Here is a 230,686-nt window from a genome sequence, read left to right on the forward strand (position 1 = left end):
GACGCTGAAGGAATTGCAAGAGTTCATGTGGATAGTTGGAGAACGACATACAAGGGGATTATTCCAGAGGAATTTTTAAACAATCTATCGTATACACAAAGGACTGAATTATGGATTAACAATATCAAGAAAACAGATAATTTTGTAATACTGGCAGAGAATACAAAAGGAGAAATCATTGGATTTGCAGATTGTTGGAAGAGAGAGACAAATACGGTGCCCAACGCAGGCGATTTGACTTCAATTTACATACTTGAGGAATACCAAGGGAATGGATTAGGGAAGGAATTACTTAAAAGTATATTTAATCGATTCAATTCATTGGGTTACCAGAAAATATTCGTTGATGTTCTAGAGGATAACAAGACACGCTATTTTTATGAGTATTATGGAGCTCACTTATCTAAATCAGTTCAAATAAAAATTGGAGGAAAAGTCCTTAATGAATTAATCTATGAATGGGATAACGTTGACGAAGTATTAGCGAGATTAACTAAAACTAATTAGTGGGAATTTATGAGTTATCAAGTAAATGATATGAGAGAAAACGTAGGAGGAGAAATGAACAAGGTAAATCATTTTGAAACGAAGCTTGCACCTCGTTATGATGACAGTGACCCTGATCAAGAAGGAAATAAAAATGTGGTTTTTGCTGATTGGATCATTGATGGGAAATCCCTCTATCAGATGCTTAAAAAGTACGAATTTGTACCAAGTTTAGGCTGGGGGACAGAAGAGGAACAGCAAGAGTCTATTGATTATTTTCTGCTGAAGCAACTACATCCAGTCTTATATTATAGGTACCCCATATTAGTGTGTCCTTGGTGTAAGGATGAAGATTGCGGTTATGTATCAGTATTGATTGAAAGGGAAGGGGATTTTGTAAGGTGGAGCGATTTTAGATTAGAACCACATAATAGAAAAATTGATCTAGAATCGTTCACTTTCAAGTGGAATGATTATAAGAGAGAGATTATTCGTACATATAGAATGGCAGCGATGAATAGCTAGAGAAGAAGTTTAAAAAGAAGATAGGAAGTGAGAAGAATTTGAATTTAATGCAACTCAAGATTCCAGCAGGTTATGCAGTGACCTATAACAAATTCTACGATGTAGACCCTGTTCTTAGTGCAGATAGTGACTACTTTATTGAGAATTGGGGATTCTTCACAGAAGATTTATTACAGATCGTTAAAATGAAAATCAACAATGGGAAGTGGTTTATTCCTGAAAGAGAAGACACGATACTCTTTGATCTAGGATGGTATCCAGATTCAGATATTAACGGCCATTACCGTCTGGAACTTGTTGATGGGGATTGGAATGAAATTAAAAGCATTTCTTCTAAAGATCGATTTGTAATTAAAGAGCAACTTGAAGAATGGTTGGAAGAACAACTAAGAGTGTAAACAGAAACAACCGAGATCTGAAGATTATTTGAATAAATACGCTCAGAAGACATACAGGGAGGTTACTTCAATAATAACTCCAGGAGGATTCTGCTAATGAGGAAGAGATATTCTATTGAAAAAGCAGAGTGGTCAGAAACAAGAGAAAAGGAGTATGAGCAAGAATGTAGAGATATTGTGTTTAAGTTCGACGATGAGCTTGTTCAGCGGGAGAACGTTATTTATTTAAATAGAAAAGATGGTCAATCTGTAGTAGTAGAGCCTTTGAATCAAAAAACATTTTGGTATGAAACATGGTTGAAGATTAAAGACATCTACAGTACTTGATGATGGAAAAAGAATTTGATCAAATTACGATTCAAGATATTTCGGACAGAGCAGATGTTAGTCGAAGGACCATCTATCTTCACTACATGGACAAATTCGATCTTCTGGATCAGCTCATCAAAGAACATATTGATGACTTAAGAAGGATCTGCAATTCTACAGACGATAACACGGATTATGAGAATATGGGGTTGGTGTGGTTCCAGTACTTCGAGAATCATTCGATGTTCTTTTCTGCATTACTAGCGAGTAAAGGTAGCCCTTTTTTCCGCGATCAGTTCCTTACGTTTTTCATCGAAGAACTAGAGAAAGAAAACGGCATGTCCGAAGGGTGTAACTCTGAATTAACGGAGGGTATGAATGTGGATATTCAGTTCCTGGGGTCAGCGATCGTTGGCGTAGTGGAGTGGTGGTTTAAACAAGGGAAGCCTCCTACTCCTTCCTTTATGGCGCAGCGAGTGGGCGTATTGCTTGAAAGAAATCTGGAGATATAAATGTTGATGTGAAGAAGAATGTTAGATGGAATTCGAGTAGAATAATTCTAAGAGGGAGGATATACATGGAAACATTAAAAAGTAAGCTTGTCCAGTATAAGGCAGGTCATATACTCGAAGTAGGCACAGGAACAGGGAAGTTTATTCCGATGATGTTGAATATATTTAATGGAATTGACCAGATTGTGGGCATTGATATGGATCATGAAGCAATACTCCAAGCAAAGAACACCTACATAGAAAATACTAAAATTGACTTTGTTGCAATGAACGCTGAGCAGTTAAGTTATGAAGATCATACTTTTAATACGGTATGCATATCGAATGCATTACATCATATGCCCCCAGAATCCAAAGTATTAGATGAGATGAAAAGGGTTTTGAAGAGTGATGGGTTATTCCTAATTAACGAATTGTTTTGCGATGGTCAAAATGAAGCACAATTATCTCATGTGATGTATCATCATTTTAGCGCTGGAATTGATCGACGATTAGGGATTTACCATAGTCAGACTTATACAAAACAACAAATTTTAGATCTGATTAGGGATAAAGGAATAAGAGTAGAGATTGTGTATGAATACAATGAATCCAAGGGAAATGTAAGAGCTGAGCAAGATATTGTTTTAGTCACAGAGGCATGTCGAAAACATATAGAGAGAACTAAGAATTTATCGGACTACATTGAATTCAAAAGACGTGGGGAAGAAATTATTGAACGGCTTAATAACATAGGTATTCAACGACCTACACAACTCATGGTATTAGGAAAAGTCGAAGCATAAATTTATTGGAGGACGATTTAAGTGAAATTGAGAAAAATCAAAATTTACAAAGGAGAGGTAATATGTTTATAGACCTTTTTAATAGACTTAGTATCACATTACCTATTGTACTCATTGAGGAGTTAGAAGCTCACTATAAGAAACAGAAGGATCAGGAGTACTTGTTAAGATTAATGGAATTTGACGAAGTCATTGAAATGGCCGAATTATTGTCTGAAATGAAGGTGTATCAAGACATTATTCCTTTATGGACAGATGATCATTCGAACTACATAGGTTTACAGGTTCAGGGTGCTTGCAAATACAGAATTAGTTATATCGATCATGAAGAAACAGATGTATCTCCAGGTTTTAGAAGTGTACGTTCTTTTATATCGAAACTCGAACAACATCCTAGTTATGATTGGGACGAGTTGGAGAAAGATTATCCCTCAGATATAGAAATTAGTGATGCTGAGATGGAGGAAGACTTACGTTGTATTGAAGCGTTAAACAAGCTGATAAATTCTAACCCACTAATAGATGACGATATCCGTTGTCAGTATATTTTTTCAGTTATGGCGTTAACACCGAAAAGGAATCTTGACTCATTAATACCATATTTGGATGATGAAGATATGTATGTTCAAGAGAGAGCGTGTGAGATTCTTGGTTTTCATAGATACATTCCAGCTAGAGATAAGTTAATAGAGGTTTCGACAAACGGAATGCATAATGGGAAACTCGCAGCGAAAAGAGCGTTAGCAAGAATAAGAGAAGAGAACCAAGGAGCATTCTACTGGAGCCAAGATATAAAGAAATAAGAGAATATAACGGACTAATACTAAATGATAAAGGAATTCATCGATGAAATTGTACTTATTTATTATTCAAAGCTTCTATGTGTTGACCTTAATGCCTTGGTTCATCATTTGGGGATTATCTTTCATGGCATTTGATAGTGGAGTTTCAATGTGGGGAGTAGCACTTGTAACGATCGTTACGTTGTATCCTTTGGCTGTTGTCATTAGTTCGGTTCTATCTTGGTTATTAAAGAAAAAGGTAAAGACGTTAGGCCTTATTCTAATCAGTTCATTTCCACTTCTGTGGGTGATTTCATTTGCAGTTTTGATATTAGGAAATTGAATGAAGAATAAAACTAGGAGTAGAGAGCTCCAATCAAAGAGACAAGGAGATTAGAAATGGAGTCTTTATCCGTTCGATTGGAGATTGAAGAACTCATTAAAAAGTGTTCAATCAACAGGCAGGAACTGTTTGAAGTCCGAAAAGATCAGTGGAAATCCATTTTAGATCATATCGAAAAGCACTTTCTAAAGAAGATTCATTATACTCAAGACTTGCATTGGGGATGGAATAGACTTCAAGAACCGTATTACGCATTGAGGTTTATCGAGCAACCTTATAAATCCATTAAAGAGATTATTAAAGATGAATTTATATGGTTTATTGCTGAAGACCACAACGATAAAATGTGGGTTTATGAAGGGGAAAAGAATATTATTTTCGATAAAATAATTCCTGAACTTTACCATTTGGACGAATACTTTCTGGTATCGAAGAAATATGAATGGCTCGTATGTGAAGATCATCATGAGATTGTACATTTCTCAGGGGAAGGCATCATTAATCAAGCGAAGAAGTTTGAATTAGAGAACGAGAGCAAGATAATTAAGTAAATGCTCAGTTAGAAAGGAAAGTTACGGACTTCATATTACATAATTTTCACGCTGTGACTCCTTACGGGTCTTATTGAAAGGGTGGATGGAAGTTGATACAGGGAGAATTAATCTATAAAACAATAGACTCGCTTAAGAAAAGATTGGAAAATAACAACCTGCTAGAATTACAGCTTCAAGAGGGTTATTTAACTCAAGCTACCTGTACGTTTAATGAGCCGGCAGATGAAAGTGATTTAATCGAATTCCAAAGGAAATTAGGGTTTGAACTTCCGAATGATTATATTAACTTTTTGAAGATAAGTAATGGTTGCTCGTTATTTGACCATCCGCAACACGGAGGAGAGGCGTATTTATATAAGTGGCAGGATATCCAAGAAGCAACGTATGAGAGTTCAAACGAGGGGTACCTGAAGATCGCCTATATCTACCAAGATAATATCGTAATTGATCTGAAAAAATACAGCGAAGGCTCAAATAATTACTTAATGGTTAAGGGGTACATAGACAATTTTGATGAGTCGAGACCCTTTAATATGAACTTCGAGTTGTGGTTTGATCGATTTATTATCAGTCAGGGAGATAAATTTTGGGACTGGTCAGTGTATACGGCAGAAAATTTCTATAAATTAAAAGGATAAAGTACGCTTAGGCGATACTTTGTATGAGAGGAATTCAGAATGAATTATAAATTTATGTTGAAGGGTTACCCATTATATTATCTATTTATATTTTTGCCTATTGGCTTTCTCTCTGTAATTACTTTATTAAGTAATTATATTGGTGATGGCCTTCGAGTAATACTACTGCTAACAACTGGGCTGATTGTGATCGCTCTAGTTATTAAAAATTGGATAGATTCACAAAAGGAATATACGATAGTGCTATCGCCCGAGGGAATAACAGTAAATAAGACGAACTATTCGATTAATCAAATTAGTGAAATGCGAATAGGTACTAATCTTCTTCAAATACATCTTCTCGATCAAAATAAAAAGCTATCTTTCTCGTTAAAAAGTCAGGATAAAGATAGCGTAATCAAGGCATTCAAAGAATACTGTGAAAACGCCGGGATAAAAGCAGAGGATTATCAAAAGGTATAGAAGCTGCTGCGATGAAGGTAAAACAGCAGCTTATGATTGTGCTGTATGACCAATTGGCATCATACAGCAGGAAGAAGCGCCACGACGATACGAGCGTGGCGCTTTTTGCTATGCATCACGATGATGAACTCGTGATGTTACTTCAATGATAAGCACTGCGTTGAATAATACGCGGTGCAACTCTGAGAGGTGCTACCTCTTTTGGACACAGCACCTTACCCTTATATAGCTTGCCATAGTGCAAGCAAATGCTGTGGAATGAACCAACGGAAACGAAAATATTTTAAAAAATATCAGAATGTGTACTGACTTAAGGATTTTAATAATACTATAAATGAAATGGGTTTCATGAAATCCTTTTCAAGTATACTCAACAACTTGGCTAATGCTCTTGAAAGCGAAGTGTGAATCTAGGTTTTCAAATCCCATTAAGGCGGCCTTGTAATGATTCAGATTGTTCAGGGCAGTCATCAAAAAGCATTTTGTAAGCTTGATTCAATGTTATCAACTTTGAGGGGGAGCGTGTGTAGGATGAAGTTTGAGCCCAAAGAAATGAGTACTTTACGAGGAATCGATATGGATGGCTGGGGTGGTGAAGGTACATAATCCAACACCGAGAAGTGTACTTTGTTCAATGTTTGTAAGCGCTTAACCCGCTGCATAATTCAGTCATTTCAAGAAAGGGGCGAACACCCTGAACGGAATTGAGAAGCTGAATAGGCATTACGCTCACACTAGCAGGTCAGGTGTTAAGGAGGGGTTGGATCATCTTTGAAGCGTTCGTTAAAGGGAAGATGAACGACTCATTTAAAGGGCTCTGTTTTATCACATTTGCATTGGAACAGATTAAGATCATTTACTTGAGGGAGGCCGCCCATGTTGAAAAAAATGATGTCTAAACCAATGATGATGTTCGTATTATTTGCCATGTTAATCATGCTTTTGTCTGCATGCAGTGGTACAAATGACAAACCAGCCGATCTAGTTGCTCAACCAGCTGAAGTAGAGACGAACACAACACCAGTGCAGGAAGAGGAAGAGGACAAGGAAGAAGCTGTGCCGGCGCCAGATTTAGACGGTCGTGTTATTCGAATTTCTCACTGGTGGGATGCGACACCAAAAGGGGATTCAGAATCAGATGAACTTGCCCGCGAGCGTATTCAAATGGTGGAAAAAAAGTATAACGTAAAGATCAAATATTTGAATACGGAATATTGGTCTACCTCTGAAAAGCTGTCCTCCTCTGTGCTCGCGAACGAACCATTTGCTGAAATAGTCCGAGTTCCTGATGGATTTATCTGGGGACTTATGCAGAGTGGTTTTCTGACACCGCTGGATGACTACCTTCAAGATACTCGTGTGGAGCAGGATGTTGTTAATGCTATGCGCTTTGGAGGCGACAAGGTGTACGGACTCGAAAGCTGGTATACACCTAATGATAGTGGCATGTTCTACAACAAGCGTATATTCAAGGAGGCTGGTCTGAAAGACCCGCAGCAATTGATGGACGAAGATAACTGGAATTGGGATACGATGCTGGATGCGGCGAAAAAGCTAACGGTTGATCGTAACGGTGACGGTAAAATGGATCAATACGGACTGGCTGGAGCGCATTACGTACTTTCTGAGATGCTGGTCGCGAGCAACGGAGGCAAATTATATGATGAGCAAACAGGTACAGTGACGTTTAATTCACCCGAATCTATGGAAGCGCTTAATTTTCTGCATGGTCTGTACAATGAGCACAAAGTGGTGAAGGCCAACGGAGGTAACGACTGGGAAGATCCAGCCAAGTTCTTCGGAGAAGGCACCATTGCCATGTATCCGGGTGGACTCTGGGAGATCGAAGGCCGGATTCTAGATAAGATGAAGGATGAGTGGGGTTATGTATACATGCCGAAGGGACCTCAAGCGGAGTCGTATTACGAACCATTCGGTCAGGCTACAGCTTACGTTATTCCAAAGGGAGTGAAGGATGCAGATGTGATCGTGAAGATTTGGGAAGATCTGCAAGACTTCGATAACTGGCAAGATAACCGTAGGCTCTCGCTCGAAAATATTTTGCCGGACGAAGCATCCATTGCCAACGCGATGAATGATAATGGCCAGGTGCAGCGTCTGTTTGGTGGTCGCTTTGGTGGTCTGGGCATTAAGGATCAACTGGACAAAGTAACGGAGAAATTCATCAAAGGCGAGATTACACCTTCAACAGGTGTTGCTCAGGTTATCGGGCCTGCACAGGCTGCAGTGAAAAAAGTGTTAAGCGGGGAACAGCCCGAGAAAAAATAGTTCGAGTAATCAGCGTTAACAAACAGGACGGCCTCATTTCTGATTTCATCCCAAAATCGATATGCGGGCCGTCTATCTAATTCACTACAGTCTGCTAAAGGGGGGCATCGGGTGAAGTTTACATTATCCCGAGTGACGCTTATCGTCGTTATGCTAATCCTCGTCATGGTGTACACGATATCCAGTTCTGGTGCAAGCGGCAATGAAAAGTCTGGGAAGCGAACATCAGATCCGAGCCGTGTGATGCCGATTTCTGAATCTGCTTCGGAGGATAGCTATGATTATTATTTGCAGCAATTCCAGAACGAGAAGCAGCCTTCGAGGGAAATTGTTATTCGCGGAGCTGACTACACAGCTGCGGAAGGAATGGAACCGAAGATGGTCACGGAGCTAGGTGGTGAGACTGGCAAGTTCATAAGAACAGAGGAGAGTGGTTCCGTGCAATGGGAAGTGGATGTTCCTGAATCGGGCATGTATCACATGACTTTGCGTTATTACCCGATCCAGGGTAAAAGTTCCGCAATAGAACGTGAACTATGGATCGATGGCAAATTGCCTTTCAATAGCGCACGTAATCTGAGTTTTCATCGTGTATGGGTCAACGAGAAATCCGAGATCGAACAAGATAACAGAGGTAACGACCTGCGCCCACGTCAGACGGAGGCACCGATGTGGCAAGAATCTCTTCTGAGAGACAAGGAGGGCTATTATGAGGAGCCGTACCAGTTTTATTTTTCTGCAGGCAAACACTCATTGACGCTTGTGTCCACCCGGGAGCCTATGGTTATTGATTCGATCAGGCTACACCAGTATGAACAACCGATATCCTATGCAGAAGTGAAGCAGGAGTATGAGAGACAGGGATATACGGAAACCAGTGGACACTTGATCAAAGTTCAAGGTGAGCATGCCAATTACAAGTCATCACCAACGTTGTATCCAATCACTGATCGATCAAGCACATCCACGGAACCATACGATGTATCCAAAATCAGAATGAACACCATCGGCGGAAGCAACTGGCGTGTGCCAGGACAATGGATTGCATGGGAAATGGATGTGCCGGAGGATGGACTATACAAGATTGCGATCAAAGGCAGACAGGAACTGCTGAGGGGGATTTATTCTACCCGTTCGCTGCAGATCGACAATAAGGTTCCCTTCCGTGAAATGATGCAAATTCCGTTCTTCTATGACTCGAATTGGCAGATGAATGTGCTTGGCAACGAGGACGAACCTTATTTATTTTATTTGACCGAAGGAAAACATGAATTGCAGCTTGAGGTCAGTCTGGGAGCGATTGCGCCTCTGATCCGTCAGGTGGAAGCCAGTGTGCTCGATATCAATGCGATGTATCGCAAAATTCTGATGATCACAGGTAACGTACCTGACCCCTATCGGGATTATCAATTAGAGAAGCAGATTCCGGATATGGTGAAGGTGTTTCGCGAACAAAGTGACATTCTAAATGCCGTATCTGAAGAGTTAATTCGTTTAACGGGGGAAAAGAGTGATAAGACCGCGATATTGAGTAAAACAGCCTATCAACTGGCTGATCTGGCCGACAAGCCAGAAACCGTGCAGAAGCGGCTGGGTCAATTCAAAATCAATGTAGGCAGTGTCGGTTCTTGGCTTCTGGAGGTACGCGAACAGCCGCTGGAAATTGACTATCTGCTGCTTGCTTCACCTGATGTGAAGCTGCCGAAAGCGAATGATTCGTCCTTCCGAAAAGTTGGACACGAAATTTCGTCTTTCTTCCATTCATTTTTCGAGGATTATGACACCATTGGTAGCACATCTGATGAAGACAAGTCAGTCACGGTATGGATTGGTACAGGCCGGGATCAGGCTCAGGTGTTGAAGGCCATGATTGACGATACGTTTACACCGCTGACGGGAATTAGTGTGAACCTCAAGCTGGTGAATGCGGATGTTTTGCTGCGTGCTTCCCTGGCAGGAGAGGGGCCGGATGTGGCCATGCAGGTCGGAAATGATGTGCCTGTCAACTTCGGAATGCGGAACGCGGCAGAAGATCTGTCCGAGTATCCCGGCTATGACGAGTTAATTAGGCAGTTCAGGGATAGTGCGATGGTTCCCTATAACTATGAGGATCAAGTGTTTGCACTGCCGGAGCAACAAATCTTCAATATGTTATTTTACCGGAAGGATATTTTGGAACAGCTTGATCTGGAGCCGCCGCAGACATGGGAGGACGTCTACGCCATGATCCCGGTGCTACAGAAGCATAATATGGAAATGGCTTTGCCGCTTGCTCAAACGACAGGTGTACCCGTATTGGAAGTGAACCGGGCATATGCCATGCTGCTGTACCAGATGGGCGGTTCGTTTTATTTGGACAATGGCTCCAAAAGCGGTATGGATACGGAAACGGGGCTGGAGGCGTTCAAGGAGTGGACGAATTTCTATACCAGTTACAAGCTGCCACTCACCTTCGATTTTCCAATGCGCTTTAGAACCGGAGAAATGCCTATAGGTATTATGGATTACACCTTTTATAACTATCTGTCCGTATCAGCTCCCGAGATCAAGGGGTTATGGGAGTTCATTCCGGTTCCCGGCCTCAAGCAGCAAGACGGAAGTATCAAACGAGATGTCGCGAGTGGAGGCACGGCGACCGTTATGCTCGAGCAATCGAAACATAAGGATGCGGCCTGGGAATTTATGAAATGGTGGGTCAGCAAGGATGCACAGGTTCGCTTCGGACGCGAAATGGAAGGTCTGATGGGAGCGGCGGCGCGGTATCCAACGGCGAATATTGAAGCGTTACAGGAGTTACCTTGGCCTGTCCGCGATTATCGAAGTCTGGAAGAACAATGGGAATGGGTTCAGGGTGTTCCGGAGGTTCCGGGAGGTTACTTTACGGGTCGGCATCTGGACAATGCTCTGCGTGAGGTCGTCAATAACGGGACGAATTCCACCGATGCCTTATACGATTATGTGCAGGAAATTAACTACGAAATTCAGGAGAAACGAAAAGAGTTTAAATTGGACGGAATGCACTAGGGAGGGACTCTTTTGCAGAAGGCTAATATGGTGACCAAAACCGGTTCTCAGCCCAAACGTACGCCTGCCGGCTTACCCGGGAAGTGGGAACTCTTTAGGAGAGATATAAAGCGGGATAAGCATCTCTATATCCTTCTTTCACCCTACATGTTGTTATTCTTCTTGTTTACCGTGTTTCCAGTCATCATCTCCATCTTCTTCAGCTTCACCAATTTCAACATGCTGGAGTTTCCAGAGTGGGTTGGTTGGGAGAACTACTCCAAGCTGCTCTGGAATGATGATGTGTTTCTGATCGGTCTTAAAAATACAATTATTTTCTCGGTGATCACCGGTCCAATCAGCTACATTGCCTGCTTTGTATTTGCCTGGCTTATTAATGAGCTGAATCCAAAGGTGAGAGCCTTCATGACACTGATCTTTTTTGCACCGTCCATTTCAGGCAATGTGTTTTTTATTTGGCAAATTATTTTCTCTGGAGATTCGTACGGCATTATGAACGGGTTCCTGATGAAAATAGGCATCATTTATGAGCCAATCCTATGGCTACAGAATCCCAAATACATGCTTGCGATCATTATGCTTGTACAGCTATGGCTCAGCCTTGGAACCAGTTTTCTTGCGTTCATTGCCGGTTTGCAAACCGTGGATCGCACCTTGTATGAAGCAGGAAGCATCGACGGGGTTCAAAATCGTTGGCAGGAGCTGTGGTATATTACTTTGCCTTCGATGCGTCCGCAGCTCATGTTCGGAGCTGTTATCCAGATTACCGCGTCCTTGGCCGTTGCCGAAGTGGCTACTGCGCTGGCAGGTTTCCCGAGCGTACAGTACGGAGCGCATACGATTGTTACTCACTTGATGGATTACGGAACAATCCGCTTCGAGATGGGCTACGCTTCTGCCATTGCAACAGTGCTGTTTAGTCTGATGCTCGGTTCCAACCTGCTTGTTCAAAAGCTGTTAAAGAGAGTGGGGGAATAGCAGATGAAGATGGCCTTGCGTATGAAAAGGAAAATCAACAGATCCTGGCAGGTCGATATCTTGCTTTTCCTTTTACTCGGCGGATTTGGTGCTTTTATGGTCATTCCGCTTATCTATGTGATCAATAATGCGTTTAAGCCGCTGGATGAACTTTTTATTTTCCCACCAACGCTGTTTGTCCGGAATCCAACGTTTGAGAATTTTTCAGACCTATTTCAGGTGATGAAAAATTCATGGGTTCCATTCTCAAGATATATTTTCAATACGGTGTTTATCACTGCGGCAGGCACGTTCGGACATATTATCTTAGCCTCTGCGGCGGCTTATCCACTAGCTAAATACAAGTTCCGCGGGCACAAAATCCTGTTCACGATTATCGTGTTGTCTCTGATGTTCTCGCCGCATGTAACGGCTATTCCTAATTACATGATCATGTCCACGTTAGGCTGGCTCGATTCCTATCAGGCCATGATTATTCCCGCCTTCGCTTATCCGCTGGGCTTGTATCTGATGAAGCAGTTTATGGAGCAGATACCAGATGCACTTCTAGAGGCGGCAAAAATGGATGGAGCCAGCGAATATCGGATTTTCTTTCAGGTAGTTATGCCACTTGTCAAACCTGCGTGGTTAACGCTGCTGATTTTAATGATGCAGATGTTGTGGGGAACGGATGGCGGTAGCTTTATCTATAGTGAGCAGCTCAAAACGATGCATTATGCCATGGGACAGATTGTTCAGGGGGGAATAGCTCGTGCGGGTGTGGGCGCTGCCGTTGCTGTCATCATGATGACGGTGCCGATCGTGACGTTTGTATTGTCTCAGAGCCAGGTCATCCAAACAATGGCATCATCCGGCATGAAGGACTAAGTGAGGGGGGTGTTAGAGATGAAAGTAAGATCATGGCTAATCGTTCTGGCAGCTTCCCTGCTGATCTCCGGATTCGGACATAACGTGTCTTATGGGGCACCGTATGAGGGATATACCTACAATTACTGGGGTAATTCGGTCAAGTCTCCGATTGCTTTTCTCCCCTCCAGAGTGATCACGGGTAACGACGCCGGAACGGGAGCATGGCAGTCTCCACTGGATTTGTATGCTGCACATAATGGCTTGCTCTATGTCCTGGATTCAGGCAATGGACGAATTATTGTACTCAACGATAAATGGGAAACGATGCGAGTCATCCAACATTTTGAGCATGAAGGCAAAGAGGATAGCTTTCTGAATCCTGAAGGGCTGTTCGTTACGGAGTCAGGTCAGATTTACGTTGCCGACACCGAAAACAGGCGAGTCGTGGAGCTGAATCCTGACGGTACGTTCGTTCGTGCCATTGGTGCGCCGGAGTCGGATGTGATCAGTGATACATTTGAGTATTTTCCCAGGAAAGTGATCGTTGACAAGGCTGGGCGCATCTATGTTGTCGGTCGGGGTGTCTATGAAGGGTTGATCGAATTCGATAGTGACGGGCGCTTTACGGGGTTTATGGGCACGAATCGTGTGCAGTTTGATCCGGTTGATCTATTCTGGAAAAGCGTGTCCACCAAGGAACAGCGGGAAAAGATGATTCGTTTTATTCCACTGGAGTTCAATAACGCAGATATTGATGAAGGCGGTTTCATCTATACAACGACGGCGGACAAAAACACAGCTTCGGCGGTAAAAAAACTGAATCCCTCCGGCATTGATGTACTTCGGGTCAACGGGGAATTTGCCCCGGTGGGGGACTTGAGTATCAATCGCTCCTCCTTCATTGATATTCAGGTGTCCAGCAATGGGGTATACCGTGCTCTCGATTCTACGAGAGGGCGTGTGTTCACGTACAACGAGGATGGCAACTTACTGTATGTGATTGGTCAGCTAGGTAATCAGAAAGGCACATTCAAAAATCCGGTAGCCATTGAAAGCTATGGCGACGCCATCTATGTGCTGGATCGTGATCTCGGCCAGATCACCCAATTTAAGCCGACGACATTTGGAGGCCTGGTGAACGAGGCCAATCGTTTGTACAGCTCAGGCAAGCATTCGGAAGCTGCAACGTTGTGGCAAGAGGTGCTGCGACTTGACGCCAACTATGAAATGGCCTATGTAGGCATCGGCAAATCAATGCTGAGAGAAGGGAAGTACAAGGAAGCGATGACCCACCTGAAGCTTGGCAATGATCGCGAATATTACTCCAGAGCTCTGGCGAAATATCGGAGAGAATACATGCGGGAATATTTCGGAATCTACATGACGGTGGCGATCGGAGTGCTTGTTAGCCTAATCCTCTGGCGCCGAATCGCTAGATCGAGGAATGAGAGGGGAGCCCGAGATGTCGCTAATTAAGGAAATCAAATACTCTCTACATGTCACTGTACGTCCATTCGACGGATACTGGGATCTGAAGTATGAAAATAAAGGCAGGCTGCGTGTGGCGCTATTAGTGCTGCTCGGTGTTACCGTAACGATGATTCTGAAACGTCAGTACGCCGGATATGTCGTGAATGACAACTATCCACTCTCTCTGAACAGTATCAATGAGTTGAAGTACATCATTCTTCCCTTCTTGCTCTGGTGTATCTCCAATTGGTCTCTGACCACGCTGATGGACGGAGAAGGCAAGTTCAGGGATATTCTGATTGCGACGGGATATGCCATGCTCCCGCTTATTCTCATCAACATTCCCAATATATTACTGAGTAATGTGATTACACTGCGTGAATCTTCTTTCTATTATTTATTTGACTCAATAGGGGTCATTTGGTTTGTCTGGCTGCTTTTTATAGGAACCAAAACGGTACATCAGTATTCCGTGATCAAAACGATTAGCACGATGCTGCTCACCCTGGTTGTTATGGGGATTGTTATCTTTCTGGGTCTGCTTTTCTTTAGCTTGATTCAACAGATTATCAGTTTTGTGTACACCCTCTATCAAGAGGTCGCGCTGCGCAAATAGAAGAAGGAAGGAGGTGTCGGAGGTGAGCAAAAGTCGTACTACGTTTGCCATAACCATCATGATCGGCAGCTTGTTAATGACTCAACATGTCAACTATGCAGAGTCGGTTTATGAACGAGCGGTGACCACAACAGTTGATTCTGAACAACCTCATCGTAGCACTGTTGCCGAAACAGAAGAAACAGAAGCATCACCAGAGCAAAAGACGACAGAGTCTATTCAGGCTGACGCAGATCCATCCATAACCAAAGAGCTGGCAAATCAAGCTGCAAGCCACAACGTAATAACTGTTCCTGATGGTATGGAGGCTATCGCCGAAAACGAAGAGCTGATTCTATATCTTCAGCCGGAAACGACAGAGATTGCGACGCTCGATAAGCAGCATGGTGAGATATGGTTTTCCAATCCGCAGGATCGGGAACAGGATGCCATCGCAACCGGATATAACAAGTCCCAGCTGAATGTACAGCTCGAATTGACGTATTACGATAACGCCGGCAACGCGCTCAAATACGACAATTATACACATAGTGTTCAGAGTGGTCAGTTTGAGATCGAAAAAGTCGAAGACGGCGTTAATATCGTGTATACGCTGGGTGAAGTCAAGAGCGATATTGAAGCTATTCCCAAATATATTAGCGAGGAACGCTTCAGGACTCTAATCCTCGAGAAACTGGAGGAAAAGGATCAGAAAGAGTTAGAGAAGCGCTTTCGTTACGATGAGCAGAACAAGCGTTACGAAAGACGGGATTCATCTCTGAAAGGTGTTGGTTTGTCCAAAGTAACCCGAATTCTGGAATCCATTGGCTATGATGAGGTACAGATCGCGATTGACAAGGAAGCCTACGGTGAGGGAGAGAGCGGGCTTGAGAATGTCGTCGTGCCAGTGCACTATCGACTCGAAGATGGACGGCTGAGAGTATCGATCCCTGAGGGCGGTATCCAGTATCCGGATTCCATGAAGATTCAATCCTTGTCACTGCTACCTTTTTTCGGTGCCAGCGGGCCTTCAGAAGAAGGATACAGTCTGGTGCCGGACGGATCAGGATCACTGATTTATTTTAATAACCAAAAGACGTATGCATCACCGTATAGCACCACCCTGTATGGTGGGGATCATGCTGTTAATCAACTCACCCAGATTCAGAAGGAACAGAAGGCTAGAATTCCTGTGTATGGCATGAGTTACGGAGACAAAGGGTATTTAGCCATCATTGATAAAGGCGATGCGGTCGCATCCGTTGAGGCAGATATCAGTGGTAGATTGAATCAATACAATACGGTGCATTCAAGCTTTACGCTGAGCAGTATGGAGGAAGTTACGCTCACCAATGGATGGCGTTCCAGCACGGTCAAACGGTTTCAGGCACAGCCTTTCCATAATGAGATGGCGGTTGTCTTTGAATTTCTGGGTGCGGACAATGCGAGCTATTCAGGTATGGCTTCAACGTATCGGGATTATCTGGTTGAGCATAAGCAGCTGACGCGTTTGGCTGATGACACAGCACTGCCGTTTTACGTAGAACTCATTGGCGGTATTCCGAAGAAAAAGTTCTTTCTGGGCATACCCTACAATGCCTATGAGCCGTTGACAACCTTTGAGGAAGCACAGGAAATCCTGAAGGAGATGCAGAGCTACGGTGTGAGCGACATTCAGCTTCGTTACTCGGGGTGGTTTAACGGAGGAATCCATCATGACATGCCTCAGTCAATTGATGTTGATAAGAAGCTGGGAGGTGCTCAGGGTTTGCAAAGCATGCAGGCCTACACGGAGCAGAATGGCTTCGGATTTTACCCGGATGTGTCTTTTCTGGAGGTGTATCCAGAAGCTAAAGCGTTCAAGAAATCATATGCTTCACGTCAAGTTACAGGCAAGCTTGCTCAGTTGTTCCCATACCGGATCTCTACATTTACGCGGGATGAAGAGGCTTCACCAGGATATGTCGTCAGCCCGCAAGCCGTACCTGGCATTGTGGATGGATTTATGCAAGACTACACCCGGTTGGGACTTTCGGGACTGTCCCTTCGAGATTTAGGCGATCAGTTGAACTCCGATTTCAATCGTACAAATGTGGTGAATCGCGAGCAGGCGAAGAAGGTTGTAGTCGAACAGCTTGAGCAGCTGCATCATTCCGATGCGTCACTTCTTGTGGAAGGTGGCAATGTGTATGCAAGTGCCTACACCCGGCATGTTGTCGATGCACCTATGAGTAACAGCGGCTTTAACCTAACCGACGAAGCCGTTCCCTTTTTCCAGCTGGTATATCACGGCTACATCCAATATGCGGGAAAAGCATGGAATATGGCTGACGATCAGGACTCTCTTGTACAGATGCTGCGAGCGATTGAAACGGGATCAGCACCTTACTACACATGGTTCTATGCGGATCCATCTGCCATTAAGATGACTGGATTCGACGAGTTGTATTCAGCAGATTATCGGCGCTGGATTCAGGAATCAGCCGAGCGGTACGAGCAGATTAGCGATGTCCTGAACGACGTGCAGAATCAAACCATTGTGAACCATGAGAAGCTGAGCGATGGTGTCTATCAGACGACTTTTGAAAAAGGAAAAACGGTCATGGTCAATTACAACGATGTTGCTGCGAACATTAACGGCGTAAGTGTGGCAGCGAAGAGTTACCGTGTAGGAGGAGGTGACATTCCGGAATGAAACTCAAAAAGTTATCTCTTGAACAAAAAAACAGATATTACGGTTTGTATTTCATTCTGCCCTGGTTCATCGGTTTCCTATTTCTGTTCATGGTGCCGTTAATCTCATCGTTCCGATACAGTCTGAGTAATCTTCAGGTGTCTAATGAAGGGTTCACCCTAGAGTTTATCGGTTTGGCTAATTTCCGTGAGGCTCTGTTATCCCATGAATCCTATGTACGAATGTTGACGGAATCGGTTCTGAATATTGTGGTAAATACACCACTGATTATTATTTTCAGCCTGTTTTTTGCCGTCATTCTGAATCAGAAGTTTCACGGACGGGTTTTGGCAAGAGCGATCTTTTTTCTGCCAGTCATTCTGGCCTCAGGCATCATTGCCAGTATTGAAAACGGGGACTTGATGCAATCCGTTGTACGCAATGCCAATGATATGACCGGTGGTGGACTGTCCGTCTTAAAAAACCTAGATCTGACGATTATGCTGCTTGAATCCGGCATGAGTCCGATTCTAGTTGAATATTTGACAGGTGCGGTAAGTCGTATTTATGAGATTGTCAGTCAGTCCGGAGTACAAATTCTGATTTTCCTTGCAGGCTTGCAGTCGATCTCACCTTCACTGTATGAAGCCGCCAAGATCGAAGGATCGACGGGATATGAAGCCTTTTGGAAGATTACTTTCCCTATGCTGAGTCCATTGATTCTGACCAATCTGGTCTACACGATCGTGGACAGCTTCATCAGTGACCAAACCAGTCGACTTGTGGTGGATACGGCCTTCAAGAGCTTTAATTTTGGGCTCAGTGCGGCGATGTCCTGGATATATTTTGCCGTTATTGCACTGATCTTGTGGGTAACGACTGCCCTTGTGTCTCGCAAGGTCTTTTATCAGAATTAGTAATTCCGAAGGAGGCATGACATGACATGAAGACAGGAACCGCATCAGGGCAGCGAACTGCAAAAAAAGTAGGGCTAGAGCGCCTAACTTCTACTGCCTACTGGTTTGAATTCATTAAAAAGTGGCTGTGGATTTTGGTACGATTCGTCCTGATATTTGGCATTTCATTCGTTATTCTGTATCCCATTTTATTGAAGATATCGATTTCATTTAAAAGTATGTCCGATCTGTATGACCCGACAGTAATCTGGATCCCCCGCGAATTCACGCTGGATAACTTTAAATTGGTATTCACGGCAATGAACTACCCCAGTGTGCTGATGAATACCTTATGGTTGTCGACTGCTGTTATGCTGCTTCAGACGATAACGTGTGTACTCGCAGGCTATGGGTTCGCAAGGATCAGGTTCAGAGGAAGTGGTCTGTTGTTTGCCGCGGTTATCTTTACCATTTTGGTTCCTTCACAGACAATCATGATTCCGCTCTATCTGAATTTTAAAAATTTTGATGTGCTTGGTTTGATTGAACTGTTTCGAGGCAGTCCTGCGAATCTGATTAATACGTACTGGCCGTTCCTGATCTCTGCATTATTGGGCATGGGTGTGAAAACAGGTCTGTACGTATACATTTTCCGCCAATTCTTCAGGGGCATTCCGCGTGAGATTGAAGAAGCGGCATACGTTGATGGTGCAGGCTATTTCAAGACGTTTGGACGCATTATTTTACCAAATGCAATACCCTCCATGGTCACTGTAATGCTGTTTTCGTTTGTATGGCAATGGAATGATTCGTTCTTCACCAATATGTACCTAAACGAGCCCAAGGTTATGTCGTCGATGATGTCTTCCTCTGGATATACGATCGCAACGTACCTGACCGGTGGTGGGCAAGCCGCAGAATCGTACACGCAAGACCCATTTTTCATGTCCATGATGATGAATACAAGTGTGCTAATGGCTATTCTGCCACTTCTGATCAACTATCTGTTCGTTCAGCGACATTTCGTAGAGAGTGTGGAACGTTCCGGACTTGTAGGCTAGATGAACATAGAGAATGGCTGAAAGAGAAGAGGCTGGAATGTTAGGACAGAAAGCTTGCAATTACATGGGTGCCACTGTAAAGCGTGGCCCCTGTATTGCAAGTAAATGTAGTCGCTTCGGCTGGAAAAGAGGAGGATCATAGATGGGGAAAACGCTATCGAAGTCAGAAGGGTCACCGGATGCGGTGGTAACGGTTAGTGGGGAGCTTCGCTACCAGATAATAGATAACTTTGGCGCATCGGATGCATGGTCCATGGAACCGTTAGGTAAGCATTGGACAGTGGAGAATAAAAACCGGTTGGCGGATCTGTTATTTTCGAGAGAGAAGGGCATCGGATTATCTGCATGGCGTTTCAATATTGGTGCAGGTTCCTCAGTAACAGATAAAGACCGAATTCCTGACTCTTGGAGACGCGCAGAAGCTTTCAAAATGTCGGAGGATGGAGAATACGACTGGAGCAAACAGTCCGGACAACAATGGTTCCTGCAGGCTGCACGTGATCGGGGGGTGGAGATGCTCATTGCATTTGTGAATAGTCCGCCGGTATGGATGACCAAAAACGGTCATGCCCAGCCAGATTCCGAAGTGGGCTCGACCAATCTGAAACAGGGGTATGAGGGGACATTTGCAACTTTTCTTCTACATATATTGACGCACTTTCAGGAGATTGGACTGTCCTTTGATTATATCAGCCCGATTAATGAGCCTACCTGGGACTGGAACCAGGCTTGGCAAGAGGGCAATCGCTATAACAACGAGGATATGAGACGTGTTATTCTGGAGCTGCATCGGCAATTGCAGTTAACCCATCTGGGAACACGGATTAGTGCACCTGACGGGGTGGAAATTACATCACTGCTGGATGACACGTATTATCGCCAGTTTGCAGGCAGTGGTACGTATTCAAGTGGTGCCAACAAGCTGGGTACAGGCCAATACCGGGAATACATCAAGGCGCTGATTGGCGACCCCGAGATGAAGGAAGCAGTAGGCAATAAAATAGCTTCACACTCCTACTGGTCGGATTATAGCCATCCGGGTAATGATCGGCTAGTTCGACTCAGACGGTTATTGAGTGACAATATGAACCATTATGATGCGAGCACCAAATATTGGGTGACGGAATATTGCATTTTGGGCGATTACGGCCCTGGTCGGGACCTGGGCATGGAGCCTGCACTGCATGTTGCACGGACCATTCATTTCGACCTGGTGGAAGCAAACGCAGCTGCGTGGCAGTGGTGGACGGCGGTATCCAAAGTGGACTATAAGGACGGACTGATCTACACCGATTTTCAGGAGGAGGGCGACGAACAGAACATTGTAACCTCCAAAATGTTGTGGGTGCTGGGCAACTACAGCAAATTCATTCGCCCCGGCGCACAGCGAATCGGCCTCACGGGTCTGGGTGAAGAAGCAGACAGCGGATTGCTGGGCTCTGCCTATGTGCATGATGAAGAGCAGACGGTGACCGTGGTCTTGGTGAATCATGGAGCACGAGACAAATGCATTCAGTTGAGCCTTCACAATCTAGGGGTGAACGGATTCGTTTCCGCACTGGAATGTTACGTGACCAATGCCGGGCTGGATTTGGTTAATATGGGGTGTGTTAAGGCAGGCGATGAACAATCCTTTTTCGTTACGATTCCAGAGCAATCGGTAGTGACGTTGACTGGTGTAGTGCAACTCAGCTAGGTGTGATGTTGTGCGGCATATTCAGTAAATGAGGTAGTTTTACACGCTGCTGCTAGATTAAGAAGCTGCTGCCATGTCGGTACAGCAGCCTAGATTATTGTGCTACATGACCGATTAGCATCATGCATCAGCAGAAAAGAAGCGCCACGGCGATACAAACGTGGCGCTTTTTGGCATCCCATCACTACGATACACTCGTGATGCTGCGGCAATGTATTCGCACACATTCAATAATTGAATCTTCATATAGAACTTATCTATAAGCAATCCGTTGACGCTGGATCGGTGGGAATGATACTTTTAGATTAATTCCTACTTAACAAGTAAGAATTGGTGGTATAAAAATAATAACCAACATGACGGGGGAAATATTCATGAAAAAATGGTCACTTTTAACGGTTACTACTGCACTGCTTGTGGCGTTGACAGGATGCAGCGCTGGGGAGGAAACTCCGACAGCAGCAGGGGCAGATGGAGCACAGGCGCCGACCAAAATTATTGTAGGGACAGGCACGCAGTTTCCGAATGTAGCCTTTATTGACGATAATAACAAGCTGACAGGTTATGACGTAGAGCTGGTCAGAGAAATTGATAAACGTCTGGATGATTACGAGTTCGAGTTTCAGACCTTGGAGTTCACTAACTTACTGCTGAGCCTAGAAACGAACAAGATTGATATGGTTGCACATCAAATGGAGAAAAATCCGGAGCGCGAGGAGAAGTATCTGTTTAACAAAGAAGCATATTCACACTGGAAAAACAAAATTGCTGTTCTCAAAGACGATAACGCCATTCAATCGATTGACGATTTGAAGGGCAAAAAAGTATTTACAACAGCAACCAGTGCACAAGCAATCCTGTTGGAAAACTACAATAAAGAGCATGACAATGCACTTGAAATTGTTTATTCGAGCGGTGTAGCCAACGATTTCATCTCACAACTCAAGTCGAAACGGGTTGCAGCATCGATTGCTGCGGACTTCACGCTTCCACTGATTGATCCTAACAACGATTTGAAGCTAGTCGGTGCGCCGCTTAGTGAATCCGACACGTTGTTTATGTTCCGCAAAAATGACCCTGAAGAGCAGAAGCTCGCTGACCGTGTTGACGAGGTGCTGAAGGAAATTAAGGCGGACGGTACATTGAAGCAACTGAGTGAGCAATGGCTTGGGTTTGACGCTACGGAATCGGAGATCAAATAACACTTAGAGAGGTTGTTCAAAAAGTCCGCTTTTGATTACGAAGGATGCCCTGAGGCATCTCAGCATCGAATATGGGATTCAGCCGAAATAAGTGGAGGCTTACGAAGCTTGTTTCCGTTGGAAACAATGTAGTTGCTCACGTAGTTTTGCCTACGCTCCGCTACTCCATTTCTATCTTTATCCCATCTTCTCGGTACTGCGTACTTTGAACAACCTCTTAGAGGAAAGGCAGGCCGCAACGATGGGCGCAACATTTGAGTTCAGCTATATCATTGACTATTTTATAAAGCTTCTACCGACCATCAGCACTACGCTTCTGATTGTAGTTAGTGCGATGGTACTGGGACTTGTCATTAGTTCTATCGCAGCACTGCCTCAAATGTATAACATCCCAGTGCTGAATCGGTTATCGAAACTGTATGTATCCTTTTTTCGTGGTACGCCGATCTTAATTCAGTTGTTTTTATTCTATTATGGATTTCCAGAAATATTGAAGTTGTTTGGTGTAAATACAGATCGTGTACCAGCCCTGTATTTTGTTATTTTGACATACGCGCTGAACAGCGGGGCATTTATGGTGGAGATGATTCGGGCTTCCGTTGCTTCTGTTGATCGTGGTCAGGTAGAGGCTGCTTATGCAATTGGTATGTCGGGGCCGCAAGCGTTTTTCCGCATTGTATTGCCACAGGCGATCGTTACGGCATTGCCGATCTTCTCCAATATGGTCATTGGCAGCTTGAAGGATACTTCGCTTGCTTTTAGCGTGGGTGTTATGGAGATGACAGGAAAATCTTCTACGCTGGCGACGATGTCCCGGCATTTTATAGAAGCGTACATTTCACTGGCTCTCATTTATTTCGTCCTAAGTTTTGTGCTAGAACGACTGTTCCGTGTACTTGAGCGGAGAGTGCAGAAAAGGGGGTTTGCTCCGATATGAGCTTTGATCTCTCTTTTGTGTGGACCGCCTTTGTGGAGCTTCTCGGCGTAATCCCAATTACGCTAGCGATTACGGTTGTATCGGTTGTTTTCGGTTTCCTAATCGGCACAGCCGTTGCACTTGTTCGTCAATTTCGAATTCCTGTGCTAAGTCAACTGGCGGCTGCCTACGTTACATTTGTTCGCGGCACACCGATGATTACCCACCTGTTACTGATTTACTTTGGTGTTCCCATGCTGCTAGATAGTGTGTCGGAATCGCTCGGGCTTGGGTTTAATTCGGCCTCTATTCCGTTGATCGGATTTGCTTATCTGGCATTTTCAATTACGGCTGGAGCTTATGCATCCGAGATTGTCAGATCAGGTTTGCTTTCGGTTGATCGCGGGCAGATTGAGGCCGCTTATTCTCTAGGTATGACTGCGACGAAAGCCTTGCGCAGAATTGTGTTGCCGCAGGCTTTTGCAGCGAGTCTACCCAACATTTCGAACATGCTGATCGGTATGTTGCATGGTTCAACGTTGGCATTTGCCGTATCGGTGGTCGAGATTAATGCCAAGGCACAGATTGTTGCATCAACGAATTGGAAGTTTTTTGAGGCATATGTGGCAGCTGCTCTTATTTTCTGGGGTCTGACCATTGGGATTGAAAGACTGAGCGCGCTGGCAGAGAAGCGGTTCAGAGCGTACAGTCGGGGAGGCGTGTCATGATTGAACTTAAGCAAATATATAAAAGCTTCGGAGACAACAAGGTGCTTACCGGCATTGACCTAAATGTGGCACGTGGTGAGGTCGTTGCGATTTTGGGGCCCAGTGGCTCGGGCAAAACCACACTTCTGCGCTGCATTAACTATCTGGAAAAACCGGATTCCGGGCATATCACACTCGGAGATTTCACCTTGGATTATAAGAAGCATGGCAAAAAGGACATCCATGCTCTACGCCAAAAATCAGCGATGGTATTTCAGCAATACAATTTGTTCCGCCACAAAACGGCGCTGCAAAATGTGATGGAAGGTCTCGTTGCTGTTCGCAAAGTGCCAAAGGATGAAGCGCGGGCGCGTAGCGCTGCCTTGCTGGAGAAGGTGGGTCTCGGAAATAAGCTTGATTCGTACCCTAGTGAGTTGTCAGGTGGACAACAGCAGCGTGTTGGCATTGCACGAGCCTTGGCGATGAATCCGGAAGTTATTTTGTTCGATGAGCCAACCTCTGCTCTGGATCCGGAACTTGTGGGTGAGGTACTGGCTGTTATACGCCAAATTGCAAAGGAAGGCATTACGATGATCATCGTTACCCACGAGATGGGCTTCGCTCAGGAAGTGGCGAATCACGTTGTATTTATGGACGGTGGAGTCATTGTTGAGGAAGGGGAACCAACTCAGTTATTCCGATATCCAAAAGAGGAACGTACGAAACAGTTCCTTAAACGGATTACGCCTGATAGCGCGTATTCCATCTAGGTCACATTTGAGGAGGAATGCATATGTCATTTACATTGGGGATTTTGGATCAAAGCATTGTGTTTCCAGGCCAAACGGCTGCGGAAGCGTTGAATAATACAGTCGAACTTGTGAAACTCGCAGAGTCGCTTGGCTATGATCGGTTTTGGGTAGCGGAGCATCATGACTCGGAAGGTGTTGCCGGCTCCTCTCCAGAAGTGTTGGTATCTTATTTGCTCGCACAGACAAGTACGATCCGAATTGGTTCTGGCGGCGTCATGCTCCAGCATTACAGTCCTTATAAAGTAGCGGAGAACTTTAATGTGCTTGCCACGCTGGCACCTGGTCGGGTAGAACTTGGCATCGGACGTGCACCGGGAGGTTTACCTCGTTCGACAAAGGCACTGCAAAAAGGGATCGCGGAACCGGAAACGTTGGAAGACAAATTAGTGGAACTTCATGACTTCTTGCATTCCTCTGCCGGTGAACACCATGCGCAGCCTGGACTGTCTGCCCAACCGTTGCCGGTACAACCAGCAGGTATTTACATGCTTGGTACGAGTGTTTCCAGTGCTGAATTAGCAGCAAAGCAGGGGCTGCCTTATGTATTTGCATTGTTTATTAACAGTGATCCTGAGACAGCGCTGGCTGCGCTGGATACCTACCGCAATCAGTTCAATCGTGAGAAGCATGGGGAACCACAAGCCATTCTGGCCCTGTCTGTTATTGCAGCAGATACGGAAGAAGAGGCAGCGGAACTGGCAGGACAGCACAAAAGTGTACGTGTGACGTTGGCCAGTGGCAAAACCGTTAATGTACAGACGCTGAAGCAGGCGGAGGAATTCGCAAGACAGGCAGGAGAAACGTATACAGCGGTTGAGCGCGAAGCGGACATCACCCGTGGCACGAAGGAAACCGTGAGGGAGCGATTACTTGGACTTTCGGAGGAATACGGTGTAGACAGTTTTGTATTTACAACAATAGTCCCTGATTTTAATAAAAGGGTTCGCTCCTTCCAGTTGCTTAAAGAGGCGTTTGCAGAAGAATTAGTGTAAACATATCACGTTTAAATTAATGATACAGATCGGAGAGCGGTAATTATGGGGAACACAGTAGACACAACGGAGTCAATCATTTCCGCATATACACAGGCGTATAGCGAGATTGAACAGGAAATTGCTGGACTAAGCGAGCAGCAGGTGAGATGGAAGTCATCTCCAACTTCGTGGAGTGTTACGGAGGTGCTGGCACATCTGGTGGATCATAGTATCGTTGTTTCCTTTCGAATCCGTGAGATATTAGCGGGATCGCAGGTAAAGCTACCTGCGTTTGATCAGGATGCATGGGTTGCTGGACAAAAAGCGAATGAGGAACACGTATCCAAACTTATTGCGATTGCTCACGGTTTGGTTCAATACAACTCCGGTCTATTGGAGCGGCTTGATGAACAGGAATGGAACAAAACCGGTATCAACTTTAAAGGCGAGTCGGTCTCTCTTTCCGCGATCATTCCGGCCTTTGTTGCTCATGTGCAGCATCATGTGAACCAGATTCGGAGAATTAAGCAGGAAGCAGCCGGAAAGCAGGTGCTGTGATGGGAAATATAGAGGCGCAATCTAATGGAAGTCAGCATACGACGGAGGGTGCGGATGGTAGCGAACCTTTCATTAGAGAAGCCACTACCGAAGACCTTCATTTATTGGAGGCAGTTCTGCTGGATGCATATAGCCAATATGAACAGGAACTGCCTCATGATGTATGGATTGCGTATAAAGCAAGTATTGTAGAAGCGATCGAGCAATCGTCAACGGTAGCGAAGCTGGTAGCTGAGCTTGACGGAGAAGTTGTAGGCAGTGTGTTTGTGTATGCTTCATCCGACACGGCTTACGGTAGGCCAGAGCTTGGCATCCACTCCCCTGTTATTCGTCTGCTCGGCGTGACAAGCAAGGCACGTGGCAGAGGCGTAGCTACGGGGTTAATTCGAGCTAGCGCCCAATTCGCTAGAGAACGTGGAGCGAATACGTTGCACCTTCATACTTCGGATATGATGGGGGAGGCTATCCGTCTCTATGAGCGACTGGGCTTTGAACGAGCCTACGATAAAGAATTTACTACAGGGCAGACGCTGGTCAAAAGCTATTGCTTACAGCTAGCCAACACCCCACTGCTTCAATAAATGCAACTCTGCGGGAGGTCTGAATCATGAGTAAACCTAAACAGCTTAAATTAGGCAGTATTATTCTGGGCGTTGGTGGAACGATGTCCAGTTGGCGTCATCCAAGTGTACCCGTAGATGCCAGCGTTAATCTGGACTTTTACACACAGCAGGCACAGACGGCGGAGCGAGGTAAATTCGATCTTGTGTTTATTGCTGACGGATTATCTATCAATGAGAAGTCGATTCCTCACTTTCTGAATCGCTTCGAGCCACTGACGATTTTGTCCGCGCTTGCGGCAGTCACCACTCGAATCGGGCTGGTGGGGACGTTATCCAGCACGTACAGTGAACCTTTTAACGCAGCCCGTCAGTTTGCTTCTCTTGATCATATCAGCAAGGGACGTGGAGGCTGGAATCTGGTGACATCACCGCTGGAAGGTTCTGCAGCTAATTACAGTAAAGAGCAGCACCCATCTCATGGCGATCGTTACGAGATTGCAGAGGAGTTCTTGGACATTGTGCGTGGTCTCTGGGATTCTTGGGAGGATGACGCTTTTGTACGGAACAAGGAGACGGGTGTCTTTTTCGATGCTGATAAGCTACATACGCTTAATCATAAAGGCAAACATTTCAAGGTAGCGGGACCACTCAACATTGCACGAACCAAACAGGGACAGCCTGTAGTATTCCAGGCGGGTTCATCGGAGCCCGGCAAACAACTCGCGGCGAAGGGAGCCGACGCAGTATTTACGGGACAGAACTCCATCGAAGATGCCAGAGCCTTCTATCAGGATGTGAAGCAGCGTACGGTGGAGGAAGGGCGCGGAGTTGATGACCTTGCCATTATGGTAGGCATTGTTCCCATTGTTGAGCAAACGGACGAAGCGGCGGAGCAGAGATACCAGGAGTCTATAAACCGCATACCGATTACGGAAGCGCTGGATGTGCTGGCGCGGTTTTTCGACCATCATGATTTTCATCAGTACCCGCTGGACGAGCCATTCCCGGAGCTTGGCAATATAGGACAAAACTCATTCCGCAGCAGCACCGATCGCATCAAAGCGAGAGCTCGTGAACTAGGACAGACATTGCGACAGGTCGCGCTGGAAGCGGTGGCGCCGCGTACTCCTTTTATCGGATCACCTGATACGGTAGCAGATACGCTACAGCACTGGTTCGAGACGGGAGCAGCCGACGGCTTCATTGTGCATCCGATTAGACCGGAAGACCTTGATGTGTTTGTCGATAACGTTGTGCCGATTTTGCAAGAGCGGGGTGTATTTCGTAACGATTATGAGTTCGACACACTGCGAGGTCATCTGGGGTTGCCAGTACCGGAAAATCGTTTTGCCCAGCGGAAGGAAGCGAATACCGCATTTTAAAATGTGTGTTCCAAAAGAGTTGAGAGGAGAACGGTTATGTCGAGAGAAGGTCAATTAAAGCTGGGCACATCATTGCACGGCGTTGGTTCCAGTGTTTCGGGCTGGAGACATCCCGATCTACCAGCAGATGCAAGTATTAATATAGACTTCTATATTCAGCAGGCTAAGCGGGCGGAGGCAGGCAAGCTTGATTTTGTATTTATTGCAGATGGTTTACATATTACCGAGAAGTCAATTCCTCATTTTTTGAATCGTTTTGAGCCACTTACGGTTTTGTCTGCCCTGGCAGCATCAACTCGAAACATCGGTCTTGCGGGAACGCTGTCCACTTCCTACAGCGAACCGTTTACCGTGGCTCGTCAGTTTGCATCTCTAGATCATCTAAGCGGTGGACGTGCAGCTTGGAATGTGGTGACCTCGCCATCGGAGGGGGTGGCGGACAACTTCAACAAGGGGGGCCATCCTGATCATGAAACCCGTTATCGCATGGCAGAAGAGTATGTGGAGGTTACGCGGGGCCTATGGGACTCGTGGGAAGATGATGCGTTAATTCGAGATAAGGAAAGCGGCATTTTCTTTGACCCAGAGAAGCTACACAAGCTTAATCATAAAGGTGAGTTTTACCAGGTGGCAGGCCCGCTGAACATCGCACGTTCGAAACAGGGACATCCTGTCATTTTCCAAGCAGGTGCTTCGGAATCAGGGCGAAATTTTGCTGCAAGTACAGCAGACGCTGTCTTTGTTCATGGGAATTCATTGGAGGAAGCCAAGGCGGTATATGTTGACCTGAAGCAGCGGGCTGTGTCCCACGGACGCAAGCCGGAGGACATTCTGATATTGCCGGGCATTGCACCGATTGTAGGGCATACCGAAGAGGAGGCTCAACGTAAATATGATGAGGTTGTCCGTCTTGGTTCCGTCGAAGATGCGGTTCAATACTTGAGTCGTTACTTCGATTATCATGATTTTACGCAGTATGCTCTGGATGAGCCTTTTCCGGATCTGGGCGATTTCGGCTCCAACGGCTTCAGAAGTCTGACGGATCAGATCAAAAGGGATGCGAAGGAGCAAGGGTTAACGTTGCGCGAGGTTAGTCTACATGTGGCACAGCCCCGCCCTCTATTTTTTGGCACACCTGAAACGATTGCTGACAGGATGCAGCTATGGTTCGAGCAGCAGGCGGTGGACGGCTTTATTATTCTTCCGATGGTACCGAATGGTCTGGAGGATTTTGTAGAGCTGGTCGTACCGGTGCTGCAAGATCGCGGACTGTTCCGCACAGAGTATGAGCACGATACGTTACGTGGCAATCTGGGACTTAAAGTTCCCGTTAACCGTTATGTTGCTTCGAGTAGCTAAATGAGTAGCTAAATTGGTTTCTAATCGTGATACGATGAAGTTGAGATGGGAAATGAATGAATAAGGACAAGGGTGTTTTAACTAAGACGCTCTTTCTTTTTGTTTCTTAGAATAACTAGTTTAAATCCACTCCATATGACCACTATAATATTTAGTAATAATAGACCGACATACCCGTCTGTGATCCTCGTACGTTCAACCCACTTATTCGCTAACTCTCCTGAGAGAGCTTGTTTGTGCAAATATGTTTCTAGTGTGTCATGGCTGATCTCATCAATATATATGAGTGGAAACTCCATACTATTGGTAGAGGCAAGGGGTGGATAGAAGTCTACCCATTTCTGCCCTGCCCATCTGTCATACTTATAGAGGTTGTTCAAAAAGTCCGCTTTTGATTACGAAGGATGCCTAGCGGCATCATCAGCATCGAAGCTGGGATTCAGCCGAAATGTCCGTTGCTCACGTAGCTCCATCTACGCTCCGCTACTCCATTTCTAGCTTCACCCCATCTTCTCGATACTGAAAACCGACCTTTTTGAACACGCACTTATACCTGAAGTCTATGCTGGATTCGAGGTCAACCCACCTGAAATTACCCAATATAAGTAGAATACATAGTGTAACGATACTGAGTAATAGCCCTATATTCTTCAGAAAAACACATCCTTATGTTGTGGTAATTACATTTATTTTCAAGTATACCTTGAGTTTGTGAGCTTGGTATGTAGATGTGATGTCGCTTTAGTCCGGTTGAAATGTCGCAAAAGTACATGGTAAGGCGATGTGAAGATCGTTTATACTCGCCTTATCATACGATAATGAAAATCATTATCACATACAAGGGGGATTCATCTTGATTAAAGGAACAGAGGGGAAAACGGCGATAAGCAAGATATACGCTGCCCAAAAAACACGATTTGTAATGGGTCTGATGCTGGCACTTGTGCTTGTATTAACGGCTTGTGGTGCCGGAGCAGGTACAAATGGGGGCAATGAGTCCGCTGCAACGCCTGCGGAGACACCTTCGAATACAGAAACTCAAGCTGCTGGAGCTTTTCCTGTAACGCTCAAACATATGAAGGGCGAGCTAACACTAGACGAGAAACCACAGAGAATTGCTGTGCTTGATGTTAAATTTCTGGATCAAATGTTAGCTGTTGGCGAGAAGCCGGCAGGTAGTGTTATCGCTGGAGGTAACACTGATTTTCCAGAGTACTTAGGTGATGAGCCGAAGGACGTACAGGTTCTGGGTACACGGGACGAGCCTAATCTGGAAGCCATTGTAGCTTTGGATCCGGATCTGATCATCATGACTGACTTTCAAGAGAAACAGTATGAGAGTGTGAGCAAAATCGCACCTACCCTCGTACTCGACTTCTACGAAGACTGGCGTGATACGTTAGCTACGATTGCTCAGATTACAGACAAGCAGGACGAGGCAGAGACAGTGCGTAAAGCGTATGAGGAGAAAGCCGCTGGAGTGAAGGCGCAACTGGCAGAGAAAATGGGAGATGAGACGGTAGCCCTTATTCGTCCGAGAAAAGAAGGCATCCGTGTTCATGGTATCGAGCATCGCACAGGCGAAATTCTGTATAAGGACTTAGGTTTGAAAATGCCTGCACTCGTTGAGGAGATCAAAGGCGATACTTCTGTTGAAATCTCGATGGAGAAGGTTCCTGAGATCGGCGCAGATCGTTATTTCGTACTGTCAGACGAGTTGTTTGCAGCAGAGGCAGAGGCTATGGTTAGCAATCCAGTATGGCAATCTCTAGATGCAGTGAAAAACAATCTTACCTATGACGTAAATTCAACACTTTGGATCGCATACTATGGCCCTATCGCGATTAATCTGATTGTAGATCAAGCATCAGAAGCGCTACTGGGATCGAATTAATATGAATCAGTATCTCTCGAGTGACTTATGGAAAGTAACCGTGGAGGATCATTCGATTCTGCTTGGTAAGCCGCCTGAGAATAGTGTTCGTACCATTGCTTTGAGTGAGCTGCATGATGAAGCGGCATGCCGAGAGTATATCAGCTGGTTTCAGGAGTATATTGATGCGCCTGACATGAAGGTTGCCGCTTCCATGTTAGCCAAGCGAATTGGTTATCTGTGGACAGCTCCACTTGTGACCGCAATGACGTTTCATCATCAGCATGTTTCGTTTCAGCTGGAGAACAGCTTCCTCTATCATCCGACGCTCTCATCTAATGAGGGCGGTACACGTTTTCCTTTTCTAGCGGTGAATGGGCTTCAAGCAGAAGAACTAACGGGAGAAAGAAACGTGTGGCGGGAAAAGGTAGTACAGGAGATGTTTGCAGAGCAGCTTACACCGTTGTTACAAACGCTTGCTGTGGTTGCACCTCTTTCCATGAGCATTCTTTGGGAGAATATCATGGTACGCATTGGGCCGCTGTATACGCCTGATGCAGACGAGGTAGAGCAGGGAAATGAGCATATCCAGGCTGATTTTGCATATCTGACGCAGGTGGCATCGGGGCAAATGTTTGGTGTGAGAAAGAATCCGTTAACCCGCTTCACGTACATTAAAGACAATATTCCAGTTGCGAAAAGCGAACGGATCACCTGTTGTTTCTATTACCAGATGTCAGGGGAATATTGCAGGAAATGTCCGAAAATTGACAATGAGAATGAATCTCAATTAAAATGACAAGAGCAACCATTTTACCTTTGCTAAGGGACTCGCTTGGAATTAAGGGTGTACACCTATTCGGGCGATTCTTTCTAGCCAAGGATGCTATTGTCAGGAGATGAGAGAAATGCCGCTGCAAGAACAGACAAGTCTATGGAGTAATACGGCGATCAAGGTGCTTGACGTGCATAGCGGAATTTTGCAGACAGGCAGCGTTCTTAGCGAAACCGAATTAACATCCAATGTGCTGCTATTGGCAGGCGGCGGAGAAGGGGAGCTCTTCATAAATGGTGAGGTTTGCCATGTTGGTGCTTCTTTTGCTGCTCATGTGGTGAAGGGGGCATCCTTTACGCTGACTGCTATAGCAGACAATGTTCAATATATTGTGATCATGTATGAGGCTTCTTCCATGGAAGGAGCCTCCCTTGTCATGCCCTCGTATCGCAAACATCCACTGAACATTTCATTTGTTCAGCATTCGGTAACCCAAGCGGAATGGGTTCAGGTGGCTGAGAAAATCGTAGTGAAATGGAGTCGTGGCGAAGGACTGGAACGGTTTCATGCCAATGCATTGTTGCAGGGGATCATCTACGAGCTCATTATGGAGTATGAAGGCAGTCAGGGCGGAGCAGAATCAGACGTGGTTAATGTTGTGGCTGCGTATATATCAGGGCATTATCGCCAGAATTTGGAGCTGAAGGAGTTAGCCGCACTTGCTGGATGTAGCGTAAGACAGCTACAGCGACGTTTCAAACAAGAGAAAGAGCTCGGACCGATGGAGTACGTCATTCAGTTGCGGATGGAGAGTGCGTCGCGGATGCTTCGCCATACAGATGCACCCATTGGTGAAATTGCTGACAAGATGGGTTATCGCGATATGTACTATTTCAGTCGAGCGTTTAAAAAATATTTTGGAGTGCCTCCGCAGCGCTATAGGCTTTCGGTCGCTTCGAGAGAGACACTCTTAACTAATCCCTTATTGCGAGACCGCACGGCTTCTTCCTATGAGTCTGCACAAGGCTCGGTCATTTGCCATTTGCGTGGTGAATATTGTGTCACTAGTACTCCTCAACGTATCGCTGTACTCGATGTCCAATTTGCGGATCATTTGCTTGCGCTGGATTTGTCTCCAGCAGGTAGTGTGGGAACGGGAAGTGCGACGATTAATTTCCCTCAATATATTAGAGCAGGACTGCAAAATACCGAGTTGCTAGGAACCTATGAGTACCCCGATCTGCCTGCGGTGGAACGGTTGGCACCAGATCTGATTATCTGTACTGAGGTGCATGACCAGTACTATGAACGTTTAAGCCGGATCGCGCCAGTTCTCATGTTCAAGCGCAATGAGAGCTGGCAGACCATTCTGAGCTTGTTCGGTGAACTAACGGGTAAGCGAGCAGAAGCCAAACGTATTATTGCGGATTATCATCGACGCACGGCACTCTTGTCAGAAGAGCTTGCTCCAGTATTAGCAGGCAAAAGTGTGGCATTGATTCGTCCGCTGGAGTCTCTGGTTCGCGTACACTCGCCGACTCATCGTACAGGTGCTGTGCTGTACCGTGATCTAGGTCTGCCTGCTCCGTTATTTGTCGCAGATACCTCTGACACGGCTTATCATATTTCCGTAGATAGACTACCCGTTGTACATGCCAGTCACTACTTCTTGCTGAGTAACGAACTCATTCAGGATGGCATATCCGCGACAGAGCACCGTGTGTGGGGCATGCTTGATGAAGGTGAGCGACAACACATACACTCGGTCGATGCCGCAACCTGGATCGGTTGTTATGGACCGACAGGTATTAATGGGATCGTGGATCAGATTGCCCAGGCTTTTTTGGCTTAAAATATATAAAATAAAAACCGTCTCTTGGTCATGGAAGTGCGAGTAACCATGTATCAAAGAGACGGTTTCTTTTTACTTTTCTATACTTAAGTGGGGGATATGTTAAAATGATAGAAAGTTGAACCAATACGGATAACAGGAAGGATAACTCATGAAATGGCAAGAAGTTAGAGAACTGTTCCCTGACCAATTTGTTCTGGTAAATATCATTCATTATCATGAGGAAGATAATAAAAAGATTGTAGATGAAGTTGCACCCATTCGCACGTTATCAGAACAAGATGCGAATAAAGAATTTTTCAAGTAGAGCCTGGTAACTTTGTATATCATACTTCGAATCAAGACTTTGTGATTCATCTGCTTAAGGATCCATAAATGAAAGTGAGACGTAATACGAATGAAAATTAACTATGATGGGCAACTAGTTACAACGTCACTCACTGTTACATTTAGAGGAAGAACACTAGAAATAGATGATGTCATCATAGACACGGGATCCTCACATACGATCTTTAATCCTGATGTTTTAGAGGAAATCGGCGTGACTTATGAAACAGGAAATTCAATTTTTCGTTTGATTATAGGATGGATAAATATATTATTATAGTTAACGAACCGAGACGAGATAATCTCGTATAATATTAATAAAAGATAGTCATATCTAATATGATGCAGTCAAATGAACTGATCAAAACTACAATATAAAATATACAAACATGAAAACGAAAATAGCGCATCAGGAGATGCAGTTTTGATCGATAACGGGATAAATATAATTATTTACATATATTATGATGTTTATTTTTGGATCTTTTTTCAATTTAATACAAGGAGATTCAGTGAAAATGAGTAGAACTATACCTTCATTTCCTTTACCTGAGAGAAATAATGTTCCGCTTAATGAAATATTTTATTATAACCATATTTATGGAGATTTCAAAGAATATGAGATCGTATATAGAAGGAAGATTTCTAGAGAAGCTGCAACAATAAAAAATCAGTATCTGGGTACCGAGCAAATAATTATTAATTCATTTCAATATGTTCAACCAACTGTTAAGAATAGATCAACAACGTCAGTACGTTTCGCAACTATTATTAGAGAGGCGTCTAACTTATTCGAAATACTATCTAGGATGATATATAACAAGTTATTTAACGTTCAGGAGAACTCAAATTTAGACATCAAAAATTTTTTGACACTTGATGTGTTTCTTAATTTAAGACAAGGAGTATTGTCAGCACCTTTATTACAGGACGACTTCAGTTCTAGTGATATCTTACAACCGTTCAGTTCTCTTGACACATGGGATAGAGAATCTTTAATTAGAAAAGAGCATGTACCAAGATGGTGGAAGGCTTATAATAAATTAAAGCATGATTTGTTAGGTTTTGAAGAGTATGCAACTTTTGAGAATGCCTTGCTGTCGTTAGGTGCTGTTTATTTAATGATATGTAGGATTTATGGAGATGGTGTTGTAGGTGGAAAGTTAGAAAGACCGATGTTTGGAAATAGTTTTAGTACGAGTTTCGCTCATCAAGTAGTTCCAGTATCACAATTATTTATTGAAGATACAGATTATAAAACAATATCAATTTTCGGGGAAAGATAGAGATAATTTATTATTAGAATTTGAAGGGATAAAAACATGTCAAGTAAAGAGAGTATAACATCCGTAGAATTTAAAAATTTTAAGGCGTTAAAGAACTACTCTGTTAAAATGCAAAGAATGAATATATTAGTTGGTCCTAATAATAGCGGCAAATCAACAATAATAAGTGCCTTTCGTGCGTTAAGTGTAGGTATAAAACATGCACGTTCAAAAAAAGCCACAATTGTTAGTACCTCTGTAGGTGATAAGTTTGGTTATTCAATTTCAGAAGAAGCCTTACCCATGTCACTTGAAAATGTACACACTGATTATGCAGAGATTGATTCTACAATTAGTTTTCGTATATCAAATGGGAACCGTCTTATATTGTATTTCCCTATCTCAGGTGGCTGTTTTTTGTTAACCGAGACAAGCGATGAGAAAATTGTAAATAGCCCAAGGCACTTTATGGAACAATTCCCTCTCTTATTAGAGATAGTCCCAATTTTAGGTCCAATAGAACAAAACGAACAATTAATCTCTGAAAAAACTGTCCGAAATGGTTTGACTACACATAGAGCATCTCGGCATTTCCGTAATTACTGGAGATTCTATCCTGAGGGTTTCGAAGAATTTTCTGAGCTTGTAAGAAAAACTTGGCCTGGAATGACGATAGAACCACCTAGAAAAGTAGATATGATGTCCTCTGAGCTTGTGATGTTTTGTAATGAAAATCGTATAGCACGTGAACTATATTGGTCTGGTTTCGGTTTTCAAATATGGTGTCAACTTTTAACACATATTTCACGATGTAAGGAAGCTTCAATTTTGATTGTTGATGAACCCGAAGTATATTTACATCCAGATGTTCAAAGACAACTCTTAGGAATTCTTAGAGACTGTGGCCCTGACATTTTAATAGCTTCGCATTCTACGGAAATTATGGGTGAAGCTGATGCATCAGAAATTTTATTAATTAATAAGAAGATGCGTTCTGCTGAGAGGCTCAAGGATATCGAGGATATACAAAAAGCTATGGATGCAGTGGGCTCAATACAAAATATTACATTAACTCATTTAGCTCGAACAGGTAGATTATTATTTGTAGAAGGATTAGATGACTACAAAATAATTAGAAGGTTTGCCAAACAGTTTGGTTTATCTGAACTTTCAACAGGAAATGATATAACTGCTTTTGAATGTGGTGGTTTTTCTTATTGGGATACCATTAGATCATTTGCTTGGGGATTTAAAGAAACTCTAAAAACTTCACTGCATATTGGTGCTGTGTTTGATAGAGATTATAGGTGCGATGAGGAAATTAATAATATACAGGATGATCTTGGTAAACACCTTGAATTTTCTCATATACATGGAAGAAAGGAAATCGAGAATTATTTATTAGTACCAAATGTTCTTGAAAAGGCATTTAAAAAGTCCGTTCGTGAAAGAGAGAAACGAACAGGATTAGTGATTGAAGAATCTGATTCAATAATAAGAATACTAGATGATATCACCACTACTATGAAGATAGATATTCAATCACAATATTTAGCTAGGAGGGCGGAGTATTTAAGGAATTCAGGACTAGATCAAGCAACAATAAATAGAGACTCTATGCAGAGATTTGAAGAAAAATGGAATAAAATTGAAACTAGATTAGAGGTAGTTCCGGGCAAAGAAGTCCTAAGACAACTAAGGGCTGAGCTACAAAGAATTTATGCAATTAGTTTGACTGATTTTAAAATAATTGATGAATTCTCAGTAAAGGACATTCCAGATGATCTTCGAGATTTATTGTTTAAGTTGGATTTGTTTAGGTCAGTTGAATGATTTAGAAATTATTCTGAAAATCAAAAACATTAGCAAAAGTGGTTCTACGGAGCCGCTTTTGCTTATAAATAAAAGTAGCATTCAGAAAGATTTAAGAGAGAAATTAGTTTCTTCTGTTCGATGTACTTTCTAATTGAATTTCTATTTAATGTATTTTTATGTGGTTGCATTAGCTGGATGAGACTTCATTTTTTAGTAAGTAACTTATTCCAAATCAAAAGTTTTAAGCACGATGCTCTTCTCCAAGCAAATACCCCACAGAAACCTCCAAAGCCTTTGCAATACTCACCACTTCATAATCTTGAACAAGACGGTATTGACCTTCCAGACGTGAAAGACTAGTCTGACTGATATCCAAACCCAATGTTTGCAGTCTGGCGAGGAACTCACGTTGTTTGATGCCTTTACTTTTACGAATAGCTACGACTCGGGAGCCGATGATGTTTTTGTCACCTGGTGGTTCTTGTCTATGCTTCATTTATGTACACCTCTCATTTCAACCAAATTGTATGAGAAATAATGGTTATTTTAATGCGAATATCGAATTAAAATAAAATAAACCGATAATCGCATTAAAAATGACTGTTCATGTCTAGCATTAACAAGACATGGCGCAGTTTAGACCCATCAGAGAGGTGGATGTATGAGCCGGTTGCTTGACTTATTGGAAGAGGAACGGCGCAAGCTTAATCAGCTTGGTGAGGCATCTTTGAAGCAAGCGATTCCGTTATCGGACAACCCTGGGGTTCAGGAACAGAGCCGAAGGGTGGATGAACTAGTGTCACGAGTGAGCGAAACGAAGAAGAAGCATAGCCGAGTGATACGATAATGAGTATGGTACATATTGCGTAGGGGAGGTAAGCTATGTATTTTCCACCATGGATGCAGCGAGTAATTCGGGCGAGGCTAGATGAGGTGAGTGCCCAGATTGAGCACGAGCCTGAACTGAGTCGAGTACGTGGGGAAACCGACAAAGCCTTCGAAGCTTTGTTTGCGGGCAAGGATGTCGAACAGACACCTGAATATACCGAATGGGAAAATCGTTACATTGTCAGCAAAGGCATAGAAAATGAACGGTTGTACATGCAAGGGTTGCGAGATGGTATTCAGCTCACTGTATCCTTGTTGAATCAGTCAATACCGGAGGAGAATGATACGAAGGCTTGATCTACTTACGCGAACCCATAAGTCATGGGGGAGCTGCCCTGATCTTCACTAAAAAACCCGAGCCGAAGCGTGAATAAATCGCTTCGGCTCGGGTTTTTAATGCTTTATTTTTCCAAAAATAAAGCATTAATTCCCACTTACCGACTTAAACCAATCATTCACTTCTTGCGTGATCTGGTCTCCGCCGTTGGATTTCCAGTTGGCGACGAATTGGTCGAAGGCATCGACTGGCAGTTTGCCGTAGATGATCTTATTGAACGTTTCCATCTCAGACTGGCGGAGCAGGTTCCATTTGGACACCATTGTTGGTGTGGCTGCTCCAGTGAAGTAGTTCTGTTTGCGAATGTCGATCTGAGACATGACGACTTTGGCAGCGGCCCAGTTTTCAGGTTTGCGGAATTCAGCCATTTGTTTCTCATAAGGCGTTTCGGGCTTCTCGCCGTCAGCCAGCTTCACGAGGGTTTTCATGTACAGGTCTGGAATACGCGCTGGACCAGTCAGGAACGGGAATTCGTTGGAGAAGTCTTTGATTTTCTCCTTGTCACTGGTTGGTTGACCGTCGATGATATCCCAGTCGTATCCTTTGGCAAAGCCATATTCGTAATCACTGCCTGCAGCCGGGTTAGCCAGGTTATCGAGCAAATAGTTATAGTACAGGAAAATCGCTTCTGGATGCTTGGCATCCTTATTGATCATGATACTGGCGTTCACACCAGAGTTCTGCCACTTCGTACCGATCTTGCCGTCTGGGCCAGCCGGAATAGGGTAGGCTTTGTATTTGGCACCAGGTACGTTCTTCAGCAGATCAGGTGCAGGCCAGTCAGGTACCCAGTTCGCGCCAGGCAGAATACCAGCGGTGCCAGCAGTCCAGCTTTCAGCGGATTTACCTTCGTCCCACAGTGCGGAGTCGGCGTGGATGTACCCTTTGTTCATCCATTCATTTAGCTTGGCAAGAGCTTGCTTGGCACCTGGGTTAATGGAGCCATATTCGAGATTACCATCGGCGTCTTTATTCCATTGTTCCTGGATCGTGCCGTATGCACCGAATAACCAGTCGAGCGAGCCCATCCAGGTATTGGTGTTATTTTTCAGCGAGATTGCCAGTGGGAACACTTTATCCGGAGACAGACCGTCTGGATTCTCGTTCTTGAATTTGTCCATGATGTTCTCCAGGTCTGCTATGGTCTTCGGAGCTTCTAGATTCAGCTTCTCCATCCAGTCTTCTCTGAGCCAGAGCAGGGTATCGTCGTTATCCGTGTACTCCATGATCGGCATGTTGTATTTTTTGCCGTCCTTGGTAAACGGGTACCACAGCTCAGGATGCGCTGCTGCGTGATCTTTCAGTGTTTGGTTTGCGTACTTGTCGAACAGCTCATCGATGGCGATGAATTGACCGGAGTCGATCAGCTGATTCGTCAGTACAGCGTTGGTTGGTACAGTTACGAAATCAGGCAGTTTCTCGCCAGACGCAATCGCGAGCTGCAGCTTCTGTCTGTATTGATCGTCATTGGCCGGATACCATGTATCCTTATGCTTCATGCCCAGCGTTTCGAGCATCCAACGATCGTGCACATTGTTTTCTTTTGTATCGCCTTGCACGTATTTCTTCGGCATCAGCACCGAACTGAACTCGATAGGTGGGTCGTATTTTCCATTAGCAAAAGCAGCTTCTGCTTCAGCCGAACCGACAATTGCCGGCGTATTATCGTCAGTACCATCTTCACTCGCAGTCTCACCACTGCCGCATGCAGTGATCGTGATGAGTGCGATAACCATGAGCAGTGACCACCATGTTTTGAATTTGATCATTGTTCAATCCCCCTACGATGTATGATCTTTAATAATGTAACTGTACCAATTTGGGTGGGAGGGCATCTATATGAGTTTGTTAGTTTTGATAGGACTCTATTATGTTATTAGTGCTGGTCTCTATACTCCTGCGGCGTAACGCCGAACTGACGCTTGAATACTTTGATAAAATAAGCCGGGTCCATATAGCCAATCTCCATGCTGATTTCATATACTTTTTTGCTGGTCGTAACCAGCTTGTGACATGCGCGATCCATACGCAGGCGCGAGATGTACTCACTGATGCCTTCGCCTGTTTCAATCTTATATATCTTGGACAGATGGGTCGGATGCAGATTGACATGATCGGCCAAGGCACGCAAAGAAACATCCAAATGCAGGTTCTTATCTGTATAATCCTGAATTTTCTTCACGTACTCGGAGCGAATATCCTTGATCTCGTTGGACGTGCCTTCTTTGAGTTTGCCAAGCACGCTAAGTGACCATTTTCGCAGCTTGCCAATCGTGGAGAAGGCTTCTCCGCTTTGGAGAAACTCGATATCGCTGCCCATTAGATTAGCCAGTGTGAGCTTGTTACGGTGTGCGAGATTAGTGAATGAAGCCGTAATGAGAAAACCAGCCTCCATGCAGTGCTCCCACGATTCCGACCATTTCTCATCCAGTTCTGTGCAGACAGCGAGAATTTTCTCTTCAGCAGCATCCCATTGCCCACTCTCTAGAAGCTGTGCTAACGTAGGTGGGGTATATAGCTCATCCAACGGGCCTTGCGCTGCGTGTGATTCTACATCACTGACCCGCATCACGAATTCACGTTCGTCTCCAACGATCTGCCGGAAATAGGCTGAGGCTTGACGAAAACGGGGATAGAGCTGATCCGGGAAAGCAAACCACTCGGTCATAACGATAGAGAGGGAGCCCTTGAGGAACTGCTTGACCTTGGATTGCAGCTGAATGGACAGCTTCTCTAAAATGGTTTCTTTGCCAATATCACCTTTGCGCTCCTTCAGTTGTAGTAAGAACACCAAATAGCCGTGCTCTTCCTTGACACCCCATACCTCCATAAATTCACCCATAATCTCCTCCGCCATATTGATGATGGCATATTCGATTAGCGTCTGATCATGGCTGTCATATTGACCGAATTCCTCTTCCAAACGCACCAACATAAGTGCCGCATCCCCCGTATGGAAGGGCAGACCGTAGTTAGCGAGCTTCCGATCCCATTCACTAGCTGAGTAGCGATGTCCCTGTAAAGCCTCCAACAGCAGTCGTCCACGTAAATGAGGCAGATTCTCCCGTAACGTAAACTGAGTTCGCGTAAGTGAGCTTACAAGCTCCCATTCGTTATTGAGTTGGTCGATTGCCTTCTGCACGGCACCCATTAATTCATCATCTGTAGGCGGCTTGAGCAGATAATCTACGGCCTCGTACTGGATGGCTTTTTTGGCATATTCAAATTCGGAGTACCCGGATAAAAGAATGCATTTTATTTTTTTGTCACGGACTCGAATCCGTTCTATCAGTTCAATACCCGTCATTTCTGGCATTTGAATGTCTGAAATCACGATATCAATCGGGTGTGTATCAATCATTTGTAAAGCTTCACGCGCCGAATAAGCTTTATGCACTTGTTCGATCCCCAGCGTATGCCAGGGCTTGGTCATGGATAGATTATCTACCCAGTGTGCTTCGTCGTCTACGATGATAATTTGCACGATGTTAGTCTCCTTGGGTGGTATATAAGTCTTGAGGTTAAAATAAAAAAATTAATGAGTGAGCAGGGGCGCTACGGATTCAAAGGTTCTTTCGATCGCTGTTATCCCCAGATTTTATTGAATCTTCTCAAAAGGTGAAATCCGGGGATAAAGGCGAACACTTCGTTTCTCCAGAATCCCTTTGATCCTTTGCTTTGGTTCACATAAAGCTCCCCTTTATTTTAAAGAAAGACTAATATAAAGGTGAATTAGTATTAATTTAAGGGCGGATCGTATGGTTTCGCTACAGCCAGTTATCAAAAAAGGCTTTCAGTTGAACACGTACATACACTGTTCTTTTCAAGTTTTTTTACTGTGCTCCAGGTTTTCGCGCTTCTGTCATATTTCGTTCAGATACTTATTTCCCCTGAATCCTATATCCGATGCGATATGCCTCTAGGCATCCTTTGTCATCCCAATCTGACTTTTTGAACAACCTCTCATATTAGTTTCGGTTTCCTCGCTCGGGATCTGTATCTTCCTTCGGAATCTCCCAGATGATTTCGGTTCGGAATCCGCCAAGTGGGGAGGGGCCGAATCGGAGGTAGGATTGGATACCGAACAGGTGCATGATGCGCTGGTTGGTATTCCAAAGTCCACAGCCCATTTCCTCTTGCAACGGCTCTTGCATTTTCATATTCAGTGCTTCGTACTGTTCTGGGCTTAGGCCAGGGCCGTCGTCATCGATGTATATTTTGCCTATTCCGTCCTCGCTCTCGCCAGTTATTCGAATTTCCCCGGAAGAATAGGACTTCGCCACACCGTGAATAACGGAATTCTCGACCATCGGTTGCAGCATTAATCGGGGTACAGACTGGTGGAGCATGTCCTCCGGAATATCGATGTGATACTCTATGCGACCGTTACGCAGCTTTTGAATATCCAAATAGTTAATGAGCAGCTTAATCTCTTCCTGAAGGGAAGAGGTTTCTCGTTCCATGCGCGTCGTATAGCGATAATACGCACTTAGGTTATGCGCCATGGACACGACGGCTTGCTCGTCCTTCATCTGAGCCATATTGATGATATAGCCAAGACAGTTATAGAGAAAATGTGGATTAATCTGCGCCTGCAACTGCTTCAGCGTAGCTTCTCTAGCTCTAATTTTCTCATGAAATACATTCTCGATCAGGTCTTGAATCTGATGGGACATGTCGTTGAAGCGGCGGAACAGGAACGAGAACTCGTTCTGCTTGTTACTATGCAGGCGTACGGAATAGTCTCCCTGCTCTACACGGCGTAAGCCTTTGATCAGTTTTTTGATTGGATATTGTACATTCCGGTAGAGCAGGATCGACGCCGAGATGCCCACCACCAGTAACAAAATCATACAAGCATAGAATAGATTCCGGCTAAGTGAGATCGGCTGGAGAATCTGATAGAGCGGGATGACATCAACCAGATGCCAGTCCAGATACGTGGATTTCACGGAGCTAACCAAGTACTTTTTCCCACCTAGCTCGACAACATCCTGCGTTATATCTTCTGAGGAGTGTGTATCCAGATAACGAATGAGCTCTTGGGATAATTGCTTGTCGGCACTACGATTCAGAATGGGGGCGTCACCCTTGTGATAAAAGAAAGGATCGCCTTGCCCACCAGCTTTATAGGTATCCAGCATATTCTGAATATTCTCATAACTGAAACTGGCTTCAATGACGAGGTTGCTTCCAGTGAGCGTCCCTGGTTGAGCCAAGGAATCGGTGAAGAACCAGTAGAAGGATTGCAGCCCTTCTTGAGGTGCTGTCCCTTGATCCCCGTAGGTCCATTGTCCGCTCATATTTTTCTTCAAATAATCCTCATCATACCCGGATGAACGGTTGTAGTTGGCGATAACATCCTGATTCTGCTGGGAATAGACGGCATAGCGAGTAGGCCAGATATCTGTAACGCCAGATTGCAGCGTCATCTTCTCCTGTATAACATAACGGGTCTGCATCTGATCATATCGATCATCCCACATGTTCAATCCATTGAAAGCTCGTACATTCGGATCACGAGAGAGAATCAGGCTGAAATCCATCATCTGAGTAATACGCGAATCGATCTGGCTGGATAGGAACGTCAGCTGCTTCGTGTTCGAAATCTGCAACTCATTACTGACCACGTCATAGGTGACGCTATTCGAGTAGGTGTACATGATGAGAATGGGGATGAATAACACCACAATTAACAAATTTATTTTGGCAAACAGGCTAAAGCGTGATCTCGCCTTGGCTGGAAATAATATTAAGCGCTTCCATGTATGCATGAAAATTCTCCTTTTTAAAAAATCTGAGGATAACGGCGATTGGAAGGTTGTTCTGTCATCGAAGTGTTTGTGTGAAAAATAGTGTTCAGCGATATAGATCAAACTAACAAAACCCTATCGAGCCTAACAATGTTATATAGTCAGACCTCAGAATGGCTTGATACTATTTATATCAGAGAACCCCATCACACACAAAAACTTTTTTTGGGAACAGGAGAAGCGCTATGGAGGCTAAATTGGAGGGTAAACGAGTCCCGCAGGCCAGTCTTGGAAACAAGCTGGAGCACAAGAGAAAAAAACGTTATAAACAGCCGTGGATTCTACACTTCATGGTGTTGCCTGCGGCCATTATGGTCTTTATTTTTTCATATATTCCGATGTCGGGAATTCTGATGGCATTTCAAGATTACAAACCTGCGTTAGGTTTTTTTAATTCAGAATGGGTAGGACTGAAGCACTTCAGGTACATGTGGGAAAATGATTACTTCCTGCAAATTACGTGGAATACACTGTTTTTTGCCTGCTCCAAAATTGTCATGAACCTGATCATTCCATTTGTCTTCGCCTTATTGCTCAATGAGGTACGGAAGATGGCACTCAAAAGAACCATCCAGACACTCGTGTATCTGCCACACTTCTTGTCTTGGGTAACACTGTCCGGTATTCTGATCGACATTCTGGCGCAAACGGGCATCGTCAATCAGTTCCTGGTATCGGTATTTGGCATCAAGCCAATCTTCTTCCTCGGGGACGGTAATTGGTTCCGGTTCACGGTCATTGCAAGTGATGTCTGGAAAGAGTTCGGCTTCAACACAATCATCTTCCTTGCAGCCTTGTCCGGCATCAATCCATCACTCTATGAAGCAGCGGAAGTGGATGGAGCAGGGCGCTGGAAGCAAACGATCTATATTACCATCCCGGCACTCATCCCGATTGGGATTGTAATCGCAACGCTGGCACTGGGTAATGTGCTCAACGCGAACTTTGACCAGATCTTTAACTTATATAGTCCATTAATCTATCAGCAAGCGGATATCATTGATACGTTTGTGTATCGGGAAGGTCTACTAAGTGGGCAGTTCAGCTTCGCTACCGCGGTGAATCTGTTCAAATCGGTTATTAGTCTGATCCTGATCGTGATCTCCTATCGACTGGCTTACCGATTCGCCGGATACCGAATTTTCTAGAAAGGATGACGAGCCATGTATCATAAAACGCTGCCCTATCGCATATTCAGCATCTTCAACAATGTGTTTCTGACCATCCTTTCGCTGCTCTGTCTGCTGCCACTCTATCACTTGCTGATGGTATCGCTTAGCGCGTCTGCACCTGCCAATGCCGGTTTGGTCACGTTCTGGCCGATTGGATTTACACTTGAAGCGCATGCAAAGACATTTGATAATTCCAACTTCCTCTCCTCCCTGTGGGTATCCGTAGAACGGACGGTGCTGGGTACTGGGCTTGCGCTCATCGTCAATACGCTTGCGGCGTATGCGCTGTCCAAGGAGACAAAGGTGTTCCGTGCGCGCAACATCTATCTGTGGTATTTCGTTGTTACCATGCTATTCAGCGGAGGACTCATTCCGGGGTACATCCTTATTCTGAAGCTGGGACTCATGAATACGCTGTGGGCGCTTATTCTGCCAGGACTTGTGGCGGTGTTCAACATCATTCTGCTGCTGAATTTCTTCCGCACGGTGCCGAAGGATCTGGAAGAGGCGGCATTTATCGATGGCGCAGGATATTTTCAGTCATTTATCAAAATCTATTTGCCCGTCTCCGTGCCTGTTATCGCCACCGTCTCTCTGTTCATGATGGTTGGGCATTGGAACGCATATTTTGACGGGATCATTTATATCCGTGATTCGGAAAAGCTGCCACTTGCGACGTTTATGCAGACGATCATCGTGCAGGCCGACATGACCAAGCTTGATCCCGAAGCGATTGCAAACCTGTCGCAGCGGACGATCCGAGCATCACAGATTTTCATTAGTGCATTACCGATCCTACTGGTATATCCGTTCCTGCAACGGTATTTTGTGACCGGGATTGTGGTTGGGGCTGTGAAGGAGTAAGTGTACGGTTGTATGTAGTAGAGCAACAAGAGGATCGTAAAAAGGGAGCTACTGAACTGGGGAAGGCCAGGGAAGTGGCTTCTTTTTGTGTAAATATTTCATTTTATTTATGAATAATTGAATCCTTATATTTTTCCATTTCAATAGTATAATAATGGCATAAATGTGAGATAGGAGTTGTACGAATGCCAGAGTATACTATTAGGTGCATTCAAATCACAGATGTTCATGATATTTATAAATTAAATCAGCATTTTAATTCTCAGTTTGTAAATTTCGGTGTTGAACAGGTGAAGCAAAAAATCGAAACCATTCTTGAACATACCAGAGATGTGGTCTGGGTTTATGAGCAGAATAATGAAGTTCTTGGATATATCCACGGTAGTCCGTATCAACTGTTATTTTCAGAGCCGTTGGTCAATGTATTAGGGTTTGTTGTCAAAGAAGGATATCGAAATCAGGGAATCGGGGGACGTTTAATTCAACATTTGGAATCATGGGCTCAGGATCAGGGTTACTATGGAATTAAACTGCTTTCACACCCTAGTAGAAAGAATGCACATGCCTTTTATGAGAAACGAGGATACCAGTTTACCAAAGATCAGAAAAATTTTATTAAGATGTTGATTGAATAAAAGTAGGAACATACCTTTTGAACTAGGGACATATATTATACATGCATGGAATTATCAATTAGAGGAGTGAAGTACCATCAATCCAAAACTTGATAAAAATGCGCAGCGCTTTATTACTGATTATATTCGTAAATTTAATCAGAACGTAATAAAATATGATCCCAATAAAAAGAGGTTAATCAAAGAAAAAGAAATAATTAACACAATAAATTATATTTGTTCTATGAATATAAAGAGCTATAAAGAGGTTCATAAAAATTTTAATGAAGATATAACATTAGCATTAGTCGGACTGACATACACTACCTATTTTAGTTTAGCTGTAAATCAAGATGATCACAAAAACCCAATGCTTGATGATTTCTTGGATATAACATCTGATAGTTTAACACCTAGTCTGCTCTATCAAAATATGATAACTATTATTAGCAATCATGTGTTGGCTATCATTAGATTAGTCGAGGGTGGACTGGACACATCAGCAAGGGCACTAATTAGAGTGTTGGCAGAAACGATTTTTATCTTTATTATTGTGTTCACTAGTAAAGATCACTTTGATAACTACTGTAATGGAACAAACGATGAAGAAGCTAGGTCTATTTGGTATAAGTTCTTTAGTAAAAAGAAAATACACGTAGAACTTAAAAAAATTGAAAAAAGAATTGGATTGCCAGAAGAAATTGTTAGTGAAATTAACGAAATTAGAACATCTATTTATAAAGAATATTCTAGCGTAGTTCATTCGTCAGCATATAGTAGTGTTTTAGGTTCATATGCTTTTGATTTTAATGTAGATCAATTACAAATAGGCGTGGGAGGAAAAGCCTCTAAAGCGTCTAAAAATACTTTATCCACATTGAATTGGTTGTTATTCTATTTCGCAATAATGACTAAAGGAATCGTTAGCAACATATTTGAATTTAGGCCTAAATCAGATAACGAAACGTGGAGAATTGCTCTCCCTATAAGAGAATGTTTTATTGAATTGTATCTTAAAATAACTTATAAAGATGAGTACAAAAGCGTTACCTCAAAGCATTAATTAAAGGATATTAGAAATAGAACGAAACCCATTGCCCCCACATTCCCAGTCCTGCTATAATGCCGGTATATCTACTGTATTGGGGGTTATACCGTGGCAATATTGGCTGTGCCGGATTGCTCGTTCGCTAGAAAGGCCTTACGCAAAGCCTGAATAGGGGTGGACTTTGTGTAGGGCGCGACGAGAATGCAATCGATCGCCCTGTAAGTACGTGAGTACCATAAACAACATGTATCATCCCGCTGGCTTTGCACCTTATTGGATTGATCAATAACTATAAGGGGCTGAACGCCATGCAAACACCATTTATTCATAATCATCAATTTAATTATATTCATAAGCAAGCCAATTTCCTGATCAAAACGCTACGCTCTGTCGTGGATCCTAAAGTATTGGAGACCGTGCGTTATACGGTCGGCACGAATGCCATTGAAGTCTTTGATGAGCTGACATCGGAACAGAAGCATTTACTGGAGCGGTTATCCACGTTTGATACGCCCCATGACGTGCAATTGTATCTGAACGAGCTGGAAGCATATCTGATTCCGTTTCCGCAAATATCGGCAAAGCAGATTCAGAAGCTGTTTCCTAAGGCGAAAAAGCTCAAATTGCCCGATCTCGAATCTATCAATTATGCACACACGACCTATCTGAGATGGATCGACATTGCGACGAGCCGCTTGTTCATCGTGTACTCTCACGAAGGCAAATTCTTCGGTATTGAGGGACGGATCACAGCTACGAATAAGAAGGGATACTGTATGTTCTGCCATCGCCATCAGGAACTTGGATTCTTCAACGTGAAGACTAAGAGCCATTCGCCAGATCACTTTAGTGCCATTGGCCAGTATGTATGCATGGATAACGATGCTTGTAACCATAGCATTAGTGATATTACGATGCTGGAGAAATTTCTTTTCTCTGCAGTAAAATAAGGTAGTCACACAGCAAAAAGGTCGCTCTTCGGAGTGACCTTTTTCGCTACATCAATGCGCTCTGATCCTTATTGCGCCGGAATATCCTTAGCATAATCCAGCCCTAACTGATACGCATAGTTAAACAATTGATCATAATGCTCTGGCTCGGAACCCAGCGTTTCATACAGAAATTCAACCCTCGAACGAGACACGCCGCAGTAATCGGCGATCCCCACGTTGAGTAGATTCTGAATGGATTCATCATAATTGCGCTTTTGCATCTGTTGTTCTGTCACACCCGAAAGGGCAATCCATAATATTTGCTGATGATGAAGCTTATTTGCGCCGTAGGCAAATCCGTTATTAAATACACGATCAATATAACCCTTCAGCATAGCTGGCAGATGCCACCACCAGAGGGGAAACACAAAAGCCACAGCATCATGCTTTTTCAACCGCTCCATTTCTGTTTGGACTTCAGGAGAGAACACTTGAACTTCTTGCGTAAGGTTTGGTTCATCTCCTTCGAGGAGGAGAGGGTTGAAGCTAATGCCGTGTAAATCCAATATCTCCGCACTGTGACCAGCCTCAGTTAGACCTTGCACAAAACGATCAGTAACCTGAAAAGTCAGGGAATTCTTCCTCGAATGCGACACAACAACTAATACGTTCATACGTATAGTTCACTACCTTTCTCGATCACGATTAATAGCCATACCCTATTGCCAATGCTATTATAGACAAGGAATGAAATCGTTGGGAAGAACGCACTTTGAAGTTCTATAGGAAGAAATAAGTTCTATAGGAACATGAAAGTACCCTAGTTAACTGCAATTAACATTCAATACACAATAGTAGTACGCAAGAAACAAGAGGTTATGTTTTCGCCTAGCAATAGCTTGAATCAGGAGGGAAGAACGTTGACAGAGGATGGACATACGAGTGCTCCCAAGAAATACAAAGTAGGCGTGGAAGCTGCCTTGGAAGTCATGGGTGGGAAGTGGAAGCCTTTGATTATCTACCATTTGACGACAGGGAGGAAACGTACATCGGAGCTGCGAAGGTTGATCCCCGAAATCACGCAGAAGATGCTGACAACACAGCTTAGAGGTCTGGAAAAGGATGAGATTGTGCAGCGAAAGGTATATTCGGAGATTCCGCCTAAAGTGGAGTATGAGTTAACGGACTATGGCTGGGGGCTTAAGCCTGCCCTTGATCTACTATGTTACTGGGGTGAGGAGCACCTGGACAAAGTTTATGGAGATAAGTCCAAGGTGCTAGAGGAGTTCGACTCTTCAGAGTAGTGTTGACCCTGTAGCGAGGGAATAGGAGAAGGGCTCTACTGCACGGCAAAATAACCTTTTACATATGTTATACAAAATGTGGAAAATACGCACAGTAATAACGTTTTGCTTAAATAGTTGAGCCTTTTTCCGATTCTCCTTATGATCCATTAACTTTGGCAAAATTTCGGTTGACACCGTTTTCATGAAATGATACATTAAGGCTATAATTTGAAATGGGTGTTACTGATTAGATCAGGCATTACCATGTTGAAAATACCTTATGTATTTTCAAGATGGATTTTTGTGTTTTTTAAGAGGTGGGGTCAGTAAAGTGAGGTATATTAAAGCCTTCAACAATAACGTGGCTTTAGTTAAAGATCTCTCTGGACTTGAATGGGTAGTGATGGGTACTGGAGTAGGTTTCCAAAAGAAAAAAGGAGATCTGATCGAAGAAGAGAGTATTCGCCGGAAGTTTGCAGCAGAGGATTCAGCAGCGAAGAAACCTCTCGTGCAAGTATTGGATCATATGGACCCTGATGTTCTCGATGTAGCGGTAGAAGTGGTTAAAAATGCGGAAGTTTCGCTTAATACGACGTTCGAAAATAACATTTATTTAACCATCGCCGATCATTTGAACTTTGCGATCAAACGAGCAAATGAGCAAATTGAATACGTTGAAACGAACCGTTGGGAAGTCAAGAATCTATATCCGAAGGAATATCTCGCAGCTCAAGAAGCCATCCGGCTAGTATTCGATCGCCTTGATGTTCTTTTGCCCAAAAGTGAGGAAACCTTTCTAACCTACCATTTCGTAAATGGACAGCAGACTAAAAAGACACGGATTGAAGAAACGTTGAAAATGACGGAAGTGATTAATCGAATTATTGAGGTTATCCAATATCATTTTCAAGTCAAGCTGGATGAAGAATCGTTGAGCTACACGCGGTTTATCACCCATCTGCGTCACTTTTTTATTCGTCAATTCAAGCAGAATCACATCGAAGATCAAGAGGTTGATCTAACGATTGTGGAAGTGGTCAAGAGTAAGTACCCTCGTTCCTATCAGGCAGTTGAGAAAATTGCACATCTGCTCGAACGGAAGTATGGTTGGTCGCTTTCGCCGAATGAAAGACTGTATCTTGCTCTTCATATCTGGCGTTTAACCAGCCAACTAGAAACTAAATAGGTCAACCGTGGAATTGTTACTGAATCATCGATTCAGGCGTTACCCAAGCATATGAGAGCCAACAAGGCTCTACGTTGTTTGGGTATTTTTTTTGGAAATTGTGGAGAGGGGATTCGCGATGAAAGCATATCAAGAGTTAGCTAAACAGATTGTAGAGAAAGTCGGAGGGAGGGAGAATGTAGAGCAGTCCTGGCATTGTGTGACGCGCTTGCGCTTCTTGGTGAGTGACAAGGAGAAGATAAAGCTAGAAGAGATCAAACAATTAAAAGGAGTCATCGGTGCTCAATTCTCAGGTGATCAATTCCAAGTCATTATCGGTAATCAGGTGGCTGATGTATTCGCAGAAGTCGAACCTTTAGTCGGTACGGGGGGAACTCAGGCAGGAAGCGGAGAGAAAAAAGGGATAATCTCCTCCGTCTTTGACTTCATCTCAGGTGTATTCACTCCGCTCATTCCAGCACTTGCCGGAGCGGGTCTACTCAAAGGCTTCCTTGCAATGTTTGTAACATTTGGCTGGTTGAGTAATCAAAGCGAGACATATCTAGTATTAAACATGATCGGAGACGGGCTCTTCTACTTCCTGCCCTTGTTCCTAGCTGTAACGGCTGCGCGCAAAATTAAGACGAATGAGTATGTTGCGCTCGCTCTTGCCGCACCGATGCTGTATCCAACCATGGTCAACGCAGTCAACTCGGGTGGAGAGATCACGAGCTTTACCATTTTCGGTGGGATTTCCATCCCGGTGATCAATTATTCGTCATCGGTTATTCCGATCATACTCGGTGTCATTCTTCTGAAATACGTAAGTGCTTTTATTAAGTCATGGATGCCGAATGTGCTAACGATGATGTTCACACCACTGCTGTCCCTGATTATTGTGGCTCCGATTACACTGTGGCTCATTGGACCAATGGGTACTTATGCAGGTAATTGGGTCGCAAGTGGACTCGTATGGTTGTTCGATGTGGCTGGGCCATTAGCAGGCTTCTTGGTTGCTGGTTTCATGCCGCTGCTCATTATGACAGGTATGCACTATGCCCTTGTTCCCATTATTTTTCAAAATTTCGCAAGCTACGGCTTCGATCCGATTGTCTCTCCCATGATGCTACTTAGTAATGTGGCACAGGCTGGGGCTGCATTCGCAGTCGCAGTGAGAAGTAAGAACTCTCAATTCAAACAGTTGGGTGCATCTACCGGTTTCTCGGCTCTTCTGGGTATCACGGAGCCTGCGATGTACGGAGTTAACATGAAGTTGAAAAAACCGCTGTATCTCGCCATGATCTCTGCTGGGGTTATGGGTGGAATTGCTGCATGGCTTGGAATTAAGAAACAGGTATTAGGCGGACTGCCGGGGCTCTTCGTTTTACCAGCGTATGCCGATCCGTTGGGTAATTCGTATAACTTGATCATGACCTCGATTCTTTTTGTTGGAGCCTTGCTCGGTGCCTTTGTGCTTGTCATGATCTTCGGTTTCAAAGATATTCCAGCTGAAGGGAAGCAGGAAGAGAAAAGCGCACCGAAGGTTCCAACAAACCCGAAAGCATCGAGTGCGAGTATTACAGCAGCTGCAACGAAAGGACCGATCAACATCCATTCACCATTGAAAGGACAGATTGTAAACCTCCATGACGTATCCGACCCGACGTTCTCAGAAGAAGCGATGGGCAAAGGTATTGCAATTGAGCCAGACGAAGATCGCATCGTTTCGCCGGTTAATGGAGAGGTCAGCATTATGCCGAAATCCGGTCATGCCATTGGTATTAAAGGAGACGACGGTGAAGAACTGCTTATCCACATCGGAATCGAGACCGTTTCGCTAAAAGGTAAGCATTTTACAAGTCTCGTGAAGCCAGGGGATCGACTTGAAATAGGACAGCCTTTGATTGAATTCGATCGCGCCGCCATTCGTGAAGCTGGTCTTGAGACGGTAACGATGATGATTGTCACCAATACAGCCGACTATCTAGACGTACTGACGATTAACGAAACAGGTCCTATTTTTGAAGGAGAACGAGCATTAACTATTATGAAATAAAACATAAACTAAGGAGTGATTCCATATGACAACATATCAAACAGATTTTCCGACAAACTTTCTCTGGGGTGGCGCAACTGCCGCCAATCAGGTTGAAGGGGCGTATAACGTAGGTGGCAAAGGGCTCACAACAGCTGACATGGTTCCTTTTATACCCAAAGAAAAACGTGGGTTAAACTTCGCCATCGATGTAAACTCTGATTATATCGAGAAGGCTCTCAACGGGGAAGTAGACGATCGCTATCCGAAACGTGACGGCGTCGATTTCTACCACCGCTACGAAGAAGATATTGCGCTGTTTGCGGAAATGGGTTTCAAAGCCTTTCGCTTGTCCATTAACTGGGCGAGAATTTTCCCTAACGGTGATGATACAGCTCCAAGTCTCGAAGGACTGGAATTCTATGATCGAGTATTCAATGAGCTAGAGAAGTACGGCATCGAACCAATCGTTACGTTGTCTCATTATGAGACTCCGCTGGCATTGACGCGCAAATATAACGGTTGGTACAGCCGTGAGTTGATTCCACTTTTCGTGAAATATGCGGAAACGCTCTTCAAACGTTACCGTAATCAAGTGACATACTGGATTACATTTAACGAGATTAACATGATGGGACATAGTCCATACACGGGTGGAGGCGTACTGGTCGATAAGCTTCCGAACCAAACTAAGGAACAAATTGCATATCAGGCGTTGCACCATCAATTCGTAGCGAGCGCATTGGTGACGAAGCTCGCACACGAGATCAATCCAGATGCTAAAGTAGGGTGTATGCTGGCTAGGGGACAGACTTATCCGGTAACCAACAATCCGGAAGATGTGTTACTCGCACAGCATTATAACGACCTGAACCTGTTCCACACAGATGTGCATGTTCACGGCGAATACCCTTCATTTATGAATCGTTACTTTGCTGAGAACAATATTGTGATCCAGAAGGAAATTGGCGATGATGAAATATTGAAGCAGTATCCTGTGGATTATGTATCGCTGAGTTATTACATGTCCAAGTCAGTTGCATCCAACTCCGAAGATTATGAACAGGTATCTGGTAATCTCACGACGTATGCGGTGAAAAATAAATACTTGGATACGTCCGACTGGGGATGGCAGATTGATCCGAAAGGGCTTCGTATCACGTTGCGTGATATGTATAACCGCTATAGAAAACCTCTTTTCGTTGTAGAAAATGGTCTGGGTGCTTATGATAAGGTTGAAGAAGATGGCTCGATTCATGATATGTACCGAATTGATTATCTCAAGAAGCATATAGAGCAGATGAAAGAAGCGGTTAAAGAGGGTGTAGACTTGATTGGGTACACGGCTTGGGGGCCGATCGATCTAATCTCCATGTCCACCTCCGAAATGTCCAAACGATACGGATTCATCTATGTGGATCAAGACGACGAGGGCAACGGTACATTGAAACGGTTCAAAAAGGATTCGTTCGAGTGGTACAAGCAGGTTATTGCCACCAATGGTGAAGAGCTGTAAGTTTGAATAGATTCAATCGAACATGATTTTTATAAAAGAAAAGTGTCGGCTCGTGCACTCGTGCATGATCGACACTTTTTTGCTCTTTATTAAGGAGGTTGATTAGACATGTATCGCATAAATATGAGCGTTAAAAAGGTTTTCAGTTATGACAAGATGAGCCACACGGCTAGTACAAATTTGTACAAAAAGTAAACCGCGAAACCCAGTAAAAGTACACCCGCCAGAGCCGAGACAACTTGTATCATTTTGGAGCTCATCATTTTGCGTGTGATGGAGACGATCGAGACCAGACCCACATCATGTAGAAGAATTCCACAGAGCACACCGAGTGCGGCGAAAACAAAGCTCAATTTTCCAGCCGTCTGGTAGGAATCAGATAATACGGTACCGAACACGGATATCCAGAAAATAAGATTACCTGGCGAGACAGCAACCAGTAATCCATTGCGATATGTCTTCCAAAATGATTTGTTGGTTTTTGCGTTCTTTCCCTCGGTAGAGACCAGATTAAGGTCTGAGTTTCGGATAGAATCATAACCCAGAAAGGCTAAGAAGCCTGCACCAGCGAGCCATAACGGAATCTGAACATACGGAAGTGACAATAGAGAGGCGAAGCCAAAATACATGGCAAGGATTAATCCAGCATCGACAGTCATTCCACCAAGGCCTACCGCCCAGCCATGCATGAATCCATTTCGTAACCCCTGCTTGGTCATCTCTACGGTAATAGCTCCAACAGGCATGGCAATAGCGAGTCCAATGAGTACGAATTTAATATAGATTTCCATAATCATTTCCTTTCTATACATGAATGATTACATGAGGGCTTGTCCGCTGGTGGTTGGAGAAATATACCTGTGGTGCATTCCGCTCTCCTCGGGAACCGCTGGTACTCAGCTTATTCGGAGGAGAGCTTTTTTAGAATCGAGATGCCGTTATGACTTGCCTTTTTCCTGCAAGGATCGAAGAAATGGACATTTGGAAGGAGCGGTATCATCATCACGAAGAAAATACTGTTTGTACTCCAAGTTACCTTCGCTTCCATATTGTTTCAATTCAGGATGAGCTGGAACGGTATCGTACGCAGCCAGGCGTGCACGAATTCTAGGAGCGATGGCTGCAGCCCGTTGAGGTTGTTCATTCCAGAGATTCAGCACCCAGCGGGGTGTTAAAGCCAGCATGAGATAGGGAAAGTGCCTACTTTGACGAGACGTATGTGCAGGTGTGCCACAGTACACGAAGTATCGTTCATCTCCGAAACAAAATTCCCAGAGTGGATTCTCCGGATCTTCGGGAATATCACCTGGCCAAGGCTCACTGTCCAAATCCCGAATTTCACTTAATAAGTTCCAGAAGGTTTTTTCGTAGTCAAGAACACTCCGGATTTCATTTTCTTGCTCAAAGAACACAACGAGAGAAGAATAGTCACCGAAAGAACGGGACGACTTCCCATATTCCTCAACAATTTTTGATAATTGCTTTGCGGGGAGATCGCGCTCGGAACAGGAGATGAATCCATATCGGAGGTGACCCAGCGCATGAGCCTGTGTAGCCGGAATACACGGAAAGCGAGCTTCCCGGTCGCTCATTTTGGTAGAAAATAAACGATGCGCATCCCTCATCCAGGGATCAAGCGTCAGATCATGGTTTTCAATCTCGACAGAAGAAAACAACAGCGGCATGAACAGTCCTCCTTTTTACTACTACTAGGATATAACCTAGCGTCGAAATGGTGACTGTCCACAACTCAACTTTGAGATGTAAAAGGATGTTATATGGAAAGGAAATTCAACGGATCTTGGTGGTATATGCAAGTATTTTGCATACTGCACATACAATCACCTATCCGAATTCAATGAGGTGATGTGTTGTTTTTTAACATCAAGGAACTGCAGTACCATGCCAAACCAGACCGTCCTGATCCGGTGTTTGCCCGAAAACTTCAAGAAGTGCTGGGCGGGCAATTTGGAGAGATTACCGTTGCTCTGCAATATCTCTTTCAAGGCTGGAATGTCCGTGGAGATGGTAAATATAAAGATCTTCTTATGGATACGGGCACAGAGGAGCTTGCTCATGTCGAGATGCTAGCTACGATGATTGCTCGACTGTTAGACAATGCTCCGCTTGCTACATTGGAAGAAGCGGCCAAGGATCCAGTCATCAACGCCATTTTGGGAGGGAGTAATCCACAGCACGCGATTGTAAGTGGCCTGGGCGCAGCACCAACAGATAGTAATGGGTATCCGTGGAATGCCAAGTACATCATAGCAAGTGGGAATTTATTAGCAGATTTCAGGCAGAATCTAGCCGCTGAATCTCAAGGCAGACTTCAGGTAGCTAGACTATATGAAATGACGAACGATCGTGGCGTAAAAGACATGCTGTCCTGGCTGCTTGCACGGGACACAATGCACCAGAACCAATGGATTGCTGCAATACGAGAGCTTGAGGAAAAAGAAGGAGTCGTTGTACCAAGCACCTTCCCGAAAGAGCTGGAGAAAAGAGACGTTGCATACGTTCTCTTCAACTTCTCGCGAGGCAATGAGAGCGCAACAGGACGTTGGGCTCACGGGCCAAGTATGGACGGTCAAGGTACATTCCAATATGTTCAACATCCACAGCCATTAGCGCCTGCACCGAAGCTGCCACCAGCGCCGCCTTATATTTTTGATACACCGCCGGAAGTTCTTCGAAAGGGAAGCTCAGCTGATGCCCCTCCTTTTATGCCATAATTAATTCGAATATCATTTATCATTGACGTAAGAAGAGGGAAGACAGAGTCCAATCTGTTTTCCCTCTTCTATTTGCAATTTTGATATACATCAGGCGAGATGATTTTATTTCTTAGACACAGTCCTGACATGTTTCCACGCGAATGGGGCAGGCTACTTGAAGCAGCTTGGAAATGATGTAGAAAGGACTGACAACATGAGTAAGGCATCCAAATCGTCAACAGAGGAAAAGAAATTGAAATGGTGGCAGTTAAGTCTGCTTGGTGTGGCAGGAACGATTGGAACAGGATACTTTTTAGGCTCAAGTCTTGCGATATCCATTGGCGGCCCTGCGGTATTAATCGCTTATGCCTTAGCTGCTCTGGGTACATATGTTGTTTTTGATGCTTTGGCACGAATGACTTCAGATCATCCAGAAGAGGGTTCATTCCGTTCCTATGCGAAGAAGGCTTTTGGGAATTGGGCTGGTTTTGCCAGCGGGTGGGTATATTGGTTCTCTGAGTTGCTTATTATGGGGAGTCAGTTGACGGCTCTGTCGATATTTTCTCGATTCTGGTTTCCCAATGTTCCGCTGTGGGTCTTTGCCGCAGGATTTGGCGTAATCGGCCTATGTATCGTATTTTTTGGCAACAAAGGATTTGACCGGGTTGAGAATGTGCTCGCAATCATTAAGATTGCAGCCATTATTATGTTCCTGATCCTAGCTATTGCGCTTCTTGCCGGTTGGATTGGAGGAACGAAGTACGATCATAAAGTGCCAATGGACATGGCAGCGATTTTTCCCAAGGGTGGAGTAGGCTTGTGGGCTGCATTTCTGTTTGCGTTCTATGCCTACGGAGGGATTGAGGTGCTGGGAATTATGTCTTATCGGTTGGAAAAGCCCGATGACGCACCCAAGGCAGGCAAGGTGATGCTCATTTCCCTTTCGACTGTATATGTCGTTTCCATTGGTCTTGCGTTAATCATGGTACCACTGAGTGCGTTTAATCCCAAAGAAAGTCCGTTTGTCCTGGCACTGAGCAGCGATCATCTAGCCTTTGTTCCACACCTGTTCAATGGCGTGCTGATTGTGGCGGGTTTCTCGACCATGACGGCATCGCTCTATGCGGTGACCTCAATGATTATTACACTGGCGAAGGAGGGAGATGCGCCGACGTTATTCTCGCGTAAGTGGAAGAAGAAATATCCTTTATTCGCACTCTCCCTCATCGGTTGTGGACTTATCGGAACGATTATTATGTCTCTGCTACTGCCTGGTAAAGTGTATGAATATATTACGACTGCAGCTGGATTGATGCTGTTATATAACTGGTCGTTTATCTTGTTGTCCTCTGGTCGACTATTGAAATCAGGAAAGTTCGATGTCGTCAAACGTTGGATTGGACTGGTGCTCATTACGTTAGCCGTGACCGGTACGCTCTTCCACGCACTCAGTAGATCCGGCTTATTCATAAGTCTCCTGCTGGTGTTGCTTATTGGAATTAGTGATGTCATTGTACAGCGTAAACGCAAGAAAAAGTCCTCGGCTCAATCGGCAAGCGCTGGGAAGGAAGACGAGGAAGCGGATGAGGAAGCAACCGGTTATCACATCACCGGCATACGTCTTCGCAGAAGTAAGGTGAAATGACGGACAACTAGGTCATAGAACTAACAGAACTTGTACGGCTTTGACGCCAAAATAAATGCCAAAACCAATCAGGGACACCCCAGAGATCAGTCCGATGGATCGAAGTACCGCAGACGTGAGATATTTGCGGAAAAAGCTGACCGCTGTCGCCATGCACAAGTCCCACAGTAGAACACCGAAGATGATAGCACCACTGTAGATCAACATCTGATCTAGCGGGGAGTCATTGACCGCTTTAGCCAGAACAGATCCGTATATGCCAAGCCAGAACATGATGGATAGAGGGTTGAATAGAGACATTAGGAACCCTTGAACAAATGACTTTGATAGTTCGAAATGACCTCCTCTCGTCTCATTGAGAGCGAGGTTTCCTGCATTTTTCATACTTTCTACGCCAGTGTAAACGAGTACAAAACAACCAAATAGCCACAAGAATACCCTTACAAAAGGCAGCTCCAGTAGGTGCACAACGCCAAAGTATACGAGCAACATGTACAGGATATCTGCTGCGATGGCTCCCAGTCCAACAAACCAGGCGGGCATGAAACCTCCACGGACACCCTTGTCCAATTGCGCTGCATTAATGGGTCCCATAGGCGCCGACAGGGTTAACCCGAGAAAAACATAGCCTAATAAGATCGAGATAGATGTCTCCTCCTTTCGCATACTTTACTAGCTTATTCTGCGAATGGCTCTTATAGGACAGGTTTATCTCCTATTTATGTGAGGATCAAGCGGAGTAGCGAATATTTCATTTGAATATTAAAAAGTACATAAGGTACTATGTAAAAGAAGGAAGAAATTTGTAAAGTGTTAGATTGGAAGAGGTATGGCTAACTGATAGGTCTAGGACATATAAATAATCATCTCAATGAATGAAGGAGAGAAATAACTCATGAGTTATGTGACTGTCTATCCGAGAGCCAAGTTGATGTTAGTAGGCATGCTGATCCTTGGATTTCTTATGGGTAGAAATTTTTACACTAGCGGCGATGGTTTTTCTAAATATGCTGCCCTAGGTATCCTGGCTATCGTTGTACTTAATGTGGCAATCCTAACCCGTCGTGTAGTCTCGCCCAAGCCAAGCGTTACTCTAGGCGAAGATTATGTGATATCGACCAAAAACAAGAGGTATGACGCCTCCCAAATCGAGTGTGTCTATATGACCTACAAGCGAATTGGTATTAAGCTTTATGGTCGTAGGCTCGTTCCTTCGGATCTATGTTTTTATTTTGAATCTAGCCAAGAGAATGCAGGGTTAGAAGAGTTAGAGGAATGGACAGCACGTAACCAAAAAGAGGTGAAACACAAGTTTTTTCAAACCTTAACGTAGATCTGTGCGTCTAACTACTAACAGCTTATTATAAACGGACACGAATTCCAGGTGCAGCAAAATTTTCGTCACAGATTAAAAAGGTGTATGCATCCATAGCCCAATAGATCATTAAAGTACATCCAATTGAGATAGAGCTACATAGCGGGTTTGGAGAGATTTAAATCATCAGTGGGAGAGATCATCTATGAAATATTTAACGAACGAATGGTATGAGCTGTGCCAACGGACAGGACTTCATTTTGGCATGAAAGTACATAGCGGAGCTAATGAGTTGGACGAAGCCCTTTTTCAACGAACCTATGAGAGAAAAGAAAAAGCACATGTCAATCTAGAACGACAGATGTATGACACTGATCCTCGTTATATGTTAAAGCATGATGGTGAGGTCTTAACACAGGCTGATGCGTTTTTTAGCGGAGAAGAGGTAACAGAAGAGCATCAGATCGTTTATTCCATGCCACCGGAAGAAAGAGCACATATCGAGAAGCTCATTGCAGCGTATGATGCCCGCCCTCCGTTTGACGAGAAGAAATGCCAAGAAGAGTACAAAGAAATGATGGACTGGAATTATAAACAACAGGCTGAGCGATTACCCCAAGAAATCGTTGACCGAATTGCGGATATCCGTTTATTTACTCTAGGCTATTGCACGAGAGGCATAATGCGCCAATTGAAGAAACAGAGCAAACGAAATGAAGAACAAATGCAGCTTGTGTTGAAGGAGTACAGAGAAGTAAACGTGGCGCAAGACATTCCAGTTGAGGTGCGTCGACGCTTGCATTTCCACGATTGTACGGTGACTGAACTAGTAATAGGTGATGAACTTGTTATTCGATTTGATACTCGTGGAGGCTTCACTAATATGAACAAGCTCACACTGGTTGCACCCGAAATCATCAAGCAAGAAGGAGATATTGTCGGCAGATACTGGCTATATGAAGAACTTTATCGGATTGATGATGGATATGAGCTTCATATTCTATTTGAAGGTACAGGCATGCCTGAACTGATTGTTCGTTGTAAGGATTTTCTGGTAGAAATCGAGTAGGGGTATAATGAATGCGATCTGTTTAGAAAAATTGAGATAAGCATTCATGTGCAATCGCAGATTTAAAGCTTTAGTTAGTAAGGAGTTGTACTTGTATGGAATTATTCGGCGTTTTATTAATAATATTCGTGAGCATCTTTGCGTTTCTAATCATTGCCTTTGTTATACGTTATGCCATAGATTCATCCCAAACATCGAGAAGACTTGACGTTCTAATTAAAGAAGTTAGGTACTTAAGAGCTGAAGTGAAAAGACAGAACCAAGATAATTCAGATGACAACAACCATTTTATTGATAAAAAAGTGTAGAAACTTGTTCAGTTCAGTCAGTAGTGATGTAGAAGTGGACGTACTTATGTTACTTAAACACATCTAAAGTGGGCGACTCTCACTACGTAGAGTCGCCCACTTTTATTATGTTAGATATCCTTCGAGATATAGTACATATTATATTTATATTTCATATAGATTCGGTCATTGTCCACGTAAGTTAGGACTGCTTCACGGCTGCTACGTGGCCCTTTGGAGATTTTGTGCTCAAGCTTGATTTTTTCTAGGATCTCGCCAGATTCGGGGTCGATTTTGACAACATACGTCATCGGGTCATCACTTTCATCTTCCAGATCATCTGCCAGTACGAAGAGTGTACCCTCCATCAAGTACATTCCAAAGACATGATAACCAGAAGTATCCAGTCTCCAGCGCTCTTGACTTGTTTCTGTATCATAGCTCAAAAGGTAGAAAGCTTCCTCTTCTGAAAGGATATAAGCCCTGTTATCCGTAACAATGGGATTGGCTATGTTGAAACCGATGGTACTACCCTCTGTTTTAAGTTCTAGCTGCTGCTCGCCTGTTGTTGCATCAAAGCTGTAGATCGTATGATCATAGTCAAATACATAGACATGATCCTCACGCACGAGTGGATGCACTAATCGAAGCTGAGGCACCTGTTGAGTCCATACCTGCTCGCCACTTGCAAGATCAATTGCAGTGAGAATATTGTCATTATCGACATAATAGAGGAGATCCCCATGCGAAGCAAATTGATAGAGGACTACAGTTGTATTCAGGCTCAGTTCCTGTTCGTGAGCAAGCTTGTTGGTTTGGCGGTCATAAGCATAGAGCTTATAGTCTTTGGCGTCAGCACCCTTGGGTTGTTGAGCGATCACGTAATAATTATCGGTGAGATGTAGGTCTGACATGAACTCGTATTCGGGAATGTCGATGGAAAACATCTGTTTACCGTCCGATTTCTGCAAACCTGTAATCTCTCTTGTGGTCAGGTATATTAATTGATCATCCACGTTGAAGTTAGGGTTAACGATTGTACCTGGTCTAAAATCATGCTCCCAAGTATATTCACCTGTAGTGGAATCAAAGGGAGTATTAACTCGTGTCAAAGGCTTCATATAGAAGATGCCATTCTCTTCGTAGACTCTACCGTTCATCTCATCCTGATGCTCCGTGAGGGAGCCCCACAAGCTGTTATCATAGTCTTGGATTGGGATGTCCTCAGCCTCGGATAATGTAGCAGAAATGACAGGTTCAGCCGATGCGTCAGAGTTCTCATTGTCTACTTGTTCAGTATTTGCTTCTGTGCTATTCGTTTGTTCACTGGACGTTTCCTCGTTCATAGCGGTGTTCTCATCAGTAGTGCTTATGCCACAAGCAGATAATAGGGTCAAAATCAGCGCTGCAGTCAATAATCTTTTCTTCAAAAGTGACCTCCTAAAAATATAAATTTAGTACTATTTTCCTCTAATTCCTTAAACGATCCTAATACTTCATGAAACAAGCAATGTGAATTGAAGAGAGGATGAAGTAAAATGTAATAATGAAAGAAAAATCCGCCATAGATGGAATAAAAGTGAAACTTAGTTAAAGGTAAATACGTTCTTTTTAATAAGTTAAGTTCAACGGTTGAATTCTAGTGGAATTATTCAGAGGAGGAATGTAAGAATATGGGCATGTCTGACTATTACCAAAATCTAAGAGATAAGATTGGCAACGAGCTGATTTTTATGCCAGGTGTGGCTGGGATTATCCGTAATGAGCAAGGGGAGATATTGTTTGGTCGTAAGCATAAGGAGTCGACTTGGGGATTGATTGCTGGAGCTATTGAACTAGGTGAGATACCAGCTCAAGCGATGGTTAGAGAGGCGATGGAAGAGACGGGGCTTGTGATTGAACCAGAGAAGATCATTGGGGTTTACGGTGGTGAAGATCAACGGTTTACCTATGCGAACGGCCATCAGGTTGAATACATAACGATTATGTTTGAATGCAGAATCAAGGCTGGACAACTCTCTCCCGATAATGACGAGCTGAAAGAGCTTCAATTTTTCCCTGCACATCAGCTTCCTCCCATGGTAAACAAGTACCCAGATCATATATTTAGTTCCCAGCAGGAAGAGCGGGCGCATTTTGTTAAATAAAAGATTAATGGATCTGTATCCTTATCAAATGAAAATGATCGAGATGGAATGGGACACCAGTACATTTGGTTATTTATCCATTCCAATGTTTATCATGGGTTTGATCGTGTACTTTTTTCCAGACATTCTATATAGGTGCTTCGTCTTCTTGAGATACAGACGTATTAAACCCAATGCGGAGTTCGAGGATAACCCACCGAGTGGCGATATTCCAAGTTGGGTAGAAGTGATGTTAAAAATATGCGGAAGCGTTATGATGATCCTGGGGATTGTATGGTTTTGGTTTTCGGAAGAGTTCTATGCATTTTGGTTTTGAGCAAACCGCACAATATCGACGTTCAAATCTTAAAAGTAGTTCAGGAACGTTTCCAGAAGCACATTACTTTTGAGATCCGATTTTGAGATCCATCCAATTTGTATCGGTGATTGAACTATATCAAAATGTAACAGTTTGTATTTCCTTGGATGTAAACCCGCCAAATATTTGAAGGAGTACTCATGTCCTATGGTTACAACTTCCAAGGATTGGAGAGCGGTCGAAATGCTTTCGGAATTATTGGTTCTGAATAATACATTTACCTCAGCACTGCATGCTTGCAGAGAAGCAATAAACTCATCAGTATATTCATCGTTAAAAAAAACAAAGGTTTGATCTTGCAAATCTTCTACGGAAACGAAGCTTTTTTGTGCTAACGGATTGTCTGATCGTACACATAACACGAGCTTCCCTTCGGTAATCGGAATGAAGTTTAAATTCGTAAGCTCAGTGGCGGCTTGGTGCTTATAGATAGCGATTAATCCAAGATCTGCATCGTTGTGACGAATATCTTGAATAATCTTGCTTGTTGTTTTCTCGGAGACCTCGATTTTGATCTTTGGATGAATTTCCTTTACCGTAGCAATAGTCTTGATGACTGACAGCAACCCGCCGGGTATGACTGAAAGATGAATGTGTCCTTTAAGAACTGCTCCGATATTGGAGGCTTCAAGTTTTATATTTTTCTCCGTTTCAACAATTAATCTCAACTTTTCGAATATGCTATGGTTTTCATCAAGCGGAAACATGCCTAGACGATTTCGGTTGAACAGCTTCAGGTTCAGTTCTTCTTCCATTTTGGAGATGGCCTGGCTTATTGCGGATGGAGTTACAAGCAAATTTTGGGATGCTATAGTGATGGATTGTGTTTTTTCGACCTCAAGTACATATTTGATTTGGTCTATATTCAAAGGTTACACGCCTTTCACTGTATGATCTAATCTTAGTTTTAAGTTTTATTTAAATAAGCTTTAATATCTTTAATTATACTTAATCTAAATGAGGTAGTAAAATACTTGTACACGTCAATGAAAGGGGATACAAAATATGAAAAACAAAGTTGCGATTGTTACTGGCGGAGCATCCGGTATAGGATATGCCATCGTTGAAAGATTGCTTTCACAAGGAGTAAAGGTGGCTATTGGTGATTTAAATGAGAATCGTTTGAAAGAAATTCAGGCTGCCAATCCGGATAATGTCCTTACTGTGGTTACAAATGTAATCAAAGAGGAAGATCAGGAAGCCCTCGTGCGTAAAACGGTTGAGACATTCGGAGCGCTTGATTATGCATTCAATGTGGCAGGAGCTCAAAAGCCAGCTCCCATTGTCGATATGACGGAACAAGATTGGGACTTTACTGTTGACCTGTGCTTAAAAGGAGTTTTCTTGTCTGTGAAGCATCAAGCCAGATACATGAAAGACAACGGTGGCGGAGCCATCGTGAACGTCGCTTCTCTTAACGCGCATGTTCCAATGTACTCCGGAAGTGCATATTCATCTGCAAAAGCAGGTGTCGAGATGTTAACCAAAAATGCCGCACTGGAACTGTCCCAATACAATATTCGCGTAAATGCAATCTTACCGGGACTCGTGCTTACTCCTTTAACTTCGTCTTTAACTGATGTGAAAGAAATTAATGATGCATACATGGAGCGCATTCCTATGAAACGAGGAGGCCAACCTGATGAAATTGCGGCTCCTGCGATTTTCTTGGTAAGCGAAGATGCGTCTTATGTTAATGGAGCGAGTCTAATTGTTGATGGAGCGTGGGCTATCAGCGGTTATCCAGACATGAGCCGATTTATGTAAGAAAAATAAAAGCTAAGCAAGATAGAATCAAAAAAATTTCCATCCCTTTATGAGGGGTGGAATTTTTTTGAGTGCTAACTTAAATGGGTCAAATTTAGTTTTAACCAATAACAATAATGAACTTGATGTTGGTCTTTCGTAAGGGATTGAGTTCCCTAGTTTCACTTGGTAAAGAATGGCAAAGCCTCTTTTAAGACTTCTGCTCCGGACAACGGACCTTTACCTAATGCCCATACTTCGTCATTTACAACCAGCACATGGTTGTTTTTCACTGCATTGATCGTTTGGAAAGTGCTGTTGCCCATCCATTTATCAAGGTCGGCCTGAGCGCCATAGATCACCAGATAATCTGGGTTTTCCTGTACTAGCGTTTCGAGATCAACATCGGCAACATCAATTTTACCTGGTGTTTGCTGCTGACTGGATTTAGTTTCATCGAAGCTATATTCTGCCCCCATCTTCTCTAACAGTGTAGCGATATAGGATGTCTTCATCCAGATATAAAAGTTCTTCTCCAGCACTTTCACTACCATAACTTTAGGAGTGCCGGTAATTTGCGAATGCGTTTGTTCTATGTTCGAATTGAACTCACTCATCACCTGATCGTGCTCTTTGTTTTTACCGAGTAATGTTCCGAGCACAGCGAAGTTCTGCTCCATATCACCATAACCGTTGGTGTAGAGGGCGATGGTTGGTGCAATCTTCTCCAGATCATCACGAATCGCTCCATGGACATCGGCATTCGCAATAATGAGATCAGGTTTGAGGGAAGAGATGACTTCCAGATTAGGCTGCTGATGATTGCCTACGAAGGTATAGTTCGTCACTTTGTCCTTCAGATAACCAAGCACCTCCGCATTGTAAGAACCAGCGATGCCAACGGGTGTAATCCCCAGTGAGACTACTTCATCCGTAAAGGAGAAGTGCAGCGTTACAATTTTTTGCGGTGAACGAGGTAATGTGGTGTCTCCCCATGCACTTTTTACAACATAGGAACCATCGGAATTCGAAGTAATGGACGGTGCATTAGTTGCCTTGTCTTCACTTGAGCTTTGATCTGCCGTTACGTCGGAAGCAGAGGTTCTCTGACTATTGTCTGTTTCAGCAGTATTTGTAGTTTGCCCCTGATCTGCTGTACCCCCTGCGGTGTTTCCTGCTGTTTGACTCCCACAGCCGGCGAGCACCAGCATCATGATTAAGATAAAGCTCCAAAGTAGTGTTTTACGGTTCATTAGGTATGTTTCCTCCATATGTGTTATTTTTTCTGTCCTTGCTTGATGATTAGATATACAAAATAAGGCGCACCAATAAGTGACGTGATGATGCCGACGGGAATCTCCATTGGTGGTACAATGACACGACCTAGAAGATCGCCGAGCATGACAAGTAACGCACCCAAAGCTGCGGTAAAAGGTAGGGAACGGATGAAGTTCTCCCCGGTCAGTTTATGAGACAGATGCGGAATGATCAGTCCAACAAAGCTGAGATTACCCGAGATGCTGGCAGCACTTGCGGATAAAGCCAATGCCACGAGTAGTAGTAATGTTCGGACGGTACGTACTCGGGTGCCTAATGACACAAGTATCGACTCATCCAGCTTCAACACATTCAGATATCGCACAAGCAGCATGGCGGCGATTAATCCAGCTACCGTCCATGGCCATAATAGCTCGGCGTGTTGAAGATTACGTGCGTAAAGGCTGCCTTTGAGCCAGACGAGTGCCTGGCTGGAGCTCATGGCGTATTTGACAATTAACATCTTGATGATGGCTTGCAGAGCCGCACTTACAGCGATCCCCACTAGCGCCAGTCGAATCATGGAGTTGCCTTGACGCCGATAAGCCAAAAGGAATATAAGTACACTTGCTGCTGCGGAACCTGCCATTGAGTAAACTGGAAGCCAGATCGCTGGCGTTAAAGGTGCAAGCAGAATAATAAGCACGGTTACAAGTCCACCACCTGCCGTCGCGCCAATAACATCGGGTGAAGCGAGTGGGTTACGAAGCACTGTTTGCAGAATAGCTCCTGCCACAGAAGCAGAAACACCTACAAGTAGGGCGCAGAGTACGCGCGGCAACCGAAGCTCATAGATGGTGCCGGCATGTGCACGGAACTGGTTAGCGATCTCGCCAAAGGTAACCGGTGTAGCCCCGAAACGAAGTGACAGGATAAAGACAACAACGATCATCACTAGTATGGTAGTCATTAGAAGAGAGTAACTACCTTTGCTACGGAAAGATATAATCTTCATATTTCTCATCCGTTCTTCCTCCCACGCATTCGCATCAGGACAATGAAGAAGGGGGCTCCAATGAATGCAGTAATAAGTCCAACAGGTGATTCAATCGGGTAGAACAACATTCGCCCAACCAGATCAGCGTATACCAGCAGAACGCTGCCCGTAAGTGCTGCGAGCGGCAGAATGATACGGTAATCTATACCTACCAGTGTACGAATGATATGTACCGCCATTAGACCGATGAATCCAATCGGGCCACATATGGCTGTCGCTGCACCTACCAGTACGACAATTGCAATCATAATTCCGCTACGAACAACAGTTAGTCGTTGTCCTACAGAGATGGCCGTGTCCTCACCCATGGATAGCACGTTTAACTGCGCGGCAAATAAACAGCAAACGATACTCATGGGGACAAGCGTGAACAAAGAGAAGATAACATCATCCCAGGACATGCCTGATAGATCGCCCGCCATCCAGCGAAGAAGTTGGTACAGATCCGTATCATGAAAGATGATGAGAGTGGTAGTCATTGAGCTGAAGAACAGACTATTCACAAGTCCTGTCAACACCACACTACTGGAACTGAAACGGCTGCGCACACTGAGCAAATAGATGATGATACCGCTCAGTGCTGTTCCAAGCATGGAGGCTGTGACCGTAAAAAAACGAAATGTCTGAAATTGCAGCAAGACGAGCAGAACCGCAATTGCCATATTGGCTCCCTGATTAATGCCCATGACTTCAGGATCAGCTAGATCATTAGACGTTAACGACTGTAGCAAGCAACCAGCAATGCCAAGTGCCGCTCCGACTATAGCCGCTGCGATGATCCTTGGCAGACGAATCGTAGTGACTGAGCGAATCAGTGATTCGTTATCATACCAGCCAAACCAGTTGAACAAGATCGGTTCTTTCCGACTGGGCTGCAAATGAAATATCATGGCTAAGTAACAACCACACAGAAGTAGCACGATCAAAATCAGGTAGATCCATACCCGTTTCGATAGACCCCAGCGCTTTCTAGCAGGAGAGGAATGAGATGTGCTTTGAATTGAGAGAGACATGCTGGAACACCTTCATCTCCTTTTCAACGTTCAATTTTAATGAAAATGATTATCATTGTTGCTATAATACATTACAGTTGTGTGATTCATGTGTTTTTAGGGGGAGAACTGTGAGACGTTCCGTTTTATTAATAGAAGATGAGGAATCCATTCGTGAACTGGTCAGTGATTACTTCACACAATCCTCTTGGCAAGTGATCGAAGCGGCCAACGGGGAAGAGGCATTGGAGTTATTCGAGACGCGTCCAGTTGATCTCGTCATTGTGGATCTGATGATTCCGAAAGTGAGTGGCTGGAATGTGTGTAAGCAGATACGTTCACAATCCACGGTGCCCATTATCATCCTGACCGCCAAGTCCGAGGAGGAGAACAAGCTGCTAGGTTTTGAACTGGGAGCGGATGATTATGTAACCAAACCCTTCAGTCCAAGAGTGCTGGTTGCTCGTGCAGAGACGCTGATGAAACGTGTGGAGCACACGATGGGTCAGGAGGATCCAATGATTTCTTTTGGAAATACGGTCATTTATGAGAGAAAGCGTCTTGTGGAGATTAACGGCCAGCCTATTGAGCTGTCTTATAAAGAGTATGATGTGCTGCTGCATTTGCTGAAAAATAAGAACTTTCCGTTAACGCGTGAACATCTGTTAAATCAGGTGTGGGGCGTGGACTATTTTGGTGACCCTCGTGTCGTGGATACACATATCAAAAATCTGCGTAAAAAGCTCGATGCAGACGCTCGTTACATCCGCACGGTGTTTCGCATTGGTTACAAATTTGAGGTTGAGTCATGAAGCCAAGAGGCATTGTATTTAAGCTGTTTGTGGCAAACCTGGTATTCTATATCGTTTTCTTTGCAGCAGTTGTGGCCGGGCATTTCTGGTTCTTCGAACGTTTCTACCAGCATGAGCGAACGACTGAACTCGGTAAAAAGTTAGCCTCCTTCGCTTCGGATTACACCCAGCAGAAATGGCCTGCTGAGAAGACACCAACCGTTATGGGCAGCTTCATTACGCAAAATCATGTGCAAATGGCGATTCTGGATACAGACGGAGAGGTTCGTTACGATAACCCGTTCCGCATTCAACTGAGTACAGACGCAGGGCAGCCGTTATCCATTGCAGTCTCCTTTTTTCCGGATATGTCCGCATTGACGGCATATGGCTTGCAGCCTGGCGATCGCATAACGGTACAGGGAGAGTACTATGTGGAGCAAGGGCATTCGTTATTCTCTCCCTATGTCATTCGTAAGAATGGCTCCCCTGAAGTAGGATCACTACCGTATAATGCGAATCGAGAAGGCGTTATCGAGGTGAGCGGAACGATTGATTCTCTATTGTTGCCAGCACCCGGACAGTGGAATAACAGAGAAGGCATTATGGCTGCTGCGCTTAAGGTATGGTTCCCTCTGCCAGCCGAGTATAACGAGCAGGTGAACCGGGGAGAAGCGTTTCATATGGAGTGGAAGGAGCCCATTAGCGGGGTACATAATCTCGTGTTTGTCCAGCCCATCCTACGTGATGGTAAGGTGATCGAGTATTTATTTGCATTAACACCGTTAACCCAGCTTGGCGAGGCATTTGGCGCACTTGAAGTGTATTATGCCTTTTTCAGTATTACCGGGGCGTTGCTGCTTATTGTGGTTCTTTCGTTTTTATTCTCCAAAATGGTCTCGCGCCCGCTATTACAGCTGAACCGAAACGCGGCACGTATGGCGAAGCTTGATTTCACTGCGATCTCTTCTATTGAAAGTAAAGACGAACTGGGAAGTCTGTCAGAGAGCTTGGTCAGCCTTTCTTCGAATCTGGATCGCACATTGAAGGAACTTCAATTGACGAATGAGAAGCTAGTACTGGAGATGGAATACAAGAGTAAAATGGAAGAGTTGCAAAAGCGCTTTGTTTCCGATGCATCTCATGAGCTCAAGACACCGATTAGTGTGGTGAAGGGGTATGCCGAAGGGCTTCTGGACCAGATCGCCGAAAATAAAAGAGAGCGATACATCCGTACCATTTTACGAGAAGCGGATCGGATGGAGAAATTAGTGCTAGACATGTTGGAGCTTACTCGGCTGGAAGCCGGAGCAGTGAAGTTACATGGTGAGTTATTCTCGGTGAATGAACTTGCATTAGAGTCCATGGAGAAGATGAAGCAGCTTGCGAAGGCGAAGCGCATGGAGATTCAAATTCAGGGAGATCGGAACGTGCACGCTTGGGCGGATCCCGAGAAAATTGAACAGGTACTCCTGAACTATCTCAGTAATGCTATTCGTAACGGTACGGAAGGAAGCCCAATTCAGATTCTTATCCAGCATGATGTACAGAAGCAGAATGTCTGTGTATCGGTAGAAAATGAGGGGTCAACTATTGCAGAGCATGAATTATCCCTGATATGGGATCGTTTCTATCGGGAAGAGGATGCTCGCAGTCGCCAAGCAGGGGGAACCGGTCTAGGATTATCCATCGTGAAGGAAATTATGCAATTACACCAGCAATCGTACGGGGCTGTGAATACGCCTAATGGAGTCAGATTTTATTTTACATTAAATGTTCCATTGGAGGGGTGAACCTATTAAAGCACAGAACTATAAAATCGTACCAACACCTAATGACACGTTCCAATTATATGTTAATGGTCAATTGATCTCTCAAAATCTGTACGATCTGGGCGCAGAACTCAATATGATTCAAATTGATGTGTGTGAACATTGTTTTTACCCCGGATGCTCGTATTCGGGATATGTAGAGGTTCTGGATCTCGGTGAATATGTTGTTTGGAAAGAACCACTCCGTAATCAATATTCATCTTTGAACCGAGAATTTATGGCGGCCTCGGGCATTCGATATGGAAGTTTATTTTGGAGTCGAGAATTATACACGGCATTGCAGCAAGAGATCCAATCCTTAGGGAGAACAGTACATGTGGATGGAGAGCGTTATTTGATGAGTGAGGATGTCTATGATCTGTGGAGAATCAATGGTTCAAGATCATATTCACCAGAACGGCATGATACGTTTTCGCTCGCGACACTATTGGAGAACCAGATTGGGATGTACGCAGAAGATTTGACGGAAGAAGAATGCAGGGCTTGGTTTAATGAAGCGAAGAAACAGCGAACAGTGCCGAATCGTCAGGTCATTCGAGTTCAAGAAATCAATCATACCATGAAGAAAATCGTGATGATGTTCGACCAACCTGTATACAGAGAATGGGATTGCTTATATATTGATGGGAGAGCGTTGTATTACAATGTGGGAGAAGGTGTGGTTACGAGTATTGCAACGACTTAGTGTCATATTGGGTGTGTGATCAAGTTATAAGGAGGACTACCTGTGGAATTAAGACCAATCACATCAATCACGATGGATGAATTTGCTCAGCTCGGACATTTTGGATACGTCTCCACACGTAAATTGGAATGTTCAAGAGAAGAGACGGAGATACCTTACTCTTACTCCGTACGACTCCATCTCATTGATGTAGATCCGCCGTATGTGAAGGAAGAAATGAATGATGAAGAGGATCTGGAGCGATATAACCAGCTTGTTACAATGGGGTATTCGTATGGGGTATATGTCGATCAGCAGTTAGTAGCACTTGCGATTGCTGAGCCTCAATACTGGAATAATACGTTGTTAATCTGGCATCTTCAGGTTCATGAGCGTCATCAGCGGAAAGGGTACGGCAAGATTCTTATCGATAAGATGGCCGAATTGGCTAGAGACAACGGGTTACGAGCGGTGACGGTCGAGACGCAAAATACCAATGTAGCCGCTGTACAGTTCTATATGCAATGCGGATTTCAGATCGAAGGAATTGACCTCTCACTATACTCCAATAACGATACAGGAAGTGAAGAGGTCGCATTGTATATGCGTAGGAAGATTCCACAGCATGAATAACTAGAAGGAGTTGCAACGTTGAAGGATTACGACAAGGGAAAGGTAAGGCTGAGATGGTACGAATACATAAGCATTCATTCATTTAGCTTAATATTACTAGTGATATTTTTGAGTTTAATTAATGTAGAGCCAGAAGATCTCAAAGATTTCATTGAGTTATTCGTTCAGGTCAATATCACCGGCGCATTAGCCATTGCGGCACTTGTGGCCAGCATTGGTACCTTTAGGTGGGACCACTATATCAAAGGATTAAAAGAGGAAGGCATGTTATCTAAAAGATTTAGAAAAAACTATATTTTTAAGAATGCTAAAAATCCATTGTATCTTATTTTATTTATGATCAGTACCTTTATTCTTCTAAGCATTGTGACGTTAATTGCTAGTGTGTTCCTTGGTGAAAGTGAAGTATCCATTCTAACAGTAGATATTAATATTGCACACGTTGTTAGATGGGCATGTCTTAGTCTGGTTGCAATCAACTTAGCCTTGAGTATTGTTATGATTCAGTATTCACTGAAATATATGAAAGAGCTTCTCTATAGATAGAGGATAGCATTGAATTAGGAGCGAAGAAATATGGGACAGAAGCAGTTCTGGTTTTATATCCAACGAGAGATGACCGATTTTATCCAAGACGTCAACTTGTTCAGTGGCTTGGATGATTCTCATCGAGATTATGAAGATACATGGGAATGGTACGAATATGGCTCAAGCGACCTAAGTAATACAGAGGTGTATATCAATATTTCAAGAGCGCACAACGGGGAGCAAGCTAGTTACGAATGTCCGGTCAGGTTAAAGTATCATAACTCAGAGGTAGAGGTTCATACGGTTGGATTAGGGATTTCAATAGAATTAGGTGTGAAAGTATATTATGGTCAAGTCGCCTATGAAGGCGGGAATCAGTATACATATCAAGAGGAGCTTAGTTGGGGAGCATAAACAAGAAGCGGAGGTAGTGAAGATGAGCAGTATTACGCTAAAACAACTCTCGACCCAGGAACAAGCAGCCATGTTGGATCGTGAGTTCGTTAATCATTTTCCATGGTATCGTTCAGGAAATTACTTTGCGAAGTGTTTGGAAGAGAATGTACAAGGAACGCGAGTAACCCTATTGGCATTCTGTAATGAGGTACTTGCAGGAGCTTGCCACCTGTTACATCACTCGGAGTATCCGTTTTTCAACATCGAAAATATTCCCGAAATCAATGATCTCAACGTATTTCCTGAATTCAGAAGAAAGAAAATTGCCAGCGCGTTACTCGATGAGATGGAGAACATTGCAGCCCGAGATTACACACGTATTGGACTCGGCGTAGGGTTGTATCAAGATTATGGCAATGCCCAAATGATGTATACCAAGCGTGGTTATGTCATGGATGGGAAAGGGATCATGTATAAGAATGTTCAAGTGGTACCTGGACAACCGGTGATGGTAGATGATGAATTATTGCTGTATTTAGTGAAGGACTTGGGCATATAGTGTTGTAAAGGTTAGTTGCTAAAGTCATATTTTCTCATTTATTTGGGGAGAGTGGTCGTAATGATTGTCATGTCAGAGATCATATTCGCTATGTTGATTGTTGTGGTCATTCTTTTCCAAGCTGCGTTAGCTGCTGGTGTACCATGGGGCGAATATGCGATGGGTGGGAAATTCCCTGGTCAATACCCCCTATTTATGCGTTTCATTTGTTTGTTTCAGATCGCCATTCTGGCACTGATCGGAGTCATTGTTTTAAGTAAATCAGGTTCGCTAATGCCTGCATGGTCAGCGTTTGCTGATACAGCGATTTGGTTTATCATTGCCTACTTGGTGCTCGGCACGATAATGAATCTTATGACACCAAGTGTGTGGGAACGAAGAATCTGGACACCTGTAACCCTTCTACTTCTTATAACGAGTCTAGTCATTGCATTGTCATAAGATGTTATGTAGCAATAACATAGCAACGATAGAGCCCTGGCATGTATGCCAAAGGGCTCTTTTCATAGTTAATGATCCTCATTTATACTAAATGGAAGGTGTGAATATACATAGAGAGAGTCAGGAAGGGGAGACTGTATTGTGGTGTGGATCTTTTACTTTGGAGCAGCTATTTTCATTATCATAGGAGTTGCAGTAGGGCGTAAGCTGAAAGGAAATCGTTCCACAAGAGGCCGAAGAAGGCGTCGGAAGAACATGTACAGAAGTACCAATTTACCTCAGAATCTTGGACTACGCAAAGAGATTGCATATAACCAGACCATTCAGAGACTGGAAGCTAGCTTCCAAACACATTTTTATACACATTCTGAAGATAAACTTGAATTACGGATGCAACAGGAGCATCCTTACATGAATAAGCTAGAGTATCAGTGGAAGCTGCTAGAGCTCAAGCGGTACTTCATTATGGCTTCGTTGCTGAAGCAGGTGCCTATGTTCAGTGAACAGGTGGATCAGTTGTGGCATGAAATGCTGATGTTTACAAGATCGTACGCCGATTTTTGTACAGAATTCATGGGTGCCATGGTACATCATGAGCCAGCAGTTACTCGCAGTGATACGCCAGGTGCGCGTGCTTGGTTTGACTGGGTATATTGTCAGCTCTTTGAGTTCACTCCGTATAGTTCCGCGATCTGGGGTGATTTCTTCAGATATCCGTTATCTGGCGACATACAGAAGCTGATTGTACAGGGGAACCGGTCTGAACTGGTGAACCAGCTTTTCCATGCTAGGCGTACGCAGGAGGAACCTGAGACAGCGCAAGTGGTTACTTACCTAATCGAGCAGTTACAACGATCAGCCAACCTGAACGAGAAAGAGTTATCTTTTGAAAAGACAGGCTCAGGTACGAGCAATGTGGCTCTTCTCATGGCAAGTGCAATGGTATATTACTCCATACAAGATGAGTCAACGTATGAAATGCACATGGAGAGTCTGGAACAAGACATTTTCCCGAGGGAGAAGGCGGCTTCGTCAAGTAGCGGCTGTTCGAGTAGTTCCAGTTGTTATGCAGACCATTCCAGCGATCATCACAGTCATTCTTCTGGAGATTCTGATTCTTCTTCAGGCTCATCTTCTTCAGATTCTTCTTGTAGTTCATCCAGTTGCTCGTCTTGTGGCGGTGGTGGAGATTAAGATAGGGACAATGGAGCAGTGCGGAATGCACGAATCATCAAAAGGGCTTTCCCATTTGCGGGAATAGCCCCTTTTTTGGAATGGACACTAAAGTGTCCATTTTAATGATGATGGTGCGCGTGCGCATCTGGTGCGTCGCCTTTGACGGTGCATAATACCGAACGATCATGCATGTGTTTCTCAGACTCCACCTGTAAAGTCACATGTTTAATTTCCTTATGCTCCAGCAGATGTTCAATCTTCTGAACCAACATTTCGGATGCATACACATCCATCTTGCCATCTACGACAATATGAGCGGTGAGTGCATTCAGGTTGCTGGTAATCGACCATACATGCACATCATGCACACCTTGCACGCCGTCTACGTTTTGGATCGTTTGTACAAGATCATTCAGATCTACATTCTTAGGTGTACCTTCCATGAGGATATGTAAGGACGATTTGGTAACGAAGAAACCACTGCGTAACACAAGTACAGCGACAATCACACTCGCTAATGGATCTGCCCAGCCCCAACCGAAGAACATCATGAGCAGAGCTGCAGCAATAGCCCCAACAGAGCCGAGCATATCACTGATGACATGTAAGTATGCGCCGCGCATATTCAGATTTTTCTCTGTGTCACTGCCACGCATCATAATCCAGGCAACCAGTATATTAATGAGCAATCCAATCGTACTGATGATCAGCATGCCTACGGTTGCTACTTCGGGTGGGTTAATGAAGCGACCAATGGCTTCGTAAAAGATATATAGGGAGATACCGATAAGGGTAATCCCATTCAGTGTAGCGGCTAGAATCTCAAAACGCCGATATCCGTAGGTTTTACCTGTGTTCACAGCTTTCTCACCAAATGTGAATGCTAACAAAGCAATTCCCAAGGCAATGGAGTCTGAGAGCATGTGACCTGCATCTGATATTAGTGCCAGGCTGTTCGTTATAAACCCACCAACGGCTTCAACAAACATATACAGGGTAATGATGATAAAGGAAATGAGCAGAACTTTCTTGTTGTTGGTGTGTGCGTGATGATGACCATGGTCGTGGTTGTGATGATGTCCAGACATACGGAATTCTCTCCTTTTAGAAAAAAAATGTCTCATTAAGAAGCAGTTGATGAAACGTGGAACGACTAATATGATTTAATTATGAACATATGAACAACTACTCATATGTTTTATTTTTTTATTATAAAAGTACCTCATACCAGTGTCAACCCGTTTCATTAGAATTATGAGTTATAAAATGGAAAGTAATTGAGTGAAGTTAGTAAAGCTTATGGTATGATTGAGTGAAACATAAGGGAAAAACATGAAAAAATGGGTGTTCGTACATATAGAACGGGATACTAAATCTTAAAGGAAGAGATCGGTTAGGTGGAGGATATGTATGCAAGATCGACAAAAGAAGATGTGGGTTTGGACAAGTAGTGTAATGTTATGTGCAGTAGCAGTTGGCATCATCATCTATGTTATGAACAGTGATGACATGGAGCATAACGGGGGGAACTCAATCACAGCTGATACTACAGCTGTGAATCATACCCTGCCGACTGAAGATGAGGTTCCGTCAGAAGTGGAAGAAGAAGTAAATATGATCGGAATGATTGAAACAAAAGATAGCAAGAATCTGGATATTTACATGAGTGCTTCAAGAAGCAATAACTTTGGGCAACTTCCATTCAAGCAAGATGAATCATTCAAAATGGTTGTAACGAGTGAAAAAGTAAACGAACTTGAAATTGGACTTATGTCGATGACTGATGAGCAAATCTATAGTGAAATTGTAGAATCCGGAACAGGCAGCGTAACGATCAAAGTACCTGAAAGTGGGATGTACCGAATATACGTGAATAATCTATCGCCTGATTCTGTACAATTTCAGTTGAAATTAGGGAAGGCGATCGAGGGGCCGATAGATTAAGCGTTGGCTTTAAGACTCGGTATAGTCTGGGTGCTGTCTGTCTTTCTGTTAACGCTAACAATAGAGAGGTAGTTAACTCATGAATGAGATTCCATATAAGCTAAACTTTGAGAAATTGTGCAGTGAGCTGGAGCTTGGTGATCTAATAGGAACACCTACAGCCATCTCAGGAGGCTTGTTACATAGAACGTATGCCTTAGTAACTAGCCTAGATAAATATGCAGTGAAGGCACTAAATCCTCAAATTATGCTCAGACCTGAAGCGGTTACGAATTATAGACAGTCGGAGCGAATTGCGAATAAGCTAGCTGACACTATTGCTGCACAACCTGCCATGATCTTCAATGGTAATGCTGTGCACCATATTGAGGATCAATACTATCTCGTATTTCAATGGATTGATGGACAGACTTTTCAGTCTATGGATATTACTCCACTTCATTGCGAACAGATAGGTACGATCCTCGGACAGATTCATAGAACGGATTGTTCTTCGATTCTTGATACAAGTCTTCAGCCGGCCAAACAATTAGAGATCGACTGGAACGGTTATGTGAAACGAGGTCTACACGAAAATATAGAATGGGCTCCGCTATTGGAAAACCATGCGCACAAGCTCTATGAGTGGACGGCAAAGGCTAACACTGCTTCAACAATACTCAGCGTAGATCAGGTAATCAGTCACCGGGATCTAGAGCCCAAAAATGTCATGTGTCGTCATAATAAACCTATTATTATTGATTGGGAATCTGCGGGACGGATTAATCCGCTGCATGATCTCGTTGAAACTGCAATCTATTGGTCTGTGCTTGATACGGGCATTGTCAGTCAAGTTAAATTCATGGCATTTGTCCGTGCATATCGGAAGCAAGCAGGTGAACCAAAGGCCGATTGGGGCATGGTGTTGAATCATGGTTATGAAGGCAAGTTAGCATGGTTGGAATATAGCTTGAAGCGATCCTTAAAGATTGAATGCACAGATCAAGCAGAACAACAGCTGGGAACATCTCAAGTCAGTGGAACGTTAGAAAGTTTGCAAAGGTATGAAAATATGAGTGGTGAGATTGAAGGCTGGCTTAATGCTTGAACATGTCTGAAGAAGGGAGATAAATTCATGGTAAAACAGGGCTTTACACATTGTTTGCAGATGTTTCCGAGTGTGAATATGGCTGCTACAGCAGGGTTTTACGAACGTATCGGCTTCCGGGTTGTACGTTATCTAGATGCGAGTGAACCTCATGTGTGCCTATATATGGATCAGATTGAAATCGTATTAACTCAATCGAACCAAGAAGCGATTGTTCCTAATCGAGAAGTGCACGGTTATGGGTACGATGCGTATTTCATCACAGATAACCAAGAGCAGATGGAGAAGACGTTAAGAGAGTTCGGTGTGAATATTGTACGTCCGCTAGCTACCACGGATTATAACAATAAGGAATTTGTGTTTGAGGATATTGATCGAAGATGGATTGCGGTAGGTAACAAGCAGTAAGAAGTAACTCTAAAATGATGATTTCTATTGCACATACGAGTTTACGAGTTTCTGAGAGAGGAATTTTAACATTCAGGGCATATAAAAACCAGTTGATAGTTAGCAACTGGTTCTTCCTAAATTTATACGGAGTATTTCTTCAACCAATGCAAAGCTTGTTCTTGATCAGCAAAGAATTTAACGGATTCGGTTTGATTCGATTGTTCTAAATAGTTCATGATCTCGCCTTCTTCAAGAAGAAACGCTATAGCCTGAGTGTACTGCAAAAGGTGTTTGTTGAAGAACTTATCTTTCCAAGCCTTTTGCACAGAAAAAAGATCTGGAATGTACCCTTTTCGATCGACCAACAATTTAAATGTCCGGCCTTCGGAAATAAATTGCTGACAAGCTTGCTCAAAGCCTACAAACCATTCGTCAACATCATTTGTTGTAATCTTACCAGTTAGGTGGGTAACGATTAAATCTCCTGAAATGGTTGTGCTGATATTTTGCTTGCTAATTTGGAATCATCTCCCTTAGATATCATTATACGAATCAGGAGATTGGAATCAATCCGAATGAGAGCTAAATGTATGATTTTTATGGATGAGCTTGATATGGAGGGGATTTAACATGATAACGAAGAAGAAGCTAGGTCAAGAAATTCAAAATGATCATTTTCCTAATCATATTGCCATCATGATGGATGGCAATGGTCGATGGGCTAAACAGCGTGGATTACCACGAACAGCCGGGCATTACGCTGGTATGAAAACGATGCGGAAGATTATTCGGATCTGTTGCAAGATGAATTTGAAATATCTCACGTTGTATGCATTTTCATCTGAGAACTGGAAGCGTCCTAAGGATGAAGTGGATTATATTCTGAGTTTACCAGAGCAATTTTTTGATGAAGCAACATTACAGGAATTTGATGAGAATAACATTCGAGTCCAATTTTTGGGAGACATTCGTAAATTCTCGACGGGGTTAACGGATATGATGCAATCAACTGTGGAACGAACCAAGAACAATGATGGAATGATTCTGAATTTTGCGATGAATTATGGAGGTAGGGCTGATATTATGCATGCCATGGAACAAATTGTGGCATCCGGCATTCATCCAGATGAGATAACGGAAGAGTTGTTCGAATCGTATTTATATACCGAAGGTCAACCTTCACCTGAACTCATTATTCGTACGAGTGGGGAGATCCGTCTAAGTAACTTTCTACTATGGCAGTCAGCCACTTCGGAGCTATGGTTTACGCCAACCTATTGGCCCGATTTTAATCAAAAGTTATTGAACAGTGCGATTCAGGAGTACATCGAACGAAAAACAAGAGAATGATATACAGCGAATGACGGGCTGTACATCAATTCGTTGAGCTTGGTAATTTATAAAATTACTGAAAGGGTGAGTCATGATGGCAAAAACCAATAAAACATTACGAACGTGTGAACAAGGTCACCAATATTATAAAAGCAGCGACTGTCCTACATGTCCAGTATGCGAGAAGAAACGCAAACCCCTAACTGGATTTTTAAGTCTTCTTAGTGCACCGGCTCGACGGGCATTGGAGCATGAAGGGATAACGACAGTACAGGAGCTTGCAAACCATCGTGAGAAGGATATCTTGAAGCTGCATGGTATCGGCCCTTCCTCAATGCCGAGTCTTCGCAAGTCCTTGGAGGAAGAGGGGCTGCGTTTCAAGGATTAATCTCAACATCAATCTAATTAATAAGGGGCGATATCCATGAAAACGATTGCGAGCTACTTTGATCCATTTCCTATTCTAGAAACGGAACGCACACGTTTACGACCCATTACGTATTCAGATCTGGAGGATATGTACGGCTACTGTTCGCATCCGGATGTCTCGCGCTATACCACTTGGGATAAACATAAGAGCAAGGAGGATACAAAGGCCTTTATTGATTTTGTCTTAAGTCGGTATGAAGCTGATCAGTTGGGATCTTGGGGAATTGAGTATAAGCCAACGGGAAAGCTGATTGGTAGCTGTAATTATCTGAATTGTGATAGCCATACGATGAAAGCTGAAATTGGGTATGTTCTCTCACATGAATACTGGAATAAAGGTATTATGACCGAGGTTGTGAACCGAATCATTGAATTTGGATTCACAGAAGTTGGACTTGTTCGAATTCAGGCAATGTGTATGATCAACAATACAGGTTCCGCGAAGGTTATGGAGAAAACGGGTATGAAGTTCGAAGGAGTTCTGCGTAATTATGCCAAGGTGAAGCAAGAGCTCCATGACTTGAACATGTACGCTATTACCATCGAAGATTACAGATCGCTGAGGAGTGTATGATGAAGGGGTTATCACTGATAGAAAGGATCATTAAATATGTATGAATTCCATGGATGGGTCGTCTTGAGATATCACACACATGATACGAATGAACGTTTGCAGGATGAGGCTGTAGAGCGTTTCATACAGTATATTAAAGAAGTGGATTCAATGAATTTATCTATGGTAAAAAGATATAATCTTCAGGACTCCTGGATCATTTCAGGTCTGCATAATCATTCCAAAGCATACGTAATTGATGCATTTCATTGGATTGCTATTCATTTACCAGGATCATATGGGTTATTGTACATACATGATGATGAGAATCAGGACGAGAATGACTGCTTCACTGTGAGGCGGCTTGTCAGAGGACAGGTTACCCTTGAAAAGGATCCATTTCTATCTCCCTACATCCCGACTGTTGAGGATAAGTTCGATCCTACCCGCGGTGATTAACTTGGAAGATATTTGAGGAGAGGAAGAGAACCATATGCACTTCTATTGCTATTGCGGCAATCGCATTTCAGACACAACCGATTATTTATCTTATAAGGGATATGTCATCTCCGATCAGGACGAGTTTGATTTTCTGGATGAGATTGATCGAGCCATTGAGTAATCGGGGCCTTCCGCGGAAGATAAAGAGAGCGCAATGATGAACTTACGAAGGTTGTGGGGCGATCTGACTCGAACGGTTTATCAATGTCCAGAATGTGGCACGATTTACTTGGATAATGATAAGAATCAGTTAAGAGGGTTTACTAGGGGGAGCGAGAACACGGAGAAAAATCTATTACGCTCGGCAAAAGGAGATGCATGGCCAGGGTTCATCTATGGCGATTGGGTGGATGATAAGCCGGAATGGAGAGAGAGAGGTTACATAGATGCCTCTATTTTGCCTGAGATGAAGATTTACGAAGATTGGGAGAGTCTTGAATCCGACTATATGGCGTTATTTCAGGAGTTGAAGGATAAGAACCTTTTACGATCAGGTATATTGAAGAAAAATGGAGAATGGATTCATCAATGGTGGAGAGATCATGAGTCATAGAATCATAGAAAATAACTACATAGAATAGGAAGTGTTAGTGTAATGCAACCACAGACGGAAGAGCAAAAAGTAGATTATCGCCCACTAGGTATATCTGGGCTTGGTGGGTGGCTAGTTCTTGTACAGATTGGACTTTATCTTACAATGATTATGGTTCTGGTCCAATTATTTCAGTACTCCTTAACAGCTTTGAATCCAGGAACATGGGAGATCTTAACGTCAGATCAATCAAGTTTTTACCACCCTTGGTGGGGAGCAATCATTATTTTTGAAGTGACCTATAATGTGTTGTTCTTCATATTTAGCATAGTTACGCTTGTAATGTTTTATCGAAAGAAGTCTGTATTCCCTCGTCTGATGATCATATTTTATAGTATTAGTTTAGCTGTGAGCATCATTGATTATCTGTTGTTGCTTCAGATACCTATTGCGAGAGAGCTTGAAGATGGAAGTGGTTTGACCGGAATTGTAAGGCTGGTTATCACCTGCGCAATATGGATTCCTTATTTTATTAAGTCAGAACGAGTTCGGAACACGTTTATCCGGTAAGAGGGAGACATACTAATTGGGGCAAGTCAGGAGAAAGTGACACATCAGGAGCGAATGGGCTGTGGATGATGCCCCTAAGTGAGCGTGGGATTTGAAGTCAACCCTTCGATCATGCACGATCTCTAACGAATTCAGTCAACCTTATTGGCGGATAAATTGCATTCAGAAAATGCTAACGAATCGTTGACACGTTAATACGCCTTATGGACGCGAAAACCATTCCGGGGTATTCAGTCATATAACGTTTCTCAGATTCGTTACCATCTCCATGTGTCGTGATACGATCTAATAAGGCCTCTCCGATTCGTTAACAGATTTCCAGCGAAGGGGAATATAGTTTATGGAGACACCGATTTCATCGGATGGGTCAATACAAATCATAGAACGTACATAATGTCATATCGAACATCTCCTGTAATCCGTTATAATCTCCAAGTTGTAAAACATGGAATAACGCAATCAGGAGGTACACCGAATTGGCAGCTAAAAATAGGTATAAATCGCTCGAACTTGAAACGCCCGGCGTATATGAGCTAGAAGGATTGGAAGTAGGTGTGACATCCAATTGTAATTACAAATGCGACTATTGCTGTGCGTATAACCGAGATGATGGAAAATGTATTAGTGCTCAGGAGGTTATCCGGATTATCAGTGAGCTCCCACGGCTTAAACGAGTACGTTTGTCTGGGGGAGAGGTGACCCTGAAATATCAGGACTGTCTGGATATTGTGACGTACTGTGCAGCCCATGGCATTGACACACAGTTGAATACAAATGCAACCCTGCTGACAGAAGAACGAATACATGCTTTGCGTGATGCAGGATTATCCAATATTCATATTTCATTTAACTATACGGAACCTAACGCGTATGCAGCGTATTACCGAGTACATCCACGCATGTATGAACGTCTGGAGCAGAACATTCGTCTGTGTACCGAAGCAGGATTAGAGACAGTGCTGGAGACTCTGCTATTTGAAGGTACGCAAGCGAATATGCGAGCCATTAGTGAGAAGGTCTACGACATGGGGGTTCGCATTCACGAGATTCAGAACAGCATTGTGATGCCACATAGCAATTGGAGTCAGATTACATCGAAGGAATCTCTTGTTCATTCCGTTAGGGAGCTCATTACACATAAGAAGCCGGATACGACCCTGTATTTCACGTGCATGGATCGTTTCGCCAATCAATTAGGTTTCCGAGAGGAACCTGGCGTTTATTTCTCGAATTGTGTGGACGGAACCAAGCAGCTGCATTTACATGGAAACGGGGATATCCTCATCTGTGAATTATGCCATCCGGTGGTCATTGGTAATATTTATCAAGGTACATCCTTGAAAGATATCTATGCGAATCAACCCCGTGCGTTATCTGATTTTCTAGAAAAGTTGCCTTGTCCGGCATACGATGCACTTTTCCCCAACGAACAAAACGCATAATTGAAGTTAACGCAAGTAGTATGTTGCTTATCACTCATCACTGATATGCTATAAATTATTATTAAAATGCATTCGTCATCTTACATATAGAAGGTTATCTGGACTCCTAGATAGGGGAAAGGATGATCTTCTTTTTTTGCAAAATTATATTCAGATTCATTTAAGCTACTCAGCCTATGATGGCTGTAAGAACTTAGATGAAGAGGTGAGCTTCCATGTTGAAGATCTATGAGAAACCAACCAAGCAAGATTCATATAGAAGAGAAAATGACCCAACAAATTCGAACGAACACAATCTCCCGAACCGACTGCGTAAATGGCTAATCCTTACGCTGGTTCTTAGCATAACGATTGGTTCCATACTCTATAGCTTAGCTGACCGTTATTTGATCAGACATGTCGAAGTGGTCGTTGCCGACGACACAACTAACACTGAATCTCTTGCATCCAATGATGCCACACAGACAAGCAGTGAAGTGAATGCAACATCGGATGACTGGAGCTATACCAGTGATGATATGCAGATTAACATTGAGAAAGTTCAGACCGGGACGGGTTCGGATCAGATTACTTATTATGTAGCGGATGTAACGGTAGCTGACGCAAGCAGTCTGCGCACGGCACTGGCGGATAACAGCTTTGGTACGAATATTATTGAGAACACATCTGATATTGCTGCTGCGAACAACGCGATCTTTGCCATCAATGGTGATTATTACGGCTTCCGGGATGATGGCGTTATTATCCGTAACGGTACAGTATACCGGGATAGTCCAACGCGGGATGCGCTCGCATTGTTCAATGACGGTACGATCAAGACATATAACGAGACCGAAGTTTCTTCCTCAGAGTTACTTGCTGAAGGAGTGACCAATACGTTATCTTTTGGTCCCATTTTAATTCAGAATGGTGAGATTGTGAGTGATTTTAGTAGTGTAAAAATTGATACTAACTTCGGTAACCGCTCTATACAGGATGCGAATCCTCGTACAGCCATTGGTATGATTGCTCCGAATCACTATGTGTTCGTTGTGGTGGATGGACGCCAGGATGAGAGTCGCGGCATGACGCTGGCTGAACTTGCTGCTGTGATGAAAGACTTAGGAGCAACGGAAGCGTACAATTTGGATGGTGGCGGCTCGTCGACAATGTATTTTATGGGGCGAGTGGTCAATAATCCGCTGGGGAGAGATCAGGAACGCGGCGTCAGTGACATCCTGTATCTTAAGGAGGGTGAAGCGTCATGACCGTATTAATTCCTGCATATGAACCGGATGTTCGTTTACTGAATCTCATTTTGCAATTACAGACATTTGGTCTTGGCTCCATTGTAATCGTGGATGATGGTAGCGGGCCAGCGTACCGAGGAATATTTGAAACGGCCGAAGCATATGGATGCACCGTGCTCACACATATCGTTAATTTGGGGAAAGGACAGGCACTGAAGACGGGATTCCAACACATTCAGGAGAGCAACACGACAGGCTATGTCGTCTGTGCCGATAGTGATGGACAGCATCTCCCGCATGATATTAAACGAATATTCGATGTGTTGCAGGAGCAACGGACACCGGGCATCGTACTTGGCAGCCGTCAGTTCAGTGGAAGAATTCCGCTGCGCAGTCGATTTGGGAATACAGTCACCCGAAGTGTTTTTGCTCTTACGACAGGAACCAAAGTATATGATACTCAGACAGGGCTACGTGGATTCCCTTATTCCATGCTGGGCTGGTTACTCCAGATTCCTGGGGAACGATTCGAATATGAGATGAACATGCTGCTGGCTGCGCACCAAGAAGGATATGTGATCACGGAGGAGTATATTGATACGGTATACCTGGATCATAATCGTTCGTCTCATTTCCGTCCATTGGTGGATTCTTTACGAATCTATCTACCGATCCTAAAGTTCAGCACATCTTCGGTGGTATCCGCGCTTATCGATTTTGCGCTATTATTCATTATTCAATATTTCACACATCATCTATTTCTGGCCGTGGTTACCGCTAGATTGTGCAGTTCAATCTTCAACTATACAGTTAACCGGAAGTATGTGTTCACAGGTGGGCAACCGTCCAAGGTTCGCCAATCGTTTCCCAAATATTTTGCACTGGTCATTCTCGTACTACTATTAAATTATGGTCTGCTGTACTTCTATAACGAAACGTTAATTCTTCCGCTCATTGCGGCAAAATTGTTGACTGAGGCGTCAATCTTCCTATTCAGTTATTGGGCACAGCGTCGATTTGTTTATTCCTAAGCGCATCATGAATCACATCAGGTTAACCAGTACGTACTGGTTAGCCTTTTTTGGTTTTTTTTGGTCAAAAGCATTTCTTATCGACTGCAATATAGGTTACGATGTAATAAGCCAGAAGTAAACCTCTCATAAAGGAGCTTATCTATGTATTTAAAAAGTGTAGAGTTGCTGCATGATCAAGTTAGCCAAAAGGACCAGCATCCGTTCGATATTCCAACTGTCGCTTCTTTGGAACGGCTTGAGTTCAAGCGCAATATTACTTTTTTCGTAGGTGAAAATGGCTCTGGTAAGTCTACGCTCCTTGAAGGCATCGCTTATCAATGCGGGTTCAATACGGCTGGAGGCGGGCGCAACAATTATTATGATACGCATGCATCCGAATCTTCTTTAGGACATTACTTGCGTCTGGCGTGGTTGCCCAAAATATCGAATGGTTTCTTCATGCGCTCCGAATCCTTCTATCAATTTGCTTCACATGTCGAGGAGGTAGGTTCTCTTAAACACTATGGAGGTCAATCCTTACATAAACAATCGCACGGCGAGTCCTTTCTAAGCTTGTTCATGAACCGGTTCAACTCCAAAGGAATCTATTTGTTAGATGAGCCAGAGGCAGCATTATCCCCGGCGAGACAGCTGTCATTACTGCGGATTCTGCATGACCTTTCGGACACCTCTCAATTCATTATTGCAACGCATTCTCCAATTATTCTGGGTTACCCTGGAGCAAGTATACTGAGCTTTGACCATGGTTCCATTCAGGAAGTGGAGTACGAGGATACCGAGCATGTTCAGATTACCCGTAGTTTCTTGGAGAACCGAGACCGGATGCTGAGGGAGCTACTTAGAGATTAGTGATGATTAGTACATATATGGACGTTAAGGAGGAAGCTTTAGTGAAAATAGGTTTGTTGATTGTCGATATGCAAGAGCATATTGTACGGAATCAGGTGGAAAAATCAAAGATTGATCATGCATGTGAATACATCAATCATGTTGCTGATGCGCTTCGTTCACAGAATCATGTGGTGATTCAGATTCAGGATGTAGAGGGTATGGATGAGGCTAAACCAGAGGAATACCGCTGTATTCCTGAGATCGATGTGAAGCATGGCGACCTAACCATCACTAAACAAAATTCGAATGCGTTCTGGCAGACGGAACTGGAGCAAGTGCTCAGCAGCCGGAATGTAGAGCTTGTCATTATATGTGGGTTTGCTGTAGAAGAATGCGTGACATTTACGTATCATGGAGCAGAGGAACGAGGTTTCAAGCCGGTTCTATTACAGAATGGGATTCTAAGTTCACATCCAGATGCGATAACTTCAGCGCTTCGGGATCGGAATGTGGTGTCCTATCCTGTGATCGATTATTTGGTGAAATAAGTGTAGACTTGATAGGAATCGACCTTGGTCGGTTCCTTTTTTTGTAGCAACTAGGGTATGTGCTATGCAATAAAACAGGAGCATTTTATATAAGAGTAGCCAAGGAGGGGCGTCATGTTTATTATTGTGGCTAATAAGGGCATGCGAAGTTGGATCTCGGGTATATTTGATAATGAGACCACAGCAGAACAGTATATAGATACAATGCCAGATGAATTAAAAGAGTTCCAGCAACGGATCGAATTAGATAATCTCAACTATCCGTTTTATATCGTAGAGCGAGATGGTTTTCAGTTTCTAACCCAAGATGAAGTTATTGCAGTATTGGAGCAGACGGAAGCTACAGAGGATGAAGATGAAGTTCATTTTAACCTCTATACTATTGAATCAGATTATCGGCCAAGAATGCCGGGTACCGACCATATGGGCATCTTAAGGCATGAACATGTAACCAATGAATTTATGCAGTGGTATAAGGTGGAGGGGATCGATTTCTTATATCGGAAAGGTATCCTGTATTCAGAATAATAAGTATGCGTAAATTTGATAGGTAAGGGGTCTGAGAACGTAATTATGAAGCATTTGCTCTTAGTTGATGATGATGCCCATATACGGGCACTTCTGAGGTATGTCATGACAAAAGAAGGATATCAAGTGATTGAGGCAGAGGATGGTGTAGAAGCCATTGAAAGGTTACGAGAAAACAGCATTGATCTGGCCATCATTGATATTATGATGCCGCGGATGGATGGGCTCGAGCTATGTGACATCATTAGGCAAAATTACGATATTCCGATCATTATGCTTACCGCAAGAGACCAACTCTTGGATAAAAAGCAGGGTTATCTGCAAGGCACAGATGAATATGTGACCAAACCATTCGAACCAGAAGAGATGGTCTTCCGAGTCAAGGCATTGTTCCGTCGCTACAATCGTACCTCTAGTGATATCATCCGAATGAATCGAATCGTCATTGATCGAAAAAATGTAGAGGTAACGGATGGCGAGTCTGTTCTCTTCTTGCCAATGAAGGAATTCGAATTGCTCTCTCAGCTTGCTCAATTTCCGGGTCGACTGTTCTCCAGAGATGAATTAATTCGCCTCGTATGGGGAGCGGACTATGAGGGAGACGATCGTACAGTAGATGTACATATTAAACGGCTTCGTCAGCGTTTTGCTGAATATGTGGATGATTTTGTTATTCAAACAGTACGGGGGATCGGTTATAAGATTGAGGTGAAGACTCCTTGAGGTCATCGTTATACTTTCGGGTGTTTATAATTACCATCGCAGTTATTGTAGTTAGTGGCATCCTGGGTTTTCTGTTCTCTAATATCTATTATCATGTCAAATTAAAGCCCTTTAATGATGAAAAGTTGGTTGGCATTGCGCAACAAATGAAGCGATTTGCAGAACAGCAGCCGGAAGGCATGGATTCTTATATGCATAATGCCGCAGCACTTGGTTACGAAATCTATATGACAGATGGTCAAGCGGATGAGCGATTTTATGGTCGTGAGTTCCGGGAGAGGGATCTGGACGAGTCATCAATCAAGTTGGTGCTTGCTGGTAATGTTTATCATGGTGTTGCACAGTTTCCGAATCAACCGTTTATAACAGGGTTCTTCGACAATCGATTAAGCAATACTGTGGGTGTGCCAATTCAGGTCGATAACCAACAGTACGCCTTGTTTATGCGTCCAGATATCATTCTACAATTTGGGGAGTTACGCATATTTTTTGCCTTGATCGGATTGTTGACGGTAGGAATAAGTGTTGCCCTGTTCTTAATTAGTACAAGGTATTTGGTAAAACCAATTGAAAGTTTAACCGATGCAACCAAACGAATCGTTCAAGGAAACTACAACCTCAGATTGCCCACCAAACGGCGGGATGAGATTGGACAATTAGCTGAACATTTCATGACGATGAGTGGTGAGCTGGAACGAGTCGAGCAGGGACGTCAACAGTTTGTATCCAACGTATCCCATGAAATTCAGTCACCACTTACTTCGATTCAAGGATTCGCCAAGGTGCTTGCTGAGCGCGATCTCTCCCTAGAAGAACGTAAGCACTACGCATTTATTATCGAGGAAGAGAGTCGTCATCTTTCCTTGCTTAGTAAACAACTGTTATTACTTTCTTCATTGGAACAAGGACAAGAAACATTGACTCAAAGTACATTCTCTCTAAAGGATCACATTCGCCAAGCGGTTCAAGTGTTACAATGGCAGCTTGAAGAGAAGGAATTGCTTATAAAGATGTCTGTGCCGGGTTCGATTCTGATCCGGGGGAATGATGTGTTACTTATGCAGGTCTGGATGAATCTGATCGGCAATGCGGTAAATCACATTCCCAAGGGAAGGAGCATTGCAATCAGTGCTGAAGAAGTAGATAGAAAATGCATCATTATCATTAAAGATACGGGCGATGGCATCGCTCCAGAACATATACCGTTTTTGTTCGATCGTTTCTATCGTGTAGATCGTGCGCGTGAACGTGCTTCTGGTCATACAGGTCTGGGATTAGCTATTGTCCACAAGATTGTTCGAATTCATGGAGGAACGATTGAAGTACAGAGTACACCAGAGGGAACCCGTTTCATAATTACGATATCTCAACTGTAACATGTTGTTCATTTGCCGTTCATTTTCGCTTCCTATACTGAGTTCATTACGAGGGAGGGAAGCAGAATGTATTTGGCTATTCGAGAAATGAGATTTGCTAAAGGGCGGTATGCCTTAATTGCTACCATTATGGTGCTTGTTGCTTTTCTGGTTTTGTTTGTCACTGGTCTTGCACAGGGGTTGGCATATGATAATGCAGCCTCTGTTAAGAATATGACTGCAACTCATTTTGTGTTGGAGCAGAATTCGAATCATCGATTCACCAGGTCTCAACTGAACCAGAACCAACTAGAGCAAGCTCGCCTTGCCGTAGGTGAGGGGAATGCAGAGCCACTAGGTGTGAAAATGACGACTGTCATTCCGGCAGGAGATACGAAGAAGGTTGATGTAACCTTGTTCATGGTGAATCCTGATGGTTGGCTATCGCCAACCGTCAGCGAAGGATCTTCTATTTCTGAGCAGCAGGTTGGACAAGTGATGGTTGACCGGAAGTTGTCAGAGTCAGGGGGTCAGCTTGGAACTATTATTGAGGATCAAGCTTCGGGTATGCAATGGACAGTGAGTGGATTTGTGGAAAATGAGTCATTCAGTCATTCACCAGTTGTGTTCTTGAATAAGCAGGATTGGCTTACCCTGCAAACAAAATCAACCGCACCTCAAGGTGCTGAATCTGCAGAGAACCCCGTTTACAATGCCATCGCGCTTAAGAACACTTCTTCGGATCAAATTGAAAACATAGTGAAAGCTCTGCCCGGAACAGAAGTGATTACAAAATCCGAAGCAATATCGGCTATTCCAGGTTACAAAGAAGAGCAGGGTTCACTAGTGATGATGATTGCCTTTTTGTTTGTCATCTCTGCTTTTGTTCTGGCGGTGTTCTTCTATGTAATTACGATTCAGAAAACGAGCCAATTCGGCATTCTAAAAGCAATTGGTACAGGTACTGCTTATTTGGCTAAAAGTGTGGCACTACAGGTATTGGTTTTATCTGTCGGTAGTCTGTTGATAAGCGTGCTTGTGGTTCAAGCCTTTGAGTCCATTTTACCAGCTACAATGCCATTCCAATTAGGGTTCTCTACGCTGGCCTTGACGTGTATATCCTTTGTCGTTATGTCACTGGCAGGTTCGTTATTTTCGGTATGGAAAGTAGCCAGGATTGATGCATTGGATGCGATTGGGAGGACAGCAGCATGAGAAATAGACTAGTACTGCAGGGAATTAGACGAACCTTTGAAGATGGTGGAAGTGAGCGAGTAATACTGGATGAATTAGATCTTGAGGTTGCCGAAGGGGAATTGGTTGCGATTATGGGGCCATCTGGTTCGGGTAAGAGTACGTTTCTATCCATAGCAGGTGCTCTTCTGGAACCTCAGCAGGGTCAGGTATGGTTAGATGGAAAGTCAATTACGGGTAAAGAATCGAAAGACATAGCAGAAATTCGACTTCGGAATATTGGATTCATTTTTCAAAGTGCTAACTTAATTCCTTATTTGAAAGCTGAGGAGCAACTGATTCTAGTCGCCAAGCTGGCGGGAGTGGAGAAGAGTGAAGCTTCTAAGCGGGCAGCCGCATTACTTGATACGTTGGGCTTGTCAGCAAGGCGAACCGCATATCCGGACAAGTTGTCTGGTGGGGAGCGTCAGCGTGTTGCCATTGCGCGAGCCTTAATGAATGATCCTGCCGTTTTACTCGCCGATGAGCCAACAGCAAGTCTAGATGCAGAGCGAGGGCATACTGTTGTTAGCTTGATTGCGAAGCAAGCGAAAGAACAACGCAAAAGTGCTGTAATGGTAACTCATGATGAGCGCATCTTATCGCTCTGTGATCGGGTACTCTATTTGGAGAATGGGAAACTGAACGCGAAATAAATATTGTCTATGGTTACATTCTAACTTTAAATGAAATAGAATTCTTTCCCTCTGAAGTGGGTAGTTTGAAGCAACGTTCAACTGCTGCATTAGAGGGATTTTTGTGTAATATAGACATGCTAAACTTTTATTCATAGGATATGGTGAAGATAGAACTACTTCGCATTTTCCATTTCATGGGTTATGATGAAGAAAAAAATGATCAGGTGATTAAGATAACTACGTATATTATGAATCAAGGGAAAAAGATATATGTCGAAGCCGTAGGCGAGGAACATCTGCCTACTTTTCTATATTTGCATGGAGGACCTGGTACAGGATGTTATGATTTCCTAATAACCCAGGGAGAACTGCTCTCCCAATTTATAAGAATTATTGCTATTGATCAACGCGGTGTACTGAGATCTGATGCAATTACAAACGAGGAATCGTTCGGACTTATGGACATTATCTCAGATTGCGAAGTTGTGCGTGAGCATTATAATTTGCAGCAGTGGGGACTAATTGGTCACTCTTTTGGCGGTTATCTGGCGGTGAAGTATACGCTTCTACATCCGGATCGAATACATAGCATCATTTTAGAGTGTCCTACCTTTGACTTGGTAGATTCGTCACGTTCTTTATTGAATGCTAGCTCGCGTCTGTTTGAACAAGATAATAGAGTAGTGGAAGCAGAGCGATGCAGGGAAGTGATAGCATTGCAGGATAAGTATGAGTTATGGCATGCGAGTACCCAAATATTACAGCAGTTAGGTCATCGCCGAGATGAATTATATGTTTATGGTCCCGATAAGCACTTTTTTGATCAAATGATTAGTGCGTCTCCTATGTCGGAAGAAGAGTGGAGCAGAGCGAGTGTGCATCAGAGTAAACTGATGGCTGAAGGTGCCATATTGGAATCGTTAACCCAACAATTAGCTCAGATGGACTGTCCGATGCTGCTTATTCATGGATCCAGTGATCTGGTAACAACTGACCATCAAGTGAATTGTTTTCTTCACAGCGGGGAGAAACGAACTTACGTTACTATTGACGAAAGTGGTCACTTCCCAAGATTTGAACAAAAGAAGAAGTATGCAATGGAGATTCAGCAATTTATTATGAGCCTACATGAACTGAAATAGACCCGAGGAGGACGGGATAGCATGAATGAAATTGCAATGCCCCGATCGGCAGCACATCTGGTTGAATCGTTGCGAATGACCAATACTGGAACTTCTGTTTTTATCGAGATTCTAGTCCTCAGTGGTTCTTATATCGCGGAGACAGATCGGGAGAAGCAGTTTGTCATCTGGTTGGCACAGCGAGATCAGAATATCGTTGGACGTGGAACAGTGGGATTCGATCTGGATGAAATGCCCTGGTTAGAACATGATCTTGAACCCCAGAAGCAGTTTATGTTGAGGATGATTGATCGGGCGAGAAACAAAACCCAGTGGCAGATGTTAGACTATGTGCCTAGTGAAGACTGGTGTCATGTGGCACTTGATCATTTCTCCGCGATGATTCAGGCGTTCGACCAGAGTCATGTCGATGAACAGCAATATATAGAATGGACTGCGCTTGATGAAGAAGATGATTACGAACCGACAATTCCTATAGGTTATCCTACGTGCGCACGACATGATGTGTATCTGTCCTGTTTGGGTTGTGTGATCTGCAACTCCAAGAAAGGAGAAGATCAATAATGAAAGGATACTGGGACAAAAGATTCGAGAGCAAAGAGATGGTATGGGGAGAGGAGCCAAGCCAAACGGTAATAGTATGAAACAATTACGTGATCAAGGTATCATGTATTTCACATGTTTCTCAGATCAGGATCAACGCAATGGGCGTGGAAGCAGGCTGGAGGATAATACATATGAGTATAAAGAGGGAAAAGCAGCTCATTTCTTTACTGAGCAGGACTTAATGCAGCATTTTGCTGGGATGCGAGTTATTGAAACAGGATTATTCGATGAAGAGATTCCCTATAGTGAGACGGAAACAGAGAAATACAGCTTGAGGTATATCATTGTGCAGATGCTATAATTCATAAACAGAGGAGTGGTCTTATGCCTTGGCCGATGGTTCATTTTGCCGTTGCATCTCGACTAGTAGCGAATCCATCCCCAGAATTTCTATTAGGCAGTATTGCGCCAGATTCGATTCATGTTAGAAGCAACATCACTAGAGCTGACAAAGCCAAAACACACTTGATGATTGAAGAACATGTATTTGTTACGGATGAGCAACTGAAGGATTATTTTGAACTGAATAGACTACAGGCGATGCAGGATAAACGATTTATGGACTATCTGTGTGGTTATATTTCGCATATTTACACGGATCGGGTCTGGACATTCAATATCTATCCTCCATATGAGGCTCTTCCAGAAGGTAGAAAGATCTACACCCAAGATGTTACGAAGCTGGAATTCCTTATTCTACAGCAGGATGGTGCCAACGAATGGCTAGATAAGCTAAAAGTAGGTCGAGCCTTCGACTTAGGTGGTCTTCGAGAGCATGAAGTCTACCAATATCGAGAGGAGAAACTGCAATTTCTCCAAGCTCCTGAGCAGGAACCATCAGAAGATCCAAGTATTATATCGTTAAGTCTAGTGAATGAGTTTATCACGAATACAGCCAATGAGATTAGGGAGCTATATCAGCAATCGGGAATTATGAAATGAGAGGACGAATAATAACATGACGAAATACATAACGGAAATTACTGATCTAATGCGCAAATATCCAAAGGTATCGGCAGTTATATTATCTGCTATCGCAATTAATCTAATCTATACGTTAGGCAAAAACATAGGCAATTTCATCTATCAGCTAATTCACTAAACGCATAGAAGTCAGATAAAGGAGCGCTGATTAAGAATATGAAGAATTCAATCCGTCTCACACGGTATGATCAGCAGTACGATGATGCATTAGCGAATTTTTCTCTAACAGGTGAACAGTTCCGATTTACCGCAATGCCTGCGGAAGTAATCGAGGAAGCGATTCAGAATGAAAATAAATATCCCATCGTTATTTTGCATGAAGATACGGTAGTTGGCTTCTTTATTTTGCACCGATACTCTGAATATGCAGATGAACACGTTGATCATGAGACAAGTCTCCTAGTCCGGGCGTTATCGATCTCAACCGAATATCAGGGGAAAGGGTATGGCCTTGAAGCTATGCAAGTATTGCCGTCATTTGTGCAACAGCTTGTTCCCGATGTGAATGTGATCATGCTGGCTGTGAATGAGGATAACATCCCTGCTCAGAAGTTTTACCTCAAAGCAGGGTTCGTGGATACAGGCAGGCGAATGATGAAAGGGCAAGTTCTCCAGTTTATTTTTCATTATAAAATGGAATAGGAGTGAGGAAGATAGATATCGTAATGAATCTAGAACCCCATGGTTGGCTGGATATCTTCATCACACCGACTTCTGGTCAAGCTATCGAGATTCCGGCTTCATTTCTTACGGATGCCATTCGTGATCTAGTAGATAAACTTATTGTCCTGAGAAAGGGAGCAAATGATGTGGAAATTACGATCCAGACAGAGCCAGGGGAATATCGATTTTGGATTAAGAAGCAATCGCCTAGCCGAGTTCGATTTGAAGTGTATGAAATGAGTGATAACTTTAGCTCAGAAGCAGTCCAAGAGGGAAGCCGTTTAATGTCAGAAGAAGTTCCGATGGTACGGTTATACAAATTGATGTATAGAGAACTAAAGAAAATGAAAGATTTAGGACTTGATGAGTATAAAAAGCGGTGGAGTGGAGATTTTCCTCTAAGTGGATTTACACAAATAGAGAGATATGTTCAGAACTAACGAGGTGAACGTCCGCGTATACGATACTTCTGGCAAGTTAGTTAAGGATGGCGTGTCTTCTAGTAAGGTTGATGAGATCGCTAAGAGCATGAACTTTATGGATCGTCGTTATGTTTTTGATGAGAATGAGAATTAAGAGGCTGCTCTGTAGAGTGGCCTTTTTTGGTATAGAGAGGAAGCAAAGTGCAACAAACCTACAAGTTCTTGCAACAAAACGCGGAATCGTAGTTATAGCTTAGTTCGGCATGTATGATAAGTCGTAAGAGGAGGGACATTCACGTGAAGCTTATATTTGAGATCAGTTCATTGCTTGAGCGAAGTACAGCTAAGATTGTCACACATCCAGAGGAACAACAGCACTGGGATTCGATCCGAGAAGCTATTCAACAAATGGATACAAAGATGGTAGTCATTAACGCTAAAAACAACCGCAATGTGCAGATTCCACTCAGTTCGATCACTGTCATCCAATCGGAAGATCGGTTGTGCAGTGTACGTCTGATCACAGGTGAGCACTACTTGCTCCCCAAACGCTTAAAATTTGTGGAAGAGGATCTATGTGAGCAGCATTTTGTGAGAATTAATAATCAAACGATCATTAACACAGCTTGTATTCAAACATTCGCGGCAACCCAGCAGGCAAGAATCCAAGTCGAGCTTGTGGACGGCTCCAGCTATTATGTCAGTCGGTATTACATCAAACAATTCAGGGGGAAATTAGTATGATAAAACAACTTCGCCAATCGTTCTTTCAAGTATTCACATTGACTTCGTTATGGGTGACGCTTCTGTTAACGGTTTTTGATCCGAACCATTCCATTCGTATGATTTATCTATGGAATGTTGCTGGGATTGCTGTTATTGCAGCGCTAATATTCGGGGTTATGTATGATGCCTTATGGAACTACTTTACCCTCAAGCCGGTATGGAATATTGTCATTACATCTACGTTGAATATATTAGGTGGGATGGCGATGGTTTGGTTATATTCGCCAGACATGTTTGATGTGATCGCACCTTGGTTCCCTGGAATGTGGTTACTATCCATTGTGCTGCATATCCTTGCTTTTTATTTTTATGCTAAAATGGATAACAAGAAAAAAGTGGAAGAATTAAATCGAATACTGAAGTAGGTAAGGAGAGTAATAATGCGTCAAGATGAACTGCTTTGCATGATATGGCTTAGCTAGCGTTATTATGGTATTTCGTGATAAGGAGGTTACATGAATAAAAAAGGTAGAAACATCATCCTTGTTGTTCTATTCGCCATTTTAATTCTAGTGTTTACGAATCCCAATGAAGCAGATTATGAGCAGTGGTTGGCGGAGGAACACGGTATTCATTATACGAGTTCTCCCGAGATGGGTAGAGAGTATGTGATGTCCACGAATGGTGTGGATCAGAAGATTGAATACCGTGGGGGTCATATCCAGCATGCTGGAATCTATACCTTCTATGACAATCGTTACACGGATGCTGACGGCAACGATATAAATATCAAGGCGTTCGGTATTCTGAAAATGCTATTTGATCGATCTTAGTCTGTCCTGGTAATAAAATGGATCAATAACGAGTGAACAAATTTTTATTGTTTTCCCAGTCATGAAACTGAAAAAGAGAGTTGACTACCATACGCCCATGCTATGATTTTACATCATGCATCGTGGCGTATTTTTGTTAAGGCGTATGTGGCAGGATTGTATAGATATTCGCAAATTCCACATTATGGGTTATGATGTACTATAGAGAAAATTTAACAGTAGCAACGATAAATAGCAGAGTTTCTCCTAGATCCGGTCGTAACGTGTGTTCCAAAGTTGGGGGAAGTGCTATTGGGTAAGTTACCTTTTCCATATTATAAAAGGGGGAATCGAGAGATGCGGAAGGTAAGTGTGCTTTTACTGGTACTCGTTGTTCTCGTATTAACTGCCTGTCAAGATCAATCAACAAGTGAACGTGTGCGAGAATCAAGTTCAACGCGAGCGACCAATAATGAAACAGAACAGATCGCTTCCGAGAACGAATCATCCAGCGAAGTGGTTGTTGAGCCGGTAATAGAAGAACCTGAATATCTGGATGAAGCTAACTATTCAGGCGATGAACTCGAAATTATACAACTAATCAACGCCCGGATACGTTATTTATGGAAAGAGGATGAACAGCAGTATTTACAATTGTTCCAAGAAAAATCAGGCGTTTCTAGCATGCCAAGTTATAAGATAGAGGCCGTTACGTTCACGAGTGATCTTACTATTAAGGAGCAACGAACATTATACGAAGGACTCGTATTTCTCGAAGAAATTAGATTTGGTGGCAAGAAATCACCGAGCATGTATGTGTTCACTAAAATCAAGGGCGAGGGAGACTCTGCTCGTTGGAAGTTTGCTGGGATTGATTAAGTGTAGCAAGTCAGTTGCATGTTCCGCTAATAGGGATATGTAACTTGTACATATGTACTAGATTAACATTTTGGAGGTTCGATTATGTCAGTTTATGCACTAAGTGTCATTGTAGTAACTGTACTTTTACTCGTTGTTGGGAAACGAAAAAAAAGCAAAGTCTTGCTAGGTTGGGGCATTGCAAGCCTTGCACTCGTATTGATCACAGTGGGGCCTTCGTTTATCTCTGGATTTATAGACGGATTTGCTGAAGGTGTGTCAGCTAGATAGTTGAATGCGGTGGAGGTGGCGTTATGGAATACATAGGTAAGCATGTGCGGATTACGCAAGTAACGGAGGAAGATCTTGATTTTCTGTGTAGATTGGAGTGTGACCCAAGCATCTGGGTATGAAGCGGGAAGGTATCTTTAGAGATGAATTATTTTGGAATGATCAATATGTGGATCGGTATTTCTTCTCGGTGCTCAAGAGTGAATTTTCTGCAGACGCAGGTGTAGAAGGAGAAGGAGTTTGACAATATGAAGGAAATGTAAAAGGAAAAGTGAGGAGTGCTGTGAGATGTTTGAAATCATTGATATTAGACAGAAGCCGGAACGGGTACAAGAGGCTGTGCAGTATTTCTGGAAACAGTGGGGAACCGAAACGAGCTACCACTTCTACCGAGATTGTATGGAGCGTTCAGTTGAAACGGAGAGTGATGTGCCCCGATTTTATGTAATGTTGGATGGGGATCGAATCATTGGAGGGTACGCATTATTACGTAGTGATCTGAACAGTAGGCAGGATCTATTTCCGTGGTTTGCCTGTCTCTATGTAGAGCCAGAATACCGAGGGAAGAAGCTTGGCGCACAACTACAGAACCATGCGATTCATGAAGTGCAGGCTAAGGGGTACGACAAGCTTTACCTCTGCACAGACCTGACCGACTACTATGAGCAAAATAACTGGACTCATATCGGCAAAGGTTATTTGCTAGATGATGAAGAGACACGGATCTATGAATACTCCATTTGATACCTTAATTCGTGCATACTTCAATCATGGGGACGATCTCTATTCCGGCTTACTTATGGCTCAAGAAGCAGGGGCGATCGTTATGGATTTTGAAGGAAAGCCTTTTGAGAAAAGCCATCCTGAGCCCTATCTCATTGCATGCCATCCGGATCACCAAACCTATTTGCTCAACATCGTGAAGGAAGGGTTGGAGATATAGAAATGATTACGGAACTTCAACGGCAGGATTTCGATAAGGTGCAGCATATTATCAACACTTGTAGCACACTTGAGGTACGGGCTGTAGTGTCCGGCTATAATCCGGGCCGCATTTATGTTGATGATATTTCGAATATCGCGGCTGCTCTCGTTTGGATTCAGGGGCAAAGCGGCTTTCAGTTAATCGGAGATCCGCAGAGCGAACCTTTTGCGAAGGAACTACCTGCATTTATGACAACGCATATTGAACCTGAATTAGCGGAGTTAACACTCGATTCCGTGGAAATTGGCGTACAGGATGAGCGCTGGGAAGAAGTTCTGCGTAACATGGCAGACAAGCGAGAACTCTCCAGTGATAACCAGCAGGTATATCGATTCCATTCACCACAGGGAACGGAACGTGTGGCAGGAAATGAAGAGACCGATGCTAATGTTCAACATCTAGAGCAGAATGCTGTCCAGCTTGTGAGAGTAGATTCTGCACTTATACATCATCGTAAGTTCGGCAATTCAACCTTTCTGGAGGACAAGATTACTTACTTTTGGAGTACGATGGATGACTTTTTGAAGCATGGGTTCGGTTATATGTTAGTTCATGAACGGAACAATGAGATTATGAGTATTTGTCTCTCAGGATTTGTTGCAGGACAGACACATGCTATTGATATTGAAACTGTGGAGGTATATAGGAATAGGGGCTATGCTGCTGTCGTAGCAAAAGCTTTTGTAGAAGAATGCAGGCGTGAGGGTCTTCAGCCGTATTGGGATTGTAGTCCGGACAATACAGGTTCTGTCCGATTGGCTGAACGTGTAGGAATGGTTTTCGATTTTGATTACAGCGTGTATTGGTATCCATTATCGTCATAATTGGGCGTATCGTTATTTTGTTATGTGAAGGAGATTGGACATGAATGAATTGTTGCAACAGCAAATGCAGTTTCTAATTGAGATTGATAAATTGAAGACGATTGAACGACAGACCCGAATTATTCATGGTGATCGACGTGAAAATGATGCAGAGCATTCCTGGCATCTCGCAATGATGGCCTTGATCTTGCAAGGTCACGCGAATCAGGATGTGGATCTGCTTAAAGTGATGAAGATGTTACTAGTTCACGATCTGGTAGAGATCGATGCGGGAGATACATTTGCTTATGATACGGTGGGCTATGCGGATAAATATGAGCGGGAAATTCAGGCCGCCAACCGATTATTTGGACTGCTGCCACAGGCTCAAGCAGAAGAATTAATGAATCTATGGTTAGAGTTTGAAGCAAAAGAAACGCCGGAAGCTGCATTTGCTTCATCACTGGATCGTATGCAACCAGTTATACATAATCATCAGAATGAAGGAGATACCTGGATGAAGAACAACATCACCAGCGAACAGGTATTGAATCGAAACCGTGAAGTCGAGAGAGGTTCCGAGACGTTGTGGGCATACGTACAGGAGATTGTACAGGATTCTGTCGATCAAGGGATTTTAGCGAAGTCAGCACCCCAGGTTACTTCAGAATAAATGTAGTTTTGGTATAGAAGAAGGAGGTAGCCTATGGGATATATCACGGAACTAAGGACAATTTTGGGCTCACGACCACTAATTTTGACAGGCTCCTGTGTACTGGTGTTTAACGAACAAGGACATGTGCTCTTGCAGAAACGCACCGACAGTCTGGATTGGGGAACGATTGGAGGTTCAATGGAGCTGGGTGAATCTTTGGAGGAAACAGCGGCACGTGAATTGTATGAGGAAGCAGGTTTGAGAGCGGGGGCGTATCGACTCATTACTGTGTTTTCGGGACAAGACATGTATTATCGCTATCCACATGGTGACGAGATCTATAATGTGATGGCTGTATATGAAGCATTGGACGTAGAAGGGGAACCTCAGATTATGGACGATGAAGGATTGGAGCTGCGTTACTTTGATCTATCCCAACCGATTCCAGAGATCAATCCGATTACGGCATATGTGTTACAGAATACAGGATATATCAAAATGCCTGATTAGGAAAAATGTGCTAATATATAACACTACGATTTAATTTATATTTTAGCAGGAGGTACTATGATGAGTTTTGACTTCATTACATCGTTGGTCATGTTATATTATTTTGCGGTTGCTGGGCTTGTTCTATATGGTCTTATTGTATTTATTAGACTTGGACATCGGGGAATCAAGGCACTTGATATTTATCTAAGTGAGAAGCGCGGGGATCGGCAATAGAAATTGAACAAAATATTTACATGAAAACGGAGAGGACAGAAATAACCTGAAGAAGCGGAGCGTTCGCCTTTATCCCTGGATTTCCCCTTTGGAAAAGGGAATTAAAAGAAATCTGGGGATAACAGTGATCGGAAGGTTGTTCTGTCATCGAAGTGACCAATGTGAATATTCTTTAGTTCAATAAAAATAGAATTATCATTTTTCTCTCAGTGTTTTATTGATCTTTTATTGGTATGATTGCATTATCACTCCATTTAAGAGAGGTTAATGATATGGATACCTTTTTAGAACAAATTAATGAGCTACAGGTGATTCAAAAAGATCTGGTAAGCATACACCCGATGTTTGCAGAGTATTATCCGGTGGTTGTAGCCTACGAATCTCTTCTATATATCTACGATTATTCCATAGATACACAGCAGTATGAATGGGTCAAAACCGTTCCAGATGACATGAACATTCCAGAGGAATGTATGGCAGCATTTCCAATACCTCATATGGATTGGCGCGTATGTGCGGTCGTTACCGATGCGGTGTTCCAAAGCTTTGAACAGAAGGTCTATCTGTTTCATGAATTCGTCCATTGTTATGTGTATGAACAGTACAGAGAGCAGGTTGGCGGGCGTATTGGTATCAAAAGCACGATGGAGCAGCGAAAACGGGTAAGCTGGGAAATTGATTATGAGTTTCCGTATGACGATGAGACGGTTGTTGGTATCATGGACGAGCTTAATCTTGCACTACAGCATAAGGACATCCAGCACGTAAGAGAGATTCGAACACAGTTATTCAGCTCACTTAGCTTAGAAGCCGGTGAATTCTGGAACTGGCTGGAGTGGAATGAGGGCTACGCTCGATATATCGAGAACTTAATCCGAGCAAAGTTCGATTTGCAACAGAATCATGTGGGAACAGAGAAACCGTTTAGTCGGCTTGTTTTCTATGCAACTGGCTCAGCCTATATTGATCTGCTCGTTCAAGAGCAGCCGGTGCATCATAGAGACCTGGCGCAATTATTTGAACAGTTACAAGCAGAACGTGTGAATGTTGAACTGAAACGGAGAGAACAAGACGTATGAATCGCCTGATTACCATTCATCCCTTAACGGTATCAGATGTGGATAGCGCCAACTTGGTGTTTGAGACAGCCATTCGAGGTGCGTTTCAGGACGAAGGTTTGGATACTCTACATGATGACTTCTGGAATGAAGTGAATGACAAAAAAAGGCTGCTCCAAATGGCCTTGCAACAAAGCCATAATCAGGATGAAACGATGTTTTTTCTCCTAGCGAAGAGGGAAGATACAGTCGTTGGAACGATATCCTTTGCGCCTTGTAGTGAGTTAATTCGTGAGGGCACCAATCAGGAACTGGCAGATATCGGTGAACTGGGTACGTTGTACATTTTACCTGAGCTACAAGGTCAGGGAATCGGTTCTGCTCTAATTCAGGCGTTAATCGGTGAACTTCAGCGGCGTGGTCTAGAAAAGTTCTGTCTGGATAGCGGTTATAAGAATGCCCAAAAGCGCTGGAAAAGGAAATTCGGTAAGCCTCACACCGTGTTGCAAGATCACTGGGGAGAAGGTACAGACCATATGATCTGGCTGTGTGACGTAAAGGATTTCGCAGCCCAATAACACATAAACAAGAAAGAGATGATCCTCTGTCGAACAGGAATCATCTCTTTTTTTACAATGGCTTAATTCCAATTCCATATCTCTACGCGATTTAGTTGGAATTGATGAAATTCCGGCAGCTTTGTTATTTTTTCCAACTCACGTACAGGCCCTGTAACGACAGCGCCATAGACTTGCACACCATTTTTTTTCAAATAGGCAAGACGTTGCTGATCCACATCCAAACCATTGTATTGTACATTATTAGTCATCCATTCCAGATCAGACATCATAGCTTGAACTTGCTCTTGCATCTGTTCTGCTTCGTCTGGTGCAAAGTAGGCATACCAACTAGAACCAGTTTCTCCGAATAAGGTAAGAGGTTTGAGCGTGAGATGAGGCGTCATATAGTCGTACATACCCGAGCGTGAATAGGAGATATCGAACTCCTTCAACTCACCTGCATAGATTGACATCGCGGTTACCCCAACATCGTAATTGGCGAGAAGCTTCATCAGTTGTTCTGGAGATATTAGATTTTTCACGGATAGGGATAACTCTGCAACATGCCCATCATCAATTTTAGCAAGCCTCTTCATAGGATTACTATCACTCGAATCGCTGGTGGGAGCAGCCTGGTCAGACACTAGAGAGTATGGGAGGAAAAATGGCCCTGTATTGTTGCCGTTCATATATGCTCCTGTATTGGTAATCGTATAGCTCAATTTGCCACTGATACTTAGTTCCGCTTCAATCTCTCCAGTGATTACTTCCCATGAGCCTACTTGTCGATATATTTTTAGATTGGCTTTTTGTGTTAGAAATGGACTAACCTCAAAAGCTTCATGAACGGGTTTTTCTACACGCAGCCCATCACCGTGCATCTCTACAACAGATACGATGGAACGTAGGAAGTCATTGCGTACTTTTGATTGATCGAAGTAGATGTGTAGTGATGATACATAGATATGGTAGAGGATAAATACGAGAAATAGAGCACCTCCTGCGTTAAGGAAAAATTTCCACCTCGTCTTCCATACCATGCGTTTGAACTGCTTTTGACCCCATTCAGGATGAAGATTCTCGAAATCTTCTTCTTGAAGGACACGCTGCTCATCATGTTCTGTGTGATTAGACATTCTCAATCGTCTCCTTTCATTTGAAGCATCTCTGCTTTGAATCGTTCTCTGGCACGAAAAAGGGTAACCTTGACCTGGTTCATATTCATATCCAGAATTTCGCAAAGCTCCTTGTAAGATAACTCGTTCATTTCGCGTAGTAACAATATGGTTCGATACTGTTCAGGAAGCTTCTTCATCACCTGTTGAATACGAATCGTTCGTTCACGTGCGTTGAGTACTTCCTCTGGGGAACAGTATGTATTTTCTGTGCCTTGCTGTTCCAGCTCTCGATTCATTTGCATTTCACCACGTTGTTTACGATACCAATCGATAAATAAGTGCCGGGCTACTTTGTATAACCACGCTCTGGCGTAGCTTGCATGCTCGGCTTTCATAGATACCATAGCTCTGTAGAATGTTTCTTGAACTAACTCCTCAGCGGTCTCCTGAGATCCACACATGCGGTAGAGATAGAGATGCAGGGAGGATTGGTACTGCTTGAATAGTTCGGCATATAGATCACTCCTCATTTCAAGTTTCCTCCTCCTTCTCTTAAGACAACGGGGCAATGTCAATTATGTTACAGTACATTTGCAAATATTAGGAGGGTTCTTTGGTGAACAAGCAAAAGCACATGCATGAAATGATTAAAATTGTATTTATGGATATAGACGGAACCTTATTAAGCGAGGTGGATCGAACGCTATCACCTCGGACAGAGCGATCGATTCAAGAGCTACTTCGCCGAGGAATCCAAGTCGTCTTGGTAACAGGCAGACCCTATAATCTATGTGAGGAATTCAGGAGATTGGGCATCGATACGATCATTTCAGCCAATGGGGCCTTGATTAAGAGTGGAGAACAAGTGATCCATAAGTCTATACTCTCACCCGACATGGTAAGAACGTTCAGTGAATTTGCACAGGAGAATGGTCATGGTATTTCCTATTTTACAGAGACGTTTGAGATGAACGAGGACTTTGAAACCGATGTACGTATTACGGATGCATTAAGAGACACGTTGGGCATTATGGAGTACCCTAGGAGAATTAATTCGTTAGAGAGCGAAATATATTGTCTCTGTCTATATGCAGATCAAGCAGAAGCGGAGATATATCAAAGGCAGTTTCCATCCCTGAATTTTGTGCGTTTCCATGAGTATGTATCCAATGTGTTAGAAGAGAATGTAGTATCGAAGTCAGTCGCTGCAGAGAAAGTACTCACGTTTCTAAACATTTCCCGAGAAGATGCGATGGCGTTTGGAGACGGGGAGAATGATATCGATCTGTTGGAGTATGTTGGTCTTGGTATCGCGATGGGGAACGGGGGAGAACGAATTAAGTTAAGTGCAGACTATGTTACGCGAAAAGCAAGTGAGGATGGGATTACGCATGCATTAAAGGCATTTAAGCTCATCTGATGATATCCTAATTATGGATTTTCATGTAGAATGGTGTGAATCTTCTAAAAAGAAATAAGGAGGAATTTTCCCTATGATTGCACCTAAACTGCAACCAGGAGACGAAGTTCGTGTGATCTCCCCATCGAGAAGTCTCTCCATTATAGAAGAGGAGCATATCCAGCTTGCCAAACAACGATTGGAGGCCTTGGGTCTAATCGTCTCTTTTTCGGCTAACGCATATGAGATGGATGATTTTGCTTCGTCCTCTATTGAATCGCGTATTCAAGATTTGCATGCAGCCTTTGCTGATCCACAAGTCAAAGGAATACTGGCAACCATTGGTGGGTTCAACTCCAATCAGTTGCTGCAATATATCGACTATTCACTTATTCAGGCCAATCCGAAGCGGTTCTGTGGCTACTCCGATATTACTGCATTGAGTACCGCTATCTATACGAAGACAGGGCTGATAACCTATTCGGGTCCTGCGTTCTCGACGTTTGCTATACTTCATGGCAACGAATACACCGTCGAGTTTTACAAGAAAATGATGATGGGATCGGCCGATTCAATTCTCGTTACACCCTCTGAAGCATGGAGTGATGATGCGTGGTATCGGGATCAGGAGAATCGTCAGTTTATTACGAACCAAGGACCGGTGATTCTGAACGAAGGACAGGCAGAAGGAACCATCATTGGTGGGAATCTATGCACACTGAATTTACTTCAAGGCACAGAATATATGCCTTCTCTAGAAGGGACAGTCCTGTTCGTTGAGGATGACTATATGGCCGACCCGCCTACATTCGATCGTGATCTCCAATCACTTATCCATCAGCCTGGATTCGAACAAGTGAGAGGGCTAGTCATTGGTAGATTCCAGAAAGCATCAGGAATGACACCGCAATTATTAGAGAAAATCATTCACAGCAAGCGAGAATTAACGCAGATTCCGGTTATTGCAGATGTCGATTTTGGACATACCGCACCACACTTTACCTTCCCTATTGGGGGCAAGACTAAGCTTAACGCACAAGGCATGAGCGTAGAACTCTGGATTTCGGAGTAAATGTCGGAGTGAAAAATTAATGGATACCTTACTTGTTAAAAATAGGAATGGTTAATATAATTACGTTTGGCATATGTAAGTAGACAATCCCACAGCCGATGTGGAAATTTAGAGGTGAATCATGAAATTTAGATGGATGTATGTTCTTATTCTTGCTCTAATAACTACAATCATCTTACCTACAGCAGATGCAAGTGCAGCAGGTACGATCGCAGTGAAATCGAAAGTGCTTTATTACAAAGGCCAACCGTACATAGAGCTTTCAGGTGGAAACAAGAGTGTGACAGCGAAGCTTAATAAGATGTTTAAGGTACATGCAGTTAACATTGTGAGTGCAGACAAAAAGATTAAAAAGGAAAATAAAAAGTACTCTGTAAGCACCACAAGTGCTACAGTGAAATTCAATCAGAAAGAAAAAATATCTGTTGTGTACGAGGATTACATCTATGCAGGAGCAGCACATGGTTTTCCATCCTCTACGTCCTACAACTATGATCTTAGAACGGGCAAGGAACTGAAGTTTACAAATTTTGTGCAAAATGATGACCAACTAGCCAATCTAGAAGACTCGATCTCAAGCAGCCTTAGAGCGATGTATAATGCGAATCAAGGTATTTTTGAAGAAAATATTAATGATTTTCCATTGGATCAAGATCCTGCATTTTACCTCTATGATAAGGGGATCGTAATTCGCTTCTATCCTTATGAAGTTGCCCCATACGCTGCAGGATTCGTTGATGTTAAAGTTCCTTATAGCAAAATAAGCAAATAGATTTAAGAGTCAAGATGACGATTATGAAACTAGGTTTAACCAAGCATGGTTCTTAACTGAATCATGCTTTTTTATTATTTTCAGTTCCATGACTAGTGGAATGCACGAGCGATAGACGAGTACATACATATTTTTATAAAAATATTTAAAATATTCTAAATAATTCCAGTATATTTCGTCATTTTATAGTATATTTAAGGTATTCGGGAGGTGATAGAGGAACAATGCAACGTTAGTGATCTGTATGGCTTCTATGTGCATGCATACCGTAAGCGAAGCTTAACCCATTCCATGAAGGAGGTTTTAGTTGATGCCTATTGGTTGTTGGTTACGAAAAGCCGTTCTGTTGACCTTATCGTTCATGTTAGTATCTGTCGCATATTCACCCCATCCGGCTTCGGCAAATGCAAGTCCTGTGCAAGGATTTCATGTAAGCGGTACCAATTTATTGGATGCTACGGGAGCTCCGTTTGTTATGCGTGGTATAAACCATGCGCATACCTGGTTTAAGAACGATCTGGAAACTGCGATTCCAGCTATCGCGGCGACAGGTTCTAACACTGTACGAGTCGTACTATCGAATGGAAGCCGCTGGACAGCGGACTCGCTTGCTGATGTGGAGCGAATTCTAGCACTCTGTGACCAGTACCAGCTGACAGTTATGCTGGAAGTTCATGATGCAACGGGTTCCGATAGTTTAGCGGAGCTTAAGAAGGCTTCGGATTATTTTATCAGCATCAAGCAGGCGTTAATTGGTAAGGAGGATCGTGTCATCGTGAACATTGCCAATGAGTGGTATGGTTCATGGAGCACGGATGTATGGGCAGCCGGATATCAGCAGGTCATTCCTGAGCTTCGTCAGGCGGGGATTCGCAATACCCTTGTGGTAGATACAGCAGGATGGGGACAGTACCCAACGGCGATCTTTGACAAAGGATTAGATGTCTTTAACTCCGACCCACTCGCAAACACGATCTTCTCCATTCACATGTACGAATATGCAGGAGGAAATGCAGCCACGGTAAAAAATAACATTGATCAAGCGCTCGCTATTGGCGTGCCTGTTATCGTTGGAGAGTTTGGCTTCCAGCATACCAGTGGTGACGTGGATGAGGCGACTATTATGAGTTACGCTCAGCAAAAAGGAGTAGGCTGGCTCGCCTGGTCTTGGTATGGAAATGGCGGTGGTGTGGAGTACCTTGATCTGAATAATGGTCCAGCGGGTGCACTGACGAATTGGGGACAAACGGTTGTGAATGGCCCTAACGGTACGCAGCAAACGTCGGTTCTGAATCGGATCTACACCATGCCAGGCTACCAACCGGTTCCTGCAACATAGGTGATAATAAACACATACTAGCCCAACTGTACCTGCGTCAGGAGTTCTTATGAAAACCTGCCGCAGGTAGATTGGAGGGTGAACCTAGGCGGAGGAAAAGGTTGTTTTGAAGCGCCGATTCCGCTGCTCAATAATCTTCTCATAGTCTGCAATGAGCTGGTCGAAGATGTTCTCCCATGACCGCTGTTGTGCAAGTTTTCGCCCATGTATGCCCATGACTTGAAGCTGCTCAGGATGATTTGCCCACAGACCTATCTCACGAATCAGTGCATCTGCATGCCCCGGTTCAAACAATATGCCACTTCGATGGTCAGCCACCAGATCCCTTACACCGCCAGCATTAGCTGCTAATACAGGCAAGCCCGAAGCCATGGCCTCCAGCACGACATTGCCGAACGTTTCCGTACAGGAAGGAAATACAAATAGATCTGCCGAAGCATACATATGAGCAAGCTCATCCCCATGCAAATAACCAGTGAATGTTACATTTGCTGGTGCTTGTTGACGCATTTTGGGGAGTAGTGGTCCATCGCCAACGATAACCCAGTGAATACGCGACTGCAGCTCAGCCGGTAAATGCTGCATCGCCATAGTAAGTGTGCCGATATCCTTCTCAGGCGCGATTCTTCCAACGTAGAGCAGGATGAGCGGAGCAGTAATCCCATGACGAATACGGAATTCAGAATTTCGTTTATCCGGTGTATATAGATTGCAGTCAATTCCGCGCGACCATTGCTTTAATCGCTGAATGCCTTGTTTGTGCAACGATTCGAGAGTCTCCAGTGAAGGGGCGAATGTAGCGTCGGCTCCGCGGTGAAACCATTGGACATACTTCCAGTAGAGGGGAATCATGCTTTTTAATCTGTAATATTCGAGGTAACGATCGAAGTGTGTATGATAGGATACGACATGCGGAAGATGATATTTGTGTGCATAACGGAGGCCAAGCAGTCCCATATTGAATGGCGTGGAGATATGTAACAGATCCGGCTGAAAAGCCTGCAATTGTTTGTAGGTGGAGGTTCTGCTGGGTAGAGCAATTCGACATTCGGGATAGAGGAAAAATGGGATATTAGCAACAGGCCGCACTGGACAATCATCATTGCTCTCGATAATGGAGTTAGGTGTGAATAACAGATGTTCGATCCCTCTGCGCTGCATATGGGTACTCCAACGTTCGAGCGTGGCAGCAACGCCATTCGTATCTGGAGCATAAGTATCCGTGAACAAGGCCAGGCGCATGATCATCCCTCCCGTGACTCTTGATGCCAAGATCATAACAACCGTTCATTATGGAGAAGTCAACGGCACGTTAACTTATTGCGTTTTCTTGTAAATTGTAAGCACGATACAACACATCCGTTTTCTAAGCTGGTAAGTATTCTGACGGCATATCTTGTACAGCATATTCTGCTATGATGGGATGAGGTGTCGGCGCATTCTGATAGCACATAATGGTAAGTCGTCATGTTAATTTGTTCGTTAAAGATAGAGAATTATTGGAGGCAGAGGAATGAAACAATTAATAGAAGAATTACAGGAATTATTACCTTTGGATCAACTTGAATCCATGTCAGGTGAAGAAGTGGTGGGTAGCGTAGCGATGGATCTATACCGCGCTGAATTTGCAACGATAAGAGAATGTGGAACAGAGATCCCGCAAATCTTACGAGAAATGATCCTGATTATTGAACTAGATACTGAATTATCAATGAATGGAATAGCCGGATATTTGGAAAATTCAAGTGGGCAATTTTTAAGTGAAACGACAGCAGTATTACAGCGGATCGGTAATGAGACGGATGCTGAGATTATGCAGAACATTCAAGACATGTTATCTTCGAACGGTGTGAGTACTGCACAGCTTAGAGAAAATGTGAATGGGTTGTCTGAAGGGGAGGTAACGAATTCCTTGGAGGTGCATGGACAGCAGATTCATGAGGTCATGCAACAAGTACAGCTTGCTGCGGAAGGATTACTGATGCAATCTGACAATGAAGAAGTATTTGAAATGCTCTATCAGTATGTGGATGCGAACATGGACAGTTTGAAGCAACAGTTGGAGCAGCTCTTATCTAAATAATGAAGCGAACTTAATATGTATACACGACGAACGTGATACGGAGGAGTGGACTTACATGATTGTGATGATCAATGGAGCATTTGGCGCAGGTAAAACGTCGGCAGCGAACCAGCTACAGCCATTAATACCAAACAGTATGATCTTTGACCCTGAAGAGATTGGTTATATGCTGCGAAAGGTGATTCCAGAGGACGTAAGAATGAAGGAAGAGCGCACAGACGATTTTCAGGATATGGAGCTATGGAAAATCCTTACCGTAACCATCGCCCGTGAACTGAGGCATAAGTATGATAAACACTTAATTGTGCCGATGACAATCTATGATACAGAACGCTTCGAATATATTTATCGTGGGCTTAGTGAATTAGATAGCAATCTATATCATTTTACGCTGATGACTTCAATGGATACATTGCATGAGAGGTTAGCCAAACGCGGCGATAAGCTAGGTGGGTGGACGTACCAACAAGCGGTTAAATGTCTAGAGGCATTTCAGGATGCACGGTTCGAACAACATATTATAACCGATGATCTAACTACGGATGATGTGGTCAAGCACATTTATTCCAACGTGATGCAGAAGGAATTGGCTTTGGAATAGCGTTCAACCCTACAATCCTAATCCTAAGGAGGACTAAGCGATGAGATTGAACAAACCATTGGTGCTTGAATCCATCATCGTAAGTTTACTGTTAACCGTAGGCATCATCTGTTGGCAAGTCATCCAAGGTATGATATTAACGTACCAATATGAACCGGCTATTGCAGACAGCTATGCCTCTGCGGAGAAATTGCAATCTACAGTTGCGTTCGGGACGGTTGTTCGAGCTGATCTGACATTCATGTTATTGATTGGAGCGGGATTTATTCTATTCACATGTTTGTACTACTGTGTTCGTTTAAGAATGAAGCAACGGAAGGCACATTTGTAACGAAATGCTCGTGAAACAACCTGGATGTATTTGAAAAAAACATAGATACTGTTAACAAATACATGCTGGGTTATCGTTCACCCTTCAATTAAACATAGTTCACTATCTTCCCTGAGTCCTTCTGGACTCGGGGTTTTTGAGTTAATCTAATGTTTTTCCGGTTCGAAGGGGAAATTTTGTATATCCAAGCTGGTCAAACAATCCGTTACAATGATCTTGTAAGCGCTTATCGTGTTGGATAGAGAGAGGAGAGACAGGAATCATGATTACAACAGATCAGATTTATCTGGATCAATCATTGCCTAACAAAGAGGATGTATTTCAATTCATTTCCGCAGAAGCTGAACGTTATCACATTACAAGTAACCGCGAGCAGCTTGAAGCTGATTTGTGGGAGCGTGAACAAGTCTATTCCACGGGGTTGCAAGATCACTTCGCAATTCCACATACGCAGAGCGAAGCAGTGACTCGTCCAGCGGTGATGGTGATTCGTTTGAACGAGCCGATTGACTGGGAATCTCATGATGGGAAGCCCGTGAAATACATTTTTGTCATACTGGTACCGAAGGGTCATGTGGACGTATCTCATCTGAGGATCATTTCCTCACTTGCCACGTTATTACTCGAAGATTCATTCAAAGAGGGCATTGCAGCAGCGGCGAAGCCGGAAGATGTATATGGCTTGCTTCATCAATATACGGAAGGATTGGTGTCATAATGAAAATCGTAGGTGTAACGTCATGTATCGCAGGGCTTGCTCACACGCCAATGGCAGCAAAAGCATTGGAGAAGGCAGCAGTACAATTGGGTTACGAGATCAAAGTCGAGCAGCAAGGTGCGATGGGTCAAGTGAACAAGCTGACAGAGGAAGATATTGCAGCGGCTAATTTTGTACTCATTGCTTCGGATCAAACGGTGAAGGATATGGAGCGATTCGGCGATAAGAAGGTCGTACGTGTCAAAATTGGTCATGCGGTTAGTCAAGCTGAAGCGGTACTAACCAAAGCGGTAGAAGCGGTAAAAGCACAATCCTAAATTATCTTCCATATGAGGAGAGAGTAAGATGAGAAAATGGTTTGGTGAAGCAAAAACACATCTCATGACAGGTATATCCTACCTGCTGCCAGTTATTATCGCGGGTTCCTTGGTTGTAGCGATCTGTAAGATCATCGCGTTGTCGATGGGCATAACAGACCTTGATCCATATAAAGATGGAAGCGGATTCTTGCATATTTTATACCTGGTACAAAATGTAGGTTGGAGTGGTATCGGGCTACTGACCATTGTATTGTCTGGTTACATTGCTTATTCCATTGCTGACAAACCGGCGCTGGCCGCAGGTCTGATCGGTGGGGTATTGGCTCAACAGACAAACGCAGGTTTCCTAGGCGCGCTCATTTCGGGTTTCTTTGCCGGATATATCACGCTCTGGGTCAAAAATAAAGTTAAAATCACAGGTCCAGCCGCGGGTTCGGTGCCCTTAATCATTTTGCCGCTGATCACTGTGGGACTTACGGGTTTCCTGATGGCCGTTGTTCTTGGCGGTCCACTGGGTGCACTCAATGATTACCTGATTACATGGGTACAGAACATGAGTCAGAGCGGAACCAATACAGTCTTGCTTGCTATTATTCTGGGCGCGATGATCGGATTCGATCTCGGCGGACCAGTGAACAAAGCCGCTTGGATGGCAGGTAACGCGTTGTTCCTGTCTGGTGTATATCTGCCTAATGTGTTTATCAACATTGCGATCTGTATTCCACCACTTGGCTACGGTTTAGCAACATTGCTGATGAAGAAACGTTTCTCCAAAACGTATCAGGAAGCGGGTAAAGGCGCTGTCATTATGGGTGTCATCGGGATCACAGAAGGAGCAATTCCATTTACGCTGCGTAATCCTGCAAAAATGATTTTGGTCAACATGGTTGCCTGTGCATCAGGTGCAGCATTAACCGCGTTGCTCGGCGCGCACATCATCATGCCACCGATCGGCGGATTGTACGGTGCGATCTCCGTAGGTACACCACTTGCGTACCTTGCCGGAGGTATCTTCGGGGCACTCATTGTTGCGGGCGGAACGATGCTTGTTAACTTCCGTGATGAAGAAGAGAAACAACCTGCTGAAACGAAGGAAGCTTCTGTGAAGAAAAATGGCGAAGAGATTGAACTGGTTTTTGACTAAATAAATGAGGATTTATTAGAACCAATATGTATTCAACTAAACTTTTACACGAGAACGGAGAGGACAGAAATAACGTGAAGAAGCGAAGCGTTCGCCTAAAAGCTTTCTGAAAGAAAGCTACATCGAAAGCATATGCTATCCCCGGATTTTCCCTTTATAGAAGGGAATCAAAAAAATCTGGGGATAACAGCGATCGGAAGGTTGTTCTGTCATCGGAGTGGTTAGTGTAAACATCTTTTAGTTGAACTATATAGAGCTAAATAAGCAACTGGAGGGATACAGAGATGAGTGAGAGAGAACGTACGAAGGTGCATGTTATTCCACACACACACTGGGATCGGGAATGGTACTTCACCACCTCCCGTTCCAAAGTTTATCTAGTCAAACATGTCAAAGAAGTGCTGAACGCACTGGAGAATATAGAAGGATTTCATTATTACCTGTTAGATGCTCAGGGCTCCTTGTTGGATGATTACATCCGTTGGTGTCCAGAGGATGAGGAACGTATTCGTAATCTAGTTTCAGCTAAACGACTCATGACTGGCCCGTGGTATACCCAAACAGATCAGTTGGTCATTTCCAGTGAATCCATGGTTAGAAACCTGTACTATGGAACGGAAACAGCACGCAAATATGGGCATGCCATGAAGGTTGGGTATGTACCCGATGCGTTCGGACAATCAGCACAAATGCCGCAAATTTATCGTGAGTTCGGTATTGAACGCTTCTTGTTCTGGCGCGGGGTGTCCGATAATACGAATCCGCGTACTGAATTTACCTGGGAAGGATCGGACGGTAGCCAAGTATTCGCAGTTCAGATGCCGTTTGGATACTACTACGGAGGAAACATTCCAGAGGATGCCGCGGACTTGCAGCCGTATTTGGAAAAACAGATTGGCGCGCTTGAGAACAAAGCATCAACGCGGCATATTTACTTCCCGAATGGCTTCGACCAAGCACCGATTCGTTTGAATCTGCCTCAATTGATTGAACGCTTCAATCAAATAGATGACAAACGGGAATATGTGATGAATGAGCCGGAACGCTTCATGGCAGAGATTGAAGCAGACAGTCATGATCTGCCGGTACTCCGTGGTGAGTTAATGGAAGCTAAGCATATGCGTATTCACAAATCCATTTTTTCCACACGTGCAGATCTCAAACAACAGAATAACCAGATCGAGAACTTCATAGCGAACATCTTAGAGCCTGTACTTGCCATCAGTCACTCTCTTGGACATGAATATCCGCATCGCATTGTGGAAGATGTCTGGAAGTTGATGTTTGAGAATGCGGCGCATGATAGTATTGGTGGATGCAACAGTGATACTACGAATCAGGACGTTGCTTTCCGTTACAAACAAGCCAATGATATCGCACGCAATCTACTAGATTTGCATATGCGAATGATTGCTTCCACCATTGAGCAGGAGGAGACATTTGCCTTTACCCTGTTCAATACTTTACCGTATGTTCGTGGGGGTGTTACGGAGATCGAAGCGTACATTCCAGAGGAATCGTTTGTTATTCGTGATACGAAGGGAAGAGAACTGGCCTATACGATTGTGGACAAAGTAGATCAGACAGATTATGTGTTAGGACAACACATTGATCTGAATCCAAGTCGTAAAGTCTATCTCCCAGACCGTGTATATCGTGCGAAACTATTAGTAGAACTGCAAGAGGTTCCAGCGATGGGATATACTCAGATCATCTTTGACTTTAGTCAGGGAGCGGCACCAACGATTGATCGACGCAATGATCAGCATATCGAAAATGAATTCTTTGCCATCGTTGTTGAAGATAACGGTACATTAACCATTACAGATAAAACCTCTGGACAGACGTATGTCAATCAGATGGTGTTTGAAGATAACGGTGATGACGGAGATTCTTACAACTATTCACCACCAGAGCGGGATCTTATTGTATCCTCCATTGGTAGCAAACTGAATGTGACAACAGCGAAGACCACCGTTCTTGAAGAACTTCAACTGGGATGCACACTGAATGTGCCTGCGGATCTGCATGAACGTGAAGCAGGAATAAGCTCGGGACAACTGCCAATCCAAGTTCAAGTAGGACTTCGTAAGGGGGAGCAATTGATCCGCTTTGAGGTTCAGGTACAAAATCAGGTGCTTAGCCACCGACTACGTGTACTCTTTGATACAGGTCTAGCTTCCTCCTTATCGATTGCAGATCAGCCTTTTGGTGTCATTGCTCGTCCTACATCCCTGCCTGAAGCCCAAGTGTGGGAACGTGAGAAGTGGCAAGAGAAGCCGATTACGATTGAAGCGATGCAGAGTTATGCGGGATTGAATGACGGTAATCGTGGCATCGTAGTGATCACCGAAGGAGTGCGTGAGTACGAGATTGTAGGCGAGAAGATGGATACTATTGCCTTGACCTTGTTCCGAACGTTTGGTTTCATGGGTAAAGAAAATCTTGTGTATCGCCCGGGGCGAGCTTCGGGAGAGAAAATCGTTGCTACACCAGATGCCCAGTTGCTGGGTGAACTGAACTTCTCGTTTGCATTGTATATCCACCATGCTGGACTGGATGAAGCGAAGGTAGCGCATGTTGCGCGTGAATATTTAACCCCGATCGCCAGCTATCAATTGTGTGACTTTTTGAATGGCCGATTGATCTTCGCCTTCCGTGATGAAGAGCGTACATTGCCACAGAACTACAGTTTGATGTCATTTAATGAGGAATCTAATGCTGTACTCAGCGCATTCAAGAAAGCGGAGCATAGTGATGGTTATATTATCCGTGTCTTCAATCCGTACTTGAAGCAAAATGCACAAGCAACAGTTCAGTTTAATCAGTCGGTTTCGGTGGAACGAGTATCCCTGGCGGAGCAGTCTTTGGAGCCAGCGCAGGTTATTGCGAATAAAGAGCAAGTCATTCCATTGCCTGAGCTTACCCATTGCAAGCTGTTGACCGTCCTTGTATCTAAGTCGAATTAATATAAACACTGTTCACAGTTAGACGTGGTCAAATGGATTTTATCGAATGCTCAGCTTAGACGGATCAGAGAGGAGGTCGGATATAGATATGATTTTTCCATACAAACGTTTGCAGAAGTTGTTTCTCCTTCTTCATGGTGAAGGGCAGGATCAGGCGTGGACAAGCCAGGCTCTTGCCGAGAGACTAGAGGTCACAGTGAGAACCATTCGGGACGATCTGAAGAAGCTGGAGAGCATCCTTGTGCAACATGGAAGCAGACTGGAATCCAAACGAGGGAAGGGATACTCCATCGTGATCGATGAGCCTTCCAGCTATGAAGCGTTGCTTGAAAAGCGGCATAACCTTCAATCTGGGAGCTTGCCGATCCCTGGATCACCTGAGGAACGGATACGATTTGAATTGTTTAAATTGCTAAACGAACCAGGTCATATCAAAATGGAAGACCTCGCTGATCAATTGTTTATAAGCCGGGCAACGATGAATAATGATCTTAAGATCATTCGTCAGATTCTAGAGAATTATCAATTGCAGCTCTGCATTAAACCTGGATATGGCGTGCAGGTAACCGGGGATGAGAAAAGCATCCGGTATTGTCTCGCTGAATATGCTGACGTGCGTGATGAACAACTACAATTGGCTCCAGATGGAATTACGGTTGCGCAGGAACAATTGTTGCAGCCTGTGGATCCAGCCCGGATTCGGGAAGTGGTGATGCGACATTTGCGTCATAAGCATGTTCGGATCGCTGATCTGGCTCTGAAGGATCTGATCACACATTTGGCTGTTATGGTACTGCGTGTTATGCAGGGCCATGGGCTAGAGAAGTTTGATACAGTAGAGGCGAGTGGGCAGGATCAAGAACTTGCTCTACAGATGATTAAAGATTTGGAGGAGTTATATTCCATTCGTTTCTCCGCAGGTGAGCGAGATTATCTGTTATTGCATATTATTAGCAAAAAAATGACAGCTACCGATTGGGATGGTCTATCGGATGATCCTCTATATGTTACCGTTCAGCGGATGCTAGACTATGTCTATGAACGATATAGTTATGATCTGAGAGATGATGAACGATTGCCGCGTGACCTTTACGCCCATTTGAAACCCATGATTACACGGCTAGAGCATGGGATGAACATGCGTAATCCACTATTGGGACATATCCGTAAATATTATCCGCTGGCGTATGAGATTACGATTGGTGCGGTTAAACAGCTACAGACGTATGTGCCTTATGAAATTAATGATAGCGAGATTGGTTATCTGGCACTGCATTTCGGAGCGGCGTTGGAACGCAAATATCAGATTCCTCATCGAAAACGGAAGTCCGTTCTACTCGTATGTGGCTCAGGATATGGCACAGCACGTATTCTTGAATCGCGTTTGCGTTCATTGTTTGCGGAGCTGGAGGTATCTCGCGTTGTATCCTTACGTGAATATGAGGAAATGGTGAGCATTCCCGAGGATATGGTGATCTCCACCATTCGCTTACGAGAGTCTAAGGGCAAGCCCTCGGCTGTCATTGCTGCTATTCCTTCAGAACGGGATATGGCCACCATTACGCATATGGTACGTTCCAGTGATACCCAAGAGGAAATGACGTTGCTACGCTATTTCGACCCTGAATTTTTCATGTATCGTACGGATAAGCCTGATAAGTTCAAGCTTATGTCAGAGATGAGTGATATGTTATCAGCACGAGGTGTAGTAACGGAACGGTTCTGGCCTGCATTACAGGAGCGTGAGGAGATGGCTTCGACGGCTCTGGGTAGAGGAATGGCGATACCCCATCCGCTGGAGTTAAGCTCTACGCGTACGGTTGTCTCCGTCTGTTTGCTGGAGAAGCCAATTCGTTGGGATGATGAGAACGAAGTACATGCGGTATTCATGTTATCGATATGCAAGGAGGATTATGAGCAAGCGATGGGTATCTACGATTTATTTGTAGAATTCATTCGTCAGGAGGAACTACTTGACGGATTGCGAACCTGTGATGCGTTTGAGGATTTTGCCCAGATCGTTCGGGATACACTGAGTACCAAAAGTATAGATGCTTATTCCTGAATAGTACTTGCGTAATTGAAATATTACATGTGAACCAAAAAACAAGCAGGTCTCTATCCGATTAACTGGAGAGAACTGCTTGTTTGTTTATGATTTCTTGTTTATTGTTCGTTAATTATCATTTGTTTATTGTTGTTCTACATCACTTTCAATGAATTAAATGTGCTTCGAAATCACTTCTTCCAGCCCTTGTGCCACCGATTGTGCTCCGCGCGCTAGATGCCGCTCATATAGGTGTAGTCGGACAAAGCTCTCATCTGTACCCATCGCTTCTGAGAAAATGCCACTTAGCCCTCTAGCACGACGATCGATCTGTAGCAGCAGCTCTAGCGAGTCGCCCATCGGATAGAACAGAACCTCCAACTCATCCAAATATCCACGGAACTTATTCGTGGGTACGAATTCGAATTCCTGAACAAAGGGCAGATTGCCGCCAAGTTTAGGCGCGTAGTCATTGGTGACTTCACGTAACTTGAAGCCAAGGATGTCAATGGCATCTAAGACGGTACGCATCTCTTGGGTGGGTACAACACGTAATAAATCCCGATCCGAAGGATCCACAGCGCTTGCAATATCAAGACCTGTTTCCACCCATACCTCGGCACTATGCAGCGTGAGCGGAAGGTTTTCCGGTAGGTCAAAGGAGAACTGTTTCTCCAGCTTTGCGCCTGGCTGCAAGGTGAAGCCATCCGTTAACAGAAACTTGGCGATAGTTGCTTTCTCCTTGAACTTACGATCATCGCGTTCACGTAGGTAATGAGTGTGAATACTTAGGTAGATTCGGTCGACGTTCTGTTCGACATCACCACCTTGTATGTATACCGTTCCTGTAATAACACCGCCGGGGATAACCTCAGGAGTATCTAATTCCGTATTTACTTTTGCTGCGCCTACGCCTACACTAGCTAACATTTTCTTGAAAAATGACATGTGCTCAACCTCCGGATCAGTTCGATTTCTGGGAAAAAATACGACTTCGACCTTACAGTGCGTGTTCAAAAAGATCGGTTTTCAGTACCGAGAAGATGGGATGAAGATAGAAATGGAGTAGCGGAGCGTAGACAAACTACGTGAGCAACTACATTGTTTCCGAAGGAATCAACCTTCGTAAGCATCTACTTATTTCGGCTGAATCCCATATTCGACGCTGAGATGTCGACAGGCATCCTACGTAATCAAAAGCGGATTTTTTTTGAACAACCTCTTATACGGAATGTGAAGGATTGCCGTTTCAAATTTTATAGTATAAAATTCTCGGAATAGTGGGGGAAATGAACGGTCATTGTCGAATATAGTTAAATAAAGGAATATGCGGAGGGGGAATCGGATGGGACTCGAATGGTATGACATGATTGCGAGACGTAACGGAGGGTACCGGGGCAGGTCGAAGTTTATCGTTGAAGGACAATCAGCGGAAGATGTGTTTGAACAGCGATTAATTGAAATATTACCTCTCCATAACACGGTACTCGACGCGGGATGTGGTCATGGTGAGTTTACATTGCGAATGTCAGCCTACGCTCAGCACATTACCGGTTTCGACAACTCAAGCGAGATGATACGGATCGCATTATCGGAGCTAGCATCGTCTGGTGTGAGGAACGCAGAGTTTGTACACGCTACGACCAAGACGAAGATGCCTTTTGTGGATGAGCAGTTTGATCTAATCTATAATCGTCGCGGACCAACCTCTATCATTGAACACGGCCGAGTGCTTCGCAAAGGCGGAACAATCATCGGTATTCATGGCGATGTGAGTAAGGTGAGAGAACGGTTATTGAATAACCGATATGAGGATATTGAGATCGAAGAATTCAACGATGCTGTGTTAGTGTTCCCCAATGAACATGAATTTGCACTCTTTCTCTCTGATACGCCAGGAAATCCAGACTATACGTCGCCTGAACTTCAGGAAGCATTTCAAGCCAAACTAGATGAGAGTCTGGTTGAAGGAAGAATCTGTGTACAGGAGCGCAAGTACATTTGGCGAGCAGTAAGGGCAGGAGAGTAATCTATAATTAAGAAGGACAGAATCAACCTTTAAACTGAGGTGTGGAGGGAATACATGATGGATTTGAGATATCCTATTGGATCATTCGAACATTCGGGGGAAGTTACAATAGCTCAGAGAGAACAGTGGATTGAGGACATTGCACAGTTACCGGCTAACGCTCGTCAAGCTGTAGAAGGATTGAGTCCAGAACAGTTGAGCCTACCTTACCGGGACGGGGGCTGGATGGTTAAACAAGTGATCCATCATATGGCGGATAGTCATATGAACAGCATGATTCGATTCAAGTTGGCACTGACTGAGGATAATCCAACGATCAAGCCGTATTACGAGGATCGCTGGGCTGAGCTTAGTGATTCACGGGAACTGGATATCGAATTCTCCCTTCAGATTCTAGATGCATTACACCGCCGGTGGGTCGGGCTGCTACATACCTTAACAGATGCGGATTTTGCCAAATCATTTTATCACCCAGGTTCACAAGAAACGACTAGATTGGACTATAACCTAGGCTTCTATTCCTGGCATGGCAGACACCATGTCGCTCATATTACTTCACTTCGGGAACGATTAGGTATATGAGATTGTTATAACTTTTTCAACTTTCATATGGAAGTAGGAAGGACGTCTAAGTGGAGCAATACGCTCTCCTTAGACGTCCTTTTGTATGCCCAGTTTTATACCTGTACATCATGGAATTCTTCAAGAAAAATAGAGAACTTCTGGGTAAAAATGTTATAATAGAGTGTGCTAAAATTTTGAGAGAAAGCGGTGTGAATTGCTGATTCTGTAAGCGATGTTTCATCTGAATGAGGAGGCGAAAGGTATGGAAAAAACAATTAGGAATATCCAGGATGTATATGACATGTTAGATGCGGAATTTCGCTCTGCAAAACAGTTCTGGGAACCTTTTTATGAAGATCGTAGCAGACCGATTCCCTTTTTCCCGAATAAGCCTGACGAGAATTTGGTAGCACATGTGAACTCAGGATTGCTGACTGCAGGCAAGGCTCTAGAGCTTGGTTGTGGGCCAGGTAGAAATGCACTCTATCTGACGCGTGAGGGTTACCAAGTCGATGCATACGATCTATCCGAGACGGCTATTGCGTGGGCAAAAGAACGGGCTAATGAAGAACAGCTCGTGGTTAACTTTGAGTGTCGATCCGTATTTGAGTTATCTCCGCATGCAGCATATGATCTCGTATATGATTCCGGCTGTCTTCATCATCTCTTGCCCCATCAGCGTATACCGTATCTGGAGATGATCTATAATGCGCTTCGACCAGGAGGCTACTTTGGCATGACTTGTTTTGCTCCAGGATTCGGAGGTATGGGCGGGCCAGAGACCGTTATGAATGACTGGGATGTATACCGGGAGAAATCAATGAAGGGTGGTCTAGCATTTACAGAAAAGAAGCTCCGCTATATGCTGGAGGAATCGTTCGAGTGTGTGGAGTTACGTCCGATGAAGACGAAGAATCAGGAAGATGCCGAGTTTGGCATACCCATCCTATGGGTGACGTTGTGGAAGAAGAGAGACGCTTAATTACATAGATCGTACGGTTTAAACTTAAATTAGGAGGATGACGAATGAGAACAGAACATTATATCATTACAGGTACTTCTAAAGGCATTGGGATGCAATTAGCCGATGTGTTATTGGAAAGGGGAGCTTGGGTTCATGGCATTTCCCGAGGCAATCATGAGCCGTTAACAGCTCATTCTCAATATACACATTACGCGTATGACCTTAGTGATCATACGGGAATCGATGAGCTGATGACTCGAATTCTGGCCCAGATTCCAGCAGAGGAAACGGAGATCGTTGGACTGATTAATAATGCAGCCATGGTTGAACCGCTAAAGCCCATAGATCAATGCAATGCCGCAGAGATTAGTCAGAGTTTGAATATTAGCTTGGTAGCACCCATGATATTAAGTTCTTCTTTTATTCGCCATAGCAATGCTATGAATGTAAGACGGAAAATTATTAACGTTTCTTCTGCATCAGGGCAATATCCAGCGCCCGCTATGGGAACGTATTGCACAGCGAAAGCAGGCATCAACATGTTTACGCAATGCCTTGAGGCAGAGCAAGGGGGCGCGGTGAATCCAGTTGAAGTGCTAACTTTTGACCCAGGTATGGTCGATACAGAGTTACAGGCAGTCGCACGAGGTAAGAACGAAGCAGAATTTGCGCTATCTACACTATTCAGTCAAGCTTACGAAGCAGGCCAACTGCAAGATGCAAGAGATGTTGCAGAGCGACTACTAGCCCAACTGAAGTAGCAAAGAAATTCTGTCTGAGGCAGTCCGAATTGCGTCACCGAGGAGTGAGTTTTTGAAGCATGGATATTTACCAACTGCTGCTCGACAAAGGAATGATTAAATAATCTAATGTTCAAAATTATGCTTATAGAGGACGACGAATCCCTTTTTAATGAAATGAAAGATCGATTGAGCCAGTGGTCATATGACGTTTATGGCGTGCAGGATTTTGGCAAAGTGATGGAGGCGTACAGTAGTATTCAGCCTGAACTTGTCATCATCGACATTCAGCTACCGCAATATGATGGATTTCACTGGTGTCGATTGATCCGGGCGCATTCCAATGTGCCTATTATCTTTCTGTCTTCACGGGATCATCCTACGGATATGGTGATGTCCATGCATCTGGGTGCTGACGATTTTGTGCAGAAGCCCTTCCACTTTGAAGTGTTGATTGCGAAGATCCAGGCGACGCTGAGGCGCGTGTACAATTACAATACAGAGCGGGTAGAATTACGGACTTGGCGAGGTGCAACGATTGAGTATGTGAAAAATACGCTTACTCGTGATCAGCAAGCAGTACTATTAACGAAGAATGAAATGTTGATTCTTAAAGTGCTTGTCGAACACAAAAATCAAATTGTGACCCGTGAAGAACTCATCCGCAGTCTGTGGGATCATGAGCATTTTGTTAGTGACAATACGTTGACGGTGAATGTGAATCGATTGCGGAAGAAGCTGGAACCTCTTGGCTTAGATTCGTATATTGAAACTCATGTAGGACAAGGTTATCAGGCTACGGAAGAGGCAAATATATGATTTGGCAGTATTTACGTGAGAAGCTGACTTGGTTGTTACTCCTGATTTTCATACAGCTCATCACTTTGTTTGTGGCTTATATGGATACATCTATTCCTTTTGAAGCGTTGGCTTATATCGTGTTGCTTCAGGTTGTCATATGTATTGTGTTTATCTGGGCGAGATACCCGAAAGAGACGCGTTATTACAAAAAATTGACTACTTGGGATCATACATATGATCTCGCCGAGCTGGATCAAGCGGATAGTCCGTATGAGCGCATTATACATAATGCTGTGGCTTCTCAAACCGAGCGTTACCGGAAGGAATCGACTTCTCATTTTAGTTCATTAGAACAGGAGAAGGACGAGATCCTCTCTTGGATCCATGAGGTCAAGACGCCACTGACGGCATTACAGCTAATGATTGAACGGATGCCTGACGACCGCTTGCGGGCACAGATGACATATGAATGGTTGCGTATACATCAGCTCTTGGATCAACAGCTTCATCAGAAACGCATTCCGTTTATGCACAATGACTTGTTTGTGGAAAATACGGAGATTGAGCCTATAATCGTTGTGGAGGTTCGAGCGTTAAAATCATGGTGTATTTCCAAAGGAATTGGGTTCGATGTATCTTTATCTGCCACTCATGTACTGACAGACAGTAAGTGGCTGAGCTTCATCATTCGCCAGCTTCTGAGTAATGCAGTGAAATATAGTGATTCCTCCGATATTGTTATGATGAGTGAAGAGCGTGAGGGACATGTTGTACTTACCATTCAGGATCAGGGGCGAGGCATAGAGGCTCAGGATCTACCGCGTATTTTTGATAAAGGCTTCACATCCACTCATGGGCGGCTCGAAGGAACGGCTACGGGTATGGGACTGTATTTAACGAAGCAGGTTGCGCAGGCTCTTCGGATTGATGTTCATGTGCACTCCGTTCCGGGAGAAGGCACAACAGTACAGTTAACCTTTCCGCGAGAGAATGAAATGGTGCGGCTTGCAGGCATGTGACGATAATGTCACATGCTTTTTGGTTTTGTTAGATCAATCGAAGGATAAATAATCCCGTTCCCCTTATGATAAAAATTGTTCAGAGAGCCGCTTTTGATTACGAAGGATGCCTAGAAGCATATCGAGGAGGAGTGAGTGGGACATGTTCATTTTGGAAGCGAAGAAAATATATAAAGTATATGGAGATAAATTTAACAAACAAGAGGTGTTAAGAGGTATTGATCTAGGGGTGCGCAAAGGGGAGTTTGTTGGCATCATGGGACCTTCCGGATCAGGCAAAACAACCCTGTTAAATGTGCTGTCCTCGATTGATCGTGTCAGTCAAGGCACTATTGAGATTGAGGGTAAAGAGTTTACTGGGATGAAGGAGAAGCAACTCGCTGAATTCCGCAAACGACATCTCGGTTTTATATTCCAGGAGTACAATCTGCTGGACACACTTACGGTTAAGGAAAATGTACTTCTGCCACTCTCCGTTACAGGTATACCGAAACAAGAAGCGCATCGTAGATTCGACCACATTGCAGGGGAATTAGGCATTGCTGAACTAAAGGATAAATATCCGTCTGAAATTTCGGGCGGGCAGAAACAGAGGACTTCGGCTGCACGTGCATTCGTACATGATCCCAGTATTATTTTTGCAGATGAGCCTACAGGAGCATTGGATTCCAAGTCAGCTTCCGATCTGCTTGGTAAGCTCAGCGATATGAACACTAAACATCAGGCAACGATTATTATGGTTACGCATGATCCGGGAGCTGCGAGCTATTGTAGCAGAGTTATTTTCATTCGCGATGGACAGATCTATACGCAATTGAACCGAGGGGACGAGTCACGTCAGACCTTCTTCAATGATATCATCAAAACGCAGGGTGTACTGGGTGGTGTGCAGCAATGAGTCTAAACCACATCATTTTTCGCAATTTGCGCAAAAATCTGAAAAATTATTATCTCTATGTTTTTGCACTAATTTTCAGCGTTGCCTTATATTTTTCATTTGTGACATTACAGTACGACTCATCCATGACTGAAGTGGAGAATTCCGTTAAAGGTGCGGCTGCAATAGGTACATCATCGGTGTTATTAATCGTCATTGTAGCTATTTTCCTGTTATATGCTAATACGATTTTTATCAAACGTCGCAGTAAGGAGATTGGATTGTTTCAGCTTATTGGATTGACCAAAGGTAAGATTTTTCGGATTTTAAGTGTAGAGAATTTCATTCTTTATTTCGGTTCTATGATTATTGGGGTGTTGATCGGATTCCTTGGATCGAAGCTGATCCTCATGATTCTATTCAAAATTATGGGTATAGATGCCATAACGAAGTTGGTCTTCTCTCCGATGGCGTTAGTGCAGACGATCATTGTTTTTGTCGTATTGTACATGCTGATCATGTTAATGAACTACACCTTCATTCGAGCACAGAGTATTCTTTCGCTCTTTCGAGTCTCTTCAACCTCGGAGCAGCGGCAAAGCCAGATGTCAACGGGGCAGGTTGTCGTAGGTGTATTAGGCATTATTCTCATCCTATTCGGATATGTCTTGTCAGCCCAATTGTTCAGTGGAGCCGCACTCGATATGCAGCAATTGATGTTCACGATGCTTGTGATCCTGTTCTCTGTTATATTGGGTACTTATCTGTTCTACAAAGGTTCCGTTAGTTTTCTGTTTAATCTGATTCGCAAAAGAAAACAGGGTTACCTATCTATTCATGAGGTGTTATCGTTATCATCTATTATGTTCCGCATGAAGTCGAATGCCTTGTTGCTCACCATTATTACAACGGTCTCGGCTCTTGCCATTGGCATGCTGTCTCTAACATATATTTCATATTATTCGGCAGAGGCTCAAGCACGAGAGAGTGTGCCAGAGGATTTTTCGTTTGCACAAGCGAATGTGAAGAATCGATTTGTAGCTGAATTGGATCAGCGAGAGATTGCTTATGAGGTGAAGCACAGACAACCGATTTTCATTGAAATTGATGGAAAAGATATCATGAATGAATCTCAAGGTAAGGAATTTTTATACAGCAGTGTCGTGAGCGACCAGATGGTGGATGACTTGGATCTCACCCCGGGTGAAGTGGTCTTTATGGGGTATGGCAACGTCGTTCGGCAATTAATTCCGATTCAAGAGAAAGGTTCTATTGTTCTGCATGGGATGAAGCATAGCATCGATCAGGAGTTAATTGGAACCTCGAAGCAGGGAGTACTCCCTGTGTATTATACGAAAGGAACACCGGTCGCTGTGGTGGACGAATCGGTATACCAAGAGCTTCAACAGGATCTTGATCCTAAACTTCAGGAGGAAGACCGCGCTGATTATTATGGTGTACAGATTGTAAGCTCGGCTCAGGCGGAGGAAGCCTACACGATCTACAAGGAACTAGACTTACATGTCCCTAATTTCGCTCAGATCGAAATTCGAGACAGTCAGCGCACCAATATGGGTCTTATTATGTTTATCGTAGGTTTCTTAGGTCTGACCTTCCTAATTACCTCAGGATGCATTCTATACTTCAAACAAATGAACGAAAGTGAAGAAGAAAAGCCGAACTATACGATACTCCGCAAGCTCGGCTTCACCCAAGCTAATCTGTTAAGTGGTATTCAACTGAAGCAATTGTTTAACTTTGGTATCCCGTTAGTTATTGGATTGAGTCATAGTTATTTTGCGGTGAAGTCGGGCTGGTTCTTCTTCGGTACTGAGCTCGTGACACCAATGGTGATCGTGATGATTGTATATACGATGTTGTACTCGATGTTTGGGTTATTATCTGTCTTGTACTATAAACGTGTAATCATGGAATCATTGTAAATCAGAGATTAGGAGAAGAGAGTCTTCTCAGCATACGTATAAACAGCCTTAGTTCGGGTTCCTACGGGATTACCTGAGCTAAGGCTGTTTCGGAGTTATAAGACACACCCTAGTCATTAACTAATGGAAAAAAAGGAGGTTCAAGGAAGTATAGCGAAATAATGATCAGGTGGATGGTACATTACATATGGAAGAAAGCTTCGATGCTGAGGCGATAAGATAAGAGGTTATAGAAGGGATGGTAGAACAGAGTGGTGTCTAATCATATATTAAATTCAAGTACTGCAGAAGATTCTCAGTATGTTCGTCAGCAATTAATAGCGTATAATGCAAGTCATATATCGACTGAACTCAGAGATCGGTATGAGGAACTAAACTTCCATGTGAAAAATGAGGCTGGCGAGATTGTGGCAGGCATACTCAGCACACTATGCTGGAACTGGATTGAAATCGACATTTTGTGGGTAAATCCAGAACAGCGTCAACAGGGTTTTGGCTCACAGCTTCTGCTTGAGGTGGAACAACTTGCGCGTGCGAAACAATGTGACTTTGTTATGCTAAACACATTTTCCTTTCAAGCACCAGAATTTTACAAGAAGCATGGGTACACCGTAACGACAGTTATTGAGAATGCCCCAACAGGGCACACACACTATTATTTTAAGAAAGAACTTTAAATGAGCCATTGTGTAATCGTTTAAGGTCAACAGGGGGTATTCCATCATGGTAACCGTAAGAGCTATTGAACTTCAAGATCTGCCAGCATTAAGTCAGCTATACAATGAATTGATGGAGACACCAACGAATGAGGTTCAGATGCAGAAGATGTTTCGATACATTCAACAGAATGGACACTACTATATCCTCGGAGCATTCTATGAGGGCAAGCTGGTCGGCTCTGTGATGGGTATTGAGTGTATGGATCTGGTAGGTCAGTGCAAACCTTTTATGGTGGTGGAGAATGTGATTGTATCTGAGCGGGTGCGTAGACAGGGAATTGGCCAAAAGCTTATGCTACAGATCGAACGAATCGCTAGAGATCTCGCATGTGGTTATATGATTCTGGTATCTGGCGATCAGCGGAAGGAAGCTCATCAGTTTTATGAGAAGCTAGGGTTTAAGGATGAGAAGGTTCAGGGGTACAGGAAGCAATTTAGCTGATCTCGTCTGAGGCTGTTACATATTCACATGGATTCCAATGGAGCATGCTCACCCAAGTGAAATTTTGTTAGAAAAGAGAGCCGCAGGCTCTCTTTTTCTGATGCTCTTCTATTGACCTTCCACTGGATATCATTATTAAAACCTGTCTGATGTTGATAAGTCACATCTTAGTCTTCATCCCAGAACAGATCGTTTAACGTCCTAGAGAGCGCTTTGCAGATGGAGATAGATCCTACAAAATAAAATTCCCCCTGCCGATAATCTACAAATGTTGGTAAAATATACAGAGCTATTGCTGTTTAATGTCTCATGAGTATAAGGAGGTTTTATACATTATGCGTGTGATTGATAACATTAAAGTTTGGGGGGAACCGCTGGAGAATGCAGTGAGTCAGGCTGTGACTTGCTCGCAGTATGGAGATGTGCTTGGTGTGGCATTAATGGCAGATCATCATAAAGGATATTCTCAACCCATTGGTGGTGTGGTCGCCTACCGTAATATGATTAGTCCTTCAGGTGTGGGATACGATATTGCCTGTGGTAACAAGGCGGTACGTACGAATCTAATGTGGGATGATATTTCTCACGGGATTGCGAAGATGATGGATGAGATTAATCGGGTCGTTTCATTTGGGGTGGGACGGAACAATCCAACACCGATTGACCACGAATTGTTTGATGATACGAGCTGGGAGCTATTTGACACCATCGAGCCCAAGCTAGAGCAGAAGTTAAAGACGCTGGCACGCAACCAACTCGGAACCGTGGGCAGTGGTAATCATTTTGTTGATATTTTCGTAGAAGAAGCTACGGGCAAGGTGTGGATTGCCAATCACTTCGGAAGTCGTGGATTCGGTCATAAAGTAGCGAGTGGCTTCCTCAACTTGGCAGCAGGGCGTGAGTTCAGTGGGAAGGCGCCTGGTGAGTCGATGGATCAACCCCCTACACTGTTTGATCTAGGTAGCGAAATGGGTGATATGTACTGGAAGGCGATGACCCTTGCGGGTAGATATGCATATGCAGGACGTGACTACGTCATCGAACAGGTGCTGGATATCCTCGGAGCTCGCAGCGAATACGCTGTCCACAACCACCATAACTTTGCATGGAAAGAAGAGCATTTTGGCGAAGAAACTGTTGTAGTAAGAAAAGGTGCAACACCGTTATCCCCAGGACAGCTTGGTTTTGTTGGGGGCAGCATGGGAGATATTTCGGTCATTGTCGAAGGGATTCACAGTGATGAAAATACGAAATCTTTCCGCAGCACTGTCCACGGAGCGGGACGTATTATGAGCCGTACACAGGCTGCTGGCAAAATGAATTACAAGCTTCGCACACGTATGGGTGGAGAGATTAGTGAAGAACAGATGCAACAAGCCATCCGTGCGTATGGCGTAGAACTGCGTGGTGCAGGAACAGATGAAAGTCCGTTTGTGTATAAGAAGCTGCAGGATGTACTCCATGCCCATGCAAGTACCTTGAAAGTGAATCATATTCTGCGTCCTGTTGGCGTGGCCATGGCCGGGGGCAATGAGTTTGATCCGTACAAGGATTAATGTCTAAAGAAGGTGAATCCATTGAAAAATTGTGCCTTATACAGCTCACAGTTTGACTTAGAGCAAGTTCATGAGCTTCTTCGGTCATTGTATCCCCAAGATCGGATAGAGCTGAATGAAGATAAAACACATATTACCGTAACTCATAAGAAGTGGTTTAGCAAGAAAACCAAAGGATTCAACATCATGACGAGTCGAACGCATCCGGAACAATTTACAGCTATGATCCAAGGCATGATGAATTTTCTTGGCCAGATTGATGCAAACCGTCCTCAACTCCAGGAGAAAGTATTAATCAAATGCTCGACCTTGAATATGGTTATTGGCATTGAGACGGATGAGGACATATCCGAGGAATTCTTCCATGAGCTGTTGCAACTTGCGGATCAGCTTGATGCACTGATCTTCTGGGGCGGTGGTTCTCTATTGAACGCTCAAGGACAATTGTTACTTGATACGAACGGTGATTCAGAAGTTGAAGATTACACAGTAACCGCACATCCAAGCCTGCTAGATGATGCTCGACCACAGTCTGCATCTGGTATTCAGCGTAAAGAGCGCTCTGAACGTATTTTGACCAAACAGGGCATTCCGTTCAATCCTCATCTACCTGCCAGAGCTGGAGATGAACATACGAGAATCCGAACACTTGACGAAGTGGCAAAGCGAGCAGTAGCTCTATGTCTTGCGGCTCTCAAGGGGGAATGTTTGGGTGCGGGTGAGAGTGCTGAAGATACCGCCGCACTTGTCCAAGAGGTCATTGATAAGTATGATGCGGATTCATTCTTTTCGCTATCAGAGCGAAGGTTTATTCATCAGCATGGAGCGGAGCAGCAGGAGGTAATATCCTTCTCGTGGGGATATGAAGCATATTATGTTCTGCTCTGGGCTCTTGGTTACGTTCAAGAATTAGGGGCTCCAACACAGCTATGTAACGTAGGACAAGCGGTAGGGTACTTGCAGCAATGTGACACAATTGAAGAGTTTATATCCCAATCTACGTTCCGTAGTGCAAGTGAAATCCTAGATGAAGCAGATTTAATCTATCGGTATAACTGGGTCTGCGTAGACAGTCGTGTGAAAGAAACTATACCGCCTGCGGGTCTGAATGGCGGAGTTGCCTACGAACGACATCGGGCATTGAATTGGTTAATCTGTTATCTGGATCAAGAGTGGGATGATGTTAGAACGGATACCTAAGCGCGCTTAGGCTGATAAATTAAAGATGGAAAACGCAAATACCCTCATGCTAATTCAGGAATGGCATGGGGGTATTTGTATTGCTTTTTATAGTGATTGTTTCAATTGGGCTACATGTAATATAGATCAGCCGCTATGTCGGCCGAACTGTTCTCGAATAATAACATCTGCGAGAATAAGCTTTTTTTCTACATTACTTTCGGGATTAATAATGCGCCATAACATCTGATCCACTGCACGCGCACCAAGCAACTCCTTGTTGACGTTCACACTAGCGAGCACAGGAATGTCGTTGTATACATTATCAAAACCCGTGACAACACATTGATCAGGTACACGGATGCCCATACCTTCTAATGTCTCAATGGTAGAGAGGGCATAGAAGTCATTGGCGCACACAAATACTTCAGGCAAATTGGACTCGTTAAACAGTGAACTGAAGGTCTTACGAAAGTCCTCAAGATCTGGGCTGCTAAGCTCGGGAATCTGGTTGAGTTCAATTCCGTGTCCCATAAGGACTGAGCTGTAGGCAAGCCAGCGTTCATAGAAGCTGTGTGCATCATGGATGTTACCTACAAACTGGAAACGTTTGAACCCCTTACGAAGCAGGTAGAGCATAATGTCACGCATCGATGCAAAATTATCTGTGAAAATACTGTCACTATGGAAGACGGGATCTAGATGATCGACCATGACCACAGGTATGCCCAACCGTTTAATTTCAAGCAGGATCGGTGTGGAGATGGAGCCCACCGTAATAATGCCGCGAATGGCATCTGGATTTAATAATGTGAATAATTGGTCAGCAGAAGGCTCTGTCAGTGTCAGGATATTAATCCCCTTCTGATTGAGCCGGGAGGATATCCCATTAAAGACGGGTCCCCAGTACACGGATTCCTGATTCTGATAACGGACGTTAGGAAACAAAATCAAAATCGTCCCGCTCCAACGTATGTTTTGTGGATCATTAAGATCATTACTATTGTGGACATCCCCAGATAACGCAGCGTTATCTTTGAAATATCCAAGCTTGCCGGCGGCTTTAAGGATAACATCCCGTGTCTGGTCACTAACTCCTGATTTTCCAGACAACGCGCGTGAAACCGCAAATTTCGACAAACCCGTAAAGTGTGCAATTTCCTGGATTGTTACCTTCGTCTTCATCATACCATCCTTACACTCGTAGTTCTGCCGTATTGTCTACAACGAATTATGAAACTGATTCTAGTATACATGATTAATTTCCTTGAATCGAATTACAGACAGACATTTCAAGAGGATAGCTCTAGGTTGGTTTAAACAGATAGTGAAATCCATAGGTGAGAGATGTTGAATGAAAATTAAGGCGAATTTTGTCTTAAAAATTATGTTTTGTTATTTTGAATAAATAACAAAAACAAAAATAAGGGTTGGTTCTGCATTCGTGTGTACTCAATGGGTGATATGGATAATATGCTTTAAAATAAGCGTTTTCATTACCTGTAATTGCATTCTAACAGAAGAAATAGAAAATGTTAACAACAAAAATGTTGACGCTTACATTATGCTATGTTAAATTTTGTTTGTCAAAACCAAACGAGAAAATAACAAATGGTGGTGGTCATGTATTTTCTTTAGGGCATATGGGAGGTATCGGTTTCGGTTTGTCCATGATTTGTAAACACATTTGGGGAGGTTGTTCTAATCATGATTAGAAAACGGAGCTTTTTTCCTATTCTTTTATTGGTGTTCATGCTTATTGTATCCGCTTGCAGTGGAGGCGGAACAGCGCAGAACGCCACGGAACAGGAAGGTACGGCGAATTCAGGCAATACCACAGAAACGGTAGAAGCAAGCACAGAGGCTGAAGAGCCTGCAGCTGATGTTCCGAATCTTAATGGTCGTGTCATTAAGATCGCAGCATGGTGGGATCTAAAACCAGCTGGAGAGACTGCGTCTGACAAAGCACGTCTGGACAAAATTGCTGAGGTTGAGAAAAAATACAACGTGACCATCGAATTCGTGAATGTACCGTTTGAAGAGTACATGAACAAATTCACAACGACTGCTCTTGCTGGCGAGCCGTTTGCGGATATTGTACAGATGGAATATAAATCTGCACTCCCGGCTGTACTTAAAGGGCAGTTATTGCCAATCTCTGAGTTTACCACTAGTGAGAACAACATCAATCAGGAAGCTAACCTGATGACTAGATTCCCGTCCATTGCAGGTAATGATTACGCATTTGACTCACCGACAAGTATTGGTCTGGGTCTTCACTATAACCGTGATTTATTCAAGAAGCTATCGCTTCCTGATCCACAGGAACTGTACAACAACGGTGAGTGGAATTGGGATAAATTCATGGAACTTGCTAAACAAGCAACCAAAGATACGGATAACGATGGCAAGATCGATGTCTATGGATATTCCGGCTGGGCAATCGATGCACTGCGTCACTTTACGGCAGCCAATGGCGGTACAATCGTAGATGACGAAAATTCCAAAGAAGGCTTGTCTGATCCGAAAACGATTGAAGCAGCTGAATTCATCAAACGCCTGTATAACGTGGAGAATGTGGTGAAAGTGAAAACAGGCGACAAAACGAACTGGGAAGAAAGTAACACATTCAAGGACGGAGACGTTGCTCTTTTCACTGCGGCAGAATGGCAATTAGGAGATCTGACCTTCGCTGCTGGCGTAGTACCTATTCCGAATGGTCCTCAGGGCGATAAGTCTGTAACGTATGCAAACAATGCGGCAGCAGCGAAGTTTATTCCTAAAGGGGTAGAAGATCCGAAGATTGTATACCAAATCTATGAAGAGACCTTCTACATTCCACAGATTGAAGAATACCCAGGGCAAGATTACCTGGAAAGTCTCTACTCAGACGAGAAGGACATCGCGATGATTCGTGAGCATATCGCTGGCACAGGTCGCATCTTGCTGGATGATGCCTATGCGGGTTATCCAATCGGTGATTATGTAAACGATATCATCAAAAACAATGCATCCGTTACGGCAACAGCAGAGAAGTATAAAGCACAGGCTCAAGCTGCTGTGGATAAGCTCAGTAAACAATAACAACAGCAATAATTAGGGTAGGTCTGAAGACTCTGAAGGAAGCAGATTTGGCCGAATTTTCGTTCCAAGCAAGGAAGTTTTCCGCAAGCGTGCTGGGGCGCGTTAAGGGAAAGTGACGCAGCAGGGGACGAAAGGGGTTAAAAGACGCACTTCAGCGAGTTTTCAGACACGTCCTAGGTTGGGGTACCTCGTATCTAAGATGCAGGAGTACCCCTCTTCCTAAATTCCAAAAAAGGAACGCTGGCATCAGCCTTGATGAGGAGGACTCGTAGGATGGCTGGAATTCTACAACGAAAGAAATGGATCCTGCCTGCCGTAATGGTCATCGCAGCAGCCGGGGTGATTTTTTATTTCACATCGGGGACAGATGCGGAAAGTGCGGATGTTCCACCCGGCGGTTTGCCGGCCATTGAAGTGGATGCTATCTTGCAGCAGACAAGGCAGAAGAAGGGGTATGAGCAATATTTGTCTAAGGTAGGCGAAGCTGCTCGGCCGAATGTGGATATTACGATTGAAGCTGGGGAGTATACACGAGCCAGTGGCGGTGAGGTGCGGACACTCGATCATTACGAGGGCCTGGAAGGAACATCGCTACATACGGGTGAGACCGGAGAGGTCGACTGGATGATCAGCGTACCAGAATCGGGATGGTACAACCTTTCTGCAACGTATTTCCCTGTAGAGGGCAAGAGTTCCGCGATTGAGCGTGCACTGTACATTGATGGTGAACTTCCGTTTGCGGAAGCCGCCTATTTGCAGTTTGATCGGGTATGGAGCAATGAGAAGGAAGAGGTTCAGCAGGATAACCAAGGGAATGATCTTCGACCTAAACAGGTGGAGAAACCGCGTTGGATCGAAGAGATATTTCAGGATTCGGACGGTTACGAACAAGCACCATTTAAGTTTTATTTGGAAAAAGGGGAGCATACGCTAACGCTGAAATCTTCTCGGGAACCGATGGTTATACGCTCGTTACGACTGTTCAATGACCAATCGATAGCTCCGTATTCGGAGCTGGCACAAGCACAGAATAGCGATTCATTCCCAAAACCGAAGGATGTGCTCATTCGCATAGAAGGGGAGGCAGCTGTTGCCAAGTCTTCTCCAACGTTATATCCAACTAGCGAAAGATCAAGTTCAGCAGTGTCTCCTTACAGCGCTTCCCAGGTACGAATCAATACGATTGGCGGCTATAACTGGCGTTTGCCGGGACAATGGATTGAATGGGAAGTGGATGTGCCGGAGGATGGACTTTATCATATCGGATTTACGGCGCAGCAAAATTTTGTGAAAGGGATCTATTCCACTCGTAAGCTGACCATTGATGGCGAGGTTCCATTTGCCGAAATGATGAAAGCTCCTTTTCGGTATCAGAGCGATTATCGTGTAGATGTGATGGGTGGAGATGATCCTTATAAGTTCTTGCTGGAAAAGGGCAAACATGTTATTCGGCTGGAGAACAGTCTGGGGGACTTCGCACCACTTATCCGCAATGTAGAGGATAGCTTATACAATCTGAACTCTATGTACCGGCGAATTCTGATGATCACAGGTACTAAGCCTGATGAGTTCAGGGATTACCGGGTGGAGAAACAGATTCCGAATCTGCTGGAAGTGTTCAGTGGAGAGAGTGAGCGTTTGAAGGAAGTTGCCGCTCAGCTTCGCATCTTATCCGGTCAATCGAGTGATCAGGAAGCGCTGATCAAAACGATGGCGCAACAGCTCGATGAGATGATTGAGAAGCCGGATACCATTCCGAGAAGACTCGCTGCTTACAAAACAAATACAGGTGGACTCGGTACATGGGTGCAGCAAGCGAGAGAGCAACCACTGGAGATTGATGCACTCTACGTTACATCGCTAGATCGTAACATTCCTGAAACGGGCATGGGACCAATGGCCAAGATCGGGCATGAAGCGAAAACGTTCTACAATTCATTTTTCATCGATTATAACCAGATCGGAAACGTTGCTACATCAGCGGATCAGCGGACAGTCACTGTCTGGATCGGTAGTGGGCGAGATCAAGCGAACACGATGAAAGCAATGATTGATGAGACGTTCACACCTGAGAGCGGCATCAATGTCAATCTGAAGCTAGTGAATATGGGAACGTTGTTGCCAGCGACATTATCAGGCGAAGGGCCAGACATTGCGATGCAGATTGGTAATGATTTGCCTGTGAACTTTGCGATGCGGAATTCGGCAATGGATCTGACACAGTTTAGTGATTATGACGCGGTGGAACAGGAGTTTAGGGAAAGTGCAATTGTTCCATATGCCTATGATTCTGGTGTGTATGCACTCCCCGAAACGCAGACGTTCAATATGTTGTTCTATCGTAAAGATGTGCTTGCTGAACTCGGTCTTGAGGTGCCTCAGACGTGGGATGATGTGGAGAGCTTACTTGCGATCCTGAGCAAAAATCATATGGAATTTGGCATGCCGATCGTAACACAGGCGAACATGCAAGGTGTCAATATTCCGCCGAACTCACAATACGCAACGATGCTGTTGCAAAATGGCGGTGCGTTCTATCGAAATAACGATAAGGAATCGGATCTGGATTCTCGCGTCGGAATTGAGACGTTCAAGAAATGGACGGAGTTCTATACGGATTACAAGCTGGAACGAGAATATGATTTTGCCAATCGATTCCGTACCGGACAGATGCCTATTGGCTTGACGGATTACACGATGTATAACCAGTTATCTGTCTTTGCACCTGAGATTCGTGGCCTGTGGGGATTCGTGCCCGTGCCGGGAACTGTACAGGAAGATGGAACACTGAACCGCGATACGCCAGGTGGTGGTACTGCGGTCATGATGCTACAGAGTGCGAAGGATCAAGAGGCTGCATGGGAATTTATGAAATGGTGGACCAGTACACCGATTCAAGCGGAATTCGGACGTGAGATGGAAGGTTTAATGGGAGCCGCTGCACGTTATCCGACTGCGAATATAAAAGCTTTGGATTCACTTCCATGGCCTGCTGAGGATTACGCTAATTTGAAGGCGCAATTCGAAACGGTAAAAGGTATTCCTGAAGTGCCCGGCGGTTACTTTACAGGACGCCATCTGTTTAATGCGTTTTACAAAACAGTCGTAGGTCAGGTGGAAGCAAGGGAATCCATTATGGACTACACCCAGTATATTCAGGACGAGATTCGGATCAAGCGTAATGAATTTGGTCTTCCGTAAGCAGAGGGAGGGTTAACAGTGTCACAAATATCACTCCGAGACGGACAAAACAGTCCTCCTGAGAAAAAGCCAACGATGGGCATGAAATCATGGTGGAGCTGGAAGCTCCAGGAAATGAAGGCCAGCAAACATTCCTATGTGCTGCTCGCTCCGTATATGATCCTGTTCATCATGTTCACCGTGATTCCCGTTGTCATCTCAATCATATTGAGTTTCACCTATTTTAACATGCTGGAATTTCCGAAGTTTATTGGCTGGCAAAACTATACGCGCTTATTTTTGGAGGATGACGTATTTCTCATTGCGATCAAAAATACGTTGCTGTTTGCCATTATTACAGGGCCGATCAGTTATATTGCTTGTTTCGTGTTTGCTTGGATTATCAATGAGTTGACTCCAAAATGGAGAGCGTTTATGACGTTGATTTTCTACGCGCCCTCCATTTCGGGCAATGTCTATTTTATCTGGCTGATGATCTTCTCGGGAGATCGGTATGGGATTGCGAACGGTCTGTTAATTAAATGGGGATTTCTACTCGAGCCGATCCAATGGTTGAAGACCGAAGCCTACATTATGCCGATCCTCATTCTAGTGCAATTGTGGCTCAGTCTAGGAACAGGATTTCTCGCGTTTATCGCAGGTCTGCAGACGGTAGATCGGACATTGTATGAAGCAGGGGCTGTAGATGGAATCAAGAACCGTTGGCAGGAGTTATGGTACATTACGCTGCCTTCGATGCGTCCACAGCTGATGTTTGGTGCAGTTATTCAATTAACGACCTCCTTCGCGGTAGCGGACGTATCCATTGCGCTTGCAGGCTTCCCGAGTGTTAACTATGCTGCTGAGACGGTTGTTACACATTTGATTGATTTTGGTACCACGCGGTTTGAGATGGGGTATGCCTCAGCCATCGCGACAGTGCTCTTTATGATTATGGTGGGCACGAACTTGCTGGTACAGAAACTTCTGAGAAGGGTGGGAGAGTAACGATATGGCCGCCATTACAACAGCCAAAAAGCGGGTGAACCGCTCATTATCCGGAAGCATCTCCCTGTTTGCCCTTCTACTGGTGTTCGGAGCGTTTATGGTACTGCCGCTCATCTATGCGATCAATAATGCGTTCAAGCCACTGGATGAGATCTTTACTTTTCCACCGACCCTATTTGTTAAAAACCCAACGTTAAGCAACTTCACCGATTTGCTGAACCTGCTTAGCGATTCATGGGTTCCATTCTCACGTTATATTTTCAACACGGTATTTATTACAGGAATCGGTATCGTGGGTCACGTGCTGCTGGCTTCTGCGGCAGCTTACCCACTTGCCAAACACAAGTTCCCGGGTAAAGTATTCATGTTTCAGGTGGTTGTACTTTCCCTGATGTTCACACCTGCCGTGACGGCAATCCCGAACTATATGATCATGTCATGGTTAGGATGGATCGATACGTATTGGGCTGTTATCATTCCGGCGTTTGCCTATTCGCTAGGTCTGTATCTCATGAAGCAATTCATGGAACAGATTCCGGATGCATTGCTGGAAGCAGCTAAGATTGATGGCGCAAGTGAGTATCGCATTTTCTGGTCGATCGTCATGCCGAATGTGAAGCCAGCGTGGCTTACTTTGATTATTCTGTTATTCCAGATGCTGTGGGGAAGCGATGGCAATGGATATATCTATAGTGAGCAGTTGAAGACCTTGCATTATGCTGCAGGGCAGATCATTCAAGGCGGAATTTCCCGTGCCGGAGCAGGTGCAGCGGTTGCATTGATCTTGATGAGTGTGCCAATTACGCTGTTTATTTTCTCGCAGAGCCGCATCATTGAGACGATGGCAAGCTCAGGCATGAAGGATTAAGGGGGAACGATATGGCACGCACAGTGAAAAGATGGCTAAGTCTTCTGGCGGCAGTATCCCTGTTGCTGGTGAATGCCATGCCTGCGGCAGCCTCCCCGGCGCCGTATGACAGTTATAACTACAACTACTGGAAAGAAGCGGTTCCTTCACCGGATGCTTACCTGCCTGAGCGGACCATTTCAGGCAGTGATCTGGGGATTGGCGAATTCAAAGATCCTGGTGATATCAACGTCTCTTCATCCGGGCAGATCTATATATTGGACAGTGGGAACAGCCGCATCGTTGTCATGGACGCAAACTACAAGCTGTTACGCGTTATTGAAGGTTTTATGCTGGATGGCAGCAAGGAGGCATTTAGCGTTCCAAGCGGACTGTTTGTGGACGAAGCGGAACAGATTTACATTGCTGATACCGGCAACAGTCGTGTCGTTGTGTTAGATGCAGAAGGGAACCTGGTACATACCATTACGAAGCCAGAATCGGACATTTTGGCGACTGATTTTCAGTTTCAGCCTTTGAAGCTGACCGTGGATCGTGTGGGCCGGGTATACGTTGTGGCGCAAGGGGTATATGAAGGCATTATGCAGTTTGATGAGAACGGTCAATTCATTGGTTATGTAGGAACAAACAAGGTTGAACGGGATTATGGCGAATATATCTGGCGCATGTTCTCAACTAAAGCTCAGCGGGCTCAGATGGTTCTCTTTGTACCTACCGAGTTCTCGAATGCAGATATCGACCATAAGGGATTCGTATACGCCACCAACATTGATCCAGGTTCGAACGAGCCGATCAAGCGGTTGAATCCGTCGGGCGAGGATGTACTCAAACGATTCGGTTACTACGATGTCAAAGGGGACATCCGCTTCCGAAATAGTACCGGGCCATCCAAGTTAATTGATGTGAAGGTGTTAGGCAACGGCATGTACAGTGTGTTGGACGCCACGCAGAACCGAGTGTTTACTTATGATGATGAAGGCCATCTGCTGTATATCTACGGAGGCAAGGGTAACCAGGTCGGTACACTTAAGACCCCTGTTGCAATTGAGCAATCCGGTGATCATTCGTTAGTGCTGGATCGAGGCAAAAGCAATTTAGTGGTCTATGAGCCTACACGATTCGGTTCAACGGTGAATCAGGCTGTCGCTCTGCACTATCAGGGCGAGGACACGGAGGCGGTGCATCTCTGGAAAGAGGTGCTTAAGCTGAACGCTAACTATGATATTGCTTATATCGGCATTGGTAAGTCATTGCTGATGGAGAAGAAAAACGAAGAGGCTCTTGGTTACTTTGAGCTGGGCATGGATCGCAAGAGTTATTCTGTCGCATTCAAACGACATCGGAGAGAGGTCATGAAAGAGAATTTTGGCACATTTCTAACGGTTGCTATTGTGGCGGTCTTTGTTCTGATCCTTGTTCGATTGGCGGTTAAATGGAAACGGAGGAGGCAGATCGATCGTGAAGCAGGATTACATTAAGTTTCCGTTGCACCTCATTTTTCACCCCATTGATGCATTCTGGGATCTGAAGTCAGATAACCGGGGTAGGTTAGCTGTTGCTTTTAGTGCACTTATGCTGACGATTATCATTATGATTTTGCAAAAACAGTACGCGGGTTTTCTAGTCAACTATTCGGATCCGCGGACACTGAACAGCATTCAGGAGATCTTAACGATTGTTGTACCGTTCTTTCTCTGGTGCACAGCCAATTGGGCCATCACAACCCTAATGGAGGGGGAAGGCAAGTTCAAAGAAATTGTGCTTGCCACAGGTTACTCGCTCATCCCACTTATTTTGATTTATGCACCGATGATTGTGATTAGTCGGTTTATGGTTCAGGAAGAAACAGCTTTTTATTATCTGCTGACAACGATTGCTTTTATCTGGTTTGTGCTCTTGTTGTTCATCGGTACAATGACGGTTCATCAGTACACTGTTATCAAAACCGTTATTACGATGGTGCTGACCGTTATTGTTATGGGGATCATCATTTTCCTTGGAGCGCTAGTGTTTAGCATGCTTCAGCAATTATTCGAATTTGGCTACAACATCTATCGTGAATTGATCTTTCGGACATAAAGGAGGCGGCATCGGTGAACAAAAAGCAACGACTATACACGGTGCTGGCCGGCGGTGTAGCTGTGGTGATCATTGCAGCCGGGCTGTTGTATATCAATAACCGGGGCATTCCTGCTGTTGAAGTTGCGGCTTATGCCCAGACAACAACGGAAGCGCAGCCAACCGAGGTGGATGCACTTCGTTTCTTGACAGACGCATCTGAGGGCGTGCCGGGTATGAAGCTGGTGGCCGAGGATACGGGACTTGCGCTCTACTACAATGAAGAGACGACCGAAATAGCGGTTCGTGACGGGAATAGCGGTCAGATTTGGTACAGCAATCCGGAAGCGCGAAATGAGGATGGTCTGGCCTCGGGATATGAGAAAGAGGTATTGTCCTCTCAGCTCAACGTTTCCTTCCGTGATGCAATCGGTACGTTGGAGAATTACCCCAATTTTAGCTCCAGTATTAGTAACAAACAATTTGTCGCATCCAATATTGAACAGGGAATCCGCGTGAGCTATACCCTTGGGGATACTTCGCTTGGCATTAATGCGTTGCCTAAACTGATCAGTAAACAGCGGCTGGAAGAAAAGGTACTCTCCAAGCTGGATGAAACCGCAGCCCGGTATACATCTGCTCGTTATTATCCGAGCAAAGCGAATCCGGATGTATTGGAAAGACTGGATGGACAGATATCTAAACAGCTTGTTCTGAACAAGATGTTGGATGCATTTGAGACCGCAGGATACAGTGAGGAAGATCTAGCCTATGACAATCAGGAGAATGGTGTCGAGGGTGGAGGCACATCGGAGAAGCCTAGTTTCGAAATTCCAGTGGAGTATCGGTTAGAGGAAGGAACACTTCTTGTAACTGTACCGCTGAGTCAGGTAAAAGAGAGTGGACAATACCGTATTCGTAATATTGATCTGCTTGCTTATTTTGGAGCTGCCGATGCTGAAGAAGAGGGATATATGTTTGTACCTGATGGTTCGGGCAGCCTGATTCATCTGAACAATGGGAAGATTAAGGAAGAGCAGTATGTACAACGTGTCTACGGTATGGATCCCAACGATAATTCTCTAAGTCGGCCGCAAGTGAGTGAGTCTGCTCATATGCCTGTCTTTGGACTAAAGAGCGGTGATCGTGCTTGGTTTGCCATCATTGAGAAGGGTGATGCGATGGCTAGCATTGCCGCAGATATCGGTGGCAGACAGAATAGCTACAACCACGTGTATAGCAGCTTCTCCTTACGCGGTGAGGATGAATTGGAGATGTATACGTCGCAGAAAATGCAAGAGATCCAGTTACTTAGTGAAGAACCGTTTCGCGGAGATATTCAAGTGCGCTATCAATTCCTTCAGGGGAATGATGCCAGTTATTCTGGGATGGCAAGGTTATATCAGCAGCAGCTAATGAATCAAGATGTATTGAAACCATTGATTGATCAAGAGGATATTCCTTTCTATGTGAACGTGCTTGGTGCGGTGGACAAAAGAGCTTCTTTCCTGGGGGTACCTTATCGTACTACATTAGCGATGACCACTTACGAGCAAGCGGGCACCATTGCAGAAGAACTTCAGCAAAAGGGTCTGAAGCACGTTCAAATGCGATATCAGGGATGGTTTGGTGGCGGATTCAGTCATCATACACCAACACGAGTGAAGCTGGATTCGGAAGTGGGGAGTTCATCGGAGTTGAAGCAGCTCTCTGAGCAATTGCGTGAATCAGGTGGCGCATTGTTCCCGGATGTAGCCTTCCAGCATATCTATCACAACGATTCTCGTTTTGCACCTTCCGCAGATGCGGCGCGTTTCGTTACCAAGGAGACCGCTCAGCTGTATCCTTACAATCCTGCCTTGAACCGAATGGATCAGAGTAGAAACGACTACTATCTGCTCTCCGCAGCCAAACTTCCATATGTAGTCAGTGAGTTCGCTGAGAAGGTAGGCAAGTTGGAGCTACAAGGGTTATCCCTGCGTGATCTCGGTCAGGTGCTAAGCTCGGATTATCGGGATAGTCGTGTCATTCATAGGGAGACGGCAAAGAACATTGTGCAAGAACAGCTTGAAAAGTTACAGCAGGCTTACCCGAATATGATGCTTTCATCAGCTAATGCATATGCCTGGGGCTACGCTCAGCATATTGTGGATGTGCCCGGAGGCTCAAGCCGGTTTAATATCACCGATGAGGAAGTACCGTTTTACGAGATGGTTATTCATGGATACAAAGACTATGCAGGTTCACCTATGAATACGTCAGGAGATCAAGATTTGCGCAAACAATTGCTACGTAGTCTGGAGCTCGGAGCAGCACCACAATTTCAATGGACCTATGAGCCATCATCACTCCTGAAGCTGACGAATTACGATTCGGCATATGCTACGGACTATGTGTACTGGGTGGATGAAGCTGTAGAGCTATATCAGGAAGCCAATGAAGTACTCCGTGGTTTGAGAACCCAAACAATCGTAGATCATAAACGGATACAGGACGGGGTTGTGCAGGTCAATTACAGTGGTGGTGCACAGATCCTCGTTAACTATACCTCGGAGCCGGTTACGGTGGATAACATCGTTGTGGGTGCGGCGGACTACGCGCTGAAAGGAGTTAACCGATGAGAACGATTCGATTATCGCTAAAATCACGGAGAGCGTTGCTTGGCCTTGCCTTTATCTCACCATGGCTGCTAGGCTTCATCTTTCTCTTCGTAACACCGTTGCTGCAATCGATTCGGTTCAGTTTGAGTAATTTATCGGTTGCCCCTGGAGGATATGTACTGGATTTCGTCGGGTTGAAGAACTTCAAGGATGCGATCCTAGTCGATGCAACCTTTAACCGTATTTTGTTAGATTCGGTCGGCGCGATGCTGCTGAATGTCCCGATGATCCTCTTCTTTAGTTTGTTCACGGCGACATTATTGAACCAGAAGTTTAAGGGGAGAACGATGGCACGTGCAATTTTCTTTCTTCCCGTCATTCTGGCTTCAAGTGCAGTAGCGGCGGCTGAGTCTGCGGGGTTGATTAATATGATGGGGGATGTCTCTGCTGTCGATTCGTCCGTGGACGGAGGCGCGTCCTTTAACGTTGTATCTATTGTGCGCATGCTCTCTGACGTGGGATTACCTATGGCTTATGTTGACTATATTGTGGAAGCTATTATGCGTATTTACGAGATCGTCAGCAGTTCAGGTGTGCAGATTCTGATCTTTCTTGCCGCGCTGCAGTCTGTGCCTGGTTCAATGTACGAGGTAGCCAAGATTGAAGGCGCGACAGCTTATGAGTCGTTCTGGAAAATTACATTCCCCATGGTCAGCCCGCTGATTCTGACGAATGTCATCTATACCATTATCGATTCATTTGCTGGAAGTCCGGTCACGGAGGCTATTTATCAGACGGCATTCAAAACCCAAAACTTCGGTCTCAGCTCGGCGATGTCCTGGCTATACACGATCGTCATTGGACTCGTGCTGGTTGTTGTCGGCTGGGTGTTGTCCCGGCGTGTTCACTATAACTAACAGACCGTTTAGATTACGCCTGAAGGAGGCATTAGACTATGGCTGCGTCCGGAACAGATCGCATGGTAGTCGTCCCCAAAGAAAACTATCATATGCATAGGGTGCGAAACAAAACATCGGACCTGCTCTATTCCATCTTCCGATATGCACTGGTAATTGGAATTTCGTTTATTATCCTATATCCATTGTTTCTCAAAATTTCGGTTACCTTCAAGGATAAGCAGGATATATATAATCCAACGATCTATATGATTCCGCAGCATTTCACGTTGGATAATATCAAGCTAGCGGCGCAGGTGATGGATTACTTGCCTTTGCTTGCGAACACGCTCTTATTTGTAACCATCACCACCATACTCACGGCAATATCTTGTGCTCTTGCTGGATATGGATTTGCGCGTTTTTCTTTTCCGGGTAGTAATGTGTTATTCGTACTCGTCATTCTTACGATTTTGGTGCCGACCAGCACCTTGATGGTGCCGATGTATCTGCACTTCCGTAGCTTTGACTTTATGGGTATTATTCATCTGTTTACCGGGCGAGATGGAATTAATTTGCTCAATACGTACTGGCCGTCCATTATTACAGCAGCAACTGCGGGAGGGCTAAAGGCGGGTTTGTTCATTTATATTTTCCGTCAGTTTTTCAAAGGCATGCCTAAAGAAATCGAAGAAGCCGCATTGATCGACGGTGCGGGTGGATTTCGAACATTTGCTAGAATTATGTTACCCAATGCCATATCACCGCTGATTACAGTCATTCTGTTTTCATTTGTATGGCAGTATAACGATACATTCTACTCGGCATTGTTCATGAGCGAGAGCCCACTTATCTCACTTAAGGTCGCTTCATTACCTGCACAGGCGAACCAATTGATTCCGCAACTGATGGGCTTTGGTTCCAACTCGGGTATGAAGGCAGACCCCAACTATGTTGCGATGATTGTAGATACAGGCATTTTATTAGCCATTGCACCGTTAATTATTTTGTATTTGTTCGTACAGCGGTATTTCGTTGAGAGTATCGAACGTTCTGGAATCGTTGGTTAAATCAGCAGGACTCAAGTTCTTCAATAAGAACTTGGGTCTGTTGTTTGTTATGCTGGTATATAACGTAATCTTAGATGAAAAGGGGGTACATATGATGAGTGAGAGCGGCAAGACCGATTTTAATGCCTATCATTATTTTGATAAAAGGGTTGGGCCATTTCGCAATTTCTCCAGTCTACCTAAGCAAGAAGCAGAGGAGATTAGCAATCAGCTTACGAAGGTTGTTTCCTTCGGAAACAATGTAGTTGCTCACGTAGCTTAATCTACGCTCCACTACTCCATTTTTATCTTCACTTCAACAGGATAAGTCCAGTTGTTTAACGAATACGATAGAGAAACGAGCTTTCCTAATCCAATTACTAGAGGGGTTGAAATTCATGAATCTATTTGAGCAATGTTCAGGTCAAACGTTATCCTCCAATTTGCAATGGTTGAATGAGCCAGCAGAGTGGTTCATTCAGGATGGAAATGTCACGATTACCGTTCCACCGGTAAGTGATTTTTTTATTGATCCAGCAGGTGCGGCGGTAAAGGCTTCAGCACCATACCTACATACAGTGATTAAGCGTGATTTCAGTATTGTTGCAAGAATAGAGGTGGATATGAGAGAGCAGTATGATTCGGGGTGTCTGATGATTATGGCAGATGATGTACACTGGGCTAAAGTATGTTTCGAATTCTTCGAAGGTCAGCCTTCTATTCTGAGTGTTGTGACACGGGGGAATTCCGATGATTGCGTATCATCCCCTGTAGACGTGAACAGGCCATATTTGCGCATTGCTCGCGCGGGTAACAGCTTTGCCTTCCATTACTCACAAGATGGCGAGAAGTGGAAGCTGGTTCGATATTTTGGCATGGAATGTCCTGAAGAGATTAAAGTGGGTATCGTCGCCCAATCTCCTGTCGGACAGGGAAGCAAGTCAACATTTACAGAGGTAGAGCTTCAGTATGGTGTAGACACAGATATTCGCCGTGTGAAGTGACGGATATCTGTGTCTGCAAGCTATTTCACGCGAATTAATAATCCGAACAAGCCCAGTACAGCAAAAGTCAGAAATGCAATTGTATTGGAGAACGTTTCAATGGTGTAACCTGCCATGGAAGAGCCTAAGAATTGTCCAACTCCAAGAGCGAGGAAGGCAAGGCTGATCCCAATGGATACATTTGGCGTGAAGAGTCTTGTCGCCCAAACGATAAATACACTAGTTAGGAATATATATGTGCTGCCAAACATGATCGCTGAAGCCAGACTAGCAGTCATCGAAGGCAGTAGGATAACCCCAAGTGACAGGGACAAGAGCAGAATCCCTAGTCGATAAGAACGGCGAATTTCAATGCGTTCAATAATACGTCCGGCACATCCACCGAGTATGCCCATTACCCCCATAACGATCCAGAAAAGGACGGCTTCCGAATCGGAGGCTCCTTTTTCGTCTGTAAGGAAGTTTCGGGCAAACGTCCAATAGATTGCAGAACTAAAACCTGTTAACAGACAAGCCATGAGTAACGCAGCACCAGGCCGGGTTGGCTTCATACATGCCCAGATCGATTTGGTGCATGGGAGTGTTTTGTTCGCTGGGATGACACGTCTATTCCATAACAGAACGACAATGCCGATCGCGGCAAATATGATGTAGGTTAAACGCCAGTAATCGGTCAACAGCCAATAGAGCGGGCCAGAGACAATGATTCCGAAGCTGGTTCCTGTATTGATCCAACTGTTGCCTCTCGCCTGCAAATGAGGTGCAAGTTCGGCATTAACGGTATTACCGAGAGCAGGGGAAGCCCAGCCTGTGCTCAGACCAGCGAGAAAGATACCGAGTGCAAGCACCCATGCATTCTGAGACAGAGCAATGCCTATTAATCCAAGCACAGCACTGATTCCAGCCAATTGAAGAACATAATGATGCCCTTTGTGATTAATGATCAATGGAGCAGTCAGAAGGGACAGACAGTATGCAATGTAGGTTCCTGAGTTAATCGCACCCGAAGCGGCCTCGTTTAATTGCAGCGCTTCTGAAATTTCCGGCATAAACAGCCCATAACTGAAACGCCCAAAGGCGTAACATACAGCGATAAGTGCAATGCCTGGAAAGATAATTTTTTTCATTTGCTTCACCGCCTTTTAGATAGAACGATCATTATATTTCTTGCGAAATAAAAAAGTGAGTTGAATTACTAACTCACCCTGTGTACTAGGATTTGAAACTTTTTTCCGTCATGTGAATCAGTTCTCTGCAGACGTTATGTACATCTTCTGTTTCGGCAAGTGCAGTCGAGCCCTCCAGTAGCAGGATAAACTGCAACAGCTCTCGGTCGCTTAGCGAGGGATTTAATTTTTTGATCAGGGTCATTACATGTTTTTTATGTGCATTTACCGTTTGTACGATGATATGATCGGCATCCCCTCCGAACTCCTCCTTAGCACGCAAAAACAAACATCCTCTGTTCTCATGTTCCATGAGCCAGCGTGCATGACCTTCAGCTAAATTAAGGAAGATGGGCTTCGATTGGTTGTCCGCATATTGCCGCAGTTGTTCGAGATAGCGCTGCTCCCGTCGCAGTAGGACTTCTACAATGAGATCATCCTTGGATTCGAAGTGGTTGTATAGTGTCATAATTGCGATTTCCGCGTCTGTAATAATCCGCTTTAAGCCGATGGCATGAAATCCATGGAGATAGAACAACTTTTCAGCTACATTTAACAGTATTTCCTTTTTGCTGCTCATCATCAATCATACTCCTTCCACTGAAAGATAGAACGATCATTATATCTGGTATGTTATATCCATCCATTTGAATTGTCAATTTGTGTTAATATATCAGGATATCTTTATTCCCCCCCCATAGTTGCTAATAGTGAGTCTCCTAATTTTAAAAATATTATCAATAATGGTATATGAGATCTTACGTATGAAATTGAATTTTGGATCAATGCATTAAGAAACTTGTCTATTTTATTGAGCCTATATAAACATGGTATAGTGAAAATGAATGGTTTTTGAGTGAAGTGATTGTGTAAGGCATTAATAGAGTAGATTCAGGGAAGCAAGGAGAGGGTTCATATCCTGCATGAAGAGAGATGCATTCAGTCTATTAAACATAATAAGATAATGATCCAAGATTTACAGCATGTCCGCAGTCTTCATCTGCCACAGTGCTACATCGGAGCAGGATATGTCCGTAACTATATTTGGGATGAACTGCATGGATACGATCATCGTGAGCTACATGACGATATTGATGTAGTCTATTATGATGCAGAAGATATAAGCGAAGATCGGGATACGATGCTGGAAAAAGAGCTTCAACAGGTTACTGGGAATCCCAAATGGTCTGTGAAAAATCAGGCGAGGATGCATCTGCGTAATCATGCCAAGCCCTATAAGTCGACAGAGGATGCCTTCCGGTATTGGCCTGAGATCGTTACGGCTATAGGTGTACAGCTTGATGAGCAAGATAACATTCGCATCTGTGCTCCACATGGGCTGGAGGATCTGTATCGGTTGATCGTGCGTAAAAGCCCGTTCTTCATGGATGCAGATTATTATAATCAGAGGGTAGAGAAGAAATGCTGGCAACAACGGTGGCCTAAGCTCAACATAATCATCGCACAGGGAGGGGAAGCATGAGGAAGATCACGACTTTTTTACGAGAGAAAGGCCTCATCATTGATATTATTTTACTCGTATGTTTAGTTGTTTTTCTAATGATCTGGGGTAGGAATTTTGCAGTCACGTTTTTTGGTGCGATCAGTGTGGCATTTATGGTATTACGGCGTATCAATTACGAGAAACATGTTGTGCTGAAACGTATTATCCTGACTGGATTAGGCATTGTAGCGGTTTCGTTTATCATTATCGAAGCTCTTGTATTTACCCAATTGGGAGCAAATGATCAGGAAGAAGCGGATTATGTCATCATATTAGGATCGGGTATTAAAGGTACAGAGCTGTCGCTTACGCTCAAACAACGATTGGATGCCAGCCTAGATTATATTCAAGCTCATCCGCAGATTCCCGTCATCGTTTCCGGAGGTCAGGGGCCAGGAGAAGACATCACAGAAGCCCTTGCCATGAAAACATATTTGTTGACTCAAGGGATTAACGCTAACCGAATTATGATGGAGGATCGCTCCACATCGACAAGAGAGAACTTAGTTTTTTCTAAGAAAATAATAGATCAAGCTGGGGTGATGAACCCTGAGATCATGATTGTAACGAGTGATTATCATATGTTCCGTGCGAAGTATTTGGCAGTTAAAAGTGGTTACTCTGCCGAATATGGTATCTCAGCTTCATCGCCAGTACACCTCAAACCGATCTATATGATTCGTGAATATTTAGCCGTGATCAAGGCGTTGATTTAGATTTACAGCCATGGAGTGCCGAATGCGCTCTGTGGCTGTTTTAATATGAGAGCAGAAATATGTAGTACAATAGGATATAGTTGGAAGAACGTGGGGAAAGAAAGGAATCAGATACAATGAAGACACACATCCTGTTATTTGAAGGCTATGTTTCGTTTGAAATTATGTTAGCAAGTTATTTCATGAAAACCCAAGGTGACGTAATTACCGTTGCTTTGGATGAAGGGGCTCTTCGTTCGTATGAGGGGTTATCCGTTAATCCAGATCTAATAATGAATCAGGTTGATCCGTCTAAGGTGGAACTGTTAATCATCCCAGGAGGGGATGTGACCTCACTGCTTAAGCGAGAAGAATTGATGGACTGGCTGCGCAGACTGAATGGACTAACGACTCCAATTGCAGCCATCTGTTCAGGAACCTTATTGCTTGGTCAAGCGCAAATTCTGGAGGATACATCCTTTACGACTAACGCAGAGGCACAGATGAGAGACATCACTACCCAAGGGGTGTATATGAATACCAATGTTGTCGTAGATGGCCATATTATAACGGCTAAGGCCAATGCATATGTTGATTTTGGTATTGAGGTTGGTAAGGTCATGAATATCTATTCGAGCACGGAGGATCTGGAAGAAACGATTGAAGTGTTCAAATATTTCAAAGCCAAACCATGATATAATATGTGGCGTTAATATAGAAGAATGAGATATAGGAGTGAATGATCATTACTGCATTTAAATTAGCTTCCTTATACGAACAGAAGCAGATTACAACAAACGATATGGAAGAGATTGTACGCGTACTGGCACAGGCGCCATTATTATATGATGACGGACAGACCATTCAAGTTCAGGATTTCGTAAATAGCTTGGAGATTACGCTGCAGCCGAGTGCTCGTCCTGCAATAATTGAGCTGTATGAACTCGCTGTACAGGCTTGCCGTCAATATCCGAATAACTCGACATACGAACAGTTTCAGGATGCACTAGGGTTACAGGCTGAGTTGTGGCAGGAAGAAGTGCTGACACTGGCAATGTGGATGAACTGGTTGAAGCAGATCGTTGAGGGACGTCGAACTTTACCAGAGTATCACTTTGAAGCTATGCTCGGGGCGTTACCGGATGGGTTCATGATTCATGATTTTTATGATGAGCTACGATATCAATTGGAGCAGAATCCTTCCAATGATTGGGCAATGCAAGAGCGTGATCGATTGTATGCTGCTATGGGAGCAAAATAAAGGTTCATTAGATTATGAAACTAGCTGACGCTGTGTTATGCCGTATGTAAGAGGTTGGTTGAAAAGTCCGTTGTGAACACATACCCTACGTTAATCGTCTTATACCCAAATGGAAATGAGGGGATGGAATGAATAAGGTCGTTTTGGCAGGTGGAACTGGATTTGTAGGTCAGGATTTTGCTAGGCGGTTTCAGCAGCTAGGTTATGAGGTGGGTATTATCTCACGCCAGTCTGGTCATATAGCCTGGGAGGATCGAGAAGCCATCATTCAAGCGCTGGAAGGTGCCGAGTTATTAATTAATCTGGCTGGTAAATCTGTGAACTGTAGGTACACAGAAGAAAACCGCAGGATCATTCTGGAGTCCCGCACACAAACGACGCGTATCCTTGGGGACAGTGTCTTGGCCTGTAACAACCCTCCCAAACTATGGATTAACTCAAGCACAGCTACCATATATCGACATGCTGAGGATCGACCTATGACGGAACAGGACGGGGAGATCGGTACAGGCTTCTCGGTAGATGTAGCTACAGCATGGGAGCAAGCCTTTTTTGAATTCAGTTTGCCTTCTACCCGGCAGATTGCACTACGAATTGCCATTGTGCTGGGGAACGGCGGGGTCATGGAGCCTTTAACGAATTTGGTTCGTTTTAGGTTAGGTGGTTCTCAGGGTTCTGGAAGGCAGCAGTTTAGTTGGATTCATATCGAGGATCTGTTTCGGATGGTGATCTATTTACAGGAGCATCCTCAGTTGGAAGGTGTATTCAACGCTTCCTCACCTCATCCTGTTACCAATCGTCAATTGATGGCAGCACTGAGACAACAAATGGGTGTGGGATGGGGACTTTCTTCACCGCGCTGGATGTTAGAATTCGGTGCTCGTATTATTCGAACGGAGACAGAACTCGTGCTCAAAAGTCGTTGGGTCATTCCCGCGAGATTAGAGCATGAAGGCTTCGTATTCACATATAATACACTGGATACAGCGCTCGCTGAGATCCTGAAGCAGAAGAATTAATCTATACGGCTATTCAGCCTCAGGAAGAAAGGTTGTTCTGAAGAATAGATGTAACTTACCCATACAGCAACACGATGAGAAGGGCAGCGGCGACTGTCCTTCTGTTATTCTATCTGCACGTCTTGGCATGAGGTATAGAGAACGTAGGGATTGCTTGGTAAACGGAGTGAGGAAGAAGGTGAATTTATTGACGAATGGAAAAAGGAAGACGGACAATGCACCGGTGGTCTTAATAACCGGCACATCTAGTGGATTTGGGATGCTGACAGCAATTAGTTTGGCGAAACGAGGTTATCTGGTTGTAGCAACAATGCGTGACCTCAGTCGTAAGGAAGCGTTGGTGAGGCTAGCCGCAGAAGCGGGAATCTCGGATCAGATACGATACATACGCTTGGACGTCACTGATCCCCATTCAATTATGGAGGGGATAGAGGAGATTCTGCGGCATGATCATCGTATTGATATGTTGGTGAATAATGCAGGCTTTGCGGTCGGAGGATTTATTGAGGAAGTACCCATGGCGGATTGGCGTAGGCAAATGGAAACCAATCTGTTTGGACTAATTGAGGTAACACGTGCTGTTCTGCCAGTGATGCGTAAGCAACAAAGTGGACTCATTATTAATCTTTCCAGCGTTAGTGGACTATCGGGCTTTCCGGGATATGCACCCTATGCTACCTCTAAGTTTGCGGTGGAAGGTTTCACAGAAAGCTTACGCCATGAGATGGCTCCATTTGGTATAAAGGCTGTATTGATAGAGCCCGGAGCGTATCGTACCCCTATATGGAACAAGGGCTTAGGTGAGATTCGTCAGCGGGAGCAGTCACCTTACAACAAGCAGCTGGATGCAGTGCTCCGTTACTCCCGTCGTACAGGCGAAACTGCGCCTGATCCGCAAGAAGTGGCTGACCTAATTGTTCGGATTGGACAGATGCGCTCCCCACGACTTCGATATGCACTCGGCAAAGGCTCTCGTTTGCTGATTATCGGTAAGGCTCTATTGCCTTGGAAGTGGTTCGAGTGGATTATTGCCCGTGGATTGAAATAAAAATAAAGAATGGGCAGCTAGCTGTTAGAGCAAATGTGAAGCAGATTTTCATGGGAGGTGCTTGAGCTGTTTGAATTCATTGTAATCGTTCTATTGCTGATCATGATTACTCTTCTTCTACGAATCAATAGTAAATTGCCTAAACGAGATCCAGTGGAAGAAGCGATGGAGCGTGACGCTGCTCGCAAGCAGAAGTTAACCCATATCCAGCCCACTAGAGAGCAGGACGAGTAGTCTAGTTTTGAATCACTATAGTATTATTTGTTGTGCGATATATGTCGTGCAAGGTTATTACTATATGAGCCTATGAAACAGCAAGGAGTGAAAAGGTATGCGCAAAGATCCCCTCAACGAATCTATTTCGATTCGTAATATTGTACGTGATGATGCAGAGCACTACTGGCCTTTTCGGTTAGAAGCTCTCAAAAATCATCCTGAAGCGTTCGGTGCTTCATTTGAAATTTCAGTACAACTCCCCATGACTGAGGTGCAAGACCGCATACATAGTGACCCGGATGATTACATTCTTGGAGCATACGCACAAGATGGTTCTCTTGCAGGAATGATGGGGTTTAAGCGAGAGTACGGGCTGAAGTTAAGGCACAAAGGCATGATCTGGGGAGTCTATGTGTCTCCTGCCTATCGTGGGTGTGGAGTGGCTTCTCGTCTACTTCAGGAAGTGCTGGAGCGAGGAAGACAGCTAGAGGGATTGAAACAAATTAATCTATGTGTCGTTACAACGAACGAATCAGCAAAGCGTTTATATGAGCAAGCCGGCTTTGAGACATACGGAATCGAAAAAAATGCTTTGGAAGTGTACGGTCAGGGATACGATGAAGCTCATATGACATACTTTTATACGAATCCATAGCAGGTAGTCGAGTTTGTTGCTACAGAATGCTCATTCGTCATTACGCAATCTCAATTCGTATCTCGTAAGAATATACCGTATAATGGAAAATGATTGGGAGACTAGATGGATATGCAGGTATGCTCGATCTGAGTCTTATAGAGGTTGTTCAAAAAGTCCGCTTTTGATTACGAAGAATGCCTGACGGCATCTCAGCATCGAATATGGGATTCAGCCGAAATGTCTGTTGCTCACGTAGTCCTGCCTACGCTCCGCTACTCCATTTCTAGCTTCAGCCCATCTTCTTGGTACTGAAAACCGACCTTTTCGAACACGCACTTATAGATAAGTCTTATGTGGACAGAACAGAGGTGTGTCATTGGCAATAATCCGAACTTTTGAACAAAAGGACTTACAATATGTCATTGAAGCTCATATCCGTATCTATCGAAATGAGTATAATTATGATCATAGCTTTGCTATTTTCATAGAGGAATCTGTTCAAGAGTTCAGTCGTACTTGTCGTCCCGAGAAGGAAATGATCTGGATTGTTGATCTGGACGGAGTTGCCTCAGGTTGCATTGGGCTCGTTGAATTGAACGAACACACCGCTCAATTGCGTTGGTTTCTCATTGAACCTGAAGCTCGCAACGAAGGCTGGGGTCGTCAGCTTGTTGAGCACGCTATTCAGTTTGCTAGAGAACAAGACTATGCATCGATCCTATTATGGACTAATCAAGATTTAACAGGAGCGCGCAGACTATATCAATCCTTTGGTTTTCATGTGGCGGAAACGAAGCGGCAGTTCTTATCGGGACAGGAGCTTACGGAGGAGAAGTGGGTGCTTCCCCTGATCTAGGTTGTTAGGGTGAGGACATGCTCTGAAGGAATGAAGCGCAGCATAGGCAAGTAATGAGTAGCATAGAGAAGAACATATGGCGGAGCATTGGAACAGTGGCAAAGACTAGCTCATGCAGTATAAAATGAAGGAAGAATCAACATACCTCACCTCCAGTCATCATGAGCAGGAATACCGGGTTCCATGGAACCTGAAAGAATACGTTATAGAGGTGAAACCTTTGAACAAGAAAATTGCATTTTTTGACTCAGGCATTGGTGGTCTAACCGTGTTACATCGAGCATTGCAGCAATTTCCTGAAGAACAGTTTATATATTACGCAGATACATTACATGTCCCCTACGGACCCAAAACTGCGGATGAGGTAAGAGGACACATTTTTGACGCTGTAGAAGCGATCCTGCGCGAAAATGTAAAAGCCATCGTCATTGCTTGTAATACAGCAACCAGTCTGTCAGTGAAGGAGTTGCGTTCCCGAATCGACATTCCGGTCATCGGCATGGAGCCGGCGGTGAAGCCAGCAGTGGAGATGAATCGTGAGAGTGGAAAAAGAGTCCTTGTTTTTGCCACGGCATTGACCCTGAGCCAAGCTAAATATAATGAGTTGGTATCTCGCGTAGATGACCATAACACCGTGGATTCCATCCCACTTCCTGAACTTGTGGAGTGGTGCGAGCAATTGGATTTTGATGAGGATAAGATCACCGATTATTTCCGGATGAAAATGGCGGATCTTGATCTGAACAAGTATGGAACCGTGGTGCTTGGTTGCACGCATTATCCATATTACACTGCCATGCTTCGCAAGGTTCTCCCAGCACATGTGCGAATCATTGATGGAAGTGCGGGCACCGTTAATCGTCTGCAACAACTCCTTGGATTGTCAGAGCAACATGGGGTGTGGACAGAAGATCAGATTACTTTTCTCAGTTCCTCTGGGAAATCGGAAGATCAGGACAATATGAAACACGCCTTACAATACCTTCAAATGAGCAACTTGTGATCTCGTATAACAGGAGGATCAGATATGAAGTCCATTTATCTCATTCGACATGCCCAAGCGACGGGGCAGGAACCCGAGTCGGAACTTACAGTAGAAGGATTGCAACAAGCTGAGAAGCTTGCAAGGGTGCTTGCACAACACTCGATAACCTATATTGTTTCAAGTCCTTGGAAACGGGCGCTACAGACGGCGATGCCGCTTAGCGTAGCCTTATCCCAGCATGTACATACGGATGAACGTCTTAAGGAAAGGGTGTTAAGCACCCTGCATCTGGAACACTGGATGGATTCGCTAAGACGCACATACACGGATGAAGACTGGACGGAAGAAGGGGGAGAGTCTTCTCGCACAGCAACGGCACGTGGCATGAGTGTGTTGGAAGAGTTGTGGAACCGATCTGAATCAAGCGCCGCAGTGGTGACCCACGGGAATTTGTTATCCTTGATTATCCGCCAGTACGATGCATCCTTCGGATTCGAAGCGTGGAGATCCCTCACGAATCCAGATGTATATGTGCTAGAGCGCACAGCGGATGCGTTAGCTCCTTCGATTCGTCGATTCTGGACGGATTGAACAGCAAAAAAAGAGTGCTTTAGCTAACCTCTAGAACACTCTTTTTCTTGTATTGAATTTTTTCTTGTGAGAATTACAGAGCTGCGATCAGTAATGTTACCCATCCAGCGAGAAATGCAACCCCGCCTAATGGGGTGATGGCACCAAGCTTACGTACACCTGTAATACTGAGTACATAAAGACTGCCTGAGAACAGGATAATGCCAGCGAATAAAAGCCATCCTGCGAGTAATACTAGCGAAGTTTGCTCTAAGCGATCCGCCAGCAGTCCCATCATAATTAGTCCAAGTCCATGAATGAGGTGATATTGTACACCCGTCTCATAAATTTTGATCATGTCAGCGGACAATTTGCGTTTCAGAGCATGTGCTCCAAATGCACCCAAAGCTACGGCCAGAAACATCATAATGCTACCTAATATGATTAACGTTTGCATAGGGATATCTCCTTCAAATAATGGTATTCGGAATTGTGGAGTGCTCCGAACCCGTCAACTACAGTTTGCGCAATTGAATACGTTGGATGGAGTGATCGGCTTCCTTTTTCAGAATAAGTCTAGCTCTTCCCTTCGTTGGCAGAATATTCTCGTGCAGATTTTTGGCATTAATATCTTGCCAAATTTGACTAGCCGTTTGCACAGCTTCTTCCTCGCCAATATTGGCGAAACGACCGTGGAAGAAGGATTCTGTATTCTGAAACGCGGTGTTACGTAGAAGCTTGAATCGCTCAATGTACCAGTGGCGTATATGTTGTTCTTCTGCATCAATGTAGATGGAAAAATCAAAAAAGTCGCTCACGAGTAACGGTGTTTCTTTCTTAATTTGAAGTACGTTAATGCCTTCAATGATCAGGATGTCCGGCTGGCAGATCGTTTTTTCCTCGCCTGGAATCACATCATAGGCAAGATGGGAATAGACCGGAGCTTTGACTTCGGGCTTACCGGATTTCACATCACCCATGAATTGAATGAGTGACTTGATATCGTAGCTCTCAGGGAAACCCTTTCGATTCATTATGCCCTTTTCTTCCAGCACGGCGTTAGGATATAAGAATCCATCTGTCGTAACGAGATCGACTTTGGGATTGTTTTTGCCTCTGGCTAGCAGAGCTTGTAGCAGGCGAGCAGCCGTACTTTTGCCTACGGCAACACTGCCACCAATCCCGATAATGTAGGGCACAGGGTCAGCTTCTTTTTTTAAGTAGGAAGCCGTTAATCGATTTAATTCTCTTGAGACACTTGCATATAAGTCAATAAAGTGGGTAAGAGGTAAATAAATATCTTTTACTTCCTGTATAGATACCTCTTCATTTAATCCCTTGAGTTGTTCTAATTCCATTTCCGTCAGCGGAATTGTGGTCTGATGCTCTTGCAGTTCAGCCCATTCCTTGCGGTTGAACTCGATGTAAGGAGAATATAAATTCATGAGATCCCGCTTTCTATATGTAATGTAATCTGTGACACAATCTTTAGTGTACCAAATTTCAGGAAACTGACAACACCTTTACATTGAAAATAGAGTGTAGAGTCGAATTATACCATGCGGAAGGGTGACAGCAAATGATCGTCTATGAGAGAGAGCATGATTTTGTATTGACCGCACAACAAGAACATGGGCAAGTGGCTGGAGAGATGGCTTCTTATTGGAAACACGAATTGCTCGCTGATGCCAGTCACTTCGAAGAGCTTGTTCTTGCGGCAAGAGAGCATGATCGTGGATGGATTGAGCTGGATGCTGCTCCATTCTGGAATGATTACGGTCAGTCGCCGTACTCGTTCCGTGACTTTCCGCTGCGTCCGCGCTTTGTATTTTACCAGAAGGGAATCGCTGAAGTCTGTGCAAAAAGCATGTATGCGGGATTGCTATGCAGCATGATGTATACGGAATTGTTTCAAAATACGCTGGGTGCTAATGCCCACGATGATGAAGATATCAAGGAATATCTGAATAGCGAGCGCAAACAACAATCGGAATGGATTGCGCAGCTCGGAGGTGGAGAAGAGTTACAACGTAGATTACAAAGTGATGTGGACATTATGCTTTTTTGTGATCAATTGAGTCTATTTCTCTGTATGGAGGAACCAGGCACACCTGCTGCACGTTATGAGTTTTTTGCCGAAGGGTTAGGCTGTACATTTGATGCATGTGGGAGACAACCGATTCGGGCGGAGTGGATCTCCAAAGAGAAGGTAGGCTTATCTTATGTACCCTTTACAGAAGAGTTTACGGTAGTTATGCCTTATAAATCTGTACCGAAAGCCAGCATTCGCAAATTCGGTCTATTGCAGGCCTATCGTCGTGCGGAGTGGAAAGAACGTAAAGTTTTAATTACTGCATTGAATCAAGATAGCCATTAATCATGAACGACGAATAGGTTTAACTAAACAGACTCCGAGACTCTTCGGGGTCTTTCTTGTGCATGGCTTTTTCTATTCATTATGCATGATTAGATATTGCTAGAAATTAAGATCAGTCGAAGCAGGAAAAACCAGTGGATTACCAGAACTGTTAATGTACAACGAAGGATTACAGGAGGACACGTATGAGTACACGAATTGAGATTCTAACCATGTGCATGGTGTGGGATAAGTTAAATGGCAAGGTGTTACTGATGAATCGTCCGAATCGTAAAGGATTTCCGGGATATATCGCACCTGGAGGCAAGGTAGACTATCCAGAGAGTATTGTAGATGGAGCCATGCGAGAAGTAGAGGAGGAAACTGGACTTAAGGTTACTGAAATCACGTATAAAGGACTGGATGAGTTCTGTGATCCGGAGCAGGGGTTACGTTATATGGTGTTTAACTATCTGGCAACGGCATTTGAGGGAGAACTATTACAGAATCCACCCGAAGGTGAACTGATATGGATTCCGTTGGAACAGGCACTTGATCTGCCGATGCAGGACTGGTTCGCAGAACGTTTTCCACGATTTTTCCATGAAGGTACATTCGAACGAAGTGTGGTCTGGGAGAAATCCACAGGGCAGACGCTGAAGGAAACATTTAAAGTCTATTCTGATAAAGTTCTTCAATAGCGGAGATCATCCATATCTATATAGTAATATCCATATATTATGATACAATGAGGTTTACTTTGTTTTGAGATGAGGGTTTTTTGTATGAATGTAACGTTTCGATCCTCTATAGAGGAAATTGATGTGCAGCAGCTATCAGGACATTTTTTCGATGGTTGGCCGAACCCGCCATCTCCCACTACTTTTATGAAGTTATTGGAACAGTCCTATGCTGTAGAACTAGCTATTAATGAAGAGACTAACCAAGTGGTTGGCTTCATCCAAGCAATTTCAGATGGCGTACTCAGTGCATATATCCCGTTATTAGAAGTAGTGCCATCGCATCAAGGAAAAGGGATAGGGGCTACTCTGTTAGAAAGAATGCTTCATCGACTTCAGCACCTCTACATGATTGATCTGTTATGCGATGGAGAAATGCAGAATTTCTATGAAAAGCAAGGAATGATCAAAGCGTCAGGAATGCTGATTCGCAATTATTCCAATCAATCAGGTGCAATAGCTAGTTCATAGATTGAGTAAAAGGGTTATTTGGAGCGTGGTTACTATGGTGACATTCTATGAAGATTTAGCCGATACATAGGCTTCTGCAAACGGACGCAAATGAATACTGTTTACAAAAAAAGGTGGGATTATCATGAAATTGTCGTTCCGAATTTTGGATTGGGAAGAAGAAAAGCCTTATGAGCTTCTATTGATGGCCGATCCTTCGAAAGCGATGGTTGACGAATACTTGAGTCGGGGTGTTTGTTTTATCGCTGAATATGAAGGAGAGATGGTCGGAGAGTTCGTCTTGCTGAAGACCCGGCCGGAGACGGTGGAGATTGTTAACATTGCGGTACAGGAAGAGTTGCAAGGACAAGGTGTAGGCAGACATATGATCAAAGAAGCGATTGAAGCTGCACGTAGATTGGGATGTAAGACAGTAGAGATTGGCACAGGGAATTCAAGCTTTCACCAATTAAAGCTATATCAGCGTTGTGGATTCCGTATTGTTGGAGTGGATCGGGATTTCTTTGTAAGACACTACGAGGAAGAGATTATTGAGGGTGGAATTCGTTGTGTGGATATGATTCGTCTGTCATTGGATCTGGACACCGTTCCGAGGCAGGATGAGAAGTGAACATGTATTTGAGAATCATCAATCTGGCTCAGACCATGGTCTGACCGCTTTAGTGATTGAAGGAGAAGATTTGGTTGTGCATATGTCTTTGACCGCAGATGAAGCCGAATAAAAGGGAGTGGTTCATTTGGAATATATGTGGGTTGCTGTGATCATCGCTGGCTTGGTGGTTACGCCATCACTTTATCAGATGAACAAACGAATACGAAGGTTGGAAGAACAGGTTAGACAGATGTCCGACGATAGGAGGGTTCTATAATGGAGCGTTATACACATCTAGGCGTTTACGGTCTAATGGTTTGGGAGCAGAAGGTACTGCTGATTCAGAAGGCGCGTGGGCCTTATCAGGGGACATGGGATCTGCCAGGAGGTAGGCCGGAATTCGGAGAAACACCGGAAATAGCGCTCCATCGCGAGATTGAAGAGGAGACGGGGCTCACGAATGTTCGACTGTCTCTTCGATCCGCGCAATCCAATCTGGTGCAGTGGATGCATGAAGGTAGTCCTGAGGAAGTTCATCACATTGGTATTCTATATGATGTCTATTTGGGATCAGATGAGCAAGCCTATGGTATCAAAAAAGAGGGGGATGGCGAAGATTCTCTAGGGGCAGCATGGTTTACCATGGAACAACTTGATTCACTCTCATTAACGCCGTTTGCGTTGCATATGATTCAGAATCGGACGGAGCTATAAAGAATGACTAGACTAACATCGGGGTATAGCGCAGCCTGGTAGCGCGCATCCTTGGGGTGGATGAGGTCGTGGGTTCGAATCCCGCTACTCCGATTCTAAGCAATAAATACATGTTAGGCTTAAAGATAAGGTCATAAATCTTCGGATTGATGGCCTTTATTTGTATTCCCGCAAATTTATTAGCTTTATCTAGAACGTAGAAGAAATGCGGATCGGATTGGATGAACATTAATAGGCATGTTGCAGAGTTAACGTATTTCTCACTATCAATGTATTGTACTTCCGTATACGAATCTAAAATGGTACTCATAATCACCACATTTTAGTGTAAAACACGTACCATTGGTTAATGTTTAAAGTAACCGTTTGTTTTTGTGCTTTATCGACCACAATTAAAAAGGGGGGAATTCATAACTTTTAGACGCAAGGATTGCACCATTTATTCGATTCATCTAATTTATGCATCAATCGAACTAAAAATAGGAAATGCTCCTGAGCGCAAAAGTTTATAGAATAGATATTAGAACACAGAACTTCAGTTGAAAATATTGGAGAATGTGTAACCTTCGAACGGATCAGGACAGTATTCGACATCTGTGCGACGGTATATACAATCATTCTTTTTCTATGATTTTGAAAACGCAGACAAACCTTGACGGGAGCGTCGGAACAACGTTATTACCACCAACAGCACGATTATTGGACTTCATGAAAAATTTCGCTTAAAATGTTGAACGAACGCAAATTACAGCTTAGTCAATGATTTCCGTCAAAAATACGACTAAATCAAGACGGAGGGAACGTCGATGACGATCGTGGAAGGCAACAAGAAACCCTGGGAAAGTTACTATGGACCCAATTTGGGATATGTACAAGAACAATATGAATTATTTTCCGAAGACCCTGGTTCAGTTACACCAGCTTATCGGGAGTTGTTTGAACAATGGGGTGCACCGCCGATGCCTGGCAGAGATGCACATACAACCACTTTTTCGGGTAATGCTCAAAACACCTCGGGAAGCGTGGATATTCAACTTTTACAGAAAGCGGTTACAGCCGGGAAATTGGTCTGGAATATTCGCACGTATGGCCATCTTGCTGCAGATATTGATCCACTTGGGATCAGTGAAGAAGCAGATACCTCTTTGCTCGAACCGAAAAATTTTGAATTAAACGAAGAAGACCTCAAAGCACTGCCTGCTTCCTTGATCTGGGAGGGTGCTGATGGTCAGCCGGCAAATGGTTGGGATGCAATCCAGCGTTTACGCCAGATTTACACGGGGCCAATCGCGTATGAGTTCAGCCACGTACATGAAGTTCAGGAACGTGAATGGCTCAATCGTCGTGCGGAATCTCGCACTTCCCCTGCACCACTTAATCAGGAGGAACGGACTGCTCTATTGGAACGTCTAGTAGAGGTGGAGCAATTCGAGGATTTCCTGCATAAAACCTTTGTGGGACAAAAACGCTTTTCTATTGAAGGAAACGATGTGCTTGTGCCAATGCTGGATGAAGCCGTGCGGATTATGTCGCATTCGGGCTCAAGCCATATCCTGATGGGGATGGCTCACCGGGGACGCTTGAACGTACTGGCACATGTACTGGGTAAACCATATAGCAAAATCTTCTCTGAATTCCATCATGCCCCGAACAAGGATTTGGTTCCATCTGAGGGTTCTACAGGAATCAATTATGGATGGACGGGGGATGTAAAATATCACCTAGGTGCTAATCGCTTTGTAAAAGAAGGTGAAACGGTACAGGCTCGCTTGACATTAGCCAATAACCCAAGTCATCTAGAGTACGTAAACCCTGTTGTACAGGGATTCGCTCGTGCTGCACAGGATGATCGCCGTGAACCGGGTTACCCGAAACAGGACGTTTCCAAAGCAGCAACGATTCTTATGCATGGTGACGCAGCATTCCCTGGTGAAGGAATTGTAGCCGAAACGCTGAATTTCAAAGCTCTGCCTGGTTACCAGAATGGCGGAACGATTCATATTATTGTAAACAATCGCTTGGGCTTCACAACCGATAGTAGTGACTCACGCTCAACGCATTATGCGAGTGACCTTGCGAAGGGGTATGAGATTCCGATTATACACGTTAATGCGGATAATCCGGATGCTTGTATCGCAGCAATTCGGATGGCCGCAGAGTACCGGAATCGGTTTAAAAAAGATTTCTTGATTGACCTCATCGGGTATCGTCGTTACGGTCATAACGAAACGGATGATCCAGAAACAACACAACCGAAAGTGTATGACAAAGTTAAGAATCATCCGACAGTGAGTCATCTGTATCAAGATCAGTTGAAACAGGAATCTATTATTGACGAAGCGGCTATTAATAGCATTCGTGAGGCTGTGACGAACCGGCTAAAAGAAGCCTATGAGCATATGAAGAAAAATGAAGTACATGAATACTATCAACGGAAGACAGATGAGCCTGAAGCAGTGAAAGTGATTCCAACTGCGGTACCGCTTGAGAATCTACGGAGTATCAACGCAGATCTATTGAAATGGCCGGAGAATTTCAATGTGTATCCGAAGTTGCAGCGGATTCTACAGCGCCGTAGCACGTCACTGAATGAAGGCGAAAAAGTTGATTGGAGCCTTGCTGAGACACTTGCATTTGCAACTATTCTTGCAGATGGTAAGCCGATCCGGATCAGTGGTCAGGATGCAGAGCGTGCAACATTTGCTCACCGGAACCTGGTGTTGCATGATTCAGAGAATGGAAGCAAATTCTGCCCTCTGCATCATTTGCCACAGGCACGAGCTTCGTTTGCAATCTACAACAGCCCGTTGTCTGAAGAATCGGTGGTTGGATTCGAATATGGATACAACGTGTATTCGCCAGAGACTCTTGTCATCTGGGAAGCTCAGTTCGGTGATTTTGCTAACTGTGCACAGGTTATTTTTGACCAGTTCGTATCGGCAGGTCGCGCGAAGTGGTCGCAAAAATCAAGTCTGGTTATGCTGCTTCCACACGGTAATGAAGGTCAAGGGCCTGAGCACACAAGTGCACGTCTCGAACGTTTCCTACAGCTTGCTGCAGAAGACAATATGACCGTTGCTAACTTGACAAGTGCTTCTCAATATTTCCATCTTCTTCGTCGTCAGGCTTCCCTGACTGAAACCGAAGATGCACGTCCACTTGTAATGATGTCACCGAAGAGTCTAATTCGTAATCCACGTGTTGCTTCTCCGGCGATTCAGTTCAGTGAAGGCAAGTTTGAGCCAGTGCTGGAACAAGCTGGGCTTGGCATGAAGCCTGACCGTGTTGAACGGATCATCTTGTGCAGTGGTAAAATTGCAATTGATCTTGAGGATGCTTTTGAAAAAGAAGGCGGAGACTGGTCATGGCTTCACATTATCCGTGTTGAACAACTGTATCCATTCCCTGCAGAAGAGATCCAGCGTGTACTCGCACGTTTCAGCAAGTTGAAAGAGCTGGTATGGGTACAGGAAGAAAACAAAAACATGGGTGCATGGACGTATATGGAACCACGTCTTCGTGAAATTGCACCTGAGGGTACAATCGTTAAGTATGAAGGCCGTCCGGAGCATGCAAGTCCTTCCAGCGGTTATCAGCTTGTGCATAGCATGGAGCAACAACAGATTATTACATCCGCGTTGAAACAAACGACGAAGAATAATATTCCACTTGGGAGGTAACAACTGTGAGCGAAATTAAAGTACCTGCAATGGGTGAGTCGATAACCGAAGGAACGGTATCCAAATGGCTTGTCAAAGAAGGAGATACGGTTAACCAAGGTGATGTCCTTCTAGAACTGGAAACGGATAAAGTTAATATTGAGATCAGTGCTGAAGAAAGTGGCGTATTGGAGAAAATTATCCGTCAAGAAGGGGATACCGTTGAAATCGGTGAGACGATTGGTACCCTTTCCGCGGGTGCAGGGGGAGGAAGTAGCGCGGCTGCTTCCGAGCCGGCTGCATCGGAACAAAAACAAGCGGCTACACCAGCGCCTGAAGCACCAACGCCGCCGCCAGCACCTGTTGCTGCAGGTTCTGAATCTTCTGATAATGGAAACAAGACAGCTTCCCCATCTGCGCGTAAACTAGCGCGTGAGCGGGGCATCGAGCTGGATCAGGTTCAAGGGAAGGATCCGATTGGACGTGTATATCAGGATGATGTGAAGGCTCATAATACACAGGCTACTACTCCAGCAGCACCTTCTGCGAGTAAAGCCCCGGCGGCACCGAGTGCTCCAACCGGAGGCTCCACATATACTAAGCCAGTTGAACGTCAACGTATGTCTCGCCGTCGTGCGACTATTGCCAAGCGTCTGGTTGAAGCTCAACAAACAGCAGCAATGTTGACTACGTTTAATGAAGTTGATATGACTGCCATTATGGATGTTCGTAAACGTCGTAAGGACAAGTTCAAGGAGAAGCATGAGATCAATCTGGGCTTTATGTCCTTCTTCACTAAGGCTGTTGTGGGTGCACTGAAAAAGTTCCCAACCATTAACGCAGAGATTGATGGCGAAGATGTTGTACTTAAGAAATATTATGATATCGGTATCGCGGTATCTGCAAAAGAGGGTCTGGTTGTACCCGTCGTTCGTGATGCAGATCGTCTAGGCTTTGCTGAGATCGAGAGAAGTATTGCCGATCTGGCTTCAAAAGCTCGTTCCAACACGTTGGCTCTTTCGGATCTGCAAGGTGGAACATTCACGATTACCAATGGTGGAACATTCGGCTCGCTCTTGTCCACACCAATTCTGAATACACCTCAAGTGGGTATTCTCGGTATGCACAAGATTCAACTTCGCCCTGTAGCTATTGATGCAGAGCGGATGGAGAATCGTCCAATGATGTATATCGCTCTGTCCTATGATCACCGTATCATTGATGGTAGTGAAGCAGTGCGTTTCCTCGTAACTGTAAAAGAACTGCTTGAAGATCCAGAATCCTTACTCATCGAAGGATAAGAAGGATTAAGGTATCATTTGATATACTATTCATAAAAATAATCACAAGAAGCCCCGGAATCGTAATGCAGCTCATGCTAGCATCTAGATTCCGGGGCTTCTTTTTTCCTTGGGATGGAGCGAATCATACCGAATCAGCGATATCTGCATTGACAGTGGCGGGAGCTGTGCTAGATAGAACCAGATGGCGATCCAGCCAATCCAACACATCCAGAGCTACGTCTGCGCGATTCGTCTCATGCAGCATTTCATGACGACCGCCAGCATATAGACGGTACTCAATATGTTGAAGCTGAAGCTGACGATATTGAGTGACTAGGTTATGAACGCCTTTGCCATGTAAACCAACAGGGTCTTGCTCACCTGAGAAGAGGTATACGGGCTTATCCTTTGGAATACGTTTCATGTTGTCTGGCAGATGTATTTCAATTAGCAGCTTGAAGAAGTCGCGGAAAAAACCTGCTGTACATATTGCTCCGCACAATGGATCATCAATGAATCGTTTAACTTCCTCGGGGTCACGAGATAACCAATCAAAAGGGGTGCTCGCTGGGCGGAACGAACGATTGAATCCACCGAACACCAAAGCATTAAGCAGCATACTCGGGTGAGTTGCTCCTTGAATCCCACACTGAAGGAAGGCGAGCTTCTCACCAAAACGCAGAAGACCACGCTTGCCGTTCGTTCCAGACAATATAAAGGCGTGATAGCGTTCATGTCCCGCATACATTAGGTGCTGGACAAGGAAAGAGCCCATGCTGTGTCCCATTAGAAATAAGGGGATATCAGGATACTCCCTAGATGCCACTTCTCCCAGATTGATCATATCGCTGGCCATCCAGCGAAAGGCATCAACTCCGGCATTACCTAACAAATTCGGATCTTCGACCGATTTGCCATGACCGCGATGATCATTAGCATAGACCGCATAGCCATGGCGGGTAAGGCACTCTGCAAACTCTGCATACCTAGCTGCCGTTTCTCCCATTCCATGTGCAATCTGCACCACACCCCGGACTTCAGTTCCAGGATCAGGAAGCCAGCGGTACACATGAATACGGGTACCTTCATTGCCAACAAGGCCAAAGGTAGATTCCTGCATCTTGTGCCAATCCTCCTTCATTGGTCATTCAAGCCTATTCAAGATAAGACGAAGCTGTTCATCCCACACACATCAGAAAAGTTAAGGCAGGTAAGAGCGAAGAACAGTGGTATTCCCGTCTAATGTATATGTACCCAGGTTGGCAGGCAATAGATAGCATTGACCTGCTTTTAATTCAATTTTTTCGGACGAGTCGTTGTCCCATGCTAAAGTACCGTTACCTTCACACACAACTAGAATTGTAAAACTCTCAGCGTTTGTAGCGAGCTGCCAAGGCTTAGATACGACTCCTTTTTCAACGACGAAATATGGGCATTCCGCCAGCTTCAGCCATTCACCTGAGATTGCGTTGTTCGTTTTCATCGTTGTGGCACCAGCGCCTTCATAGGCGGTGACATTAAGGGAGTCCTCTACATGCAACTCACGAGGCTTACCATCCAGACCTGGGCGGTTATAGTCATAAATTCGGTAAGTTGTATCTGAATTTTGCTGAATTTCAGCAACAACAACACCTGCACACAATGCGTGAACAGTTCCGGCTGGGATGAAGAATGTATCTCCTGCTTCTACAGGCACTTGACGCAACGTGTCCATCACGGTTCCGTTTTCAAGCGCTTCCTTAAGTACGTTACGATCAACGCCTTCATTCAATCCATAAATGATATGTGCGCCTGGTTTTGCATCAAGTACATACCACATTTCCGTTTTACCGAGTTCACCGGGAGGAAGTGCCTCGTAATCATCCGTAGGGTGAACCTGTACAGAGAGATCATCATTACAGTCTAGAAGCTTGATAAGGAGAGGGAAGCGTCCTCCCTTTTCAGATACACCTTTTGTTCCTAACCAAGACGTACCGAGCTGTTCACGCACTTCATCCAGACCTTTGCCAGCAAGCGCACCATTCAATACTTTTGTTGTTCCGTTAGGGTGGTCTGCAATCATCCAGCCTTCTCCGATATGACCTTCAGGTGGCGTGAGGCCAAAATTCTCAAGTGCACGGCCGCCCCAGACACGTTCTTTGAATTCAGGTTGAAATTGCAGTGGATATGGATTAGTCATTGTAGTCTCTCCTTTAGTATATGAAATGGTGGAATGAATTAATCAACCTATAACCGGTTCAACACCTACATGTATACGGTTGCAGATTATATAGTATAAGCGACCACTGCGAACAGATAACTTAATGGATCCCAAAAGGTTTGGTTGTGTACTGCATACCGTACTAATTGGAACTCGCACTTATATTGTTGAAATATGTTCAGCAGATGGTGCTTACAATATGTCTATCGTAACGTATTTGGACAAGTAAGGAAATTACTTCTTCTCAATTCCGATCAAGAAGGGAGAGGTATCACGTTGTAATTGCCGGTAGAGCATGACTTGTGCTTCCGTGACAGGTAAAGCAGAAGCCCATTTCGTTACAGCCTCAGCTTCTTGGGAGCCACCTTCATGTCCAGGGTACAGCACAACGGTAATAATCCCCTTTGGACGCAGTAACGCTCGAGCAGCCTCTAATGCAGCAAGCGTACTATCGGTTGCCGTAATAATGGAAGCATCTGCACCTTCCGCAGGCAAGTATCCAAGGTTGAACATAACGGCTCCAACGGCACCTTGCCAGTCTTCCGGAACAGCTTCAACCATGCGGTCATGGCTTAGCTGTAATAGTGAAATAGAGCCGAGTTTGGCACCGTCCTCTTGTTTACGAATCCGAGCTTGGGCAAGAGTGAGAGCTTCACTCTGGATGTCGAAGCCGATGACTTGACCGCGTCTGCCCACCTGTTGTGCAAGGAATAACGTATCTGCGCCTGTCCCTACGGTTGCATCGATGGCGAGGTCTCCAGGTTGTACACGTGCTGTAATCCATTGATGCGCACAGCTTAGAACCGATAGAAAACCCATCTTATGCTCCCCTCCAGTACTTGCCTTGCCATGTATCGCGTTGTCTCAATTCACGGTCAATGGAGTTCAGCACTTCCCATTTATTCAGCGACCACATCGGGCCGATGAGCAGGTCTCGTGGTGCATCCCCAGTGAGACGATGGACAATCATTTCTGGTGGTAGAAACTCAAGTGTATCTACAATGAGCTTAATGTACTCATCTTGTTCAAGGAAGCGGAGCAGCCCTGCTTCATATTGCTTCACCATCGGTGTTTTGCGCATGAGGTGCAGTAAATGGATCTTGATCCCCTGAACGTCCATATTCGCTACGGCACGACCGGTATCCAGCATCATCTCGTGTGTTTCTTGAGGCAAGCCATAGATGATATGAGTACAGACTCGAATGTTGTGTTTACGTAGCTTCGCCACGGCATCCTCATAACACTTCGTATCATGTGCGCGATTAATAAGAGTAGATGTGGATTCATGAACTGTTTGCAGCCCCATTTCAATCCACAGATAGGTTCGTTCATTTAGCTCAGCCAAATACTCAATAACGTCATCTGGTAAGCAATCAGGTCTTGTCGCAATAGACAAACCCACAACACCAGGTTGTTTTAGAATCTCTTCGTAGTACTCTCGAAGTTCTTCAACGGGTGCATATGTATTGGTATACGCCTGAAAATAACCAATATAATGGGCAGTGGGCCACTTCAAATGCTGTTTATCACGAATGGTATTAAATTGTGTAACCAAGTCGTGGCGACGACTGCCCGCAAAATCGCCAGATCCTCGGGCACTGCAAAATGTGCAGCCACCTTTGGCTATTGAGCCATCACGGTTCGGGCAAGTAAATCCCGCATCCAGCATGACTTTGAACACCTTGTTATCAAATTCATTTCTCATCTCATAATTCCAGGTATGGAATCGTTTATCTCCCCAGGAAAGAGGGCTGGGTAGGGCAGGTGCATTCATTTCTTCAGGAACTCCTTCGGTTGTTCGTTTATTAATGAAACGCATGCCGTAATGCATTCGTGAAGAAGAACAAAAAAACGGCAAAATTTGCGTTCTCATGGACTTTTACCATTGTATCAAAAAACTCAAAAAAAGGGGAATGCAGATGCAAAAATAGGCCGGTAAATCACGGTTTTCTTCTTGCTATAGTTAACACCTTGTGTTATATTTAAATCAACGTCAGACACATCTAATGGGCAGTATTCATCATAGCATTTGAATTAATGTTGACGTCATGGATCATACTATACCGTGAGGTGATATGAATGAATTCCCAAGTTAAAAACACTGATCTTCATCATGTTTCTGTAGAACTGACGGCTGAAGAGGCACTGGCTTTGACAGGTGTTCGTTTTAATGGAAATCCGAAGGTGAAAGCGGCTGCAAAACAAAAAGTTCGCGATGCTTTTGAAAAGACATTTGATTTTTCGCACCAAGATAAGGTAGACTATGAACTATTAAAGTAGTTGGACCCCAATTCCAAATAAATCGAAGAGGGAATCTTTGAAAATTGCCACTAGTGGCAATTCCGAAGATTCCTTTTTCATTGCTCTTTACAATTGGTCCGTTCTTCGGCAAAATGAAGCTGAGACAAGTATGGATAAACGGAGGAATAAAATGCGTTTACGTGGTAGAAAAGGAATCCGAGAAAATCTGGAGGAGCAGGTCGATCTCGTAGTTCTGGAACCCAACCAGTACAAAGGGAAATGGTCTGAACTGTTTGGCAATGACCATCCGATCTTTGTAGAATTCGGTATGGGCAAAGGGCAATTTATTAGCCAAATGAGCTATAAATATCCGGAGTTTAACTTTATCGGAATTGATATGTACGATGAGCTCGTTCGTCGTGCTAGTGAAAAAGCTCGCAATGCGTGGAGCCAGGCAGAAGTGGAGACACCACCTAACCTGAAGCTAGCGCTCGCCAATATTGAACAAATTGAGGATGTATTCGAACCAGAGGAATTGGAACGTATCTATCTGAACTTCAGTGATCCTTGGCCAAAAGCGAAGCATGCACGTCGTCGTTTGACACATCCACGATTCTTGAAAAAATATAAAGAATTGCTTAACACTAAAGGACAAATTCACTTCAAGACAGATTCGGAGACGTTGTTTGAATTCTCACTCAATGCCATTGCTGACTTCGGTCTGCAGATGACAAATATCTCTTTGAATTTGCACCGTGATGGATTGAATGAAGAACATGTGATGACTGAGTATGAGCAGAAGTTTATGGGCAAAGGTATGAATATTCACCGGGTTGAAGTCGTTGTTGGTGAAGAGGCTTTGCGTGAATATCAGCAAATGCGTTTGGACAAGTATAAAGTTCGTGAAGTTTCAGAAGAGACTGGCGAATCGCAGGAATAATAGATCTGCATCTATCTACAAGTAGCAAAGCGACACAGAGAGCGTTAAAGCCTCAGGTGTCGCTTTTTTGCTTCTTTAGGGCTCCGAATGTAATTCTTTGCGGCGATAATCATTAGGTGTAACTCCATTAAATTTCTTGAACATGCGATAAAAATAGGAGCTGTTCGTGAAGCCTGTTTTCTCGGCAATATCAGCAACGGAGTTCTCAGTCTCAATTAATAGATCTTGAGCTTTCACAATCCGAGTTTCATTAATGACATCAGTTAACCCTTTAAGCGTTAGTTGCTTATAGAGCCTACTTATATAGATTGGAGACATGGTCAGCTCTTCTGCAATAGAAGTCACGCAGAGGTTTGTGTCCGCGTAATCCCGTTCAATAATGCTGTTAATTCGGCGGATCAGCTCCTCATGTTTAAGGGTGCGTTTCTCCTCCACCTTGGAACCTAATTCATCGAACAGTTGATAGAAGTGAGCATGTACTTCACTGAGATCCTCGGCCTCATGAAGAGGCAGCATCGTCCCGTCCGAGATAGAGTTAAGCGTCAGTTGATTGTTCTTTTTGAGTGTGTTGCGAACGTGATTTAATGTCATCGTAAGATGTGAGAGAGCTAGCTGGAAGACATTGAACGGATACGTCGCCGTTTCATTTACGATCGTGGTGTACACCTGTTTGGCTTCCTCTGTTTTGCCTGTCATCAAATAATCAATGAGCTGTTTTTCCTTGCCAACAGGGAAGGCATACTCCTTAGCATGATAGGCCATGATGTCTGACGTGTACAATAGACAGCCAGAACCATGAAATAGTCGATGCAGTGAAGCCTCTGCGGATCTTGCATAAGATGCGATGCAGTCCTCAAGAGACTTTTCTTCTGGCCCGATTGTAAATGATATGGAGCATTTCAGATGTAGCATGACCGCATCCTGTAGCATTAGCAGCAATTCCTCGATCTTTTGCTCTCCAGCAGTCGTTGCGTGATCCCCCGAATCTTTCTCGTTAAAAATTAGAGTAATCAGATCCCCGCCCATATCTATGGCTTCGGAATGATGGGTAGTTTCAATCGTTTCTGTACATATGTTCATCATTGCGTATTTAACCAACTTAACCTCGTCCCGATAGGTATCACAGAAATCGACAAAGCGATCGATTCGAAGCAAAACAAGTCGAGAGCTACGCAGCACGTCTAAGGATGAACCGTAGAATTTCAATCGCTCGGCAAGTAATCCACCCGTAAAGGTCTCGCGTCTCTGGAGAGCTCCCCGCAAATAATCTTGTCTGAGAATGTGCAGGCTTCCTCGCCGCTCTGCTTCCATCACACGCATACGTACCAGAACCTTATCAATAGGATGATACAATTTGCGAGATACAAGGTAAGACAAAAACACACCAGCAACCAATAGACCAAGACAGAATAGGACGGTATGGGTTCTCATATTCCGGATGTCTGTAGTGATCAGATCGTAAGGCGTGATTCGGACATATCGCCAGCCTAGATTGTCAGGAGAGGTGTAGGTAATTAGTGATTTCTCCCCATCCACTTCAGCGGTAAAGAATGCGGACTGGGCTTCATTTTGCATAATAGGCTGTATAAACGACTCATTAGAGAGATCCTTCATTAATGCACGTTCACCAAAATCAGACAATAGTTGTCCTTTTTCATTAATAATGAATGTATTGCCAGGCTGATCCTCCGAATTGATGTTGGGACTAAGCCAGTCATCCTTAATGTTTACAATGACAGCATAATTCAGCTTGGCATTGTCGTTGATGGTGTCATAGCACAAATAGGTATAACTGTTGACCTCGGTTTCCTCCGTTGTACCAACCTGATATGTACGTGGGATGGGGACAAAGGGTTTATAGTCATGAAATTGTCTGAGAATCTCAGTGATCCCGTGATCATCAATGTCAGAAATAGATTGTTGTCCAGTTCGAACACCATCTGAACTGATGAAAAATTCATTGCTTTTGGAGTTGTATACATAGATGGATTCAATAAAAGGAAGGGACATGCGGTAGTTATCGAGCTGCTCCATGGCTGGAGTAATTTCATATATGCTCGGTTTGGAGTATAAGAGCAGAGCGGAAATCGTGTAATCCTGATAAATCTGATAAGACAATGATTTGGCGGTCTCTGTCATTTTGGAAACTTCACGACTCGCCTGTGTGAGACTATCCATATCGGTACGATAGACTTGGCGCAGAGCAATGCGGTTATAGTTGGCGTATAAAATAACAGAAGCGACTAGCAAGGTAGCGACCGTGCTGATGATAATGCCAACCAGAATTCGTGTAAACACTTTTTGGCTGTCTTCCGACCGTTTACGCACTACTTTTCCCCTCCATTTCTTCTGTATATATGATAGGTGAAGCGTAGTTTCGAACGAGTGAAGTTCCTTCACAGATGTCCATAGTCAGCCAGAGCTGGCAAAATAAATTATATATTATGTATGCGTTTACATCAATGCTATACAAGGAGTTTGACTGTCAATCTAAACGTAAAGTTCAACTTTCGCGTGATTGTTCACTACGGCTAGCGTATGTACGATATCAACATTTGTGAACGTTCGGCTGTTCATTTCACTGTTCGTTCGAATTGTTCATATTCACATTAGCAAGATCGTTCATTTTCCGGACAGATGATTCAGTATTCAAGAGCGACAGGGGCACCTACAATAAAAACCAGAGCTCCACAGCGCACCAGCGCCGTCAAGAAATTCGGGAGGGATCGAGCCATGCTCAAAGAATTGAACAAAAACAAAATGATGTTTCTCATGCTGCTGCCTACACTGATCTTTTTTCTGATTAACTCGTATTTTCCGATGGTCGGCATCTACTACGCGTTTACGAGGTATGATTTTGAAGGTGGTTTGTTTGGTAGCCCGTTTGTAGGATTGGAGAACTTCAAGTTTCTTTGGCAATCAGGAATGCTCCTGAAGCTGACCACCAATACCGTGGGTTACAATCTAGCCTTCATTATATTGGGGAACGGACTCGCTATCTTTTGTGCAATCATGTTAAGTGAGATCAGAGGGAAAGTGTTCAAAAAAGTGACCCAATCCGTTATGTTTCTACCGTATTTCATTTCATTCGTACTATTAAGTGTAATCGCTTACAACATGTTTAACTATGAATCGGGGTTTGTGAATACGGTGCTGAAGCGCTTCGAGGCAGGGCCGGTTGATATCTATAATACGCCGTGGATCTGGGTGTTCCTGATCATCATCTTCTATCTATGGAAGAACCTCGGATACAGCATGGTCATCTATTTGGCTGCCATTACAGGCATTAGCGATGAATACTATGAGGCGGCTCGGATAGATGGAGCGAATATCTTTCAACGTATCTGGTATATTACGGTTCCGATGTTGAAACCAACGTTTGTTATTCTGCTGCTCTTCTCATTAGGAAGTATTATGAAGGGGCAATTTGATCTCTTTTACCAACTTATTGGAAACAACGGGGTGCTGTATAATGCCACCGATATTATTGATACCTACGTATACCGCTCGTTGAAGGTGACTTTCGATATTGGCATGGCGACGGCTGCTGGCCTCTATCAATCCCTGTTCGGCTTTATTCTCATCATGACTGTCAATTACATCATCCGCAAAGTGAATGAGGATTACGCATTGTTCTAGAACGCCCAATAGGCAGAAGGGAGACCAACTATGCATACTCGTGCCAGAGATTCGGAATTTACGATGCTCTTTCAAGTGATCGCGTACACTTTTATCTTGTTTCTTTCCATCATCTGTTTGGTGCCATTTCTACTCATTCTGTCTGGTTCATTCAGCAGTAATGAATCCATCGTGAGGGATGGATACCATCTGTTTCCCACTGATTTTTCCCTGGAAGGTTACAAAATGGTATTCAAATTCCCTACACAAGTACTCAAAGCCTATGGTGTCACTGTGTTTACGACCGTTGTAGGAACTGCGCTTGGACTGTTCTTCATCACCATGGCGGGGTTTGTATTACAACGCAAAGACTTTAAATACCGGAATACATTCTCCTTCTTCATCTACTTTACGACCTTATTCGGTGGAGGACTTGTACCTTGGTACATCATGCTGGCGAATTACTTTAACTTGACCGATACGTACACCGTATTGATCTTCCCAGGGCTCATGACACCATTTCTCATCATTTTAATGAAAAATTTCATTCGATCCGCTGTTCCTGACGAGCTCATTGAGTTTGCCAAAATTGATGGGGCGAATGACTTCCGCATTTACTTCAGTGTTGTATTGAATTTGGCGATGCCCGGCATTGCCACAGTCGGACTTTTCCTCGCACTCGGATACTGGAATGATTGGTTTACATCATCGCTCTTTATTAACAATCCGGATATGTATCAATTGCAATTCTATCTATACAACACGATGAACACGATTACGTTTATAGATCAGATGGCGATTGGAACAGGGATTACACTGAGTCAGGATGTGCCCACTGAATCAACCAAGATGGCGATGGCGATTATCGTGACTGGACCGATCTTGTTCCTATATCCATTCGTTCAACGTTATTTCGTTAGAGGTCTGACGATTGGTGCGGTTAAAGGTTAGAACGCGAAACCGATATGGCTTCAGGGAGGTTGCAGTCCGAACTTTCCTATACCACATCGGATCTGCGCTAACATATACGTTTCAACACAAAAAGGGAGGATGCATATGCGAAACAAAACATTTCTTCGGCACCTGTCTCTAATCATTGCCTTGATGATGTTTGCTGGGGTGCTGGCCGCATGTAACACCGGTTCGGGGGAATCGACACAAGGTAGTGCAGAGGGAGGCTCTTCAACTTCCAAAGGAGACAAAGTAACCCTGCAATTCTACATGCTTGGTGATGCACCTAAAGACCTACCGACCATTGAATCAGAGATTAATAAATTGGCTGAGGCTGATCTGAACGTTAACGTCAAATTCAATTACACCTCCTGGACAGACTGGGATCAAAAATATAAATTGCTGCTCTCCTCGGGGCAACCGATAGACCTTATCTTTACGGCCGATTGGACATTCTACCAGTCCTATGCCAAAAAAGGTGCGTTCCTAGCGCTGGATGAAATGCTGCCTAAGGTTGCACCGACTCTGCAAGCGCATGTACCAGAGGATATGTGGAATGCAGTCAAAATCAATGAAAAAATCTATACTGTTCCTTCCACATGGATTGAATATGTAACCGAAGGTATTGCTTACCGTGAGGATTTGCGTGAGAAGTATAATTTGCCTAAGCCTGAATCCATGGAGACGCTTGAAGCATACCTTGAGGGGATCAAAGCGAATGAACCTGATATGATACCGATCGCAGACAGCAATGCGAATCATACCCATGGCATTCGTCAATTGAACTCTAAACTCGTAAATACAGCAGGTCAGTTACCTTACGGTCTGGACATCATGTATGAGTCACCTTCCAATGTTGCGTCCTATTGGGGTTCAGCACAGCACCTGGAAGATCTGAAGACTTATAAACGCTGGATGGACAAAGGATTTTTCCCGAAAAACGTACTGAATGTGAAGGACACCTCCAATTCACTACTGCAAAATGGCAAAGCAGCTGTGATTCTCTCTGGAGAGAATCCGAACAAATTCAATGCCGACGTGATCAAGATCCAGTCAACGCATCCAGATTGGAAGTTGGGTTATTTCCCATACCCGAATGCGAAAGGGTTTGCACAACCGGTTCATCCGATTCATAACGGTTTTGCGATTCCACGCAGCAGTAAAAATCCGGAACGCGCATTGGCGTTCTATGAGAAGCTCGTTACGGATAAACGATACAACTGGCTTACTGAGTATGGCGTAGAGGGTAAAAACTTTGAAGTTCAGGATGGTTACTACAAAATGATTGGCGATGCTCAGACCAATGGCTTCCCGCGCGAGGGTATGAACGGCTGGGCATGGCGGAATCCAGAATTCATGCTGTACGACAAATCATTTGACGATGTGCTGACCATGTTCGAGGAACTCGACAAAATTAAGAAGCCAGATATTTTCACTGGATTTGCAGAGGACTGGACACCGTATCAGGCTGAAAAGGCAGCACTGGAGCAAGTGGAGAAACAGTATCTTTATCCGCTTAACGTAGGTCTGGTAGCCGATGTCGAGACAGGACTGAACACATTTATGGAGAAGGCGAAGCAAGCGGGACTTGAAAAAATTCAAAGTGAATACACCAAGCAATGGCAAGAATATCTGAAATCGGCTGGGATTCAATGATTAAGTCTTTGATATGGGAATCGTTGGCTCTGCTCCTTTAAACTGATACAAGAAAGGGTACCTTCATAACGAAGATACCCTTTTTCGTATAGATATGAGTTGTCAGAAGCTTTAAACGCTAGAATGATCGGATGGATAAGAACGGATTTCTAATAGATCAATGATGCTCTGCGCACTCTGTGTTGGATGATACTTGGCAATCTGAGCCAAATGGCGTTTACGTTTTCGGACAATATCCGGGTATTTATGTAACAGCCGATTCATCCAGTTCACTACAACATCTAGGGAAGTGATCGCTTCTCCAAGGCCTCTAGAAGTAAAATAATGAACGTTCTCTTCTTCCTGACCTGGAATCGGATTATGAAATAACATCGGAATACCCTTGGCAAGACCCTCACTGCATGTCATACCACCAGGCTTGGTGATGAGCAGATCGGAAACCTCCATTAGTTTGTCTACCTCGTTAGTGTACCCGATGATATGAATGTTTTCTTTTTGATATATAGGATTCTGTTCCATGCTGATTCTTACTTTGTCATTCCGCCCCAAGCAGAAAATGAGCTGAATATCCTTGTGCCAACGGGTAAGCATCTGATTCACAACTTCATCACTGAGCATTCCCCAACCACCACCCATGACTAAAACGGTAGGCATATTTTTCAAATTGAACTTGCTCCGGATCTCTTCACGTCCGGGGTGCTCCCAAAAGTTAGGGTGAACCGGTATGCCTGTTACTCGAATTTTGTCTACAGATACACCTCTCAGCATCAGTTTGGACTTTACCTCATCTGTAGAGACGAGGTATAAGTCCACCTCAGGGCTGATCCAGGTACCATGAGCATCATAATCGGTAATTACAGTACACAGTGGCACTTGCACGCCCAATCGCTTCAACCTGGATATCACAGCACTTGGGATGGGATGTGTACAAACGATGACATTTGGACGAAGCTGACGAACAATACTGCGTGTATGAGTATAGAACAGCTTATGCAGCGCCAAAGTAGTCAATCGATTTAGAGACTTTTTATATTGATGTTTGTATACATAGCCGACTAGCTTGGGTTGGTTGGTAACGGTTTTTTTATATGCGGTAATAATCAATGGTGCAACCCGGGGGTTAAGGAAGCTTCCGAGTTCAAGGACTTTGGTCTGCACATCGGTAGAAAGTTTGCGCAAACTGCTAGATAGGGCGTAAGCCGCTTGAGTGTGTCCTGCACCAAAACCTTCTGATAATAGTAATACTCGTTTTTTCTCCACGCTTGATTCACCTGTTCCTGCTAGGTTTTCCTTCGTCTAACATATCGACTTTAAGTCCAGAATGCAACTGTCGCGAGTGCGACCAAAGTACCGATTGTAGCACCAGCAAGGACATCAGAAGGATAATGCAACCCCAAGTATATTCGGGAGAATCCGACAACAAGCGCTACAGGCAGTAATACGCTCAGAAGAAATGGATCCATCGTCATAAATGGCACGGTAACCGAAAAGATCGCGGTGGTGTGTCCAGATGGGAATGAATGATCCGTCAAAGGATTACGAAACGTAATCGTGTCTGGTAATGCAAGATAAGGCCGTATACGAGGATACAGCTTCTTGGCGATAGCCACGGGAATATGGCTAACTGCTAGAGCTACACAGGCTTGAAGTCCTGTTGTATTCCATGGAGCCGGTGCGAGCAACCATATCAACAGTGAAATGGCGATGGATGATGTCGCCCCGCCCAGATGGGTGAAGTAATAGAGCCAAAAATTCATAAAACGATTATGAAGTCGACCATTAATCCACATAAACACATTTCGATCATACTCTTGAAACTTAACAAATAAACGGCTCATATTGGCCTCCTGCCAGTCAGGCCGCCCCAGAACGTGTCTCATAACTTGCTGAAGTACATCTTTGACCGCCTTTTCCTCTCTGCTGCGTCACTTCCCTTGACGTGCCTCGGCACGCCAGCGGAAAACTTCCTAACTTGGAACGGAAATTCGGCAAAATCTGCTTCCTTCAGAATTTTCAGACACGCCCTAATCGGCGGCAGTATTTCCGGGTAAGTTCTGGTTCCGGTTTTTTGTCCTGATTACTATATAACCGTTTTTTAAGAAGCGTAGGTTATTTCAGGGATATGTTTATCATATTTTTAAATGTTGTCCTTTTCAAGAAGAAGACATGTGAAGAAAGTAAAATTCATGTTAAAGAGTGGATGAAAACCCAACTTAACATTTTGACTTGGACGAGCCAAAAAAGATACAATGATTCAATGCTGCTGAAATGAGGTAAGGAATTGTGTGATTTATATTAAACTTTTGTTGAACTTTTTGGGCTCGGTTTGCGTTATTTAGATATGTAGACTCTGGAGCTATATAGGTATCCAAGAAAAAAAGCAGGGACTATAGAAATAAAAAACAAGCAAACGGCTGAAAATAAGACATAACTGGCATGAATGCAAGTGTACAGTATCGCGGAGTGCCAATTTAGCGTTTAATGTTCACATTTCTGCTTCAGGAAGTGAAATTGCGGTTTTGACAAATGGCTAAAAAGAATCCAAAATCGATAAAGCAGCCAATTAGGTTCTAGCCAAGTTTGAAACATTGTTCAAAGCACTCACGTAGTACTCAAAAGAACAGGGTCATATTCTGCACAACAAAAAAAATAAAGATGCAGAAGCAGGAAGAGAAACGTTTGTAAGTTAGTAAAGGGTTTGAATAAAAGGGGGTAACAGAGAACGATGTTGGACGCTATATTCGTCACGCTGCAGGTGCTACTTGCACTGCTAGCTGTGTACCAATTCACGTTTTCGCTGTTCGGTCTGTATAAGAAAAAGAAAAAGAAAAATTATCCAGCGACAAAGTCATTTGCTGTACTGGTCGCTGCGCACAATGAGGAACAGGTCATTGGTGCATTGATGGAAAACTTGAAAGAACTTGATTATCCAGAAGATCTGTACGATGTATTTGTTATCTGTGACAACTGTACAGATGGAACAGCTCAAATTGTTAGAGACCATGGATTGAACGCATGTGTTCGTACGAATGCGGATCTCAGAGGTAAAGGGTATGCCATTGAATGGATGCTCAAATATCTGTGGAAATTGCCACGTCAGTACGATGCAGTTGTTATGTTTGACGCGGATAACCTGGTAGATCGTAACTTTTTGCTTGAGATGAATAACGACCTTTGTAATGGAGCGCGCGTGATCCAAGGTTACATTGATACGAAGAATCCAGAAGATTCTTGGATTACAGCAGCTTATGGTGTATCGTACTGGTACATTAACCGTCTGTGGCAGTTGTCTCGTTACAACCTGAACATGGCGAATTTCCTTGGAGGTACAGGGATGTGCTTCGAGACTAATTTGCTGAAGGAAATTGGTTGGGGTGCAACGAGCTTGGTAGAGGATCTAGAGTTTACGATGCGTAGTGTGCAACGTAATGTCTACCCGGTCTTCAACTATGACGCTAAGGTGTTTGATGAGAAACCGTTGACGTTCAAAGCTTCAGCTAGACAACGTCTTCGTTGGATGCAAGGTCACTTTACTGTTGCGCGGAGATATTTCTTCCCGTTGCTGTGGCAAAGTATCAAAGAAAGAAGCTTGGTCAAATTCGATCTTGCTGTATATGGTGCCAACGTATACGTAGTATTGCTAACCTTCTTGCTGACAGCGGTAATGTGGGTAGATACAGCGGTGTTTAATGGCCCGAATATCGCCAATGTGTATGGGTACTTCCCGTTATGGGTAGGATTTGTAGCAATCGGTTTGAACATTTTGACGTTCTTGCTGTCAATGGCGCTGGAGAAGGTTACTTTTGCCAAAGTATATCTATACCTGGTGTTGTTCCCAATCTACCTGCTCTCTTGGTACCCAATTACGTTCTATGCGTTCTTTACGCAGAACAACAAACAATGGAGCCACACTCAACATACACGTGTTGTACGTTTGGATGAGGTACAGAGCAAGCAAGGGTAATGCAGATAGATCTTATACTTGAGTAGTTAGTGAGCGGGTTTACAATGGCTTAAAATTAAAGTTGTAAAGTTGTTGACAATGACTACGTCAGGTGGTATAGTATTCAAGTGCGTTAAACAAATAGTGATATGGAATCACAAGAAGAAGTCCGACTTCTCACCTGACCAACAATTGTTGGCTGGTCAACGATCCCAATAATTTATGAAGTTTTATACTCATGAAGAATTGTGTTGATTACAGGGATGTCGGTAGCTTAACCGGCATCCCTTTTAATTTTGTATTACAGTATTGAAAATGACCTGGAGGTGGACGGTTATTAGTAAAGATCACATGATTAATGATGAGATTCGGGCGAAAGAAGTACGCCTTGTCGGAGCTGAAGGAGAACAAATTGGGATCAAGCCGATTCGTGAAGCACTACAAATGGCGATTGATCTGAACTTGGATCTGGTCAATGTGGCACCACAGGCTAAACCGCCGGTGTGTCGCATCATGGACTATGGCAAATTCCGCTATGAGCAACAAAAGAAAGACAAAGAAGCCCGTAAGAACCAGAAAATTGTTGACATTAAAGAAGTATGGTTCCGTTCCAATATTGAGGAGCATGATTATCAAACGAAGCTTCGTAATGTAGTTAAGTTTTTGAAAGAGGGCGACAAAGTGAAATGTTCTGTTCGTTATCGCGGACGTGAAATTGCACATGCCGCCATTGGTCAGCGGATTTTGGAGCGCGTTAAGGTGGAAGTTGAAGAACTTTGCACTATTGAGCGTCAACCAAAATTGGAAGGCCGCAGTATGATCATGATTCTGGCTCCAAAAGCCTGATAACATTGAAGGAGGAAACACAAAATGCCTAAAATGAAAACACACAGCAGTTTGAAAGGACGCTTCAAAATTACCGGTTCCGGTAAAGTCCTTCGTTACAAAGCTCACAAAAACCACTTGCTTTCCCACAAATCAAAACGTGCTAAGCGCGTTCTGAATGGTAACCCAGTTATGGCTGCAGGTGACGTAAGACGTTTGAAACAAGGTTTGGCTAACCTCAAAGGCTAATTCAGTACAATACATTCCGTATGGGGGATCGGCTACGGCCGTACACATACCACGGATACATTTAATATTTATTTGGGAGGTTCTTTAATATGGCAAGAGTCAAAGGCGGTTTTGTAGTACGTCGTCGTCATAAAAAGGTTTTGAAACTGGCAAGAGGTTATTTCGGTTCCAAACACCGCATTTTTAAAACAGCTAACGAGCAAGTAATGAAATCCCTGGTATACGCATACCGTGACCGTCGCAACACGAAACGTAACTTCCGCAGACTGTGGATCGTTCGTATCAATGCTGCAGCACGTATGAATGGTTTGTCTTACAACAAACTGATCCATGGTTTGAAACTTGCTGGTGTAGATATGAACCGCAAAATGTTGGCTGATCTGGCCGTTAACGACATCAATGCGTTCAACTCTTTGGCTACTGTAGCTAAAGGTAAAATCAACGCCTAAATTATATTTATACAAGCCGCCGTACCTATGGCGGCTTTTTTCACGCCAGATTCTGCGTGAAGAATATACAACTGTCAGGAAGGGCACACTGAAAATGGCAGTAAAGGATATAAGAGCATTATGGTAGTACATAAAACCCGAATCGTTAAATAGTGCAAATAAAAATGACTTATTATTAGTTGATGACCCTCAATATGGAATATATTTGTTATATAACATCACATCGTTGTAACGTTAGCGTGTTAAACTGCTAAATTTTTAAGCGCTTTCAACAATAAAAGTGCAAAAATAAGTGGTTTTTGGTTATGAAACATCTAGATTTTAACACTGGTTAAATGTATAATCACCTCTAGTAGGCAAGTCCTAAACTTTTCTCTCTAGTCATAATGTTCGGTTTTTCGACAGATGATCCGGTAAAGTTAAGGGTGGAATGTGTTTGTTATGTCGAATTAGGCATACATTCCACAACCAAACCGTGCTTGGCATCTGTTCTTCCGATTTATTTTGGCCTAGGTAGAAATTAGGTATATATCATTAAGGGGGAACTAAAGAAAATGAAGAAGATGCTCAGCTTGTCTTTGGTCATGTTGCTGGCAGTATCCGTAATGCTCGCAGGTTGCGGAAGCAAACCAAAAGAAGAAACAAATGCCGGAGGAACTACGGGTGGCGAAGCTACTGAAGCGAAATCCGATTTGAAAATTGGTATGGTAACTGACGTAGGTGGAGTTAACGATAAGTCCTTTAACCAATCCGCTTGGGAAGCTCTGCAAGCAACTGAAACTGAAACAGGTGTAGCTGTTAAATACCTGCAAAGTAAATCCGATGAAGAGTACATTCCTAACTTGAACGAATTCGTTAAAGGTGGATATGACCTGACTTGGGGTATTGGTTTCCAATTGGCTGACGCAATCAAAACCGTTGCTGACCAAAACCCAGAATCCAAACTCGCGATCATTGACAGCGTAGTGGATTCTCCGAATGTTAAGTCTGTAACTTTTGCTGAAGAAGAAGGATCTTTCTTGGTTGGTGTTGTTGCAGGTCTGACAACGAAAACAAACAAAATTGGTTTTGTAGGCGGTATGGAAAGCCCACTGATCAAAAAGTTTGAAGTAGGATTCAGAGAAGGCGTTAAAGCAGTTAACCCTGACGCTCAATTCATTTCTAACTACACAGGTGCATTTGATAAACCTGACCTTGGTAAAGCAGCAGCAGCTACACTTTACAACGAAGGCGTAGACATCATTTTCCACGCTTCTGGCGCAACTGGTAACGGTGTGTTTAACGAAGCAAGCGCTCGTAAGAAACAAGGTCAAGAAGTATGGGTTATCGGTGTTGATAAAGACCAATCTCTTGAGTTTGGTGATGAAGTCACGTTGACTTCCATGATCAAAAAAGTTGACGAAGCGGTTAAACGCGTAAACCAAGAAGTTGTTGATGGTACATTCGCTGGTGGTTCTGAGAACCTGACACTGAAAGAAAACGGTGTAGGCATCGCAGATACTTCTACTGCTAACGTTCCTGCTGATGTACTTGCTAAAGTTGACGAGTACAAAGAAAAAATCATCAACGGCGAAATCAAAGTACCTACTGAGTAATTGATTTCAAGCCTGAATAAATGAATAGTCATCGAGGCCGGTCTTGACCGGCCTTATGATTGTCATGAGACATGTAGTTATATCTAAGTATCATCTGTCCACACGCTCAGTGAAGTAAGTTTATTAAGTAAGAAATCGCAGTTTGAATGGCAGCTATTATTCCTAAATTAACGTCGTTAGACGTTTTTCTTACGTTTGTGGAACCACACTATATCAGGTATAAGGGTGATTACATGGGTGCAGCAACCCCCGTCGTTGAGTTAAAACAAATCACGAAGCGTTTTCCAGGCATTGTTGCCAACGACGCCATCAGCCTTCAGCTTCGTAAAGGCGAGATTCATGCTCTACTGGGCGAAAACGGCGCTGGTAAATCAACATTAATGAATATTGTATTTGGTCTCTATCAGCCGGATGAAGGTTCCATTGAGGTGAATGGCAAGCCGGTTATCATCGATAGCCCGAATAAGGCCATCGATCTGGGAATCGGTATGGTGCATCAGCACTTTAAGCTCGTACAGCCGTTCACGGTAACAGAGAACATTATTTTGGGATCTGAGCCAACAAAAGGTCTCAACATTAATTATAAAAAAGCTGCTGCAGAAGTGCAGCGCCTATCTGAGCAATATGGCTTGAAAGTAAATCCACATGCCAAAATACATGATATTTCGGTCGGAATGCAGCAACGGGTAGAAATTGTGAAAACATTGTACCGTGGTGCCGATATTCTGATTTTTGACGAGCCTACGGCTGTCTTGACGCCTCAAGAGATCAAAGAATTAATGATCATCATGAAAAAGCTCGTAGCTGAAGGTAAGTCCATTATTTTGATCACGCACAAGCTGAAAGAAATTATGGAAATCTCCGATACCGTAACGATTATTCGTCGTGGTAAAGTCATCGATTCAGTGAAGACTGCGGAGACCAATCCGAATGAACTCGCTGAGAAAATGGTCGGGCGTAATGTCACATTCAAAGTGGATAAGAAGCCGGCTACACCGGGTGCTAACATCTTAGAAGTTAGCCAGTTGACGGCTAGAAACAAAGAGGACATGCCTGTTCTTAATAAACTGAACCTCAATGTGCGTGCAGGAGAGATTGTCGGTATCGCTGGGGTAGATGGTAATGGACAGAGTGAGTTAATTGAAGCACTTACGGGGCTGCGCAAAATAGAGAGTGGCTCAATTCGCCTACAAGGCAAGGAGCTTGCTAATCTTTCTCCACGACGCATCTCGGAATCAGGAGTAGCTCATATTCCTGAGGATCGGCACAAACATGGACTTGTTCTTGATTTTTCAGTCAGCGAGAATATCGTACTGGAATCGTATTATAAATCGCCATACACACGTAGAGGCTTCTTGAACTTCGATGCGATTAAAAAGCAAGCGAAGCGACTTGTCGAGGCTTTTGACGTGCGTACACCGAGTATTGAGACTAAAGCACGTTCCCTGTCTGGAGGGAATCAACAAAAGGCCATTATTGCCCGTGAGGTTGATAAAAACCCAGAACTGCTGATTGCTGCTCAGCCTACTCGTGGTTTGGATGTAGGGGCGATTGAGTTTGTACAGAAGCAGTTGATTGCACAGCGTGATCAGGGGAAAGCAGTGCTGCTGATTTCTTTCGAATTGGACGAAATTATTAATGTCTCCGATCGTATTGCTGTTATTTATGAGGGAGAGATCGTAGGCGAGGTGCTGCCAGAAGAAACCAATGATAGGGAGCTCGGCTTGATGATGGCGGGCAGCACCCAAAAGAGAGGTACAGTGCATGAATAACGTATTAAAATGGTTTACCCGTGATTCATTTATTTTACCTGTTGTAGCGATTATTATGGGTCTGATCCTGGGCGGTATCGTAATGTTGATTGGTGGATATAACCCAGTTGAGGCTTATGGTGCATTGTTCAAAAAGGTGTTTGGAGACATGTATAACTTCGGTGAAGCTGTGCGTGAAATGACTCCGCTCATTATGACTGGACTTGCCTTTGCCTTCGCATCACGTGCTGGTTTGTTTAATATCGGGGGAGAAGGACAATTCCTCGTTGGTATGACAGCAGCAACGTTTGTAGGTGTGAAATTCACAGGACTACCGATCTTCATTCATGCTCCACTGGCTCTGATCGCAGGTGCCGTATTTGGTGGACTGTGGGCAGCTATTGCAGGTTATTTGAAAGCGAAGCGTGGCGTAAATGAAGTTATCAGTAGTATCATGTTGAACTGGATTGGTCTGTATCTGGCCAACTTGATTGTGCGTCAGTTCTTGCTGCAACCAGGGGAGAACCGCTCACAAAATATCGGTGAATCAGCTTCCATCAGTATCGCGTGGTTGTCTGAATTAATGGGTAACTCTCGTGTACACATGGGGACGATAATCGCCATTGTTCTGGCTGTGCTCTTCTACATTTACATGTGGAAAACGAAACAAGGATATGAAATTCGTGCTGTAGGATACAACCCGAATGCAGCTGAATATGCAGGTATGCATGTCAACCGTAACATTGTCAAAGCAATGTTCATTAGTGGTATGCTTGCTGGTTTAGGTGGCGCATTCCAAGTGCTAGGTGTATTCCAATACCAAACTGTTATGTCCGGTTCACCGGGAACAGGTTTTGATGGAATCGCGGTTGCTTTGATCGGTTTGAATCACCCATTTGGTGTGCTTCTAGGTGCGTTGCTGTTCGGTACGCTCACTTACGGTTCTGCGGGAATGAGTTTTGCCGCGGATGTACCACCCGAGATTATTCGGATTGTTATCGGTTCGATTATCTTCTTCATTGCGGCACAAGGCATCGTGCGCTGGGTACTTAAACCGTTCTATTCCAAGCGCAAGAAAGAGAAGGTGTTGTAGATGGACTTGTTGACAATCGGGCAAATTATCAATACGACGCTTGTCTTTGCCACGGCATTGATTTTTGCATCCTTGGGCGGTATTTTCTCAGAGAAATCCGGTGTAACAAACCTGGGTCTTGAAGGTTTCATGGTATTCGGAGCGTTTGCAGCGGGGATTGGTGCGCACTATGCTCAAGAAGCAGGTATGGATGGAACAACATCAGCTTGGATGGGTGTTCTCCTTGCCATTGTACTTGGCGTAGTTGTATCGCTTATTCATGCGGTTGCTTCAATCACGTTTAAGGCCGACCAAATTATTAGTGGTATCGTAATTAACTTTTTGGCGGCAGGTAGCACACTGTATTTGGTAAAATTGTTGTTCGAAGGTTCAGGGGATTCCCCGCTCGTACAAGGATTTAGCAAATTCAATGTGCCGCTGTTACAAGATATTCCTTTGCTTGGAGAAGCTCTGTTCAAGAACGTATACCCAACGACTTACCTGGCGATTGCATTTGTATTTGTGACGTATTACATCATGTACAAAACACCATTTGGTCTGCGTCTCCGTTCGGTAGGGGAACATCCAAGTGCTGCAGATACAGTAGGTGTTAAGGTATTAAGATATCGTTATGTTGGCGTAATGATCAGTGGTGCGCTCGCAGCAATTGGTGGAGCTGCCATTACACTAACGACAACAGGAACATTCTCACATAACACAGTTTCTGGACAAGGCTTTATCGCAATTGCGGCAATGATCTTTGGTAAGTGGAACCCGATTGGTGCGTTCATCGCAGCGTTGTTCTTCGGATTCTCACAAGCGATTCGGAACTATGTGCAATTGTTTGATTGGTCTCAAAGTATTCCCCAGGAAATTATTTTCATGTTGCCTTATCTACTCACGATCATTGTGCTTGTTGTAGCCGTTGGGCGTTCTTCTGCTCCGTCTGCACTCGGAGAGGCATACGATCCAGGGAAAAGGTAAAGAAATACAATGTGTCAAACAACTTCAAATGGCATTGGAAGAAAAAGATCCGCTTTGTGCGGGTCTTTTTTTTTCTGTAACAGAACATATTCTCCAATACTCTAGGTTTAGGCTTTGAACCCATATTTCCTGGTAGGGACAAAGAAACAGGCGAAGTGAGTGATGGACGAATACACTGTTCTGAACGATGCGAGGAGGAGGGAAAAGTATGAAACAACATGTTACGCGTCATGCGGCGATGAAACTCATAGGCAAAAATATTGTTGCCGTTAAAAAGGATGGTACCCGAGTTACTGGTAAGCTGTTGAAAGTGTCGGGAAATAAATTGGTTTTGAAGCGACTGGATGGGAAAAAGGTACGTACAAAGGCGATTCTGCCACTTGTTTTATTTGATCTGCTCGCCATCGCGACTTTACCTTATGCTTACGGGCCAGGCCCAGGTTTCGGAGGCGGTTATGGTCCTGGGTACGGCCCTGGCTACGGACCAGGCCCGAAACCGGGTCCAGGATACGGACCAGGTTCTGGATTTGGACCATATGGACCAGGACCACGTCCACCAGGTTTCTTTTAAGAACTACACATTTTTAGTGTAATCCAATTCTTTTTTCCATTTCATAACAGCGGCTAATCATAATATAGCGAATCGTGCTATAGCCATTTTTTTGATAAAATTGTAGACCTTTGATGTTTCCTTCATCGACCATAACCTTGGATCTTTTGCAGCCTCTTGATGCAGCGAATTGCTCGGCTTTGAGTAACAAGCTCTGTCCGTAGCGTTTTCGCTGCTCTTTCGTGGTAACAGCCATCATATCTACGTATAGAAGTTCACCATGCATAAGAAAATGGATGAATGCGACCGCTTCTTGGTCAGGCTCCGATGAGACAACAAAGGTCATGCCCCTGTTCATTCGCAGGGGTATTTCTTTGCGAATTTTATTGATTTCACTTTCACTCATATGAGAAAGGGGAACAAGTTGAGAATCAATCAGTCTCATAATGGCAGTGTCATCCAGCTTAGATTTACGTTGCCGAATTACCATAGGGAGCCTCCTCTCTTAACCAGTCATGCTGCTTGTGTATCCTATGCCTGGAGTAAGATAAAAGGTGACTGAATGAGAGTAGTAGGTTTGGGTTACATTAGTCATTGAAGATGAAAAGTGAATGCGTTTAAAATTTTTATCAAAAACAGGTATTGACTTATCGCTCAGTAGAATCATATAATGTTCCTAACATTTAACGAGAATATTTCATCGGCTATGAAGAGGACGAAGTTTTAAGGGCTCTTTTGCTCAGAGAGTGGCTGGATCTGCTGAAACCACCACCATTATCCCTTATATACGAGCTCACCTCGGAGCTGTTTTCCTGAAAAGCATTGGATGTCACTCCAACTGGTTATTAGGGAAAATCGTATGTCTGCGTTACAGACAACAGGTATAGATAACGGATATGTCCGTTAGGACTATTGTTTTTTGTACCTGGTAAGGTCCGTTATTGCGAAATTTCGGACAAAGTTGGGTGGTACCACGGAAGCGACAACCTTTCGTCCCTCGCAAGCATGAACTTGTTTGCAGGGGATGGAAGGTTTTTTTTGTAACTTCTAATGTCAGAATGGTGTGAATTTCGAGAGGAGGATGACTAATGGGTGCTCAAATTCCAGAAGTACGGTCAACAGATGAATTACGTGAAAAATGGATGAAGCCGGAGGTCATTAGCGGTTCCGAGATTTTGCTGAGAAGCTTGTTGCTGGAAGGTGTAGATTGTGTCTTCGGTTACCCTGGGGGTGCAGTACTTTATATCTATGACGCAATGTATGGTTTCGAGGATTTCAAGCATGTATTAACTCGTCACGAACAAGGTGCCATTCATGCGGCTGACGGATATGCACGTGCGAGTGGTAAGGTAGGCGTATGTATCGCCACTTCCGGACCAGGAGCAACCAATCTGGTTACTGGAATCGCGACAGCGTATATGGACTCCGTTCCTCTCGTTGTGATTACAGGTAACGTTGTCTCCAGCCTGATCGGCTCGGATGCTTTCCAAGAAGCAGACATCACGGGTATTACAATGCCAATTACGAAACACAGTTACTTGGTAAAAGATGTTAAGGATCTACCACGTGTCATTCACGAGGCATTCCACATCGCTAATACAGGTCGTAAAGGCCCGGTTCTGATCGACATTCCGAAAGATGTATCTGCTAACAAAACATTGTTCGAGCCAAGTACTGAGCCAGTTGTGCTTAGAGGGTATAATCCTCGTACTGTACCGAACAAACTGCAAGTTGATCGCTTGGCACAAGCCATTCAAGAGGCAGAGCGTCCAATGATTCTCGCAGGTGGTGGCGTTGTTTACTCTGGTGGACACGAAGCACTCTTCGAATTCGTTGAGAAGACAGGTATTCCGATTACAACAACTTTGCTTGGCTTAGGCGCATTCCCAAGTGGACACGAATTGTGGACAGGGATGCCAGGTATGCATGGCACGTATACTTCGAATCTGGCTATTCAACAATCAGATTTGTTAATCAATATCGGAGCGCGTTTCGATGACCGGGTAACGGGTAAACTGGACGGTTTTGCGCCACACGCCAAAATTGTACACATCGATATCGATCCAGCCGAAATTGGTAAAAACATTGCAACGGATATTCCAATTGTTGGTGATGTGAAGACCGTGCTGGAAATTGCGAATAAAGAAGTGCAGCGTGCCGAGCGTGCCGATGCATGGAGAGATCAGATCAAGCAATGGAAACAAGAGAAGCCTTACAGCTATACTGATTCCGATGAAGAATTGAAACCGCAATGGGTTGTAGAGTTGTTAAACGATACAACGAAAGGCGAGGCAATTGTAACGACGGATGTTGGACAGCACCAGATGTGGGCAGCTCAATATTACAAATTCAATCAGCCGCGTTCTTGGGTAACTTCAGGTGGTTTGGGAACAATGGGCTTCGGATTCCCTTCAGCAATCGGTGCTCAAATGGCGAATCCAGACAGACTGGTTATCTCCATTAACGGTGATGGTGGTATGCAGATGTGTTCTCAAGAGCTTGCAATCTGTGCAATTAACAACATTCCAGTGAAAATTGTTATTATTAACAACCAAGTACTGGGAATGGTACGTCAGTGGCAAGAAATCATCTATGAGAATCGCTATAGTCACATTGATTTGGCGGGCAGCCCTGATTTTGTTAAATTGGCAGAAGCCTACGGTGTTAAAGGTTTGCGCGCTACGAACAAGGAAGAAGCGGAGCGAGCTTGGCAAGAAGCACTGGACACACCGGGACCAGTCGTTGTAGAGTTTGTTGTACGTAAGGAAGAAAACGTATATCCAATGGTTCCACAAGGAGCGACAATCGATCAAATGCTGATGGGGGATGCTGAGAAATGATTAGACATACAATTTCGATTTTGGTCAACGATCAGCCGGGCGTCCTTCAGCGGGTATCGGGTTTGTTCGGTCGACGCGGTTACAACATTGAGAGTATTACGGTGGGTCAATCGGAAGAGCCGGGTTTGTCCCGGATGGTCATTGTCACCATCGGTGATGATAAAACATTGGAACAAATTGAGAAACAATTGTACAAAATCATTGATGTCATCAAAGTTGTCGATTTCAGTTTGAAACCTATGGTTGCTCGTGAGCTTGCATTAATTAAGGTAAAAGCAGAACCTTCCGAACGACCGGAGATTATGGGTGTTGTTGAGACCTTTAGAGCAGCTGTTGTCGATATCGGACCTGGTAGCCTGATGGTACAGGTTGTAGGAGATACGGACAAAATTGATGCTATGATAGAGTTACTCAAACCATACGGTATTCGCGAACTCTCTCGCACAGGTGTAACGGCATTGGTAAGAGGAAACGCATAAATCATTATGAATTTTTTTTGAAAATGTAGAGCAACACGAAATTTGGCACTGCCTGCAATTTAACATTTTAGTGATGTAACGCTTGAAAAGAGAAATACACACCCGCATTAACGAGCGGGTGTCTGAACGGATCGCAGCAGACCAACCCCCGTTAAATCAACTTAACGTGTCGGTCCCTTGAGACACCCGCTCATTAATGAAGGGTTCTTTACAATACAAAGGAGGACTTATAAACATGCCAGTAACTACTTATTATGAACAGGATGCAGAGCTTAGCGTATTGAAAGGAAAAACGATTGCCGTAATTGGTTACGGTAGCCAGGGCCATGCCCAAGCTCAAAACTTGCGTGATAGCGGATTGAACGTAGTCATCGGACTTCGTGAAGGTAAATCCTTCGATTCTGCAAAAAATGATGGATTTGAAGTTCTTTCCCCGGCTGAAGCAACTAGCCGTGCTGATGTCGTTCAAATCTTGTTGCCGGATGAAACGCAAGCTTCTGTTTACAAAAACGAAATCGAACCAAACCTCAAAGAAGGCGCTGCATTGCTCTTCTCCCACGGTTTCAACGTTCATTTCGGTCAAATCGTTGCTCCAAAAAACAGCGATGTATTGCTGGTAGCTCCTAAGTCCCCTGGCCACATGGTACGTCGTACTTATGTAGAAGGATTCGGTGTACCTGGTCTGATCGCAATTGAGCAAGATGCAACAGGTAATGCAAAAGCCATCGGTTTGGCTTATGCAAAAGGTATCGGTTGTACACGCGCAGGCGTTATCGAAACTTCCTTCCGTGAAGAAACAGAAACTGACCTGTTCGGTGAGCAAGCGGTTCTGTGTGGTGGTGTAAGTGCCCTCGTAAAAGCTGGATTCGAAACGTTGACAGAAGCAGGTTATGCTCCTGAAATGGCATATTTCGAGTGTCTGCACGAGTTGAAATTGATCGTTGACATGATGTATGAAGGTGGACTTGCAAGTATGCGTGATTCCATCAGTAATACAGCAGAATACGGTGACTATGTAACTGGACCTCGCGTTGTAACTGAAGATACGAAAAAAGCAATGAAAGAAGTACTGACGGATATCCAACAAGGTAAATTCGCACGCGACTTCATCTTGGAGAACCAATCCGGACGCGCATTCTTGACAGCAACTCGTCGCAATGAAGCTGAACACCCAATCGAAGTGGTTGGCGGACAATTGCGTGAGATGATGCACTGGATCAAGAAATAAGCATCTCGTTTAAGGAATTATAGCAATTCACAGTTTCAACTGGAGATAGCGGCCGTGCTTATGCGTGAGCCGCTATTACTGGTTTAAAGAGGTAAGAGGTAGGTAATTGTTGTCGTCTATGAAGGACGGTAATGAAATGAACCTCATTGCCTGAATAATAATCAAGTCAAGGAGGTGCGAAGCGTGCGTAAAATCTATGTATTTGACACAACGCTGCGTGATGGAGAACAATCTCCGGGAGTTAACCTAAACACTCGTGAAAAGGTAGAGATTGCACACCAGCTGGAACGGCTTGGTATTGACCGGATGGAAGCAGGTTTTCCAGCGGCTTCTCCAGGGGATCTGGCAGCAGTGAATGCGGTAGCCAAAGCGGTGAAAAATATTACAGTAATTGGCCTTTCTCGTTCGAGAGAACAAGATATTGATGCTGTAAAAGAAGCGCTGAAAGGTGCACAGGATCCGTGTATTCACGTCTTCTTGGCGACGTCACCGATTCACCGTCAACATAAACTGCGTATGGACAAAGCGCAGGTGCTTGATACGGCTCGTTCTGCAATTCGTTATGCGAAGAAAACGTTCTCTAAAATCGAATTCTCTCTGGAGGATGCAGGGCGTACAGAGTACGATTTCCTTGTAGAAATGGTGAATATGGCAGTTGAGGAAGGCGCATCCGTTGTTAATATTCCAGATACAGTCGGTTATCTGAGCCCTTATGAGTACGGTAACATTTTCAAACATCTCAAAGAGAATGTACATGGGATTGAAAAAGTACAGCTAAGTGCTCATTGCCACAATGACCTGGGAATGGCTGCAGCCAATACGCTTGCTGCGATCCTGAATGGTGCTGACCAGATTGAAGGAACAATTAACGGAATCGGTGAACGTGCGGGCAATACAGCAATCGAAGAGATTGCGATGGCACTGGAGACTCGACAAGAGTTTTTCCAAGCCAAAACATCACTTCAACTGTCTGAAATTGCACGGACTAGTCGTCTCGTGAGCCGCTTGACGGGTATGGTTGTGCCTGGAAATAAAGCGATTGTTGGTGCTAATGCATTCGCACATGAATCCGGAATCCACCAGGATGGCATGTTGAAAGAGAAAACTACGTATGAGATTATGACACCAGAGACCATTGGTCTCAAGGAAAGTAAACTTGTACTGGGTAAACATTCCGGACGTCATGCATTCCGTGAACGTTTGATCGAGCTAGGCTATGAGTTGGAGGAAGAAGCGCTGAATCGCGCATTTGGCCAATTCAAAGATCTGGCAGATAAGAAAAAAGAAGTTACGGATGAAGATCTACTGGCTCTGATTGAAGAGAAATTGCAGGATGCACCTGAGGTGTATAAACTGGAATCCATCTTTGTAACATACGGGGATGAATCTGTTCCGACAGCGAAAGTTCGCATCACAACCCTCGACGGTAAGACGATCGAACAGCAGGCTGAAGGAAATGGATCTGTGGATGCGATCTACAATGCTATTGACCTGGTTAGTGGGGAAGAGGTAACTTTATCCGATTATTCGATCAAATCCGTTACACATGGTAAGGATGCATTGGGTGAAGTTCATGTTGTTCTTACCCAAAATGAAGTGTCTGTACAGGGACGTGGGGTAAGCACTGACATTTTGGGTGCAAGTGCGCGTGCCTATGTCGATGGTGTGAACCAATTGATCGAGAAACGAAAAACATACACGAACCGAGTAAATGTGAATCTGTAATATATTTGTGCAGCCAGCATTGAGTAAAATCGCTATGAAATGTATGGGCGGCTAAAGTGCAGTCACAGAGAATCATAAGTTGGTGAAACCAGAAAAGTCTGACCTCCTTACTGTTACAAGGGTCAGACTTTTTGGCTATCCTATAATTCTATCTCACATCATAAATAAGATGGTACAACTGCTGGTTCATTCAGGTATGAAGTACGATATCAGTTTCATTCAGATATTACCACGCATAAGCGTTCGGGGCATGTCCACCAGGGCCTGGGAAAATCTCATCTAAGCGCTTAAGAACTTCCTCATCTAACGTAACTTCCAGACATTTGAGCGAAGTCTCAAACTGCTCTAGTGTACGTGGGCCGATAATAGGTGCTGTAACTGCTGGATTCGCAGCTACCCAAGCAAGGGCTACTGTATCTTGTGGCTCACCAAGTTCACGACACAACGCCGCAAATTGCTCAAGTTGGGATTGCTGACGTTCGATCCGTTCAGAGATTCCGCCACTACGCGTTCCTTCAAGCTTCTGGAGAGCGTTACGTCCGAGCAATCCACCATCCAGCGGACTCCATGGAATGACCCCTAAGCCTAATTCTTTAGCGGCTGGAAGAACCTCGAGCTCAGGTAAACGACAATTGAGGCTATACTTATGCTGTTCAGAAACGAGACCAAGGAAATGGCGGTTTTTAGCTTCACTCTGTGCAATGGCAATCTGCCAAGCCGCAAAGTTACTTGAACCTACATAGCCAATTTTCCCCTGATGCACGGCGTTCTCAAACGCATGCCATAGCTCGTCCCAGGTAACAACAGGATCAACATGGTGCATTTGATACAGTTCAATGTGATCTGTTTGCAGGCGGCGCAGGGAACCTTCCAGATGACGTCTAATTTTATATGCGGATAGCCCAGCCTCATTGTTGGGACCATCGTTCTCATCATGCATGGAGCCGTAGACTTTGGTTGCAAGTACAACCTTCTCACGTCTGCCGCCACCTTGGCTGAACCAACGGCCAATAATCTCTTCTGTCAGACCCGAATTCTCACGCCAGCCATAAATGTTAGCGGTATCAAAAAAATTCACTCCTGCATCCAGCGCGGCATCCATAATGCGAAAGGCTTCTTTCTCGTCTGTGATGGGTCCAAAATTCATGGTACCGAGACAAATGCGACTAACCTTGAGACCGGATTTACCCAAATACGAATATTGCATGGTGAATATCCCTCCTGCGTACCTGATTTGAATTCAGCTATATTTTACCTTATGGAGAGAAGCGGAACAACTTATATACGTTAAGATTGGACTGCTTATAGGTAAAATCTATTAAAGTCATAGATTGTATATCTTGGTCAAATGACCTCAAAATATGATACAAAAGAGAGAGTTAATATGAGAGCGTTACTTCGTGAATAGTTATAATGAATCGATACAAGGAGTGGACAACCCATGGCAGAAGTGAAAAAAATTGCAGTCATTGCTGGAGATGGAATCGGACCAGAAGTCGTAGCTGAGGCTGAAAAAGTACTTAAACGCACAGAGGAAGTATTCGGTTATCGTTTTGAAACAGAACATGCTTTATTTGGCGGAATTGCCATTGATGAGAAGGGTACACCGCTTCCTGAAGAAACGTTGACGGTATGTAAAAGTGCTGACGCAGTACTGCTTGGAGCTGTAGGCGGTCCTAAATGGGATAATAATAGCAAGGAGTTGCGTCCTGAAACGGGTCTGCTTGGTATTCGTAAAGCACTTGGGCTTTTCTCCAATCTACGCCCGGCAGTTGTATTTGATTGCTTGAAAGACGCATCTACACTGAAACCGGAAGTGCTGGAAGGTACGGATCTCATGGTTGTACGGGAGCTGACTGGCGGAATTTATTTCGGCGAGAAATTCAGACGTGAAGGCTCACAAGGGGAAGAAGCTGTAGACACTTGCGTATATAATGTAACGGAAGTGGAGCGCATCGTTCGTCAAGCATTCGAAATTGCTCAAGGCCGTCGCAAAAAACTCGCTTCCGTAGACAAAGCGAACGTACTGGAAACATCCCGCCTCTGGCGTGAGGTCGTTAACCGGGTAGCACCGGATTATCCGGACGTTGAAGTGGAACATGTACTTGTTGACAACTGTGCAATGCAGTTGCTCCGTCGCCCAGCTAGCTTTGACGTGATTGTAACGGAAAATATGTTTGGCGATATTTTGAGTGATGAAGCAGCAATGCTGACAGGCTCGATCGGTATGCTCGCATCTGCATCTCTTGGAGAAGGCAGCTTTGGTCTGTATGAACCGGTACACGGTTCTGCACCGGATATTGCGGGTCAAGGTTTGGCGAATCCAATTGCAACGATTCTATCACTTGCTCTGATGTTCCGTACAACCTTTGGATATGCTGAAGGAGCAGACGCGATTGAAGCAGCTGTATCGAATGTGCTGAACGCAGGACATCGTACTAGCGATATTGCTGTAGATAAGAGCACAGCGATCAGTACAACGGAGATGGGCGACTTGATCGTCGCAGCGATCCAGAAACAGGCGTAATTATACGAGCAACATGACAGCCCTTTGTCTTCTATTATGGAAGATACAGAGGGCTGTTCCTTTATGACGTTGTTCAAAAGGTTCACTTTTGATTACGAAGGATGCCTGACGGCGTTCGTACTTATTGAACACGCTCATTGAGATTTTGGCACGAAAAATCCTTATTTATAATAATTATAAAAAAATAACGTTTATAATCTTGACTTTGAGAAGTCCGGATGATAACATTTTACTTGTACTTGTTATCAAGTATCAAATTCATTTAATGACAGGAGAGACGCTTGCGTTTCTACCTGATGATGAGCAATCCATATGGATGCTTACATAATCCCAAAGGAGGAATTTTTAGTTATGGCAGAACGTTTGGTTGGTAGACCAGCACCAGATTTCGCAATGGAAACAGTATCAGGAGACGGACAAGATTTCGGTTCCGTGAAGCTGTCCGATTACCGTGGCAAATGGCTCGTATTCTTCTTTTATCCTTTGGACTTCACATTTGTGTGCCCAACTGAAATTACAGCTTTGAGCGTTGCTGCAGAGCAATTCAAAGCTTTGGATACTGAAATCCTCGGCGTGAGCGTGGACTCTGTACACAGCCACAAAGCTTGGATCAACACACCTGTAGACAGCAATGGTCTGGGTCAATTGAACTTCCCGCTCGCTTCTGATATCACGAAGCAAGTGGCTAAAGATTACGGCGTTCTGATCGAAGAAGAAGGCGTTGCATTGCGCGGCTTGTTCATCATCGATCCAGAAGGCGAATTGAAATACCAAGTAGTTAACCACAATGATGTAGGCCGTAGTGTTGAAGAAACACTTCGTGTACTGCAAGCACTGCAATCCGGCGGATTGTGTGCAATGAACTGGAAACCAGGCGACAACAACCTGTAAGCCAGAATTAACTTGAACGCATCAGGTTCAAGCCCTCATCCCACACGGGATTGAGGGCTTTTTGCACCCTTTTTCCCGGATCGAAAAAGGAGTTGTCCAAAGATGTTTAGATTCGCATGGAAACGTGTTAATGATGTATTATAAGAATGATAGTATTTTATCCTCGTGAAAGAGGAATTGAAGGGCATAAAGGCGAATAGGGTATGGAAACCCGGTAAATTATCCGGTATGATTGCTCTCATATAATGAAGCATATGAAATCCGTTGGAACTATTCCCTTTTCGGTAAGTGCTACAGGTGTACGGGATGTGATTTTCACACTATTGAATCCCGACACGTAATAAGGAGGGTGAACAAAAATGAGTTACTGTTGTGGGGCAAGTATGGTGGGAACAAAGGGCACGCTGAAGCATTACCGCACCCAGGTTCATAATGTTCCCCTGCTGTTTTGTCCGGTATGCCACCGGGTCGAGGTACATTACAAAGTCGAAAATGAATATGAAATTCTTGCTGAGTATGCACATGGAGATGGTGCTTCAGAGATTGATTTTCAAGACTATGTCACAGAAGACGAAGATGCTATCTTTGAAAATTGTGTAAACCGCGAAAGCGAAGATGCCATGGTCATTGTGCAACGCCAGATTGATATGTCGCTCGATCTGCTTCGACTTGCGAAGGAAATGAAGGATGAGAAATGGGAAAGTGAGCTCAAGCGTCGATTAGCCGTGATGAGTCAGCGCAGACTCAAAATCCAGCATAATAAAAGTGGCTTATAAATCTTTTTGACGCATATGCTATCGCCTGAAATCCATGACATGTTGAATCAGATTGATACCGAGAAGCCGCTGCGAATCCAATATGAGATTTCTCGAACGACGTCTATAAGAAATATAAGAAAAAAGTCTATCGTCGTACCTTCACAGAAGACTGACGGCAATAGTTGTAGTTTTTCTAGCGATAATTGAATGGTTCAGCTCCGCTGAAAACTTATACATTCTTTTTATCTTAAAATAAACGAAGCTTTTTCGCTATGCTTGCGAATCAGCTTCGTTTTTGTGTATTCAAACGTAGCAATTTCGAGGTTTTTCTTAAAAAAATTTCCATTCGACACTTTCTCCGATTGACTCCATTCCATAAACTTGTCTATGATAAAAACAGACTTGCAAAAGAGGCGGAGCAAAAAGTGTTCGTGTATGGGAATAGGACAAGGTCAGAATGGAACATACGTATATCGTTTTCCGGATCGATTGTTGGTTACGGAGATAAACCAGCTTGGGTTCCGGACGCACCATCCATATTTTCGGCTCAGCCCCCTAACGAAAGGGCTCCGGTAAAGAGAATTTAAATCGGCCCTTCCTGTTTCTGTGATGATATGATGTCCGAATGGCAAGTTTATCATTTACGTGAAAAGGAGGAACCTGACGTGATTAGTGAAATTCAGGATACAGTCCCTCAATTAACGAATGGTTTTCCGCCTGTACCCCTGGATAACAACAAATATGAGAATGTCCTGGAGCATTTGGATAGCGGTATTATGTTGTTTGACAGCAATGGTGTGTTGACGTTTATTAACGTACAGATGGCAAAATTGTTGGAGCTCCCGCGGAGCCTGCTTAACGGATGCACCCTCATGCAAATGATGCATCTTCCCCAGATGAGCCGATTCAAGAAAAAGAAAATTTTACGTATTTATCGGGAAACCATATTCCATCGTAAGCGATATCATGAACTAATTGATGAGTATGGCAGGCACTGGTTGGTCACGGTTACCTATGGAGATCAGATGGATGGAGATTTTCTGTTCAGTGTTAAGGATGTATCCGACTACAAACAAATTGAACAGACGGCCTATCAAAATGACAAGCTTGCGATGTTGGGGAGAATTTCTGCATCGATTGCTCATGAGATTCGCAACCCACTGACAGCCATTCGGGGATTCATCCAGCTGCTACGCCCGCACTTGTTGCAATTAGGGAAGGACGAGTACGCCAGAATCATTCTAACTGAAATCGATCGAGCCAACGATATTATCTACGAATTCCTAAATTCCTCCAAACCGTCAGCGCCCCAGAAAACCATCATGTCTGTGGACTCTTTGCTCAAAGAGGTGGTCTTGCTGACTGAAAGTGAAGGCTTAATGAAGGGGTGCGAGATTACCCTGGATGAAGCAGAGTTGCCATTGAATGTTTCGATCGATGTGAAACAGATTAAACAGGTTATTTTAAATATGGTCAAAAATGCAATGGATGCAATTGAAGATGTGGGTGAAGAACATGCTGGCTTAATTCGAATATCCACCAGCACGGAAAATAGATTTGTTCAGATCTCTATCGTGGATAACGGTCATGGAATGGATCACAATACGCTTGTACGTTTGTTCGATCCGTTCTTTACCACAAAAGAAAGCGGCACAGGACTTGGGTTGTCTGTCAGTTATCGCATTATTAAGAATCATGGAGGCACGATCTCTGTGGATAGCAAAAAAGGGGAAGGCACACAATTTAGAATTATGCTCCCCCTTGTGTAACTTCAAAGGCGTAAACAACGAACAGGAATTGGTCAATTAGCCGATTCCTGTTGTTTTTTGTTAAACTAAATAGGGTTATAGTTAAAATGAATGCGAATACATAAATGTAGTTTATGGAAGGAAAGGTGAATTGCGAATGGATATTCAAGGAATGGAGCAGATGAACAAACAACTGTTGAATCATGTGGGCCAGGTGATTGTAGGGAAAGAGAATACGATGGAGCTGGTGTTAACGGCCATTATTGCCTCAGGTCATGTCTTACTTGAAGATGTACCAGGTACAGGTAAAACAATGCTAGCCAAGTCAGTAGCTGCTTCGCTCGATTGTACGTTCCAACGCATCCAGTTCACACCGGATTTGCTACCGTCAGATCTCACAGGTATTCATTTCTTCAACCAGAAAACAGGAGATTTCGAGTTCAGACCAGGTCCACTGTTTGCCAACCTTGTTCTTGCGGATGAGATCAATCGGGCTACGCCGCGAACCCAGTCCAGCTTATTGGAGTGTATGGAGGAAAGGCAGATTAGTATTGATGGTTCCACAAGGCAGCTTGAACACCCGTTTATAGTCATTGCGACGCAAAATCCGATTGATAACCAAGGAACCTTTCCTCTGCCAGAAGCGCAGATGGATCGATTTATGATGAAGATTCGTATGGGCTACCCAACCGAAGGTGAGAGCGTAGAGATTTTGAGACGTACTGTGGCAAGCCGCTCCGTGGCTGATCTATCGAGTATTATCACGCGAGAGCAGCTACTTGAAGCCCAACAGACCTATAAGTCTGTACAGATCGATGAGGATCTGCTGACGTATATCATTCAGCTCACAGAAGAAACTCGCAAGCATCCAGAGCTGTCTCTAGGCGTTAGTCCTCGAGGAGCGCAGGCTCTACTTAAGGCGAGCCAAGCATGGGCTGCTTTGCATGGCAGAGATTACGTTCTACCAGACGATATCAAAGGCTTGGCAGAGCCAGTACTTGCACATCGTTTGGTGTTCCGTAATCGGATGCGCCAGCAGGAAGGAATGGCAGAACGTATCATTCAGGATATTCTGAACAACGTTCAAGTACCGACGGAGAACATGACTGCTGGCAGTGGGCGATAATTATGGATTTGCTATGGTTAGTCGTTGTTGGCGGCATTGTTCTAGGTATACATGGCTTGTGGTTTGGACGCTCTGCATTACGTAAGCTCACGTATTCAAGAGAGTTTAGTAAATCACGCTGTTATGCTGGCGATGAGTTGGAGATGGTAGAGACCATAGCTAATGAGAAGCGTGTGTCTGTACCTTGGCTTCGTCTTGAAGCCATGCTACCAGGATCATTTGTTTTCCGTACCGGTTCAGGTATGGCGATTAGTCAAGGTGAGATCTATCAGAATCATAAGAGTATCTTTACTTTGAAACCGTTTACTCGTATTACACGCAAGCATCCTGTGGTATGCAGTCGCCGTGGGATATATACGATGCAGAGCGTTACAATGACAGGTGGGGATCTTTTTGGGGTATGGCGTACCTCGAAGCTTATTCCCATGCAGCTGTCCATGATTGTGTACCCCTCCTTGATTCGGCCTGAGGATCTACCGGCCATTTATCAAGTATGGCAGGGAGAGGTAGAGGTGTCCCGCTGGATTGTGGAGGATCCTTTTCTGATCCTAGGTGTACGTCCGTATGGTGCCGGTGACCCCATGAATCGAATACACTGGAAAGCTAGTGCGCGTACAGGGGAATTGCAGGTGTATAAGCAGGGCTGGACAGCAGATCCACAATCATGGATTGTAGTCAATATTCAGGAATCCGCAGACATGTGGAGTGTGGTGACTAAGCCCGAGACGATCGAACAAGCTCTTCGTTATGCTGCAACTGCAGTTGTGGATGCCATTGAGCGTGGCCTACCAGCGGGTTTTGCCCATAATGGTTATCGAATAGGCGGCGGACATGAGCCATTAAGGATCGAACCAGACTATGGTACCCCTCATTTGGAGTTACTGTTGGAAGCAATGGCGGAGATCGAATTGAAATGTATGGTGCCCATGGAGCAGTTCTTACGCGATGAGGTGTTACGTAATGAAGAAGCGCATCAGGCGAGAAGTTATCTATTGATTACAACATATGTGTCTCCAGCCATGGAGAATGAAATTGCACGTTTGCATGAACAAGGACATCGTGTAACTATTCTTCCCGTAGAGCAAGTGACAACGAGTAACAAGGCGGTGAGTGCATGAATGATTCCATCTCATCGAAGGTTAAGTTAGGGCTTTCGTGTATTGCGGCTCTGTTAATCGGTACCTACATCTATCCCATCTTAACACTCACCTCACTTTACGCGTCGGGATCGTTACCTTATACGCTATTGTTCTACTATATTATTACTGCAGGATTAGCGGTACTCGTTCAGCAGCGGTTTCCACGCTTGGGGAGTCATGCATTCTACCGTTCGGGCGTAGCTATTGTACTAGGTGCAGTTGTATTTCTAATAACTAACCTTACGTTATCTCTCCCATGGCTTGAACTATACACAGTTGGCGTGTGGGGGATAATCTCTGCTTATATCGGACTTACCTCAGGTCCCTATCTCCGTTCGACCGCAACGTTGAGATTGCAGCTTGTGGGGGTGTCTAGTTCCATTCTGCTTAGTGTGGCTTCGAGTTGGGGTGAACCATTTCATTTGTTGCAGCCGTATGTGACAAGTCTATATGTATCAGGCGTAATTTGCTTCGCCGGTTGGATGATAACCTTGTATAGTTCACAAATGGATCGAGCCATACTAAATGATAGCAATAGAAGATTGGTTCTACGGGAGTTTGCGCGAGCTAATCGTCAGCGATTAATGTGGATTTTAATTACAATCGGGCTTATTGGAGCATTTCCCAGCCTTGCTGCCTGGTTAGGTCCTTTGCGTGATCGCTTGCTGGCCTGGATAAGAGGGTTATTGAACACTTCTGGGCAGGAAACACCTATACCGCCAGCGGAGCCCATGAATACACCCATGTTGCCTGAACAAACGACAGAAGGAAACTCAGAGCCCTCTATACTGTGGGATATTCTTGGCTGGGTGGTTCTCATTGCCGTGATCTTGGTCATTCTATGGTTTACGATGAGATGGGGGCAAGGCGCACTGCACAGACTTATGGAGCGTTTGAAAGGCATGATGAATTCCAAAGACAAGAAGATGACTCCACCAACGGAATATATGGATATTAGTGAGACCCTTGCAGCTCCGACTAGAGTTCGAAAGCCTTGGTTCCGCAAGAAAGAGCCTCTCCCCACGCAGGACAGAGATCGAATTCGTTTTTACTATCGAAAATGGATTAACAGCGCTGCGCGTAGTGGGGTTCATATTGAAGGTTCACAGACACCTTTAGAAACAGGTGAGATTGTTCAACGAGAGGGATCGAAACAAGGGGATAAAAGGTTATCTACAATATTGCCGGATGCGTATAATGCTGTCCGTTATGGAAAGAAAGCGCCGGATACTGATAAAATGAACGAATTGGATCAAATATGGAAGTCCTAGTTACAGAATAGCGCGTTTATCCCTTTACTTTTCTTGTCACGTTCAAGTATCATGAGAGGAATACACAAGTTGGTCAGAAAAGGAGCAGACAAATGAAGACAAATCATTGCAAAATTGTAGATTGTACGATCCGGGATGGCGGGTTGGTTAATAACTGGGACTTTAGCGTGGATTTTGTTCAACAGCTCTATGCTGGATTGAATGAAGCCGGCGTTGATTATATGGAAATTGGATATAAAAACTCTCCTAAACTGCTGAAGGGTGCCGAAGATGCAGGCCCTTGGCGTTTTCTGAATGATGACTTCCTACGTAAGGTTATTCCGCAAAAAGGGAACACCAAACTGTCTGCACTCGTAGACGTTGGCCGTGTGGACGAAAATGACATTTTGCCACGCAGCGAAAGCATGCTTGATCTGATCCGTGTGGCTTGCTACAGCAAAGATGTGGACAAGGCGCTTGCGCTGGTTCAAACGTTCCATGATCGTGGTTACGAAACGACACTTAACATTATGGCGCTGTCCAATGTTATGGAAAATGAACTGCTGGAAGCATTCGAAATGATCAAAGACAGCTCTGTAGACGTTGTTTACATTGTAGACTCCTACGGTAGCTTGGATCATAATGACGTGAAGTACCTTGTAGAGAAATTCAAAACACACCTTCCAAACAAACGTCTTGGCGTGCACACTCACAATAACATGCAGCTTGCATTCTCCAATTCACTTGTAGCGGCAGAGCTTGGTGTGGAATTGTTGGATGCTTCAGTGTACGGTATGGGTCGTGCTGCAGGGAACTGTCCAACGGAATTGCTGGTTGCTCACCTGAAGGGAACTAAATACAACTTGCGTCCTGTACTGGGTGTATTGGAGCAATTGATGGTACCTCTTCGTGAAAAAGAAGAATGGGGCTACATCTTGCCATACATGATTACAGGCACATTGGACGAGCATCCTCGCTCTGCAATGGCACTTCGGTCTTCCGAGGATAAAGATAAGGTTGTTGATTTCTATGACAAACTGACAACACCAGAAGTGAATTTTGATAAGTAAGCATAAACATGCATAAATGCATAAAAAACAGTCCAATGGACTGTTGCTAAACCAACTAAAACACGTTCTCTCTATGGAGAACGTGTTTTTTTAGTTCTAAGTACCTTGTTTCTCGATGAGTCATGAATAATTATTCCTATATACGATTATTTTTTTGTTCACGTCTGCGGATATAAATGTTATTATGTACCAGACAGCATGTTGAAGCATGTAATTTGAACGTTGGTAAAATAAATAAATGTCGAATGATGTAACTTTTGAAAATTTCAGAAAGATCATCACGGATGAGGAAACGTTATTCAGGATAGGTGACCCCGGGAAGGAAAAGTATGCATGAAGGTTAAACTGCAAGATCAGAGAAAAGTAGTCATTTTGGCCCTAGTATGTGGCTTATTGCTTTACATTGTTAGTCAATGGTTTCGTTCCTCTACAAGCTCTGATCTGATCATATCAGGTTATCCGGTTTTAATGCTTTTGAGTGGTTTTGCTGCAGCGGCAGCATGTATTGGGATTTACAATCAAAGCCTCTTGTTCCAAACGCCCAAATTAACCCTACGCAGGGTTTTACTGACCACCTTATTTTTGTTAGTGGGTCTGTTTCAACTGGTTCATATCGTTCTATTTGCCGAAGAAATTCCGAATGGTGCGATGATTGAATCGGAGCTTTCGTTGAAAATGATGACACTGGGATCAGTAATCTGTGCGGTAGGATTATTGTTCATTTATACAGTGAGCGAAAAGGAAATTGCATTACCACGCAAATTCTTGCTGTTTAGTGGAACACTTGGTGGATTTGTTATTCTGTACACTTTGGGAATTCAAAATTGGAGCGGATTACCTAAACTGCTTGAAGAAGATGTGCTCAGCTATACATTTACGCAGTTTCACTTTTTGGTAGGCGTCTTATATGGCGTATCCGCCATCGTTTTATTTTATAAGTGGAAGAAAAATAAAGATGGAGACCTTCCTTACATTCTGTATGGAACGCTGAGTTTTTTATTTGCCGAATGTTACTGGGTCTCTGCAACAATGGTTAATGATATCAACCTGTTAATGGGTTTGTTGAGTAATTGTATTGGGTACTATTTCATTCAAAAAGGGTTATACACCTCTGTGGTCGATACACCGTTCCTCAAACAGCAGGCTGCTGAAGCGCGGATGAATTACATTGCCCATCATGAAGATGTGACTGGACTTCCTAACCGCCGCCGTCTCTCTCAGAGACTGAAAGCGATGATGGACGAAGCGGTAGTCCAGGAACAGCTTGTAGGGGTATTGGTGCTTAATATCAATCGCTTCAAAACCATTAATGACTCACTTGGTCAACAGGCAGCCAATCGAGTTCTACATCAGGTAGGACAACGTTTGAAGCATTCCTCTCTGCCTTGTGAAGAAGTATTTGGTCTAGGAAGAGACGAATTCGTCATTGCTATGACGGATTTCTATACAACGGATACGGCTTTGCGCCGTACAAGATCCATTTTGCAACTATTCGAAAAACCGGTCATGGTTGATGGCAATGAATATCATCTTACATTAGGGATTGGTATGGCTATCTTCCCTCATGACGGTGAGTCACCTGAGGAGATCATCCAGAATGCAGACACGGCGCTGCATAATGCGAAGGAACAGGGGCTGGAGTTGAATCGTTATGCTCATGCCATGCAGATGAAGGCTCAAGAGCGTCTTCAACTGGAGAATGACCTGCGTAAAGCGTTAGATCGTGGACAGTTCTATCTGATGTATCAACCACAAGTAAACCTTGCGAGTGGACTTGTTGTAGGTATGGAAGCACTAGTACGCTGGCAGCACCCGCAGAGGGGATCGATATCCCCTGCAGAATTTATTCCACTGGCGGAAGAGAGCGGATTAATTGTTCCGTTGGGTGAATGGGTGCTACGTCAGGCATGTAAGCAAAATAAAATCTGGCAAGAAGCGGGCTATCGTAAATTATGTGTATCCGTGAACCTGTCGATGAGACAGTTTAGACATTCCCATCTGCTGGACAATATTAGTGGAATACTTAATGAAACGGGTCTGGAGCCAGCGTGGCTTGAACTTGAAATTACGGAAAGTATGACATTCGATAAAGATCGTGCGTTTGAGCAGTTACGCAAAATTAAAGAGATCGGTGTTCATATCAGTATTGATGACTTTGGCACAGGATATAGCTCTCTTCACTATCTGAAGGACTTGCCGATTGACCGACTCAAAATCGATCGTTCTTTCGTGAACGAAGTGATGGAGGATCGCAACAATGCAGCGATTGTATCCACAATTACATCGATGGCGCACCATCTACAGTTGAAGGTTACAGCTGAAGGCGTAGAGAATGAGGATCAGCTCGTATTTCTACGTGATCAGCATTGTCATGAAGCACAGGGATACTTTTTCAGCAAACCGATCTTGCCATCGGATTTCGAGACGAAGTTTCTACGAGATGTTGATAAACCAGCAGGATAAAACAAAGAGAAGACAGGAGCGTTCAAGCGCTTCTGTCTTTTTTTTGGATGTTAATTATTCGTTGAATGGAAATAAAAGTTGCACATCATCGTAGCTCATGTTATAATATTATTGTAAAATTAATGTTAACTGCTTAACGCATGTAAGGATATTTTCCTTAGTTCGTTTATGCGACTGATATATCATCAGAACATTGGTTTGAAACTGATCATGCGGGTGTAGTTCAATGGTAGAACTTTAGCCTTCCAAGCTAATAGCGTGGGTTCGATTCCCATCACCCGCTTAACGGTATGCTTAAATCCTTTGCTGTATACAGCAAGGGGTTTTTTGCGTGTTCAGTTCCGATTAGGATCTGTAGAATGATCTCGATGCTACCTTTGCTTTTTTACCAACATCTGTTACAATAACAGAGAAATTGATACTACACGTGAATGAGAGGTAACCATACGTCCCATGAAGTAAGACACATGAACTGAACCCAAGTTAACTGCAGACGTTTATTGATGACGCAGTCAGCCAGTCCGGCTGAGCAATGAGGGGATCCGTGTGTCCAAATTCAGCAATGGGATCAAGTGTAGAGCGAGTAGGCTAGATGGCCATACCCGATGTTTGGGTTTATTTGCTTATACTTGGGGATATCTTTTGCCTGTTTTGTGATGCTTTTTTCAATCCTGAATTGCCCAACCGCCGGCTGATGCCAGCGGTTTTTTTGTTAGGAAATAAGGGGTTGAATTTCCTGCAATGACCGCACAACCTATTTTGGAAGCGGGAAGGATGAGGCCTCATGATGACATTGGTGCGCTTACATGAAGTATCTAAGGAATGGAACGGAATAGAATTATTTACAGGATTGCAGCTAGAAATTAATGAAGGGGAGAGACTGGCGATTCTGGGATCCAACGGTTGTGGCAAAACGACTTTGCTGCGCATGATTCTAGGGGAAGAAGAGGGCGGAGGAAGGATCGAGCGTGCTTTGCCACAGCAGAACTGGGGATTTATGCGTCAACGCTCTCAGATCGAACCTGGGATGAAGGTGCTGGATGCAGTTCGTCAGGAGAGTGGGCAAATTTACGAGGTCAAGCGTAAGCTCATAGAACTGGAAGGACATTTAAGTGCGTGCGGTGCCGGAGAAGAGCAACAATGGATGGAAGCCTACACGGTAGCAATGGAAGAATACGAGCAATTGAACGGTTATATGTGGGAGACTGAGGTTGAGAAGGTATTGACGCGGCTTGGATTAACGTCTGAGCATTGGAGCAGACCCTATGATTCTTTGAGTGGCGGACAAAAAACAAAAGCTAGGCTTGCTGGATTATTGGTCAGTAAACCGAAGTTTCTCATTCTGGATGAGCCAACGAACCATTTGGACGAAGAAAGCATGCGCTGGTTAGAGGGCTGGCTATCCGCTTATACAGGCACACTCTTGTTTGTGTCACATGACCGAACGTTTATTGATGAAGTGGCAACAGGGGTCATTGAGTTTAGCTCAGACAAACTCGTCAAGTACAAGGGTGGGTACACCGCATACAAAGGTCACAAAGAACGGGAATTACGGGAACAGGAGGCTCTGTATCGTAAACAAGAATTAGAGAAGAAGGCATTAGAAGAGACAATTCGTAACTACCAGCAGTGGTTTCATAAAGCGCATAATTCAGCAACCGACGTTGAGGTCAAAATCACCCAGAGCTTTTACAAAGCCAAGGCAAACAAGAACATCTCTCGTTACCATGCCAAGCAAAAGCAGCTTGAACGGTTGGAGAACGAGCGCGTGGATAAGCCACGAGAGGCTACTCGGTTAAACATGGAACTAAATATGAAGTCTCTCGGTGCACGCCAGCTCCTAAGATTGAATCAGGTTGAGTTTGCTTATCCTGGGGAGAATCCTCTATTTCATGGATTGAACGTTGCAGTAGAGCGAGGGGATCGTCTGGCTGTACGTGGCCTCAATGGTACGGGGAAGACGACATTGCTTAAACTGATGATTGGAGAGCTTGAGCCTGTACAAGGGGATGTGACAAGGAATCCCGGGCTGAAGATCGGTTACTTTTCACAAGAACTCGAAGGACTTCCAGAAGAGCAGACATTGCTGGACAGCTTGCTTAGTCTGCCTTCCATGACACAGAGTGCGGCACGTACGATTTTGGGATGTTTCCTCTTTTCTAGAGAAGATGTATTCAAGCGAATTGGGGATTTGAGTATGGGAGAGAAGTGTAGAGTGGCTTTCTTGCGGCTGTATTTCGGAGGAGCGAACCTGCTTGTGCTAGACGAACCAACCAACTATCTCGACATTGATACCCAGGAAGTTATGGAAAATGTATTAAAACAGGCTTCCGGTGCATTTGTTTTAGTCTCACATGATCGAATGTTAACCAAAGAGCTTGCCAATCGGTTGCTTGACCTCAAATCAGATGGTACGGCGATTTACTTCGAAGGTGGGGTAGAAGACTGGGAACAATCTCATGTTCTAAGAGAATCGGCATTACAGAACAGAGATTCTGATGATGAACGATTGCGTCTGGAGATGCGACTGTCTGAGTTGTTATCTCCAATGAATCGTGCCACAAGAGATAGCGAGGATCAGACGAAGCTAGAACCGGAAGAGGAACGAGCGAAGGAAGCTGCGGAAATTCAGCGTATTAAGCAGCGGCTGGGGCAACTGCATCAATCAAATTGAGCTGTATTGTGTGAAACCGCAAGATGTTATCCTTCAAGTTTTCCTGACTAAAGGGTGAAGAATCTAGGTATAACAGCGACCTTTAAACTTGTTCCGTTGTCAGAATGGTAAGCCCATATCGTCCCATATTCGACTGATATCGAAGTATAACGGTTGCTATTTCATTCGATATTGAATATAATAATGAACGATCATCAACAGCTTGCCTCGAAGAGAGGCTGTACGTACTTGAAGGTTGTTGATATAGGTTTTTCTAACATGTAAACGCAATGATGGAGATAAGTAAGTAGTGCCTCTGTACAGGGAGGAAGCGCCGTAGATTGAGAGCGTTTCTGTAGAACAAGGCTGCCGAAATTCACTCCGAAGCGGTTCCCTGAACTTGATGATGCACGTTGTGCTGCGACAGTAGGGGTAAACGGTTAACGGTCGTTATTCCGTACAAAGTGAGACAGACGTATTGCAGGCCAGTAGCTTCAAGCAATATCGTTGTCTAACAAGGGTGGTACCACGGTCTTTTCGTCCCTTTTGGGGAGAAAAGGCCTTTTTTTGTTGCAAATTACACTATAAAAAGGGGGCATTTACACATGAAAGAACGTTTAGAGGCATTGAAGATCGAAGCGTTGGAACAGTTGTCTGGCGTGAACGATCCACAGACGCTGGGTGATCTGCGTGTAAAGTATTTAGGTAAAAAAGGTGCATTGACTGAGATTTTGCGCGGTATGGGTGCATTAAGTGCAGAGGAACGTCCAGTCATTGGGCAGGTTGCGAATGATGTACGTAGTGCGATTGAGGAAGTCATCGACAGCAAGCAAATTCAGTTCCAGAAGGAAGAGACAGCGAAACGTCTGCAATCAGAGAAAATTGATGTCACTCTTCCAGGACGTCGCGGACGCCAGGGTGGATTACACCCTCTGACTAAAGTGGTGCAGGAGATTGAAGATATTTTCATCGGAATGGGTTACCGTGTAGCAGAAGGGCCAGAGGTAGAGATGGACTACTACAACTTCGAGGCTCTGAATCTGCCTAAGAATCACCCAGCACGTGATATGCAAGACTCCTTCTACGTTACAGAAGACTTGCTGATGCGTACTCATACATCGCCTGTTCAGGTGCGTACGATGCAGAGCATGAAGGGTGAGGTTCCTGTCAAAGTCATCTGCCCAGGTAAGGTTTACCGCCGAGATGATGATGATGCAACGCATTCCTTCCAATTCAATCAAGTCGAAGGTCTCGTAATTAGCGAGAACATTCGGATGAGCGATCTGAAGGGAACGCTGCTGCAATTCGTACGTGAAATGTTCGGTGCTCACACTGAAATTCGTCTGCGCCCAAGCTTCTTCCCATTCACTGAGCCAAGTGCTGAGGTAGATGTAACGTGTGTACAATGCGGCGGCAGCGGCTGTCGTGTATGTAAACAAACAGGATGGCTTGAAATTCTTGGCGGTGGTATGGTTCACCCGAAAGTGTTAGAAATGGGTGGTTACGATCCTGAGAAGTATAGTGGATTCGCGTTCGGTATGGGTGTTGAGCGTATTGCCATGCTGAAGTATGGCATCGACGATATCCGTCATTTCTATAACAGTGATATGGCATTCCTCAAGCAATTCGGACGGCTATAACCTTAAAGTGCATGTTCAAAAAGGAAGGTTTTCAGTACCGAGAAGATGGGATGAAGCTAGAAATGGAGTAGCGGAGCGTAGGAAGAGCTACGTGAGCAACGGACATTTCGGCTGAATTCCATATTCGATGCTGAGATGCCGTCAGGCATTCTTCGTAATCAAAAGCGGACTCTTTGAACAACCTCTTAAAAGTATATGCAGCATATGAAGAATTCAATAAAGATAGGCGTACCGAGCATTGAGCGCCAAACACTAATTTATAGATAAAGGAAGTGAACGTCCATGAGAGTATCGACAGATTGGCTGTCTGATTATATTTCCCTAGAAGGTGCGACGCCACAGGAATTGGCGGAGAAGATCACCCGGGCGGGTATTGAGATTGATGTAGTAGAGAACCGGAATCAGGGCGTAAATAAAGTGGTTGTCGGTTACGTAAAGAGCAAGGAAAAGCATCCGGATGCGGACAAATTAAACGTATGTATTATTGATGCAGGACAAGAAGAAGAGCTACAGATCGTATGCGGCGCGAAAAATGTGGATGCAGGCCAAAAGGTTGCTGTAGCTCTTGTTGGCGCGAAGCTTCCTGGTGGGTTTGATATCAAAAAGGCGAAGCTGCGCGGCGTAGTTTCCCTTGGTATGATCTGCTCCGCAAAAGAGCTGGGCATGAACGACAAGCTGCTTCCTAAGGATCAGCAGGAAGGTATTCTCGTGTTACCAGAGCAAACGGAAATCGGAACACCAATCAGCCAGGTACTTGGATTGGATGATCATGTGCTTGAATTGGATCTGACCCCGAACCGTTCTGATTGTCTGAGTATGCGTGGTGCAGCTTATGAAGTAGGCGCGATTCTGGGACGTGAAGTAAACTTACCAGATCCGAAGCAACAGCTCGTTGAGATTAGCGATGCTGCTGCGAATCATATCTCCGTTGAAATTACAGCTACAGAGCAATGCGCTCATTACGCGGCTCGTTATATTACAGGCATTAAGCTCGGTGCTTCCCCGCTCTGGATGCAGAACCGACTGATGGCAGCGGGTGTTCGACCAATAAACAATATCGTTGATATCACGAACTACGTCATGCTGGAATATGGTCAACCGTTGCACGCCTTCGATGCGGATAAGCTGGAGAAGGGTCATATTGACGTGCGGATGGCGAAGGAAGGCGAAAGCATCGTAACGCTTGATGGTCAAGAGCGTAAGCTTGAGCCACATATGTTGATCATTACGGATGGTGTGAAACCAGTAGCCATTGCTGGGGTAATGGGTGGCGAGAATTCCGAAGTGTCGGAAGGAACGGTTAATCTGTTGCTGGAGTCCGCTAAGTTCGACGGCGGATCAGTTCGGAAAACGTCGCGCCAACTAGGGCTGCGTTCCGAAGCAAGCATGCGTTTTGAAAAAGAAGTTGATCCAGGTGCAGTAATTACAGCCCTAGACCGTGCTGCTGAGCTAATCCAGCGTTATGCTGAAGGTGAGGTTCATCAAGGTACGGTAGAAGCTGGTGCAGTTGCAGCAGAGAAACGGATCGTACAATTGTCTCTCGATAGACTTAATCGTTATCTGGGAACAGATCTGTCCTTGCTTGAAGTTAAAACGATCTTTGCTCGGCTACATTTCGCTTGTGGCGACGCTGAACAGGGTTTACTTGATGTTGAGGTCCCATCGCGTAGAGGGGACATCACACTAGATGTTGACTTGTTCGAGGAAGTTGCTCGTCTGTATGGATATGACAATATTCCTACGACACTTATTGAAGGACCAACGACACCAGGTGCATACACTCGTTCGCAAGCAATGCGCCGCACTATTCGTGGCGTGCTTGCAGGTAGCGGCTGGCAGGAAATGATCAGTTATTCCTTCGTACACCCAGATAAAACGTCGCTATTCCCTGCACTTACTGGTGACAGTAAGTATGTGAAGCTGGCGATGCCGATGAGTGAAGACCGTAGCGTGCTTCGCACAAGCATTTTGCCCCAGATGCTGGATGCAACAGTATACAATATGAATCGGAAACAGGATTCACTTGCAGTCTTTGAAGTTGGCAGTGTGTTCTTCACTGAAGAAGAGCAGTTGACTAAGCAGCCTCATGAAATTCCAGTTCTTAGCTTGTTGATCACTGGAAATCGTGCAGCCACACAGTGGAATGTAGGCGCAGAGAAAGTGGACTTCTTCGACTTGAAAGGTGCACTTGAGAACCTGTTTGCTTACCTCGGTCTAGAGCAACACATTCGCTTGGTAGCGAACAGCCCTGAAGGATTCCACCCAGGCCGTTCTGCTTCAGTATACTTGGATGGAAAAAATGGAGAAGAAGGCAAGCTGATCGGTACGATGGGTCAATTGCATCCAGAACTGCAACAACAATATGATCTGAATGATGTATATATCGCTGAGATCAGACTTGAAGCTATCTACAGTGAAGCTGATGCGGATATCCGTTATCGTGAGCTTCCTCGCTTCCCGGCAGTGGAGCGTGACATTGCTGTTGTAGTAAACAAAGATATTGAAGCCGGTGACATGATAAAAGCCATTCGTGAATCAGCGGGTGAGCTGCTACAGACGGTACAGGTATTCGATGTGTTCACAGGCAGCAAGCTGGGTGAAGATAAGAAGAGTGTAGCCATGGCACTGGTCTATCGCAATCGTGAGCGCACGCTTACTGATGAGGAAATTACCGAGGTACACGCTCGCGTCGTTGCTCGTCTTGAGGAGCAATTTGCAGCTGAATTGCGTAAATAGAACAGAAGTCAATTTTTTGAACAAAGATTAGCAGGAATTGCTTGAAGTCACATCGAATCCTTAGCATATAGAGGATCGATGTGACTTTTTTGGTTATACAGCTTAGAATCAACATACAGACTTGAAGGAGGGCACAACTGTGACTACACCTGATCGTACACGCGTCACCGTAGATATCTACGGGACTTCCTATAAACTGGTTGGCAGCAGTGCCGACTATATGAAACAAGTAGCTAATTTGGTGGACGAGCGTATGAACGCTATTTCCAAACATCACTCTCGCTTAGATACACCGCGCATTGCGGTGTTAGCAGCAGTACATATGGCTGAGCAATCTCTTCAGACCCAGGAAATCCGGAATGAATTGAAAATGCTAACAGGTGAACGTACTGAACTTCGAAATGAAGTTAATCGTTTGAGCAAGATACAGAGCGAACATCAACAGGAGCTGGATCGCCGTGATCAAGCATTGGCTGAAGCGACCAAACTCAAAACTGAGGCTGAACAGGCCATGGCAAAGCTACGTGAGGAACAACAGGCTGAAATAGCCAAATTGAATTCCACTCTGGAGAATGAGCGCGCACAAGCAGCGGCGAAAGAGCAGAAACTCCAAGCTCAAACATCAGCGCAATTGAAAGAGAAGGAAGAGAAGACGTTAGCTCGCCTGAAAGAAGCGGAAGACAAGGCAGCGAGTCAGCTTAAGGCTGTTCAGGCACAGGCTGCAACTCAACTGAAAGAGGCACAGGCAAGTGCCAGAACACAATTAGAGCAAGCCGAAGCTAAAGCAGCTGCCCAATATAAGGAACTGCAAAATAAAGTGGCTGCTCAACTAAAAGAAGCAGAGAGCCGGGCTGTTGCTGAACGACAGCAGCTAGAAGTGCAGGCAGCGCAGCAAGTTCAGGCTGCCAAAGAACAAGCAGAAGCTGCGATCTTGTCAGAATTAGAGCAAGCGGAAACTCAGTTGCAACAAGCGAAGGAAGAAGCAGAACTGAAGTACAACGCGTTGAAGTCTGAATTGGAGCAACGTATCCAGGAAGCAGAACAATCTGCTACAGATCAGGCACTACAGCTTACTGAGAAGGCGAAGCAAGATCGGATGTTGTTGGAGCAACAGGCTGACGAGAAGCGTCTTGCAGAGATTGAGGAGCTGCGGGCTTCGTTCCAAGAGTCATCGGAACAGGCTGAATTGGAATGGATGGAGAAAGAGGCGGCTTACGAAGAGCAGCTGCAGCAAGAGAAGCAAGCTGCGACAGCTGAACTTGCGGCGGCTCGTGCAACTGCCGAGTCTAGATTACATGAAGAACAAGAGAAGCTACATCAGCAGTTGGAAGCTGAACGTGAACTCGCTGAATCTCGTCTGAAGGACGTGGGCACACAGCTTAGTAATGTGGCAGAGCAACTCAAACAAGCTCAAGAAGTCGTCGTGGATCAAGAACAACAACTTCACAGTGAGCGAGAGCAACTACGAACTTTACGCGAGGAACAAGAAGTGCGTAAACAGCAACAAGAAACACACACACGGCGTATTACGGAGCTTGAGCATCAGCTTGAGCAGTTGAAGAACGATCGTACCGAGCTTCAGGAACAGTTGCGTGAAACAGAATCGCTTCTACAACAAACTCTTGAAACCGAACAACAATGGAAAGAACAATACAACGAAACGATTGAGCGTGAATCTTCCCTTACAGCACAGCTTCGCAAAGTTCAGGAACAACAGGGCACGTTGGAACAGGAGATTCAGAAGCTTCGTGAATCCGAAGCGAAGTCGGAAGATGAGCAGCGCAGACTGCAAAAAGTGCTGGAGCAGGCTCATGCGGCTGTACGTACATTGCAGCATGAGATTAGCACATTGACGCAGAATGAACAGTCATGGAAAGACCTTGCTGAGCAGCGTCGACTCGAAATGGAAGAGTTGGAAACGCAGGTTCTTGAAGCTGTTGAACAGAATGAGACGCTGGAAGCAGGTGTTCAGTCTCTACATGATGAGTTATCTGTCGTGAAGGATGAAGCAGAGCGTCATAAAGCAGCAGCAGAACGTTTCCAAAGCCAAGCTGGTGAATGGGAACAAGAGCGTCTTCAGCTTGATCGCGAGATGGGTGAACTTCGAGAGGAACTGAATAAGCTGCAAGAGAGTTATAAGCAGATCCGCCATGATTATGGAGATGCTCTCCAGCGCGAAGAGGACTACACTCGCAAGCTTGATGAGTTGGCTGTGGATAAGGATACGCTTGAGAAGCAGCTGTCTGCGACTCGCAATGAAGTACAGCAGTTATCTACACGAATAGATGAGCAGGCAAGTTTACTTGCGCAGACGGAGGAAGAAGCATTGGAATGGCAGATCAAGCACGAAGAGCTAACTGCCAAACAATCAGACCTGTCTTCCCGTTTACAGGCGCTAACCGATAGAGAAGAGCAACTTCAAGAGCAACTTCGTTCAAAAGCTGCAGAGTCGGAGCAAAATGATCAAGTTTGGCAGCGACGTGCCGACGAGTGGGCAGCACAGGAGCAATCCTGGCAAGAACGCTGGACTGCATTGGAGAATGAGATGAATGTCTGGCAGAAAGAAAGTGCTGCAAGTGCTGAGAAGGTTGAAGAGCTAGAACAAGAGCGTCAGCAATTAGATCAGCTACGTGCAGAGGCTACCTCTGAGAAACAAGCTCTGGAGCATGAACTGCTTGAGATCAGTGACCGTTATGAGCTTGCTGCGAATCAGCTTCGCTTGTTACAAGTCGAACGTGAAATGGAGCAAGAGAAGGCGGAGCAACTGAACACGGAGCATCGACAGTTGAAAGATGAATATACGAAGTTACAGACGGAGTATAACGAATGGATTGAATTGATTGAACAGGATCAGAATTAATCTCTGTGGATTTGGATATCATCCTGGCATTGAATTCTTATAGTGCATGCTCAAAAGCGGGCTTTTTGAACAACCTATTGTACAATTTGTTATAATGAAAGAAAGAGCTCCCAATGTTACGGGGGCTCCTTGTCTTGGTTATCTATTCTTCAACAATAATTTTGGAGATCATGCTACTGTGCCCGCTACCACAGAATACAGAACATGACATCTCAAATTCGCCGACTTGGTCAGGGATGATTACTTTTGAAGTGTTTTGGATGTCTAGTTGCAGTTTAAGTTCAGGCACAAGCAAGCCGTGATTGCCATTTGTGTTTTCGTAAATAATGTTAACGGGAACCCCTTTTTTGAGGTGATACTCGGGCTTGTCGAACTCATAGTTGCTTGCCTTGATCACGAGTTCCTCACTTGCAGTAATTTCAGGATCAGCATCGCTGCCATTACTTGAGTTTCCTGATCCGCATGCTGCAAGAACCATAATCAACATACAAGCTACGAGCCAGGCTATACTTTTTTTCATCATGTGCCCCCTTATTGTAATAGATGGAATTTGAATGATTTCTTCAGTCATCATACCGCAAATTGAATACGCCTGTACATGTGGGCTATGTCGTTTTATTGAAAATTATTCAGATTATGATGTGGTGTAGGGGAAGACTTCATAAAAAATAAACCTCATCAGGCTGTGAAGCCATCAGAGGTCTACGGATGAGCTATGTTACTGATCTAACGTGTTTAGCCAGGGTATAGCCTTGATCTTACGAACGTTTGTTGGATTCACGCCCTGCCTCAAACGGTGTGGATACAGGGATGAACAAATCGATAATCCCGATAACCAGTGCGGCTAAAATGGCTCCAAGCAAGCTGACTTCAACGTGATCGACAACGTATTGACCTAACCAGATCACTAGTGCACTGACAATGAAGCCAACGATTCCACGGCCGAAGGGAGAGACCCTTTTACCAAAGACACCTTCAATGATCCAACCAAGAAGGGCAATGACCAGAGCTAGCATAAGGGCGCTCAAGAAACCACCAACGGCAAAACCAGGTACAATCCAACTGACGACCATTAGTACAATGGCTGCGATAATGAATCGTACAACATGTCCCAAGAAGTTCAACGTGTTTACCTCCTTATATTTCAGATCGGATTATGCATTGAGCATCCTGTTCGCTTGGGGACGTTGCAAAATCCTGACACCTGTAGTTTGTGGCTTAATGTCATAACTTATGTGTGGAAGGATTCGTTAAATAGCGTTAGAAAGTTTCTTTCGCTATAATACAGTTATAGTTTGGAAGGAGTTGTACACTTGGATACGAAAATTTTACACACATTGGAATACCGCAAAATTTTAAATACATTGCAAGGCTTTGCCCAAACGACAATGGGCAAGAAGAAAGCGGATACTCTGGTGCCAATTGGTGACCTAGATGAAGTGAAAAGATTACTACAGCAAACGGACGAAGCCTTTAAGTTTGATCGATTGAAGGGTTCGCCATCTTTCGGTGGCATCGTTGACATTACAGCCTCCATTAAACGTTCAGAAATTGGGGGCACCTTGAATCCACATGAACTTCTCAGTATTTCGAACACTACCCTTGCTTCACGTAGACTCAAACGGCAAATTGCTACACTTCATGAAGATGAAAAGGTGGAGTCGCTGTTCTTCATTAGTGACCAGTTGTCGGAGCAAAAAGCACTAGAAGATGAAATTCGTAGCTGTATTGAAGATAATGCTGAAGTTGCTGATAGTGCGAGCGTCACGCTTGCTCAGATTCGTCGCGAACTTCGGGGCGGTGAAGCTCGAATCAGGGAGAAGCTGGATTCCATGATCCGCTCATCAACGGTATCTAAAATGCTACAGGATCAGTTGATTACTATTCGTGGGGATCGCTTTGTAATCCCGGTAAAAGCAGAGTATCGTTCTTACTTCGGGGGGATTGTACATGATCAGTCGGGTTCAGGTGCGACTCTGTTTATTGAACCGGAATCAATTGTTGCAATGAATAACAAATTACGTGAGACTCGAATTCGGGAAGAGCGCGAAATTGAAGTTATTTTGCAGAAATTGACAGCCCTTGTCAGTGAGCAGGCAGAATGGCTGTTGGATGATGTCGATCTATTGGGGACGCTTGATTTCATCTTTGCGAAGTCACGTTTAGCGCGCGAACTGAAGGCAACCTTACCTCGGATGAATGATCGCGGCTTCATTAAGTTGAAGAAGGGGCGTCATCCGCTAATTGCCATTGAGAATGTTGTGCCTACGGATATTGAATTAGGCAATGATTATACATCGATTATTGTCACAGGGCCGAATACAGGTGGTAAAACAGTCACGCTAAAAACGATTGGTTTGCTCAGTTTGATGGCCATGTCTGGATTGTTTGTCCCTGCTGAAGATGGCAGTCAGCTCTGTGTATTTGATGCGATCTATGCCGATATTGGAGACGAACAGAGTATTGAACAGAACTTGAGTACGTTCTCCAGTCACATGACCAACATTATTCGAATTTTGAAAAACATGACAACGAAAAGCCTTGTTCTCCTCGATGAGCTTGGCGCGGGAACAGATCCGGCAGAAGGTTCGGCACTAGCGATTTCCATTCTGGAACATATGCATCAGACCGGTTGTCGTATGGTAGCTACAACGCATTATAGTGAGCTGAAGGCATACGCATATGAACGCAAAGGCGTTATCAATGCGAGTATGGAATTTGATGTGAATACATTAAGTCCAACCTATCGTTTGCTTGTTGGTGTTCCTGGTCGAAGTAATGCCTTTGCGATTGCGGAACGTCTTGGGCTTCCAACTAACATTCTGGATTATGCTCGTGGCGAGGTGAAGGAAGAGGATCAACGGGTGGAGAATATGATTGCTTCACTAGAAGAGAATCGACTGACTGCCGAGCAAGAGCGTGAGAAGGCGGAACATTTACGTGCAGACATGGAGAAGCTACGTAGTCGACATCAATCCGAACTGGAGAAGCTGGAACAGCAGCGTGACCGCCGGATTGAGAAGGCAGAAGAAGATGCGCGCCTGATTGTGGACAAAGCTAGAGCAGAAGCTGAGAAAATTATTGCTGATCTGCGTCAGCTAGCTATGGAAGAAGGAGCATCGGTTAAGGAGCACAAGCTAATTGCTGCTCGTAAACAATTAGACGAAGCTGAACCGGAGAAACGGAAGAAGACCGTTAAACGCACGGCATCCGCTCCGAAGGCTCGTGCTATTGGCCCAGGCGATGAAGTGTTAGTGTACAGCTTGAATCAGAAAGGTCATGTTGTTGAGATGTCTGGAAGCAAGGAAGCAGTGGTACAGCTTGGTATTATGAAGATGAAAGTATCACTGAATGATCTTGAGCTGAAGCAGTCTGCTTCAACTGTAGTGACACCCAAACAAAAACCTGTGACCGGAATGAAACGAACTCGTGATGACAATGTCAAGAGCGAGCTGGACCTGCGCGGTGCCAATTTGGAGGAAGCTCTGATGGAAACGGATCGTTTTATCGACGAAGCGTTCCTTGCGAATCTGGGTCAGGTATACATTATCCACGGTAAAGGAACAGGAATTTTACGTTCCGGTATTCAGGATTATCTGCGCAAGCATAGACATATTAAAAGTTATCGGCTGGGCAATTATGGGGAAGGCGGAAACGGTGTTACCGTAGCAGAACTGGAGTAGCTTGCCCATGCCATGAATCATTGAATTTCCGCATTCTTAGTCAGCTTTGAATGCGGAAGCGGGAAGGGGAACCGTGCGTGAAAGGGACGATTGACCAATTGCTGTCCCATCCCTTGGGGATGGTGCTCGGTTTTTTTTCGGTAGCCATTATGGAGCTTCTCATTTTTCTCGCTTGCTTCGAACTAGTTACCAAGTATAAGTGCTGGGATGAGATTAAGAAGGGAAATATCGCGGTTGCTATGGCAACAGGTGGCAAAATTTTTGGCATATGTAACGTACTTCGTTTCTGTATTCAAGCCAAATCTTCAGTCTATGAAGCCATGACGTGGTCATTTCTAGGGTTTATTCTCCTGCTTGTTGCCTACTTTTTATTTGAATTTTTGACCCCGGTGTTCTCCATTGATAAGGAAATTGAAGCGGATAACCGGGCGGTTGGACTGATTTCCATGATTATCTCGGTCTCGCTATCCTTTGTCATTGGCGCGAGCATCATGTAGGAGGTCTTGCGGCATGAAACTGTTAATTCGAATTTTGTTTGCTGCATCCATTGTATTTTTCACTATTGGCGTCATTTATGTTATGAATACTTGATGGTTATACAGAAAGAGAAAGGTTGATTAGATATGGAAACAACAGTATGTCCTTGGTGTCACACGGAGATTGTATGGGATGAGGAACTGGGACCTGAAGAAGAGTGCCCACATTGCCACAATGAACTAAACGGATATCGCACACTTAACATTAGCATCGGAGACGAAGAGGAGATTGACAACGAAACGGATGTCTACGAGGATGATGAGGTGCACGAAAATCAGGGAACGGATATCTCTGATTTATGGGGCGATGAGGTAGAACTGAAACTACCTGAATTGCGCACACTAACCAAGTATGCGGATGAGGGGAATGATCTGATCCAATACGAAGAAGGTGTTGAGAAGCAACTCGATCATCAGGAAGAAGTCCCAGAATGCCCACACTGTCGTGAGTTCATGCTGTTAGCAGGTACTCAACAAGCAGACCAGGCGAACTTCACGTCTGTTCCGAATGGTGCTGCGGGAACGGGTGATTTGTTGTCACCTCCGTTCACAGTGCAGATGTATGTCTGCTCAGGATGTTTCCAAGTTCAATACAGTCTGTCAGAGGATGATCGTCTTCGTCTGATTCAGAATTTGAGTGCGAAGAAATAAATCATTTTATAAAGCTCTTTCAAAATAAAATTTTATAGCCATGCCAAAGATTCATCATGTTTTCCTAGCGCTTGGGGTACGTTAAACCTGAGACCTACCTGTAAAGTGCTCACTTCAGGTGGACAAAGGAGGAGCAGATGAAGATTTCTTTGGGTCGACAATCCATTCTGCTTTTGAGCGTGAATGGATTGTTTGTGTTAGCAGGTGCTTTGTCAGGAACATTTTTGAATGTGTACTTGTGGAAGAGCAGACCAGACTACGCGATGTTAGGTTGGTTCACGGTCAGTCAGCAACTTGCCATCGGGCTCACATTTTGGATTGCTGGTAAATGGGTTAAGGAACATAACAAAATGAGTGCGTTAAGACTAGGGACAGCATTATCAGGGCTTTTTTATATGACAGTTCTCTGGGTTGGTTCTAGCGCTGTAGACTGGATTTGGCCTCTAGGCATATTGTTAGGGTGTGCATTAGGTCTGTTCTGGATTGCATTTAACGTTGTATATTTTGAGATAACGGATCGCGATAACCGGGATTTATTTAATGGCTGGGTTGGTCTGTTAGGATCAATGACAGGTATTATCGGGCCATGGTTCTCTGGACTGGTCATTTCTCGAATGACGGATAATACGGGATATCGTCTTATTTTTACGGTGTCTCTGGTCATTTATGTGATTGCAGTCGTGTTCAGTTTCTTTCTCAAAAAAAGAAAGGTGAGCGGTACATACCGCTGGTCGGAGCCTTGGCTCCAACTGTCCAAACCGCATAGTCCTTGGAGGCCGCTTGCTTTAGGTTTATTTGCTCAAGGGGTGCGTGAGGGTGTATTCGCATTCTTGATCGCTTTACTGGTCTATGTGGCTACTGCTCAGGAGTACAAGCTAGGGCAGTTTTCTCTTATCACTTCTGCAGTAGCACTTGTAAGTTACTGGGCAGCAGGCAAATGGTATAAGCCACAGTATAGAGCGAAGGGAATGCTCATTGGAGCCATATTGCTGTTCATTGTTTTAATGCCGGTTCTTTGGAAAGTGACCTATGGTACGCTGTTGATTATGGGAATCGGAAGTGCCTTTGCGATGCCATTGTACATTCTGCCGATGATCTCAGCAGGTTTTGATATGATGGGCACGAGTGGTGAAAATGTCGAAAAAAGAGTAGAACTTGTCGTACTAAGAGAGCTTTCCCTGATGATTGGTCGGCTGTTTGGATTGGGGGTCTTTATTCTAACCGTCATGAATGAACCTTCGCTGCGAACGCTAACTTGGTTAATTATCATCTTAGGAGCCTTTCCGCTAATCGGTTGGGTCTTTATGCGTAAGATGTTAAGACACAATGAAGGAAAAGGTACAACATCGTCATAAATCTAAGGCCATGGATTGGGCTTAAGATTATGCCTCTTGTAGTGCTGACAGTATGAGGGTGTTAGTGCTTACTTATATATGTATGGCAAAAATAAAAAGGTACGTTCAAGGATGTAATTCCTGTGAATGTACCTTTTTTTTTGTAAGTTTTAAATGTAGCTGCTTCAAATGCTGTTATTGTCTAGACTTTATTTACATCACAATACTTGTATGCTTACTCCAGTTAGACGGGTGAAGGTTTGCTAGTTCTTGTGAGTGAAAATAGATCCAAATCGGGGTTCTTAGTACCCGTAGCAATAAGCTCTGTAATTAGCTTTGCGCCAATCATGCTATACACTGTCCCATTGCCACCATACCCTTCTACAAAATATGAATGTGGGTAATCCGGATGCGCTCCAATTAGGGGAAGCCCGTCATGCGTGCTACCAAAGACCGCTTCCCAAGCATAATCTACTTCAAGGTCGGATAAAGGGAAATATACCGCAATCTGTTGCAGTAAAATGTCACCTTTATGAGCTGCTTTGATCGCTCGTTGATCCTCACGCGGACGTTCCTCATCTAGTCCACCTGCAATAATTCGTCCATCTGGTGTTGTGCGCATGTATAGATAAGGTCTGGCAGTTTCCCATATCATGCATTGTTCATGCCAGCTACCGAGATCCTTCAGTGGTTTGGTGGCAATGGCGTAAGTGCTCTTCAGATATGCCCCGCGATCATTCTTGATCTCTTGCGTTTCATATCCTGTAGAGAAAATAACATGCTTGGCACGAATTGTTCCTTGTGGCGTATAACATACCACTCCATCCTCATTGTAGTCACAATGGGTCATGGCGGTATGAGCGAAGACTTTGGCTCCCTGATTTGAGGCCGAGTCGATGAGTGAGTGAACCAAGCGATACGGATTAACCTCCGCATCACCACTTGTATACAATGCAGCTCGCTTGCTGAAAGGGAACACGGAACGAATTTTGTCTTCATTCCAGAGCTCTACATCGAATCCGTAATGCTTCAGATTGCGATATTCCTCCTCAAGCATAACTATATCATCCTCATCAGTTGCGCAATATAGACTTGTGCGAGGCACAAACCAAGGATCAATTTCAAGCTTTTGTGCAATCTCGGCTAGCTGCTGCATTGCATCTCGACACAACTCATAAAATCGTACTCCTGTCTGTTCTCCAAATGTCTGGATACAGGAGGTCAACGTCTTATCATTCGTATATTGGAGTAAGCCCGTGTTCGCCATACTACTGCCATGCCCGATCTCTCTCTTGTCAATAAGGATGGTTTGAATTCCACGATCGGTCAGAAGCTTGGCCGATAAGGCTCCAGCCATTCCACCGCCAACAATGAGGCAATCACAGGTAAGATTCTCTTCTAGAACTGGATAATTGCGTGTCGGTTGGAACGTGGTTGGCCAGTACGTTGTTCCGTTAATGAGTTCCACAATAGACCACCTCGGTTCATTTAATGAAGTATACTTTTTCAGGACAAGGTAACAATAAATTCGCATAAACTTTAGGTTAAGGAGGTCAGACATACATGCAATATTCACAAATGCAAGCACTGAGCCCTAAGGAACTGAACTATATTGCGGATTCAATCTCCAATGAAGAAATGCTGATTAAACAGTGTGCTGCTACAGCATCGATCTCACACCAGCCACAGATTGGGCAGGCATTGAACCAATATGTTCGCGCCCATGAACAACATTTGAACACGCTGATCCAGGCTCTGCACCAACATCAATCTCTTGCACCTTCCCAGTCGCAATAAACTTCAAACCGTTAGCAAGTGATTTTAATGCTTAGGAGGAAAATACGTGTACACACAATCTTTGTCATCCAGTGGGAATTTTATGCAAGAACAGGACTTGTTAAAGTCGATTCTTGCAGATTTGAGACGAACTTCACGGGAATATACGACAGCAACTACGGAAGCTTCCTGTCCTACAGTTCGTAAAATGTTCAATGATCTGACGAATGATACTTTGCGTTTACAGGGTGAATTGTTCAATCTGATGCAACAAAACAACATGTATTCTGCATCGTCCAAAGCCCTACGTTCAGATGTTGATAAGCAACTCCAGTCTGCACAGCAGACACAACAGAAATGTCAGCAATTCATTCAGGAGAAGAACACGCAAAGCAGTCCATACAGCCAGGCACCTAATGTGCCTCAGCATCAGCCTAGTTACGGTAATCCTTATTACATGTAACCTCTGGAAAAGGGGTTTGAAGCACAAGCCTGTGTAAAGACCATACCACCGCTTGCCTGAATTCAAGGCAGGCGGTTTTTGTCTTTGCATCAACGTTAAATTCATGTAATATAAGTATTAATTCTTTGAAGAGATAGCTCGAACACGTACGTTAAGGAACTTGGATGACGCTGGAGGGAAACACATGAAGGATTTGAACGACCTGCAATTGAAAGTTCTGAATCTGTTGAAGGAAGACGCGAGAAGGACTCCCGCGCTGCTGTCTACGCTGCTCGGAGAGTCGGAAGATAAGATTAAGAATGTCGTCGCACAGCTGGAGCAAGAGCACGTCATCGTCAAATACGCAACGGTCGTTAACTGGAGCAAAATTGATGATGAGAAAGTCACAGCACTGATCGAAGTACAGATTACGCCAGAGCGTGGTCGGGGATTCGAAGGTATTGCTGAACGAATCTACTTGTATCCTCAAGTAAAATCGGTTTATCTCATGTCGGGAGCATATGATTTGCTCGTTGAAGTTGAAGGTGGCAACCTTCGTGAAGTTGCTAATTTTGTATCCGAGAAACTGTCTCCGATTGATTCAGTACTCTCCACCAAAACGAATTTTATTCTTAAAAAATATAAGCAGGACGGGATTATTTTTGA

General features: G+C 44.2%; 229 protein-coding genes, 2 tRNA genes and 3 pseudogenes (2 of these 234 running past the window's edge). 198 read left to right on the top strand and 36 right to left on the bottom strand.

Going from position 1 to position 230,686, the window contains the following annotated elements:
- The 37 genes and pseudogenes from V6W81_RS07415 to V6W81_RS07595 form a co-directional block, all read left to right on the top strand.
- A protein-coding gene (locus tag V6W81_RS07415) for a GNAT family N-acetyltransferase (protein ID WP_338542375.1) crosses the window boundary here: on the top strand, nucleotides 1-507 show its 3' portion. It extends 27 nt beyond the left edge of the window; the window shows 507 of its 534 coding nt (coding positions 28-534); its start codon lies beyond the left edge, outside the window; it ends in the stop codon at nucleotides 505-507.
- A 9-nt stretch (nucleotides 508-516) separates the two neighbouring features.
- Nucleotides 517-1,011: an oxidoreductase gene (locus V6W81_RS07420; RefSeq protein ID WP_338542377.1), complete on the top strand. Its 495-nt coding sequence runs from the start codon at nucleotides 517-519 to the stop codon at nucleotides 1,009-1,011.
- A gap of 47 nt (nucleotides 1,012-1,058) precedes the next feature.
- Entirely contained in the window at nucleotides 1,059-1,409 is a 351-nt protein-coding gene (locus tag V6W81_RS07425; RefSeq protein WP_338542379.1) for a hypothetical protein, read from the top strand.
- Nucleotides 1,410-1,505: 96 nt separating this feature from the next.
- Nucleotides 1,506-1,736 carry a hypothetical protein gene (locus V6W81_RS07430; RefSeq protein ID WP_338542381.1) on the top strand — a complete coding sequence of 77 codons (231 nt, stop codon included), beginning with the start codon at nucleotides 1,506-1,508 and terminating at the stop codon, nucleotides 1,734-1,736.
- The gene (locus V6W81_RS07435) at nucleotides 1,736-2,230 is read left to right on the top strand and encodes a TetR/AcrR family transcriptional regulator (protein ID WP_338543969.1); all 495 of its coding nucleotides are present in this window, start codon (nucleotides 1,736-1,738) and stop codon (nucleotides 2,228-2,230) included. Before V6W81_RS07430 ends, V6W81_RS07435 begins: the two co-directional genes overlap by 1 nt.
- A 65-nt stretch (nucleotides 2,231-2,295) precedes the next feature.
- Nucleotides 2,296-3,015, top strand: coding sequence for a class I SAM-dependent methyltransferase (locus V6W81_RS07440; protein ID WP_338542382.1), 720 nt, complete (start codon nucleotides 2,296-2,298; stop codon nucleotides 3,013-3,015).
- Between the two features lie 62 nt (nucleotides 3,016-3,077).
- Nucleotides 3,078-3,818 (top strand): HEAT repeat domain-containing protein, encoded by a 741-nt coding sequence (locus tag V6W81_RS07445; protein WP_338542383.1) that lies wholly within the window; start codon nucleotides 3,078-3,080, stop codon nucleotides 3,816-3,818.
- Nucleotides 3,819-4,196: 378 nt separating this feature from the next.
- Nucleotides 4,197-4,691 carry a DUF6756 family protein gene (locus tag V6W81_RS07450; RefSeq protein WP_338542384.1) on the top strand — a complete coding sequence of 165 codons (495 nt, stop codon included), beginning with the start codon at nucleotides 4,197-4,199 and terminating at the stop codon, nucleotides 4,689-4,691.
- Between the two features lie 92 nt (nucleotides 4,692-4,783).
- Entirely contained in the window at nucleotides 4,784-5,332 is a 549-nt protein-coding gene (locus V6W81_RS07455) for an SMI1/KNR4 family protein (protein ID WP_338542385.1), read from the top strand.
- Nucleotides 5,333-5,371: 39 nt separating this feature from the next.
- Nucleotides 5,372-5,794: a hypothetical protein gene (locus V6W81_RS07460; protein ID WP_338542386.1), complete on the top strand. Its 423-nt coding sequence runs from the start codon at nucleotides 5,372-5,374 to the stop codon at nucleotides 5,792-5,794.
- An 11-nt stretch (nucleotides 5,795-5,805) separates the two neighbouring features.
- Nucleotides 5,806-5,943: a hypothetical protein gene (locus V6W81_RS07465; RefSeq protein WP_338542388.1), complete on the top strand. Its 138-nt coding sequence runs from the start codon at nucleotides 5,806-5,808 to the stop codon at nucleotides 5,941-5,943.
- Nucleotides 5,944-6,238: 295 nt separating this feature from the next.
- Nucleotides 6,239-6,400, top strand: coding sequence for a hypothetical protein (locus tag V6W81_RS07470; RefSeq protein WP_338542390.1), 162 nt, complete (start codon nucleotides 6,239-6,241; stop codon nucleotides 6,398-6,400).
- Nucleotides 6,401-6,670: 270 nt separating this feature from the next.
- The gene (locus V6W81_RS07475) at nucleotides 6,671-8,083 is read left to right on the top strand and encodes an extracellular solute-binding protein (RefSeq protein ID WP_338542392.1); all 1,413 of its coding nucleotides are present in this window, start codon (nucleotides 6,671-6,673) and stop codon (nucleotides 8,081-8,083) included.
- A 150-nt stretch (nucleotides 8,084-8,233) separates the two neighbouring features.
- Nucleotides 8,234-11,107: an extracellular solute-binding protein gene (locus V6W81_RS07480; protein ID WP_430701340.1), complete on the top strand. Its 2,874-nt coding sequence runs from the start codon at nucleotides 8,234-8,236 to the stop codon at nucleotides 11,105-11,107.
- 12 nt (nucleotides 11,108-11,119) lie between these two features.
- Nucleotides 11,120-12,085 carry a carbohydrate ABC transporter permease gene (locus V6W81_RS07485; RefSeq protein WP_260985544.1) on the top strand — a complete coding sequence of 322 codons (966 nt, stop codon included), beginning with the start codon at nucleotides 11,120-11,122 and terminating at the stop codon, nucleotides 12,083-12,085.
- 9 nt (nucleotides 12,086-12,094) lie between these two features.
- A complete protein-coding gene (locus V6W81_RS07490; protein ID WP_430701342.1) occupies nucleotides 12,095-12,952 on the top strand; it encodes a carbohydrate ABC transporter permease in 858 nt (285 codons plus the stop codon).
- An 18-nt stretch (nucleotides 12,953-12,970) separates the two neighbouring features.
- Nucleotides 12,971-14,410 (top strand): NHL repeat-containing protein, encoded by a 1,440-nt coding sequence (locus V6W81_RS07495; RefSeq protein WP_338542399.1) that lies wholly within the window; start codon nucleotides 12,971-12,973, stop codon nucleotides 14,408-14,410.
- The gene (locus tag V6W81_RS07500) at nucleotides 14,397-15,020 is read left to right on the top strand and encodes a Yip1 family protein (protein ID WP_338542401.1); all 624 of its coding nucleotides are present in this window, start codon (nucleotides 14,397-14,399) and stop codon (nucleotides 15,018-15,020) included. The genes V6W81_RS07495 and V6W81_RS07500 overlap by 14 nt, the downstream gene beginning before the upstream one ends.
- Nucleotides 15,021-15,042: 22 nt before the next feature.
- Nucleotides 15,043-17,694: a DUF5696 domain-containing protein gene (locus tag V6W81_RS07505; protein ID WP_338542402.1), complete on the top strand. Its 2,652-nt coding sequence runs from the start codon at nucleotides 15,043-15,045 to the stop codon at nucleotides 17,692-17,694.
- The gene (locus V6W81_RS07510) at nucleotides 17,691-18,590 is read left to right on the top strand and encodes a carbohydrate ABC transporter permease (RefSeq protein ID WP_338542403.1); all 900 of its coding nucleotides are present in this window, start codon (nucleotides 17,691-17,693) and stop codon (nucleotides 18,588-18,590) included. The genes V6W81_RS07505 and V6W81_RS07510 overlap by 4 nt, the downstream gene beginning before the upstream one ends.
- 26 nt (nucleotides 18,591-18,616) lie before the next feature.
- Entirely contained in the window at nucleotides 18,617-19,630 is a 1,014-nt protein-coding gene (locus tag V6W81_RS07515) for a carbohydrate ABC transporter permease (RefSeq protein ID WP_338542405.1), read from the top strand.
- Between the two features lie 142 nt (nucleotides 19,631-19,772).
- Entirely contained in the window at nucleotides 19,773-21,326 is a 1,554-nt protein-coding gene (locus V6W81_RS07520) for a glycoside hydrolase (protein ID WP_338542407.1), read from the top strand.
- Between the two features lie 374 nt (nucleotides 21,327-21,700).
- Nucleotides 21,701-22,528 (top strand): transporter substrate-binding domain-containing protein, encoded by an 828-nt coding sequence (locus V6W81_RS07525; RefSeq protein WP_056699112.1) that lies wholly within the window; start codon nucleotides 21,701-21,703, stop codon nucleotides 22,526-22,528.
- Between the two features lie 241 nt (nucleotides 22,529-22,769).
- Nucleotides 22,770-23,465: an amino acid ABC transporter permease gene (locus V6W81_RS07530; protein WP_056699109.1), complete on the top strand. Its 696-nt coding sequence runs from the start codon at nucleotides 22,770-22,772 to the stop codon at nucleotides 23,463-23,465.
- Complete coding sequence (locus tag V6W81_RS07535) at nucleotides 23,462-24,172, top strand: amino acid ABC transporter permease (protein WP_056699106.1); 711 nt, start codon at nucleotides 23,462-23,464, stop codon at nucleotides 24,170-24,172. Before V6W81_RS07530 ends, V6W81_RS07535 begins: the two co-directional genes overlap by 4 nt.
- Complete coding sequence (locus V6W81_RS07540) at nucleotides 24,169-24,921, top strand: amino acid ABC transporter ATP-binding protein (RefSeq protein ID WP_056699103.1); 753 nt, start codon at nucleotides 24,169-24,171, stop codon at nucleotides 24,919-24,921. Before V6W81_RS07535 ends, V6W81_RS07540 begins: the two co-directional genes overlap by 4 nt.
- 23 nt (nucleotides 24,922-24,944) lie before the next feature.
- Nucleotides 24,945-25,955 carry an LLM class flavin-dependent oxidoreductase gene (locus V6W81_RS07545; RefSeq protein WP_338542412.1) on the top strand — a complete coding sequence of 337 codons (1,011 nt, stop codon included), beginning with the start codon at nucleotides 24,945-24,947 and terminating at the stop codon, nucleotides 25,953-25,955.
- Nucleotides 25,956-26,000: 45 nt separating this feature from the next.
- A complete protein-coding gene (locus tag V6W81_RS07550) occupies nucleotides 26,001-26,495 on the top strand; it encodes a DinB family protein (protein WP_056699096.1) in 495 nt (164 codons plus the stop codon).
- Nucleotides 26,495-27,076, top strand: a complete 582-nt coding sequence (locus V6W81_RS07555) for a GNAT family N-acetyltransferase (RefSeq protein ID WP_056699093.1) — start codon at nucleotides 26,495-26,497, stop codon at nucleotides 27,074-27,076. The genes V6W81_RS07550 and V6W81_RS07555 overlap by 1 nt, the downstream gene beginning before the upstream one ends.
- Before the next feature lie 26 nt (nucleotides 27,077-27,102).
- Nucleotides 27,103-28,440: an LLM class flavin-dependent oxidoreductase gene (locus V6W81_RS07560; RefSeq protein WP_338542415.1), complete on the top strand. Its 1,338-nt coding sequence runs from the start codon at nucleotides 27,103-27,105 to the stop codon at nucleotides 28,438-28,440.
- Nucleotides 28,441-28,476: 36 nt separating this feature from the next.
- Nucleotides 28,477-29,799: an LLM class flavin-dependent oxidoreductase gene (locus V6W81_RS07565; protein WP_338542417.1), complete on the top strand. Its 1,323-nt coding sequence runs from the start codon at nucleotides 28,477-28,479 to the stop codon at nucleotides 29,797-29,799.
- A gap of 853 nt (nucleotides 29,800-30,652) precedes the next feature.
- Nucleotides 30,653-31,693 carry an ABC transporter substrate-binding protein gene (locus V6W81_RS07570; RefSeq protein ID WP_338542419.1) on the top strand — a complete coding sequence of 347 codons (1,041 nt, stop codon included), beginning with the start codon at nucleotides 30,653-30,655 and terminating at the stop codon, nucleotides 31,691-31,693.
- Nucleotide 31,694: 1 nt separating this feature from the next.
- The gene (locus V6W81_RS07575) at nucleotides 31,695-32,471 is read left to right on the top strand and encodes a (2Fe-2S)-binding protein (protein ID WP_338542421.1); all 777 of its coding nucleotides are present in this window, start codon (nucleotides 31,695-31,697) and stop codon (nucleotides 32,469-32,471) included.
- Nucleotides 32,472-32,580: 109 nt separating this feature from the next.
- On the top strand, nucleotides 32,581-34,299 hold the full coding sequence (locus V6W81_RS07580; RefSeq protein ID WP_338542423.1) for a helix-turn-helix domain-containing protein: 1,719 nt from the start codon (nucleotides 32,581-32,583) through the stop codon (nucleotides 34,297-34,299).
- 151 nt (nucleotides 34,300-34,450) lie between these two features.
- Nucleotides 34,451-34,674: pseudogene (locus V6W81_RS07585) on the top strand (hypothetical protein).
- 470 nt (nucleotides 34,675-35,144) lie between these two features.
- Nucleotides 35,145-35,912 carry a hypothetical protein gene (locus V6W81_RS07590; protein ID WP_338542425.1) on the top strand — a complete coding sequence of 256 codons (768 nt, stop codon included), beginning with the start codon at nucleotides 35,145-35,147 and terminating at the stop codon, nucleotides 35,910-35,912.
- A gap of 36 nt (nucleotides 35,913-35,948) precedes the next feature.
- The gene (locus V6W81_RS07595; RefSeq protein ID WP_338542427.1) at nucleotides 35,949-37,724 is read left to right on the top strand and encodes an ATP-dependent nuclease; all 1,776 of its coding nucleotides are present in this window, start codon (nucleotides 35,949-35,951) and stop codon (nucleotides 37,722-37,724) included.
- Nucleotides 37,725-37,947: 223 nt separating this feature from the next.
- On the opposite strand, the gene V6W81_RS07600 is transcribed toward V6W81_RS07595, so the two are convergent.
- Nucleotides 37,948-38,202, bottom strand: coding sequence for a helix-turn-helix domain-containing protein (locus tag V6W81_RS07600; protein ID WP_338542429.1), 255 nt, complete (start codon nucleotides 38,200-38,202; stop codon nucleotides 37,948-37,950).
- A 165-nt stretch (nucleotides 38,203-38,367) separates the two neighbouring features.
- Between V6W81_RS07600 and V6W81_RS07605 the strand changes: the two genes are divergently transcribed.
- Nucleotides 38,368-38,553 carry an aspartyl-phosphate phosphatase Spo0E family protein gene (locus V6W81_RS07605; RefSeq protein WP_338542431.1) on the top strand — a complete coding sequence of 62 codons (186 nt, stop codon included), beginning with the start codon at nucleotides 38,368-38,370 and terminating at the stop codon, nucleotides 38,551-38,553.
- Between the two features lie 35 nt (nucleotides 38,554-38,588).
- Entirely contained in the window at nucleotides 38,589-38,891 is a 303-nt protein-coding gene (locus tag V6W81_RS07610) for a hypothetical protein (RefSeq protein WP_338542433.1), read from the top strand.
- A gap of 126 nt (nucleotides 38,892-39,017) precedes the next feature.
- On the opposite strand, the gene V6W81_RS07615 is transcribed toward V6W81_RS07610, so the two are convergent.
- From V6W81_RS07615 to V6W81_RS07625, 3 genes are all read right to left on the bottom strand, one after another.
- Entirely contained in the window at nucleotides 39,018-40,700 is a 1,683-nt protein-coding gene (locus tag V6W81_RS07615; protein WP_338542435.1) for an ABC transporter substrate-binding protein, read from the bottom strand.
- 107 nt (nucleotides 40,701-40,807) lie between these two features.
- Nucleotides 40,808-42,415 carry a response regulator transcription factor gene (locus V6W81_RS07620; protein WP_338542437.1) on the bottom strand — a complete coding sequence of 536 codons (1,608 nt, stop codon included), beginning with the start codon at nucleotides 42,413-42,415 and terminating at the stop codon, nucleotides 40,808-40,810.
- Nucleotides 42,416-42,899: 484 nt separating this feature from the next.
- Nucleotides 42,900-44,705 (bottom strand): cache domain-containing sensor histidine kinase, encoded by a 1,806-nt coding sequence (locus V6W81_RS07625; protein WP_338542439.1) that lies wholly within the window; start codon nucleotides 44,703-44,705, stop codon nucleotides 42,900-42,902.
- A 329-nt stretch (nucleotides 44,706-45,034) separates the two neighbouring features.
- Between V6W81_RS07625 and V6W81_RS07630 the strand changes: the two genes are divergently transcribed.
- The 5 genes from V6W81_RS07630 to V6W81_RS07650 all read left to right on the top strand — a co-directional run bounded on the left by V6W81_RS07630 (nucleotide 45,035) and on the right by V6W81_RS07650 (nucleotide 49,392).
- Nucleotides 45,035-45,892, top strand: coding sequence for an ABC transporter permease (locus V6W81_RS07630; protein ID WP_174715334.1), 858 nt, complete (start codon nucleotides 45,035-45,037; stop codon nucleotides 45,890-45,892).
- 15 nt (nucleotides 45,893-45,907) lie between these two features.
- Nucleotides 45,908-46,780 (top strand): carbohydrate ABC transporter permease, encoded by an 873-nt coding sequence (locus V6W81_RS07635; RefSeq protein WP_338542440.1) that lies wholly within the window; start codon nucleotides 45,908-45,910, stop codon nucleotides 46,778-46,780.
- Between the two features lie 185 nt (nucleotides 46,781-46,965).
- Nucleotides 46,966-47,415 (top strand): GNAT family N-acetyltransferase, encoded by a 450-nt coding sequence (locus tag V6W81_RS07640; protein ID WP_338542441.1) that lies wholly within the window; start codon nucleotides 46,966-46,968, stop codon nucleotides 47,413-47,415.
- Between the two features lie 223 nt (nucleotides 47,416-47,638).
- A complete protein-coding gene (locus V6W81_RS07645) occupies nucleotides 47,639-48,457 on the top strand; it encodes a DUF5677 domain-containing protein (RefSeq protein ID WP_338542442.1) in 819 nt (272 codons plus the stop codon).
- A 293-nt stretch (nucleotides 48,458-48,750) separates the two neighbouring features.
- Nucleotides 48,751-49,392, top strand: a complete 642-nt coding sequence (locus tag V6W81_RS07650) for a FusB/FusC family EF-G-binding protein (RefSeq protein WP_338542444.1) — start codon at nucleotides 48,751-48,753, stop codon at nucleotides 49,390-49,392.
- A gap of 68 nt (nucleotides 49,393-49,460) precedes the next feature.
- On the opposite strand, the gene V6W81_RS07655 is transcribed toward V6W81_RS07650, so the two are convergent.
- Nucleotides 49,461-50,048, bottom strand: a complete 588-nt coding sequence (locus V6W81_RS07655; protein WP_338542446.1) for an NAD(P)H oxidoreductase — start codon at nucleotides 50,046-50,048, stop codon at nucleotides 49,461-49,463.
- A 315-nt stretch (nucleotides 50,049-50,363) separates the two neighbouring features.
- On the opposite strand from V6W81_RS07655, the gene V6W81_RS07660 reads away from it, so the two are divergent.
- The 4 genes from V6W81_RS07660 to V6W81_RS07675 all read left to right on the top strand — a co-directional run bounded on the left by V6W81_RS07660 (nucleotide 50,364) and on the right by V6W81_RS07675 (nucleotide 55,376).
- On the top strand, nucleotides 50,364-50,678 hold the full coding sequence (locus tag V6W81_RS07660; RefSeq protein WP_260985549.1) for a winged helix-turn-helix transcriptional regulator: 315 nt from the start codon (nucleotides 50,364-50,366) through the stop codon (nucleotides 50,676-50,678).
- A gap of 313 nt (nucleotides 50,679-50,991) precedes the next feature.
- On the top strand, nucleotides 50,992-51,846 hold the full coding sequence (locus V6W81_RS07665; protein WP_056699045.1) for a PRD domain-containing protein: 855 nt from the start codon (nucleotides 50,992-50,994) through the stop codon (nucleotides 51,844-51,846).
- A gap of 118 nt (nucleotides 51,847-51,964) precedes the next feature.
- Nucleotides 51,965-53,881: a beta-glucoside-specific PTS transporter subunit IIABC gene (locus V6W81_RS07670; protein ID WP_338542450.1), complete on the top strand. Its 1,917-nt coding sequence runs from the start codon at nucleotides 51,965-51,967 to the stop codon at nucleotides 53,879-53,881.
- Nucleotides 53,882-53,906: 25 nt separating this feature from the next.
- Nucleotides 53,907-55,376 (top strand): glycoside hydrolase family 1 protein, encoded by a 1,470-nt coding sequence (locus V6W81_RS07675; protein ID WP_338542451.1) that lies wholly within the window; start codon nucleotides 53,907-53,909, stop codon nucleotides 55,374-55,376.
- 146 nt (nucleotides 55,377-55,522) lie between these two features.
- On the opposite strand, the gene V6W81_RS07680 is transcribed toward V6W81_RS07675, so the two are convergent.
- Both V6W81_RS07680 and V6W81_RS07685 read right to left on the bottom strand, forming a co-directional pair.
- Nucleotides 55,523-56,167, bottom strand: a complete 645-nt coding sequence (locus V6W81_RS07680; RefSeq protein WP_338542452.1) for a LysE family transporter — start codon at nucleotides 56,165-56,167, stop codon at nucleotides 55,523-55,525.
- Nucleotides 56,168-56,314: 147 nt separating this feature from the next.
- Complete coding sequence (locus tag V6W81_RS07685) at nucleotides 56,315-57,061, bottom strand: YqcI/YcgG family protein (RefSeq protein WP_338542453.1); 747 nt, start codon at nucleotides 57,059-57,061, stop codon at nucleotides 56,315-56,317.
- A 186-nt stretch (nucleotides 57,062-57,247) separates the two neighbouring features.
- On the opposite strand from V6W81_RS07685, the gene V6W81_RS07690 reads away from it, so the two are divergent.
- Together V6W81_RS07690 and V6W81_RS07695 are read left to right on the top strand one after the other, a co-directional pair.
- Nucleotides 57,248-58,111 carry a manganese catalase family protein gene (locus V6W81_RS07690; RefSeq protein ID WP_338542455.1) on the top strand — a complete coding sequence of 288 codons (864 nt, stop codon included), beginning with the start codon at nucleotides 57,248-57,250 and terminating at the stop codon, nucleotides 58,109-58,111.
- A 196-nt stretch (nucleotides 58,112-58,307) separates the two neighbouring features.
- Nucleotides 58,308-59,738, top strand: a complete 1,431-nt coding sequence (locus V6W81_RS07695) for an amino acid permease (protein ID WP_338542457.1) — start codon at nucleotides 58,308-58,310, stop codon at nucleotides 59,736-59,738.
- Between the two features lie 12 nt (nucleotides 59,739-59,750).
- On the opposite strand, the gene V6W81_RS07700 is transcribed toward V6W81_RS07695, so the two are convergent.
- A complete protein-coding gene (locus V6W81_RS07700) occupies nucleotides 59,751-60,383 on the bottom strand; it encodes a LysE family transporter (RefSeq protein WP_338543970.1) in 633 nt (210 codons plus the stop codon).
- A 250-nt stretch (nucleotides 60,384-60,633) separates the two neighbouring features.
- Here V6W81_RS07700 and V6W81_RS07705 point away from each other — a divergent pair, with 250 nt between their 5' ends.
- On the top strand, nucleotides 60,634-61,071 hold the full coding sequence (locus V6W81_RS07705; RefSeq protein ID WP_338542459.1) for a hypothetical protein: 438 nt from the start codon (nucleotides 60,634-60,636) through the stop codon (nucleotides 61,069-61,071).
- A gap of 187 nt (nucleotides 61,072-61,258) precedes the next feature.
- On the top strand, nucleotides 61,259-62,122 hold the full coding sequence (locus tag V6W81_RS07710) for a DUF4085 family protein (protein WP_338542460.1): 864 nt from the start codon (nucleotides 61,259-61,261) through the stop codon (nucleotides 62,120-62,122).
- Nucleotides 62,123-62,540: 418 nt separating this feature from the next.
- Here the strand turns inward: V6W81_RS07710 and V6W81_RS07715 are convergent, their stop codons facing one another.
- Nucleotides 62,541-63,839: a PQQ-binding-like beta-propeller repeat protein gene (locus V6W81_RS07715; RefSeq protein ID WP_338542462.1), complete on the bottom strand. Its 1,299-nt coding sequence runs from the start codon at nucleotides 63,837-63,839 to the stop codon at nucleotides 62,541-62,543.
- A 243-nt stretch (nucleotides 63,840-64,082) separates the two neighbouring features.
- Between V6W81_RS07715 and V6W81_RS07720 the strand changes: the two genes are divergently transcribed.
- A complete protein-coding gene (locus V6W81_RS07720; RefSeq protein ID WP_338542464.1) occupies nucleotides 64,083-64,556 on the top strand; it encodes an NUDIX domain-containing protein in 474 nt (157 codons plus the stop codon).
- Between the two features lie 345 nt (nucleotides 64,557-64,901).
- Here the strand turns inward: V6W81_RS07720 and V6W81_RS07725 are convergent, their stop codons facing one another.
- On the bottom strand, nucleotides 64,902-65,783 hold the full coding sequence (locus tag V6W81_RS07725; protein ID WP_338542466.1) for a LysR family transcriptional regulator: 882 nt from the start codon (nucleotides 65,781-65,783) through the stop codon (nucleotides 64,902-64,904).
- 136 nt (nucleotides 65,784-65,919) lie between these two features.
- Between V6W81_RS07725 and V6W81_RS07730 the strand changes: the two genes are divergently transcribed.
- Nucleotides 65,920-66,681: an SDR family NAD(P)-dependent oxidoreductase gene (locus tag V6W81_RS07730; protein WP_338542467.1), complete on the top strand. Its 762-nt coding sequence runs from the start codon at nucleotides 65,920-65,922 to the stop codon at nucleotides 66,679-66,681.
- A gap of 161 nt (nucleotides 66,682-66,842) precedes the next feature.
- On the opposite strand, the gene V6W81_RS07735 is transcribed toward V6W81_RS07730, so the two are convergent.
- The 3 genes from V6W81_RS07735 to V6W81_RS07745 are packed head-to-tail and all read right to left on the bottom strand — an operon-like array spanning nucleotide 66,843 to nucleotide 69,987.
- Nucleotides 66,843-67,913 (bottom strand): ABC transporter substrate-binding protein, encoded by a 1,071-nt coding sequence (locus V6W81_RS07735; protein ID WP_338542468.1) that lies wholly within the window; start codon nucleotides 67,911-67,913, stop codon nucleotides 66,843-66,845.
- A gap of 23 nt (nucleotides 67,914-67,936) precedes the next feature.
- Nucleotides 67,937-68,941, bottom strand: a complete 1,005-nt coding sequence (locus V6W81_RS07740; RefSeq protein ID WP_338542470.1) for a FecCD family ABC transporter permease — start codon at nucleotides 68,939-68,941, stop codon at nucleotides 67,937-67,939.
- Entirely contained in the window at nucleotides 68,938-69,987 is a 1,050-nt protein-coding gene (locus tag V6W81_RS07745; protein ID WP_338542472.1) for a FecCD family ABC transporter permease, read from the bottom strand. The genes V6W81_RS07740 and V6W81_RS07745 overlap by 4 nt, the downstream gene beginning before the upstream one ends.
- Before the next feature lie 110 nt (nucleotides 69,988-70,097).
- Here V6W81_RS07745 and V6W81_RS07750 point away from each other — a divergent pair, with 110 nt between their 5' ends.
- From V6W81_RS07750 to V6W81_RS07790, 9 genes are all read left to right on the top strand, one after another.
- Nucleotides 70,098-70,778 (top strand): response regulator transcription factor, encoded by a 681-nt coding sequence (locus tag V6W81_RS07750; RefSeq protein WP_338542474.1) that lies wholly within the window; start codon nucleotides 70,098-70,100, stop codon nucleotides 70,776-70,778.
- A complete protein-coding gene (locus V6W81_RS07755; RefSeq protein ID WP_338542476.1) occupies nucleotides 70,775-72,550 on the top strand; it encodes a sensor histidine kinase in 1,776 nt (591 codons plus the stop codon). Before V6W81_RS07750 ends, V6W81_RS07755 begins: the two co-directional genes overlap by 4 nt.
- A 115-nt stretch (nucleotides 72,551-72,665) precedes the next feature.
- Nucleotides 72,666-73,274, top strand: coding sequence for a hypothetical protein (locus V6W81_RS07760; RefSeq protein ID WP_338542478.1), 609 nt, complete (start codon nucleotides 72,666-72,668; stop codon nucleotides 73,272-73,274).
- 42 nt (nucleotides 73,275-73,316) lie between these two features.
- On the top strand, nucleotides 73,317-73,886 hold the full coding sequence (locus tag V6W81_RS07765) for a GNAT family N-acetyltransferase (RefSeq protein ID WP_338542479.1): 570 nt from the start codon (nucleotides 73,317-73,319) through the stop codon (nucleotides 73,884-73,886).
- Between the two features lie 18 nt (nucleotides 73,887-73,904).
- On the top strand, nucleotides 73,905-74,432 hold the full coding sequence (locus V6W81_RS07770; protein WP_338542480.1) for a hypothetical protein: 528 nt from the start codon (nucleotides 73,905-73,907) through the stop codon (nucleotides 74,430-74,432).
- Nucleotides 74,433-74,462: 30 nt separating this feature from the next.
- Nucleotides 74,463-74,828 carry a hypothetical protein gene (locus V6W81_RS07775; protein ID WP_338542481.1) on the top strand — a complete coding sequence of 122 codons (366 nt, stop codon included), beginning with the start codon at nucleotides 74,463-74,465 and terminating at the stop codon, nucleotides 74,826-74,828.
- A gap of 22 nt (nucleotides 74,829-74,850) precedes the next feature.
- The gene (locus V6W81_RS07780) at nucleotides 74,851-75,369 is read left to right on the top strand and encodes a GNAT family N-acetyltransferase (protein ID WP_338542482.1); all 519 of its coding nucleotides are present in this window, start codon (nucleotides 74,851-74,853) and stop codon (nucleotides 75,367-75,369) included.
- A gap of 60 nt (nucleotides 75,370-75,429) precedes the next feature.
- The gene (locus V6W81_RS07785) at nucleotides 75,430-75,810 is read left to right on the top strand and encodes a hypothetical protein (RefSeq protein ID WP_338542484.1); all 381 of its coding nucleotides are present in this window, start codon (nucleotides 75,430-75,432) and stop codon (nucleotides 75,808-75,810) included.
- Between the two features lie 255 nt (nucleotides 75,811-76,065).
- The gene (locus V6W81_RS07790) at nucleotides 76,066-77,004 is read left to right on the top strand and encodes a hypothetical protein (RefSeq protein WP_338542485.1); all 939 of its coding nucleotides are present in this window, start codon (nucleotides 76,066-76,068) and stop codon (nucleotides 77,002-77,004) included.
- 101 nt (nucleotides 77,005-77,105) lie between these two features.
- Here the strand turns inward: V6W81_RS07790 and V6W81_RS07795 are convergent, their stop codons facing one another.
- Nucleotides 77,106-78,074, bottom strand: coding sequence for a cation diffusion facilitator family transporter (locus tag V6W81_RS07795; protein ID WP_145053012.1), 969 nt, complete (start codon nucleotides 78,072-78,074; stop codon nucleotides 77,106-77,108).
- A 322-nt stretch (nucleotides 78,075-78,396) separates the two neighbouring features.
- On the opposite strand from V6W81_RS07795, the gene V6W81_RS07800 reads away from it, so the two are divergent.
- The 3 genes from V6W81_RS07800 to V6W81_RS07810 all read left to right on the top strand — a co-directional run bounded on the left by V6W81_RS07800 (nucleotide 78,397) and on the right by V6W81_RS07810 (nucleotide 80,425).
- A complete protein-coding gene (locus V6W81_RS07800) occupies nucleotides 78,397-78,930 on the top strand; it encodes a hypothetical protein (RefSeq protein ID WP_338542486.1) in 534 nt (177 codons plus the stop codon).
- Nucleotides 78,931-79,009: 79 nt separating this feature from the next.
- Entirely contained in the window at nucleotides 79,010-80,017 is a 1,008-nt protein-coding gene (locus V6W81_RS07805; RefSeq protein WP_338542487.1) for a phosphotransferase family protein, read from the top strand.
- 27 nt (nucleotides 80,018-80,044) lie between these two features.
- Entirely contained in the window at nucleotides 80,045-80,425 is a 381-nt protein-coding gene (locus V6W81_RS07810) for a VOC family protein (RefSeq protein ID WP_338542488.1), read from the top strand.
- A gap of 122 nt (nucleotides 80,426-80,547) precedes the next feature.
- Here V6W81_RS07810 and V6W81_RS07815 read toward each other — a convergent pair.
- Nucleotides 80,548-80,951: pseudogene (locus V6W81_RS07815) on the bottom strand (STAS/SEC14 domain-containing protein).
- Nucleotides 80,952-81,037: 86 nt separating this feature from the next.
- Here V6W81_RS07815 and V6W81_RS07820 point away from each other — a divergent pair.
- The 38 genes and pseudogenes from V6W81_RS07820 to V6W81_RS08005 all read left to right on the top strand — a co-directional run bounded on the left by V6W81_RS07820 (nucleotide 81,038) and on the right by V6W81_RS08005 (nucleotide 105,194).
- Entirely contained in the window at nucleotides 81,038-81,757 is a 720-nt protein-coding gene (locus tag V6W81_RS07820) for an isoprenyl transferase (protein WP_056698976.1), read from the top strand.
- A gap of 76 nt (nucleotides 81,758-81,833) precedes the next feature.
- Nucleotides 81,834-82,127: an RNA polymerase alpha subunit C-terminal domain-containing protein gene (locus tag V6W81_RS07825; protein WP_338542491.1), complete on the top strand. Its 294-nt coding sequence runs from the start codon at nucleotides 81,834-81,836 to the stop codon at nucleotides 82,125-82,127.
- Between the two features lie 36 nt (nucleotides 82,128-82,163).
- Nucleotides 82,164-82,742, top strand: coding sequence for a GNAT family N-acetyltransferase (locus V6W81_RS07830; RefSeq protein ID WP_338542493.1), 579 nt, complete (start codon nucleotides 82,164-82,166; stop codon nucleotides 82,740-82,742).
- Between the two features lie 36 nt (nucleotides 82,743-82,778).
- On the top strand, nucleotides 82,779-83,180 hold the full coding sequence (locus V6W81_RS07835; protein ID WP_338542495.1) for an Imm7 family immunity protein: 402 nt from the start codon (nucleotides 82,779-82,781) through the stop codon (nucleotides 83,178-83,180).
- A gap of 34 nt (nucleotides 83,181-83,214) precedes the next feature.
- Nucleotides 83,215-83,343, top strand: coding sequence for a hypothetical protein (locus tag V6W81_RS07840; RefSeq protein WP_338542496.1), 129 nt, complete (start codon nucleotides 83,215-83,217; stop codon nucleotides 83,341-83,343).
- A gap of 33 nt (nucleotides 83,344-83,376) precedes the next feature.
- Nucleotides 83,377-83,775, top strand: a complete 399-nt coding sequence (locus tag V6W81_RS07845; RefSeq protein ID WP_338542497.1) for a hypothetical protein — start codon at nucleotides 83,377-83,379, stop codon at nucleotides 83,773-83,775.
- A gap of 42 nt (nucleotides 83,776-83,817) precedes the next feature.
- Nucleotides 83,818-84,324 carry a DUF2569 domain-containing protein gene (locus V6W81_RS07850; protein WP_338542499.1) on the top strand — a complete coding sequence of 169 codons (507 nt, stop codon included), beginning with the start codon at nucleotides 83,818-83,820 and terminating at the stop codon, nucleotides 84,322-84,324.
- A 476-nt stretch (nucleotides 84,325-84,800) separates the two neighbouring features.
- Nucleotides 84,801-85,766, top strand: coding sequence for a radical SAM protein (locus V6W81_RS07855; protein WP_338542501.1), 966 nt, complete (start codon nucleotides 84,801-84,803; stop codon nucleotides 85,764-85,766).
- A 215-nt stretch (nucleotides 85,767-85,981) separates the two neighbouring features.
- Nucleotides 85,982-87,013 (top strand): phosphodiester glycosidase family protein, encoded by a 1,032-nt coding sequence (locus V6W81_RS07860; RefSeq protein WP_338542502.1) that lies wholly within the window; start codon nucleotides 85,982-85,984, stop codon nucleotides 87,011-87,013.
- On the top strand, nucleotides 87,010-88,026 hold the full coding sequence (locus V6W81_RS07865) for a bifunctional glycosyltransferase family 2/GtrA family protein (RefSeq protein WP_338542503.1): 1,017 nt from the start codon (nucleotides 87,010-87,012) through the stop codon (nucleotides 88,024-88,026). Before V6W81_RS07860 ends, V6W81_RS07865 begins: the two co-directional genes overlap by 4 nt.
- A gap of 144 nt (nucleotides 88,027-88,170) precedes the next feature.
- Complete coding sequence (locus V6W81_RS07870; RefSeq protein ID WP_338542505.1) at nucleotides 88,171-88,878, top strand: AAA family ATPase; 708 nt, start codon at nucleotides 88,171-88,173, stop codon at nucleotides 88,876-88,878.
- A gap of 41 nt (nucleotides 88,879-88,919) precedes the next feature.
- Nucleotides 88,920-89,408 carry a cysteine hydrolase family protein gene (locus V6W81_RS07875; protein ID WP_338542507.1) on the top strand — a complete coding sequence of 163 codons (489 nt, stop codon included), beginning with the start codon at nucleotides 88,920-88,922 and terminating at the stop codon, nucleotides 89,406-89,408.
- Nucleotides 89,409-89,522: 114 nt separating this feature from the next.
- The gene (locus V6W81_RS07880) at nucleotides 89,523-89,936 is read left to right on the top strand and encodes a hypothetical protein (RefSeq protein ID WP_338542509.1); all 414 of its coding nucleotides are present in this window, start codon (nucleotides 89,523-89,525) and stop codon (nucleotides 89,934-89,936) included.
- A gap of 45 nt (nucleotides 89,937-89,981) precedes the next feature.
- Nucleotides 89,982-90,659, top strand: a complete 678-nt coding sequence (locus V6W81_RS07885; protein ID WP_145409094.1) for a response regulator transcription factor — start codon at nucleotides 89,982-89,984, stop codon at nucleotides 90,657-90,659.
- Nucleotides 90,656-92,035, top strand: a complete 1,380-nt coding sequence (locus V6W81_RS07890) for a sensor histidine kinase (protein WP_338542511.1) — start codon at nucleotides 90,656-90,658, stop codon at nucleotides 92,033-92,035. Before V6W81_RS07885 ends, V6W81_RS07890 begins: the two co-directional genes overlap by 4 nt.
- 66 nt (nucleotides 92,036-92,101) lie before the next feature.
- Nucleotides 92,102-93,229 carry an ABC transporter permease gene (locus tag V6W81_RS07895; protein ID WP_338542512.1) on the top strand — a complete coding sequence of 376 codons (1,128 nt, stop codon included), beginning with the start codon at nucleotides 92,102-92,104 and terminating at the stop codon, nucleotides 93,227-93,229.
- A complete protein-coding gene (locus V6W81_RS07900) occupies nucleotides 93,226-93,903 on the top strand; it encodes an ABC transporter ATP-binding protein (RefSeq protein WP_338542514.1) in 678 nt (225 codons plus the stop codon). The genes V6W81_RS07895 and V6W81_RS07900 overlap by 4 nt, the downstream gene beginning before the upstream one ends.
- Before the next feature lie 206 nt (nucleotides 93,904-94,109).
- On the top strand, nucleotides 94,110-95,027 hold the full coding sequence (locus tag V6W81_RS07905; RefSeq protein ID WP_338542516.1) for an alpha/beta hydrolase: 918 nt from the start codon (nucleotides 94,110-94,112) through the stop codon (nucleotides 95,025-95,027).
- A 21-nt stretch (nucleotides 95,028-95,048) separates the two neighbouring features.
- Nucleotides 95,049-95,591: a hypothetical protein gene (locus V6W81_RS07910; protein WP_338542518.1), complete on the top strand. Its 543-nt coding sequence runs from the start codon at nucleotides 95,049-95,051 to the stop codon at nucleotides 95,589-95,591.
- Between the two features lie 43 nt (nucleotides 95,592-95,634).
- A complete protein-coding gene (locus V6W81_RS07915; protein WP_338542519.1) occupies nucleotides 95,635-95,934 on the top strand; it encodes a hypothetical protein in 300 nt (99 codons plus the stop codon).
- Nucleotides 95,935-95,957: 23 nt separating this feature from the next.
- Entirely contained in the window at nucleotides 95,958-96,575 is a 618-nt protein-coding gene (locus tag V6W81_RS07920) for a zinc dependent phospholipase C family protein (RefSeq protein WP_338542520.1), read from the top strand.
- Between the two features lie 16 nt (nucleotides 96,576-96,591).
- Nucleotides 96,592-96,735, top strand: coding sequence for a hypothetical protein (locus V6W81_RS07925; RefSeq protein ID WP_186323498.1), 144 nt, complete (start codon nucleotides 96,592-96,594; stop codon nucleotides 96,733-96,735).
- Nucleotides 96,736-96,773: 38 nt separating this feature from the next.
- Nucleotides 96,774-97,259 carry a GNAT family N-acetyltransferase gene (locus tag V6W81_RS07930; RefSeq protein WP_338542522.1) on the top strand — a complete coding sequence of 162 codons (486 nt, stop codon included), beginning with the start codon at nucleotides 96,774-96,776 and terminating at the stop codon, nucleotides 97,257-97,259.
- A gap of 23 nt (nucleotides 97,260-97,282) precedes the next feature.
- Entirely contained in the window at nucleotides 97,283-97,720 is a 438-nt protein-coding gene (locus V6W81_RS07935) for a hypothetical protein (protein ID WP_338542523.1), read from the top strand.
- A complete protein-coding gene (locus tag V6W81_RS07940) occupies nucleotides 97,707-97,856 on the top strand; it encodes a hypothetical protein (RefSeq protein ID WP_186380929.1) in 150 nt (49 codons plus the stop codon). The genes V6W81_RS07935 and V6W81_RS07940 overlap by 14 nt, the downstream gene beginning before the upstream one ends.
- Nucleotides 97,857-97,999: 143 nt before the next feature.
- Nucleotides 98,000-98,446 (top strand): LytTR family DNA-binding domain-containing protein, encoded by a 447-nt coding sequence (locus V6W81_RS07945; protein WP_338542524.1) that lies wholly within the window; start codon nucleotides 98,000-98,002, stop codon nucleotides 98,444-98,446.
- A complete protein-coding gene (locus V6W81_RS07950; RefSeq protein ID WP_338542525.1) occupies nucleotides 98,443-98,853 on the top strand; it encodes a hypothetical protein in 411 nt (136 codons plus the stop codon). The genes V6W81_RS07945 and V6W81_RS07950 overlap by 4 nt, the downstream gene beginning before the upstream one ends.
- Nucleotides 98,854-98,943: 90 nt before the next feature.
- Nucleotides 98,944-99,261: a hypothetical protein gene (locus V6W81_RS07955; protein ID WP_338542526.1), complete on the top strand. Its 318-nt coding sequence runs from the start codon at nucleotides 98,944-98,946 to the stop codon at nucleotides 99,259-99,261.
- A gap of 336 nt (nucleotides 99,262-99,597) precedes the next feature.
- Nucleotides 99,598-100,119, top strand: coding sequence for a hypothetical protein (locus tag V6W81_RS07960; RefSeq protein WP_338542527.1), 522 nt, complete (start codon nucleotides 99,598-99,600; stop codon nucleotides 100,117-100,119).
- 84 nt (nucleotides 100,120-100,203) lie between these two features.
- Nucleotides 100,204-100,389 carry a hypothetical protein gene (locus tag V6W81_RS07965; protein ID WP_338542528.1) on the top strand — a complete coding sequence of 62 codons (186 nt, stop codon included), beginning with the start codon at nucleotides 100,204-100,206 and terminating at the stop codon, nucleotides 100,387-100,389.
- 267 nt (nucleotides 100,390-100,656) lie between these two features.
- A pseudogene (locus V6W81_RS07970) lies at nucleotides 100,657-101,133 on the top strand (GNAT family N-acetyltransferase); the annotation flags it as partial.
- Nucleotides 101,117-101,332, top strand: a complete 216-nt coding sequence (locus tag V6W81_RS07975; protein WP_338542529.1) for a hypothetical protein — start codon at nucleotides 101,117-101,119, stop codon at nucleotides 101,330-101,332. The pseudogene V6W81_RS07970 and the gene V6W81_RS07975, both read left to right, overlap by 17 nt.
- A gap of 2 nt (nucleotides 101,333-101,334) precedes the next feature.
- Nucleotides 101,335-102,198, top strand: coding sequence for a GNAT family N-acetyltransferase (locus V6W81_RS07980; protein ID WP_338542530.1), 864 nt, complete (start codon nucleotides 101,335-101,337; stop codon nucleotides 102,196-102,198).
- Nucleotides 102,199-102,238: 40 nt separating this feature from the next.
- Nucleotides 102,239-102,850 carry an HD domain-containing protein gene (locus tag V6W81_RS07985; protein WP_145048070.1) on the top strand — a complete coding sequence of 204 codons (612 nt, stop codon included), beginning with the start codon at nucleotides 102,239-102,241 and terminating at the stop codon, nucleotides 102,848-102,850.
- A 33-nt stretch (nucleotides 102,851-102,883) separates the two neighbouring features.
- Nucleotides 102,884-103,342 carry an NUDIX hydrolase gene (locus tag V6W81_RS07990; RefSeq protein WP_056698897.1) on the top strand — a complete coding sequence of 153 codons (459 nt, stop codon included), beginning with the start codon at nucleotides 102,884-102,886 and terminating at the stop codon, nucleotides 103,340-103,342.
- A gap of 60 nt (nucleotides 103,343-103,402) precedes the next feature.
- Nucleotides 103,403-103,558, top strand: a complete 156-nt coding sequence (locus V6W81_RS07995) for a hypothetical protein (RefSeq protein WP_186323504.1) — start codon at nucleotides 103,403-103,405, stop codon at nucleotides 103,556-103,558.
- Between the two features lie 272 nt (nucleotides 103,559-103,830).
- Nucleotides 103,831-104,637, top strand: a complete 807-nt coding sequence (locus tag V6W81_RS08000; protein ID WP_338542531.1) for a hypothetical protein — start codon at nucleotides 103,831-103,833, stop codon at nucleotides 104,635-104,637.
- A complete protein-coding gene (locus V6W81_RS08005; protein WP_338542533.1) occupies nucleotides 104,634-105,194 on the top strand; it encodes a GNAT family N-acetyltransferase in 561 nt (186 codons plus the stop codon). The genes V6W81_RS08000 and V6W81_RS08005 overlap by 4 nt, the downstream gene beginning before the upstream one ends.
- Nucleotides 105,195-105,256: 62 nt before the next feature.
- Here V6W81_RS08005 and V6W81_RS08010 read toward each other — a convergent pair whose 3' ends face one another.
- Nucleotides 105,257-106,312, bottom strand: a complete 1,056-nt coding sequence (locus tag V6W81_RS08010) for an anti sigma factor C-terminal domain-containing protein (protein ID WP_338542535.1) — start codon at nucleotides 106,310-106,312, stop codon at nucleotides 105,257-105,259.
- Between the two features lie 2 nt (nucleotides 106,313-106,314).
- Complete coding sequence (locus V6W81_RS08015) at nucleotides 106,315-106,824, bottom strand: RNA polymerase sigma factor (RefSeq protein ID WP_338542537.1); 510 nt, start codon at nucleotides 106,822-106,824, stop codon at nucleotides 106,315-106,317.
- Nucleotides 106,825-106,937: 113 nt separating this feature from the next.
- Here V6W81_RS08015 and V6W81_RS08020 point away from each other — a divergent pair, with 113 nt between their 5' ends.
- The 4 genes from V6W81_RS08020 (at nucleotide 106,938) to V6W81_RS08035 (ending at nucleotide 110,876) form a co-directional block, all read left to right on the top strand.
- Nucleotides 106,938-107,714: a Cof-type HAD-IIB family hydrolase gene (locus V6W81_RS08020; RefSeq protein ID WP_338543971.1), complete on the top strand. Its 777-nt coding sequence runs from the start codon at nucleotides 106,938-106,940 to the stop codon at nucleotides 107,712-107,714.
- Between the two features lie 73 nt (nucleotides 107,715-107,787).
- Complete coding sequence (locus tag V6W81_RS08025; protein ID WP_338542539.1) at nucleotides 107,788-108,765, top strand: S66 family peptidase; 978 nt, start codon at nucleotides 107,788-107,790, stop codon at nucleotides 108,763-108,765.
- Nucleotides 108,766-108,886: 121 nt separating this feature from the next.
- Entirely contained in the window at nucleotides 108,887-109,537 is a 651-nt protein-coding gene (locus tag V6W81_RS08030; protein ID WP_338542541.1) for a DUF3298 and DUF4163 domain-containing protein, read from the top strand.
- A 310-nt stretch (nucleotides 109,538-109,847) separates the two neighbouring features.
- On the top strand, nucleotides 109,848-110,876 hold the full coding sequence (locus V6W81_RS08035; RefSeq protein ID WP_338542543.1) for a glycoside hydrolase family 5 protein: 1,029 nt from the start codon (nucleotides 109,848-109,850) through the stop codon (nucleotides 110,874-110,876).
- 84 nt (nucleotides 110,877-110,960) lie between these two features.
- Here V6W81_RS08035 and V6W81_RS08040 read toward each other — a convergent pair whose 3' ends face one another.
- Entirely contained in the window at nucleotides 110,961-112,118 is a 1,158-nt protein-coding gene (locus tag V6W81_RS08040) for a glycosyltransferase family 4 protein (protein ID WP_338542544.1), read from the bottom strand.
- Between the two features lie 271 nt (nucleotides 112,119-112,389).
- On the opposite strand from V6W81_RS08040, the gene V6W81_RS08045 reads away from it, so the two are divergent.
- From V6W81_RS08045 to V6W81_RS08080, 8 genes are all read left to right on the top strand, one after another.
- A complete protein-coding gene (locus V6W81_RS08045) occupies nucleotides 112,390-112,959 on the top strand; it encodes a DMP19 family protein (RefSeq protein ID WP_338542545.1) in 570 nt (189 codons plus the stop codon).
- Nucleotides 112,960-113,014: 55 nt separating this feature from the next.
- The gene (locus V6W81_RS08050; RefSeq protein ID WP_145048055.1) at nucleotides 113,015-113,560 is read left to right on the top strand and encodes an AAA family ATPase; all 546 of its coding nucleotides are present in this window, start codon (nucleotides 113,015-113,017) and stop codon (nucleotides 113,558-113,560) included.
- Between the two features lie 40 nt (nucleotides 113,561-113,600).
- The gene (locus tag V6W81_RS08055; RefSeq protein ID WP_338542548.1) at nucleotides 113,601-113,891 is read left to right on the top strand and encodes a hypothetical protein; all 291 of its coding nucleotides are present in this window, start codon (nucleotides 113,601-113,603) and stop codon (nucleotides 113,889-113,891) included.
- Between the two features lie 262 nt (nucleotides 113,892-114,153).
- Entirely contained in the window at nucleotides 114,154-114,609 is a 456-nt protein-coding gene (locus V6W81_RS08060; protein WP_056698862.1) for a PTS sugar transporter subunit IIA, read from the top strand.
- Nucleotides 114,609-114,926, top strand: a complete 318-nt coding sequence (locus V6W81_RS08065; protein WP_056698859.1) for a PTS fructose transporter subunit IIB — start codon at nucleotides 114,609-114,611, stop codon at nucleotides 114,924-114,926. The genes V6W81_RS08060 and V6W81_RS08065 overlap by 1 nt, the downstream gene beginning before the upstream one ends.
- A 28-nt stretch (nucleotides 114,927-114,954) precedes the next feature.
- Nucleotides 114,955-116,073, top strand: a complete 1,119-nt coding sequence (locus V6W81_RS08070) for a PTS fructose transporter subunit IIC (protein ID WP_145048052.1) — start codon at nucleotides 114,955-114,957, stop codon at nucleotides 116,071-116,073.
- 284 nt (nucleotides 116,074-116,357) lie between these two features.
- Nucleotides 116,358-119,042 (top strand): mannosylglycerate hydrolase, encoded by a 2,685-nt coding sequence (mngB, locus tag V6W81_RS08075; RefSeq protein WP_338542552.1) that lies wholly within the window; start codon nucleotides 116,358-116,360, stop codon nucleotides 119,040-119,042.
- Between the two features lie 88 nt (nucleotides 119,043-119,130).
- Nucleotides 119,131-121,107 carry a BglG family transcription antiterminator gene (locus V6W81_RS08080; RefSeq protein WP_338542553.1) on the top strand — a complete coding sequence of 659 codons (1,977 nt, stop codon included), beginning with the start codon at nucleotides 119,131-119,133 and terminating at the stop codon, nucleotides 121,105-121,107.
- Between the two features lie 156 nt (nucleotides 121,108-121,263).
- Here V6W81_RS08080 and V6W81_RS08085 read toward each other — a convergent pair whose 3' ends face one another.
- Nucleotides 121,264-122,037, bottom strand: a complete 774-nt coding sequence (locus V6W81_RS08085; protein ID WP_145048046.1) for a sporulation protein — start codon at nucleotides 122,035-122,037, stop codon at nucleotides 121,264-121,266.
- A 397-nt stretch (nucleotides 122,038-122,434) separates the two neighbouring features.
- Here V6W81_RS08085 and V6W81_RS08090 point away from each other — a divergent pair, with 397 nt between their 5' ends.
- The 12 genes from V6W81_RS08090 to V6W81_RS08145 all read left to right on the top strand — a co-directional run bounded on the left by V6W81_RS08090 (nucleotide 122,435) and on the right by V6W81_RS08145 (nucleotide 133,943).
- Nucleotides 122,435-123,118, top strand: coding sequence for a class I SAM-dependent methyltransferase (locus V6W81_RS08090; RefSeq protein ID WP_338542555.1), 684 nt, complete (start codon nucleotides 122,435-122,437; stop codon nucleotides 123,116-123,118).
- A gap of 54 nt (nucleotides 123,119-123,172) precedes the next feature.
- The gene (locus V6W81_RS08095) at nucleotides 123,173-123,700 is read left to right on the top strand and encodes a YfiT family bacillithiol transferase (RefSeq protein WP_145048042.1); all 528 of its coding nucleotides are present in this window, start codon (nucleotides 123,173-123,175) and stop codon (nucleotides 123,698-123,700) included.
- 244 nt (nucleotides 123,701-123,944) lie between these two features.
- Nucleotides 123,945-124,664: a class I SAM-dependent methyltransferase gene (locus tag V6W81_RS08100; protein ID WP_338542557.1), complete on the top strand. Its 720-nt coding sequence runs from the start codon at nucleotides 123,945-123,947 to the stop codon at nucleotides 124,662-124,664.
- A 44-nt stretch (nucleotides 124,665-124,708) separates the two neighbouring features.
- A complete protein-coding gene (locus V6W81_RS08105) occupies nucleotides 124,709-125,407 on the top strand; it encodes an SDR family NAD(P)-dependent oxidoreductase (RefSeq protein ID WP_338542559.1) in 699 nt (232 codons plus the stop codon).
- A 108-nt stretch (nucleotides 125,408-125,515) separates the two neighbouring features.
- Nucleotides 125,516-126,205 (top strand): response regulator transcription factor, encoded by a 690-nt coding sequence (locus V6W81_RS08110; protein WP_338542561.1) that lies wholly within the window; start codon nucleotides 125,516-125,518, stop codon nucleotides 126,203-126,205.
- On the top strand, nucleotides 126,202-127,206 hold the full coding sequence (locus tag V6W81_RS08115; protein ID WP_338542563.1) for a sensor histidine kinase: 1,005 nt from the start codon (nucleotides 126,202-126,204) through the stop codon (nucleotides 127,204-127,206). Before V6W81_RS08110 ends, V6W81_RS08115 begins: the two co-directional genes overlap by 4 nt.
- A gap of 142 nt (nucleotides 127,207-127,348) precedes the next feature.
- Complete coding sequence (locus V6W81_RS08120; protein WP_145048036.1) at nucleotides 127,349-128,104, top strand: ABC transporter ATP-binding protein; 756 nt, start codon at nucleotides 127,349-127,351, stop codon at nucleotides 128,102-128,104.
- A complete protein-coding gene (locus tag V6W81_RS08125; RefSeq protein WP_338542564.1) occupies nucleotides 128,101-130,026 on the top strand; it encodes an ABC transporter permease in 1,926 nt (641 codons plus the stop codon). The genes V6W81_RS08120 and V6W81_RS08125 overlap by 4 nt, the downstream gene beginning before the upstream one ends.
- Nucleotides 130,027-130,280: 254 nt before the next feature.
- A complete protein-coding gene (locus V6W81_RS08130) occupies nucleotides 130,281-130,703 on the top strand; it encodes a GNAT family N-acetyltransferase (protein ID WP_056698817.1) in 423 nt (140 codons plus the stop codon).
- Between the two features lie 46 nt (nucleotides 130,704-130,749).
- Nucleotides 130,750-131,187 carry a GNAT family N-acetyltransferase gene (locus V6W81_RS08135; RefSeq protein WP_145048034.1) on the top strand — a complete coding sequence of 146 codons (438 nt, stop codon included), beginning with the start codon at nucleotides 130,750-130,752 and terminating at the stop codon, nucleotides 131,185-131,187.
- A gap of 335 nt (nucleotides 131,188-131,522) precedes the next feature.
- Nucleotides 131,523-132,743: an RtcB family protein gene (locus tag V6W81_RS08140; RefSeq protein ID WP_338542566.1), complete on the top strand. Its 1,221-nt coding sequence runs from the start codon at nucleotides 131,523-131,525 to the stop codon at nucleotides 132,741-132,743.
- A gap of 12 nt (nucleotides 132,744-132,755) precedes the next feature.
- Nucleotides 132,756-133,943 carry a DUF4272 domain-containing protein gene (locus V6W81_RS08145; protein ID WP_338542568.1) on the top strand — a complete coding sequence of 396 codons (1,188 nt, stop codon included), beginning with the start codon at nucleotides 132,756-132,758 and terminating at the stop codon, nucleotides 133,941-133,943.
- A 126-nt stretch (nucleotides 133,944-134,069) separates the two neighbouring features.
- Here V6W81_RS08145 and V6W81_RS08150 read toward each other — a convergent pair whose 3' ends face one another.
- Nucleotides 134,070-135,110, bottom strand: a complete 1,041-nt coding sequence (locus V6W81_RS08150; RefSeq protein ID WP_239292538.1) for a LacI family DNA-binding transcriptional regulator — start codon at nucleotides 135,108-135,110, stop codon at nucleotides 134,070-134,072.
- A gap of 519 nt (nucleotides 135,111-135,629) precedes the next feature.
- Here V6W81_RS08150 and V6W81_RS08155 point away from each other — a divergent pair.
- The 11 genes from V6W81_RS08155 to V6W81_RS08205 all read left to right on the top strand — a co-directional run bounded on the left by V6W81_RS08155 (nucleotide 135,630) and on the right by V6W81_RS08205 (nucleotide 149,669).
- Nucleotides 135,630-137,006: an ABC transporter substrate-binding protein gene (locus tag V6W81_RS08155; protein ID WP_338542571.1), complete on the top strand. Its 1,377-nt coding sequence runs from the start codon at nucleotides 135,630-135,632 to the stop codon at nucleotides 137,004-137,006.
- Nucleotides 137,007-137,279: 273 nt separating this feature from the next.
- Nucleotides 137,280-140,207 (top strand): extracellular solute-binding protein, encoded by a 2,928-nt coding sequence (locus tag V6W81_RS08160; protein ID WP_338542572.1) that lies wholly within the window; start codon nucleotides 137,280-137,282, stop codon nucleotides 140,205-140,207.
- A 75-nt stretch (nucleotides 140,208-140,282) separates the two neighbouring features.
- Nucleotides 140,283-141,194: a carbohydrate ABC transporter permease gene (locus V6W81_RS08165; protein ID WP_056699913.1), complete on the top strand. Its 912-nt coding sequence runs from the start codon at nucleotides 140,283-140,285 to the stop codon at nucleotides 141,192-141,194.
- Nucleotides 141,195-141,198: 4 nt separating this feature from the next.
- Complete coding sequence (locus V6W81_RS08170; RefSeq protein WP_128101020.1) at nucleotides 141,199-142,062, top strand: carbohydrate ABC transporter permease; 864 nt, start codon at nucleotides 141,199-141,201, stop codon at nucleotides 142,060-142,062.
- An 11-nt stretch (nucleotides 142,063-142,073) separates the two neighbouring features.
- Nucleotides 142,074-143,540 (top strand): NHL repeat-containing protein, encoded by a 1,467-nt coding sequence (locus V6W81_RS08175; protein WP_145048029.1) that lies wholly within the window; start codon nucleotides 142,074-142,076, stop codon nucleotides 143,538-143,540.
- Complete coding sequence (locus V6W81_RS08180) at nucleotides 143,521-144,141, top strand: Yip1 family protein (RefSeq protein WP_338542574.1); 621 nt, start codon at nucleotides 143,521-143,523, stop codon at nucleotides 144,139-144,141. Before V6W81_RS08175 ends, V6W81_RS08180 begins: the two co-directional genes overlap by 20 nt.
- 14 nt (nucleotides 144,142-144,155) lie before the next feature.
- Nucleotides 144,156-146,741, top strand: a complete 2,586-nt coding sequence (locus V6W81_RS08185) for a DUF5696 domain-containing protein (protein WP_338542575.1) — start codon at nucleotides 144,156-144,158, stop codon at nucleotides 146,739-146,741.
- Nucleotides 146,738-147,637 carry a carbohydrate ABC transporter permease gene (locus tag V6W81_RS08190; protein WP_056698787.1) on the top strand — a complete coding sequence of 300 codons (900 nt, stop codon included), beginning with the start codon at nucleotides 146,738-146,740 and terminating at the stop codon, nucleotides 147,635-147,637. The genes V6W81_RS08185 and V6W81_RS08190 overlap by 4 nt, the downstream gene beginning before the upstream one ends.
- Nucleotides 147,638-147,675: 38 nt before the next feature.
- Complete coding sequence (locus V6W81_RS08195; protein ID WP_082560458.1) at nucleotides 147,676-148,686, top strand: carbohydrate ABC transporter permease; 1,011 nt, start codon at nucleotides 147,676-147,678, stop codon at nucleotides 148,684-148,686.
- Between the two features lie 91 nt (nucleotides 148,687-148,777).
- On the top strand, nucleotides 148,778-148,948 hold the full coding sequence (locus V6W81_RS08200) for a hypothetical protein (RefSeq protein WP_338542579.1): 171 nt from the start codon (nucleotides 148,778-148,780) through the stop codon (nucleotides 148,946-148,948).
- Nucleotides 148,949-149,063: 115 nt separating this feature from the next.
- Nucleotides 149,064-149,669, top strand: coding sequence for a DUF1349 domain-containing protein (locus V6W81_RS08205; protein ID WP_338542581.1), 606 nt, complete (start codon nucleotides 149,064-149,066; stop codon nucleotides 149,667-149,669).
- A gap of 20 nt (nucleotides 149,670-149,689) precedes the next feature.
- Here the strand turns inward: V6W81_RS08205 and V6W81_RS08210 are convergent, their stop codons facing one another.
- Complete coding sequence (locus V6W81_RS08210) at nucleotides 149,690-150,796, bottom strand: MFS transporter (RefSeq protein ID WP_338542582.1); 1,107 nt, start codon at nucleotides 150,794-150,796, stop codon at nucleotides 149,690-149,692.
- An 85-nt stretch (nucleotides 150,797-150,881) separates the two neighbouring features.
- Entirely contained in the window at nucleotides 150,882-151,418 is a 537-nt protein-coding gene (locus V6W81_RS08215) for a TetR/AcrR family transcriptional regulator (protein ID WP_338542583.1), read from the bottom strand.
- 381 nt (nucleotides 151,419-151,799) lie between these two features.
- On the opposite strand from V6W81_RS08215, the gene V6W81_RS08220 reads away from it, so the two are divergent.
- From V6W81_RS08220 to V6W81_RS08270, 11 genes are all read left to right on the top strand, one after another.
- Nucleotides 151,800-152,318 (top strand): nucleotidyltransferase family protein, encoded by a 519-nt coding sequence (locus tag V6W81_RS08220; protein WP_338542584.1) that lies wholly within the window; start codon nucleotides 151,800-151,802, stop codon nucleotides 152,316-152,318.
- Complete coding sequence (locus V6W81_RS08225) at nucleotides 152,315-153,055, top strand: YdcF family protein (RefSeq protein ID WP_338542586.1); 741 nt, start codon at nucleotides 152,315-152,317, stop codon at nucleotides 153,053-153,055. Before V6W81_RS08220 ends, V6W81_RS08225 begins: the two co-directional genes overlap by 4 nt.
- Before the next feature lie 116 nt (nucleotides 153,056-153,171).
- Nucleotides 153,172-153,729, top strand: a complete 558-nt coding sequence (locus V6W81_RS08230; protein ID WP_338542587.1) for a DJ-1/PfpI family protein — start codon at nucleotides 153,172-153,174, stop codon at nucleotides 153,727-153,729.
- A 44-nt stretch (nucleotides 153,730-153,773) separates the two neighbouring features.
- Nucleotides 153,774-154,295: a hypothetical protein gene (locus V6W81_RS08235; protein WP_338542588.1), complete on the top strand. Its 522-nt coding sequence runs from the start codon at nucleotides 153,774-153,776 to the stop codon at nucleotides 154,293-154,295.
- A gap of 128 nt (nucleotides 154,296-154,423) precedes the next feature.
- Nucleotides 154,424-155,314, top strand: a complete 891-nt coding sequence (locus V6W81_RS08240; RefSeq protein WP_338542590.1) for a TIGR01777 family oxidoreductase — start codon at nucleotides 154,424-154,426, stop codon at nucleotides 155,312-155,314.
- Between the two features lie 187 nt (nucleotides 155,315-155,501).
- Nucleotides 155,502-156,362: an SDR family oxidoreductase gene (locus V6W81_RS08245; protein WP_430701343.1), complete on the top strand. Its 861-nt coding sequence runs from the start codon at nucleotides 155,502-155,504 to the stop codon at nucleotides 156,360-156,362.
- A gap of 57 nt (nucleotides 156,363-156,419) precedes the next feature.
- Nucleotides 156,420-156,596 carry a hypothetical protein gene (locus V6W81_RS08250; protein ID WP_338542594.1) on the top strand — a complete coding sequence of 59 codons (177 nt, stop codon included), beginning with the start codon at nucleotides 156,420-156,422 and terminating at the stop codon, nucleotides 156,594-156,596.
- A 97-nt stretch (nucleotides 156,597-156,693) separates the two neighbouring features.
- Entirely contained in the window at nucleotides 156,694-157,233 is a 540-nt protein-coding gene (locus V6W81_RS08255) for a GNAT family N-acetyltransferase (protein ID WP_338542596.1), read from the top strand.
- A 358-nt stretch (nucleotides 157,234-157,591) separates the two neighbouring features.
- Nucleotides 157,592-158,071: a GNAT family N-acetyltransferase gene (locus tag V6W81_RS08260; RefSeq protein ID WP_338542598.1), complete on the top strand. Its 480-nt coding sequence runs from the start codon at nucleotides 157,592-157,594 to the stop codon at nucleotides 158,069-158,071.
- A gap of 220 nt (nucleotides 158,072-158,291) precedes the next feature.
- Nucleotides 158,292-159,074 carry a glutamate racemase gene (gene murI, locus V6W81_RS08265; RefSeq protein ID WP_338542599.1) on the top strand — a complete coding sequence of 261 codons (783 nt, stop codon included), beginning with the start codon at nucleotides 158,292-158,294 and terminating at the stop codon, nucleotides 159,072-159,074.
- A gap of 24 nt (nucleotides 159,075-159,098) precedes the next feature.
- A complete protein-coding gene (locus V6W81_RS08270; protein WP_338542600.1) occupies nucleotides 159,099-159,647 on the top strand; it encodes a histidine phosphatase family protein in 549 nt (182 codons plus the stop codon).
- 73 nt (nucleotides 159,648-159,720) lie between these two features.
- Here V6W81_RS08270 and V6W81_RS08275 read toward each other — a convergent pair whose 3' ends face one another.
- Both V6W81_RS08275 and coaA read right to left on the bottom strand, forming a co-directional pair.
- Nucleotides 159,721-160,083, bottom strand: a complete 363-nt coding sequence (locus tag V6W81_RS08275) for a DUF423 domain-containing protein (RefSeq protein WP_145048014.1) — start codon at nucleotides 160,081-160,083, stop codon at nucleotides 159,721-159,723.
- A 58-nt stretch (nucleotides 160,084-160,141) separates the two neighbouring features.
- Complete coding sequence (gene coaA, locus V6W81_RS08280) at nucleotides 160,142-161,071, bottom strand: type I pantothenate kinase (protein ID WP_338542601.1); 930 nt, start codon at nucleotides 161,069-161,071, stop codon at nucleotides 160,142-160,144.
- A gap of 134 nt (nucleotides 161,072-161,205) precedes the next feature.
- Here coaA and V6W81_RS08285 point away from each other — a divergent pair, with 134 nt between their 5' ends.
- The 9 genes from V6W81_RS08285 to odhB all read left to right on the top strand — a co-directional run bounded on the left by V6W81_RS08285 (nucleotide 161,206) and on the right by odhB (nucleotide 169,459).
- Nucleotides 161,206-162,003 carry a DUF3891 family protein gene (locus V6W81_RS08285; protein ID WP_338542602.1) on the top strand — a complete coding sequence of 266 codons (798 nt, stop codon included), beginning with the start codon at nucleotides 161,206-161,208 and terminating at the stop codon, nucleotides 162,001-162,003.
- A 185-nt stretch (nucleotides 162,004-162,188) separates the two neighbouring features.
- Nucleotides 162,189-162,683 carry an 8-oxo-dGTP diphosphatase gene (locus V6W81_RS08290; RefSeq protein ID WP_338542604.1) on the top strand — a complete coding sequence of 165 codons (495 nt, stop codon included), beginning with the start codon at nucleotides 162,189-162,191 and terminating at the stop codon, nucleotides 162,681-162,683.
- Nucleotides 162,684-162,767: 84 nt separating this feature from the next.
- Nucleotides 162,768-163,193, top strand: coding sequence for a GNAT family N-acetyltransferase (locus tag V6W81_RS08295; protein WP_338542606.1), 426 nt, complete (start codon nucleotides 162,768-162,770; stop codon nucleotides 163,191-163,193).
- A gap of 124 nt (nucleotides 163,194-163,317) precedes the next feature.
- Nucleotides 163,318-163,803 carry a GNAT family N-acetyltransferase gene (locus V6W81_RS08300; protein ID WP_307215510.1) on the top strand — a complete coding sequence of 162 codons (486 nt, stop codon included), beginning with the start codon at nucleotides 163,318-163,320 and terminating at the stop codon, nucleotides 163,801-163,803.
- The gene (locus tag V6W81_RS08305) at nucleotides 163,793-163,915 is read left to right on the top strand and encodes a hypothetical protein (RefSeq protein ID WP_338542607.1); all 123 of its coding nucleotides are present in this window, start codon (nucleotides 163,793-163,795) and stop codon (nucleotides 163,913-163,915) included. Before V6W81_RS08300 ends, V6W81_RS08305 begins: the two co-directional genes overlap by 11 nt.
- Before the next feature lie 146 nt (nucleotides 163,916-164,061).
- Nucleotides 164,062-164,499, top strand: a complete 438-nt coding sequence (locus V6W81_RS08310) for an NUDIX domain-containing protein (RefSeq protein WP_338542609.1) — start codon at nucleotides 164,062-164,064, stop codon at nucleotides 164,497-164,499.
- 19 nt (nucleotides 164,500-164,518) lie between these two features.
- Nucleotides 164,519-164,592, top strand: a tRNA-Pro gene (locus tag V6W81_RS08315).
- Between the two features lie 713 nt (nucleotides 164,593-165,305).
- The gene (locus V6W81_RS08320; protein ID WP_338542611.1) at nucleotides 165,306-168,179 is read left to right on the top strand and encodes a 2-oxoglutarate dehydrogenase E1 component; all 2,874 of its coding nucleotides are present in this window, start codon (nucleotides 165,306-165,308) and stop codon (nucleotides 168,177-168,179) included.
- Between the two features lie 5 nt (nucleotides 168,180-168,184).
- The gene (gene odhB / locus V6W81_RS08325; RefSeq protein WP_338542613.1) at nucleotides 168,185-169,459 is read left to right on the top strand and encodes a 2-oxoglutarate dehydrogenase complex dihydrolipoyllysine-residue succinyltransferase; all 1,275 of its coding nucleotides are present in this window, start codon (nucleotides 168,185-168,187) and stop codon (nucleotides 169,457-169,459) included.
- Nucleotides 169,460-169,583: 124 nt separating this feature from the next.
- Here the strand turns inward: odhB and V6W81_RS08330 are convergent, their stop codons facing one another.
- The 4 genes from V6W81_RS08330 to V6W81_RS08345 form a co-directional block, all read right to left on the bottom strand.
- Complete coding sequence (locus V6W81_RS08330) at nucleotides 169,584-170,561, bottom strand: alpha/beta fold hydrolase (RefSeq protein ID WP_338542615.1); 978 nt, start codon at nucleotides 170,559-170,561, stop codon at nucleotides 169,584-169,586.
- Nucleotides 170,562-170,642: 81 nt separating this feature from the next.
- Entirely contained in the window at nucleotides 170,643-171,620 is a 978-nt protein-coding gene (locus tag V6W81_RS08335; protein ID WP_056698722.1) for a type I phosphomannose isomerase catalytic subunit, read from the bottom strand.
- 255 nt (nucleotides 171,621-171,875) lie between these two features.
- Nucleotides 171,876-172,460: a class I SAM-dependent methyltransferase gene (locus V6W81_RS08340; protein WP_338542618.1), complete on the bottom strand. Its 585-nt coding sequence runs from the start codon at nucleotides 172,458-172,460 to the stop codon at nucleotides 171,876-171,878.
- A gap of 1 nt (nucleotide 172,461) precedes the next feature.
- Complete coding sequence (locus V6W81_RS08345) at nucleotides 172,462-173,415, bottom strand: TIGR01212 family radical SAM protein (protein ID WP_056698715.1); 954 nt, start codon at nucleotides 173,413-173,415, stop codon at nucleotides 172,462-172,464.
- Between the two features lie 305 nt (nucleotides 173,416-173,720).
- Here V6W81_RS08345 and V6W81_RS08350 point away from each other — a divergent pair, with 305 nt between their 5' ends.
- Nucleotides 173,721-173,921, top strand: a complete 201-nt coding sequence (locus V6W81_RS08350) for a hypothetical protein (RefSeq protein WP_056698713.1) — start codon at nucleotides 173,721-173,723, stop codon at nucleotides 173,919-173,921.
- Between the two features lie 151 nt (nucleotides 173,922-174,072).
- Nucleotides 174,073-174,822 carry a tRNA (guanosine(46)-N7)-methyltransferase TrmB gene (gene trmB, locus V6W81_RS08355; protein ID WP_145048135.1) on the top strand — a complete coding sequence of 250 codons (750 nt, stop codon included), beginning with the start codon at nucleotides 174,073-174,075 and terminating at the stop codon, nucleotides 174,820-174,822.
- Nucleotides 174,823-174,897: 75 nt separating this feature from the next.
- On the opposite strand, the gene V6W81_RS08360 is transcribed toward trmB, so the two are convergent.
- On the bottom strand, nucleotides 174,898-177,150 hold the full coding sequence (locus tag V6W81_RS08360) for an AraC family transcriptional regulator (protein WP_338542619.1): 2,253 nt from the start codon (nucleotides 177,148-177,150) through the stop codon (nucleotides 174,898-174,900).
- A 405-nt stretch (nucleotides 177,151-177,555) separates the two neighbouring features.
- On the opposite strand from V6W81_RS08360, the gene V6W81_RS08365 reads away from it, so the two are divergent.
- From V6W81_RS08365 to V6W81_RS08375, 3 genes are all read left to right on the top strand, one after another.
- Nucleotides 177,556-178,461 carry an ABC transporter permease gene (locus tag V6W81_RS08365; protein WP_186380926.1) on the top strand — a complete coding sequence of 302 codons (906 nt, stop codon included), beginning with the start codon at nucleotides 177,556-177,558 and terminating at the stop codon, nucleotides 178,459-178,461.
- Nucleotides 178,462-178,491: 30 nt separating this feature from the next.
- Nucleotides 178,492-179,391 (top strand): carbohydrate ABC transporter permease, encoded by a 900-nt coding sequence (locus V6W81_RS08370; protein WP_338542620.1) that lies wholly within the window; start codon nucleotides 178,492-178,494, stop codon nucleotides 179,389-179,391.
- 99 nt (nucleotides 179,392-179,490) lie between these two features.
- Nucleotides 179,491-181,047, top strand: a complete 1,557-nt coding sequence (locus V6W81_RS08375; RefSeq protein ID WP_430701151.1) for an ABC transporter substrate-binding protein — start codon at nucleotides 179,491-179,493, stop codon at nucleotides 181,045-181,047.
- 111 nt (nucleotides 181,048-181,158) lie between these two features.
- On the opposite strand, the gene V6W81_RS08380 is transcribed toward V6W81_RS08375, so the two are convergent.
- Nucleotides 181,159-182,307 carry an MGDG synthase family glycosyltransferase gene (locus V6W81_RS08380; protein WP_338542622.1) on the bottom strand — a complete coding sequence of 383 codons (1,149 nt, stop codon included), beginning with the start codon at nucleotides 182,305-182,307 and terminating at the stop codon, nucleotides 181,159-181,161.
- A 50-nt stretch (nucleotides 182,308-182,357) separates the two neighbouring features.
- On the bottom strand, nucleotides 182,358-182,885 hold the full coding sequence (locus V6W81_RS08385) for a phosphatase PAP2 family protein (RefSeq protein ID WP_056698698.1): 528 nt from the start codon (nucleotides 182,883-182,885) through the stop codon (nucleotides 182,358-182,360).
- Nucleotides 182,886-183,772: 887 nt separating this feature from the next.
- Here V6W81_RS08385 and V6W81_RS08390 point away from each other — a divergent pair.
- The 9 genes from V6W81_RS08390 to V6W81_RS08430 all read left to right on the top strand — a co-directional run bounded on the left by V6W81_RS08390 (nucleotide 183,773) and on the right by V6W81_RS08430 (nucleotide 192,486).
- Entirely contained in the window at nucleotides 183,773-185,011 is a 1,239-nt protein-coding gene (locus tag V6W81_RS08390) for a glycosyltransferase family 2 protein (protein ID WP_307215541.1), read from the top strand.
- A 330-nt stretch (nucleotides 185,012-185,341) separates the two neighbouring features.
- Complete coding sequence (gene infC / locus V6W81_RS08395) at nucleotides 185,342-185,836, top strand: translation initiation factor IF-3 (protein ID WP_145048133.1); 495 nt, start codon at nucleotides 185,342-185,344, stop codon at nucleotides 185,834-185,836.
- Between the two features lie 24 nt (nucleotides 185,837-185,860).
- A complete protein-coding gene (gene rpmI / locus V6W81_RS08400) occupies nucleotides 185,861-186,064 on the top strand; it encodes a 50S ribosomal protein L35 (protein ID WP_017689665.1) in 204 nt (67 codons plus the stop codon).
- A gap of 89 nt (nucleotides 186,065-186,153) precedes the next feature.
- Entirely contained in the window at nucleotides 186,154-186,513 is a 360-nt protein-coding gene (rplT, locus tag V6W81_RS08405) for a 50S ribosomal protein L20 (protein WP_017689664.1), read from the top strand.
- Between the two features lie 554 nt (nucleotides 186,514-187,067).
- Entirely contained in the window at nucleotides 187,068-188,108 is a 1,041-nt protein-coding gene (locus V6W81_RS08410; protein ID WP_338542633.1) for a BMP family lipoprotein, read from the top strand.
- 233 nt (nucleotides 188,109-188,341) lie between these two features.
- Nucleotides 188,342-189,880 (top strand): ABC transporter ATP-binding protein, encoded by a 1,539-nt coding sequence (locus V6W81_RS08415; RefSeq protein WP_056698682.1) that lies wholly within the window; start codon nucleotides 188,342-188,344, stop codon nucleotides 189,878-189,880.
- On the top strand, nucleotides 189,873-190,952 hold the full coding sequence (locus V6W81_RS08420; RefSeq protein ID WP_145047995.1) for an ABC transporter permease: 1,080 nt from the start codon (nucleotides 189,873-189,875) through the stop codon (nucleotides 190,950-190,952). The genes V6W81_RS08415 and V6W81_RS08420 overlap by 8 nt, the downstream gene beginning before the upstream one ends.
- Nucleotides 190,953-191,915, top strand: a complete 963-nt coding sequence (locus V6W81_RS08425; RefSeq protein ID WP_128101057.1) for an ABC transporter permease — start codon at nucleotides 190,953-190,955, stop codon at nucleotides 191,913-191,915.
- 208 nt (nucleotides 191,916-192,123) lie between these two features.
- Nucleotides 192,124-192,486: a hypothetical protein gene (locus V6W81_RS08430; protein ID WP_338542634.1), complete on the top strand. Its 363-nt coding sequence runs from the start codon at nucleotides 192,124-192,126 to the stop codon at nucleotides 192,484-192,486.
- Nucleotides 192,487-192,499: 13 nt separating this feature from the next.
- Here the strand turns inward: V6W81_RS08430 and V6W81_RS08435 are convergent, their stop codons facing one another.
- Complete coding sequence (locus V6W81_RS08435; RefSeq protein ID WP_145047993.1) at nucleotides 192,500-192,955, bottom strand: GNAT family N-acetyltransferase; 456 nt, start codon at nucleotides 192,953-192,955, stop codon at nucleotides 192,500-192,502.
- 598 nt (nucleotides 192,956-193,553) lie between these two features.
- Here V6W81_RS08435 and ilvB point away from each other — a divergent pair.
- The 4 genes from ilvB to V6W81_RS08455 all read left to right on the top strand — a co-directional run bounded on the left by ilvB (nucleotide 193,554) and on the right by V6W81_RS08455 (nucleotide 198,737).
- The gene (gene ilvB / locus V6W81_RS08440) at nucleotides 193,554-195,305 is read left to right on the top strand and encodes a biosynthetic-type acetolactate synthase large subunit (protein WP_056698665.1); all 1,752 of its coding nucleotides are present in this window, start codon (nucleotides 193,554-193,556) and stop codon (nucleotides 195,303-195,305) included.
- Nucleotides 195,302-195,784, top strand: a complete 483-nt coding sequence (gene ilvN / locus V6W81_RS08445) for an acetolactate synthase small subunit (protein ID WP_128101061.1) — start codon at nucleotides 195,302-195,304, stop codon at nucleotides 195,782-195,784. Before ilvB ends, ilvN begins: the two co-directional genes overlap by 4 nt.
- A gap of 235 nt (nucleotides 195,785-196,019) precedes the next feature.
- A complete protein-coding gene (gene ilvC, locus V6W81_RS08450; RefSeq protein WP_145047992.1) occupies nucleotides 196,020-197,012 on the top strand; it encodes a ketol-acid reductoisomerase in 993 nt (330 codons plus the stop codon).
- A 183-nt stretch (nucleotides 197,013-197,195) separates the two neighbouring features.
- A complete protein-coding gene (locus V6W81_RS08455) occupies nucleotides 197,196-198,737 on the top strand; it encodes a 2-isopropylmalate synthase (RefSeq protein ID WP_338542637.1) in 1,542 nt (513 codons plus the stop codon).
- Between the two features lie 226 nt (nucleotides 198,738-198,963).
- Here the strand turns inward: V6W81_RS08455 and V6W81_RS08460 are convergent, their stop codons facing one another.
- Nucleotides 198,964-199,944: an aldo/keto reductase gene (locus tag V6W81_RS08460; protein WP_145047990.1), complete on the bottom strand. Its 981-nt coding sequence runs from the start codon at nucleotides 199,942-199,944 to the stop codon at nucleotides 198,964-198,966.
- A 234-nt stretch (nucleotides 199,945-200,178) separates the two neighbouring features.
- Here V6W81_RS08460 and leuB point away from each other — a divergent pair, with 234 nt between their 5' ends.
- The 14 genes from leuB to zapA all read left to right on the top strand — a co-directional run bounded on the left by leuB (nucleotide 200,179) and on the right by zapA (nucleotide 221,598).
- Entirely contained in the window at nucleotides 200,179-201,264 is a 1,086-nt protein-coding gene (leuB, locus tag V6W81_RS08465; protein ID WP_056698648.1) for a 3-isopropylmalate dehydrogenase, read from the top strand.
- A 351-nt stretch (nucleotides 201,265-201,615) separates the two neighbouring features.
- The gene (locus V6W81_RS08470; RefSeq protein ID WP_128101064.1) at nucleotides 201,616-202,155 is read left to right on the top strand and encodes a peroxiredoxin; all 540 of its coding nucleotides are present in this window, start codon (nucleotides 201,616-201,618) and stop codon (nucleotides 202,153-202,155) included.
- A gap of 359 nt (nucleotides 202,156-202,514) precedes the next feature.
- Entirely contained in the window at nucleotides 202,515-202,931 is a 417-nt protein-coding gene (locus V6W81_RS08475; RefSeq protein ID WP_024628323.1) for a hypothetical protein, read from the top strand.
- A gap of 647 nt (nucleotides 202,932-203,578) precedes the next feature.
- On the top strand, nucleotides 203,579-204,682 hold the full coding sequence (locus V6W81_RS08480) for a PAS domain-containing sensor histidine kinase (protein WP_145047989.1): 1,104 nt from the start codon (nucleotides 203,579-203,581) through the stop codon (nucleotides 204,680-204,682).
- 136 nt (nucleotides 204,683-204,818) lie between these two features.
- A complete protein-coding gene (locus V6W81_RS08485; protein WP_145047988.1) occupies nucleotides 204,819-205,787 on the top strand; it encodes an AAA family ATPase in 969 nt (322 codons plus the stop codon).
- A gap of 2 nt (nucleotides 205,788-205,789) precedes the next feature.
- Complete coding sequence (locus V6W81_RS08490) at nucleotides 205,790-206,905, top strand: DUF58 domain-containing protein (protein ID WP_338542642.1); 1,116 nt, start codon at nucleotides 205,790-205,792, stop codon at nucleotides 206,903-206,905.
- Nucleotides 206,902-208,197 carry a hypothetical protein gene (locus tag V6W81_RS08495; RefSeq protein ID WP_338542643.1) on the top strand — a complete coding sequence of 432 codons (1,296 nt, stop codon included), beginning with the start codon at nucleotides 206,902-206,904 and terminating at the stop codon, nucleotides 208,195-208,197. The genes V6W81_RS08490 and V6W81_RS08495 overlap by 4 nt, the downstream gene beginning before the upstream one ends.
- Nucleotides 208,198-208,289: 92 nt before the next feature.
- Nucleotides 208,290-209,246, top strand: coding sequence for an aldolase catalytic domain-containing protein (locus V6W81_RS08500; protein WP_056698628.1), 957 nt, complete (start codon nucleotides 208,290-208,292; stop codon nucleotides 209,244-209,246).
- Between the two features lie 333 nt (nucleotides 209,247-209,579).
- The gene (locus tag V6W81_RS08505) at nucleotides 209,580-211,709 is read left to right on the top strand and encodes a bifunctional diguanylate cyclase/phosphodiesterase (protein ID WP_145047985.1); all 2,130 of its coding nucleotides are present in this window, start codon (nucleotides 209,580-209,582) and stop codon (nucleotides 211,707-211,709) included.
- Nucleotides 211,710-211,921: 212 nt separating this feature from the next.
- Nucleotides 211,922-211,992 (top strand) — tRNA-Gly (locus tag V6W81_RS08510).
- Between the two features lie 501 nt (nucleotides 211,993-212,493).
- Nucleotides 212,494-214,383 carry a ribosomal protection-like ABC-F family protein gene (abc-f, locus tag V6W81_RS08515; RefSeq protein ID WP_338542644.1) on the top strand — a complete coding sequence of 630 codons (1,890 nt, stop codon included), beginning with the start codon at nucleotides 212,494-212,496 and terminating at the stop codon, nucleotides 214,381-214,383.
- 584 nt (nucleotides 214,384-214,967) lie between these two features.
- On the top strand, nucleotides 214,968-216,002 hold the full coding sequence (pheS, locus tag V6W81_RS08520; protein WP_056698620.1) for a phenylalanine--tRNA ligase subunit alpha: 1,035 nt from the start codon (nucleotides 214,968-214,970) through the stop codon (nucleotides 216,000-216,002).
- Between the two features lie 282 nt (nucleotides 216,003-216,284).
- On the top strand, nucleotides 216,285-218,738 hold the full coding sequence (gene pheT / locus V6W81_RS08525; protein WP_338542645.1) for a phenylalanine--tRNA ligase subunit beta: 2,454 nt from the start codon (nucleotides 216,285-216,287) through the stop codon (nucleotides 218,736-218,738).
- A 139-nt stretch (nucleotides 218,739-218,877) separates the two neighbouring features.
- Nucleotides 218,878-221,598: a cell division protein ZapA gene (gene zapA, locus V6W81_RS08530; protein ID WP_338542646.1), complete on the top strand. Its 2,721-nt coding sequence runs from the start codon at nucleotides 218,878-218,880 to the stop codon at nucleotides 221,596-221,598.
- Between the two features lie 142 nt (nucleotides 221,599-221,740).
- Here the strand turns inward: zapA and V6W81_RS08535 are convergent, their stop codons facing one another.
- Nucleotides 221,741-222,118, bottom strand: coding sequence for a cytochrome C oxidase subunit II (locus tag V6W81_RS08535; protein ID WP_145047981.1), 378 nt, complete (start codon nucleotides 222,116-222,118; stop codon nucleotides 221,741-221,743).
- A 238-nt stretch (nucleotides 222,119-222,356) separates the two neighbouring features.
- Complete coding sequence (locus V6W81_RS08540) at nucleotides 222,357-222,722, bottom strand: phage holin family protein (protein WP_056698612.1); 366 nt, start codon at nucleotides 222,720-222,722, stop codon at nucleotides 222,357-222,359.
- Nucleotides 222,723-222,911: 189 nt separating this feature from the next.
- On the opposite strand from V6W81_RS08540, the gene V6W81_RS08545 reads away from it, so the two are divergent.
- From V6W81_RS08545 to V6W81_RS08560, 4 genes are all read left to right on the top strand, one after another.
- Nucleotides 222,912-225,281: an endonuclease MutS2 gene (locus V6W81_RS08545; protein WP_338542648.1), complete on the top strand. Its 2,370-nt coding sequence runs from the start codon at nucleotides 222,912-222,914 to the stop codon at nucleotides 225,279-225,281.
- Between the two features lie 50 nt (nucleotides 225,282-225,331).
- Nucleotides 225,332-225,778: a DUF350 domain-containing protein gene (locus tag V6W81_RS08550; RefSeq protein WP_128101076.1), complete on the top strand. Its 447-nt coding sequence runs from the start codon at nucleotides 225,332-225,334 to the stop codon at nucleotides 225,776-225,778.
- Between the two features lie 126 nt (nucleotides 225,779-225,904).
- Complete coding sequence (locus V6W81_RS08555) at nucleotides 225,905-226,468, top strand: hypothetical protein (protein ID WP_338542650.1); 564 nt, start codon at nucleotides 225,905-225,907, stop codon at nucleotides 226,466-226,468.
- 137 nt (nucleotides 226,469-226,605) lie between these two features.
- Nucleotides 226,606-227,823 (top strand): MFS transporter, encoded by a 1,218-nt coding sequence (locus tag V6W81_RS08560; protein WP_338542652.1) that lies wholly within the window; start codon nucleotides 226,606-226,608, stop codon nucleotides 227,821-227,823.
- A gap of 223 nt (nucleotides 227,824-228,046) precedes the next feature.
- Here V6W81_RS08560 and V6W81_RS08565 read toward each other — a convergent pair whose 3' ends face one another.
- Nucleotides 228,047-229,270 carry an NAD(P)/FAD-dependent oxidoreductase gene (locus V6W81_RS08565; protein WP_338542653.1) on the bottom strand — a complete coding sequence of 408 codons (1,224 nt, stop codon included), beginning with the start codon at nucleotides 229,268-229,270 and terminating at the stop codon, nucleotides 228,047-228,049.
- Between the two features lie 95 nt (nucleotides 229,271-229,365).
- On the opposite strand from V6W81_RS08565, the gene V6W81_RS08570 reads away from it, so the two are divergent.
- The 3 genes from V6W81_RS08570 to V6W81_RS08580 form a co-directional block, all read left to right on the top strand.
- A complete protein-coding gene (locus V6W81_RS08570; RefSeq protein ID WP_056698596.1) occupies nucleotides 229,366-229,599 on the top strand; it encodes a hypothetical protein in 234 nt (77 codons plus the stop codon).
- 46 nt (nucleotides 229,600-229,645) lie between these two features.
- Nucleotides 229,646-230,041, top strand: a complete 396-nt coding sequence (locus V6W81_RS08575; protein ID WP_145047976.1) for a spore coat protein — start codon at nucleotides 229,646-229,648, stop codon at nucleotides 230,039-230,041.
- A gap of 184 nt (nucleotides 230,042-230,225) precedes the next feature.
- On the top strand, nucleotides 230,226-230,686 hold the 5' portion of the coding sequence (locus V6W81_RS08580; RefSeq protein WP_056698588.1) for an Lrp/AsnC family transcriptional regulator. Its footprint extends 40 nt past the window's final position; 461 of the gene's 501 nt are visible here — the first part of the coding sequence; its start codon is at nucleotides 230,226-230,228; its stop codon lies beyond the right edge, outside the window.

Origin of the sequence: Paenibacillus tundrae, from assembly GCF_036884255.1 — a bacterium.
Lineage (GTDB): Bacteria > Bacillota > Bacilli > Paenibacillales > Paenibacillaceae > Paenibacillus.

Excerpts from the sequence above, each read along its gene's own strand:
- V6W81_RS07420 (WP_338542377.1), top strand. The coding sequence starts at position 517 with ATGAGTTATCAAGTAAATGATATGAGAGAAAACGTAGGAGGAGAAATG.
- V6W81_RS07425 (WP_338542379.1), top strand. The coding sequence starts at position 1,059 with ATGCAACTCAAGATTCCAGCAGGTTATGCAGTGACCTATAACAAATTC.
- V6W81_RS07430 (WP_338542381.1), top strand. The coding sequence starts at position 1,506 with ATGAGGAAGAGATATTCTATTGAAAAAGCAGAGTGGTCAGAAACAAGA.
- V6W81_RS07435 (WP_338543969.1), top strand. The coding sequence starts at position 1,736 with ATGATGGAAAAAGAATTTGATCAAATTACGATTCAAGATATTTCGGAC.
- V6W81_RS07440 (WP_338542382.1), top strand. The coding sequence starts at position 2,296 with ATGGAAACATTAAAAAGTAAGCTTGTCCAGTATAAGGCAGGTCATATA.
- V6W81_RS07445 (WP_338542383.1), top strand. The coding sequence starts at position 3,078 with ATGTTTATAGACCTTTTTAATAGACTTAGTATCACATTACCTATTGTA.
- V6W81_RS07450 (WP_338542384.1), top strand. The coding sequence starts at position 4,197 with ATGGAGTCTTTATCCGTTCGATTGGAGATTGAAGAACTCATTAAAAAG.
- V6W81_RS07460 (WP_338542386.1), top strand. The coding sequence starts at position 5,372 with ATGAATTATAAATTTATGTTGAAGGGTTACCCATTATATTATCTATTT.
- V6W81_RS07465 (WP_338542388.1), top strand. The coding sequence starts at position 5,806 with ATGAAGGTAAAACAGCAGCTTATGATTGTGCTGTATGACCAATTGGCA.
- V6W81_RS07470 (WP_338542390.1), top strand. The coding sequence starts at position 6,239 with ATGATTCAGATTGTTCAGGGCAGTCATCAAAAAGCATTTTGTAAGCTT.
- V6W81_RS07475 (WP_338542392.1), top strand. The coding sequence starts at position 6,671 with ATGTTGAAAAAAATGATGTCTAAACCAATGATGATGTTCGTATTATTT.
- V6W81_RS07480 (WP_430701340.1), top strand. The coding sequence starts at position 8,234 with ATGCTAATCCTCGTCATGGTGTACACGATATCCAGTTCTGGTGCAAGC.
- V6W81_RS07490 (WP_430701342.1), top strand. The coding sequence starts at position 12,095 with ATGGCCTTGCGTATGAAAAGGAAAATCAACAGATCCTGGCAGGTCGAT.
- V6W81_RS07495 (WP_338542399.1), top strand. The coding sequence starts at position 12,971 with ATGAAAGTAAGATCATGGCTAATCGTTCTGGCAGCTTCCCTGCTGATC.
- V6W81_RS07500 (WP_338542401.1), top strand. The coding sequence starts at position 14,397 with ATGTCGCTAATTAAGGAAATCAAATACTCTCTACATGTCACTGTACGT.
- V6W81_RS07510 (WP_338542403.1), top strand. The coding sequence starts at position 17,691 with ATGAAACTCAAAAAGTTATCTCTTGAACAAAAAAACAGATATTACGGT.
- V6W81_RS07515 (WP_338542405.1), top strand. The coding sequence starts at position 18,617 with ATGAAGACAGGAACCGCATCAGGGCAGCGAACTGCAAAAAAAGTAGGG.
- V6W81_RS07520 (WP_338542407.1), top strand. The coding sequence starts at position 19,773 with ATGGGGAAAACGCTATCGAAGTCAGAAGGGTCACCGGATGCGGTGGTA.
- V6W81_RS07525 (WP_056699112.1), top strand. The coding sequence starts at position 21,701 with ATGAAAAAATGGTCACTTTTAACGGTTACTACTGCACTGCTTGTGGCG.
- V6W81_RS07530 (WP_056699109.1), top strand. The coding sequence starts at position 22,770 with ATGGGCGCAACATTTGAGTTCAGCTATATCATTGACTATTTTATAAAG.
- V6W81_RS07535 (WP_056699106.1), top strand. The coding sequence starts at position 23,462 with ATGAGCTTTGATCTCTCTTTTGTGTGGACCGCCTTTGTGGAGCTTCTC.
- V6W81_RS07540 (WP_056699103.1), top strand. The coding sequence starts at position 24,169 with ATGATTGAACTTAAGCAAATATATAAAAGCTTCGGAGACAACAAGGTG.
- V6W81_RS07545 (WP_338542412.1), top strand. The coding sequence starts at position 24,945 with ATGTCATTTACATTGGGGATTTTGGATCAAAGCATTGTGTTTCCAGGC.
- V6W81_RS07550 (WP_056699096.1), top strand. The coding sequence starts at position 26,001 with ATGGGGAACACAGTAGACACAACGGAGTCAATCATTTCCGCATATACA.
- V6W81_RS07555 (WP_056699093.1), top strand. The coding sequence starts at position 26,495 with ATGGGAAATATAGAGGCGCAATCTAATGGAAGTCAGCATACGACGGAG.
- V6W81_RS07560 (WP_338542415.1), top strand. The coding sequence starts at position 27,103 with ATGAGTAAACCTAAACAGCTTAAATTAGGCAGTATTATTCTGGGCGTT.
- V6W81_RS07565 (WP_338542417.1), top strand. The coding sequence starts at position 28,477 with ATGTCGAGAGAAGGTCAATTAAAGCTGGGCACATCATTGCACGGCGTT.
- V6W81_RS07575 (WP_338542421.1), top strand. The coding sequence starts at position 31,695 with ATGAATCAGTATCTCTCGAGTGACTTATGGAAAGTAACCGTGGAGGAT.
- V6W81_RS07580 (WP_338542423.1), top strand. The coding sequence starts at position 32,581 with ATGCCGCTGCAAGAACAGACAAGTCTATGGAGTAATACGGCGATCAAG.
- V6W81_RS07590 (WP_338542425.1), top strand. The coding sequence starts at position 35,145 with ATGAGTAGAACTATACCTTCATTTCCTTTACCTGAGAGAAATAATGTT.
- V6W81_RS07595 (WP_338542427.1), top strand. The coding sequence starts at position 35,949 with ATGTCAAGTAAAGAGAGTATAACATCCGTAGAATTTAAAAATTTTAAG.
- V6W81_RS07600 (WP_338542429.1), bottom strand. The coding sequence starts at position 38,202 with ATGAAGCATAGACAAGAACCACCAGGTGACAAAAACATCATCGGCTCC.
- V6W81_RS07605 (WP_338542431.1), top strand. The coding sequence starts at position 38,368 with ATGAGCCGGTTGCTTGACTTATTGGAAGAGGAACGGCGCAAGCTTAAT.
- V6W81_RS07610 (WP_338542433.1), top strand. The coding sequence starts at position 38,589 with ATGTATTTTCCACCATGGATGCAGCGAGTAATTCGGGCGAGGCTAGAT.
- V6W81_RS07615 (WP_338542435.1), bottom strand. The coding sequence starts at position 40,700 with ATGATCAAATTCAAAACATGGTGGTCACTGCTCATGGTTATCGCACTC.
- V6W81_RS07625 (WP_338542439.1), bottom strand. The coding sequence starts at position 44,705 with ATGCATACATGGAAGCGCTTAATATTATTTCCAGCCAAGGCGAGATCA.
- V6W81_RS07630 (WP_174715334.1), top strand. The coding sequence starts at position 45,035 with ATGGTGTTGCCTGCGGCCATTATGGTCTTTATTTTTTCATATATTCCG.
- V6W81_RS07635 (WP_338542440.1), top strand. The coding sequence starts at position 45,908 with ATGTATCATAAAACGCTGCCCTATCGCATATTCAGCATCTTCAACAAT.
- V6W81_RS07640 (WP_338542441.1), top strand. The coding sequence starts at position 46,966 with ATGCCAGAGTATACTATTAGGTGCATTCAAATCACAGATGTTCATGAT.
- V6W81_RS07645 (WP_338542442.1), top strand. The coding sequence starts at position 47,639 with ATGAATATAAAGAGCTATAAAGAGGTTCATAAAAATTTTAATGAAGAT.
- V6W81_RS07650 (WP_338542444.1), top strand. The coding sequence starts at position 48,751 with ATGCAAACACCATTTATTCATAATCATCAATTTAATTATATTCATAAG.
- V6W81_RS07655 (WP_338542446.1), bottom strand. The coding sequence starts at position 50,048 with ATGAACGTATTAGTTGTTGTGTCGCATTCGAGGAAGAATTCCCTGACT.
- V6W81_RS07660 (WP_260985549.1), top strand. The coding sequence starts at position 50,364 with ATGGGTGGGAAGTGGAAGCCTTTGATTATCTACCATTTGACGACAGGG.
- V6W81_RS07670 (WP_338542450.1), top strand. The coding sequence starts at position 51,965 with ATGAAAGCATATCAAGAGTTAGCTAAACAGATTGTAGAGAAAGTCGGA.
- V6W81_RS07675 (WP_338542451.1), top strand. The coding sequence starts at position 53,907 with ATGACAACATATCAAACAGATTTTCCGACAAACTTTCTCTGGGGTGGC.
- V6W81_RS07680 (WP_338542452.1), bottom strand. The coding sequence starts at position 56,167 with ATGGAAATCTATATTAAATTCGTACTCATTGGACTCGCTATTGCCATG.
- V6W81_RS07685 (WP_338542453.1), bottom strand. The coding sequence starts at position 57,061 with ATGCCGCTGTTGTTTTCTTCTGTCGAGATTGAAAACCATGATCTGACG.
- V6W81_RS07695 (WP_338542457.1), top strand. The coding sequence starts at position 58,308 with ATGAGTAAGGCATCCAAATCGTCAACAGAGGAAAAGAAATTGAAATGG.
- V6W81_RS07705 (WP_338542459.1), top strand. The coding sequence starts at position 60,634 with ATGAGTTATGTGACTGTCTATCCGAGAGCCAAGTTGATGTTAGTAGGC.
- V6W81_RS07710 (WP_338542460.1), top strand. The coding sequence starts at position 61,259 with ATGAAATATTTAACGAACGAATGGTATGAGCTGTGCCAACGGACAGGA.
- V6W81_RS07720 (WP_338542464.1), top strand. The coding sequence starts at position 64,083 with ATGGGCATGTCTGACTATTACCAAAATCTAAGAGATAAGATTGGCAAC.
- V6W81_RS07730 (WP_338542467.1), top strand. The coding sequence starts at position 65,920 with ATGAAAAACAAAGTTGCGATTGTTACTGGCGGAGCATCCGGTATAGGA.
- V6W81_RS07735 (WP_338542468.1), bottom strand. The coding sequence starts at position 67,913 with ATGAACCGTAAAACACTACTTTGGAGCTTTATCTTAATCATGATGCTG.
- V6W81_RS07740 (WP_338542470.1), bottom strand. The coding sequence starts at position 68,941 with ATGAGAAATATGAAGATTATATCTTTCCGTAGCAAAGGTAGTTACTCT.
- V6W81_RS07745 (WP_338542472.1), bottom strand. The coding sequence starts at position 69,987 with ATGTCTCTCTCAATTCAAAGCACATCTCATTCCTCTCCTGCTAGAAAG.
- V6W81_RS07755 (WP_338542476.1), top strand. The coding sequence starts at position 70,775 with ATGAAGCCAAGAGGCATTGTATTTAAGCTGTTTGTGGCAAACCTGGTA.
- V6W81_RS07760 (WP_338542478.1), top strand. The coding sequence starts at position 72,666 with ATGATTCAAATTGATGTGTGTGAACATTGTTTTTACCCCGGATGCTCG.
- V6W81_RS07775 (WP_338542481.1), top strand. The coding sequence starts at position 74,463 with ATGGGACAGAAGCAGTTCTGGTTTTATATCCAACGAGAGATGACCGAT.
- V6W81_RS07780 (WP_338542482.1), top strand. The coding sequence starts at position 74,851 with ATGAGCAGTATTACGCTAAAACAACTCTCGACCCAGGAACAAGCAGCC.
- V6W81_RS07785 (WP_338542484.1), top strand. The coding sequence starts at position 75,430 with ATGATTGTCATGTCAGAGATCATATTCGCTATGTTGATTGTTGTGGTC.
- V6W81_RS07790 (WP_338542485.1), top strand. The coding sequence starts at position 76,066 with ATGTACAGAAGTACCAATTTACCTCAGAATCTTGGACTACGCAAAGAG.
- V6W81_RS07795 (WP_145053012.1), bottom strand. The coding sequence starts at position 78,074 with ATGTCTGGACATCATCACAACCACGACCATGGTCATCATCACGCACAC.
- V6W81_RS07800 (WP_338542486.1), top strand. The coding sequence starts at position 78,397 with ATGCAAGATCGACAAAAGAAGATGTGGGTTTGGACAAGTAGTGTAATG.
- V6W81_RS07805 (WP_338542487.1), top strand. The coding sequence starts at position 79,010 with ATGAATGAGATTCCATATAAGCTAAACTTTGAGAAATTGTGCAGTGAG.
- V6W81_RS07810 (WP_338542488.1), top strand. The coding sequence starts at position 80,045 with ATGGTAAAACAGGGCTTTACACATTGTTTGCAGATGTTTCCGAGTGTG.
- V6W81_RS07820 (WP_056698976.1), top strand. The coding sequence starts at position 81,038 with ATGATAACGAAGAAGAAGCTAGGTCAAGAAATTCAAAATGATCATTTT.
- V6W81_RS07825 (WP_338542491.1), top strand. The coding sequence starts at position 81,834 with ATGGCAAAAACCAATAAAACATTACGAACGTGTGAACAAGGTCACCAA.
- V6W81_RS07830 (WP_338542493.1), top strand. The coding sequence starts at position 82,164 with ATGAAAACGATTGCGAGCTACTTTGATCCATTTCCTATTCTAGAAACG.
- V6W81_RS07835 (WP_338542495.1), top strand. The coding sequence starts at position 82,779 with ATGTATGAATTCCATGGATGGGTCGTCTTGAGATATCACACACATGAT.
- V6W81_RS07840 (WP_338542496.1), top strand. The coding sequence starts at position 83,215 with ATGCACTTCTATTGCTATTGCGGCAATCGCATTTCAGACACAACCGAT.
- V6W81_RS07845 (WP_338542497.1), top strand. The coding sequence starts at position 83,377 with ATGATGAACTTACGAAGGTTGTGGGGCGATCTGACTCGAACGGTTTAT.
- V6W81_RS07850 (WP_338542499.1), top strand. The coding sequence starts at position 83,818 with ATGCAACCACAGACGGAAGAGCAAAAAGTAGATTATCGCCCACTAGGT.
- V6W81_RS07860 (WP_338542502.1), top strand. The coding sequence starts at position 85,982 with ATGTTGAAGATCTATGAGAAACCAACCAAGCAAGATTCATATAGAAGA.
- V6W81_RS07865 (WP_338542503.1), top strand. The coding sequence starts at position 87,010 with ATGACCGTATTAATTCCTGCATATGAACCGGATGTTCGTTTACTGAAT.
- V6W81_RS07870 (WP_338542505.1), top strand. The coding sequence starts at position 88,171 with ATGTATTTAAAAAGTGTAGAGTTGCTGCATGATCAAGTTAGCCAAAAG.
- V6W81_RS07880 (WP_338542509.1), top strand. The coding sequence starts at position 89,523 with ATGTTTATTATTGTGGCTAATAAGGGCATGCGAAGTTGGATCTCGGGT.
- V6W81_RS07885 (WP_145409094.1), top strand. The coding sequence starts at position 89,982 with ATGAAGCATTTGCTCTTAGTTGATGATGATGCCCATATACGGGCACTT.
- V6W81_RS07895 (WP_338542512.1), top strand. The coding sequence starts at position 92,102 with ATGTATTTGGCTATTCGAGAAATGAGATTTGCTAAAGGGCGGTATGCC.
- V6W81_RS07900 (WP_338542514.1), top strand. The coding sequence starts at position 93,226 with ATGAGAAATAGACTAGTACTGCAGGGAATTAGACGAACCTTTGAAGAT.
- V6W81_RS07910 (WP_338542518.1), top strand. The coding sequence starts at position 95,049 with ATGAATGAAATTGCAATGCCCCGATCGGCAGCACATCTGGTTGAATCG.
- V6W81_RS07915 (WP_338542519.1), top strand. The coding sequence starts at position 95,635 with ATGGGGAGAGGAGCCAAGCCAAACGGTAATAGTATGAAACAATTACGT.
- V6W81_RS07920 (WP_338542520.1), top strand. The coding sequence starts at position 95,958 with ATGCCTTGGCCGATGGTTCATTTTGCCGTTGCATCTCGACTAGTAGCG.
- V6W81_RS07925 (WP_186323498.1), top strand. The coding sequence starts at position 96,592 with ATGACGAAATACATAACGGAAATTACTGATCTAATGCGCAAATATCCA.
- V6W81_RS07930 (WP_338542522.1), top strand. The coding sequence starts at position 96,774 with ATGAAGAATTCAATCCGTCTCACACGGTATGATCAGCAGTACGATGAT.
- V6W81_RS07935 (WP_338542523.1), top strand. The coding sequence starts at position 97,283 with ATGAATCTAGAACCCCATGGTTGGCTGGATATCTTCATCACACCGACT.
- V6W81_RS07940 (WP_186380929.1), top strand. The coding sequence starts at position 97,707 with ATGTTCAGAACTAACGAGGTGAACGTCCGCGTATACGATACTTCTGGC.
- V6W81_RS07950 (WP_338542525.1), top strand. The coding sequence starts at position 98,443 with ATGATAAAACAACTTCGCCAATCGTTCTTTCAAGTATTCACATTGACT.
- V6W81_RS07955 (WP_338542526.1), top strand. The coding sequence starts at position 98,944 with ATGAATAAAAAAGGTAGAAACATCATCCTTGTTGTTCTATTCGCCATT.
- V6W81_RS07960 (WP_338542527.1), top strand. The coding sequence starts at position 99,598 with ATGCGGAAGGTAAGTGTGCTTTTACTGGTACTCGTTGTTCTCGTATTA.
- V6W81_RS07965 (WP_338542528.1), top strand. The coding sequence starts at position 100,204 with ATGTCAGTTTATGCACTAAGTGTCATTGTAGTAACTGTACTTTTACTC.
- V6W81_RS07975 (WP_338542529.1), top strand. The coding sequence starts at position 101,117 with ATGAATACTCCATTTGATACCTTAATTCGTGCATACTTCAATCATGGG.
- V6W81_RS07980 (WP_338542530.1), top strand. The coding sequence starts at position 101,335 with ATGATTACGGAACTTCAACGGCAGGATTTCGATAAGGTGCAGCATATT.
- V6W81_RS07985 (WP_145048070.1), top strand. The coding sequence starts at position 102,239 with ATGAATGAATTGTTGCAACAGCAAATGCAGTTTCTAATTGAGATTGAT.
- V6W81_RS07990 (WP_056698897.1), top strand. The coding sequence starts at position 102,884 with ATGGGATATATCACGGAACTAAGGACAATTTTGGGCTCACGACCACTA.
- V6W81_RS07995 (WP_186323504.1), top strand. The coding sequence starts at position 103,403 with ATGAGTTTTGACTTCATTACATCGTTGGTCATGTTATATTATTTTGCG.
- V6W81_RS08000 (WP_338542531.1), top strand. The coding sequence starts at position 103,831 with ATGGATACCTTTTTAGAACAAATTAATGAGCTACAGGTGATTCAAAAA.
- V6W81_RS08005 (WP_338542533.1), top strand. The coding sequence starts at position 104,634 with ATGAATCGCCTGATTACCATTCATCCCTTAACGGTATCAGATGTGGAT.
- V6W81_RS08010 (WP_338542535.1), bottom strand. The coding sequence starts at position 106,312 with ATGTCTAATCACACAGAACATGATGAGCAGCGTGTCCTTCAAGAAGAA.
- V6W81_RS08015 (WP_338542537.1), bottom strand. The coding sequence starts at position 106,824 with ATGAGGAGTGATCTATATGCCGAACTATTCAAGCAGTACCAATCCTCC.
- V6W81_RS08020 (WP_338543971.1), top strand. The coding sequence starts at position 106,938 with ATGATTAAAATTGTATTTATGGATATAGACGGAACCTTATTAAGCGAG.
- V6W81_RS08025 (WP_338542539.1), top strand. The coding sequence starts at position 107,788 with ATGATTGCACCTAAACTGCAACCAGGAGACGAAGTTCGTGTGATCTCC.
- V6W81_RS08030 (WP_338542541.1), top strand. The coding sequence starts at position 108,887 with ATGAAATTTAGATGGATGTATGTTCTTATTCTTGCTCTAATAACTACA.
- V6W81_RS08035 (WP_338542543.1), top strand. The coding sequence starts at position 109,848 with ATGCCTATTGGTTGTTGGTTACGAAAAGCCGTTCTGTTGACCTTATCG.
- V6W81_RS08040 (WP_338542544.1), bottom strand. The coding sequence starts at position 112,118 with ATGCGCCTGGCCTTGTTCACGGATACTTATGCTCCAGATACGAATGGC.
- V6W81_RS08045 (WP_338542545.1), top strand. The coding sequence starts at position 112,390 with ATGAAACAATTAATAGAAGAATTACAGGAATTATTACCTTTGGATCAA.
- V6W81_RS08050 (WP_145048055.1), top strand. The coding sequence starts at position 113,015 with ATGATTGTGATGATCAATGGAGCATTTGGCGCAGGTAAAACGTCGGCA.
- V6W81_RS08055 (WP_338542548.1), top strand. The coding sequence starts at position 113,601 with ATGAGATTGAACAAACCATTGGTGCTTGAATCCATCATCGTAAGTTTA.
- V6W81_RS08060 (WP_056698862.1), top strand. The coding sequence starts at position 114,154 with ATGATTACAACAGATCAGATTTATCTGGATCAATCATTGCCTAACAAA.
- V6W81_RS08065 (WP_056698859.1), top strand. The coding sequence starts at position 114,609 with ATGAAAATCGTAGGTGTAACGTCATGTATCGCAGGGCTTGCTCACACG.
- V6W81_RS08070 (WP_145048052.1), top strand. The coding sequence starts at position 114,955 with ATGAGAAAATGGTTTGGTGAAGCAAAAACACATCTCATGACAGGTATA.
- mngB (WP_338542552.1), top strand. The coding sequence starts at position 116,358 with ATGAGTGAGAGAGAACGTACGAAGGTGCATGTTATTCCACACACACAC.
- V6W81_RS08080 (WP_338542553.1), top strand. The coding sequence starts at position 119,131 with ATGATTTTTCCATACAAACGTTTGCAGAAGTTGTTTCTCCTTCTTCAT.
- V6W81_RS08085 (WP_145048046.1), bottom strand. The coding sequence starts at position 122,037 with ATGTCATTTTTCAAGAAAATGTTAGCTAGTGTAGGCGTAGGCGCAGCA.
- V6W81_RS08090 (WP_338542555.1), top strand. The coding sequence starts at position 122,435 with ATGGGACTCGAATGGTATGACATGATTGCGAGACGTAACGGAGGGTAC.
- V6W81_RS08095 (WP_145048042.1), top strand. The coding sequence starts at position 123,173 with ATGATGGATTTGAGATATCCTATTGGATCATTCGAACATTCGGGGGAA.
- V6W81_RS08100 (WP_338542557.1), top strand. The coding sequence starts at position 123,945 with ATGGAAAAAACAATTAGGAATATCCAGGATGTATATGACATGTTAGAT.
- V6W81_RS08105 (WP_338542559.1), top strand. The coding sequence starts at position 124,709 with ATGAGAACAGAACATTATATCATTACAGGTACTTCTAAAGGCATTGGG.
- V6W81_RS08110 (WP_338542561.1), top strand. The coding sequence starts at position 125,516 with ATGTTCAAAATTATGCTTATAGAGGACGACGAATCCCTTTTTAATGAA.
- V6W81_RS08115 (WP_338542563.1), top strand. The coding sequence starts at position 126,202 with ATGATTTGGCAGTATTTACGTGAGAAGCTGACTTGGTTGTTACTCCTG.
- V6W81_RS08120 (WP_145048036.1), top strand. The coding sequence starts at position 127,349 with ATGTTCATTTTGGAAGCGAAGAAAATATATAAAGTATATGGAGATAAA.
- V6W81_RS08125 (WP_338542564.1), top strand. The coding sequence starts at position 128,101 with ATGAGTCTAAACCACATCATTTTTCGCAATTTGCGCAAAAATCTGAAA.
- V6W81_RS08135 (WP_145048034.1), top strand. The coding sequence starts at position 130,750 with ATGGTAACCGTAAGAGCTATTGAACTTCAAGATCTGCCAGCATTAAGT.
- V6W81_RS08140 (WP_338542566.1), top strand. The coding sequence starts at position 131,523 with ATGCGTGTGATTGATAACATTAAAGTTTGGGGGGAACCGCTGGAGAAT.
- V6W81_RS08150 (WP_239292538.1), bottom strand. The coding sequence starts at position 135,110 with ATGATGAAGACGAAGGTAACAATCCAGGAAATTGCACACTTTACGGGT.
- V6W81_RS08155 (WP_338542571.1), top strand. The coding sequence starts at position 135,630 with ATGATTAGAAAACGGAGCTTTTTTCCTATTCTTTTATTGGTGTTCATG.
- V6W81_RS08160 (WP_338542572.1), top strand. The coding sequence starts at position 137,280 with ATGGCTGGAATTCTACAACGAAAGAAATGGATCCTGCCTGCCGTAATG.
- V6W81_RS08165 (WP_056699913.1), top strand. The coding sequence starts at position 140,283 with ATGGGCATGAAATCATGGTGGAGCTGGAAGCTCCAGGAAATGAAGGCC.
- V6W81_RS08170 (WP_128101020.1), top strand. The coding sequence starts at position 141,199 with ATGGCCGCCATTACAACAGCCAAAAAGCGGGTGAACCGCTCATTATCC.
- V6W81_RS08175 (WP_145048029.1), top strand. The coding sequence starts at position 142,074 with ATGGCACGCACAGTGAAAAGATGGCTAAGTCTTCTGGCGGCAGTATCC.
- V6W81_RS08190 (WP_056698787.1), top strand. The coding sequence starts at position 146,738 with ATGAGAACGATTCGATTATCGCTAAAATCACGGAGAGCGTTGCTTGGC.
- V6W81_RS08195 (WP_082560458.1), top strand. The coding sequence starts at position 147,676 with ATGGCTGCGTCCGGAACAGATCGCATGGTAGTCGTCCCCAAAGAAAAC.
- V6W81_RS08200 (WP_338542579.1), top strand. The coding sequence starts at position 148,778 with ATGATGAGTGAGAGCGGCAAGACCGATTTTAATGCCTATCATTATTTT.
- V6W81_RS08205 (WP_338542581.1), top strand. The coding sequence starts at position 149,064 with ATGAATCTATTTGAGCAATGTTCAGGTCAAACGTTATCCTCCAATTTG.
- V6W81_RS08210 (WP_338542582.1), bottom strand. The coding sequence starts at position 150,796 with ATGAAAAAAATTATCTTTCCAGGCATTGCACTTATCGCTGTATGTTAC.
- V6W81_RS08215 (WP_338542583.1), bottom strand. The coding sequence starts at position 151,418 with ATGATGAGCAGCAAAAAGGAAATACTGTTAAATGTAGCTGAAAAGTTG.
- V6W81_RS08220 (WP_338542584.1), top strand. The coding sequence starts at position 151,800 with ATGATCCAAGATTTACAGCATGTCCGCAGTCTTCATCTGCCACAGTGC.
- V6W81_RS08225 (WP_338542586.1), top strand. The coding sequence starts at position 152,315 with ATGAGGAAGATCACGACTTTTTTACGAGAGAAAGGCCTCATCATTGAT.
- V6W81_RS08230 (WP_338542587.1), top strand. The coding sequence starts at position 153,172 with ATGAAGACACACATCCTGTTATTTGAAGGCTATGTTTCGTTTGAAATT.
- V6W81_RS08235 (WP_338542588.1), top strand. The coding sequence starts at position 153,774 with ATGATCATTACTGCATTTAAATTAGCTTCCTTATACGAACAGAAGCAG.
- V6W81_RS08240 (WP_338542590.1), top strand. The coding sequence starts at position 154,424 with ATGAATAAGGTCGTTTTGGCAGGTGGAACTGGATTTGTAGGTCAGGAT.
- V6W81_RS08255 (WP_338542596.1), top strand. The coding sequence starts at position 156,694 with ATGCGCAAAGATCCCCTCAACGAATCTATTTCGATTCGTAATATTGTA.
- V6W81_RS08270 (WP_338542600.1), top strand. The coding sequence starts at position 159,099 with ATGAAGTCCATTTATCTCATTCGACATGCCCAAGCGACGGGGCAGGAA.
- V6W81_RS08275 (WP_145048014.1), bottom strand. The coding sequence starts at position 160,083 with ATGCAAACGTTAATCATATTAGGTAGCATTATGATGTTTCTGGCCGTA.
- coaA (WP_338542601.1), bottom strand. The coding sequence starts at position 161,071 with ATGAATTTATATTCTCCTTACATCGAGTTCAACCGCAAGGAATGGGCT.
- V6W81_RS08285 (WP_338542602.1), top strand. The coding sequence starts at position 161,206 with ATGATCGTCTATGAGAGAGAGCATGATTTTGTATTGACCGCACAACAA.
- V6W81_RS08290 (WP_338542604.1), top strand. The coding sequence starts at position 162,189 with ATGAGTACACGAATTGAGATTCTAACCATGTGCATGGTGTGGGATAAG.
- V6W81_RS08295 (WP_338542606.1), top strand. The coding sequence starts at position 162,768 with ATGAATGTAACGTTTCGATCCTCTATAGAGGAAATTGATGTGCAGCAG.
- V6W81_RS08300 (WP_307215510.1), top strand. The coding sequence starts at position 163,318 with ATGAAATTGTCGTTCCGAATTTTGGATTGGGAAGAAGAAAAGCCTTAT.
- V6W81_RS08305 (WP_338542607.1), top strand. The coding sequence starts at position 163,793 with ATGAGAAGTGAACATGTATTTGAGAATCATCAATCTGGCTCAGACCAT.
- V6W81_RS08310 (WP_338542609.1), top strand. The coding sequence starts at position 164,062 with ATGGAGCGTTATACACATCTAGGCGTTTACGGTCTAATGGTTTGGGAG.
- V6W81_RS08320 (WP_338542611.1), top strand. The coding sequence starts at position 165,306 with ATGACGATCGTGGAAGGCAACAAGAAACCCTGGGAAAGTTACTATGGA.
- V6W81_RS08330 (WP_338542615.1), bottom strand. The coding sequence starts at position 170,561 with ATGCAGGAATCTACCTTTGGCCTTGTTGGCAATGAAGGTACCCGTATT.
- V6W81_RS08335 (WP_056698722.1), bottom strand. The coding sequence starts at position 171,620 with ATGACTAATCCATATCCACTGCAATTTCAACCTGAATTCAAAGAACGT.
- V6W81_RS08340 (WP_338542618.1), bottom strand. The coding sequence starts at position 172,460 with ATGGGTTTTCTATCGGTTCTAAGCTGTGCGCATCAATGGATTACAGCA.
- V6W81_RS08345 (WP_056698715.1), bottom strand. The coding sequence starts at position 173,415 with ATGAATGCACCTGCCCTACCCAGCCCTCTTTCCTGGGGAGATAAACGA.
- V6W81_RS08350 (WP_056698713.1), top strand. The coding sequence starts at position 173,721 with ATGAATTCCCAAGTTAAAAACACTGATCTTCATCATGTTTCTGTAGAA.
- trmB (WP_145048135.1), top strand. The coding sequence starts at position 174,073 with ATGCGTTTACGTGGTAGAAAAGGAATCCGAGAAAATCTGGAGGAGCAG.
- V6W81_RS08365 (WP_186380926.1), top strand. The coding sequence starts at position 177,556 with ATGCTCAAAGAATTGAACAAAAACAAAATGATGTTTCTCATGCTGCTG.
- V6W81_RS08370 (WP_338542620.1), top strand. The coding sequence starts at position 178,492 with ATGCATACTCGTGCCAGAGATTCGGAATTTACGATGCTCTTTCAAGTG.
- V6W81_RS08375 (WP_430701151.1), top strand. The coding sequence starts at position 179,491 with ATGCATATGCGAAACAAAACATTTCTTCGGCACCTGTCTCTAATCATT.
- V6W81_RS08385 (WP_056698698.1), bottom strand. The coding sequence starts at position 182,885 with ATGAGCCGTTTATTTGTTAAGTTTCAAGAGTATGATCGAAATGTGTTT.
- V6W81_RS08390 (WP_307215541.1), top strand. The coding sequence starts at position 183,773 with ATGTTGGACGCTATATTCGTCACGCTGCAGGTGCTACTTGCACTGCTA.
- infC (WP_145048133.1), top strand. The coding sequence starts at position 185,342 with ATGATTAATGATGAGATTCGGGCGAAAGAAGTACGCCTTGTCGGAGCT.
- rpmI (WP_017689665.1), top strand. The coding sequence starts at position 185,861 with ATGCCTAAAATGAAAACACACAGCAGTTTGAAAGGACGCTTCAAAATT.
- rplT (WP_017689664.1), top strand. The coding sequence starts at position 186,154 with ATGGCAAGAGTCAAAGGCGGTTTTGTAGTACGTCGTCGTCATAAAAAG.
- V6W81_RS08410 (WP_338542633.1), top strand. The coding sequence starts at position 187,068 with ATGAAGAAGATGCTCAGCTTGTCTTTGGTCATGTTGCTGGCAGTATCC.
- V6W81_RS08415 (WP_056698682.1), top strand. The coding sequence starts at position 188,342 with ATGGGTGCAGCAACCCCCGTCGTTGAGTTAAAACAAATCACGAAGCGT.
- V6W81_RS08420 (WP_145047995.1), top strand. The coding sequence starts at position 189,873 with ATGAATAACGTATTAAAATGGTTTACCCGTGATTCATTTATTTTACCT.
- V6W81_RS08425 (WP_128101057.1), top strand. The coding sequence starts at position 190,953 with ATGGACTTGTTGACAATCGGGCAAATTATCAATACGACGCTTGTCTTT.
- V6W81_RS08430 (WP_338542634.1), top strand. The coding sequence starts at position 192,124 with ATGAAACAACATGTTACGCGTCATGCGGCGATGAAACTCATAGGCAAA.
- V6W81_RS08435 (WP_145047993.1), bottom strand. The coding sequence starts at position 192,955 with ATGGTAATTCGGCAACGTAAATCTAAGCTGGATGACACTGCCATTATG.
- ilvB (WP_056698665.1), top strand. The coding sequence starts at position 193,554 with ATGGGTGCTCAAATTCCAGAAGTACGGTCAACAGATGAATTACGTGAA.
- ilvN (WP_128101061.1), top strand. The coding sequence starts at position 195,302 with ATGATTAGACATACAATTTCGATTTTGGTCAACGATCAGCCGGGCGTC.
- ilvC (WP_145047992.1), top strand. The coding sequence starts at position 196,020 with ATGCCAGTAACTACTTATTATGAACAGGATGCAGAGCTTAGCGTATTG.
- V6W81_RS08460 (WP_145047990.1), bottom strand. The coding sequence starts at position 199,944 with ATGCAATATTCGTATTTGGGTAAATCCGGTCTCAAGGTTAGTCGCATT.
- leuB (WP_056698648.1), top strand. The coding sequence starts at position 200,179 with ATGGCAGAAGTGAAAAAAATTGCAGTCATTGCTGGAGATGGAATCGGA.
- V6W81_RS08470 (WP_128101064.1), top strand. The coding sequence starts at position 201,616 with ATGGCAGAACGTTTGGTTGGTAGACCAGCACCAGATTTCGCAATGGAA.
- V6W81_RS08475 (WP_024628323.1), top strand. The coding sequence starts at position 202,515 with ATGAGTTACTGTTGTGGGGCAAGTATGGTGGGAACAAAGGGCACGCTG.
- V6W81_RS08485 (WP_145047988.1), top strand. The coding sequence starts at position 204,819 with ATGGATATTCAAGGAATGGAGCAGATGAACAAACAACTGTTGAATCAT.
- V6W81_RS08490 (WP_338542642.1), top strand. The coding sequence starts at position 205,790 with ATGGATTTGCTATGGTTAGTCGTTGTTGGCGGCATTGTTCTAGGTATA.
- V6W81_RS08495 (WP_338542643.1), top strand. The coding sequence starts at position 206,902 with ATGAATGATTCCATCTCATCGAAGGTTAAGTTAGGGCTTTCGTGTATT.
- V6W81_RS08500 (WP_056698628.1), top strand. The coding sequence starts at position 208,290 with ATGAAGACAAATCATTGCAAAATTGTAGATTGTACGATCCGGGATGGC.
- V6W81_RS08505 (WP_145047985.1), top strand. The coding sequence starts at position 209,580 with ATGAAGGTTAAACTGCAAGATCAGAGAAAAGTAGTCATTTTGGCCCTA.
- abc-f (WP_338542644.1), top strand. The coding sequence starts at position 212,494 with ATGATGACATTGGTGCGCTTACATGAAGTATCTAAGGAATGGAACGGA.
- pheS (WP_056698620.1), top strand. The coding sequence starts at position 214,968 with ATGAAAGAACGTTTAGAGGCATTGAAGATCGAAGCGTTGGAACAGTTG.
- pheT (WP_338542645.1), top strand. The coding sequence starts at position 216,285 with ATGAGAGTATCGACAGATTGGCTGTCTGATTATATTTCCCTAGAAGGT.
- V6W81_RS08535 (WP_145047981.1), bottom strand. The coding sequence starts at position 222,118 with ATGAAAAAAAGTATAGCCTGGCTCGTAGCTTGTATGTTGATTATGGTT.
- V6W81_RS08550 (WP_128101076.1), top strand. The coding sequence starts at position 225,332 with ATGCGGAAGCGGGAAGGGGAACCGTGCGTGAAAGGGACGATTGACCAA.
- V6W81_RS08555 (WP_338542650.1), top strand. The coding sequence starts at position 225,905 with ATGGAAACAACAGTATGTCCTTGGTGTCACACGGAGATTGTATGGGAT.
- V6W81_RS08560 (WP_338542652.1), top strand. The coding sequence starts at position 226,606 with ATGAAGATTTCTTTGGGTCGACAATCCATTCTGCTTTTGAGCGTGAAT.
- V6W81_RS08570 (WP_056698596.1), top strand. The coding sequence starts at position 229,366 with ATGCAATATTCACAAATGCAAGCACTGAGCCCTAAGGAACTGAACTAT.